Origin of the sequence: Pseudotabrizicola sp. (assembly GCF_030656345.1) — a bacterium.
In the GTDB taxonomy this organism is placed as follows: Bacteria; Pseudomonadota; Alphaproteobacteria; order Rhodobacterales; family Rhodobacteraceae; genus Pseudotabrizicola.
Window position 1 is genome coordinate 277,505 of record NZ_JAUSNR010000019.1, and the last position, 175,291, is coordinate 452,795.

Consider the following 175,291-nt stretch of genomic DNA (forward strand, 5'->3'; position numbering starts at 1 on the left):
CTGCGCAATCTTATACAAAACGCCGTAGATTTTGCGCAAACGACCGCCTGGGTTCACGGAGAATGGACCGGAACAAAGTTGACGATTCGCATTATGGATGACGGAGAGGGATTTCCTTCGCATGTTATCGGTCGGATCGGTGATCCCTTTGTCCGCAGTCGAAGATCTTCGCAAGATCTTGCGCGGCGACCAGAGTATGAAGGGATGGGACTCGGATTGTTCATTGCCAAAACTCTGTTGGAGCGGACCGGGGCGGAATTGACCTTTGCAAATGGCTCGGACCCGTTTCTGAGCCGCGAAGAACGCCCCCAGCGCAGCGGAGCGATTGTCGAGGTCAGTTGGCCCTTGGACCGTCTTGTTCAGAACGGCGATCATGGGCTGGGGCCGAACGAACCGATTGAAACGTAAAATGCACTGTGATCTGTCAGCCACAGATCGGTACCAAACCATAGATACATGGTTAACTTTTCGTTAACAAACTACCGTATAAGTTGTGAGTGGAATGCTGGTAATGGAATCTTTATGGAAACGCATTTCGTCTTAGGTGTCGGAATGGGATTGGCAGCAATTCTGTCCGCATTGGGCAGCATCCTGTTGCTGTCTGCGTTTCACGGAAACAGAACCCCGGTCCGCAGCAGTATTTTTGACGAACGTCAAAAGGGCACACTGTTTCTGTTCGACGGCGAGGCGCTGATCGATTGCACGCCGGGCGGGCGGGCCGTTATATCAGCTTCGGCAGTGCCGGGGTCGGATTGGGCCAAGCTTCTGGTGCATCTTTCCGTGCAGTTTCCAGAGATTGACCAACATCTTGCCAAACTGCCGACCGAAGGCGCGGTCAGCCTTTCTGCCGAAGATGCGTCGGGTCAGACCATCCTTTTGCTTGCTGAATATCGCGGCGGGCTGACCCATATCACCCTGATAGACCCGGAATCGCGCGGCGCGTCCTTTGGGTATGATCTGCTTGCCCAACGCTCGATGAGCGATGATCTGGCGTTTTTGCGATCGATGGTGTCGCACGCTCCGTTTCTGGCCTGGCGAGAAAAGGAAAACGGCGATGTGATCTGGGCAAACACCGCCTATCTGCTGCGTGCGGGCGATCTGCTGCCTGTGGGGCAAGATCTGACATGGCCGCTGCCAAAGCTGTTTGACCGGACCGCGATTTTGCAGGGCGTCAGCGGGCAACGCCAGAAACTGCGTTTTCCCGATGGCAGGGTGCAGTGGTTCGAGCTTGTCAGCATGCCAGACGGCGACGGGCGCAGAATTTACGCCCTGCCCGCAGATTCGGCGGTAATGGCAGAAACCACCCTGCGCGATTTCATGCAGACCCTGACAAAGACCTTTGCGCACCTGCCCATCGGACTGGCGATCTTTGACAGCAGGCGTCAGCTGCAGCTGTTCAATCCCGCACTGCTGGATCTGACCGGACTGCCGCCGGATTTCCTGTCCCTGCGGCCGTCGCTTCTGTCTGTCCTTGATGCCCTGCGCGATCGCAGCATGGTTCCCGAGCCCAAGGATTATCACGACTGGCGCAGCCAGATCACCGATATCGAACGCGCCGCAGCCTCTGGCGTGTATGAGGAAACCTGGAACTTGCCGGGCGGCCAGACCTACAAGGTCGTCGGGCGACCGCATCCGAACGGTGCGCTTGCGCTGATGATCGAAGATATCTCGACCGAAATCACCCGCACCCGCCGCTATCGTGCAGATATGGAACTGGGGCAGTCTGTCATCGACTCGATGGATGAAGCAATCGCCGTGTTTTCCGAAACCGGGCTGCTGGTGATGACCAACACCCGCTATGCGAAACTGTGGGAACATGACCCGACTGACAGTCTTGCCAGTGTCGGCATAACATCTTTGACCCGCCATTGGCGCAGCAAATCTGCCCCCAACGCGCTGTGGGCAGAGGCCGAGGAATTTGTCTGCACCGTGGGGGATCGTGAAACATGGTCTGCCGATCTGCGGATGCTGGACGGGCGGCTGATCACCTGCCGCCTGAGCCCGCTGACTGGCGGGGCGACGCTGGTCGGCTTCCGGCTTGCGTCCGGCGCGGCGGATGCCCTTGCGGATATTGCCGATGCCGAGCCGGATAATACGCCGGAAAGACGCTCTGCCTGAACAGACCGGCTTGCGGCTGCGCGGCGGAGACGTAAAACAGGGCGCATGTGCCCCGAAACCCGCCATCAGCTGTACCTGCCCTCCGAAGACGCAACCGACAGGCTTGGCGGTGTGTTGGCTGAACACCTGCGCCCGGGCGATACGATCTTGCTGACCGGACCGATCGGGGCCGGGAAATCCCATCTGTCGCGCGCCATCATCCGGGCGCGGCTGGGGCGGATGGAGGATGTGCCCTCCCCCACCTTTACGCTGGTCCAGACGTATGAAGACGCGTCCGGCGATATCTGGCACGCTGATCTTTACCGCCTGTCCCACCCGGATGAGGTGCTGGAACTTGGGCTGGAGGAGGCGATGGCAACCGCGATCTGTCTGATCGAATGGCCGGACAGGCTTGGGTCGCATCTGCCGCCAGACGCGATAGTAATTGCACTGTCACCGCAGCAAGAGGGCCGTCGCGCGCAGATCGTCTTTACCGGGCGCCCCGAACTGGCCAAGGCTTTGCATGACCCGGCGCGTTGACGCATCAAACGCCTTTCTGGCGGCAAACGGCTGGGGTCAGGCTGTGCGGCAGTTTCTGGCGGGCGATGCCTCTGACCGCAGCTATGACCGGCTGACCCGCGGGGATGAGACGGCGGTGCTGATGGATGCGCCGCCCGGGTCGGCGGACGATACAGGCGCTTTCGTTTCTGTCGCGGCGCATTTGCGCGGTATCGGCCTGTCTGCGCCCGAAGTACTGGCACAGGATCTGGCACAGGGTTTCCTGCTGATCGAAGATCTTGGCGACGCCCTGTTCGCGCGCGTTCTGGAAACGTCGGCACAGCAGGAGGCAGGCCTGTATCACGCGGCGGCAGACGTTCTTGTAAGGGTGCAGGCCCAACCCGCACCTGTGGGCCTGCCCGACCTGACCGCGGCAGACTGGGCGCAGGCGGCAGTCTTTGCGCTGGACTGGTACGTTTACGCCGCAACCGGGCATCGGCCAGACCCGGCACGTTTTGTGCAGACACTGACCGATGCTCTGACAACACATGCCGACGGGCCAAGGGTCCTGATCCTGCGCGATTATCATGCGGAAAACCTTCTGCATCTGCCCCACAGGACAGGGGTGGCGGCGGTCGGGCTGCTGGATTTCCAGCTCGCCCAGATGGGGCAGCCGGGGTATGATCTGGTGTCTTTGCTGCAGGATGCCCGGCGCGATGTGTCGCCCGAGGTGGCTGCCAGCGTGACCGCCTATTTTGCAGATGCAACCGGACGGGATCTGCCGGGTTTTGAAGCCTCTTGCGCGGTTCTTGGCGCGCAGCGGTCTTTGCGTATTCTGGGCATATTCGCCCGGCTGTGCCTTGTGGGCGGCAAGCCGGGATATCTGAAACTGATGCCAAGGGTGTGGCGGCAGTTGCAGATCAACCTGTCGCATCCCGCGCTGGCTGACCTTCGCGCCGTCTGCGATGGCCTTTTGCCCGCCCCCACCGACACCGTTTTACAAAAGATCGGGGACCAATGCGCCAGCCCTACCCCCTGATGCTGTTCGCCGCCGGCTTCGGCACCCGCATGGGCGCACTGACCGCACATCAGCCCAAACCGCTGGTCAGGGTTGCCGGCCTGCCGCTGATTGACCACGCAAGGCAGATCGCCGCGCAGGCCGGGGTGACGCATCTGGTGGCAAATCTGCACTACCTCGGCGACCAGCTCGCCGCGCATCTTATGGGCAGCAACGTGGCGCTGTCGTGGGAGCGGGATGCGATCCTTGATACCGGCGGCGGGCTGAAGGCCGCGCTGCCGCTGCTCGGCCCCGGGCCTGTGCTGACACTGAACACCGATGCGGTCTGGACCGGGGCCAACCCGCTGACCCGGCTGATGCAGGCGTGGGACGACACGAAGATGGACCAGCTGTTCCTGCTGCTGCCCGCAGCACAGGCCTGCAGCGCCACGGGCCGGTCTGATTTTGTGATGGACGATGCGGGCCGTGTCGACTGGGCCAAGGGTCGGGACGGGTATCTTTATCTGGGCGCACAGATCATCCATCCGCGCCTTCTGACCGAGACCGAAGCGTCATTTTCGCTGCATGGCCCGTGGAGCCGGTCAATGGCCGCAGGCCGCGCTTACGGTGTGTTGCACAAGGGCGACTGGTGCGATGTCGGCCATCCGGAAGGCATTGCCGCGGCCGAAGCCATGGTGTCGGCAAAGGATTGCCCCGATGTTCAGCCCTGACGAGCCCCGCCTGTTCGCCGTTCCGCCCGGCGTGGATTTCCCTGCCGCGCTGGTCGCGGGCCTGCGCGCACGGATGCAGGGCCAACCCCCCGAGTCGATGGCGCGGGTGACGCTGTACCTGAACACCACCCGGATGCGGCGCCGTGTGGTTCAGCTGTTCGGCCAGCAGGGGGCGGGGTTCCTGCCGCGCATCCGGCTGGTGACAGATCTGGAAGCGGACGCCGCCGCCCCTGCCCTGCCACCCGCCATCCCTGCCCTGCGCAGCAAGCTGCAACTGACCGTGCTGATCGGGCGGCTGCTGGACACTCTGCCCGACCTTGCGCCGCGCTCTGCCTTGGCCGATCTGGCCGACAGCCTGTCCGCCCTGATGTCGGAAATGCAGGGCGAAGGCGTGACGCCAGACCGGATTGCCGGGCTGGATGTGTCGGACCATTCTGAACACTGGGCGCGCACCCGCGAATTCCTGACCATCATCGCGCCATTCTTCGCCGATGACAGCCAGATCGATGCCGAAGGGCGTCAACGCCGGCTTGTGCAGATGCTGGCCGAGCTTTGGTCCGCCATGCCGCCGAATGATCCGGTAATCATTGCCGGATCAACAGGGTCGCGCGGAACCACGGCGCTGCTGATGCAGGCGGTGGCCCGGCTGCCGCATGGCGCGATCATCCTGCCCGGTTATGATTTCGACATGCCGGAACAGGTCTGGCAGGGGCTGGATGACGCGCTGACCAGTGAAGATCACCCGCAATACCGCTTCCACCGGCTGATGGCGCTGACAGGCTCTACGCCTGCGGACATTCGGCCTTGGCACGACACCCCGCCGCCAAGTGCGGCACGCAACAAGGTGGTGTCGCTGGCCCTGCGCCCTGCCCCGGTGACCGATCAGTGGCTGGTCGAGGGGCCGTCGTTGCCTGACCTGACCATGGCGATGGAAGGGGCGACGCTGATGGAAGCACCCTCGCCCAGACAGGAGGCCCTGTCGATCGCGCTGATCCTGCGCGACGCGGCGGAACGGCGGGTTCCGGCGGCGCTGATCTCACCCGACAGGGTGCTGACCCGTCAGGTGGCAGCGGCTTTGGACCGTTGGGGCATCCGCCCGGATGACAGCGCCGGGGTGCCGCTGAACCAGTCTGCCCCCGGACGATTTCTGCGCCATGTTGTGCGGTTGTTCGGGCAAAAGCTGACCTCTGACGCGCTGCTGACCATGCTGAAGCATCCGCTGACAGCCTCGGCGATGGACCGGGGGCAACACTTGCTGTTGTCGCGCGATCTGGAGCTGAAGCTGCGGCGGGAAGGCCCCGCCTTTCCGACCGGGCCGGATCTGATCAGCTGGGCGATGGTGCAGCGCAATGACCATGCGCTTGGCTGGGCAACCGCCTTGGCCGGGGCGCTGGACGGGCTGGCAGAGGCAGGCCCGGTGCATCTGGCAGATCACCTTGCCCGCACGCGCACGCTTGCCGAACGCCTGTCACGCGGCCCGGCCCCCGATGGCACCGGGCGGCTGTGGGAAGAAGCGGCGGGTGAGGCGGCGCAGGCGTTTCTGTGCCAGCTGGAGGCAGAGGCCGGTCACGGCGGCACCCTGACCCCCGGCGAATTCCGCGATCTGTTCGAAGGGTTGATCTCGGGCGAAGAGGTGCGCGCGCCGATGATCGCGCATCCCGGCATCATGATCTGGGGCACGCTGGAGGCGCGGGTTCAGGGGGCAGAGCTGGTCATTCTGGCCGGACTGAACGATGGCACATGGCCCGCCCTGCCCCCGCCAGACCCCTGGCTGAACCGCAAGATGCGGATGGATGCGGGGCTCTTGTTGCCCGAACGCCGGATCGGACTGTCAGCGCATGATTTTCAACAGGCGGTTGCCGCGCCGCAGGTGGTGCTGTCGCGCGCGCTGCGCAATGCCGAGGCCGAAACCGTGCCATCGCGCTGGATCAACCGCCTGACCAACCTGATGGACGGGCTGCCGGTGCGCAACGGCCCTGAGGCGCTGCGCCAGATGCGCGCGCGCGGGCAGGTGTGGCTGGACCGCGCCGCCGCGATGGACAGGCCGCTGGCAGACCCGGATGCCGGGCTGCGCCCGGCGCGGCGCCCGTCGCCCTGCCCGCCGCTGGCGGCGCGACCCGATGCCCTGTCGCTGACCCGGATCGAGGTGCTGATCCGTGATCCCTACGCCATCTATGCCGACAAGGTGCTGAACCTGCGCCCGCTGGACCCGATCCGACAGGCCCCCGATGCGCGCGACCGTGGGACGGTGGTTCACGCTGTTCTGGAATGTTTCGCGCGCGAAAGACCGCAGGATGAAGACCGCGACGCCGCCTATACGCGCCTGATGCAGATCACCGCCCGGGTGCTGGAGGCAAAGGTGCCATGGCCCGCCGCCCGCGCGCTGTGGTCCGCCCGGATGGAACGCGCGGCCAACCATTTCCTGACGGTTGATGCCGCCGACGGGGGCGAGACCATTCTGGTCGAGGGCCGGGGCGAGCTGCTGTTGCAGGATCTGACCTTCACCCTGTTCGGCACGCCCGACCGCATCGACCTGCTGCCCGGCGGCAAGCTGCACCTGATCGATTACAAGACCGGCAGCCCGCCCTCGGAAAAAGAGCAGAAATCCTTTGCCAAGCAACTGCATCTGGCCGCGCTGATTGCCGAAGACGGCGGATTCAAGGGGCTTGGGCCGCAAGAGGTGGCCAAGATCACCTATGTCGGCCTTGGCTCATCCGGCAAGGTGACGGAAGATGAGATCACCGAGGACAAACTGGCCGCAGTGCGTGATGGGCTGTACCATCTGATCGGGTCTTATGCCCGGCTGGGTCAGGGCTACACCTCGCGCCGGGCAGTGTTCACCGAACGCTTCCCCGGTGATTACGACCATCTGGCGCGCTTTGGCGAATGGGAGATGACCGACAGGCCGGACCCGCAGCCAGTGGGCGGAAAGGCCGACACATGACGCATGATGCAAGCCTTGCGCAGATGGCTGCGGCGCAACCGGCGCTGTCAACATGGCTGTCGGCGAATGCGGGGTCGGGCAAGACCCGGGTGCTGACCGACCGGGTGGCGCGGCTGCTGCTGAACAAGGTGCAGCCCCAGCACATCCTGTGCCTGACCTATACCAAAGCCGCCGCGACCGAGATGCAGAACCGCCTGTTCCGCCGTCTGGGTGAATGGGCGATGAAGCCGGATGACGCCCTGCGCGCCGATCTGACCGATCTGGGCGAAGGCGATGCGCTTGACGCGGGCCAACTGGCGCTTGCCCGCCAGCTTTTTGCCCGCGCGATCGAAACGCCGGGCGGGTTGCGCATTCAGACCATCCACAGCTTTTGCGCCACGCTGCTGCGCCGCTATCCGCTGGAGGCTGGCGTCACCCCCGGCTTCAAGGAAATGGACGACCGCACCGCCAGAACCCTGCGCGATGATATCGTGCAGGACATGGCAGACCGGCTTGCGCCCGCGCAGGTGGCGACTTTGGCGCGACACTATACGGCGGAAGATTTCGGCGCGCTGATGAATGAAATCTGCATCCGCGCCGATGATTTTGCCCGCCCGCTGTCGCGCGCGGATGCGCTTGCGCGGTTTGACCAGCCGGAAACCCTGACGCTGGACCGGCTGCTGGCATCGGTGTTTCTGGGGGATGAAGGCGATATTCTGGCCGAACTGACCGCCCGGCTGGCCGGCAGCGGCGTGAACGATCAGAAGGCCGGGAACAAGCTGGCAGCGCTGGACCCGTTTATCCCGGACCTGCGCAGCCTGCAGGTGCTGGAAGGCATCTTCCTGTTCGGATCGGGCGCGCGGGCCAATCAAGCCAAGCTGAACGACTTCCCAGCCAAAGACCTGCGCAATGCCCTTGGGCCCTTGGGCGACCGGCTGCAAAAGCTGATGGGCCGGGTCGAGGGCGCACGCGCGGCGCGGGTGGCACTTGAGGCAGCGGAAAAGACCCTCGCCCTGCATGATTTTGCACGCGTCTTTCTGGGGCTTTACACCCAGCGCAAGGCTGACCGGGGCTTTCTCGACTTCGACGACCTGATCCGCAAGGCGGGCCGTTTGCTGAACGATCCCGGCCTTGCGGCATGGGTGCTGTTCCGGCTGGATGGCGGTATCGACCACATTCTGGTGGACGAGGCGCAGGACACATCCCCCGCGCAATGGCGGGTGATCGAAAAGCTGACGGCGGAATTCACAGCCGGACGCGGGGCCAGCGACAAGACCCGCACGCTGTTTGTGGTGGGTGACAAGAAACAATCGATCTATTCCTTTCAGGGTGCCGATCTGTCAGCGTTCGAGGCCAGACGGCAGGAATTCGGTGCCAAGTTTGCCGCCATCGACCAACCGATGCAGGACCGCACGCTGGACTATTCCTTCCGCTCATCGCGGGCCGTTCTGGATGTGGTGGACGCCACCTTTGGCAATGCCTTTCCCGCCGCCATGGGCGATCCGCCCCGACATGTCGCGTTTTTCGACACGCTTCCCGGCCGGGTCGATCTGTGGCCGCTGATCCCCAAGGCTGACACCACGGCGGATGAGGATGGCTGGAACCCGGTTGACCTGATTTCCGACAGCCACCACACGGTGGAACTCGCCCGGCTGATCGCGGCGGAAATCCGCGCGATGATTGATGCGGGCGTGCATATTCCCACCGCCAAAGGCGAAAGCCGCCCGGTGCAGGCGGGCGATGTGCTGATTTTGGTGCAGACCCGCGGCACCTTGTTTTCGCAGATCATCCGCGCCTGCAAGCAGGCCGGGCTGCCGATTGCCGGGGCCGACCGGCTGAAGCTGGGCGAAGAGCTGGCGGTCAAGGATCTGGTGGCGTTGCTGTCATTTGTGGCCACGCCCGAAGACAGCCTGTCACTGGCCGCCGCCCTGCGCTCACCCCTGTTTGGCTGGTCCGAGGACCGGCTGTTCCGTCTGGCGCATGGCCGGGCGGACCGGCACCTGTGGGCCAGCTTGCGCAACACCGACGCGCCGGACACCCTGCCCATTCTGAACGATCTGCGCAGTCAGGCCGACTTTCTGCGCCCCTATGAGATGCTGGAACGCATCCTGACCCGCCACAAGGGGCGCCAGCGCCTGCTGACCCGGCTGGGGCCAGAGGCGGAGGATGGCATAGACGAGCTGCTCAATCAGGCGCTGGCCTATGAGAGCAATGATGTGCCCAGCCTGACGGGCTTTCTCACATGGCTGGAAAGCGATGTGGTCGAGGTCAAGCGCCAGCTGGACAGCGAGGGGTCAAACATCCGGGTGATGACTGTGCACGGGTCAAAGGGGCTGGAGGCACCGATTGTCATCCTGCCCGACACCGCCGACCGCAGCCCGCGCGACCATGCCGAAGTGATCCGGCTGGCAGATGGCTTGCCCGTCTGGAAAACCGCCGAAAAGGACAGCCCGCCGGATGTTGCAGCGGCGCTGGATCTGCGCAAAGCTAGGATCGCCGAGGAAAACCTGCGCCTTTTGTATGTTGCCCTCACCCGGGCGCGGTCGTGGCTGATCGTCGCCGGTGCCGGTGAGGCGAAGATCGCCAGCGGCAAAGAGGCGAAACCGCGCGAGAAATGGGCCTGGCACCGGCAGGTCGAAGCCGGGCTGAACGCGCTGGGCGCACGCGCCGATGCAACAGGCCGCCTGCGCCATCAGGTCGGGCTGTGGCCTGCGAACGGGCTGGTGCCGGTGGCAAAGCCATCGGTTGCCACCTTGCCCGGTTGGGTCGCTACCCCCGCGCCGGATGCGCCGCGTGATCTGGCCCCGCTGTCACCCTCCGACCTTGGCGGTGCCAAGGCCCTGCCAGGCGAAGGCGATCCGGTCGATGTGGCCAAGGCGCGCGGCACCGCCCTGCACCGCCTGCTGGAAACCCTGCCCGCGCTCGACCGTGCACTGTGGCCCGCCACAGCCCGCGCCCTGACGCCCGCTGCGTTCGATCCGGAGGCGTTCCTGTCCGAGGCGGCAGCGGTGCTGTCGATGCCAGAGGCCGCCGCCCTGTTCGCGCGCGAAACATTGGCCGAAGTGTCCGTCACCGCGACCCTGCACGGCCAGCAACTGGCCGGCACGATAGACCGGGTGGTGCTCACGCCGGACCACGTGCTTGTGGTCGATTTCAAGACCAACCGGGTGGTGCCTGACACCCCCGATCTGGTGCCTGAATCCATTTTGCGGCAGTTGGGGGCCTATGCCCATGCGATGCGTCAGATCTACCCGGACCGGCAGATCGAGACGGCGATTTTGTGGACGGCTGCACCGAAACTCATGTATCTTGATCCCGAAGCCGTGACTGCAGCGCTTGGCCGGGCCCCGTTGCTTGACCTTTCGACTGGCAATGCCTAGCTTTGCCTGTGAACATATTCCATTCAGGAGATACGAAATGGGCGCTGCGACCGTTGCTGTCACCGACGCCACCTTTGATGCCGAGGTCCGCCAGTCGGCCCTTCCCGTCGTGGTGGATTTCTGGGCCGAATGGTGCGGCCCCTGCCGTCAGATCGGCCCGGCTCTGGAAGAGCTGGCCACCGAATATGCCGGCAAGGTCAAGATCGTGAAGATCAACGTGGATGAAAATCCCGAAAGCCCGGCGCAACTGGGCGTGCGCGGCATTCCGGCACTGTTCCTGTTCAAGGACGGGCAGGTTGTGTCGAACAAAGTGGGTGCTGCGCCGAAAGCGGCGCTTGCAACATGGATTCAGTCGGCGATCTGATTGCTGCTGATCATCAGCAAGGGGCGGTCCTGCGGGGCCGCCCTTTTGTTTTGCGCCCCGGTCGCCATATAAGGGGGCAAGTGACGGAGGCATCATATGGCAGACGATAAATTCCCGGGCTGGCACGGCACCACCATTCTTGCAGTGCGCCGGGGGGGTGAGGTTGTGGTGGCGGGCGACGGGCAGGTCAGCCTTGGCCAGACCGTCATCAAAGGCACCGCGCGCAAGGTGCGCCGCCTGTCGCCCGGCGGGCATGATGTGGTCTGCGGCTTTGCCGGGTCCACCGCCGATGCCTTCACCCTGCTGGAACGGCTGGAGAAAAAACTGGAAGCCGCCCCCGGCCAGCTCGCCCGCGCCTGTGTCGATCTGGCGAAAGACTGGCGCATGGACAAATACCTGCGCAACCTTGAGGCCATGCTGATCGTCACCGACGGGCGCGAGCTGTATGTGATCACCGGCGCAGGCGATGTGCTGGAACCGGAGCATGATGTCGCCGCCATCGGCTCGGGCGGCAACTTCGCACTGGCCGCAGCCCGCGGGTTGATGGAATCCGATCTGACCGCCGAAGATGTGGCCCGCAAGGCAATGGCGATCGCCGCCAGCATTTGTGTTTATACGAATGGCAATCTGACGGTGGAAACCATCAAGGCCGTCTGACCTTTTGCGCCTGAACATAGGCCCGCAGGACAGCGTTCATGCGGGTCTGATAGCCTTTGCCGTTGGATTTAAAGAATTCCAGAATGTCGGCATCCAGTCGGAGCGACACCATCTGCTTGTTTGCAGGCTCGACCAGAACGGCCTTGTCCCAATCTACAGGGAACTCCTCGGGACCCTCATAATCCCCCGCGTTCCTGAGGTGATCCCAATCGGTTTCACCCTTCCTCGCCCGGAGTTCGGCGAGCGACATACGCTTCAAATTGCTCCCGCTCATATTTTCGTGCCCTTCGTGCGGTGATAATGCGAATTGAATCGCCTCGTCTGGTGTGGATCACAGCCAGAAAGACGCCATGGAACTGACCAACCGCGATCCTGCGATCCTCGATCTCGCTGCGGGCCATGAGAAGCAGATGCTCTTGCAGAAAGATCTCTGCGGCGTCGATGAAGTCTATGCTGTGCTTCTCAAGCGTAGCCAGACGTTTGGTTTCGTCCCATTCGAACATCTCAGAGGTTCCTTATGATCATTAGTAATGGTTCATAAGTTCACCTCACGATCTGGATTGATCTTCACATGAGAAGAAGCGCTCTGAACCCACTTCTTCACAAAATACGCCTTATCAATGTCATGACAAAATGTCAATACAAAATCCCACCCTTGGAACGCCTGACCAGAACGGCTATCTGTTCGGCATGAATGAACGGAAGCATCCATGATCGACCCACAAGATCTTCGCGCCGCCGTGCAGCGCGGGCTGATTACCGAGGCGCAGGCGGCGGGGCTGACGGGAATCGCCGAGGCGCGGCGGCAGGCGGTTGCGGGGGTGGCAACGGGAGAAGAGCCGTTTGTGCTGTTCAAAGGCTTTAACGAGATCTTCATCGTCATCGGGCTGACCATCCTGTTCACCGGATGGATCGGCATCTCTGCAGCACTTGGGGCCGAGGTGTTCAGCCCCGGCGGGTTTGATACCCTTCTGGTGGCGCTGGTCACGCTGGCCGGGCTGGCGGTGGTGCAGGGGTACTTTACCCTGACGCGGCGGATGATTGCGCCGTCGATTGCTTTGGCGATCATGTCGGCGCTGGCGGCCTGGGTTCTGGGCGCGGCTTTGGCGGATGTGATCGGCCTGCGCGGGCTGGCGGCATCGGCGGCAGGCTCTGCCGTGGTGGCCGGGCTGATGCTGCTGCATTACCAGCGCTTTCGGGTGCCGTTTGATGCGGCGATCATTGCAACTGCGGTGTTTTCGACCGTGTGGTCGCTGCTGGCCAGTGGTGGGGTGTTGCCAACGGATGGCATGGGCCTGCTGCATCTGTCCGGCACCGGACCCCTATCCATCCTGTCGCTGCTCTTCGGGTTGCTGACCTTTGCGCTGGCCATGCGGTTTGACATGTCTGACCCGCTGCGCGTGTCGACCCGCAGCACCACCGGGTTCTGGCTGCACGTGGTGGCGGCCCCGGCCATCGTCAACACCGTCGCGGTGTTCCTGTTGTCCGGCGGGCAGGGTGGCAAGCTGCTGCTGCTCGCCTTCCTGATGGCCATCGCGCTGGTCGCCCTCGCCATCGACCGGCGGTCTTTCCTCGTGTCAGGCGCAGGCTATGCGGTCTGGCTGATATTTGAGCTGTTCGACGGGTCGGCCATGGTGATCCTGTTCCTTGGCTTTGCGCTGGTCTTCCTTGGCGCGCAGTGGGACCGGCTGCGGTCTGCCCTGATGCGCGCCCTGCCGGCGTTTCCCGGCAAAACCAACCTTCCCCCCTATGGGAGCACATTATGACTGACCTGACCCCGCGCGAAATCGTGTCCGAGCTTGACCGCTTTATCATCGGCCAGAACGACGCCAAACGCGCCGTGGCCGTGGCCCTGCGCAACCGCTGGCGCCGCAAGCTGCTGGCCGATGACCTGCGCGATGAGGTGTATCCGAAGAACATCCTGATGATCGGGCCGACGGGCGTGGGCAAGACCGAGATTTCGCGCCGGCTGGCCAAGCTGGCGAAAGCCCCGTTCCTGAAGGTCGAGGCGACCAAGTTCACCGAAGTCGGCTATGTCGGTCGCGATGTCGACAGCATCATCCGCGATCTGGTGGATGCCGCGATGATCGACACCCGCGAGCGGATGCGCGAAGACGTGAAAGCCCGCGCGCAGGCGGCGGCAGAGGAGCGTGTGATCGAGGCATTGGCCGGGAAAGACGCCCGCGACCAGACCCGCGAAATGTTTCGCGGCAAGCTGCGCCGGGGCGAGCTGGACAAAACGGTGATCGAACTGGAGATCGCCGACACCTCCAGCCCGCTGCCGATGATGGGCGGGCCGGGGATGGAGCAGCAGATGCAGGGGTTGCAGGATCTGTTCAAAGCCTTCGGCACCCGCACCGTGCGCAAAAAGGTGTCGGTGGCGGAAAGTTATGATCTGCTGATCGGGCAAGAGGCCGACAAGCTGCTGGATGACGAGGCGGTCAAGGCCACGGCGCTGACGGCGGTGCAGGAAAACGGCATCGTGTTTCTGGATGAGATCGACAAGATCTGCGCCCGCAGCGATGCGCGCGGCGGTGATGTGTCGCGTGAAGGCGTGCAGCGCGACCTGCTGCCGCTGATCGAAGGCACGACGGTTTCGACCAAATACGGGCCGGTCAAGACCGACCATATCCTGTTCATCGCCAGCGGTGCCTTCCACATTGCCAAGCCATCCGACCTGCTGCCCGAACTGCAGGGCCGCCTGCCGATCCGCGTCGAATTGCGCCCGCTGACCGAAGCCGATTTCGTGCGTATCCTGACCGAGACCGAAAACGCGCTGACCCTGCAGTATTCGGCGCTGATGGCGACCGAAGCCGTCACCGTTACTTTCACAACCGATGGGATCGCGGCTTTGGCCCGCATTGCTGCCGATGTGAACCAATCGGTGGAAAACATCGGCGCGCGGCGGCTTTACACCATTCTGGAACGGGTGTTCGAAGAGCTGAGCTTTTCCGCGCCTGACCGATCAGGCGAAGCTGTCAGCATAGATGCCGATTTTGTCGAGGCGAATGTCGGTGCCCTGGCACGGTCTGCTGATCTGTCGCGCTACGTTCTGTAGCGGTGCGGGGCCGCTATTTCCCACGCCGCAGATAAACGTAATAGGCCCCTGAACCCCCATGCTTTGCGTGCGATTCGGCGACCTGCAGGACAACCCCCCCGATGGGGGGCAAGCGCAGCCACTGGGGCACCTGATGGCGCAAGGCACCGATGCGGGACGGGATCGGGCCGTGGTCCGGCTTTGTCTTGCCCTTGCCGGTGATGACCAGAACCAGCCGCAGGCCCTGTGCATGGGCGTTCAGGATAAAGCGGATCAGGTCCGGATGCGCCTCGGCAAGGGTCAGGCCGTGCAGGTCGATCCGCGCCTCGGGTGCCAGTTTGCCACGCGTCATGCGGCCGTAGGCTTTGGCATCCATCTGCACGGCGGTCTCTGCAGGCGGCTTGTGCAGGCTCAGGCCTGACCTGGGGGCAGGTGACCGGCTCTTTTCCCCCAGACGGAACGGGGCAAGTGGCGGGCTGGGCTTTTCCGGGGCGGTCAAGGGCTTCGGCTCGTCGGGTTTTTCGCTGCCGTGCAGAACCTCGGTCCCGTTGGAATGCATGGGCCGGGCGGTGCGGGCGACCGCATGCCACAGGTCTACTTCATCGGGCCTTAGGGTGCGACGCCGTGCCATGGATCATCTGTCAGACAAAAGCGCATAGGCGCGGTCAATCGGCAAAAGCTGGATCAGCCGACCGCCATCCTTGATCTTTCCCGCCGCTTCCCCGGCGGAAAAGCCGGTGCCGTAAAAGATGTCGGCCCGTTGAGCGCCCTTGATCGCGCCGCCGGTATCCTGCGCGATCATCAGGCGGCGCAATGGCTGACGACCCTCTTTCTCGACCCAGACCGGCGCGCCGAGCGGAACATAGGCCGGATCAATGGCGACAGAGCGCAATCCGGTGATCGACCGCCCCATCGCCCCGATCGGGCCGCTTTCCGCTGGCAGATCGTCGAGCTTGCGGAAGAACACGTAAGACGGGTTTGAATTCAGCAGATCGCGTCCGGGGCCGGGGTTTGCCCGGACCCAGGCCTTTATGTCCTGCGCCGACACATCGGCCATCGACGCGCCGCGGCGGATCAGCTCTTGCCCGATAGACCGATACGGCTGCCCGTTTTTGCCGGCATAGCCAAGCCGCAGCACCCGCCGGTCTGGCAACACGATGCGGCCAGAGCCCTGCACCTGCAGAAAATACACCTCAACCGGATCGTCGAGCCAGACCAGCTCCAGCCCGCGTCCGCGCAGGGCACCCGATTCAATCGCATCGCGCGGGTGGAAGACCTGACCTTCGGTCAGTTCCGGCGGCTTGCGGTACAATGGATAGGTAAAGCGCGGCGTGCGGGTGAGCGATCCCTGCAATTCCGGCTCGTAATACCCGGTAAACAGCGCAGGCGGGTCGCCCACGACGACCGGGCGGAACAACAGCTCAAAGAACTGGCGGGCGGCGGTGCGGCTGTCAGCCGCATCGGCGGCCAGTTTGCACACCGGCGCCCAGACCGGATCGCGCAGCGCGCCACAGGTGGTGCGGAACACCGTCAGCGCCGCCTGATGATCATCATCTGCCCAGCCGTCAAGCGTGTCAAACTCAAGAACCTGCGCGGGGGCGGGTGCTGCGGCCATCAGCGTGGCCCCGAGCAACGCGGCACGAACTGCATGTGTGATCCGCCCCACGTCCAGACCTTAGTCGCCGGTGGCGACAAGTTGCCAGTTCGGATCAGAGGCACCCATGACCCGCGCATAGGTCCAGATATCGCGCTGACGCTTGATTTCCTTGGCGCTGCCCTCAACAATTTCACCCGCCTTGTTGCGGATGACAGAGGTCAGCTCGCCGACATAGCGCACCGAAATTTCCGCCCGCTGGGTCGTGCGGTCAAAGGTGGCGTTGTGCAGCGCCAGCTCGCGCAGGCCGATGAACGTGGCCTCAACGGTCATGCCTTCGGCTTCACGCGCGTTGATCGCCTGGGCAAAGGCGGCCTCGATCTCATCATCGAGGAACGGGCGGATCGGGTCCAGCTCGCCACGCTCAAACGACATCAGGATCATCTCATAGGCACCGCGCGCACCCTGCAGGAAGGTGTTCACCGAAAAGTCCGGTTCTGCCAGTTTCATTGCGGCGAGCGCCTTGGCGGCATCCGACCCGTCGGCAACATGGTCGGTGATATCGCGGTCGGGACCGCCCTCAATCACCTCAAAGTCACGCTTGACGCGCGGCCGCACCTCTTCCAGCGGGACCGGCGGTTTTTCAAAGCCGTCGCGGGTTCCCAGAACGGAACGCAGCTTCAGGATCAGGAAAATTGCAATCCCGGCAAGCACGAGAAGCTGGATCAGGGAAGAGTTCATTCATAACCTCGATCAGACGCCGTGAAAGACCGGCTGTATTGGGGTTGGTAAACTGGGCAGTCGGCTCTTATGTAGGGCTGGTAGCGGGCGGTGTCTACGCCACCCGGCCCGCAAATACCGATGAAGGAGGCCAAGATGTGGCTTTTCGCGCTGTTCCTGCTGGTTCCGATGATCGAGATCGCTCTTTTCATCACCATAGGCGGGTGGCTGACCCTGTGGCCGACGCTTGGTCTTGTGCTGCTGACCGGCGTTATCGGCACCACTTTGATGCGCTGGCAGGGGCTGAAGGTGCTGGCCGAGCTGCGGGGCGATATGGGTCAGCTGAAGAACCCGCTGTCGCCGCTGGCACATGGCGCACTGATCGTTCTGGCGGGTCTTTTGTTGCTGACCCCGGGATTTTTCACCGATGCCATCGGGTTTTTGCTGATGGTGCCAAAGGTTCGTGAATTCGTGATCGCTTTCGTCGGCGCGCGGGTGAAGATCCAGACATTCGGTGCGCAACCGCCCCGGTCGGCCCCGACAGGCCCGACCGTCATCGACGGTGAGTTTTTCGAGATCGACGAAAACCAGCCCCCGCGCCCCCCCTCTGGCTGGACCCGGCATTGAGCCCATGCATCTGACCTGATAGGAACATATCCGAACCGTTTCTCAGGGAGAAAAGACACGATGGCCGAGGAAAATGGCGCAGCCGCGCAACCACAGGCGCAGCCACAGATCAAGATGCAGGTGCTGGCGCAGTTCATCCGCGACATGTCATTCGAAAATGCGGTCGCGCAGAAGGGCCTGAACGGCGGCGAAGTGCAGCCGGATATTCAGGTGGCTGTCAGCCTTGACGCCCGCAAGCGGCCACAGGACCACCAGTTCGAGGTGATCCAGAAGTTCAAGGTGACCTCAAAGAACCGGACCAATGGCGAGACGCTGTTCCTGCTGGAGGTTGATTACGGCGGCGTGTTCCATATCGAAGGCGTGCCGGACGAACAGATCCACCCGTTTCTGATGATCGAATGCCCGCGCCTGTTGTTCCCGTTTGTCCGCCGCATTATCAGCGATGTGACCCGTGACGGTGGCTTCCCGCCGCTGAACATCGACACGGTGGATTATCTGGCGCTGTACCGGCAAGAGCTGGCACGCCGGGCGCAGGCCACCGCAGCCGCGCCGCAGGGCCAGCCGAACTGAACCGGACGACACGATCAGGGGCCGGTCTGTGCAGACCGGCCTTTGCCGTTCAACCCCGTTTCAGCCAGACCGCAGCATCACCCAGTTTTGCGACAAACGCGGCATGGGCCGCCGCCTCTGCTTCGGTCAGCCGCGATGGAAGCGCAACCGGGCGCGGACGCGGGCGCCAGTCGGTATGTGTACCCGAAGCCCCGGACGATTTGTTCTTATCCGCTGTGGCAAGGGCAAAATCTGGCTGCCGGCCACCGACCAGTTCCAGATAAATCTCTGCCAGAATCTCGGAATCGAGCAGGGCCCCGTGCTTTTCCCGCGCCGAGTTGTCGACGCCGAAGCGGCGGCACAGGGCATCAAGCGAGGCGGGCGAGCCCGGGAATTTGCGCCGCGCAATCAACAGCGTATCGGTGGCCCGGCTGTTGGGAAGCGTTGGCAGCCCGGCGCGCTGCAACTCGAAATTCAGGAACTTCATGTCGAAGGCCGCATTGTGGATGACAAGCTGCGCATCGGCCACAAAGTCGAGGAACGCCTGCCCGATGGCCGCGAACAGCGGTTTGTCTTTCAGAAAGTCATCGCCCAGCCCGTGAACATCAAACGCCTCTTTTGGCATCAGCCGTTCGGGGTTTATGTATTGATGGTAGGTTTTGCCAGTCGGCAGATGGTTGAACAGCTCTACCGCGCCAATTTCTACGATGCGGTGGCCTTCGGTGGGTTCAAATCCTGTGGTTTCGGTGTCGAGGACGATTTCACGCATGGCTGCCTCGCAAATGGTCGATCAGCGCCAGAACATAGGCGCGGGTCTGGTCGATGGTCAGGGTTTCAACGATATGCGTGGCCCGGGCCCGTTTTTCAGCATCCGGCATCTGGCGTGCCAACAGCAAAGCGAACTGCGCATCGGTCATGCCGGGCCGGGCGAGCACGCGTTGGCGCTGCAGGATCTTTGGCGCGGTGACCAGCAGGGTCGCATCCATCTGCGCCTCGGTGCCCTTTTCAAACAACAGAGGAATGTCGAAAACCGCGATGTCAGTGTCGCATTGCGCCGCAAAACCATCGCGATCTGCAGCAACCAGCGGATGCACGACCGCCTCCAGCCGGGGCAGGGCAGAGGGATCGGATTCGATCCAGTTCCGCAAGGCCGCGCGGTCAATCTGACCGTCGCGCAGGGCGACGGGGCAAAGGTGCGCCACAGCCTCAACCGCCGCACCGCCGGTGGAATAAAGCCGGTGGACAGCGGCATCAGCGTCCCACACCGGAAGACCTTCAGCGGCAAACAGCGCAGCCGTGGTGGATTTGCCCATACCGATGGAGCCGGTCAACCCGAGCCGGAACACGCTCATGCCGACAAGACCGCCTGACGGGTGGCGTCGTCCACATCGGGGCGATGACCGAACCAGCGTTCAAAGCCGGGGGCGGCCTGGTGCAGCAACATGCCCAGACCGTCCACCACGGTGCAGCCCATGGCCTGCGCTTCGATCAGGAACTGCGTCATCAGGGGGGTGTAGACCAGATCTGTCACCACCGCATCAGACCGCAGCCCGTCGAGCGGCACCCGCAGATCGGATTTGCCCACCATGCCAAGCGAGGTGGTGTTGATCACGGTCGTCGCACCATCCAGCATGTTTGCGCCTTGCGTCCATTCGCTGACCACCAGTTTGGCCCCGAAGTCTGACCGCAACCCCTCGGCCCTCGGGCGGGTGCGGTTGGAGATGCGGATTTCCGGCACGCCCACCTCTATCAGCGCGGCGACCACCGCCCGCGCGGCACCGCCCGCCCCGAACACCACGGCGGGGCCGTCATGCGGCCGCCAGTGCGGAGCGTTTTGCCGCAGGTTGGCAATGAACCCGGACCCGTCGGTATTGTCGGCCTGAATCCGGCCGTCTTTGCGGAAAATCAAGGTGTTGGCAGCCCCGATCAGCGCCGCGCGATCGGTGATCACATCGGCAATATGAAGCACGGCTTCCTTGTGCGGAATGGTGATATTGACCCCGACAAATCCCATTTTCGGCAATGCGCGCAGCATATCCGCCAGATCGGATGTCGCGATATCCAGCGGAATGTAGTGGCCGCGAATGCCGTATCGCTTCAGCCAATAACCATGCAGCGCGGGAGAGCGGCTGTGCGCGATGGGGTGTCCGATGACGCCGGCAAGCGGGATGCGGGGATGATCTGTCATGTCGGAATAAGACCTCTGTCACCGAGGTAGCCCAGAACCGGCAAAAGGGGAAGGCCCATGACGGTAAACGAATCGCCCTCAACCGCGGAAAACAGGCGTGATCCTTCCTCCTCCAGCTTGTAGCAGCCGACGCTGTGGCGGATGCTGTGCCAGTTCCGGTCAACGTAATCGTTCAGATAGACGTCAGACAGCGGGCGCATCAAAAGCCGCGCTTCGCCCATGAAGCGCCAGACCGGCCTTGCGTTGTCATAGATAACGGCAGCGGACCACAGCTTGTGCCGCTGGCCCCTGAGCTTGCGAAGCTGGTCGCGCGCGTCATCCGGGGTTTCTGGCTTTGCAAACACCTCGCCCTGAAACTCCAGGATCTGATCACACCCCAGAACCATGCACTCGGGCCGCTTTTCGGCGATTTTCCGGGCCTTCATCTCGGCCAGGGTGTCAGCAATATCGCGCGGCCGCGCCTGTTCGGCCTGCAGGGCGCGGCGGATCGTATCTTCATCGATCTTCGCCGGCTGGACCGTAAACGGCACGCCCGCTGCGGTTAGCAGCTGCTGCCGGATCTGAGAGGTGGAGGCCAGAATAAGGGTCATTTCAGTCAGGACAGTCCTGTGGATATGCTTGCTTTGTTCACGCACCGCTTTTTGTGCGCAGGAGGCAGTTCTTGGCGAAGGGTGGCAAGTGGCACCTGTTTGTCAAGCAAGCCGGGGAAGATATCCCGCTGTGGATGGGAGAGATCTGGCGGTGTGGGAAGGCGACTAAATTGTGAAAATGTGGGAAACCCGCTGTGACACCATCAGATGTCTAAAATTTGTAAGCCGCTGTTAAATATTGGATTGTTCATTCTTATCCCCAGACACTGCTGATTTTCCACCGTCTTATCCAGAGGCCAACGGATGTGCACAAGATCGGGGAGAAAACTGTTCATTCTGTTGTCCACAGGGCCTACAACTACATTCCTTTCTTATATTTCTTTTAATAAGAAGAGGGAAAGCAGGCGGGGGCGACATGGCAGGATTTCTGGCGGACTGGTATTTCTGGACAAAGGCCCTGCACATCATTTCTGTCATCGCCTGGATGGCCGGTCTGTTCTACCTGCCGAGGCTGTACGTTTATCATGTAGAATCGGTTAAGACTGGCACAGAGACCGACAGCCTGTTTCAAACAATGGAACGCAGATTGCTGCGCGCCATCATGAACCCGGCAATGATTGCGACCTGGATTTTCGGTCTTGTGCTGGTGATGACGCCGGGCGTTGTGGACTGGTCGATGGTATGGCCTTGGGTCAAGGCAGCGTCGGTTCTTGCGATGACGTGGTTTCACATGTGGCTTGCGGGGCGGCGCAAGGATTTTGTCGGTGGGACCAATACGCTGACCGGGCGGCGCTACCGGATGATGAACGAGGTGCCGACGGTTCTGCTGGTGCTGATCGTGTTTTCGGTGGTTGTGAAGTTCTGATTTATTGACTTTTGACTGGTCTGGTCTTATCCGGAGCGGGACGTGGCCGTCCGGCCTTTGTTTTTCCCCCTTGATACTGTGGCGCTGCCTGTCGATCTGACAGGTTGCCGAAGGACCGATCCATGACCGTAGAACGTTTGAATCTCGCTGATCTGAAAGCCAAGACCCCGGCCGACCTGCTGGCGATGGCTGAAGAATGGGAGATTGAGAACGCGCCCAGCATGCGCAAGGGCGAGATGATGTTCCAGATCCTGAAGGAACATGCGGAAGAAGGGTTTGAGATCGGCGGCGATGGCGTTCTTGAGGTGCTGCAGGACGGATTCGGGTTTCTGCGCAGCCCGTCGGCGAACTATCTGTCCGGCCCGGATGATATTTATGTCAGCCCCGAGATGATCCGCCAGTTCAGCTTGCGGACAGGGGATTCGATTGAAGGGGTCATTCAGGCCCCACGGGAAAATGAGAAGTATTTCAGCCTGATAAAGGCGACCAAGATCAATTTTGATGATCCGGAGCGGGCAAAGCACAAGGTGCATTTCGATAACCTGACGCCCCTGTACCCGGATGAGCGGTTCAAGATGGAGGTTGAGGACCCTACGATCAAGGATCGTTCGGCCCGGATCATCGATCTGGTGGCACCGATCGGCAAAGGGCAGCGCGCGTTGATCGTTGCACCGCCACGAACGGGTAAGACGGTGCTGTTGCAGAACATTGCGCATTCGGTAGCGACCAACCATCCCGAATGTTATCTGATTGTGTTGCTGATTGACGAGCGGCCCGAGGAAGTGACCGACATGCAGCGGAGCGTGAAGGGGGAGGTTGTGGCCTCCACCTTTGACGAGCCGGCGACGCGGCACGTGGCCGTGGCGGAGATGGTGATCGAGAAAGCCAAGCGGCTGGTCGAACACAAGCGCGACGTGGTGATTCTGCTGGATTCGATCACCCGTCTGGGACGCGCGTTCAACACGGTTGTGCCGTCGTCGGGCAAGGTTCTGACCGGCGGTGTGGATGCCAATGCGCTGCAGCGGCCGAAGCGGTTCTTTGGTGCGGCGCGCAATATCGAAGAGGGTGGTTCGCTGACGATTATCGCGACGGCTTTGATCGACACCGGCAGCCGGATGGATGAGGTGATCTTTGAAGAGTTCAAGGGCACCGGCAACAGCGAGATTGTGCTGGACCGCAAGGTGGCCGACAAGCGGGTGTTCCCGGCGATCGATATCCTGAAATCGGGCACGCGGAAGGAAGATCTTCTGGTTGAGAAGACCGATCTGCAGAAGACCTATGTGCTGCGTCGTATCCTGAACCCGATGGGCACGACCGATGCGGTTGAGTTCCTGATCACAAAGCTGAAGCAGACCAAGTCGAATGCCGAGTTCTTCGAGTCGATGAACACCTGAGTGTCCTGAACAGAGGCCAGAGCATGACGGACACGATATTTGCGCTGGCCACGGCCCGCGGCAAGGCGGGTATTGCTGTTGTAAGGGTGTCTGGCCCGGCTGCGCTTGAGGCTGCTGCTGCGCTTGGGGTTCATGGGCTTGTGCCACGGCAGGTGGCGTTGCGGCGGTTGATGGTTGGTGAAGATCTTCTGGATGACGGGCTTGTCCTGTTCTTTGAAGAGGGAGCGAGCTTTACCGGCGAAAAAATTGTTGAATTTCAGATACATGGGAGTGAAGCCGTTGTTGCGGCGCTGTTGGCGTTTCTGGCCGGGGTGCCTGATCTGCGCTTGGCCGAACCGGGTGAATTCACCCGACGGGCGCTTGAAAATGGCAGGCTTGATCTGACGCAGGTTGAGGCGCTTGCCGATCTGATCGACGCTGAGACGGAAGCTCAGAGACGACAGGCGCAGCGGGTTTTGGCGGGGGGGCTTGGCCAGCGGGCGGCCCTCTGGCGCAAGGATCTGATCCGCGCGGGCGCGTTGATTGAAGCGACCATCGATTTTGCGGATGAAGATATTCCTGTCGATGTTATTCCCGAGGTCTGTGACATTGTGGAGCGCCTGTCGCGCGCATTTGCGGATGAAATTGACGGCAGCCGGAGTGCTGAGCGTGTCAGAGCGGGATTTGAAGTCGCGATCACCGGCGCTCCGAATGTTGGAAAGTCCAGCCTTTTGAATGCGTTGGTCGGAAGAGATGTTGCGATAACGTCTGCTGTCGCCGGGACGACGCGCGATATCATTGAGGTCAGGATGGATCTGGGCGGACTGCCTGTCACGTTGCTTGACACAGCGGGTCTGCGCGAGGCGACGGATGAAGTCGAACGGATTGGCGTGGAGCGGGCGCGGGAGAGGGCACGACTTGCCGATCTGCGCGTGCTTTTGCTTGAGCCTGGCGACACGGCACCGGATGACAGCGCCGATATCATCGTCTGGAGCAAGGCAGATATTGCACCCGGACCGCGCTCTGTCTCCGGCCACACGGGCTATGGCCTTGATGGGCTTATCGAGGATATCCGGACACGCCTTCAAGGCCGCGTCTCGGGTTCCGGGTTGCTGATCCGTGACCGGCATCGCTCGGCGCTGGCTTTGGCCAGCGAATCCATGGCGTCTGCGCGCAAAGCTTTGTATGCTGTAGATCCGTCACTCGAGTTGGTTGCTGCTGATATCCGGTCTGCGGGCCATGCGCTGGATCTGCTAGTGGGTAAAATCGGAGTCGAGACCTTGCTGGACGAGATATTCAGCAGTTTCTGCATTGGAAAGTAGGAGTGTTTCACGTGGAACATTTTGATGTCATCGTGATCGGCGGCGGACATGCCGGAACCGAGGCTGCCTCAGCCGCGGCGCGTGCCGGTGCCCGGGTCGTGCTTATCACGCAGAAACTTGCGACCATCGGCATGATGTCCTGCAATCCGGCGATCGGTGGGCTTGGAAAGGGCCATCTGGTCCGCGAAATTGATGCCCTTGACGGGATCATGGGCCGGGCGGCTGATGCGGCTGGCATCCAGTTCAGGTTGCTCAATCGCCGAAAGGGGCCGGCGGTTCAGGGCCCGCGCGCGCAGGCCGACCGGGCGCTGTACCGCGCGTTTGTGCAGGCGGACTTGTCTAAACAAGAGAATCTGTCGTTGCTTGAGGGTGAAGTCATTGACCTAGTGGTTTCTGACGCACGGGTTACCGGGGTCGTGCTGTCTGATGGTCAAACACTTAACGCGAGGTCCGTCGTTCTGACTGCGGGCACTTTCCTGAACGGCCTGATCCATATCGGCGATCAGCAGCATGCAGGCGGGCGTATGGGCGATGCCCCGTCGGCGCGTCTGGGTGACCGGCTGAATGACTTGGACCTGAAGCGCGGGAGGCTGAAAACAGGAACACCACCACGGCTTGACGGACGGACGATCAACTGGTCGGTGCTGGAGGAGCAGAAGGGTGACGATGAGCCGACGATGTTCTCGTTCTTGAACCGCCAGCCTGTCGCGCGGCAGATTTCCTGTGGCATAACGCGGACCAATGAAAAGACGCATGATGTCATCCGGGCAAACCTGTCGCGCTCGGCCATGTATGGCGGGCATATTGACGGAGTTGGCCCGAGATACTGCCCGTCAATCGAAGATAAAGTTGTCAGGTTCGCGGATAAAGACAGCCATCAGGTCTTTCTGGAGCCTGAGGGGTTAAATGATCATACTGTCTATCCAAATGGCATTTCCTCTTCCCTTCCGCTGGAAGTGCAGACTGCCTACGTCGCTTCGATCCTCGGCTTGGAGAAGGCAGTTATTTTGCAGCCGGCCTACGCCATTGAGTACGATTTTTTTGATCCGAAAGCGTTGTCGGCGGGGCTCGAAGTTCTGAACCTCGAAGGTCTGTTTTTCGCCGGACAGATCAATGGGACGACTGGGTATGAGGAGGCTGCGGCGCAAGGTCTTGCAGCAGGACTGAACGCCGCGCGCCGTGCCAAGGGGCAGGACGAAGTCCAGTTTCATCGGTCCGGAAGCTATATTGGCGTTTTGCTGGATGATCTGAGGTCGCGTGGAGTGACCGAGCCCTACAGGATGTTCACATCGCGCGCGGAGTATCGGCTGTCGCTTCGGGCAGACAATGCCGACCAGCGGCTTACCGATTATGGAATCGGTCTGGGTATCGTCTCGGAAGAGAGAGAGGCAAGCTTTGGGAAGAAGCTGTCTCGTCTGAATGATGTAAAGGCACGGCTTGAGCAACGGACCTTCACGTCCCATGATCTGCTGGACCGTGGGCTTCAGGTAAGCTCGGATGGGTCTCGCCGAACCGGATTGGAAGTGCTGGGGGCGTTTCCAATGGTGCCGGAGCTTCAGGCTACCCTCTTTCCCGAATTGGAAGCTGTAGAGCCCGAAATTCTCAGCCAAATTCTTCGGGATGCGATGTACGGCCGCTACCTTGACCGCCAACAGGTACAAATTCATCAGCTCAAGCGCGAAGAGTTGACCGAAATTCCTAAAGATTTTCCTTATGCCGAGCTGTCTGGTTTGTCAGGCGAGCTCAAGGCTAAGCTTCTTCGCCAGCGGCCAGCATCACTGGCGCGCGCTGCCGAGATGGAGGGGATGACTCCGGCGGCGTTGGCGCTGATTCTCGCGCGCATCCGCCGGTCAGCAGCGCCGAAAGAAGCCGCCGATGTCGCGTGAGCAGGATCTTTTGGCGGCTTCTGGTGTTTCACGTGAAACAATGGAGAGGTTCAAGCTGCTCGAATCCCTCATCAGAAAGTGGAATCCGGTCATCAACCTCGTTTCCAAAGGCAGCATTTCGGAAATCTATGCCCGCCACATAATGGACTCCGTTCAACTGTTTGATCTCGTGGAGCTTCGCGAGGGCGTGTGGTGTGATATGGGAAGTGGGGGCGGATTTCCTGGCCTGGTTATTGCGGCTATGGCGAAAGGTGCAGGCCGAACTTATGACTTGCAAATGATAGAATCCGACAGTCGAAAAGCCGTTTTCCTAAGAGAGGCGGCGCGCCAGCTGGACCTGCATGCAGTGGTTGTCAACGCGAGAGTTGAGGCTGTGCCGCCGTTGTCGGCCAACGTGCTTTCGGCCCGCGCCCTCGGCCCCCTTTCAAAGCTGTGTGAATTCGCGGTCCGCCATATCGGTGACGCGGGCGTCTCATTGTTTCCAAAAGGAATTAACTACGCCGATGAGATCGAAAAAGCGCGCGTTGACTGGTCTTTTGATCTAACGGTCCACCCGAGCAAGACCGAAGCCGATGCGGCGATTCTGGAGCTGAGGAATATTCAACATGTCTGAGGACGCTCAACGCCTGCCACCCCGTGTGATCGCTATCGCCAATCAGAAGGGCGGAGTAGGGAAGACCACAACAACAATCAATCTGGCTGCAGGACTTGCCGAGTTCGGCTATAAGGTGCTGGTCATTGATATGGACCCGCAGGGCAATGCATCCACCGGCCTTGGCGTCCCACCAGAAGCACGAAAGCACACGAGCTACGATCTGTTGTTGGATCAGGCTCTGCTGGCCGACCTGATTCAAGGCACGACTGTGCCGGGCATTTCCCTGTGTCCTGCAAATGCCGATCTTGCTTCAGCAGATATCGACCTCGTTTCGAGCGAAAAGCGCTCGTTCCTCCTGTCAGATGCGCTACAGGAGGCTCAATTTCTGGCAACCGGGCATGACTTTGTGCTCGTGGATTGCCCGCCATCTTTGTCTCTGCTGACTGTGAATGCGCTTGTTGCGTCTGAATCGGTGCTGATCCCTCTGCAAAGTGAGTTCTTTGCGCTTGAGGGTCTGTCCCAGCTGATGCTCACAATCAGAGAGATCCGGAAGTCCGCCAATCCAAAGCTGCGGATCGAGGGTGTGCTTGTCACAATGACGGACAGCAGAAATCGCCTGTCACAGCAGGTAGAGGCCGACGCACGCGCAACTTTAGGCGATATGGTCTTTTCAACAACCATTCCCAGAAATGTAAGGGTGTCGGAGGCACCGTCCTACGCCTTGCCGGTCCTTCAGTATGACCCGACCTCGAAAGGCGCGGATGCATATCGGCGTCTGTCGCTTGAGGTCATTTCGCGAAGATCAAATGGCCGGGCAGCCTGACGCAAAAGGAAGAGTTATGGAAAAGAAGATTGAACGTAAGGGGTTAGGGCGGGGGCTTTCTGCGCTGATGGCGGATGTGAATCTCCTGAAAGGCGATGTCGACTCATCAGAGAAAAGCAGCATCTCAGCTGATGTTGTCCTTCCCATAGAGAAGATTTTCCCAAATCCAAATCAACCGCGGCGCGATTTTGATCCGGCGCTCCTGGAAGAGCTTGCGGCATCCATACGGGCACGGGGCATTATCCAGCCTTTGGTTGTGCGCCCGATGATTGAGGGCGACGGCTATCAGATCGTTGCTGGTGAGAGGCGGTGGCGGGCTGCGCAGATGGCTCAGCTGCATCAGGTTCCTGTGGTTGTCAGGTCCTTCTCGGACGACGAAGTTCTCGAAATCGCGATCATCGAGAACATTCAGCGCGCCGATCTCAACGCGGTTGAGGAGGCGCTGGGTTTCAGGCAGTTGATGGATAACTTCGGCCACACACAGGAAAAGCTTGCCGAGGCGCTGTCAAAAAGCCGGTCGCATGTGGCCAACACGATGCGACTGCTCAGCTTGCCCGATGACGTGCTCACCATGATCCGGACCGGCAAGCTGTCGGCGGGTCATGCCCGTGCGCTGATCGGAACGCCCGATCCGCTCGCCCTTGCGGTAAAGGTGGTGGGCGCGGGTCTTTCAGTTCGGGCGACCGAAAAACTGGTGCGCACTGTGGCAACGGACAGAGCTGACCGGCCAAAACGGGCTGTCCGGGACGAAAAAGACGCTGATACCCGCGCAATCGAGCTGGATCTGAGCGCGAACCTTGGGATGGGCGTCACCATTGACCACGACCCCTCGGGCGAGGGCGGGGTTTTGCGTTTGCGCTACAGGGATCTGGATCAGCTTGATATGCTGTGTCAGGCCCTGTCGGTCTTGCCCCGCGACTTCACGCCATAACGTCAGGACAGCAAAAGCTCCTTCAGAACCCAGTTCAGAAGGAGCCTGCCCGAGGCTGTGGTGTGCAGCCTGTCATCGGTCATGGCCACAAGACCTTGCTCTTTCAGGCTCTGGATCTTTGTCGGAGACAGCGGTTTGCCCATCAGGCGCTGGTAGTCTTGCAGATCGATGCCATCATTCACCCGCATACCCATCAGCACAAACTCTGTGGCCTGCGCTTCCGCCGTCAAAAGCTCTCGCCCATCCGCCATATCCAGACCCTTCAGCGCCCCTTCCAGCCATTCCCCCGGCATAAGCTGGGCGGCGGTGGAATGTCGGTTTCCGGTCAAATCCGTAAGCCTGCCGTGCGCGCCGGGCCCTATGCCGACAAAATCACCGCAGCGCCAGTAAATCAAGTTGTGGCGCGACTCGTCTCCGGCTCGGGCGTGGTTCGAGATTTCATAGGCGGGTCGGCCGTTCTCCTTGCATAGCGCCTGCGTCAGATCATACATGTCCGCCGCGACGTCTTCTTCCGGCAGCCCTTTCAACAGCCCGCGCTCGAACCGGGCACCGAAAACCGTACCTGGCTCGATTGTCAGCTGATAAAGTGACAGATGGCCCGCCGCCAGGAGTAATGCCTCCGTCAGTTCGGCCTCCCAACTGGCGAGGCTTTGGTCTTGCCTCGCATAGATAAGATCAAAGCTCGTGCGCTCAAAAATGGTCTGAGAGATTTCAATAGCTCTGCGGGCTTCGCGCGCGTCATGCATTCTGCCCAGTCGGCGCAGATCCTGATCGTTCAGGGCCTGGACTCCGACCGACACCCGATTTATCCCTGCCGCGCGAAAATCTGTGAACCGCCCGACCTCGACAGACGTCGGATTGGCCTCCAGCGTGATTTCAATATTGTTTGCCGGTGTCCACAGTTTCACCGCCTCATCCACAAGCGCAGCAACCGTTGCAGGCTTCATCAGTGATGGTGTGCCGCCACCGAAAAAGATGCTGCTGAGGACGCGATCCGGTGTTTCTCTGGCATACCGGCGCATTTCCAGCAAATACGCCTCGGCCCAGTCGTCATGATTCACCATCTCAGATACATGGCTGTTGAAGTCACAATAGGGGCATTTGGATTGACAAAACGGCCAGTGAACGTAAAGGCCAAATCCGGCCTCTTGCCATCTCTGCATGTCGTCCTCCATCGCCTTGGCGGACTGCGCCAAGGCTGGGTGTCAAATGTGTTTCACGTGAAACAGTGGGATACGAGCTTTCGGAACGCATCCGCCCGATGGCTGATCTTTCCCTTTACCGACCTGTCCATTTCGGCAAAGGTCAGGTCGTCGCGGTCAGGCACAAACATCGGGTCATACCCATGCCCCTGCGCGCCCCGCATTGGCCAAGCCAAGCGACCAGGTGCCTGACCTTCAAAAACCAGATCGGTTCCATCGGGCCATGCCAGCACCAGCGTACAGCGAAACTGCGCCAGACGCGGATGCGGCGCAGCGACAGCCTCGCAAGCCTCCCACGTCCGCGTCATGGCCAGCGTGAAATCTCGGCCAGCTGGGGTTTCAGCCCAGTCGGCAGTATACACGCCCGGGGCCCCATCCAGCGCATCCACGCATATCCCGGAATCATCGGCCAGCGCAGGCAGCCCAGTCGCTTTCGCTGCAGCATGGGCCTTTATTCTGGCATTGCCGACAAAGCTGTTCTCGGTCTCCTCAGGCTCCGGCAGCCCGAACGAGGCTGCAGAGACCACCTCAACCCCATACGGCCGCAGAAGATCGGCTATTTCCTCCAGCTTCCCGGCATTATGTGTCGCCACCAGAAGCCTGGGCCCAAGCTCAACCGCCATCACGACACCTTCAGTGCCGCAGCCTGCGCCGCAACCAAAAGCTTCGATCCTGCCTCTGCCAGATCCAGCAACTCCAGCATCTCCGCACGCGAAAACGAAGCGCCCTCGGCCGACATCTGCACTTCAATCAACCGACCGCGCCCGGTCATCACAAAGTTGCCATCGGTCCCCGCAGCCGAATCCTCCGGGTAATCCAGGTCGAGCAGTGGCTGCCCCGCATAAATCCCGCAGGACACCGCAGCGACATGATCCATGATCGGGTCGCTGACGATGGTTCCCGCCGCCAGAAGCCGGTTCACCGCCAGCCGCAGCGCCACCCAACCGCCGGTGATTGACGCACAGCGGGTGCCGCCATCGGCCTGCAGCACATCACAATCCACCACAATCTGCCGCTCCCCCAGCGCACTCCGGTCAACCCCGGCCCGCAGTGATCGACCTATAAGCCTTTGAATTTCTTGTGTTCTTCCGCTTTGCTTGCCCACGGCAGCCTCCCGACGCATGCGGCTGTTCGTCGCCCGCGGCAGCATCCCGTATTCCGCCGTCACCCAGCCAAGGCCGGTATTCTTAAGGAACGACGGGGCCTTGTCTTCAATCGTTGCCGAACACAGAACATGCGTGTCCCCCATCTTGATCAGGCAAGATCCTTCGGCATGCCGCATCACACCAGTTTCAATCGAAATCGACCGCATTTGGTCCAGTTTCCGGCCAGAGGGGCGCATCAGTCTTCCTTTCCATGGATTTAAGTCAGATATGCGTGGCCAAGGGGGCGATGCAACCCCGATTGACCATCCTGCTGATCGGAATACTCTTGCAAAATAAAAGGAGTCGCAGATGACCGATGGCGCAAAACTGCTGACCGAGATGAATGACCGGTCCCGCGAAGTGTTCCGGCGCGTGGTCGAAGGCTATCTCACCTCGGGCGAACCCGTCGGCTCGCGCAGCCTGACGCGCAGCATGTCCGAAAAGGTTTCGGCCGCCACCATCCGCAATGTGATGCAGGATCTCGAATTTCTGGGCCTGCTGGACAGCCCGCATATCTCTGCCGGCCGCATCCCCACCCAGCGTGGGTTGCGGATGTTCGTTGACGGGCTGCTCGAAGTTGGCACCGTTGCTCAGGAAGACCGCGACAAGATCGATGCCACCTTCAGCGAGTCCGACCGCGATGTCGCCTCGCTGCTCGATCAGGTCGGCTCGGCCCTCTCCGGCATCACCCGCGGGGCCAGTCTGGTGCTGTCGCCCAAGCGCGAGGCACCGATCAAGCATATCGAATTTGTCAGCCTGGCCCCCGACCGCGCGCTGGTGGTTCTGGTCTTTGCCGATGGCCATGTCGAAAACCGGCTGTTCACTCCGCCCGCCGGGCAAACCCCGTCTTCCATGCGCGAAGCTGCCAATTTCCTGAACGCCCTTGCCGAAGGCCGCACCCTGTCTGACCTGCGGCGCACCATGACTCAGGACATCGCCCGCCACCGGCAGGAGATCGACGTTCTGGCCCGCGATCTGGTCGAAAGCGGCATCGCGATCTGGGAAAACGGTGGCGAGCAAAGCGAACGGCTGATCGTGCGGGGCCGCGCCAACCTGCTGGAAGGCGCCACCGAAGGGCAGGAGATTGACCGCATCCGCATCCTGTTCGATGATCTGGAACGCAAGCGCGATATCGCCGACTTTCTCGAACTGACCGAGGCCGGCGACGGTGTGCGCATTTTTATTGGTTCCGAGAACAAGCTTTTCTCACTTTCGGGTTCCTCTCTGGTGGTCTCTCCCTATATGAACGCTGATCGTAAGATCATCGGTGCCGTTGGCGTCATTGGTCCGACGCGGCTGAACTATGGCCGTATCGTTCCGATTGTCGATTATACGGCGCAACTTGTCGGGCGGATGGTGTCCGAACGCGGCAAGGGCTAATCGGCGGATGATCGACCAAAGGTTTGTGTAAGGAAGACGAAAAGATGGCGCAGGACAACACCAGCCCCGAGACGACAGAGATCGAAGAGATCGAGGATTTCATCGGAACAGACGAACTCGACGCATTGCGCGCCGAACGCGATGAGCTGCGGGACCGTTTCATGCGCGCCCTTGCCGATGCCGAAAACTCGCGCAAACGGGCCGATCGTGACCGGCGCGAGGCTGAACAATACGGCAGCACCCGGCTCGCCCGTGATCTGCTGCCGGTGTTCGACAACCTGAAACGGGCTCTGGATGCGACAACCGATGATACCCGCACGCAGGCCTCTGCCCTGATCGAGGGTGTCGAGCTGACGCTGCGCGAGCTGACTCAGGTCATGACCAAACATGGCATGACCCCGATTTCGCCCGCACCGGGCGATGCGTTCGATCCGCAGCTGCATCAGGCCATGTTTGAGGCTCCCGTGCCCGGCACCAAAGCCGGCCAGATCATTCAGGTGATGACCGAAGGCTTCATGCTGCACGACAGGCTTCTGCGTCCGGCGCAGGTCGGCGTGTCATCCACGCCCGCCAACTGACCAGACCTGGGGCAGGGTGGCCGGTCAGGCCACCCGCTTTCCCTGCACCCAGGTGCCACGCACCGCTGCTGCAGTCCCGACACGTGCCACACGCACCACATCGGCCCGCGCCCCCGGCACCAGCTGCCCACGATCCTGCAACCCGGTCGCCAGCGCCGGGGCCTGCGTCACACAGGCCACACCCCGCGCCACATCGCCCCACAGATCGCCCAGCAGCAATGCTGCCGACAGCAGCGACGACGGCACATAGTCGGACGAGACAATATCCAGCAGATCCGCCTCTGCCAGCACGCTTGCCGCCACATTCCCCGAATGTGACCCGCCCCGGATCAGGTTCGGCGCCCCCATCATCACCCTGATCCCGTGCTGACGACAGGCCGCCGCCGCCTCCACCGTGGTCGGAAACTCGGCAAAGGTCACCCCATGCCCGGCAGACACCCCCACCTGCGGCGCTGTGGTGTCGTCATGGCTGGCCAGAGTCGCCCCATAGCGCCGGCTTTCCGCCACCGCCGTCGCCTCGTGCAGCGCGCCCAGCCGGTCGCGCAACGCCCGCAGCCCTTCCACATGCGCCACAAAGCCTGCGTCATCCATACCATGCTTGCCGCAGACATAATCCTTCAGTTTTGACACATCGCGGAACTGCCGCTCCCCCGGTGTATGGTCCATCAGGCTGACAATGCCGATCCGGTCCTCTGGCCCGAACTTTGCCATTTCCTCCACCAGCGTTTCAGAACAGATCTCGGCCCGCAGGTGCAGAAAATGGCTGATCCGCAAGGCCCCCTGCGCCCGCAGCTCCAGAATCTCATCCGCCAGCGCGCGGGCATATTCGCCGTAATTCGCCTTGGCGTTCGAGGTCACCGATCCGACCCGCAGCGCATCGAACACCGTGGTGATCCCCACGCTGGCAAGCTCTGCATCATGCGCGATGATCGCCGCCTGATGCGGCCAGTTCACCCGGGGGCGCGGCTCGATATGCCGTTCCAGATTGTCGGTGTGCAATTCGATCAGGCCCGGCATCACCAGATCACCCCCGCAATCCACCGCGCCCGCCGCCCCAGCAGCGCCAGAGCTGATATCGGCGATCCGTCCGTCTTTCATCTGCAGGCTGCCCCGGATCACCTCATCCGGCAGCACCAGAACGGCGTTTTCAAGAATTACTTCGGTCATGTCTTCAGTCCTGTCTTGCGATCCGTGGGGCAGGGGGTGCAATGACATTTTCCCGTCACACCCATGTGACAAACCCTGCCTATGCCGCCACCATGGATCAGATGAAACGTTTCGCCGTCTATTACGCCCCGCGCCCCGGCGCTTTTGCCGATGCCACCGCAGCCCTGCTGGGGTGGGACAATGCCCGCGCCTGCCCGGTGCCGCAACCAGATCTGCCCGGTCTGCCCGCGCCCTTGACCAGCCTGACCAGCGATCCGCGCAAATACGGCTTTCACGGCACCCTGCGCGCGCCCTTCCGCCCCGCCGCTTCGCTGGGCATGGAGGATGTAGCGGATGCCGTCCGCACCCTGTCGCGCGAGCTGGCACCCGTCAGCTGTGACGGGCTGCGCGTGGAAAACCTGCACGGCTTTCTTGCCCTGACCCCTTCGGGCGATCTGTCGCCCCTCAATACCTTCGCGGCCACCATCGTGCGCGCCACCAACCCGCTGCGCGCGCCGCTGAACGCGGAGGAACGGGCAAGGCGCCGCCCCGAAACCCTGACCCCCCGCCAGCTGGCGCTGCTCGATCACTGGGGCTACCCGCATGTGCTGGAGGAATTTCACTTCCACCTGACCCTGACCAACCGCCTCACCGACGCGCAGGCCGCCCGGACAGCCCCGGTTCTGTCCGCCCATCTGGCCCCAATCCTGCCAAAGCCCTTCACAATCGAAGACCTCTGCCTGTTTGGCGAAGACGCTGCTGGCCGGTTTCATCTGCTTCACCGCTTCCCGCTCTCGGGATAAACCGCCGCCAGAAACCGCGCGATACCGTCCTCAGCACGCCCATCGTTCACCACCACACGCGGCACAACCCCCGCTGGCAGCTCAAACCCCGCCCGCTCCAGCCGCGCACGCACATCCGCCACGCTCTCACGCCCCCGTGCCGCCAGACGCGTGGCCAGCACGTCATCAGGGGCCGTGACCAGAACAACCACCAGTCCCGGTATCAGATCCAGCGCCGCCGGTAGCGCCGCGCGTGACCCGTTGAACAGCACCGGCCCGCCGCCCGTCAGCTGTGCCGCCGGAATGCCGTACCACAGCCCATGCGCCCGCCAGTCCAGCGCGAATTCCCCCGCCGCCCGCCGCGCCAGAAACGCTTCCTCCGTCACGCCCTCGAAATCCTCGCCGCCCGCGCTGCCGGGCCGGGTGATCACCCGCCGCACCAGCCGCAGCCGCGGGTCCAGAGCACAGGCCCCGGCAATCAGCGTGTCTTTCCCCGCACCCGATGGCCCGACCACCGCAAAGATCATGCCGCAAGCCCCGGCGTGAAGCCGGTCACATCCACCAGCCGGTCACACACCCGCGCCCGCGCGCCTTCATCGTGGAAAATCCCCAGAATCGCCGCCCCCCGCGCCTTTGCCTCCTCAATCAGCCCCAGCACCACCTCGCGGTTTACGGCATCAAGGCTGGCGGTCGGCTCATCCAGCAGCAACACCGGAAAGTCATGCGCAAAGCCGCGGGCAATATTCACCCGCTGCTGCTCGCCGCCGGAAAACGTGGTCGGCGACAAGCCCCACAACCGCTGCGGAATGTTCAGCCGCGACAACAGCGCTTCCGCCCGCGCCCGGGCATCTGCCACAGGCACCCCCAGCCGCAGCAGGGGTTCTGCCACCACATCCACCGTCGGCACCCGTGGCACCACCCGCAGGAACTGGCTGACATAGCCCAGTGTGTCGCGCCGCAGCGCGATGATCTGGCGCGGGCTGGCCTGCGCCACATCGACCCCCGCCACCCGCAACCGCCCCCCGGCCGTCAGGTAATTGCCGTAAACCATCCGCATCAGGGTCGATTTGCCCGACCCCGACTGCCCGGTCAGCCCCACACATTCTCCGGCCACAATCCGCAATTCCGCCCCCGCCATCACGGGAATGACCACACCGCCCTGATTGTGCAGCGTGAACGCCTTCGACAGGTTCTCAATCTCGATCATCGCCGTCATAACCAGCGTCTCCATCTGAAGAAAAGATAGGTGCCGACCGCCGAGGCCAGCATCATGCCCAGCGCCATCGGATAGCCCAGCGTCCATTGCAGTTCGGGCATCACTTCAAAGTTCATGCCATAGGCGCTTGCGATCACCGTCGGCGGCAGGAACACCACCGCCACGACGGAAACGATCTTGATGGTCTGGTTCTGGCTCAGATTGATCATGCCCATCGTCGAATCGCTGGCCAGTGCCACCCGTGCCGACAGATGGTCGGCATGAACCTCCAGCGCATGCAGATCGCGCATCAACCCCTTGACCGGGTTTTTCAGCGCGGTTCCCCGGTGCTCGGCAATCAGGCTCTGTCCGAAATAGCTTACCGCCCGTTCGATCGTCAGCAAGGACAGCCGCACCCGGGCAATCTGTTCGCCCTCACGTCCGGTGCGGCGCAGGGCGGCAAGCAACTGGTTGCTGTCGGTGCCGCCATTGTCGCCGTACACCTCACGCGCCAGCGCATCCAGCGCCTTGCCAGAGCCTTCCAGCAGGTCGGCCAGACGCCCGGTGATCTCTTCGATCAGGCTGACAAACAGCCTGGCGCTGTCGGTGCAGCCCGGACCAACCCTGTTGGCCCGCTCCGGATAGGTGGTGAACGGGCGCGGCACATGGTGGCGCACGGTGAACAAGCGCTCCGGTGTCATGATAAAGGTGACGGGCCCCGACATCGGCTCGTTGGTCTCAGACATGCCGGGCAGAACCACGGTCATGTAATCTATGCCGTCTTCCCGGTACAGGCGGTTCGAGATCTCGATTTCTTCCATTTCCGCCAGCGTCGGCACCTCGATGCCCATGGCCTGAACCGTCTGAACCTGACTGTCCAAGGGCCGGTAAAGGTCTATCCAGACTGCATCCTGCAGCGGCGCGTCCAGCGGCAGCTTTTCCAGTTTGGTATCAATCGCGCGATAGGCAAAGAGCATCGGTCACACCTGCAGGACAGAGGAGACCAGTAGCTGGGTATAGGCATCCTGCGGATCGTCCAGCACCTGATCGGTCAGGCCCTGCTCTACCACACGCCCGCCCTTCATCACCATCAGCCGGTCCGCCAGCAAGCGCACCACCGCCAGATCATGCGTCACGATGATCACCGACAGCCCCATATCCCGCACCAGCCCGCGCAAAAGGTCCAGCAGCCGCGCCTGCACGCTGACATCCAGCCCGCCTGTGGGTTCATCCATGAACACCAGTCGCGGCCCGGTCACCAGATTGCGGGCGATCTGCAACCGTTGCTGCATCCCGCCGGAAAAGGCGCTGGGGCGGTCGTCGATCCGGTCGGCGGCAATCTCGACCCGGCCCAGCCAGTCGGTCGCCGTCTCGCGGATGCTGCCATAGTGGCGCGCCCCCACCGCCATCAGCCGCTCGCCCACATTGCCGCCGGCACTGACCCCCATCCGCAACCCGTCACGTGGGTTCTGGTGCACATAGGCCCATTCCGTGCGGGAAAGCCTGCGCCGTTCGGTCTCGGCCATCACCAGCACATCGCGCCCGGCATAGCGCACCGCCCCCAGATCGGGCACCAAATGCCCCGCCAGACAGGACAACAGCGTCGATTTGCCCGATCCGCTTTCGCCGACAATCCCCATCACCTCACCGGGAAACAGGTCAAACGACACATCGGCGCAGCCGATCCGCGCGCCATAGCGCTTGGTCAGGCCGGTCACGCTCAGCAACGGCTGATCCAGTGCTGCCTGCATCTCTACCATCCCCATCACACCCCCTCCGCCGGTGACAACCGCCCGCGATGCCCTGCCGCCTGCCGCCCGGCACAGAAATCGGTGTCCGAGCATACAAACATCCGCCCGCCAGCATCGTCGATGATCACCTCGTCCAGATAGCTTTCCGATGCCCCGCACAGATCACAGTCATGCGGCGCCTTTGACGCCACAAACGGATGATCGTCAAAGTCGAGGCTGACCACCGATGTATATGGCGGCAGCGCATAGATCCGCTGCTCGCGCCCCGCGCCAAACAGCTGAATTGCCGGGCAGTCCCCTAGCTTCGGGTTGTCGAATTTCGGAATCGGCGAGGGGTCCATCACATAGCGCCCCTCCACCTTGACCGGATAGGCATAGCTGGTGGCAATCTCGCCATGCCGCGCGATGTCCTCATACAGTTTCACATGCATCAGCCCGTACTCTTCCAGCTCATGCATCTTGCGGGTTTCGGCCTCGCGCGGTTCCAGAAAGCGCAGCGGCTCCGGGATCGGCACCTGATAAACCAGAATCTGCCCCTCGCGCAGCGGTGCTTCGGGAATCCGGTGGCGGGTCTGGATCACGCTGGCCTCTGCCGTGGCCTCCGTCACCTGCACCCCCGCCGTGCGTTGAAAGAACTTGCGGATGCTGACGGCATTGGTGGTGTCATCGGCACCCTGATCGATCACCTTCAGCACATCTTCCGGCGTCAGGCAGGCCGCCGTGACCTGCACACCGCCGGTGCCCCAACCATAAGGCATCGGCATTTCCCGGCTGGCAAAGGGCACCTGATAGCCGGGCACCGCCAGCCCCTTCAGGATCGCACGGCGGATCATCCGTTTGGTCTGCTCATCCAGATAGGCGAAGTTATAGGCCTGATCACTCATTGCGCAGCCTCCTGCACAGCCATGGCTTCGGCCCGCAAACGCCGCACCAGCTCCAGTTCCGATTGGAAATCGACGTAATGCGGCAGCTTGATATGCTCCAGAAACCCGGTGGCCTGAATGTTGTCGCAATGCATCAGCACGAACTCCTCATTCTGCGCCGGTGCGCCGCTGTCGTCTTCACCCAGCTCTTTCCAGCGCAGAGCGCGATCCACGAGGCTCATCGCAATCGCCTTGCGCTCGCTCTGGCCGAAGACCAGCCCATAGCCGCGGGTAAACTGCGGCGGTTCGGTTTTTGAGCCTTTGAACTGGTTCACCGTTTCACATTCGGTCAGCTCCACCTCACCGATCTCGATGGCGAACCCCAGTTCAGGAATATCCATCTCGACCGCCACCGTGCCGATCCGCAATTCCCCCACAAACGCATGGGTGCGCCCATAGCCGCGCTGGGTGGAATAGGCCATCGACAGGATAAACCCCTCATCCCCCCGCGTGATCGCCTGCAAGCGCAGCGCGCGGTCGGCGGGCAGTTCCATCGGTTCGCGGGTCAGGTCGGGCGGGGTGGCACCAGACGGCTCCGCCACCTCGATCAGCCCGTCGCGGTTCAGGAACCTGGTCACATGCGGCACCGATCCCGTCTGCGCCGGGGCGGTTGCCGCCTCCGCCACCGCGCCTTCGGCGGCAAGTTTGAAATCCAGCAGCCGGTGGGTGTAGTCAAACGTTGGCCCCAGGATCTGCCCGCCCGGCAGGTCCTTGAATGTGGCACTTACCCGCCGGTCCACCGCCATTGCCCCGGTATCCACCGGGTTCGATGCGCCCAGACGGGGCAGGGTGGTGCGATAGGCGCGGATCAGGAACACCGCCTCGATCAGATCGCCGCGCGATTGCTTGATCGCCAAAGCCGCCAGATCAGGGTCGAAAAGTGACCCCTCCGCCATCACCCGGTTCACCGCCAGCTTCAGCTGCTCGCGGATCTGCGCAACACTCAGCTCCGCCACGCCCGGATCGCCCCGGCGCTCTTCGGCCAGCCAGGCATGGGCATTGTCGATGGCGCGCTCGCCGCCTTTGACCGCTACATACATGGTGCGCCCTCCACCTTGGTGGACCGCGGCAGGGCGGCCACGCGGTCACCGGCGGTGAAAATGAAGTCCAGCCCCAGCGGAAACTGGCCCGCATTGCGCTGAAACGCATCGATCTCGGGCAGCGACAGCTGCGCCACGGTTTTGATCCCCGGCCCGGTCAGCGTGGCGCCCGCGTTTGTCAGATCATTCATCAGCACAATCAGCGTGGCCGCGCGGTCGGGATAATCCGGGTCGCCTTGGTGAAAGCGCTCAACCGGCAGCAGATCCTGCCACCGCCCCACCGCAAACATCGCTTGCCCGGCCCCGACCAAAGGCGCGCCGATGTGAAAGGTGATCCAGTCGCGCACCGGCGGGCAATCGACCTCGCCGGCCAGATGCAGCGGCGTGGTGCCATCGGCCAGCGTCAACAACACCATTCCCGCCGCGATCGAAAGCGGCGCCGGTGGCTGCGCGCCACTGACGGACTGAAGGGTGCCGGGGCGGGAAACAGACTCCAATACAGCCCGAAACGCCCGCGCCGCCTGTTCGGGCGGGCTTGAGAACCCACCGCCAAGCGCAATAGATGTCATGCGTCTTCTCCCCGCACCATGGTAAAGAAATCAACCTTCGTGGCCGCCGCTTTTTCGGCGCGGCGCACACGCGCGGCGTCCGCCTCTGCCGTCAACGGCACCAGCACCGCCGCCCGGATCTGCGCGGCACGCTCCGTCTGCATCAGCGCATCAATGGCGGCCGCCCGCAGCGCATGGGCCTTGTCCCGCCCCTGCACATAGCCATGGCCGACCGCACCCTCCGCCAGCCGGACCGAACAGCGCGTCACCGTCATCTCGCCCAGATTGAACGGCGCACCCGTGGCACCGATCCGGCCCCGCACCATCACCGCGCCAACCTCTGCCGGGCGCAATGTCTCCAAAACCGGCAGGTCCGGCATCAGCTCTGCCAACCGCGCCGGGTCAGCCTTGGCCAACACCGACATCCAGTCACGCCGCGCCGCATGTGAAGCGTTCATTTTGCCCCCGACATCTTGCCATGTTGTCTAACTCACTATACAACTAGACAAATACTAGCCCGCAACCGAAACCCCCGCAACCCGGCAAGGCGTGAAATTTTCATGACAGACCCCACCCGCACGGCTTTGTGGACCTCCATTGCCGAAACCCTTTCGGCCGAGATTGCCAAGGGCCACTACCGGCCCGGCGACAAACTCCCGACCGAGGCGCAGCTGTCGGTGCGCTTCGGGGTGAACCGGCACACGGTGCGGCACGCGGTCCAGTCTTTGGTGCAGGCGGGCACTTTGCATTCGCGGCGGGGGTCGGGCGTTTTCGTGATGCTGCAGCCTACCGACTATCCGCTGGGCCTGCGGGTGCGGTTCCATCAGAACATCGCCGCCTCTGGCCGGACCGCCTCACGCCAGTTCAACCGGCTGGAAACGCGGGGCTGTGACGCGGGCGAGGCAGAGGCGTTGGGTCTGACAGCCGGCGCGCCGGTTCATGTGGTCGAGGGGGTCTCGATGGCGGACGGACAGCCGGTTGCCGTGTTCCGGTCGGTGTTTCCAGCGGGCCGGTTTCCTGACCTGCTGACCCATGCGGCGAAGACCCCGTCGATCACGGCGGCCTTGTCGGCCTGCGGCGTGGCGGATTATACCCGGCGGTCAACCCGGATCACGGCGCGGCTGGCCAATGCGGTACAGGCGGTCGCCCTGCGGCTGGCCGAGGGGGCGGCAATTCTGCGGTCAGAAGCGGTGAACGTCGACCCCGCGGGCCAGCCGGTCGAATACGGGCTGGCCTGGTTTGCCGGCGACCGGGTCACGCTGACCCACGCGCCGGACCAGCCTTAGCCGCTGTATTTGTCCAGAAATGCCTCAGCCTTCATACCGCGAAAATCTGGCAGCGCTGCGCGCAGCCGGTCGTGGTCCCAGTCCCACCACGCCAGCGCCAGCAGTCGCGCGGCGATCTCGGTCGGAAAGCGGGGGCGCAGCGGGGTGGCAGGCACACCGGCCACAATCGTATAGGGCGGGACATCACGGGTCACGACCGCACCCGCAGCGATGACCGCCCCAGCACCGATGGTCACATCGGGCCGGATGATCGCGCCATGCCCGATCCAGCTGTCAGGGCCGATGACCGTGCGGCGGCTTTGGCGGCGCTCAAAAAACGCGGCGTCATCTGTCGCGTCATCCCAGTAATAGCTGGACCGATAGACAAAATGGTGCAGGCTGGCATGGTCCATCGGGTGATCGGTCGGGCCGATCCGGACCATCGCCGCAATATTGGCAAATTTGCCCACGGTCGTATTGGCAATATCGGCCAGCCGGTCGCAATAGGCATAATCCTCGAAACTGGAATTGAGGATGCGGCTGTCGGCCCCAACCTCGACCCAGGCCCCCAACCGACTGTTCACAATTTGGCACCCCGGATGGATGAGCGGTTCAGTGGCAGAGAGTTTGGGCATCAGGAGCGCCTTTGTAACACAGGGGGGAGGAGACAGTGGCATGCAATATCAATGCTTTGTCTGGCAGCATCAAGATTTTCTCACCGGCTTCCGGCCCTACTCCCCCTTGATCAGCTTGCGGCGCAGCCAGCCCGACAGCGTGTCCATCGCCATCACCATCAGCACGATCAGCGTCATGTAATAGGCGACCTCTTCCCAGTCTTTCTGGGTCTGGATCGCCTGCGTCAGCAGCAAGCCGATCCCGCCACCGACAATCGCACCGATCACCGTGGCGCTGCGGGTGTTGGATTCCAGGTAGTACAGCACTTGGCTGATCAGCACCGGCGTCACCTGCGGGATCACGCCAAAGCGGGCGCGCAGCAGGCTGTTGGCCCCGGTGGACCGCACACCTTCGACCTGCTTTTCGTCAATATTCTCCAGCGCTTCGGAAAACATCTTGCCGAAAGATCCGGTGTCGGTGATCAGGATCGCCAGCGCGCCGGTCATCGGGCCGGGACCAAAGGCGCGGGACAGGATGATGGTCCAGATCAGGCCATCGACACCGCGGATAAAGTCGAACACCCGGCGGAAGGCGAAACGCAGCGGGCCCAGCGGGTTGAAGTTGCTGGCCGCCAGAAACCCCAGCGGCAGCGCGATGATCGCGGCCCCCATAGTGCCAAGGAATGCCATCAAAATCGTCTCGAACAAGGCCCAGAACACATCGGAATGCCGCCACATCTTGTTGGTCCAGAATTCACTGACCATATAGCCGAAGTTGCTGCGGGCAGGATCAACCCGGTCTGCTGACACCGCCAGCGCGGCCAGCTCCAGCGGGCCCTTGCCCGCGAACGGGCTGTCGAGGGTGAAAAAGAACAGCTCCCACCCGGCCTGATATTTGAAGGTCTCCACCTTGGACCGGGTATAATTGAACCGCCCCGCCGGGGTGGTCACCGCGACGCGGGTGTTGCTGGCGTTGATCCACTCGGGCAGGGGTTCCGGGGCAGTCAGCGCCAGACCGTTGTCCTGCGGACGAATGTCGATGGTGCCATAGCCGGGCACGACCATGCGTGCGCCATCGCCATCATAGGTGACAACATGCCCGGTGCCGAGGTCGATGGTGGTGACATCGCCATCCACCGAAACCCAGTCCGGATAGGTGCCCGGCGGATAGGCCCCCTTGGCCTCCCCCTCAACCGCGGCTGTCACCGCGCCGGTGCGGTTGTCGCGGGTGATGTGGGTTTTGTGGGTCCAGAAATCCGACAGCAGGATCGCGGCATTGTCCATCCGGGCGCGCGATGCCAGACCGGCCAGATCGAAGGCCACAGCGGTATACAGCAGATACAGCAGGATCACGCCGGGCAGGGCAAAGGCCATCAGGCGCTTGCGGGCAAAGCCTGCGGTGATCTGTGCGGTCAGATTGGTATCAACAGCGGCCATGTCAGCGCCCCTTTACCAGACGGTTGCGGAAATGGTCCGACGTGCGGTCGATCACAACGATGGCCGCGAACAGCAGCAGGAAGATCGCCACCACCTGATCGTAACGGCCCTGACCCCATTGCATCGCAAGCTTCAGATCGTAACCAATGCCGCCTTCGCCCACAAAACCAAGGATGGCCGAGGCGCGGACGTTGATTTCAAACCGCAGCAGCGCATAGGACAGCCAGTTGGGTGCGACCTGCGGAATCACCCCCAGCCACATCCGCTGGGTCCAGCTGGCCCCCACCGATTGCAGCCCCTCAACCGGCTTCAGATCGGCGTTTTCCGCCACTTCAGAGAATAATTTGCCCAAAGCGCCCCCGGTATGCAGCGCAATTGCAATCACCGCAGGCACCGGGCCGCCGCCCAGAATGTAGATCAGCACCAGCGCGATCACGATTTCCGGAATGGCGCGCAACGCGTCCATGCTGCGCCGGAACAGCGGAATCATCCGGGGCCATCGGGCCAGCCCGCGGGTGGCCAGCAAAGACAGCGCCATGGCAGCAAGCCCGCCCAGCAGCGTGGCGACGGCGGCGATGTTCAGCGTCTCGATCAGCGAGGGGATGTGCTTGACGAACAGCGCCGGGATCAGCGCGCGCTTCTCCCATGCCTCGGCCACCACTTCCGACGGGAATTCAAAGACATTGAGGATACCATTCCAGAACCCGCCCGCGTTGCGGCTGTCGGCCAGAATCCAGCCCGATGCCATGGTGGCAATGAACAGCGCCAGCAGAATGCCACCATACATGCGCTTGCGGCGCACCATCTCCAGATAGCTGTCCTGAATGCTGGCGGTGTCGGGGCGCTTTCCCCGCTCTGGCCCAAAGGCGATATCAACCATGCCGTGACCCCAAAATCTGGCCCAAAAAAAGTGCCGGGCCACCCATGGGGCGGCCCGGCAGATCGCTCTTGGAAATTACATGCCTTCTTGCAGCTTGCGGGCGGCGATGATGCCAAGGTAGGCGTCATGGGTGACGGGAACCAGATCCAGCGCATCCCCGTGCGACAGGGCATAGGCGCAGGTCGGATCATCCTGCCACATGGTGTCGGTGATCGCGATGACCTTGGCCCTTACGTCATCTGGCAGGGCCTTGCGGATCACGAACGGGCCTTCCGGGATCAGTTTCGACCGCCAGATCTCGACAATATTGTTCATGTCGACAAGCCCGGCATCAGCGGCCTTGCGGAAAGCGCCGGAGTTGTAGCCGTCTTCCCAGTCACCGAGGCCGTCAGCCCAGCTTACCGCAGCGTCAAAGTCACCATTGGCGACACCAACAATGGATTGCTCATGGCCGCCCGACATTTTGACGTCGGAGAAATAGGCGTCCAGCGGGCCGTAGGCGTCCATCAGCTCGGCACCGGGGACCAGGTAGCCCGAGGTGGAGTTCGGGTCGGCGAAGGCAAAGGATTTGCCCTTTGCGTCTTCCATCGAGGTGATGCCGCTGTCAGTGCGGGCAAACCCGATAGCGTAATATCCGGTGGACCCGTCAATATTTTGCTTGGTCAGAACCGGCTCAACAGCTTCCGGGTTGTTCAGGTAGATCTTGGCATAGGCAGAAGCCCCCAGACCGGCGAAGTCGATGGTGCCGCCCAGCATACCCTGAACCACGCCGTCATAATCCGCCGGGGTGAAGATCTTGACCGGAACGCCAAGCGCCTCTTCAATCTTGACGCGGAAGCATTCGTTGGAGGTCATCCGGTCCTGGGCGTTTTCGCCGCCAAGGATGCCGATGTTAAAGCCGGTGATGGCGTCTTGTGCCATGGCAGTGCCGGCCAGCGCGGTCGAGGCGATGAGGGAAAGGAGCAGCGGTTTCATGGAATGGCCCTTTTGGTTGAGGATCAGGAAAGCATCAGGTCCGCATAGTTGCGGTCCGCCGTGGTATCGGCCGGGATCGCGGTCGAGGTTGCGGATTCGTTGAACGAGGCATCGGCACCGTAAATGTCGCGGGCAACGCCGGTAGACAGCTGTTCCGGCGTGCCATCAAACACGATGCGGCCGTCGCGCATGCCGATCACCCGGTCGCAATAGCGCCGCGCGGTATCGAGTGTGTGCAGGTTGGCGATGACCATGCGGCCATCCTCGACATTGATGCGCTTCAGCGCGTCCATCACGATCTGCGCGTTCATCGGGTCAAGGCTGGCGATGGGTTCGTCCGCCAGAATGATCTTGGGGTCCTGCATCAGCGCCCGCGCAATGGCGACGCGCTGCTGCTGGCCACCCGAAAGCGCCTCGGCCCGTTTGGGGGCCTGTTCGGCGATGCCAAGCCGGTCGAGGATTTCAAGCGCGCGCAGAATGTCGGCGCGGGGCCACAGGTTGAACATGGTCTGCGTGGTGGACCGGCGGTTCAGGATGCCGTGCAGCACGTTTGACGCCACATCCATACGCGGCACCAGATTGAACTGCTGAAAGATCATCGCGCACTGGCTTTGCCAGGCCCGGGACTTCGCCCCGCGCAGGGCCAGAATATCGGTGCCGTCAACGATGATCTGGCCGGATGTGGCGTCGGTCAGCCGGTTCATCATCCGCAGAAAGGTGGACTTGCCCGCACCTGACCGTCCGATGATGCCGACGAAGGCCGGGCCGTTGACGGAAAAGCTGACCCGGTCAACTGCGGCTTTGGTTCCGAACATCCGGGTTACGTCTTTCACGTCCAGCATATGGCAGCCCCCAATTCACTTGGGCGCTGCATAGGGGGCCTGTGTGACGGCTGGTCTGCGCGGCGGTGAAACTTTCGTAACGAAGCGGCTACAGCAGCTGTTTCAGATCATAAACCAGCCGCAGAGCGTCAATCGGGGTCAGCTCATCCGGGCTGATGCCTTGCAGCCGCGCTTCCACCGCAGAGGTTTTGGCGGCGGGCTTCGCGGCTTGCGCAGGCGCGGCACGAAACAACGGCAGATCGTCGATCAGCGCCATCTGCTTGCCGCCGTCGCGGTCGCCCTTTTCCAGCGCTTCCAGCACCGTCTTCGCCCGGTCCACCACCGATTGCGGCAACCCGGCCAGCCGCGCGACCTGCACGCCATAACTGCGATCAGCGGCGCCTTTGCGCACCTCGTGCAGAAAGATCACGTCGCCTTCCCATTCCTTGACCGCAACGGTGGCGTTCTCCACCCCCGCCAGCTTGCCCGCCAGCGCCGTCATCTCATGGTAATGCGTGGCAAACAGCGCGCGGCAGCGGTTGGTCTCGTGCAGATGTTCCAGCGTGGCCCAGGCAATCGACAACCCGTCATAGGTCGCCGTGCCCCGCCCGATTTCATCAAGGATCACCAGCGCACGGTCGTCGGCCTGATTGAGGATGGCAGCGGTTTCCACCATCTCGACCATAAAGGTCGACCGCCCCCGCGCCAGATCATCGGCGGCACCCACCCGGCTGAACAATTGGCTGACCATCCCGATATGGGCACTGGTCGCGGGCACAAAGCTGCCCGCCTGCGCCAGCAGGGCAATCAGCGCATTCTGCCGCAGAAAAGTGGACTTACCCGCCATGTTAGGCCCGGTCAGCAGCCAGATCGCCGGGGTGCTCGCCCCGGTCAGCGCGCAGTCATTGGCCACGAACGGCCCCGCGCCCTGCCGTTTCAGCGCGCGTTCCACCACCGGATGCCGACCGCCGGTGATGGCAAAGGCGTGGCTGTCGTCGACGGTCGGTTCGGCCCAGTCTTCCGCCATCGCCAGATCAGCAAAAGCGCTGGCCAGATCAATTTCCGCCAATGCCCGCGCCGTGGCCCCAATGGGGCCGGACTGCGCCATGATCGCCTGTTTCAGGCTGTCATAGTGTCGCTTTTCAATCTCAAGCGCGTGGTTGCCTGCGTTCAGAATGCGGGTTTCAATCGCGTTCAGATCAACGGTGGTAAAGCGCACCTGCCCGGCTGTGGTCTGGCGGTGGATGAACAGCTCGGGCTTGGCGCGCATGGCGTCTTCGTGGGTGGTCGTCACCTCAATAAAGTAGCCCAGCACGTTGTTATGCTTGATCTTCAGCCCCGGCACGCCCGCAGCTTCCGCATAGTCGGCCTGCATCTTGCCGATCACAGACCGGCCTTCATCCCGCAGGGTGCGGACCTCATCCAGTTCTGTGTCGTATCCCGTGGCGATAAAGCCGCCATCGCGCGCCAGCAGCGGCGGTTCGGCCACCAGTGCGGCGTCCAGAAGGCTGACCAGATCGTCATGGCCCAGCAGCGCACCCGCCGCATCAGTCAGCAGATCGGGTGCCCCCTGCAACAGCGGGTGCAGCGCCCCGGCCTGCGCCAGCCCGGTGCGGATCGCGGCCAGATCCCGCGGACCGCCCCGGTCCAGCGCCAGCCGCGACAGCGCGCGGTCAATGTCCGGCACGCGGCGCAGATGGCCGCGCAGATCTTCCCGCAACCGACCCTGTTCCAGCAAAAACCGCACCGATGCGTGCCGGGTCCGTATCGTCGGCAGATCGCAGGACGGGGCAGACAGCCGCCGTTCCAGCAGCCGCGCCCCTGCCGGAGTGACCGTCCGGTCCACCGCCAACAAAAGCGAGCCTTCGCGCCCGCCCGACAGCGCCTGCGTCAGTTCCAGATTGCGGCGGGTGGCGAAATCGATCTGCACAGCACCCCCAGCACTTTCCCGCACCGGCGGGCGCAGCAGGGGCAGTTTGCCACGCTGGGTCAGATCGAGGTAATCGACCAGCGCCCCCATCGCCGACACCTCGGCCCGGTCAAAGCTGCCAAAGGCATCCAGCGACGATACCGCAAACAACGCACAAAGCCGCTTTTCCGCAGAAACAGAGTCGAAACTCCCGCGAGACAGCGGCGTCAGCGCCGCCCCCATATCCTGCGCAATCGCCGCAAGATCGCGCTCCTGCGCCTCGCTCACCAGAACCTCACGCGGGGCAAGCCGCGCCAGTTCCGGCGACAGCCGCGCCATCGGGCAGGGGATCACCCGCAATTCACCCGTGGAAATATCGGCCCAGGCCAGCGCCGCCTGATCCCGCACTTCCGACCAGGCGCACAGATAATTGTGCCGCCGGGCATCCAGCAGCGCATCTTCGGTCAGCGTGCCCGGCGTCACCAGCCGCACCACATCGCGTTTCACCACCGATTTTGATCCGCGCTTTTTCGCCTCGGCCGGGTCTTCCAGCTGTTCGGCGATGGCCACGCGAAAGCCTTTGCGGATCAGCGTCAGCAGATAGCCCTCGGCCGCATGAACCGGCACCCCGCACATCGGAATCGGCTCGCCCTGATGAAAACCGCGCTTGGTCAGCGCGATATCCAGCGCCTGCGCCGCCGCCAGCGCGTCGTCGAAAAACATCTCGTAGAAATCGCCCATGCGGTAAAACAGCAGGGCCCCGGGATTGGCCTGCCGGATCTCAAGATATTGCGCCATCATCGGCGTGACTGGATCGTCCTGCGGCACCTGTGGCCCCCTTGCTGCGCGCCGACCCTACAAAACCGGCGCGGTGGGGGGAAGGCCTATCCCTCTGGACCTGCGGGGGGTGCGTGGTAGGGTGCGGAAAAGTGCAGGCGGGTCGGGGGACGAAGGTGCGCAATCAGGCTGACCATGCGGCAGAGCCAGAGGCGCTGTTCCTGAACCCCGCGCGCGACCCCGGTGTCGGCTTCGTGGTGCCCCCCGCGTTCTGGTGGCACCTGCGCGACCGGGGCGTGATCGAAGGCTTTGCGGCGTCAGACGATGAGGCCATGAACACGCGGATCGAGGCGCATCTGCGGCAGGTCAAACGGCACCGCGCCTTTACCCAGGTGGCCGAGGTGAATGTGGTGCCGGTGCTGCTGGAGGATGCGGCGTTCCGCAAATCTTATGCGACGGCGGGCGGCAAGGCATTGCTGAACGGTGCGGCGGGCGCGCGATTGCTGAACCGTTTTGGCTGGGACCGGCCCGGAATGGATGCCGAAGCCGCGCTGGGCCGGTATTTCGCGGACTGTCAGGCGGTGAATGCGGGCGCAGTCCTGCCGCTGGGGGTGGTGCCTGATGGCGTTGATTTCGCCATCGATTGCCGCAACACCTTCAACTACTTCCACTTTCTGACCGAAACCCTCAGCCAGCTTTGTGTGCTGGACGGGATGGCGTTTACGGGCCGGGTGTTCATCCATTTCCCCAACCACCCCGAAAAAACCCGCACCTTTGTGCGCGGCTTCATCGACGCGCTGTTTCCCGAACTCGCCGGGCGTGTGGTGCTGGAACGCGCGCCCAAAGACTACACGCGCGTGCTGTCGGCCTTCAGCTTTCAGTGGACCTATTTCCAGATGCCGCCCTCGGTCATCGGCTCACTGGACGGGCTGGCGCAGTCGGATCTGTCCTGGCACGGGCACCGCGCCACGCGCAGCAGCCGCGCGGTTCTGGCGATGAACACGGTGGAAAGCACGCTGCTGGCTTTGCGGGCGCGGGCGCTGCGGGCGATTGCAGGGCGCGATGTCAGCCATCTGCCAAAACGCGTCTACATCACCCGCGCGTCGGGTCATGCCCGCGACCGCCAGATGCAGGGCGAAACGGCGCTGGTCGAATTGCTGGAAGCCTTCGGGTTCAAGGCACTGGCGTTTGAGGATCTGACCCCGCTGGACCAGATCGCGCTGATGGCGGGGGCCGAGGTGATGGTGTCTGCCCATGGTGCAGGCTTTGCCAACATGCTGTTCGCCAGCCCGCAGTGCACGGTGATCGAGATCGGCACCCTGCAGACCGCGCAGATCCGCTGGGGCGATTTCTGGCCGGTCGCCCATGCATCACGCTGCCGCTATGTGTCCTTCATCGCCGATCACGCCTGCGATACCCCGCTGGAGGTGCCCGATTTCACGACCGCCGGAATCGTCCCGGTACGCCTGTCGGACAAGGGCCTTGGCCGCGTGATGGGTTTCGTCGCCGCACTCTGCGGCCACATCCCGCGCTTGCACCGCGCCGCAGATGTCACCCGTCTGGCCGGGCAACTGCTGCGCGCAGGCCATCCGGACCGGGCCGAGGTGATGCTGGCCCAGCACGCCGACATGCGTTCCGGCAATCTGGATCTGTGTCTGGCGCAGGCCGATCTGCACAAGGCGCGCGGGGAATGGCATGCAGAACTGATCGCGCTGCACGCGGCCTGGGCCGCCGACCCGACGCGCTGGCAGACGCTGGCGCAGGTGTTGTGGTGCGCACGGCGGATCGGCAACACCCCGGTACAAGTCTGGGCCATCCGGCTGTTGCAGGCCGAATTCCCCGACCGTATCGCCGACCTGGCCAAAGACCGCGACTGGGTGCAGCAGTTGCTTTGAACGCCACGCGGATTGTGCGGTGCCCTTTGCCCCGCTATGACGGTTCAGACCCATCAAGGAACATATGGCCCATGTCCTCGAAAAACCGTGTGACCCCCGAAGAAGCGCTTGCCTACCACCTCGAACCCCGCCCCGGCAAATATGAGATTGTCGCCACCACCCCGATGGCAACGCAGCGCGATCTGAGCCTCGCCTACAGCCCCGGCGTTGCGGTGCCGGTGCAGGCCATCGCTGACAATCCGGCGCTGGCCTACGACTACACGGTCAAGGGCAACATGGTCGCCGTCATCTCCAACGGCACCGCCATTCTTGGCATGGGCAACCTTGGCGCGCTGGCGTCAAAGCCGGTGATGGAAGGCAAGGCGGTGCTGTTCAAGCGTTTTGCCGATGTGAACGCCATCGACATTGAACTGGATACCGAAGACCCGGAAGAGATTATCAAGGCGGTGTCCCTGATGGGCCCGACCTTCGGCGGCATCAACCTTGAGGATATCAAGGCCCCCGAATGCTTCATCATCGAACAGCGGCTCAAGGAAATCATGGACATTCCGGTGTTCCATGACGACCAGCACGGCACAGCCGTGATCTGCGCCGCCGGTCTGATCAACGCGCTGGAACTGTCGGGCAAGAAGATTGAGGACTGCCGGATCGTGCTGAACGGGGCAGGTGCTGCGGGCATCGCCTGTCTGGAACTGCTGAAATCCATGGGCGCGCGGCATGACAACTGCATCATGTGCGACACCAAGGGCGTGATTTATCAGGGCCGCACCGAAGGCATGAACCAGTGGAAATCGGCCCACGCCGCCAACACGCCCCTGCGCACGCTGGAAGAGGCGATGCAAGGGGCCGATGTGTTCCTTGGCGTCTCGGCCAAGGGTGCGGTGACGCCCGAAATGGTCTCGAACATGGCGGAAAACCCGGTCATCTTCGCCATGGCCAACCCCGACCCCGAGATCACGCCCGAAGAGGCCCATGCCGTGCGCCCCGATGCGATTGTCGCCACCGGGCGCTCTGATTACCCCAATCAGGTCAATAACGTGCTGGGCTTTCCCTACCTGTTCCGGGGTGCGCTCGACATTCACGCCCGCGCCATCAACGATGAGATGAAGATCGCCTGCGCCCGCGCCCTCGCCGCCCTCGCCCGCGAGGATGTGCCGGACGAAGTCGCCATGGCTTACGGGCGAAAACTCTCCTTCGGGCGCGATTACATCATCCCCACCCCGTTCGACCCGCGGCTGATCTACGTGATCCCGCCCGCCGTCGCCAAGGCGGGGATGGATACCGGCGTGGCGCGCCGCCCGATCATCGACCTCAAGGCCTATGAACAGGCGCTCAAATCCCGGATGGACCCGACCGCCAGCATCCTGCAGGGCATCCATGCGCGTGCCAAACAGGCGCAGGCCCGGATGATCTTTGCCGAAGGCGACGACCCCCGCGTGCTGCGCGCCGCCGTCGCCTATCAGCGTGCCGGTCTGGGCAAGGCCATCGTGGTGGGGCGCGAAGCGGATGTGCGCGAAAAGCTGGAAGCGGCGGGCCTGGGCGACGCGGTGCGCGAGCTGGAGGTGGTGAACGCCGCCAACACCCGGCATCTGGAGACCTACAAGGATTTCCTCTACAAACGCCTGCAACGCGAAGGGTTTGATGGCGAGGATATCCACCGTCTTGCCGCCCGCGACCGGCATGTGTTTTCTGCCCTGATGCTGCAGCACGGCCATGGTGACGGGCTGGTCACCGGGGTCACCCGCAAATCGGCGCATATCCTGTCGCTGATCAACCATGTGTTTGACGCCACTGCCGCCGATGGCGCCGTGGGGGTTACCGCCCTGCTGCACAAGGGCCGGATCGTGCTGATCGCTGATACGCTGGTGCAGGAATGGCCGGAACCGGAAGATCTGGCCACCATTGCCATCCGCTCGGCCGCCGTGGCGCGGTCACTGGGGCTGGAGCCTCGGGTGGCCTTCGTGTCTTTCTCCACCTTCGGCTACCCGGTCAGCGAACGCGCCACCAAGATGCACGCCGCACCCCGGGTGCTCGACCGCATGGGCGTCGATTTCGAATACGAAGGCGAAATGACCGTCGATGTCGCGATGAACATGGACCAGATGAAGCACTATCCGTTCTGCCGCCTGACCGGGCCTGCGAACATCCTTGTGGTCCCGGCCCGGCATTCGGCCAGCATCTCGGTCAAGCTGATGCAGGAAATGGCGGGGGCCACGGTGATCGGGCCGATCCTGACCGGCGTGAAAAAGCCGATCCAGATCTGTTCCACCAATTCCACGGTGAACGATATTCTGAACATGGCGGTGATGGCTGCCTGCAAGATCGGCCAGTAACGCAAAAGGCCCGCCGGATGGGCGGGCCTTTACTCACTTCACGAAAGCCGCCTGATTGCCCCATAGCTGCTTCACCCGCGCATCGCGCCCGCAAGACTGGCGATAGAAGGTATAGGCGTTCTTCTTCTGCTTCGGCCCGGCCCGGGTCAGGATGATGTCAGAGCTTTTGTAATAATCCTGATGATAGGCCTCGGCCTTCCAGAAGGTGCTGGCGGGCAGCACCGGCGTCACGATCTTTTGCCCCAACGCCTGCTGCGCCTCGGCCACTGCCGCCTGCGCGGCGGCCTGTTGGGCCGCATTAGAGACGAAAATCGCCGTCCGATACGCCGGACCCCGGTCACAGAACTGACCCCCGGCGTCTGTCACATCAACAGACCGCAGGAACATCGCGATCAGCTGGGCATAGGAAATGCGGCTGTTGTCAAAGGTGATCTCCACCGCCTCATAATGCCCTTCGTGGTTCGGATAGGTCGGGTTCTGCATCGTGCCGCCGGTATAGCCCGACACCACCGACTGCACGCCCGGCACCTTTTCAAAATCGGACTCGACGCACCAGAAGCAGCCCCCGGCGACAATCGCCTTTTCGTTGGCGGCATGGCTGCCCCCGGTGGTGGCGATCAGCACCATCAGCGCCACACCCGCCATAATCGACATCATCCGCGTCATCACACACTCCCTGAATTCTACGCCGACAGGATGACCCGAAGGCACCCCGCGTCCACTCAACCGTTTGTGATGTCACGCACAGGTGAAGCTGCCCCTTTCCCTTCGCCCGCCGCCCGCATAGCCTGACACCAAACCCGGAGGACCGCATGACCGACCACGTTTCCACCCATCAGGCTGAAGATGACGCCCGCAATGAAAGCATTCTGATCTGGGTGAACGGCGCGCTTAAGCCGCGCGATCAGGCGCTGGTCTCGGTCTACGATTCCGGCTTCATGCTGGGCGATGGCGTGTGGGAAGGGGTGCGGCTGTACAATGGGCGCTGGACCTTCCTTGACGAACACATGGACCGGCTGTTCGAGGCGGCAAAGGCGATTGATATCGACATCGGGATGACCCGTGATCAGGTGATCGCCGCGATCATGGAAACGCAAGCCGCCAACGGCATGACCACCGACGCCCACGCCCGCCTGATGGTGACGCGCGGCGTCAAGACCCGCCCGTTCCAGCACCCCAAACTGTCGCAAAGCGGGCCGACAGTGGTGATCATCATGGAACATTCGCGGCAAAAACTGCCGCGCCCGATCCGGCTGGCCACCGTGCCGCATCTGCGCGGCTTGCCGATGACGCAAGACCCCAAGCTGAACTCGCATTCCAAGCTGAACTGCATCCTCGCCTGCATCGCCGCCGAAAAGGCCGGCGCGGATGAGGCGCTGATGCTCGACGTGCATGGCTTTGTGAACACCACCAACGCCTGCAACTTCTTCACCGTCCGCAAGGGCGCCGTGTGGACCAGCACCGGCGACTATTGCATGAACGGCATCACGCGACAAAAGGTCATCGACCTGTGCCGCGAAAATGGCATCCCGGTGTATGAGCGGAACTTTTCCCTCGTCGACACCTACGGTGCGGATGAGGCGTTCCTCACCGGCACCTTCGGCGCGCAAACCCCGGTCAGTACGATTGATGGCCGCCAGATCGGCACCGGCCAGATGGGCCCGATGACCGAGCGGATTCGCGGGCTTTACAAGACCCTCGTCGGCGCATGAACGTACCGACGTAAGCCATACGCTTGCCATACATGAACCATACGGAAATCAGCCATGAAAATCGCGATGTGGTCCGGGCCACGCAACCTGTCCACCGCCATGATGTACGCCTTCGCCGCCCGGGGCGATTGCGCGGTCTGGGATGAACCGTTTTACGCGGCCTATCTGAAGGCGACCGGGTTGGACCACCCGATGCGCGACAAGATCGTCGAGGTGCACGAAGATGACGCGACCCTGATCGCCGCCGCTTGTATGGGTGAGGTTCCGCAGGAAAAAACCCTGTTCTATCAAAAGCATATGACCCTACACATGATCCCGGAATTCGACCGCCAGTTCATGCGCAGCCTGACCAACGTGTTCCTGATCCGCCACCCGGCCCGTGTGGTGGCGTCTTATGCGAAAAAGCGTGAAGGGCCGGTGCTGGCCGATATCGGCTTTGTCCAGCAGGCAGAGCTGTTTGATCAGGTGGCCGGTTGGACCGGCGAGGCCCCACTGGTGATCGACAGCGCCGACATCCGTGCCGACCCGCAGGCCGCGTTGAACCGCCTGTGCACGGCGCTGACAATTCCCTTTACAGACAACATGTTGCACTGGCCCGCCGGGCCAAAACCCTATGACGGAATCTGGGCCCCGCACTGGTACGGCGCGGTGCATAGGTCCACCGGGTTTGAGGAACCCGAGGGTCCACTGCCCGACCTGCCCGCCGGGTATCAGGCGATTGTGGATGAAGCGCTGCCGTTTTACGAGAAACTTAACGCTTATAAGATATGAAAGAGGGGCCGGAAAACCGGCCCCTTATTTGGCAGAATTAAAAATTGTTTTCAGCCCTTCGCCACCCGCGCATTGCGGTTGGCAATCAGCTTCAGGCGCAGGGCGTTCAGGCGGATGAAGCCCGCGGCGTCTTTCTGGTCATAGGCACCGGCGTCATCTTCAAAGGTCACATGCGCTTCGGAATACAGCGAATGGTCTGACCAGCGACCCACGCAGGTGGCGGAGCCTTTGTACAGCTTGATCCGCACGGTGCCGGTCACATGATCTTGCGATTTGTTGATCAGGGCCTGCAACATCTCGCGTTCTGGGCTGAACCAGAAGCCGTTGTAGATCAGTTCTGCATAGCGCGGCATGATGCTGTCTTTCAGGTGACCAGCCCCTGCATCCAGCGTGATCTGCTCGATCCCGCGATGCGCCTCCAGCAGCACGGTGCCGCCGGGGGTTTCATAGATGCCGCGCGACTTCATGCCGACAAAGCGGTTTTCGACGAAATCCAGCCGCCCAATGCCATGCGCGCCGCCCAGCTCATTCAGGCGGGTCAGGATGGTGGCGGGCGACATCGCCTCGCCGTTGATGGCAACCGCATCGCCGCGCTCAAACGAAACTTCAATGTATTCAGGGGTATCCGGGGCGTCTTCAGGCGAAACGGTGCGTTGGTACACATACTCCGGGGCCTGTTCGGCGGGGTTTTCCAGCGCCTTGCCCTCGGACGAGGTGTGCAGCAGGTTGGCGTCCACCGAGAACGGGGCCTCACCGCGTTTGTCCTTGGCAATCGGGATCTGGTTGGCTTCGGCGAATTCGATCAGCTTGGTGCGGCTGGTCAGATCCCATTCGCGCCAGGGCGCGATAACCCGGATCGACGGGTCGAGCGCATAGGCGGACAACTCAAAACGGACCTGATCATTGCCCTTGCCGGTGGCACCATGCGCCACGGCATCAGCCCCATGTTTGTGCGCAAGATCAACCAGATGCTTGGAAATCAGCGGCCGCGCGATCGAGGTGCCCAGCAGATACAGCCCTTCGTACAGCGCATTGGCGCGGAACATCGGGAACACATAATCGCGCACGAATTCTTCGCGCACGTCGACGATATGGATGTTTTCCGGCTTGATGCCCAGCAATTCCGCCTTGGCGCGGGCGGGTTCCAGCTCTTCTCCCTGACCCAGATCGGCGGTGAAGGTGATCACCTCGCAGCCGTATTCGGTCTGCAGCCATTTGAGGATGATCGAGGTATCCAGACCGCCGGAATAGGCAAGGACGACTTTTTTCGGTTTTGACATGCGCACGCTCCCTTTGGGATTTGCGCGGGTCTAAGGGGATTTGCGGTAAAGGGCAAGAAACACGGGCGTATCGGGTACAAAATCGCCACGCTTGCCAAAGCTGTGTTGCTGCGGCATGCCAAGAGTATGACCGATTTTGCACACGATGCCCGCCTTGCCACCGATGCCCTGCGTGATCTGTTTGATCCGACGCCGTTGCAGCGCAATGATTACCTGTCGCAACGCTTTGACGCCGATATCTGGCTGAAGCGCGAAGACCTGTCGCCGGTGCGGTCCTACAAGCTGCGCGGGGCCTTTACCGCGATGCGCAAGGTGCGCGAGGCGCAGCCGGGGCAGCAGCATTTCGTTTGTGCCAGTGCGGGCAACCACGCGCAGGGTGTGGCCTTTGCCTGCCGGCATTTCGGGGTGCAGGGCACGATCTTCATGCCGGTGACGACGCCGCAGCAAAAGATCGACAAAACCCGGGTATTTGGCGCGGGTCACGTGCAGATCGTGCTGACCGGCGACTATTTCGACCAGACGCTGGCGGCGGCGCAGGCGTTTTGCGCTGAAAAGGCCGCGTATTTCCTGTCGCCCTTTGACGATGATGATGTGATTCTGGGCCAGTCTTCGGTCGCGGTCGAGATGCTGGATCAGCTGGGCCGCGCGCCCGATCTGGTGATCCTGCCGGTGGGTGGGGGTGGGCTGTCATCGGGGGTGACGCGCTATCTGCGCGGCGTGGCCCCGGATGTGGCCTACCGTTTTGTGGAACCTCTGGGCGGCGCGTCACTGCTGGAGGCTTTGGCGGCGGGGCGGCCTGAGACGTTGGTCGGCGTGAACAGTTTTGTTGACGGTGCCGCCGTGGCGCGTCTGGGGGACAAGACCTTTGCCCTGCTGGATTGGGTCGATCCGGCCCATGTGCTGCTGGCCCCTGAAGACCGGATCTGCATCACCATGCTGGAGATGCTGAACGTGGAAGGCATCGTGCTGGAGCCTGCGGGGGCGCTGTCGGTGGATGTGCTGCCGGATCTGGCAGAGCTGATCCGGGGCAAGACCGTTGTCTGCGTGACATCGGGCGGGAATTTCGACTTTGAACGCCTGCCGGAAGTGAAAGAGCGGGCGCAGCGCTTTGCCGGGTTGAAGAAGTATTTCATCCTGCGGATGCCCCAGCGGCCCGGTGCCCTGCGTGAGTTTCTCGAAATGCTGGGGCCGGAGGATGATATCGCCCGGTTTGAGTATCTGAAGAAATCGGCGCGCAACTTCGGGTCGGTGTTGATTGGAATTGAGACAAAAGCGCCAGAGAATTTCACCCAACTGTTCGCGCGGCTGGATCTGGCGGCGTTTCCCTATCGTGACATCACCAATGACGGGATTTTGTCAGAATTCCTGATCTAGGGTCAGGCGACGCTGGCCTTCAGCTGGGCCACAAAGGCGGCGCGTGACTGGTAATAGATGCTGATCACCGTATCGAGCGCGACATCGGCGGGGCGGTTGTCTGCGGTCTGACACACCTCTGCCAGCCGGACAAAGCCCAGATTGAGCGCGCTGCCCTTCAGGAAATGCAGGTCATGTTCCAGTGACCCGGCAGCGGTAAGCGAGGGCAGACGCATGACCACCTGATCGGTTTCCTGCAGGAACAGGGTAACAATCTCATCAAACGAGTCGGCCCCCACCTCTGCCCGCAGGTCGTCTACACGTGCCCAGTCGATCATCACGTCCCCTGTTGTGCTTTGCCCTGCCCCCTGAGCGGTTAATCCGTTGATCATTTGCTCAGCGCGTTAAGATCGAGTTACCGCATCTGGCAATTTTGAATCGAACGGCGAAAGTTTTAGCTTTCACAGGTGCTTAAGCTGTGCGTGGCCAAGGTGGTTTGCGTGACATGGATCGTGATCTGATGACCCTGATGAATGTGAACAGCGCTGACCACCGGGCGCGCGCCGCTGCGGGGGTCGGGCCGTGGCGCGTGCTGGTCGTGGATGACAGCAAGGCCCAGCGGATGATGCTGACTGCCGCCCTGTCACGCTGGGGCTATGCGGTGGACCAGGCGGCATCGGGCGAAGAAGCGCTGCTCGCCTGTCAGATCGGGGCGTTTGACATCATCCTGTCGGACTGGGTGATGGATGGCATGTCGGGGCTTGATCTGTGCAGCGCCTTTCACGCGCTGGAGCAGGAGGGGTATACGTATTTCATCCTGCTGACCTCCAAATCCGGCAAGGCCGAAATTGCAAAGGGGCTGGAAGCGGGGGCCGATGATTTCCTGACCAAGCCGGTGTCCCCGCACGAGCTGCGCGCAAGGTTGCGCGCCGGGGAACGCATTGTCGGCATGCACAGGGAGCTGGTACAGAAAAACCGGCTGCTGGGTGCCACACTGGCCGAATTGCAGCGCGCCCAGCGGATTGTGGACCGCGACCTGATCGAAGCGCGCAAGCTGCAGCAAGCGCTGGTGCGTGACCGCTACCGCGACTGGGGGCGCGGGGCGGCGACGCTGTTTTTGCACACCTCGGGGCCGGTGGGCGGCGATCTGGCCGGGTTCTTTGAACTGGATGCCTGCCGGGTGGCGCTGTATTCGCTGGATGTGTCCGGGCATGGCGTGGCCTCTGCCATGATCACCGCGCGGCTGGCGGGTTATCTTTCCGGGGCGGACCCGGATCAGAACATCGCCTTGCAGCGCCGCCCGGATGGCGGGTTCGACGCGCTGCTCCCGGAAGAGGTGGCGGCGCGCTTCAACCGAACCTTGCTGCAGGATCTGCAGGTCGATCAATACTTTACCATGGCCTATGCACAGGTCGATCTGTGCACCGGGGCGGTGGCGCTGGTGCAGGCGGGCCACCCCTATCCGCGTATTCTGCGGGCCGATGGCCGGATTGACCGGCTGGGCACCGGCGGGCTGCCGATCGGGCTGCTGTCTGATGCGGTGCATGAACGGGTGACGGCGCAGCTCTATCCCGGCGACCGGCTGTTGTTGCTGACCGACGGGTTGACCGAATGCCCGTCGCCCGGCGGTGCCGAACTGGGCGATGACGGGCTGGATGCCTTGATCAGCACCAACAGCAGGCTGGGGTCTGCGCAGCTGCTGGATGCGCTGATCTGGGATCTGGCAACGCATCTGGGGTCTGAGGATTTTCCCGATGATGTGTCGGGGCTGGTGTTTGATTACCGGGGCTGATGCCGCAGCGCCTGAAACAAAAACGCGCGGTCGCCGGTGTTGGTGATCTGATCCAGCGCCTGCGTGACCGTCATCCAGACGGCGCTGTGCCCGGGCTCGGACGGGGGGCCTAGGCGCAGGATCGGGCGGGCCAGATAGATGGTGCAGATCTTTTCGGCCCATTTGTCGTAGTCGGGCATATAGGTGAACCGCCGATAGGCCCCCAACCGGCGGGTCACGGCGATTTTCCAGCCGGTTTCCTCAAACACCTCACGGTGCAGGGCGGGGATCGGGTGTTCGCCCGGATCAATCCCGCCGCCGGGCAGCTGAAACTCCGGTACAGGCTCTGCCTGATAGGTTGTCAGCACCTCATTGCCATCCAGCAACACGGCGTAGACACCCGGTCTGGGGCGGTATTTCTGGTCCGGTCGGACCGGATCACCGTAACGCCGCATGCTGTTGCCCCCTTGGTCGTGGTGTTGCCCTGCCTATATAGGCGCGGTATGCCAAGATTGGCTCGCTAAGGAAACCCCATGACCATTGGTTCGCAGATTGCCTGGGACGATACCGTCCTGCCCTTTCAACTTGATCAGTCCGACATCCGGGGCCGGGTGGTCCGGCTGGATGGCGTGCTGGAGCAGGTTCTGTCGCAACACAGCTATCCGCCGCTGATAGAGGCGCTGGTGGCCGAAGCCGCTTTGCTGACCGCGCTGATCGGGCAGTCGGTGAAACTGCGCTGGAAGCTGAGCCTGCAGATCCGCGGTAACGGCGCGGCGCGGCTGATTGCGACCGATTATTATGGCCCGACCGATGAGGGCGAACCGGCCCGCATCCGCGCCTATGCCAGCTATGATGCCGACCGGCTGGACCCTGACGCCGATCCGTTCAGCCAGATCGGCACCGGCTATTTCGCGGTGATGCTGGATCAGGGCGAAGGCATGGTGCCGTATCAGGGCTTTACCCCGATTGCGGGCGCGTCGCTGTCCTCCTGTGCCGAGACCTATTTTGCGCAGTCCGAACAGCTGCCGACCCGGTTTTCGCTGACCTTCGGGCAAAGCGTAGAGCCGGGGCGGCCTGCGCATTGGCGCGGCGGCGGCGTGATGTTGCAGCACATGCCCAAGGCCGGGATGAGCGTGGCAGCGGAAGCCGGTTCGGGTGAGGGCGGGTTGTTGCAGCACAGCGACATTCTGGCCGGGGAAGAGGGCGAAAGCTGGACCCGCGCCAATGTGCTGCTGGACACGGTGGAAGAGATCGAGCTGATCGGGCCGCAGGTCACACCGTCAGAGCTGCTGGTGCGCCTGTTTCATGAAGAGGGGCCGCGCGTGTTTGAGGCGCAGCCGGTGCGGTTTGGCTGTTCGTGCTCTGAGGACAAGGTGCGCAACACGATGTCGATCTATTCGCAGAAAGACATTCAGAAGATGACAACGCCCGAAGGCGTGGTCACCGCCGATTGCCAGTTCTGCGGCGCGCATTACGAAATGGACCCGGTGACCTTGGGGTTCGAGGCCAGGAATGGATGAGATTGCCCGCCTGCAAAGCGCCTTGCAGCGCCCGGCGGGCGAGTCGTCTGATTTTGACCTGAACCCCGGCATTCAGCTGCCCGCCGGTCGCACTTTGCGCCCGGCGGGGGTGCTGGTGCCGGTCTGGGCCGGGCCCGGTGGGGCGCGGGTGATTCTGACCAAACGCGCATCGCATCTGAAGCATCATCCGGGGCAGATCTCGCTGCCCGGCGGCAAGGTGGAACCGGAGGATGCCTCGGTTCAGGCGGCAGCGCTGCGCGAGGCGATGGAAGAGATCGCCTTGCCGCCCGGGTTGGTCGATGTGCTCGGCCATCTGCCGGTGCATGAAACGGTGACTGGCTTCACCATGACCCCGGTTCTGGGCGTGATCAGAGATGATTTTCGCCCCGTGGCGGAGCTGGGTGAGGTGGAAGAAGTCTTTACCGTGCCGCTGGCGCATGTGCTGGACCTGTCGCGCTATGGCGTCGAACGGCGGCTGTGGATGGGGCAGTGGCGGCGCTATTACGTGGTGCCCTACGGCCCCTATTACATCTGGGGTGCCACCGCGCGCATTCTGCGTGGCCTGGCCGAACGGGCAGCGCTGTGAAGGTTACGGGGGACTGGCTGCGCCATCCGGGCACCCAAGCGCTGTGCCGGGTGCTGGAGGGTGCCGGGCATCAGGCGCTGTTCGTCGGTGGCTGTGTGCGCAATGCCCTGATGGGGGTGCCTGTCAGTGACATTGATATCGCGACCGATGCCGGGCCGGAAAACGTGTCTGTGCTGGCGGAAAATGCTGGTTTCAAGGTGGTGCCGACCGGGATCGACCACGGTACGGTGACGGTGATTGCGGAGGGTGTGGCACATGAGGTCACCACCTTCCGCCGGGATGTGCAGACCGACGGGCGGCACGCGGTGGTCGCATTTTCACACCGGGTGGAGGAGGATGCGGCGCGGCGCGACTTCACCATGAACGCGCTCTATGCCGACCGGCATGGGGTGCTGATCGACCCGTTGGGCGGATTGCCCGACCTGCTGGCGCGGCGGGTGCGGTTTGTGGGCGCGCCGGATGCCCGCATCGCCGAAGATTATCTGCGCATCCTGCGGTTTTTCCGCTTCCATGCCCACTATGGCGATCCGGCGGGCGGAATTGACGGCGAAGGACTGGCGGCCTGTGCCGCAAATTCTGCTGGAATAGAGACACTTTCGCGCGAACGGATCGGGGCAGAGATGTGCAAGCTGCTCGCTGCTCCTGACCCGGCACCGGCGGTTGCGTCGATGGCCGCGGCGGGGGTGCTGGCGGTGGTCCTGCCGGGGGCAGATGCGCGGGCGCTGGGGCCGTTGGTGCATCTGGAAAGCGGGCTGGTGCCGCGATGGCTGCGGCGGCTGGCGGTGCTGGGCGGGCGGGATGTGGCAGATCGTTTGCGGCTGTCCCGCCGGGACAGTGCCGATTTAGGCCGTATCAGAGACGAAACTGGTGGTGTGCTGACCTCGGCGGCGCTGGGCTTTGTGCTGGGCGATGCGCTGGGGGTTGATGCCGTTCTGGCACGCGCGGCGGTGATGGAGCAGCCCTTGGCAGAGGGTTGGGCGGCAGAGGTTGCGCGCGGGGCTGCGGCAGAATTCCCGCTGCGCGCCGCCGATCTGATCGACCGGGTGCAGGGCCCGGCGCTGGGCGCGGCGCTGGAGGCGGCGCGGCAGCGCTGGCTGGCCAGCAACCTGACGCTGACCCGCGCGCAGCTTTTGGGTTAAACTGTTTTCCTCGGGCATTAATCGGAGTATAGCCCTGCGGTAACCTGCAAGAGGCTGTCCCCCGTGTTTTCGTATTTTGAACGGCTCGTGGACCCTTATGGTCCTTACGAGCAGACCGACACCCCGCCGCGCAAACTGTGGCCGTTTCTGAAGCAATACATCCACCCGTTTCGCGGGGTTTTCGCGGTGACGGCCACCTTGTCTGTCGTGTCGGCCTTCGCCGATGTGGCGATGATCTGGTATGTCGGGCGGTTGGTGGACATGCTGTCGACCACCGGGCCGCAGGCGGTCTGGGCGGACCATGGCACCGAAATTCTGACCGTGGCGGCGGCGATTCTGATCTTGCGTCCCATTTTGCTGGTCGCCAATGTGGCGCTGTTGCACAACACCATCCTGCCGAACTTTGGCACCATGATCCGCTGGCGGGCGCATTCCCATGTGATCCGCCAACCCGTGGGCTGGTTCGAGAGCGATTTTGCCGGGCGGATTGCCAACCGCATCATGCAGACCCCGCCAGCGGCGGGGGATGCGGTGTTTCAGACCTTTGACGCGGTGGCCTTTGCCAGTGTGACCGTGGTGGGCGCGGGTATCATGCTGGCTGGGGCCGATATGCGGCTGCTGGTGCCGCTGGTGATCTGGTTTGTGCTCTATGCCGCATTGGTGCGCTGGACCATCCGGCGCGCCGGGCCTGCGGCGAAGGCGAGCTCTGATGCGCGGTCTGCGGTAACCGGGCGGGTGGTGGATGCCTATACCAACATCCATTCGGTCAAGCTGTTCGCGCACCATGATATGGAGATGAACTACGCCCGCGATGCCATCGAGCATGCCCGCGCCACATTCGCCAAGGAAATGCGGATCGTCACCAAGATGGATCTGGCGCTGACCGTGCTGAATGGCGGTCTGATTGTGGGCGTGACCGGCTGGGCGCTGATCCTGTGGTATCAGGGGCAGGCGACGGTGGGCACGGTGGCGGCGGCCACCGCGTTGGTTCTGCGGCTGAACAACATGACCTATTGGATCATGTGGGCCTTCACCTCGCTGGTGCAGGCGCTTGGGATCGTGGCCGAGGGGATGGAGACCATCACCCAGCCGATCCATCTGGTCGACAAGCCGGGGGCAAAGCCGCTGGCGCTGACCGCCGGCAAGATCGAGCTGGACGGGGTGAGCCACCATTACGGGCGCGGGTCAGGCGGGTTGCAGGACCTGTCGCTGACCGTGCAGGCGGGGGAAAAGATTGGCGTTGTCGGGCGGTCGGGGGCGGGGAAATCGACCCTCGTGAAGCTGTTGTTGCGGTTTTACGATACCGAAGGTGGCGTGATCCGCATCGACGGGCAGGATATTGCGCAGGTGGGTCAGGATTCTGTCCGCCGGGTGATCGGCATGGTGCAGCAAGACAGCAGCCTGATGCACCGTTCGGTTCGCGACAACATCCTCTACGGTCGCCCCGATGCGAGTGAGGCCGAGATGATCGCCGCCGCCCGCCGCGCCGATGCGCATGAGTTCATCCTTACGCTGGAAGATCCGGAAGGCCGCAAAGGTTACGACGCGCATGTGGGTGAGCGGGGCGTGAAACTGTCGGGCGGGCAGCGCCAGCGGGTGGCACTGGCGCGGGTGATCCTGAAAGACGCGCCGATCCTGATTCTGGATGAGGCGACGAGTGCGCTGGATTCCGAGGCCGAGGCAACGATTCAGGAGGCGCTGTTTGGCGTCATGCAGGGCAAGACCGTGATCGCGATTGCGCACCGGCTGTCGACCATCGCCGCGATGGACCGGATTGTCGTGCTGGAGGACGGACATATCGCCGAGCAGGGAACACACGCCGAGCTTTTGGTGTTGGACGGGCTATATGCCCGGTTCTGGGCCCGCCAGTCGGGTGGGTTCATCGGGCTTGAGGAGTCGGCATGAGCGTTCTGAAACGGCTGGGCGGGTGGATCGACGCGTTCCGCCCGGCGACTGGGGAACCTCCGCAACAGCTGTGGCCGTTCATGCGCTGGTGCCTGAAAGGCTCGTGGCCGATGCTGGGGCTGGCCGGGGTGTTTTCCTCGGTTGCGGGGGCGACGGAAGTGGTGTCGGCGGTCATTCTGGGCTGGGTGATCGATGCGGCGTTGAGTGCTGGGCCGGAGCGGTTTTTCGGCGATCACGCGGTGCTGATCGGCATGTTCGTGCTGTTCTATCTGGTGCTGCGGCCGATCGCCTTTGGCTTTGCTGCTGCGTCGAACAGCATTGTGGTGGGGCCGAATGTGATGCCGCTGGTGCTGTCGCGGCTGCACCGCTGGACGCTGGGGCAGGCGGTGACGTTTTTCGACAATGACTTCGCCGGGCGGATCGCGCAAAAGCAGATGCAGGCCGCGCGGGCGGTGACGGATGTGGCGACCGAGGTGATCAACACGGTGTGCTTTGCACTGGCATCGGTGATCGGGTCGGTGGTGTTTCTGGTGGTGATCGACGCGCGGATTGCGTTGGCACTGGCGGTATGGCTGGTGGTTTACGTGCTGCTGATCCGGTTCTTCATGCCGCGGGTTCGGGTGAATTCGGCTGCGCGCGCCTCGGCGCGGGCGATGGTGTCCGGGCAGGTGGTGGATACGATCACCAATATCAAGACGGTGAAGCTGTTCGCCCATGCCGCTTTTGAAGACCGGGTCGCACTGAAGGCGATGGAGGTGTTCCGCGAGCGCAGTCTTGAATTCGGCGTGATCTCGACCTGGTTCCGGCTGTCGCTGATGACGGTGGCGGGCGTGTTGCCGGTGCTGCTGATCGGCGGCACGGTGGTGCTGTGGCAGCAGGGGCAGGCGACGGCGGGCGCGATTGCGGCGGCGGGTGCGATTTCGATGCGGATTGCGCAGATGTCGGGCTGGGTCAGCTTTACGCTGATGTCGATCTATACCTCGGTGGGCGAGGTGGAGGACGGGATGAAAACCCTGTCAGCCCCGCACCAACTGGCCGATGCGCCGGATTCGGTGGATCTGGACAAGGTGCGCGGAGAGATCACCTTTGCCGGGGCCAGCTTTGCCTATGGGCGGCGGCGGGGCGGGGTGGAAGACCTGAACCTGACCATTCGCGCCGGGGAAAAGCTGGGGATTGTCGGGGCCAGCGGTGCCGGGAAATCGACCTTGGTTGCCATGCTGCTACGGCTCTATGACTGCGAAAAAGGGGCTGTTCTGGTCGACGGGCAGGATGTGCGCCATGTGACGCAAGAGAGTTTGCGACGCCAGATCGGGATGGTCACGCAGGAAACTGCGATGTTCAACCGAAGCGCGCGCGACAACATCGCCTATGGCCGCCCCGATGCGACCGAAACCGAAATCATCGCAGCGGCCAGTGCCGCCGAGGCGGATGGTTTCATCAGCCAGATGATCGACCACACCGGGCGCAAAGGCTATGCCGCGTTTCTGGGGGAACGCGGGGTCAAGCTGTCGGGCGGGCAGCGGCAGCGGATTGCCCTGGCGCGGGCGTTCGTGAAAGACGCGCCTATTCTGGTGCTGGACGAGGCGACTTCGGCACTGGATTCCGAGGTTGAGGCCAATATCCAGTCGGCACTCGACCGGGTGATGCAGGGCAAGACCGTGCTGGCGATTGCGCACCGCCTGTCGACCATCGCGGCGATGGACCGGATTGTGGTGCTTGACGACGGGCGGATTGTCGAAGAAGGCACGCATGACGCGCTGTTGGCGCAAAATGGCCTGTACGCCCGCTACTGGAATCGCCAGTCGGGCGGGTTCATCGGGTCAGATGAAAAGGAAGCTGCAGAGTGAAACTTACAATAGACCGGCTGGGACACCTTGGCGACGGGATCGCCCAAGGCGAGAACGGCCCGGTCTTTGTGGCCGGGATGCTGCCGGGTGAGGTGGTCGAGGGCGATCTGGAGGGCGACCGGCTGGTCAATGCCAAGATCGTGACGCCGAGCGCCGCGCGCATCAAGCCGCCCTGTTCGCACGCGCGGGCCTGTGGCGGGTGCCTGATGCAACACGCGTCAGATGCGATGGTGGCCGACTGGAAGACGGCGCATGTCGAAGGCGCTTTGGCTGGCCAGGGGCTGCATGCCCCGTTCCGGCCCGTTCTGACATCGCCCCCCCGGTCGCGGCGGCGGGCGACCTTTGCCGCGCGGCGGACCAAGGGCGGGTCGATGATCGGCTTTCATGCGCGCGGGTCGGATGCCTTGGTGCAGATCCCGAATTGTCAGCTGGTGCATCCCGATCTGATGGCCGCGATGCCGGGGCTGGAAGAGCTGGTGCGTCTGGGCGGGTCACGTTCGCAGGAAGTGGCGCTGATGGTCACACGTGCGATTGGCGGGCCGGATGTGGTGGTCACCGGCGGCAAGCCGCTGGATGGCGCGCTGCGGCTGGAACTGGCGCGGGTGGTCGAGGCGCATGCGATGGCACGGCTGACCTGGGACGGCGAGACGGTGGCGCTGCGGGCGACACCAATCCAGACCATCGGCAAGGCACGCGTGGCCCCGCCTGCGGGTGCGTTCCTGCAAGCGACGGAACATGGCGAACACGCCTTGTTAGAGACGGTCCATGAGGCGTTGGGCCCGCAGAAAAAGATCGTCGATCTGTTTGCCGGGATCGGAACCTTTGCCCTGCCGCTGGCCGAGATGGCCGAAGTGCATGCGGTGGAGGGTGACCCCGCGATGGTGGCAGCACTCGATAGGGCCGCCCGCAACACCGAAGGGCTGAAGCCGATAAAGGCCGAAGCACGCGACCTGTTCCGCCGCCCGCTGGAGCCCGATGAGTTCAAGTATGTGACCGGCGTGGTCATCGACCCGCCGCGCGCGGGGGCGGAAGCGCAGATGCGCTGTCTGGCGGAAACCAAGGTGCCGGTGATTGCGATGGTATCGTGCAACCCGGTGACCTTTGCGCGGGATGCCAAGATCCTTGTGCAGGCCGGGTACCGGCTGGAATGGATACAAGTTGTCGATCAATTCCGCTGGTCGGCGCATGTGGAACTTGTGGGCCGCTTCGTTCGGTAGCATATCCCGAAACATAATCCGGACCGGGAGAAGATGATGACGCGCGCAGCAGTGGGTGAGTGGCTGGACAGACCGGTGGTCAGGAATGCCATCATCGGCGTCATCCTGTTCAACGCGGTGATTCTGGGGTTAGAGACCTCGTCGACGGTTATGGTGCGGGCGGGTGCCTTGATTTTGGCTCTGGACACGATCTGTCTTGCGATCTTTGTCGCCGAGATTGCGGCCAAGATCTATGCGCACGGGCCAAGGTTCTTTCGCAGCGGCTGGAATCTGTTCGATTTCGTGATTGTCGGCGTGGCGCTGGTGCCTGCGGCGCAGGGCCTGTCGGTGCTGCGCGCGCTGCGCATTCTGCGGGTGCTGCGGGTGATCTCTGTGGCCCCGCGTCTGCGCCGGGTGGTCGAAGGGTTCATCACCGCACTTCCCGGCATGGGGTCAGTGTTTCTGCTGATGGCGATCATCTTCTATATCGGCGCGGTGATGGCGACCAAGCTGTTCGGCGGGGCCTTCCCGGACTGGTTCGGCGATCTGGGCAATTCGGCCTATACGCTGTTCCAGATCATGACGCTGGAAAGCTGGTCGATGGGAATCGTCCGCCCGGTGATGGAGGCGTTTCCCTATGCCTGGCTGTTCTTTGTGCCCTTCATCATGGTCACCACATTCGCCGTGGTGAACCTGCTGGTCGGTCTGATCGTGAACTCGATGCAGGATGCCCATTCCGCCGAGGACAATCTGAAAACCGATGCCTACCGTGATGAGGTGCTGGCAAGGCTGACCGCGATCGAGGCGCGGTTGAGTAAGGAAGATGACACATCCGTGAGACGCTGAGGCCCGATCCCCGCTAGGCAGGCTGCACGAATTTGAGTATGCCGGTTGAAAAAATGCGGGGCAGTTGTCGATGTGGCTTTATCGGATTGTGGCAGTTCTGGTGCTGGCGTTTGGGCTGACGGCCTGTGGCAACAGCAAGTTCAAAACCTATAACGGCCCGGCGGTCACGTCTGTGCAAGTGCACAAGGCGGAGCGGAAGATGTATCTGCTGCACCATGAGCGCGTGCTGAAATCCTACGATATCGCGCTGGGGTTTGCGCCCGAGGGACACAAGCAGTTTGAAGGCGATGGCCGGACGCCGGAAGGCACCTACATCATTGACCGGCGCAATCCGAATTCGGAGTTCCATCTGTCGATCGGGATTTCCTATCCCAATCAGGCCGACCGCGAATATGCGAAAGCCTTTGGCAACAAGCCGGGCGGTGACATCTTTATCCACGGCGGGCCAAAGCGAAAGGTGTCGCGCCGCGACTGGACGGCGGGCTGCATCGCGGTGACCGACAAAGAGATGGAGCGGATCTATGCGATGGTCAAAAACGGCACGCCGATCCTGATTCTGCCCTGACCTGTTGGCCCGGGGGTCAGCCCCCGGTGACCAGACACCACCAGATCTTGCCGCTTGGTTCCTGATACCAGGCAAAGCCGATCTCGCGCGCCGAGGCGTCAAGAATGACGGCGCGGGTTTCGGGCTCCCGCATCCAGGCGGCCAGTGTGACCAGTTCCGTCTCGAACGTTTCCGAAATCAGCTCGCCTTTCAGTGCCCCGGTATAGCCAACGCGCTGCACCCGGGTCAGCGGCGATGACCCGTCCGATCCGAAATGCCATGGCCGGTTCTGCACCGACATGTCACGCGCATGGGTGGCAGCAGCGGCGTTCAGCGCGGCGTTGAAGGCCAGCGGCCCCGCATTCTGGGCGCGGCGCAGCGAGTTGACGGAATCGAGCAGGCGGAACGAGACTTCGTTCTCGGTGCCGGGGGCAATCTTGTAGACCTGCGGCAGCGGCTGCCCGCTGGCATCAAGCTGTACCGCAGCCGTTTGCTGAACACATGCCGAAAGCAGCCCGACTGCACCAAGGGTCAGCACCATGCGTCTGTTCATCTGAAGTTCCGATCGTTGCGGCCCGCAGGCACATTGCGTCAGCGCTCTTTACCGAATGCGGCCCCGCATTTCAAACCCAACTCTGCGTGACCCCGCCGGTTAACGGCGGTTTGATTTGCGGGTTTTGGCCGATGGGAGTATGAAACCGGCAAAACGTCAATGGCAGGAGACCTCTGATGAGCGTCGAAGATCAGACCAAACTGAACCGCCGGGTTTTCCTGGGAACGGCAGCCGCCGGTCTGGGTGCCGGGCTGGCCCCGGCATTTGCGATGGACGGCTCTACCGAGATGGTCGCCCCGGTGACAAGCGGTTCCGTGCGCAACAACGTGTCCAGCTTCCGGATGCTGCGGTGGCAGGACTATTTCGACAACACCCGCGGCGGGGCGATTCTGGTCGATCTGACATCGCGGGCGCTGCACTACTGGTCGGAAGATCAGGCCACCTACAGGCTGTACCCGACGTCAGTGCCGCTGTCCGAAGATCTGACCCGCCGCGGCCGGACCGAGGTGGTGCAAAAGGTGGTCGCCCCCAGCTGGCGACCGACCCCGTCGATGAAACAGCGCAACCCGGAATGGCCGGATGTGGTCGAAGGCGGCGCACCGGATAACCCTCTGGGATCGCACGCGCTTTACCTGTCGTGGACCTATTATCGCATCCACGGCACCCATGACACGCGCAAAATCGGCCGCCGGTCGTCGAACGGATGTGTCGGACTTTATAATGAGCATATCTCGGAACTATTTTCGATGAGCAAAGTTGGGACTCAGGTGTTGCTAATTTGACGACAAGCCGGTGAGACACGCGATGCTTCAACAAGCCAGATTGCAAATCTTGTGCCAAGCTGGTTATGAAGTCGATACGAGGTACAGTCTTGGGTGCATGCCGTCGCCTCTGCAACATTCGGCGGTATGCTATATCTGGAGGTTATTATGAAGAAACTTGCACTTGCTGCCGCACTTACGGTCGCTGCATCCACCGCTCACGCTGGCGGCATGATGGAACCCGTTATGGAGCCAACCGTTGTCGCTGCTCAGACGTCTTCGTCGGCTGGCGGTATCGTTGTTCCGTTGCTGCTCCTGCTCATCATTGCAGCAGCAGTCTCGAACTGATCTAACGATCACGTTCTAAGGAAAAAGGCGGTGAGAGTTCTCACCGCCTTTTTTCTGTTTTCTGCAAAGGTTTCGCGGGCATGTCCCGCCGCTGGCCGCGTTACCGCAGCCAGCCCGCCAGGTTCTCGGAAATGACGGCCAGAAGCGCTGTGATATGCGCGTCATCGTCGTTCAGGCAGGGAATATAGGTAAAGGTCTCGCCGCCCGCATGCTCGAACGCTTCGCGGATCTCGCCGTTGATCTCTTCCAGCGTTTCGATGCAATCGGCGGAAAAGGCCGGGGCCATCACGGCGATGTTCTTTTTGCCCTGTTTGGCCAGTTCGGCCACATGTTCCACGGTATAGGGCTTCAGCCATTCCTCGGGGCCAAAGACCGACTGGAAAGTGGTGTCGATGCTGCCCTTGTCCCAGCCCAGCCGTTCGCGCAACAGGCGTGAGGTTTTGGCGCATTGGCAATGGTAGGGATCGCCCTCCATCAGATAGCGCTTGGGCATGCCGTGATAGCTGGCGACCAGAACATCAGGCTTGGCTGGCAGGGTCGCATAGACCCGCTCGACCGATTGGGCGAGGGCGTCAATGTATTGCGGATGGTCGAAATACTCCGGCACGGTGCGGACCGACGGCTGACGCTTTTCCTTCATCAGGGCGCGGAAGAATTCGTCATTGGCGGTGGCCGATGTGGCCCCGGCGTAATGCGGATACAGCGGGAAAAACAGGATTTTCTCACACCCGGCCTCCACCATCGCGCGCACCTTTGAGGCCGTCGACGGGTTGCCGTAGCGCATGCAGAAATCGACCATGACACCATCGCCATACTGCGCGGCGATGCCTTGCGCGATCTTGGCGGTCTGATCCTTGGTGATGGTCAGCAGCGGGCTTTCGTTCCGGTCGTGGTTCCAGATCAGCTTGTAATTGGCACCCGAGCTGAACGGCCGTTTGGTCAGGATCACCAGTTGCAGCAGCGGCTGCCAGAGCCAGCTGGAATAATCGACCACACGTTTGTCGGACAGGAATTCATTCAGATAGCGGCGCATCGACCAGTAGTCGTAATTGTCGGGTGTGCCGAGGTTGGCGACGAGCACGCCGATCTTTGCCTGCCGCACCGGCGGGTGATCAGCGGGGGCATGGGCAAGGCGGCCCTGACCGGGCGCGATGACAGACCCCTGCGGGGCATGGTGCACTCCGTGCTTGGCATCGAGCATTATGGTCGTCCTTGGCTGATCAGAGGTTACGCGGGACATATAGGCTTATGCGCCGGGGTCAACCTTTGGCCGGGCCGCGTGGCAGCGGCATTTCCGCCGCATTCAGCACATCGGCCAATCTTTGGGCAGCAGAGCCGGGTTTCAGCGGTTTTGGCTGGCTGTCTGCGGGGGCCCAGCCGGTGAGGCAGATGATCTCGAACGTGGCGGGGATGCGGCCTTCGTTATCGGCATATTGCGCCTGATAGATCTCGGCCGCGCGCAGCAGCACCGCGCGGCGCGTCGGGCGGCGCAGGCGGGCGGAAAGCGCGTTGCCTTCGCCCATCAGGCGCAGGTCGCGCATCAGGTGCAGGGCATCACGGTAGCGCACGGTTTTGGTAAAGCTGTCCGCGACCGGCAGGGCGAAGCCCGCGCGTTGCAGCAGGCCGCCCAGATCGCGGATTTCGCCCATCGGCAGGACGCGAGGGGACAGACCGCCCGATACCTCTGCCTCGGCCTCGGCCAGACAGGCGCGCAGCTCAAACAGGGTCTGGCCGCCGAACATCAGGGCCAGAAACAGCCCGTCGGTGCGCAGGGCGTGGCGGCATTGCACCAGCTGGCCCACCGGGTCATTCGCCCAGTGCAGGCACAGGGCATGGATCACCAGATCATGCGCGCCGGGGGGCAGCGACAGCAGGTCATCATCGGGGAAAGGCGTGCCGATACCGGACCAGAGCTTCGGAAAGCCGGTCACAACAGCGGGCGACGTAAACGTCCTGTTAACCTCGATCAGTCTTTCCTGAACTTCGGCAAACGCCTCATCGTGCAAAAAGAACTCGGTGGCCCGGTCGCGGTTGCGCAACAGGGCGGGGCGGTCTGTCAGGATGGGTGGCGTCTGCATGGCGCGGAAGATGGGGGGAGGCGCATGGGATTGCAAGCAGCGCTGCTGCACATGGTCTATCCGCCGCAATGCGTGGCCTGCGACGCGATGGTGTCGACCGACTTTGGCCTGTGTGGCCGGTGCTGGCGGGAAACACCCTTTATCGCCGGGCTGGTCTGTGACCAGTGCGGCACGCCCCTGCCGGGGGAAGACCCCGGCCATCCGGTGCACTGCGACGATTGCCTGACGATCGCACGGCCCTGGTCCCGCGGGCGGGCGGCACTGCTGTACCGCGACCGCGCACGCGGCATGGTGCTGCAGCTGAAACATGCCGACCGGCAGGAACTGGCCCGGCCTGCGGGCGGCTGGCTGATGCGGGCGGCGCAGCCGATTCTGCAGCCGGATATGCTGATCGCCCCGGTGCCGCTGCACTGGCTGCGGCTGCTCCGGCGGCGCTACAACCAGTCGGCGCTGCTGTCGACCCAGCTGGCGCGGCTGTCGGCGCTGGACCACTGCCCCGATCTGCTGCAACGCCAACGCAACACCCAGAGCCAGGAGGGCAGGGGCCGTGACGGGCGCTTTGCCAATCTGGCCGACAGTATCCGGGTACACCCCCGCCGCCGCGCGCGGGTTGAGGGGCGGCAGGTGCTGCTGGTCGATGATGTGATGACATCGGGTGCCACCCTGGCGGCGGCGGCAGAGGCTTGCCTTGCGGTGGGGGCCGCCGGGATCTGCGTTCTGGTGCTGTGTCGCGTTGCGAAAGAGGGGTAAATCCGTATAGTCCGGCGCAACGCCTTTGTTTGCAGGACCCGAGATGAAAACCGTTGAAATCTATACCACACCCAGTTGCCCCTATTGCATCGCGGCCAAGCGGCTGCTGGACAAAAAGGGCGTCGCCTATTCTGAAACCGATGTCAGCCGCGACCCTGCCTTGCGTCAGGCGATGACCGCGCGGGCTGGTGGGTCGCGCACTGTGCCGCAGATTTTCATTGGCGGGCAGCATGTGGGCGGGTCGGATGACCTGCACGCGCTGGACCATCGCGGCGGGCTTGACCCGATGCTGGCCGACTGATGCGCGTCGGGCTGGTGCAACTGACGGTCAGCGATGACCCGGCGGCAAACCTGGCCGAGACCCTGACGTTGCTGCGTCAGGCGGCGGCGGGCGGAGCCGGGTTTGTGCTGACACCGGAATGCACCAATGCGCTGTCCTCCAGCCGCGATCATCAGCAAGCGGTGTTCCACCATGAAGGCGATGACCCGACGCTTGCCGCCCTGCGGGCTGAGGCGAAGGTACTGGGGATCTGGCTGCTGATCGGGTCGCTGGGGCTGAAGACCCATGATCCGGATGGCCGCTTTGCCAACCGCTCGTTCCTGATCGGGCCGGATGGCGCAGTGATGGCGCGGTATGACAAGATCCACATGTTTGATGTGACCGTGTCGGAGACCGAGTCTTATCGCGAATCGGCAGGCTACCGGCCCGGAGACCGCGCCGTGCTTGCCGACATGCCCTTTGGCCGGGTCGGCATGACCGTGTGCTATGACGTGCGCTTTCCCTATCTGTACCGGGCGCTTGCACAGGCCGGGGCGCAGATCATCACCGTGCCCGCCGCGTTCAACCACATCACCGGGGCCGCGCATTGGGAGGTGCTGCTGCGGGCCCGCGCGATTGAAACCGGGTGCTTCGTGCTGGCCCCGGCGCAGACCGGGTTTCACCCGGAACGCGCGGGCAAGGGGCGTCGGACGCACGGGCATTCGCTGGTGATCGCGCCCTGGGGCGAGGTACTGGCCGATGGTGGTGACGCGCCGGGCGTGGTGTTTGCCGATCTTGATCTGGCGCAGGTAGTGGCCGCCCGTGGCCGGGTGCCGTCGCTGACCCATGACCGTGGGTTTGCCGGGCCATGAGCCAGAATGAGCGCGTTGAAGAAATTGCCGTCGCCCTGTTCGGAGAGCTGTTCATGGCCGACCAGCTGGCGCGCAACCGCATTTCCAAGGTGCTGCCAAAGGGGATGGAGCTGTCGCATTTCGGGGTGCTGAACCATTTGTCCCGGCTGAACGAAGAACGCACCCCGGCCCAGCTGGCCCGTTCGTTTCATGTGACGCGCGGCGCGATGACCAATACGCTGGCAAAGCTGGAATGGGCGGGCCATGTGCATATCCGCCCCGACTGGGATGACGCGCGGCGCAAGTTCGTGGCGATCAGCCCCTCGGGCCGGGCGGCGCGCGATGCCGCAGTGCAATCGGTGGCCCCGCTGATCGCCGAGGTGGTGCAGCAGCTTGGGGCAGAACGGGTGCGCGCGCTGCTGCCGGTGCTGCGTGAAATGCGGACCCGGCTGGAGGATGAGGGCTGAGGTGTCGCGGCTGAACGAAAAGGGCGGTGCATGACGCCGGGAAAGCGGCTGTTCGATATCGTTGCGGCGCTGTTTTTGGGCGCGCTGCTGATTGTGCCGTTTGGCATCCTGCTGATCTTTTTGCTGCTGCGCGAAGGGCGGCCGGTGTTTTACGTCTCGGAACGGATGCGCGCGCCGGGGCGGCCGTTTCAGCTGTGGAAGCTGCGCACGATGTGCGCGGTGGCGGCAGATGCCGGCGTGTCGGGCGGCGACAAGGCCGCGCGCGTGACCCCGATGGGCAGATGGTTGCGCAGGCACCGCGCCGATGAGATTCCCCAGCTGTGGAACGTGCTGAAAGGCGACATGAGCTTTGTCGGCCCAAGGCCGCCGCTGCGCAGCTATGTCGAACGCTATCCGCAGATTTATGCCCGCGTTCTGCAGTCGCGCCCCGGCATCACCGGGCTTGCCACGCTGACCTTTCACAAACACGAAGAGCGGATTCTAAGCGCCTGTCAGACGGCGGAGCAGACTGATGCGGCCTATGTCCGCCGGTGCATTCCGCGCAAGGCGCATCTGGACGAGATCTACAGCAAACGCCGGACCCTTTGCATGGATCTTGTGCTGATGGTGCGGACCGTGCGGCGCAGGCCGCGCCGTGCCGCAAAAAGTGTAAAGGTTGGTCCAAGCCTCTTAACCCGCCGTTAACCATCGACTCCCTATAGCTGACTCCATGCCGCTTGTTGCGACACTTAGTTGGTTCCGGGGTAAGTACATTTGAGCACTGCGGCATCTGGGTTTTTCCTGTGGTTCGTCGGACGCCTGACCAGGCTTCAGAAGCAAACCATCTTGTTTTCAATTGATGTTCTGCTGGCCCCGCTGTCGCTTCTGGCAAGCTATTGGTTTCTGCATCCGGCAACGGCCCCTGTCAGTATGGTGGCTGAGGGGTGGCCCGGCCTTGTGGCGGTGACCGCCTTTGCCGCAGTGGGCTCGCCGCTGCTGGGCATTCCGCGGATCAAGCTCAAGGCGTATGAGGCTGCGGGTGCCATCAGGACGGGCCTGCTGGCCCTGTGTGCCGGGGCCGGGCTGTGGCTGGCCGAAAGCATCGCAGGATTTGACCTGCCTGTTGCGGTTATACCACTGTTTTTGTTAATTTTTACACTGGCGATGGTGGTCACGCGCTTTGCGCTGCTCAGCCTGTTCCTGTCGGTGCTGCGGCAGGGGCAGGTCCGGCGCAACGTGGTGATCTATGGCGCGGGCAGCACGGGCACGATGCTGGCCTCGGCGCTGCGGTCGCATGAAAACATTCATGTGGTGGCCTTTGTCGATGACAGCAAACAGGTGCAGGGCATGACCCTGCTGGGCATCAAGGTTCATCCCGCCACCCAGCTGGAGCGGCTCGTCGCCCGCTATGATGTGGAACGCGTGCTGCTGGCGATGCCTTCGGTGGCGATGGCGCGGCAGGTGGCCATTGTGCGCGATCTGGTGTCACGGGGGCTGGATGTGCACGCTTTGCCATCCTTTGCCCAGCTGGTGGGCACCGAGGTTATTCTGGATGCGCTCGCCCCGGTCTCACCGGGGGTGTTTCTGGGCCGCGATCCGGTGAATGACCTGCGACCAGAGGCGAATGATGCCTATGGCGGCAAGACCATTCTGGTGACGGGTGCCGGGGGCTCGGTCGGGTCTGAACTGTGCCGCCAGCTGATCCGCTATCGCCCGGCGCGGATCGTGCTGTTCGATGTCAGTGAAATCGCGCTGTACCAGATAGAGCGGGAGCTGGCCGAAGTTGCGGGTGCCGCCGGGATCATCTGTGTGCCGGTGCTGGGCACCGTGACCGAGTGGCGTCAGGTCCGCGCTGTGCTGGCCGATCACAAAGTGGATGTGATCCTGCATGCGGCGGCCTACAAGCATGTGCCGCTGGTCGAATCCAACCCGATTGCCGGCATCGTCAACAACGTGCTGGGCACCCGCACCCTGGCAGAGGCGGCACTGGAAGGGGGGGTGAAGCGCTTCATCCTGATCTCGACGGACAAGGCGGTGCGCCCGACCAATGTCATGGGTGCTTCCAAGCGCATGGCCGAATTCGTGGTGCAGGATATGGCGCGGCGGTCGACCAGCACCGATTTTTCCATCGTGCGCTTCGGCAATGTTCTGGGCAGCTCGGGTTCGGTGGTGCCGCTGTTCCGCGACCAGATCCGCAAGGGTGGGCCGGTGACCCTGACCCATGAAGATGTGACCCGCTACTTCATGACCATCTGCGAAGCCGCCAGCCTTGTGCTGATTGCGGGCGGGCTGTCGGCGTCGCGCGGGATGCACGAGGGCGACCTTTTCGTGCTCGACATGGGCCAGCCGATCCGCATCCGGGATCTGGCCGAGCGGATGATCAGGGCGGCAGGCTATACAGTCAGATCCCCGGAAAACCCGAGCGGCGATATCGAGGTGCGGATCATCGGCTTGCGCCCGGGGGAAAAGCTGCATGAAGAGCTGTTGATCCAGCCCGGAATGCTGACCACGCCGCATGAAAAGATCCTGCGGGTGCAGGAACGCGGGCTGACCGGCATGGAAATGGCCACCGCCCTGCGCGATCTGCGCGGTGCGGTGGCACTTGGCAGCGCCACCTCTGCCCGCAGAGTGATGGAAAGCTATGTCGAAGGCTTCGGCCGCTTTGATGCCACGGTCATCCGCCAAAAGCCGGTTCCTCCGGCGCCGGGCCGGTTTGTGGCGCGACCAAAGCGCAGCAAGGTCGGGTTGTCATGATGCAAAGCGGGCGGCTCCATCTGCGGGGGGCAGGGGCGAAAGCTCTGGCAGTCATGGCCGGTGTTGTGATGGCCCTGCTCTGGCTGGTGCCAGCGCAGGCAGAGACCAGGCCGAGCCTGAACCTGTACGGCGCGACCGGGCTGATCGACATGCCGTCGGCTGCAGTGCAACCCGATGGCACCCTGTCGGCTTCCACAGCGCATTTCGGCCCGGTCAGCCGCACCACCCTCAGCTTTCAGATCACGCCGCGCCTGTCGGGAAGCTTCCGCTTTCTGGGAATCCGCGACTGGAACAAGGTGCTGTGCTGTGCAGGGGTCAATCAGTTTGAGACCTATTACGACCGCTCTTTCGACCTGCGCTACCAGATTGTCGACGAAGGTCGCTACAGGCCCGCCCTTGCGATAGGTCTGCAGGATTTTGTCGGTACAGGTGTAATAGCCGGGGAATATCTGGTGGCGACCAAGCATGTCACGCCAAAGGTGGCGGTGTCGGCCGGACTGGGCTGGGGGCGTCTGGGCAGCTATCACTCCATCGGCAGCCCGTTTGGCGACCGTCCCCCGCTTGAGGTGGGAAAGGGCGGCAATTTCAATTTCGGCCAATGGTTCCGTGGCCCTGCCGCCCCGTTTGCCGGGTTGCAATGGCAGATCACCGATCAATGGACGGCAAAGGCCGAATACTCATCGGATGTCTACCACGAAGAGGCGGCGCGGCGCGGCACGTTTGACCGCAGCAGCCCGTTCAACTTCGGGATTGAGTATCAGCGCAATGGCTCTGTGCGGCTGGGGGCCTATGTCATGCATGGCAGCGAAATCGGTCTTGCCGCGCATTTCAGCCTGAACCCGAAGCAGCGGCCCGGCGGCGGAATTGCCAACTCGGCACCTGACGCTGTACAGCCGCGCCCGTCGCGACAGGCAGACCCGGAGGCGTGGTCGACCGCTTGGCTTGACCAGCCGGGCACGCTGGACGCGCTGCGCGCGCGTCTGGCGCGGCGGCTTGCCAAAGATGGCGTTCAGGTCGAATCGGTCCGGTTCGACGGGTCGACGGCGCATGTGAGCATCCGCAATATCAGCGTGGATGCAGAGGCACAGGCGGTGGGGCGCACGGCGCGGGCGCTGACAAAGGTGGCCCCGGCGTCGGTAGACACTTTCGTGATTGTCCCGAGGGTCGATGGCATGCCGGTGTCGCAGGTGGTTCTGCGCCGTGCGGATATCGAAGCGCTGGAGTTCGATGTCGAGGCCGGTGCCAAAATCCTTGCGCGCGCGCAGATACTGCCCGCCCCGGCGGTGCTGCCCGGCGGATACCGTGACCCGGCCGCCTATCCGAAACTGTCATGGTCTCTGGGCCCGACGTCGCGGACGCGGGTGTTTGATCAGACAGCGCCGTTCAAGATCGGCGTGGGGCTGGAACTGGCCGGACGGTATGAACTTGCGCCGGGGCTGGTGCTGAATGGGGCGGTGTCGAAATACCTGCTCAGCACTCTGGATGACCGCCCGCCGCTGCCCACGCGGGGGCGGCTGCACCCGGTGCGGTCGGCAAATTACTTTTACGACCGCGATGGCGATCCGGCGCTGACATCCCTGGCGCTGACCGCGTATCGCAAACTGTCGCCGGAACTTTATGGCCGGGTTTCGTTTGGCTATCTGGAACAGATGTTTGGCGGTGTCTCGACCGAGCTGTTGTGGTTGCCGACAAACCGTCGCTGGGCCATCGGGGCAGAGGTCAATTATGTGGCCCAACGGTCGCCGGACCAGCGCTTCGGCTTTTCCCTTCCTGCAGCGATGTATGAAACCGATGGTTGCGCGCCGGATCTGACCACGGGGGCCTGTGGTGCGCGCGGCAGCTATCGCATTCTTACCGGGCACCTGTCAGGCTATTACAAATTCGACAGTGATTTCCATGTTCAGGTCGATGTGGGCCGGTATCTGGCAGGGGATCTGGGGGCCACGCTGGCGCTCCGGCGCGAGTTCGCCAATGGCTGGAAGGTCGGGGCCTTTGTGACCAAGACGAACGTTTCTGCCGAAGACTTCGGCAGCGGGTCGTTTGACAAGGGCATCACGGTTGAGGTGCCGATGGCGGCTCTGCTGGGCACGCCCACTCCCAAGAAACGGACCGTCATCCTGCGGCCCTTTGGGCGCGACGGCGGCCGGCGGCTGGAGGTGGAGGGACGGCTTTACGACTCGGTGCGGGGCTATCGCGCCGACGGGCTGACCGAACAATGGGGGCGGTTCTGGAAATGAAACGTGCCGTGCGTCCTTGCCTTTTGGCGGTACTGATCACCGCGTCCTGCGGATCGGACCCGTCGCCCACTGTCGGAATGGCCCGCACGGCTCTGGGGTCGGTTCTTGGCACTGCAAAGGCCCCGGCACCGCCCCGGATCACGCAGGCGCTGCTGGCGCAGGTGGTGACCCCGGTGATGCTGGTCACCATCGACAACCGCAAGCAACAGGCGCTGATTGCTGAGATTCAGACCAATCGCGACGTGGCGACATGGTCTTCGGTGGATGATATCACCCTGTCGTTCCGCAACGGGGTGATTGTGGCCACGCGCGGCTTTGGCGCGGATCTAATGGCGGCAGATGTGCCGGAGGTTTCCCCCCGCAGCGGCGGGGAAGCCCACAGCAGGGTTCATACCCTGCTGAACGGCGAGGATCAGGCGGTGCAGACCCGTTATGCCTGCAGTTTCCGCAACGTTGGCATGGAAGTCATTGAAATTGTGAAAATATCTTATGAGGCCACGCATATCGTCGAATCCTGCGCGGGGGGCGGGATGCGTTTTGTGAATGATTTCTGGTTCTCCGGCGATCAGACATTGCGCAAATCAAGACAATGGATCAGCCCCGATGTCGGCTACCTGACCATTGAAGACGTTCGCTGGTGATTTTAACGATAAATGTCTTCTGACATGCACCGGCCTGTAATATGCTACGTTCAAGATCAATCAAAGTGGAGAGTAACGATGTCGCGTTTTATCGCATTCACAGCCGCTCTGGCTATCGCCGCCTCGGCCACCCTCGCTTCGGCGGCGGATATGGCCAGTGACGGGGATGCAATCATCAAGGTTCGGACCAACACCCTGCATCTGTCGACTCAGGCCGCGGGCGCTGGTGCCGGTGCGGGTGGTAGCGGGGCCGGTGCGGCTGGCGCAGGTGCTGCCGGTGCCGGTGCCGCCGGTGCCGGTGCCGCTGCTGCCGGCGTGGGTGCCGGCGCCGCGGCGGCTGTTGGTGGCCTTGCCGCCGCTGCCGCTGCTGCGGCGGCAGTCGCTGTAGGAATTGCTGTGTCAGCCACAACAAACACATCTTCGGGCAGCCACTGATTTCCGGCTCAATGATATTCCGGCCTGACGGATCAGGGCCCGCTTCGGCGGGCCTTGGTTCATACCGATCAAACCCGGACAGGCGACCGGCGCTTTCCCGGCTTTGGCCCTTGCAAGACCGGGGATTCGGGTTTACGTAGATCTCAACAGCGGTTTTGGGGTCCACACCCGAAGCTACCGGATAAAGTTCGCGGGCCGCTTGGCCCGTTTTTTGTTTTTGGAACCCATAGCTCACCGTCATGTCAGACCTTATCGCCAAAACCGCCATCGACCGCCGCCTTGCCGGTATCATCACCCCCGTGATTGAGGGGTTGGGGTTTGAGCTGGTGCGCGTGCGCCTGATGGGTGGCAAGACGCGCATTCTGCAGATCATGGCGGACCGGCCGGATGGCGGCATCATCGTCGAGGATTGCGCCACGATCTCGACCGCTGTGTCGGCGGTTCTGGATGTCGAAGATCCGGTTGAAGAAAATTACGTGCTTGAAGTCTCGTCGCCCGGGATCGACCGCCCGCTGACGCGGCTGAAGGATTTCGAGATGTGGAAGGGCTGGGAAGCCCGGATCGAGACGACCGAACTGATCGACGGCCGCCGCCGGTTCAAGGGCGCGCTGGCCGGGGTCGAGGATGAAGAAATCCTGATCCAGATTGAGGAGAACGGCGAAGAGGTCACCATCGGGCTGCGGTTCGACTGGTTGTCCGATGCCAAGCTGATCCTGACCGATGACCTGATCGCCGAGATGCTGCGCCAGAAAAAGGCCAGCGGCACGTTCGACGAAGCAGACTTCGACGAGATTGACCAATCCGAAGGCGAGGAAGAAGACCCCGCCGAAGAAACAAAACACTAAGACCGGGAGTTGACCGATGGCGATTACCTCTGCCAACCAGCTTGAACTTCTTCAGACCGCCGAAGCGGTCGCGCGTGAGAAGATGATCGACCCGGATCTGGTGATCCAGGCGATGGAAGAAACGCTCGCCCGGGCCGCCAAGTCGCGCTACGGGTCCGAGCTTGATATCCGCGTCAACATCGACCGCAAGACCGGCCGCGCCACCTTTGCCCGCGTGCGGACAGTGATGGAAGATGATCTGATCGAGAATCATCACGCCCAGCTGACCGTGAAGCAGGCCAAGAACTACCTGGCCGACCCGCAGATCGGCGACGAGGTGATCGACGAAGTTCCCCCGGTTGATCTGGGCCGGATCGCCGCGCAATCGGGCAAGCAGGTGCTGTTGCAGCGCGTGCGTGAAGCCGAGCGTGACCGTCAGTACGAAGAATTCCGCGACCGCAAGGGCACCATCATCAACGGTGTGGTCAAGCGCGAGGAGTATGGCAACGTTATCGTCGACGTGGGCCGCGGCGAAGGCATTCTGCGCCGCAACGAGAAAATCGGCCGCGAAGCCTATCGCATCGGCGACCGTATCCGCTGCTTTATCAAGGATGTGCGCCGCGAACCGCGTGGCCCGCAGATCTTCCTGTCGCGCACCGATCCGCAGTTCATGGCCGAGCTGTTCAAGATGGAAGTGCCGGAAATCTACGATGGCATCATCGAGATCAAGGCTGTGGCCCGTGACCCGGGCTCGCGCGCCAAGATCGCCGTGATTTCCTATGACAACTCGATTGATCCGGTCGGTGCCTGCGTCGGTATGCGCGGCAGCCGGGTTCAGGCTGTGGTCAACGAGCTGCAGGGCGAGAAGATCGACATCATTCCATGGAATCAGGATCAGGCGACCTTCCTTGTGAACGCGCTGCAACCTGCCGAAGTGTCGAAAGTTGTGATCGACGAAGAGATCGGCAAGATCGAAGTTGTGGTGCCGGATGAGCAGCTGTCGCTGGCCATCGGTCGCCGCGGCCAGAACGTGCGTCTGGCCAGCCAGCTGACGGGTCTGGACATCGACATCATGACCGAAGCTGAAGAATCGGCCCGCCGTCAGGCTGAATTCGCGGAACGCACCAAGCTGTTCATGGACGCGCTGGATGTGGACGAGATGATGGCGCAGCTGCTGGTTGCCGAAGGCTTCACCAATCTGGAAGAAGTGGCTTACGTCGAAGTGGACGAGCTGCTGTCGATCGACGGGTTTGACGAAGGCACGGCGGCAGAGTTGCAGGCGCGCGCCCGCGACAACCTGGAAGAACAGGCCCGCAAGGCGCTTGAAACCGCCCGCAGCATGGGCATGGAAGAAAGCCTGATCAACTTTGAAGGTCTGACCCCGCAGATGCTGGAGGCGCTCGCCAAAGACGGCATCAAGACGCTGGAAGATTTTGCAACCTGCGCCGACTGGGAACTGGCCGGCGGCTGGACCACCGAAAACGGACAGCGCAAGAAAGACGATGGCATACTGGAGACATTTGACGTGAGCCTGGAAGAAGCCCAGACCCTGGTGATGACGGCACGCGTCATGCTGGGTTGGGTGGACCCGACCGAAATGGAACCGGCGACAGAAGAAGATGCCGAAGCCACGGAGGCCGGGGCCTGACCTCAGGCCTCGGAGCAACGCGCATGACGCGTGGCGGCCAAAAGACAACGCCTGACGATCCGGAACGCAAGTGCATCGTTTCCGGGGAAAGCCAGCCAAAAGCGGGGTTGATCCGCTTTGTGCTGGGGCCAGAGGATATGATCGTGCCAGATATTCTGGCGCGGCTGCCCGGGCGTGGCATCTATGTTGCGGCGGACCGCGAGGCTTTGGCCAAGGCGGTAAAGAAGAACCTGTTCTCGCGCGCGGCGCGGCAGCCGGTGAAAGTCGCGGCAGATCTTCCCGAACTGGTGGAACGGCTCTTGGTGCAACGGGTCATCGACCTTATATCCCTTGGGCGCAAAGCCGGCGACGCGGTCTGCGGCTACGAAAAGGTTAAAGACTGGCTGATCAAGGGTCAGGCAAGAACGCTGATTCAGGCCAGTGACGGTTCTGAACGCGGCAAAGAAAAGCTTCGCCCGCCAAATGGGCCAGATTCCCTGATTTCCTGCCTGACAGCAGGGGAAATGGGTTTGGCATTCAGTCGCGAACGTGCGATACACGCCGCGCTTGCGGCTGGTGGACTCAACAACCGTGTTGTAGAGGAAGCGGCAAGGCTTGTCGGATTGCGTAGGGCAGACGGCAAGCAGGTCGGCGACGAGATCGCCGGGAAGGATACGAAGGACGCATGAGCGATACAGACGGCAAAAAACCTCTGGGTTTGGGTGGCGCACCTCGTTCCGGTCAGGTGAAGCAAAGCTTCAGCCACGGCCGGACGAAAAGCGTTGTGGTTGAAACGAAGCGCAAGCGCGTGGTCGTTCCCACAAAGCCGGGCGCAGCCGGAGCGACTGGCACGGGCACAGGGTCGCCCAATCTGGGGGACCCGGCCAAGCGGCCTGCGGGCATTTCCGACGCCGAGATGGAGCGTCGTCTGACCGCTTTGCGCGCCGCCAAGGCACGCGAGACGGCAGATAACGAACGTCGCGCCGAAGAAGAGCGTCAGCGCGAGGAAGATCGCCAGCGTCGCCGCGAAGAGATTGAAACGAAAGAGCGCGAAGAGCGTGAACGGCTTGAGGCGTTGCGCCAGAAGGCCGAAGAGGAAGAGCGCGCGGCGCGTGCCGAGTCGGAGGCCCGAGTCTCGGCCGCCGCACAGCGCAAGGCCGATGTTCTGGGAACGCGGTCACGCTCGACCGACAAGCCTGCAGAAGTGAGTCCGGGCCCGGCCACGCCGGCACCCGCCGATGCGCCGACCAACCGCAATCAGGATGCCACCGGGCCGCGCGGCGTTGCCGCCAAGGCCCCGCTTGCGCCTGCTCCACAGCGCAAGACCGACCGGGAGCGTGAAGAGCGCGAACGCAGCAAGGCCAAGGGTGAAGACGCCCGTCGCGGCGGCAAGCTGACCCTGTCGGCGGCGCTGAACGGCGAAGGCGGCCGCACCCGCAGCCTTGCTGCGATGAAGCGCAAGCAGGAAAAGGCCCGTCAGAAGGCGATGGGCTTTGGCACCAAGCCCGAAAAGCAGGTGCGCGACGTGCAGCTGCCGGAAACGATTGTTATTTCGGAACTGGCCAACCGTATGGCCGAACGCGCGGCAGATGTGGTGAAATCGCTCATGAAAATGGGTATGATGGTCACCATGAACCAGGCGATCGACGCTGATACGGCGGAACTGGTGATCGAGGAATTCGGCCACAAAGCGGTGCGCGTGTCTGATTCCGACGTGGAACAGGTGATCGACTCGGTCAAGGATCGTGACGAAGACCTGCAATCGCGCCCACCGATCGTGACGATCATGGGTCACGTTGACCACGGCAAAACCTCGCTTCTGGATGCGATCCGCAAGGCGAATGTGGTGTCGGGCGAAGCCGGTGGCATCACCCAGCACATCGGGGCCTATCAGGTCAAAACGCCAAGCGGCGCGCTGGTGTCATTCCTTGACACCCCCGGCCACGCTGCCTTTACCAGCATGCGTGCCCGTGGCGCGAGTGTGACCGATATCGTCATTCTGGTGGTTGCGGCTGATGATGCCGTGATGCCGCAGACGATTGAGGCGATCCACCACGCCAAGGCTGCCAAAGTGCCGCTGATTGTGGCCATCAACAAGATGGACAAGCACGGCGCGGATGCGACCAAGGTGCGGACCGATCTTCTGCAGCACGAAATCGTCGTCGAGGCGATGTCGGGTGATGTGCAGGATGTCGAGCTGTCTGCCAAGACCGGCATGGGCATCGACACTCTGCTGGAAGCCATTGCGCTGCAGGCCGAAATCCTTGAGCTGAAGGCGAACCCAAAGCGGGCAGCCTCTGGCGCGGTGATCGAAGCCAAGCTGGATGTGGGCCGCGGCCCGGTCGCGACGGTTCTGGTGCAGAACGGCACCCTGCGCAAAGGCGATATCTTTGTCGTCGGTGAACAGTGGGGCAAGGTACGCGCGCTGATCAACGATCAGGGCGAAACCGTGCTGGAAGCCGGTCCTTCGGTTCCGGTCGAAGTGCTGGGCCTGTCTGGCACGCCATCAGCTGGCGACACGCTGAACGTGGTGGAAACCGAAGCGCAGGCGCGTGAAATCGCGGATTACCGCGAGAAAGCCGCCAAAGACAAACGCGCAGCAGCCGGTGCCGCAACCACGCTGGAGCAGCTGATGGCGAAGGCCAAGGCCGACCAGTCGGTCGCCGAACTGCCGGTGCTGGTGAAGGCCGATGTGCAAGGCTCTGCCGAAGCCATCGTGCAGGCGCTGGAAAAGATCGGCAACGACGAAGTGCGCGTGCGTATCCTGCATTACGGCGTCGGTGCGATCACCGATACCGATGTGGGTCTGGCCGAAGCCTCTGGCGCGCCGATCATCGGGTTCAACGTGCGGGCCAATGCCTCGGCCCGACAGTCGGCGAACCAGAAGGGCGTCGAGATTCGGTATTACTCGATCATCTATGATCTGGTTGACGACATCAAAGCCGCCGCCTCTGGCCTGCTGAAGGCCGAAGTGCGCGAAACCTTTATCGGTTATGCGCAGATCAAAGAGGTGTTCAAGGTTACGGGCATTGGCCAGGTGGCTGGCTGTCTGGTGACCGAAGGTGTGGCGCGCCGTTCGGCAGGCGTTCGCCTGCTGCGCGACTCTGTTGTGATCCACGAGGGCACGCTGAAGACACTGAAGCGCTTCAAGGACGAAGTGAAGGAAGTGATCTCGGGTCAGGAATGTGGCATGGCGTTCGAACGTTACGAAGATATCCGCCCCGGCGATGTCATCGAGATTTTCGAGCGCGAAGAGGTGCAGCGCTCGCTGGCATAAGCCAGCGGCCTGCGTTTCATCGGACAAACAAAAAAAAGCCGGGGGAAACCCCGGCTTTTTCGCGTTCGACGTATTGTTCAGGCCGCGCGTGATGCTGCTACAGGAGCGCCCACAAAGAGCTTTTCGTCGACTTTGATCACCAGTTTTCCGTCAGACAGGGTTCTGACAAGCAGTCCCTGGATAGAAACACAACTTCCGATAGCTATTGTCCTCAGCATGCACCAATCCCCCATTAGCGTCGCACGCCTCAAATTAACTAAATAAATTCAGAAAACCATTAAGAAAGTGTCGTGATGCGGGAAAATTCCACAATTTAAGAACGATTGTGTCTAAATCCACTCCCTTAGGATAGGAATCAGCGGGATATCGGCGGGGGGCATTGGATAATCGCGCAAATTTTCAGCTTTTACCCAGGCCAAACGCTGCCCTTCTAAACCCTGAACGATGCCTTCCCACCGCCGGCAGGCGAATAACGGCATCAGCAGGTGAAAAGAGTCATAGCTATGGCTGGCGAATGTCAGCGGGGCCAGACAGCTTTGCCAGGTATTGATCCCCAGCTCTTCCTTCAGCTCGCGAATCAGTGCTGCTTCGGGTGATTCGTCTGGCTCGACCTTGCCGCCTGGAAACTCCCACAACCCGGCAAGCGATTTGCCCTCTGGCCGCTGTGCCAGAAGCACGCGGCCGTCGGGGTCGATCAGGGCGACAGCCGAAACGAGGACGATTTTCAAGAGCGGTAGTCCGCGTTGATCTCGATATAGCAGCTGGTCAGATCACAGGTCCAGACCGTGCGGGCCGCCTTGCCCAGACCCAGATCGACGCGGATCAGGATCTCATCCTGTTTGAACTGCGCCGCGCCGTCTTCTTCCTGATAGTCCGGGTTGCGCCAGCCGTTTTTGGCCACCACCACATCGCCGAAGCGGATGGCCAGGCGATCACGCTCCGCTTCGGCCCCGGATTTGCCGACGGCGGCAACGATGCGGCCCCAGTTCGGGTCTTCACCGGCCAGCGCGGTCTTGACCAGCGGTGAGTTGGCGATGGAGAACGCGACCTTGGCGGCATCTGCATCATCGACCGCCCCGGTCACCCGGATTTCGACCAGCTTCGTGGCACCCTCACCGTCCCGAATGACCTGCAGCGCCAGATCCTGCATCACGCTCTGCAGTGCCGCCTCGAACGCCTTGGCGACCGCACCCTTGACCGGACCGGCATCGCTTTGGCCGGTTGCGGCCAGCAGCAGCGTGTCAGAGGTTGAAGTGTCACTGTCGACCGTGATCGAATTGAACGTCGCATCGACATTGCGCGACAGCATCCGCTGCAGAATCGTGGGAGAGATCTTTGCATCGGTGAAGATGTAGACCAGCATCGTCGCCATATCCGGCGCGATCATGCCCGAACCTTTGGCGATGCCCGCAATATGGATGGTGCCGCCATCGCCCTGAACGGTCGCGGCGGCACCCTTGGGGAAAGTATCGGTGGTCATCATGGCCTGTGCGGCCATCTCGATGCCGTCTTCGCGCAGACCGGCGATCAGATCGGGCAGAACGGCGGTGATCTTGTCATACGGCAGCGGCTCGCCAATCACCCCGGTCGAGGAGGAAAACACGCGTGCAGCCGGAAGGTTCAGCGCGGAGGCAACGCCGCCGGTCACTGCGGCAACCGCCTTGTCCCCGACCTTGCCGGTAAAGGCGTTGGAGTTGCCGGAGTTGACGATGATCGCAGCCCCGTCGCCCGCAGCCTTGATCGCCAGCTTGTCCTGACAATCGCGCACACAGGCCGAGCGGGTGGAAGACCGGGTGAACACCCCGGCCATCGCGGTGCCGGGCGCAAGGCGGATCAGCATCACATCCTTGCGGTTGGCATATTTGATCCCGGCCTCAACGGCGGCGAATTCAACGCCCTTGATGACGGGAAGTGTGGGGAAGCCATCCTTCGGCGCCAGTGGTGACACGGGTTTGGCCGATTTCAGTTTTGCGCCGATCTTGCCGGCGACCTCTGCCACCTCGTGCCTCACATCGCCTGCGACGTCCGAAACGGTTCCGGTCACCGCAGATTTCAGCTTGCGCAGGCGCTTTTTCAGCGTCTTTGCTTCGGCCTTCCAATCGGTCTTCGCCATGGCTTCCCCCTGGGATCAGTTGTCCAGCAGGGTTGCATCACGCAGCAGGGTCGGGTCAAGCCCTTCTCCGGGGCGGGTAATCTCCGCCGCGTCGGTCAGGGCCTGGATATGGGCCTCGACTGTGGTGCGCTCGATCTCAGCGGCCAGTTCGTCGCGGGTTTCATCCAGCGTCGGCGCGGCAGCGACCCGGGTTTCCTTGACCAGAATCAGGTGATAGCCGAAATCCGATTGCACGGGTGCGGTGACCTTGCCGATTTCGGCGGCGACCACGGCATCCTCAAACGGTTTGACCATCATGCCGGTGCCGAACCAGCCCAGATCACCACCATTGGCCCCAGAGCCGACATCGCTGGAATTGGCCCGTGCCAGCTCTGCAAAATCGGCCCCGCCGTCGAGCTGAGATTTCAGCTCAGCCGCCTTTTCCTCGTTGTCGACAAGGATATGGGCGGCGTTGTATTCGGTGGCTGGTTCCGCATTGGCATATTTCGCATCATAGGCGGCCTGCAGTGTCGCGTCGGTGATGGCACCTGCCACCACCTCTTGCAGCGCCACGCCCGAGATATAGCCCCGGCGGTCATTTTCCAGCGCCAGACGGTCGCGCTTGGTGATGTTTGTCACCGATTGCTCCAGCGCGGTCTGCTGGATCAGCTGATCCAGAATGCCGGTATAGAGCACATCATCAGGCAGCGCCTGATACTGCTGCGGCAGGCCTTCGCGCAGGGCGATCATGTGGCCAAGGGTGATGTTGGTGCCATTTACCGTGGCCACAATCGTATCGGCCGTGGTGTCTTGTGCCAGTGCTGGCCCCGACAACGCGCCCAATACGGCACAACTGGCCAGAAACCCGGTCCATTTCGTCATTTTCACACCCTCCTGATCGGGCACAAAGCCCGCCAAACATTGACTATGGCGGGCCCGTCCCTTACATCGCGGGGGTCGTGTGCGACGGGGCCGGCCGGCCTTCTTGGGCTTTCTAAGGAAGGCATTGGGGTCGGGCAAGGCCCTTGGTTCACACGATGCTGTCAGGAATACCCACGGAGAACATATGCTGGGTCTGGGTTCGCTTACGCGCAAGGTCTTTGGGACACCAAATGATCGCAAGGTAAAATCGGTTCGTCCGCTGGTCGCACAGATCAACGCGCTGGAGCCGGAGTTCGCCGCGCTCAGCGACGAAGGACTGAAGGAAAAGACGCAGGCCTTGGCCCAGCGTGCGCAATCGGGCGAAAGCCTTGACGCGCTGCTGCCCGAAGCCTTTGCCAACTGCCGCGAAGGGGCAAAGCGGGCCCTTGGCCTGCGCGCCTTTGATGTGCAGCTGAAGGGTGGGATCTTCCTGCACCAAGGCAACATCGCCGAGATGAAGACGGGCGAGGGCAAGACCCTGATGGCCACCTTCCCCGCCTATCTGAACGCGCTGGCGGGCAAAGGCGTGCATATCGTGACGGTCAACGACTATCTGGCCAAGCGCGATGCCGAATGGATGAGCAAGGTCTACGGTGCCTTGGGGATGACCACGGGCGTGGTCTATCCCTATCAGGCCGACGCCGAAAAGCGGGCGGCCTATCGCTGCGACATCACCTATGCGACCAATAACGAGCTGGGCTTTGACTATCTGCGCGACAATATGAAGGGCAGCATCGAAGACATGTCCCAGCGTGGCCATTTCTTTGCCATCGTGGATGAGGTCGACTCGATCCTGGTGGATGAGGCGCGCACACCGCTGATCATCTCCGGCCCGTCGCAGGACCGGTCGGAACTGTATGTAAAGGTTGATGACCTGATCCCGCAGCTGACCGATGCGCATTTCAAGCTGGATGAGAAAACCCGCAACGTGACCTACACGGATGAGGGCAATGAGTTTATCGAAGGTCTGGTGCGCGCGGCGGGTATCCTGCCTGATGGCCAGAACCTCTATGACCCAGAAAGCACCACCATCGTTCACCACGTGACGCAGGCGCTGCGGGCCCACAAGCTGTTCACCAAAGACCAGCAGTATATCGTCCGCGACGGCGAAGTGATGCTGATCGACGAATTCACCGGGCGCATGATGCGCGGCCGCCGCTTGTCGGACGGTCTGCATCAGGCGATTGAGGCGAAAGAGGGCGTGCAGATACAGCCGGAAAACGTCACGCTGGCAAGCGTGACCTTCCAGAACTACTTCCGCCTGTACGCAAAGCTCGCCGGGATGACCGGCACGGCGGCGACCGAGGCCGAGGAATTCATGGAAATCTACCGTTTGGGCGTGGTCGAGGTGCCGACCAACCGTCCGATTGCCCGGCAAGATGATCATGATCAGGTCTACCGCACCGCCCGCGAAAAATACGAAGGCGTGGTGAAGTCGATTCATGAGGCGCATGAAAAGGGTCAGCCGATCCTTGTCGGCACCACCAGCATCGAAAAGTCTGAATTCCTGTCGGGCCTGCTGAAAGCTGCCGGTGTGCCGCACAATGTGCTCAACGCCCGCCAGCACGAACAGGAAGCGCAGATTGTGGCCGATGCCGGTCGCTTTGGCGCGGTGACGATTGCCACCAACATGGCCGGTCGCGGCACCGATATTCAGCTGGGCGGCAACATTGAAATGCAGGTCATGGCCGCCATCGCCGCCGACCCGCATCTGAACCCCGATGAAGTGCGCAGCAAGATCGAGGCGGAACACGCCGAGGAAAAGGCCAAGGTTCTGGCCGCTGGTGGCCTGTTCGTGCTTGGCACCGAACGCCACGAATCGCGCCGCATCGACAACCAGCTGCGCGGCCGGTCGGGCCGTCAGGGGGATCCGGGACGTTCGTCGTTCTTTCTGTCGTTGGAAGACGATCTGATGCGGATCTTCGGCTCTGAAAAGCTGGATGCCGTGTTGTCCAAGCTGGGGATGAAAGAGGGCGAGGCCATCGTTCACCCTTGGGTCAACAAATCGCTCGAACGGGCGCAGGCCAAGGTCGAAGGCCGCAACTTTGACATCCGCAAGCAATTGCTGAAGTTCGACGACGTGATGAATGACCAGCGCAAGGCGATCTTTGGCCAGCGGCTGGAGATCATGGAGGCCGAAGATGTGGCGGAAATCACCGAAGACATGCGCAATCAGGTGATTGATGACATGGTCGATCTGCACATGCCGCCCAAAAGCTATCCTGATGCCTGGGACGTTGACGCGCTGACGCTGGCCGTGCGCGAAAAGCTGAACATGGATCTGCCAATGGCCGATTGGGCCGCCGAAGAAGGCGTGGATCAGGACGTGATCAAGGAACGTCTGGTCGAGGCGAGCGCCAAGGCGATGGCCGACAAGACCGTGGCGTTCGGGGCCGAAACCATGCGCTCGATCGAAAAGCAGGTGCTGCTGCAGACCATCGACGGCAAATGGCGCGAACATCTGCTGACGCTGGAACACCTGCGCTCGGTTGTCGGGTTCCGGGGCTATGCGCAGCGTGACCCGCTGAACGAATACAAAACCGAAAGCTTTGCGCTGTTTGAATCGCTGCTGAACTCGCTCCGGCAGGAAGTGACGCAAAAGCTGGCGGCGATCCGCCCGCTGACGCAGGCCGAACAAGAGGCGATGATGGCGCAGGTGCTGGCCCAGCAACGCGCCGCCGCCGCCCCTGCCGAGGCAGAACCGGCGCTCGTCGACGCCGGGGCCGATGCCACACCGTCAACCAGACTTGCCGGCTTTGACGAGGCTGACCCGGCCACTTGGGGCAACCCCAGCCGGAATGACCTTTGCCCCTGCGGATCGGGCGAAAAGTTCAAGCATTGCCACGGGCGGCTGGTCTGATCAGTCGTCACGGTGACCAAATGGGGCAGCATTTGCTGCCCCAGATTTGCCACCAAATGTGTTAACATTTCCTTAAATTGCCACTGATTGGCCCCCTTTGCGTTGCAGGTTAACAGCTGACGGATTGGCTGGAGACCACGATGAACCTGCTGCGCAAACTGACACTGATCGCCGGAACGGGGGCTGTTGCCCTTGGCGCAGGGCATTTCGTACAGCAAAAAGCGGCGAACCGCACGACGGCAGAACTGCCGGGTGTGGTGGTTTCCGACATCAGCCCGGTCGCGGCGGGGCGGGGTGATCTGGCCCCGATCCTTATCGACCCACCGGCCCTGCCGCCTGCCGCTGCCCCGGTCACCACCCCCGCTTTGCCAACGCCGGATCTGGCACCCGATGTGCCGCAGCCCGATGTTCTGGCGGCGGCGGACCCTGATCTGTTCACCACCCCTGACGCGCCCGTCATGACCGCGCCTGCCATCGTTTCGGCCCCGGACTGCGCCGTCAGCTTCGATCTGCTGGCGCAACCGGGGGCGATGATCGGCGTTTCGATGCTCGCCCCCTGTCACCCCGATCAGCGTGTGGTTCTGCGCCATGCCGGCCTGACCGTCACCGGCAGCACCTCGGCCAGCGGCGCGCTGGCCACCAGCCTGCCGGCACTTACGGCGGTGGCTCAGGTCGAGGTGATCTTTGCCGATGGTGAACGGGTGCGTGGCACGGTGCCGCTGGCGGATTTTGCCGGGGTGAAACGCTTTGCGGTGCAATGGCAGGCGGAAGATGCGTTTCAGCTGCATGCCTATGAAAACGGGGCCAGATATGGGCACCCGGGGCATATTTCATCTGCATTTTCAGGTACATCCGGGGAAACCGGATTTGTGACCATGTTGGGCGACGCGAGAGTCGATCTGCCCCTGCAGGCAGAGGTTTATACCTTCGGCCCCGCCGCCAAGACCGAAATCGTGCTGGAAGCCGCGATCACGCCAACCACCTGCGGGCGCGAGATTCTGGGGGAGGCCATTCTCGCGGTCAACGGTCAGGTCGAGGTCAGCGATCTGACGCTGGCGATGCCGGGCTGTGATGCTGTCGGCGATATTCTGGTATTGAAAAACCTGCTTGAGGACATGACACTGGCCACTGCAAATTAGCGGGGCGCACAGGGGTTATGGGGGCAGGTTTCTGGCGTGCCGCAGGTTTTGCGGCACTTTTTGCGCCCGCATTGGCCGGGGCGCAGGACATTACGCTGTCTGCCCGTGAAGGCGGGCTGGAGATTTCCGGCACGCTGCAAGGCTATGACGGTGAATTCTACCGCATCGACAGCGTCTATGGCCTGCTGACGGTGGATGCGGCGGGGGTGATCTGCGACGGCCCCGGCTGCCCTGACCTGACCGCGCCGAAAGCCCGCGTGCGGATTGTCGGGCTGGCGGGTGTGGGCGATGTGCTTTTGCCCCCCCTGATGAAGGCCTTTGCCGAGGCGCGGGGGCTGACCTATGCCGAGTCGGGGCAGGGTGGCTACAGTGCGGTTGTCACCGACCCGCAAAGCGGCAAGCCATTGGCGGATATCAGCTTTGTCGCCGCCTTGCCGGGTGTTGCCCGGGCCGAGGTCGTGGCGGGCCGGGCCGAAATGATCCTTGCCGCCGCGACAGAGCGCGACATGGGCGCACGGGTGCTGGCGCTGGATGCGATGGTGCCGATTGTGCCGCCGGACAACCCGCTGCCGCAGATCAGCACCGGCGATCTGGCGCGGGTGCTGAGCGGCGAGGTGGCGAACTGGGCCGAGATCGGTGGGCCGGACATGCCGCTGGTGCTGCACGGTCTGGCGGCCGATGCGGCTTTGCAACGGGCCTTGGCGGCGCGGTTGGGGCGCGAGGTGGCGGCCTCTGTGCTGCATGACGACATCTCGGCGCTGGGGGTGGCGGTGCAGCGTGACCCTTGGGCTGTGGCCATGACGGTGCGGGCCGGGGTGGCGGGCGCGCGGGTGTTGCCGCTGACCGACAGTTGCGGCTTTCCGCTGCTGCCGTCGGCTCTGGCGGTGAAGGCCGAGGATTATCCGCTGGCGCTGCCAATCTATCTGCTGACCCCGCAGCGCCGTATGCCGTTGTTTGTGCGCGAGTTTCTGACCTTTCTGGACACGCCGCAGGCGCAGGCCGTGGTGGCGGCCGCTGGCTGGGTCGACCGCCAGCCGGAGCGGCAACCGCTGACCGGCGACGGGCTGAGGCTGATCAACGCGATCAAGGGCGCGGGGGAAGAGACCACGCTGGCGGATCTGAAGCGGCTGGCCGATGCGATGGAGGGGGCGGACCGGCTGTCGCTGACCTTCCGGTTTCAGGACGGGTCCAGCCAGCTCGACGCGCATTCGCAGAGCAATCTGGAAGATCTGGCGCGGCTGATCGAGGTGGGGGTGTTCCGCGATCAGGCTGTTGTTCTGGCTGGGTTTTCTGACGGGTCGGGTGCAGCTGCGGCCAACCTTGCGCTGAGCCAGTCGCGGGCCGAAGGGGTGCTGGCGGGCCTTGCACGGGCCGGAGTGGCCAAAGCCGATCTGCCAGAGGTTATTGCCTTTGGCGAATCGATGCCGATGGCCTGCGATGAGACGCAGGCCGGGCGGCGCCTGAACCGGCGGGTGGAGGTCTGGATGAAGCCGGTGTTCACAGGTACCCCCCCGAACGGAAACTGAGCTCGCGGCTTTTGCCGATGATCAGATGGTCATGCAGGGTGATGCCAAGCACTTGACAAGCCTCAAGAATCTGGTGCGTCATCGTGATGTCGGCCTGGCTGGGCGTGGGGTCGCCCGAGGGGTGGTTGTGCACCAGGATCAGCGCCGAGGCGTTCAGTTCCAGCGCGCGTTTGACCACTTCGCGCGGGTAGACCGGGACGTGATCGACGGTGCCTTTCGCCTGTTCCTCATCGGCGATCAGGGTGTTCTTGCGATCGAGAAACAGGATGCGGAATTGTTCGGTTTCGCGGTGCGCCATGGTGGTGTGGCAATAGTCCAGAAGCGCCTCCCATGAGGTGAGGACGGGTTTGTGCATGACGCGCGCCCGCATCATGCGCTGTGACACGGCCTCAAAGATTTTCAGTTCACAAACAACGGCTTCGCCTACGCCTTTGATGGATTGCAGACGGGAAATCGGGGCGGATATCACCCGGTTCAGGTCGCCGAACGTGTCGATCAGCTCCCTTGCGAGGGGTTTGACATCCTGCCGCGGAATGGCGCGGAACAGCAGGAGTTCCAGCAGTTCATAATCGGGCATCGAGGCCCCGCCGCCGGCCATGAACCGTTCGCGCAGGCGTTTGCGGTGGTCGGCGATGTAGGAGGGCAGCTTTGGCGGCAGGGGGGATGATGTGGCTTCATCCTCATCCCCCATCGGGGGGAAGAGGGGGAGGGTGCCGTCCTGAAAGCCATGCCGTGCCATGGGGGGAGGGTGGCAGGGCTTGGTGAATCAAGCGTTAATGAAAAGGGGACGGGGCCGGGCTGGGCGCCGAATCTGGGGTATGATCTGCGTCTGATTTAGGTATGGCCGACGTATGGTTTACGTCATGACGTGTGTGCGCAGGCTTTGGCGGGCGGGCAAAGGAAAACCCCGCCGGTTTCCCGGCGGGGTTTTGATGGTTTTGCGGGTCAGGACTCCGCATTCGCAGAGTTTAGATCAGCTTTTCATGCCGTCCCAGAATCCCTTGACTTTGGAAAAGAACGATGACCCTTCGGGGTTGTTTTCCTCGGACAGTTTTTCGAACTCGCGCAGCAGCTCTTTTTGCCGCGTCGTCAGGTTCACCGGCGTTTCGACGGCCAGCTCGATCAGCATGTCGCCGATGCCGCCGCCGCGCAGGGCGGGCATGCCCTTGGACCGCAGGCGCAGCTGTTTGCCGGATTGGGCACCGGCGGGGACTTTGACCCGGCTGCGGCCGCCGTCGATTGTCGGCACCTCGACCTCGCCGCCGATGGCGGCTGTGGTCATGCTGACGGGCACGCGGCAGAACAGATGTGCGCCGTCGCGCTGGAACAGGGCGTGTTCGCGGACCTCGATGAAGATGTAAAGATCCCCCGATGGCCCGCCGCGCAGGCCCGCCTCGCCCTCGCCCGCCAGACGGATGCGGGTGCCGGTTTCCACGCCGGCCGGGATGTTCACGGACAGCGCACGCTCTTTTTCCACCCGGCCCTGACCGCCACAGGCGCGGCACGGGTTCTTGATGATCTGGCCCATGCCGTTGCAGGTGGGGCAGGTGCGTTCAACGGTGAAGAAGCCCTGCTGCGCGCGGACCTTGCCCATGCCGGAGCAGGTGGGGCAGGTGGTGGGTTCGGCCCCGCCTTCGGCCCCGGTGCCGCGACAGACCTCGCAGGCGGTGGAGGTGGGCACGTTGATGGTTTTCTGGATGCCCTTGAACGCCTCTTCCAGCGAAATGCGCAGGTTGTAGCGCAGGTCGGACCCGCGTTGCGCGCGCGACCGGCCCCCGCCGCCACCGCGCCCGCCCATGAAGTCGCCGAACAGGTCTTCGAACACGTCTGAAAAGGCCGAGCCGAAGTCGCCGTGGCCACCGGCACCGGGATGCCCGCCACGCCCGCCGCCGCCCATGCCGCCTTCAAACGCGGCGTGGCCATAGCGGTCGTAGGCTGCTTTCTTGTCGGCGTCTTTGAGCACCTCATACGCCTCGTTCACCTCTTTGAACTGGGCTTCGGCGTTGGGGTTGTCTGAATTGCGATCCGGGTGCAGCTCTTTGGCCTTTGAGCGGTAGGCCTTTTTCAGGTCTTCCGCCGTAGAGCCTTTGGGCACGCCAAGAACGTCGTAGAAATCGCGTTTTGCCATGGGTTGGAACCCCTTTCCGAACCGGAGAGGGGCGGTCCGTTGCCAGACCGCCCCTTATCCCGTGTCCTGCGGTCTTATTTCCGCTTGTTTTCGCCCAGATCCTCGAAGTCGGCATCGACGATATCTTCGTCAACATCGCGCGGACGGTCCGGGTCTGCGCCTTCACCCTCGGACTGGCTGGCCTTGTAGATCGCCTCGCCCAGTTTCATCGCGGATTCGGTGAGGTTCTGGATGCCAGAGCGGATCTTGCCGGCGTCATTGCCCTTCAGCGCCTCTTCAAGCGGCTGCATGGCAAGTTCGATGGCTTCGACCGTGGTGGGGTCAACCTTGTCTGCATGCTCTTTGAGCGACTTCTGGGTCGAGTGCAGCAGGCTTTCGCCCTGATTGCGGGTTTCCACCAGTTCGCGGCGTTCCTTGTCGGCCTCGGCATTGGCTTCGGCGTCGCGGACCATCTTTTCGATGTCCTCATCCGACAGGCCGCCCGAGGCCTGAATGGTGATCGCCTGTTCCTTGTTGGTGCCTTTGTCCTTGGCTTTCACCGACACGATGCCGTTGGCGTCGATGTCGAATGTCACCTCGATCTGCGGCAGACCGCGCGGGGCGGGCGGGATGTTTTCAAGGTTGAACTGGCCCAGCATCTTGTTGTCGGCGGCCATTTCGCGTTCGCCCTGGAACACCCGGATCGTCACGGCGTTCTGGTTGTCTTCGGCGGTCGAGAAGATCTGCGACTTTTTGGTCGGGATCGTGGTGTTGCGGTCGATCAGACGGGTGAACACACCGCCAAGGGTTTCGATGCCCAGGGACAGCGGGGTCACGTCCAAGAGGACCACGTCCTTGACGTCGCCTTGCAGAACGCCGGCCTGAATGGCGGCACCGGCGGCGACGACTTCATCCGGGTTGACGCCCTTGTTCGGCTCTTTGCCAAAGAATTTGGTCACTTCTTCGATCACGCGGGGCATACGGGTCATGCCGCCGACCAGAACCACTTCGTCAATGTCGCCGACCGAGAGGCCCGCGTCTTTGAGCGCGTCCTTGCACGGTTTCATCGAGCGTTTGACCAGATCATCGACGAGGCTTTCCAGCTTGGCGCGGGTCAGCTTGACCACAAGGTGCAGCGGCTGGCCGGTGTTCTTGTCCATCGAGATGAACGGCTGGTTGATTTCGGTCTGCGACGACGAGGACAGCTCGATCTTGGCCTTTTCAGCGGCCTCTTTCAGGCGCTGCAGGGCCATCTTGTCGAGCGTCAGGTCGACGCCGTGTTCCTTTTTGAACTCGTCAGCCAGATAGGACACGATGCGCATGTCGAAATCTTCACCGCCGAGGAAGGTGTCGCCGTTGGTGGATTTCACTTCGAACAGACCGTCGTCAATCTCCAGAATGGTGATGTCGAAGGTGCCGCCGCCAAGGTCGTAAACCGCGATGGTCTTGGTTTCCTTGCGGTCCAGGCCGTAAGCCAGTGCGGCTGCGGTCGGTTCGTTGATGATGCGCAGCACTTCCAGACCGGCAATCTTGCCCGCGTCTTTGGTGGCCTGACGCTGGGCATCGTTGAAATAGGCGGGCACGGTGATGACGGCTTGCGTCACGGTTTCGCCGAGATAGCTTTCGGCGGTTTCCTTCATCTTTTGCAGGATGATGGCGGAAACCTGGCTGGGCGAATACTTCTCGCCGCGCACTTCGACCCATGCGTCGCCATTGCCGCCGTTGACGACCTTATAGGGCATGTTCTTCTGGTCTTTGAGGATCGCCGGATCATCAAAGCGGCGGCCAATCAGGCGTTTGACCGCAAAAATGGTATTGCTGGCGTTGGTGACGGCCTGCCGTTTGGCGGCTTGCCCTACAAGGCGTTCCGTTTCCGTGAAGGCGACGATTGACGGCGTGGTGCGCGCGCCTTCGGAGTTTTCAATGACGCGAGGTTGCGACCCATCCATGATGGCGACGCAGGAGTTGGTTGTTCCAAGGTCGATACCGATGACTTTGGCCATGTTGTAATCCCTTTCTACAGGCGATGGTCTTGGCGCGGGCCCGATGCGGCACCCTTGCCCATGGAGCGTGCGGTGAACCGGGCGTCTTGAAGTGGCGGACCGGGCTACCGTTGCGTGCTGTATATAGGTGGCGGTCATTTTGCCTGCAACGGGGTCATCGCGAACTGTGTTGCTAATTTTTCACATGCGTTGCCTTTGGGGCCGTGCCATCCTGCACCAAAATGGGGAACCAGCGGCGCAGTTGTGCGTTGGCCTACGATATTTTCAAAGAAAAAGGACGTGCTGATGCTTTATGTGGACATTCCGACCAAGGCGCAAATCGACAGGTTGATTGCGGCGAGGGGGGATGCGTTGGTGTCTTTCTTCATTCAGACCACACCGGAAACGCAACACATCGGGCAAGCGCGCACCACATTGGGCAAGCTGCTGAAGGACGCAGAAGCGCAGCTGGAAGCTGCGGGCACGGCCAAGCGGACGATCTGGCCGATTTCGGAACAGATCAACGACCTGCTGGATGATGATGATTTCTGGAACAAGCAGGCCAACAGTCTGGCGGTGTTTGTCAGTCCCGACCGGCTGCGCACCTTCCGGCTGCCGAACCACCTGACCGAGATGGTGCAGGTGGGCGACCGCTATTTCATCAAGCCGCTTTTGCGCTCGGTCTCCGGGCAGAACCACGCCTTTGTGCTGGCCTTGGCCGAAAATGAGGTGCGGCTGATCGAAGTGTTCGCCGATCTGCCCGCGCAAGAGGTGCGGGTGCCGGATCTGCCGAAAGATGCGGCCTCGGCCAGCGGGACGTCAAACGTCAATTCGCGCAGCTATTCCGGGCGGATCGGCGGCGGCGAGGGGCAGAATGTGCTGCTGCGCGCCTATTGCCGCAAGATCGATGATGCGCTGCGCCCGGTGCTGGCTGGTCGGGATGAGCCGCTGATCGTGGCGGCGACCGACCCGCTGCTGTCGATGTTCCGGTCTGTCACCACGCATGAGACCATCGCGGATGAGGCGATCAAGACCAGCCCGGTGCGGATGACCCCCGCCGAACTGGCGACCGAAGCCCGCCCGGTGCTGGATGCGATTCAGGCGCAGGTGATCGCGAACCTGCACGAACGCTTCGGGGCGTTGGCAGGCGAAGGCCGGGCGCTGACCGATGTGTCGGATGTCGCAAAGGCCGCGACCTTTGGCGCGGTGGAAACGCTGCTGGTGGACATCGACACGGTGCTGCCCGGTTCGGTCGATGAGACCACGGGGGCGGTGCAGTTTGACAAGGAGTCGACGGCGGCGAACCTTGGCATCGTGGATGAAATCGCCGGGCGTGTGATCGCGTCGGGCGGTACGGTGGTTGCTGTGCGCCAAGACGAGATTCCCGGCAAGGGATCACTTGCCGCGATTTTGCGCTACGCGATGTAATTTGCGACGGGGGCCGGCTTTGCCGGCCCCTTTGCTTGTCAGCGGTGGTCCAGCGTGCAGCAGCCGGGCAGTGCCGAATTGCCATCGGGCGCTTCGGTGAACATCAGCGTTGAAAAGCCGAATGCGCGGTCTGACATGCCATCGGAACAGGCGGCGCGACGGATGATCAGGGTGCGGTTCAGGCTGGGCCCCTCTTCCAGCTGGATCAGGAAGCCTTCGGCCGCCACGCCTTCATGGGTGACGCCCATCGGCACGGCGCCGGTGTCGGGCGAATTGTATTCAGCCCCGCGCGGATACAGGCTGACCGACCAGAACGGTTCGGTCCCAAAGCAGGACAGCGGGCGCTGCACCGTGTGGGGGTCTTCGGGTTCGGTCAGGTCCAGATAGGCCATCGACACCCAGCCATTGCCCTCGCGCGCGCCGACCTTGCCCCATTTGCCATCGGGCGACAGGCCAAGCACCTCGACATTCATGTCATAGGGGCCAATTTCGCCCATGATCTCGGCCTGCGCTGACGGATCGGACCGGATGTTCAGCACATCCTTGGCCCCGACGCCGGACACGGCGTAGCTGGCGGGAAAGGTCTGCGCCATGGCCAGCGCGGGCATCAGGCACAGAACCCCAATCAGAAACCTGCGGGTCATCGTTTGGCCCCCCAACTGCTGGATGCATGTTTGCGGGTGTAGAATTCACCCATCAGCCCGATCACGATGCAGATGATCATGATGGTGACGGCATAGCGGATCGAGCTGTAATGCGGGTTGTAATTCAGGAAGACAAAGCCACGGGCCTGATCAATGATGTGAAACAGCGGGTTCCAGGTGAAATAGGCCAGAATGTAGGTGGGCGTTGCGTTGGCCACAAACATCTTGCCCGAGGCGATCATGTTGGCGCGTTGATACACCGTTGAAAAAATGCCGACAAATTCGGGTTGCCAGGGCATTGCCGCCTTGAACACCATGCCGATGGCCACCCCCGTGCCCCAGGCCAGCAGCAGCATGGAAAACGCGCCGAGCGGATCGTGGATGGTGATGGGGGTAAAGGCCGCGTGATAGATGAACAGCACCACACCGGCCGACAGGATCTGGGTGTAAAGCGAGCCGAGGGCGGCGGCGGCGATGGCGATGATCGGGTTCATCGGGGAATGCTTCATCATCGGCGAGGTCGGGCCATCAGACCCGACAACCGCGCTGGTGGCCTTGGTATGGGTCATGAACATGAAAATGCCGGACATGACATACAGCAGGAAATCACCGCGAATGGCGTTGCCACGCAGGCCCAGCAGGTCAAACATCACGTAGAACACCACCACAAGGATGACGGTCTGCAGGATGTTGAGCAAAAGTCCGATGACCGCATTGCCATGGGTCCGCCGGACAGACCGGACGGTTGCGTGAAAAATCAGCTGCAGCATCGCCAGAGCGCTGCGCGCCGATGACTTTCTGGCCGCGGGTCGGAACATCACTGCCCAGTCCTGTTTGGGGTTTCAGCGGGAACCCCTTGCCATACCATAGGAAATCTTGAAGTTTCCTTGCCTGCGATGATAAGCCCGGCTTAGTCTTTAAGCAACAGTTGCGCCACGTGTCGCGCAAAATGGAGGCGGATGTGGACTTTGACCATCTGACACAGGTGATGCGGCGGCTGGCGCTGGAGGCGGGCGACCGGATCATGGCGGTTTATGAGGGCCCGGATTTCGAGGTGAAGTCGAAAAGCGACGCCAGCCCGGTGACGATTGCCGATGAGGCGGCGGATGCGATCATCAGCGCGGGCCTGCGCGCGGCGTTTCCGGATGTGGTGCTGATCACCGAAGAACAGGCCGACAGCCATGCGCTGACCGCCAGCACCTTTCTGATCGTCGATCCGCTGGACGGCACCAAGGAATTCGTGCAGCGCCGGGGCGATTTCACGGTCAACATCGCCTATGTCGAGCAGGGCGTGCCGCTGCGGGGCGTGGTCTATGCGCCAGCCAAGGGGCGGCTGTTCTACACGCAGGCCGATGGCCGTGCGGTGGAGGAGACCGGCACCTTTGACAAGGACAGCACCGGGCCGGTGACGCCTTTGTCCGTCGCCACGCCTGACAACAATGCGCTGATGGTGGTGGCGTCGAAATCGCACCGCGATGCGGCGACCGATGCCTATATCGCGGCCTACCATGTGAAAGACATGACCAGCGCCGGCAGCAGCCTGAAGTTCTGCCTTGTCGCGACCGGCGAGGCGGATCTGTACCCGCGTCTGGGCCGCACGATGGAATGGGACACCGCCGCCGGAGACGCGGTTCTGCGCGGCGCGGGTGGCCATGTTGTGCGCTTTGACGATCATGCGGTGCTGACCTACGGCAAGCCCGGCTGGGACAACCCGTTTTTCATCGCCCACGCCCCCGGAGTTGTGCTGCACAAACAAGGGGCATCAAACTGATGTTACGATGCAGGCATAGGCGTCCGGTTGCCGGTCGGCCCGGCAGACCATAGTTTTGCCATTCTTTGGCCCTGTGTTTGATGTATATGGGTAGAAAGTGATCCGCCATGATGTGGTGGGCAATAAACGAAGAGCGAGTGTTATGAAGCATAAAAAGGTTACCAAAGCGGTGTTTCCGGTCGCCGGCCTTGGAACGCGTTTTCTACCGGCCACCAAATCAATTCCAAAAGAAATCATGACCCTGGTCGATCGCCCCCTGATCCAGTACGCGATTGACGAAGCGCGGGCCGCCGGGATCAAGGAATTTATCTTTGTGACCAGCCGCGGCAAGTCGGCGCTGGAAGACTATTTTGACGTCGCGCCAGAGCTGGAATCAGCCCTGCGCAAGTCTGGCAAGGACCATTTGCTGGAGATTCTCAAAGACACCAATATGGACAGCGGTGCCATCGCCTATATCCGCCAGAACCGCCCGCAGGGCTTGGGACATGCGGTGTGGTGCGCGCGGCGGCTGATCGGGGATGAACCCTTTGCGGTGCTGCTGCCCGATGACGTGATCGCGGCGGAAAAATCCTGCCTGCAGCAGATGATCGAGGCCTATGCCGAAACCGGCGGCAACATGGTTGCCGCGATGGAGGTGGCACCGGAAAAGGCGTCGTCCTACGGCGTGCTGGATATCGCCAATGACATGGGGACAATCGTCGAGGCCAAGGGCATGGTTGAAAAGCCACCGCTGGGCACGGCGCCGTCAAACCTTGCAGTGATCGGGCGCTATATCCTGTCGCCGCAGGTGATGATCAACCTGAACAAGATCAAGCAGGGCGTCGGCGGGGAAATCCAGCTGACAGATGCGATTGCCGAAGAGATCGGCAAGGGCAAGGTCTATGGCTATCGCTTCCGGGGTCAGCGCTATGATTGCGGGTCGAAAGCGGGCTTTTTGCAGGCGACCGTCGCCTTTGGTCTGGCCCGGCCCGACCTGCGCGAAGAGTTCGGGGCCTATCTGAACGACATGGTCGCGCTTCAGAAAGCCGCACAATAAGGCACGCTGTATGGCCGGGCCTGTCCAGTCCCTGTTGGCTTTGATGTCATCAGCTGGGCGGGCCTATGGTCTGCGGATGCGGCGGCGGCGCAACCTGTGGCGCGCCTTTCGTAGCCGCCATGCGTTGCGCGCGGTCAGGGACCGCAGCGGCGCGATCAGGGCCGGTGATATTCTGTGCTTCATGACGGTGCGGAATGAAACGCTGCGCCTGCCGCATTTTCTGGACCATCACCGCAGGCTGGGGGTCAGTCATTTTCTGATCGTGGACAATGACAGCACCGATGGCACCCGCGACTATCTGGCGGCGCAGGCGGATGTATCGCTGTGGACCACCACGGCCAGCTACCGCCAGTCGCGGTTCGGGCTGGATTGGGTGACGTGGTTGCAGATGCGCCATGGTCATGGCCGTTGGTGCCTGACGCTGGATGCGGATGAACTGCTGATCTATCCCTATTGGCAGACGCGCACCCTGCCCGCGCTGACCGGATGGCTGGCCGATCAGGGGTTGACGGCGATGGCGGCGATGATGCTGGACCTGTATCCCAAGGGCCCGCTGTCGCAGGCGCAGGTGGCCGCCGGGCAAGATCCGCTGACCGTGCTGCGCTGGTTCGATGCGGGCAATTACGGGTTGCGGGTGCAAGAGAACACGGGAAACCTGACCATCAAGGGTGGCCCGCGGGCGCGGATGTTCTTTGCAGATGACCCGCGCCGCGCGCCGACGATGAACAAGATCCCGCTGGTGTTCTGGAACCGGCGCTATACTTACGTGAACTCCACCCATGACATGCTGCCGCCCCGGATGAACGCGGTGTTTGAGCAGGAGGGGGGGGAGCGGATATCGGGCCTGTTGTTGCACACAAAATTCCTGTCCGAGATCATTCCCAAATCGGCCGAGGAAAAGGACCGGCAGCAGCACTTTTCCAACTCTGCGCTGTATGATCGCTATTATGAGGCGGTGATCGACGATCCGGTCCTGTATTCGCCGGGGTCAGAGCAGCTGACCAGCTGGCGGCGGCTGGAGGCATTGGGCCTGATGTCGCGCGGGGGGTGGGTGTGAGGGACTTGTTGCTGCGGTAATCCGGTCAACCGGGCGAAATTGTTAACCGTTTGGCATCAATTTAACTGGCGTGACGCATATAATCGCGCCAAATGAGGGGCGAGGGTTCAGGGGAGCGGGTTTCAGTCTTGGGTTTGCTGTCTTCCTACCGGCTACGTTGGCATCGCAGGCGCCTGCTTTTCCGGGCATGGGCAAGCCGGCGTGATCTGACGCTGGTGGCCGACCGCTCTGCCGGGCAGGCCGACAATGCGATTTTTGCTTTCACAACGCTGCGCAACGAAAAGGTGCGGCTGCCGTTTTTCCTGCGCTATTACCGTGATCTGGGGGTCAGCCATTTCTTTGTGGTCGACAACGGATCGACCGACGGGTCGCTGGAGTATCTGCGCGACCAGCCGGATGTGTCGCTGTGGCGCACGGATGCCGGGTACAAAAAAAGCCGGTTCGGGATGGACTGGATCAGCCATCTGCTGCGCCGCTATGGCCATGGCCATTGGTGCCTGACCGTTGATCCGGATGAGTTCTTTGTCTATCCGTTCTGCGAAACCAGACCCATCCGCGCGCTGACCGACTGGCTGGACACCACGCAGATCCGCACCTTTTCGGCGCTGCTGCTGGACATGTATCCCAAAGGGCCGATCACCGAGCAAGCCTACCGCGAAGGGCAGGACCCGTTTGAGATTGCGCAATGGTTTGATAGCGGCAATTACCAGATCAGCCGCAACCCGGCCTATGGCAACCTGTGGATTCAGGGCGGGCCGCGCAGCCGGATTTTCTTTGACGACGCCCCGAAGAAGGCCCCGGCGCTGAACAAGATACCGCTGGTGAAGTGGCACAGGTCTTATGCCTATATCAGTTCGACCCATATGATGCTACCGCGCGGGCTGAACCTTGCCTTTGATGAATGGGGCGGCGAAAAAGCCTCAGGCGTGTTGCTGCACGCCAAGTTTCTGGACACATTCGCCGCCAAAGCCGAGGAAGAGCTGGTGCGGGGCCAGCATTACGCCGCCAGTGCGGAATACAAGGCGTATCAGCAGGGCCTGTCCAACCACCCCGAGATGTGGTGCAAGTGGAGTGAGAAATACATCAACTGGCGTCAGCTGGAGATTCTGGGTCTGATGTCCAAGGGGAACTGGGCATGACGGTCGGCTTTGTGATGCTGTGCCATACGGCGCTGGACCGTGCCGCGCAGGTTGCGCGGCATTGGGCCGAACGCGATTGCCCGGTTGTCATCCATGTCGACCGGCGGGTGGCGGCCAAACCTTATGGCCAGCTGGTCGCCGATCTGGCCGATCTGCCCAATGTGCGGTTTTCCGGACGCCATGCCTGCGAATGGGGCACATGGGGCATCGTGGCGGCCAGCCAGGAAGCGGCCACGGTGATGCTGCGCGAGTTTGCGCAGGTGCGCCATGTCTACCTTGCCTCCGGTTCCTGCCTGCCGTTGCGCCCGGTGGAAGAGCTGCGCGCCTATCTGGCGGAGCGGCCCAAGACCGATTTCATCGAAAGCGTCACCACCGAAGATGTGGGCTGGACCATCGGGGGGCTTGATTTCGAACGCTTTACCCTGCGGTTTCCGTTCAGCTGGCGCAAACAGAAGTGGTGGTTTGACACTTACGTCAAACTGCAGCGCAAGGTGGGTTTTCGCCGCAAGATACCGGCGGAACTGGTGCCGCATCTGGGCAGCCAGTGGTGGTGCCTTACCCGGCAGACCCTGTCGGCCATTCTGGAACACCCCGAGCGGGCGGCGATTGACCGCTATTTCCAAAAGGTCTGGATTCCCGATGAAAGCTATTTCCAGACGCTGGTGCGGCAGGTTTCCAGCACGGTGGAAAGCCGGTCGCTGACCCTGTCGAAGTTCGATTTTCAGGGCAAGCCGCATATCTTTTACGACGATCATCTGCAGCTTCTGCGCCGGTCAGATTGCTTTGTCGCCCGCAAGATCTGGCCGGATGCGGTGAAGCTGTACGGCACCTTTCTGTCGGATGACCGCTCTGGTCAGGCGGCCGCCGAACCCAACCCCGGCAAGATTGACCGGCTGTTCGCGAAAGCGGTGGAGCGGCGGGTGAAGGGGCGACCCGGCCTGTATATGCAAAGCCGGTTTCCGAATGAGAATTATGAAAACGGCCGCACGGCGGGGCCGTATTCGGTGTTTTGCGGTTTTGCCGAGGTGTTTGAAAACTTCGAAATATGGTTGTCAAAGGCGAGCGGCACCCGGGTTCACGGCCACCTGTTCGCGCCCGACCGTGTGCATTTCGCCGGGGGCGAGACGGTTTATAACGGGGCCCTGTGTGACAGCGCCAAGGTGCGCGACTACAACCCCAAAAGCTTTCTGACCAGCCTGATCTGGAACACGCGCGGCGAACGGCAGTGCTTTCAGTTCGGGCCTGCCGACACGCAGGATCTGAACTGGTTCGTGGCGCTGGATGGCAATGCGCAGATCTCGGTCATCTCGGGCGCGTGGGCGGTGCCGCTGTTCCATTCCAACCAGAATTTCGGCGATATCAGGCGCGAGGCGGCGCGGCTGCAGAAGGTGGAGCAGGAGTTTCTGAACATCCTGCGCGGACCCTATACCAAGGCGCGGGTGCGGGTGTGGTCGCTGGCCGATTTCGTTGAGAACCCGATGGAGCCGTTGCAGACCATCATTGACGAGATTGGCCCAAGGCAGGGGCGGCGGCTGACCGAGGCCCCGCGCATGGCCGATCTGACCGGCTTTGGCCAGTTCCTGCAAAACCTGCGCAATCAGGGGATGCAGCCGGTGCTGATGGGCGATTTTCCAGTGGGCGATGACCCTGCAAGCAAATCCACGCGCCGCGGGCGCCCCTATCTGGTGAAGTGAATGGGCAGGCGGTTTGACAGCTTTGTCATGTTCGCGGAAATGCGGACCGGGTCGAATTTCCTTGAGGCCAATCTGAACGCGATGCCCGGCGTTGCCTGCCATGGCGAGGTGTTCAACCCGTCTTTCATCGGCAAGCTCAATCAGACCAGCCTGTTCGGAGTCTCCATCGCTGACCGTGAGGCCGACCCGATGGCGCTGATCCGCACCCTGCGGGCGCAGACCGACGGGCTGGCCGGGTTCCGGTACTTTCACGACCATGACCCGCGCGTGTTGCAGCCGGTGCTGGACGATCCGCTGTGCGCCAAGATCATCCTGACCCGCAACCCGGTTGAAAGCTATGTCAGCTGGAAGATCGCGCAGGCGACCGGGCAGTGGAAGCTGACCGGCGCGCGCCCGCCGAAAACCGCGCAAGTGCGGTTTGATGCGGCGGAGTTTGAGGCGCATGTGAGCGCCTTGCAGGCGTTTCAGGTGCAGCTGATGCACGCGTTGCAGATCAGCGGGCAAACGGCATTCTACATTGATTACGACGACATCAATGATCTGGATGTGCTGAACGGGCTGGCCAGCTTTCTGGGGGTGGCGGGGCTGGAAAGCCTTGATGCCAGCCTGAAAAAGCAGAACCCCGAGGAGATTGCGCAGAAGGTTGTGAACCCGGAGGAGATGGAGCGGGCCCTGGCGCGGATGGACAGGTTCAATCTGTCGCGGACGCCCAATTTTGAACCCCGTCGCGCGCCGATGGTGCCGCAGTTCATCGCGGCCCGCCGTGCCGGGCTGCTGTTCATGCCGGTGCCGGGCGGGCCGGTGGCGCAGGTCAGCGCGTGGATGCAGGGTTTTGGCGGGGTTGAGGGCGGGTTCACGCAAAAGACCCTGCGACAGTGGAAACGGTCCCGTGCCGGGCATCGGTCCTTCACCGTGCTGCGCCATCCGGTCGCGCGCGCGCATGAGGCGTTTTGCGCGCAGATCCTGTCGGGCAGTTTTGCCCAGATCCGCGAGCAGATGGCCAAGATCCACAAACTGGACCTGCCCGCGCCGGGGCAGGATTATGCAGCTGCGGCGGCGCATCGGGCCGGGTTCATCGGATTTCTGCACTGGCTGCGGCTGAACCTGTCCGGCCAGACCTCTGCCCGGGTGGATGTGCATTGGGCCAGTCAGTCGGCGATATTGCAGGGCTTTGCGGGGTTTCAGGGGCCTGATCTTGTGCTTCGTGAAGACGGGCTGGATGCGGGACTGGCGTTTCTGGCTGCACAGATGGGGCAGGCGGCACCGGCATTGCCGCCCGCGCCCGCGCATGGCTTCATGCCGTTGCGCGACATCTACAGCGCCGAAGTAGAGGCCGCCACGCGCGAGGCTTACGCGCGTGACTATCTGGCGTTTGGCTTTGCCGATTGGGATCAGCCGCCCAGATAGCGCTGCAGGGTTTTTGCGGTGCCATCCGCCCAAAGCGCATTCAGCGCCGCCGCAAAGGCGGCGGCAAAGCGCGGGTTTTGCCCGGTTTCGCCATAGATCGCCTTTTGCGAGATCCAGACCGAAGGGTCTGATTTGGCGGCCAGCGACAGCGGCTGCAAACTGGCCCAGTCCGGGTCATTCGGCGCAATGACCGCGCCGCTGTCGGTGACCCCGGCGCAGTAGCGGCACCACAGCGCCGACACCAGCGCCAGACCGTGGATCTTGCCGCCAGCCTCCAGCGCGTCGCGCAGCGAGGGGATGATGAACTTCGGCTGCCGGTTCGACCCGTCAAAGCACAGGCGGCGTTCGGTATCGGCAATCTGAGGGTTGCTGAAGCGGTCGCGGATCAGATCGTAATAGGCGTTCAGATCGGTATCGGGCACGGGGGCGACGTATGGAATGATCTCCTCACGTTCCACCTTGTCGAGCAGGCCGCTGATCAGCGGGTTGGCCATGGCTTCGTGCACATAGTCCACATCCAGCAGCCCGCCGGGATAGGCGATGGTGGCGTGGCCGCCGTTCAGGATGCGGATTTTCATCGCCTCATAGGCGTGCACATCAGCGGTGAAGGTCACGCCGACCTTTTCCAGCGGCGGGCGGCCCAACGGGAAGTGGTCTTCAAGCACCCATTGGCGAAAGGGCTCGCAGGTGACCGGGACTGGATCATCCGCCAGACCGAATTCGGCCGCCATCGCCCGTTCGCGCGGGCCGGTGGCAGGGGTGATGCGGTCGACCATGCCATTTGGGAAGGCGACATTGGCCTGTACCCAGTCGGCAAAGCCTGCGTCTGACAGGCGGGCGAGTCCCACAATGGCCGATTGCGTGACATGGCCGTTGCCGGGCAGGTTGTCGCAACTGAGTACTGTGAAGGGCGGGGTGCCTGAGGATTTGCGGGCGCGGAGCGCGGCGAGGATGGCGCCGAAGGCGGTTTTCGGGGCGGAGGGATGGGTGGCATCATGCCGGATATCCGCCGCTTCGGGGTCGAATTGCCCGGTGGCGGCATTGATGAAATAGCCGCCTTCGGTCACCGTCAGGCTGACGATGCGGATGGCGGGGTCGGCCATGGCTTTGATCAGCGCTGCATTGTCAGGCTGTACCTCGATGAATCCTGTCATCGCGCCCACGCGGCGGGCGGTGCGGCCTTTGGGGTCCAGCTCGATGATGGTGGACAGGCAGTCCTGTGCGATCAGGGCATCGCGCATCTGCGCGTCGGGGGCACGCACACCGGCGCCCAGAATGGCCCAATCCTGCGCCAGACCCATGGACATCAAATCATCAAGGTAGACCGCCATATGCGCGCGATGAAAATTGCCCAGACCAATGTGGACGATGCCGGGGGTGAGGCTGGCGCGGTCATAGCCGGGCAAAGTGACGGGGAGTGCAGATTTCATGTCAGGCCATCCAGTTTCCGCCATCGACGCCAAAGCATTGGGCAACGATGTATTTCGCCTCATCCGTGGCAAGAAAGATCGCCATACCGGTCAGATCAGCCGCCGTTCCCATGCGGCCAAAGGGCACCGCTGCGCCCACTTCGCGCTTTTTCTGGCCCGGTGCCTTGCCTTCGTATTCCGCAAAGAACGCATCCACCCCGTCCCAATGGTCACCATCCACCACCCCGGGGGCGATGGCGTTAACGTTGATGCCGTGGGAAATCAGGTTTTGCCCGGCGCTTTGGGTCAGCGAGATAACGGCGGCTTTGGTCGCGCAGTAGACCGCCACCAGCGATTCCCCGCGCCGCCCGGCCTGTGACGCCATGTTGATGATTTTGCCACCGTCGCCACGGGCAATCATGTGGCGCGCGGCGGCCTGCATGCAGAACAGGGTACCCGAGACGTTGACAGAGAACAGTCGTTCATAATCGGCGCGGGCGATCTCTGCAATTGGGGCGGCGCTGAACAGGGCGGCGTTGTTGATCAGGATATCCAGCTTGCCCATCTGCGCAATCGCCGCTGAAAAGCCCGCATCAATACTGGCCTGCTGCGTCACATCCATCTGTACCGCCATCGCCTGTGGCCCAAGACTTGTCGCCGCCTCTGCCACCGCATCGGTGTTAATGTCGGCCAAGGCCACCCTTGCCCCTTCGGCAATATAGGCCCGGGCGAATTCCAGCCCGATGCCCCGCGCCGCCCCGGTGATCAGGGCGGTTTTTCCTTGCAGCCTCATGCCAGTGCCTTTCCGTCTGCGCCAAAGCGCAGGATCTTGCCGGGTTGCGGGGTCATGCGGATGCTGTCGCCGTGATGCATCATCACCTCGCCGCTGGCGCGGACGGTCAGGGTGCCGAGTGAACCCGCGTTCACTTTCAGAAACGTATCGGAGCCGAGGTGTTCCGACAGGCCGACCACGCCTTCCCACGGGCCATCGCCGCAGATGGTGATGTGTTCGGGCCGGATGCCGATGGTGGTCGCACTATGCTTTGCCGCCTCGGCCCCGTCGATCAGGTTCATCTTCGGGCTGCCGATGAAACCCGCAACGAACAGGTTGGCGGGGCTGCGGTACAGCTCCATCGGGCTGCCGACCTGTTCGATGCGGCCTGCGTTCAGCACCACGATTTTGTCGGCCATGGTCATCGCTTCGACCTGATCATGGGTGACGTAGATCATCGTAGTTTTCAGGGTCTGGTGCAGCTCGCTGATTTCCTGCCGCATCGACACGCGCAGGGCGGCGTCGAGGTTGGACAGCGGTTCGTCAAACAGGAACGCCGCCGGTTCGCGCACGATGGCGCGGCCGATGGCGACGCGCTGCCGCTGACCGCCCGACAGCTGGCCGGGGCGGCGGTCGAGATAGGCCCCGAGGTTCAGGATTTTCGCGGCGTGGTTCACCCGCTTTTCCTGCTCAGCCGCGTCCATCCCGGCCATTTTCAACGGAAAGGTAATGTTTTTGCGCACCGACATATGCGGGTACAAAGCATAGGACTGGAACACCATGGCCAGCCGCCGCTTGGCGGGGGGCAGGTCGGTGGCGTCCATGCCGTCAATCTCGATGATCCCGCCCGAGGTGTCTTCCAGCCCCGCGATCAGCCGCAGCAGGGTCGATTTTCCGCAACCCGAGGGGCCGACAAAGACCACGAATTCACCCTCATTCACGGTCAGGTCGATGCCGGGAATGACATCCACCTCGCCAAAGGATTTGCGCACTTGATTGAGTGTTATCTTGCCCATGTTTTTCTCACTTCACCGCGCCAAAGGTCAGGCCGCGCACGAGTTGCTTTTGACTGAACCAGCCAAGGATCAGGATCGGAGCGATGGCCATGGTGCTGGCCGCCGAGAGTTTTGCGTAGAACAGTCCTTCGGGGGATGAATAGCTGGCGATGAACTGGGTCAGCGGGGCCGCCTGTGAGGTGGTGAGCTGCAGGGTCCAGAACGCCTCGTTCCAGGCAAGGATGATGTTCAGCAGCATGGTGGAGGCGATGCCGGGAACGGCCATCGGCGTCAGGACGTAGAGGATTTCCGACCGCATCCCGGCCCCGTCCATCCGCGCAGCCTCAAGGATCTCACCGGGGATTTCCTTGAAGTAGGTGTACAGCATCCAGACCACGATCGGCAGGTTGATCAGGGTCAGCACACCCACCAGCCCGATCCGGCTGTCCAGCAGGCCGAAATCGCGGAACAAGAGGTACATCGGCACCAGAACGCCGACGGCGGGCATCATCTTGGTGGACAGCATCCACATCAGCAGATCCTTGGTGCGCCGACCGGGCACAAAGGTCATCGACCACGCCGCCGGAATGGCGATGGCCAGTGCGATGACGGTCGATCCGACCGAGAGGATGACCGAGTTCCAGAAATGCCGGGCGTAGTTCGAGCGCGCCTGCACGTCATGGTAGCTTTGCAGCGTCCAGTCGCTGAACAGCACCTGAAACGGGGTTTTGATGGCGTCGGCTTCGGATTTGAAGCTCAGGATGATGATCCACAGGATCGGGAAGAAGATCACGAAGCCCACGGCCCATGCGGCGACGGTGACAACGGCCTTGCGGGTGTTTGAGGGGGTGCGGGCCATTCTACGCCTCCAGATTCTTGCCGATCATCCGCATCAGGAAGATCGCAACGATATTGGCCAGAATGACCGCGATGATGCCGCCCGCCGACCCGCCGCCGACATCGTAATTCAGCAGCGACTGCGCATAGACAAGGTAGGTCAGGTTGGTCGACGCCGTGCCGGGCCCCCCGTTGGTGGTGACCAGAATTTCGGCAAAGACCGACAAAAGGAAGATGGTCTGGATCAGGATCACCACGGTGATCGACCGGGTCAGGTGTGGCACGGTCAGGTTGAAAAACCGTTGCAACCAGCCCGCGCCATCCATTTCAGCCGCCTCTTGCTGTTCGCGGTCAAGGCTTTGCAGCGCGGTCAGCAGGATCAGCGTGGCAAAGGGCAGCCATTGCCAGGCGACGATCAGGATGATCGAGGCCAGCGGCGCATGTGACAGAAAATCAAAAGGTTGCAGGCCAAGCGATTTGGCGATGTGGGCGAACATGCCGTTGACCGGGTTCATGAACATGTTCTTCCAGACCAGCGCCGACACGGTGGGCATCACAAAGAACGGGGCGATCACCAGCACCCGCACAATGCCCTGACCCCAGACGGGCTGATCCAGCAGCAGGGCCAGCAAAACGCCGCCGATAACGGTGATGCACAGCACCCCCAGCACAAGGATCAGCGTGTTCGACAGAGCCGACCAGAAGGCGGGTTGGTTGATGAAGTAGTAGTAATTGTCGAATCCGACGAATGTCTCCATCCCCGGCATCAGCAGATTGTAGCGCAGGAAACTGAAATACAGCGTCATGCCGAGCGGCACGATCATCCACAGCAAAAGCAGGATGACGGCGGGCGACAGCATCAGGCGCGCAGCAGTCCGGGAATGGGCGGTTGCCATCGGCTTGGTCCTTAGAAGGGGTTGGGGTGGTGCCGGGCGCATGATCCCGGCACCACAAGACGCAGATCTGCGATGCCGGGCGGAGGCACCCGGCATCACGGGGAGGACCGGTTACTTGATGTAGCCAGACCGCGTCATTTCCGTTGTCACCAGCGTCTGCGCAGCGGCCAGAGCTGCCTCTGCCGTCATCGTGCCGGCCAATGCGGCGCTGAACTGCTGGCCCACAGCGGTGCCCAGCCCCTGAAACTCAGGGATGGCGACGAACTGCACGCCGACATAGGGCACCGGATCAACCGTCGGGCTGTTCGGATCGGCCGAGTTGATGCTGTCGAGCGTCATCTGCGCGAACGGCACCTGCTGGTATTCGGGATTGGCGTAGAGCGAGGCGCGGGTTCCCGGGGGCACGTTGGCCCAGCCTTCCTTGGCCGCGACAACCTCCAGATACTCTTTCGACGTGGCCCAGGCGACAAAGGCTTTGGCCGCGTCAACCTTCTGGGTGCCCGCCGGAATGCCCAGCGACCATGCCCAGAGCCAGTTGCCGCGCTTGCCGAGGCCGGTATCGGGGGCCAGTGCAAATCCGACCTGATCGGCCACGGTGGAATCGGTCGGGTTGGTCACAAAGGAGGCGGCGACGGTGGCATCGATCCACATGCCGCATTTGCCTTGCTGGAACAGCGACAGGTTTTCGTTGAAGCCGTTGTTGGCTGCACCGGGCGGGCCGTAATCGTTCAGCAGCGCCAGATAATCGGTCAGCGTGGCTTTCCACGCGTCGCTGTCAAACTGGGGCTGCCAGTTTTCATCGAACCAACGCGCGCCGTAGCTGTTCGACATGGCGGTCAGGAAGGCCATGTTCTCGCCCCAGCCGGCCTTGCCACGCAGGCAGATGCCGTATTGCTCGGCCGATTTGTCGGTCATCGCGGCGGCGGCGGTCTTGATGTCATCCCAGGTCGGCGCATCCGGCATGGTCAGACCAGCGGCTTCCATCAGGTCGCGGCGGTACATGACCATCGAGGATTCGCCGTAGAACGGGGCAGCGAACAGCTCGCCGTCCACGGTCAGACCGCCGCGGATGGCGGGCAGCAGATCGTCGACGTCATACTCGGCGGGCAGATCGTTCAGGCCGACCAGCCAGCCCTGCTTGCCCCAGATCGGCACTTCGTAGGTGCCGATGGTCAGCACGTCAAACTGGCCACCCCTGGTGGCGATGTCGGTGGTCACACGCTGGCGCAGGACGTTTTCTTCCAGCGTCACCCACTCGACCTTGATGTCGGGGTGTTTGGCGTAGAAGTCGTCCATCAGGCCTTGCATACGGATCATGTCGCCGTTGTTCACGGTGGCGACGGTGATGGTGGTCTCGGCCATGGCGGCACCCGCCAGGGTCAGCGAAACCGTCGCGCCCAAAAGGGCTCGAAAGGTCAGTGTCATGGTATCCTCCCTATCAGCGAATGAGCAAATCATCGCTTGATGGGCAATTACTCATAACTTGCCCCGTTGCGTCAAGCCCCCACATCCGCCGCACCTGCACAGGCGTCAGGGGGCCAGAATGGCGCGGGCTGTGACCTCGTCGGTGATCAGCCCGTTGATAATCCTCGATTTCAAAGCGCCACGGATCGCCGGAACCTTTGATGCGCCCGCAGCAATGCCGATGGATGGCCTGTCAAGATGAGGCTCGACCCGCACGCCGCCGGTGCGGGTGTTGGTGCCGACATCCAGATACTGGCCCTGCGAATCAAACACCCAGCCCGCGACTTCGCCTGCGGCCCCGGCGGCCCGCATCTGGTCCAGCTCTCCGCGCGTGACAAAACCATCGGCCAGCAGCGGCGCATCATCTGACATCTGGCCGACGCCGACAAAGACCACATCGGCGCTGCGGGCCAGATCGGCCACCCGCTTGACCGGGCCAAGCGCGCGGAACGCGTCACGCTCGGCGCTGGTGGGCGAAATCACCGGCACCAGCATCGGGTAATGCGGGGCGCGGACCTTGTCGGACACCCGCATGATCACGTCGAAAAAACTGGCGGACCCGTCCGGCGCGATATTGCCGATCAGCGATACCAGCCGGTGATGCGCCGCCTCCAGCGGGGCTACGGCATCGACCATGCCGCGCAAGGCCCGCCCGGTGCCCAGTGCGATGGTCAGCGGATCGGGCAGGCGCAACACGCGTTCCAGTTCGGCAGCGGCAGCAGGGGCAATCGACAGCACCGGGTCCGCTCCGCCCAAGGATGGCGACACCCGGCAGCGGCCAAGGCCGAAACGGTCGCGCAGCGCCGATTCCAGATCAAGGCAGGTGCCGATCCGGTGATTCAGCCGCACATGGATCAGCCCGTCGGCCATAGCCTTTGCGACCAGACGCTGCGCCCGCTGGCGGCTGATGCCAAGCTCAGCGGCGATCTGGTCCTGGGTCATGCCGCCCACGTAATACAGCCACCCGGCCCGGGCGGCATCATCCTGCGGGGTTGGGTCGCTGTGCTCGATCCGGCTCATGCCTGCCTCTTTAGGTCGGGGGCAATGTGGAAGAATTCCGCGAAAGAGGCAAAGCGCAAATCGGCGCGGGCGGTTTCGGGCTCTTGCAGATCAAGCCCGGTCATGTGGCTGCCGCCGGTGAACTGCCAGACCTCCATCCCGGCTGCGCGGGCGGCGGCGACGCCGGTCAGGCTGTCTTCGATCACCAGACAGTCTGCCGGGGCAAAGCCCATCCGGGCGGCGGCGAACAGGAACAGGTCGGGCGCGGGTTTTCCCATGGCAACCTGACTGGCAGTGAAGATCCGGCCGTCCAGGTGGTCCCACAACCCGACCAGCCGCAATGACATCTCGGCCCGGCGGGGGCTGGAGGAGGTGGCGACGCAGAACGGCATGGCCAGCGCGCCGATCACCTCTGCCACATCGGGCATGATCTTCAGCCCGGCGCGAAAGCCTTCCAGCAGGCGGTCGCGGTATTCGTCTTCAAAGCTGGGGGGCAGGTCGAGGCCGAATTCGTCCCGGATCTGTGCCATCACCACCGGATAGCTGCGGCCAAGGAAATGGCGGGCGACATAGGGCAGGTCTATGATGACCCCGCGTGTCGCCAGCGCCTCTATCAACATGCGGGCGCTGATGATCTCGGAATCGATCAGCACGCCGTCGCAGTCAAAGATGACACAGGCGCGGCCCATGGCCGCCTTACGCCGCTTGCGTAGAGCGGGCTTCGGTCAGGATGGCGTGCAGCTTGGCCGGGTCGGTGTTGGCGCGCAGTTTGGTGACAACGCTTTGGTCCCGCATGGTGCGGCTGACCAATGCCAGCGCCTTGAGGTGATCGACCCCGGAATCCTTGGGCGCGAACAGCCCGAAGATCAGGTCGACCGGCTGGCGGTCGACAGAATCGTAATCCAGCGGCTTTTCCAGCCGGATGAACACGCCGACGATCCGGTCAAGATCCTGCAGCCGCGCATGAGGCAGGGCGATGCCATGGCCCACACCTGTGGGGCCAAGGCTTTCGCGTTCCTGCAATCCGTCCACCGCAATGCCCGCCGTCAGCCCGTAGCTGGCGGCGACCATCTCTCCCAATTCCTGAAAGAGACGCTTTTTGCTGGTGATCTGCCCGACGACGCGAACGGCGCCGGGCGTGAGTAGCTTTGCTAGATCCATGGACGGTCGTGTTCCCGAACAGCCGTAGCGCTGCCCTTACTTGCTGTTACGCGGGTCGATCCAGCCTATATTGCCGTCATCCCGGCGATAGACCACATTCACCCCGCCGTGCCCTTCGTTGCGGAAAACCACCATATGTTGCCCGCCAAGCTCCAGCTGCATCACGGCTTCGCCGACGGTGACCGAAGGAATCTTCGTCTCCATCTCGGCGATCACGATGGGCTGAAGGCTGTCCGGCTCCACATCCTCGGCGTCTTCGGTTGCGGCGAGGATATACGAGGATGCCCCGCCGAATTCAACAGGTGACGTTCGGGCAGAATGGTGGTTGCGAATCCGGCGTTTGTAGCGGCGCAGCTGCTTGTCCATCTTTTCCCGGCAGGACTCGAAAGCGGCATAGATTTCAGTGGCATGGCCCTTGGCCTGCGCGGTCAGCCCGGTGGAAAGATGGATCACGGTTTCGCACACATATTCATGCGCCACGCGGGAAAAGACGATGACAGCCTCGGTAGGCCGCTGGGCGTATTTCTCGACCACCTCGCCGAGTTCGGATTTCACATGGGTTTGCAGGGCCTCTCCGACGTCGATCTGTTTTCCACTGATCTGATAGCGCATGATATATCCTCCGCGGGGCTTCTTGCTCTGGCAGCGGGCAGGGTGCCCGATCCCAAAGGTCTTCTCTCTTTGACATGGGGACGTGCGACGCATCTGCAAGGTGGCGGAGCCGGAAGGCGGCCGCAGGGCAGGTCTGGCACAGGGCGGGTTTTCGCACGCATCACGTGTATTTGGCGACAGGCATGGCGGCCTTGTCAACCGAATCGTCACATGGTTGTCATCTGATCAGATCAGGAAATGCGGAAATTCTGTCCCAGATAGACCCGGCGCACGGTTTCATCGCGCACAACTTCGTCGGTGGTGCCGCTCATCAGCACATGGCCGTCGTGCAGGATATAGGCGCGGTCGACAATTTCCAGCGTTTCCCGGACGTTATGGTCGGTGATCAGCACGCCGATACCGCGCGATTTAAGATCATGCACCAGATTGCGGATCTCGCCCACGGCGATCGGGTCCACCCCGGCAAAGGGTTCGTCCAGCAGCAGGTATTTCGGGTTGGCGGCCAGACAGCGCGCGATTTCCACCCGCCGCCGTTCGCCGCCCGACAGGGCCAGCGCAGGCGCGCGGCGCAGGTGGGTGATGGAAAATTCCGACAGCAGTTCTTCCAGCCGTTCGCGTTGCTTGTGGCGGTCCAGATCGGTGATTTCCAGCACGGCGAGGATGTTGTCCTCAACGGACAGGCCCCGGAAAATGCTGACCTCTTGCGGCAGATAGCCGATGCCAAGCCGGGCGCGGCGATACATCGGCAGCGCGGTCACATCCTTGCCATCGATGATCACCTGCCCGCCTTCGGGTGTGACAAGACCGGCAATGGCATAGAAACAGGTGGTCTTGCCCGAGCCGTTCGGACCGAGCAGCGCCACGACCTCGCCCCGGTTCAGATGCATCGACACATCCCGGATCACCGGCCGCTTCTTGTAGCTTTTGCGCAGCGACCGGATCACCAGACCGGCGCTGCCGGTGGTTACCGAAAGGGCGGGGCTGGCGGTCAAGGCGCGCCACCCGGGGTGAAAATCGTTCTGACCCGGCCTGTCATGGTGCCGGTGCCATCGGTCAGGTTGACGGTCAGCATCTCGCCGGAAATCGCCGCGCGTCCCTGGGTCAGCAAAACATCGCCGGTCATCACCACGTTGCCGGTTGCGATGGTATAGACCGCCTCTGCCGCTTCGGCCGCATCTGTGGGGCTGACCAGCGTGACCCCGCCACTGGCGATCAGCTTGTCGATGCCCTGGCTGCCCTCGGCGTACTCCACCCGGATCGTTCCGGCGGTCAGGCGCATGTCACCCTGCTGGGCCGTCACATTGCCGGTGAACAACGCCGCCCCACTGGCCTGATCGACCGACAGCGAGTCCGACGTCACCTCGACCGGCAAGGTGGTGTCCTGCTGCAGCCCGCCAAAGCGGATATCGGCCTGTTGCGCCATGGCCGGGCCGGAAAGGGCGGCCACAAAACAAAGGGCGCGCAAGAAATGGGACATATGTTGCCTGCAATAATGGATCATCTGGTCAATTTACCGGCTGGTATATCAGCTTTACCGTCCCGTTGAAAACCAGAAGATAGGCACCGTCGCGGCCTGCGTCCTGGGTCAGGCGCATGGTGTCGGCGGTGACCACCCCCGCCGGGCCGGTGGCGGTGACCGGGTCGGGCAGCAATATATCTGTGGCATCCATATCGGCGGTCAGGCGATCACCGACAATTGTCCAGCCGGTCGAGGATGTCACCGTCACCCCGTCCGACAGCAGGATCTGCCGCGCCGCCGGGTCCATCCGGCCTGTGCCGGCCTGCAGCTGGGTGGTGCCGCCATCGGGGGTTTCCAGCAGCCCGTTCAGGGCGCTTGCACTGGCCCCGGCACCATCGGCCACCGCTGGCCGGGCCTCATCCGCGCTGATGGTCAGGGCGGCACCGTCGCTGGTCAGTCCGGCGTAGGTGGGCGCGGTCATCCTTGGTTCGCGCAGGCGCTCTTCCACATCGACATCGGCATAGGGCAGGGCATCATCCGGGTTGATGGTTCTGGCGACCAGAAACAGGGTGGACAGGATCACAAGCGCCAGCAGCGGCAGGATCACCTTTAGCCAGCCGATCAACCGGGTGTGAAAGTCTGCATCCATCATCGGGCGCTGCTCTTTTTTGCCGAAGGGTAAAGGCGGTGAAGGATTCGACCAACCTGCGCGGCAATGCCCTCGGCGGGTCGCCGCCTAGTGGTGAAAGATATCATTGGGCTCGTCCCAGCCCATCAGATCCAGCTCGGCCCGGGTTGGCAGAAAGGCAAACAGCCGGTTGGCCAGATCGGTGCGGCCTTCGCGCGCCAGCCGCTTTTCAAGCTCGGCCTTCAGGGTGTGCAGGTACAGCACATCTGACGCTGCGTATTCCTTTTGCGCGTCGGTCAAATTTGCGGCACCCCAGTCGCTGGTCTGCTGTTGTTTTGACACGTCCACACCGGCCAGTTCCAGCAGCAGATATTTCAGCCCGTGCCGGTCGGTAAAAGTGCGGATCAGCCGTGAGGCGATCTTGGTGCACCACACCGGCTGGGTGGTCACGCCAAAGGCTTTCTTCAGCGCGGCAATGTCGAATCGGCCGAAATGGAACAGTTTCAGGGTGGCGGGGTCGGTCAGCAAACGTTCCAGATTGGGGGCGCTGGTCTGGCCAAGGGCGATCTGCACCAGATGGGCATCGCCGTTGCCGTCAGACAGTTGCACCACGCACAAACGGTCGCGTCTTGGGTCCAAGCCCATGGTTTCCGTATCAATTGCCACCACAGGGCCAAGGGAAAGCCCATCCGGCAGGTCATTCTGGTGCAGGTGAATTGTCACGCGGGCGGCCCTTTTCAAAACATGCGGTGCTGTCGCCCGAAGCTCTAGCAGCAGGCGGCACAAATGAAAACGGCCGTCCCGGGGGACGGCCGTTTTGAATTTGGTGCCCAGAAGAGGACTCGAACCTCCACGCCTTGCAGCGCTGGTACCTGAAACCAGTGCGTCTACCAATTCCGCCATCTGGGCGATGGTGTAGGCGGCTTCTATGCGGGCAAAGCGGGGGTGTCAACGGGGCGGATGCAAGGATTTTCAAAATTCGCAGAATGGGTGTGACGGCCTTTCATCTTGCCCGCAGGGGGCGTGAAAGCTATGGAAGTTTCAGGTTTCGTCTGGCCGAAAGGGGTCCTGCGCATGGGCAAGCTTGTCACCATCTACGGCGGTTCGGGTTTTGTGGGCCGCTATATTGCAAGGCGAATGGCCAAAGACGGCTGGCGCGTCCGGGTCGCGGTGCGCCGTCCCAACGATGCGCTGTTCGTGCGGCCCTACGGCGTGCCGGGGCAGGTGGAACCTGTGCTGTGCAACATCCGGGATGATGCCAGTGTGCGCGCGGTGATGACCGGCGCCGATGCGGTGATCAACTGCGTCGGCATTCTGAACCGGTCTGGCAAGAACACCTTCGACTCGGTGCAGGCGCAGGGGGCCGCGCGTGTGGCGCGGATTGCCACCGAGCTGGGCGTGCCGCATCTGGTGCAACTGTCGGCCATCGGGGCCGATGCCGCCAGCGACAGCGCCTATGCCCGCAGCAAGGCCGAGGGTGAGGCGGGCGTTCTGGCCGCTTATCCCACGGCGGTTATCCTGCGCCCGTCGGTGATTTTCGGGAATGAGGATCAGTTCTTCAACCGCTTTGCCGGCATGTCGACCCTGACGCCGGTACTGCCGGTTGTGGGGGCGGAGACGCGGTTTCAGCCGGTCTATGTCGACGATGTGGCGCAGGCTGCGGTGCTGGCTGCGCAGGGTCTGGCCGCGCCGGGCGTGTATGAATTGGGCGGGCCGGATGTGGCGACGTTCCGCGAACTGATGGGCAGGATGCTGGCCGTGGTTCAGCGCCGCCGCCTGATCGTGAATGTGCCTTTCTTTGTCGCGCGTTTGATGGGCGGCGCGTTTGATATGCTGCAAACCCTGACGGCGGGGCTGTTTGAAAACAAGACCTTGACCCGTGATCAGGTCAGGAACCTTGCGCGTGACAATGTGGTGGCTGAGGGTGCTATGGGCTTTGCCCAGCTCGGGCTTGCCCCCACCTCGATTGACTCGGTTCTGCCGGAGTATCTGTGGCCCTACCGCCCTTCTGGCCAATATGCCGCGATCAAGAAATCGGCAAAGAACCTGAAAAAGGCCTGAGTTTTTGGACAATATCTTTCTTGCAGCGCTGCTGGGCCTTCTTGAAGGGCTGACCGAATTCATCCCGGTATCATCGACCGGGCATCTGTTGCTGGCGGGGCATTTTCTGGGCTTCGACAGCCCCGGCAACACCTTTGAAGTGGTGATTCAGCTGGGGGCCGTTCTGGCGCTGATCTCGCTTTATGCGGTGAAGCTGACCGGGCTGGCGCTGCGGGCGCGGACCGATCCGGCGGCGCTGCGGGCGCTGATGTCGTTGCTGATCGCGTTTCTGCCTGCGGTGTTCATCGGCCTCTTGGCGCATGATTTCATCAAGACAGTGCTGTTCCAGACCCCGGTTCTGATCGCCATCATGCTGATTGTGGGTGGCGTCATTCTGCTGGTGGTTGACCGGATCGCCCCGGCGCCGGTGCATTTCGATGCCACCGAACTGCCGCTGCGCAAAGCGCTGGTGATCGGGTTTTGCCAGTGCCTTGCCATGGTGCCCGGCGTGTCGCGGTCGGGCGCGACGATTGTGGGTGCCTTGATGCTGGGTGTGGAAAAGCGGGCGGCGGCAGAGTTTTCGTTCCTGCTCAGCCTGCCGACGATGGGGGCTGCGGTTGCCTATGACCTGTTCAAATCGCGGGACCTGCTGGATTTTTCAGCAGTGGCCGATATCGCCGTCGGTTTTGCGGTGGCTTTCGTCACCGCGATTATTGTCGTGCGGGGGGTGCTGGGGTTTGTTGGGCGGCATGGCTATGCGGTGTTCGGCTGGTGGCGAATCATCGTCGGAACCGCTGCTTTGGTCGCGCTTTGGGCCGGTGCCTAGGAAGATAGGTATCGCGTGCTGACCTAATTCCGAGAAAAAATGTCAACACGGCTGACCAAAGCCGCAAAAAACTGTAAATAAGGTCAGCACTGCTGACTTTTATTCCTGGCGGCGGTTGGCTATGAAAGCGAACCCGATATCCGCATGGGAGACGCAGCCTTGGCCACGCAGAAAATGCTCAAATTCGTGACCGTCGCCAAAGAGACGCCCGAAAAGCGCCCGCCTACTTTGCGCAATCAGGATTTCCATGAGATTTACCGCGAGTTCGCGACCGAGAAGGCAGCCGAGCAGGCCGGGCGGTGCAGCCAGTGTGGCGTGCCCTATTGCCAGTCGCATTGCCCCTTGCACAACAACATTCCCGACTGGCTGCGGCTGACCGCCGAGGGCCGGTTGCAGGAAGCCTATGAGCTGAGCCAGGCCACCAACACCTTTCCCGAGATCTGCGGCCGCATCTGCCCGCAGGACCGGCTGTGCGAAGGCAATTGCGTGATCGAGCAATCGGGCCATGGCACTGTGACCATCGGTTCGGTCGAGAAATACATCACCGATACGGCCTGGGAAAATGGCTGGGTCAAGCCGATAAAACCGGCGGTCGAACGGGCGGAAAGTGTGGCCATCATCGGGGCAGGGCCGGGGGGTCTTGCCGCCGCCGATGTGCTGCGCCGCCGCGGCTATCAGGTCACGGTGTATGACCGCTATGACCGCGCAGGCGGATTGATGACCTATGGCATCCCCGGCTTTAAACTCGAAAAACCCGTTGTGATGCAACGGATTGAGCAGCTGGAGCTGGGCGGTGTGCAATTTGTGCTGAACTGCACGGTGGGCGTCGATATCAGCTTTGATGCGATCCGGGGCCAGCATGATGCGGTGCTGATCGCCACCGGCGTCTACAAATCGCGCGATATCGAGGCCCCCGGCGTGGGTGCCAAAGGCGTGGTGCGGGCGCTGGATTACCTGACCGCCAGCAACCGCAAAAGCTTTGGCGATGACGTGCCGGAATTCGACTCGGGCGAGCTGAACGCGATGGGCAAGCGCGTGGTGGTGATCGGCGGCGGTGACACGGCGATGGACTGTGTGCGCACGGCCATTCGGCAGGGGGCGACCTCGGTCAAATGCCTGTATCGCCGTGACCGGGCCAATATGCCGGGCAGCCAGCGCGAAGTGCAGAACGCCGAAGAAGAAGGCGTTGAATTTGTTTGGCTTTCCGCACCGAAAGGCTTCACTGCCGGAGATGCGGTCGATGGCGTGATGGTGCAGAAGATGCGCCTTGGTCAGCCGGATTCGACGGGGCGCCAGTCGCCGGAACTGATCGAGGGGGCCGATTATGTCGAACCCGCCGATCTGGTGGTGCAGGCGCTGGGCTTTGAGCCGGAAGAGATCCCGACGCTGTGGGGCGTGCCTGATCTGGCGGTCACCCGCTGGGGCACCATCAAAGCCGATTTCCGCACCCATGCGACCAGCCTGCCCGGCGTTTATGCGGCAGGTGACATCGTGCGCGGTGCGAGCCTTGTCGTCTGGGCCATCCGCGACGGGCGCGAGGCGGCGGATGCGATCATGGGATATCTGGCGCAAAACGGCGTGGTGGCTGCGGAATAATGGGTATGGCGGGCGTATGATCTGCGTATGGCAGACGTATGGTTTACGTATGGCACCCAGTGCAGACGAGAATTTTGGTGCAGGTCAGCAAGGCTGACCTGATCGGAGGGCGGGTTCGATGATGAAACAGCTTTTGATCCTGGCAGCCCTGTTGCCCGCCCCGGCCTTTGCCGGGGCCTTCACCCCACCCGAGGGCTGCACCACCTACCTGACCGTGCAGGCGCGGCAGTGCCGGGTGTCGAACCATTACACCTGCAGCGCCGATCCCGAGGGCGACAAGTGGCGCGCCGATTTTGACCAGCAGGGCCCGTTCTTTCTGAGCCGGATCAACCATGAGGCCGAATGGATCGAAAGCTATGATCTGGGCCAGACCATCATTCGCCAGACGCTGGACCCCAACCCGTCTGACCCGGCGTCATTTTCCGAGCTGCTGGCCAGCGGCACCGATACCTTTGCCTTCAACCTGAGCCGCGACAATGGTGAGCAGACCCGGGTGAACGGTTTTGACACCCTGACCGGGCGCAGCTTTACCATTGATGGCGTGACGCTGCAGGAAACCGAATTCGAGTTCACCGAAACCGATCTGACCGGGGTGATCCTGCGCCGGTCGCGGGGGCGTGAATACATTCACCCCGAGATGCGCATCTTCTTTTCCGGCCCGTCGGAATGGATGGGCCCGGACGGTGAGTTTCTGCCCATGGACGGCAGCCCGGTCGAGTTCATGTTTCCGGGCGAACCCGGATTCGAGGCCACCGAGCCGCTGTTCGACTGTGACCCGCTGATGACGCAAGCCCCGCGCGAGGCGACGCCGGTTCCGGCGGTGTTCTGGTCGGGCAAGATGCCAGAGTTTAGCCGTACCGGACTGCCTGCGCTGTCCGGCGACAATGCCAGCCCAGAGGAGTGAGCCATGACGATCTATGATGATGCCTGGGTAAAAGCCGAAGAGACCAAGCGCGCCTTTATGGACGCCAACAGCCTGTACAAATCCGATGACGAGCATTCGTCCTGCGGTGTGGGTCTTGTGGTGGCGATCAGCGGCAAGCCGAGCCGCAAGGTTGTGCAATCGGGGATCGACGCGCTGAAGGCGATCTGGCACCGGGGCGCGGTGGATGCCGACGGGAAAACCGGCGACGGCGCCGGTATTCACGTGCAGATTCCGGTCAAGTTCTTTTATGACGTGATCCGCCGCACCGGGCACGAGCCGGACATTCACAAGCTGGTGGCCGTCGGGCAGGTGTTTCTGCCGCGCACCGATTTTGGCGCGCAGGAGCGGTGCCGCACGATTGTTGAGGCCGAAGTGCTGCGCATGGGGCACTATATCTATGGCTGGCGGCATGTGCCGGTGGATACCACCGTGCTTGGGGAGAAGGCCAATGCCACCCGGCCCGAGATCGAGCAGATTCTGATCCGCTGTGAAAAGGACATCGATCAGGAACAGTTCGAGCGTGAGCTGTACATCATCCGCCGCCGGATCGAAAAAGCGGCCATCGCTGCGCAGATTCAGGGTGTGTATCTGTGCAGCCTGTCGTGCCGGTCCATCATCTACAAAGGCATGATGCTGGCCGAACAGGTGGCCACCTTCTACCCCGACCTGATGGACGAACGGTTCGAGTCCGCCTTTGCGATCTATCACCAGCGCTACAGCACCAACACTTTCCCGCAGTGGTGGCTGGCGCAGCCGTTCCGCATGCTGGCCCATAACGGCGAGATCAACACGCTGAAGGGCAACGTCAACTGGATGAAAAGCCACGAGATCCGGATGGCGTCGAACAATTTTGGCGATGCGGCTGAGGATATCAAGCCGATCATCCCGTCGGGCACGTCCGATTCCGGCGCGCTGGATGCGGTGTTTGAGGTGATGGTACGCTCGGGCCGGTCGGCCCCGATGGCGAAAACCATGCTGGTGCCGGAAGCGTGGTCGAAGACCACCACCGACATGCCGAAAGCCTGGGCCGATATGTACGCCTATTGCAACGCGGTGATGGAGCCTTGGGACGGGCCTGCCGCGCTGGCGATGACCGATGGCCGCTGGGTCTGCGGCGGGCTTGACCGCAACGGGTTGCGGCCGATGCGCTATGTGGTGACCGGGGATGGCCTGCTGATCGCCGGGTCCGAGGCGGGCATGGTGCCGGTGGATGAAACCACCATCCGCGAAAAGGGCGCACTTGGGCCGGGGCAGATGATTGCCGTCGATATGAAGGCGGGCAAGCTGTACCACGACGCGGCGATGAAGGATAAGCTGGCCGCGTCGAACCCTTATGGCGAGTGGATCGAAAAGGTCATCGACCTGAACAGCCTGCTGCACGATGTGCCGGAACGGGCGCAGTTCGACGGGGCTGATCTGCGCCGCCGCCAGATTGCCGCCGGGTTCACGGTGGAAGAGCTTGAGCAGGTTCTGGCGCCGATGGCTGAAGACGGCAAGGAAATGATTGCCAGCATGGGCGATGATACGCCGGCGGCGGTGTTGTCCAGCATCTACCGCCCGCTGTCGCATTTCTTCCGGCAGAACTTCAGCCAGGTGACGAACCCGCCGATTGACAGCCTGCGCGAAAGCCGGGTGATGAGCCTGAAGACGCGGTTCGGCAACCTCAAGAACGTGTTGGACGAAAACTCCAGCCAGACCGAGATTCTGGTGCTGGAAAGCCCGTTTGTGGCGAATTCCGAATTTGACGTGATGTGCAAACATTTCGGCGAGCAGGTGGCCTATATCGACTGCAGCTTCCCGGTGACGGCGGGGCTGGACGATCTGCGGCAGGGGCTGGAGCGGATAAGGGCCGAGGCGGAGGATGCCGTGCGCTCGGGTGCCAGCCATCTGGTGCTGACCGACGAACATCAGGGGCCTGACAAGGTGCCGATGCCGATGATCCTGGCCACCAGTGCCGTGCACAGCTGGCTGACGCGCAAGGGGCTGCGGACGTTTTGTTCGGTCAACGTGCGGTCTGCCGAATGTATCGACCCGCATTACTTTGCGGTGCTGATCGGCTGTGGCGCGACCACGGTGAACGCCTATCTGGCGCAGGACAGCATTGCCGACCGGATTGCCCGTGGCTTGCTGGATGGCAGCCTGACCGATGCGATGCGTCGGTATCGTGATGCGATCAACGGCGGGTTGCTGAAGATCATGTCGAAGATGGGGATCTCTGTGATCTCCAGCTATCGCGGGGGCCTCAACTTTGAGGCGGTGGGGTTGAGCCGCGCCATGGTGGCGGAGTATTTCCCCGGCATGCACAGCCGGATTTCGGGCATCGGCCTGACCGGGATTGAGCAGAAGCTGGAAGAGGTTCACGCCAAGGGCTGGCTGGGCGGCGCGGATGTGCTGCCGATCGGCGGGTTCTACAAGGCGCGGCGGTCGGGTGAGAAGCACGCCTGGGAAGCGCAGACCATGCACATGCTGCAGGCGGCCTGTGACCGGGCCAGCTTTGACATCTGGAAGCAGTATACGGCGGCGATGCGGGCCAATCCGCCGATCCACATCCGCGATCTGCTCGACATCAAGCCCTTGGGCAAGCCGGTGCCGATTGAGGAGGTGGAGAGCATCACCTCTATCCGCAAGCGGTTTGTCACGCCGGGCATGAGCCTCGGGGCCCTCGGGCCAGAGGCGCACAAAACCCTGAACGTCGCGATGAACCGCATCGGTGCCAAATCCGACAGCGGCGAAGGCGGCGAAGATCCGGCGCATTTCCTGCCCGAAGCCAATGGCGACAACCCATCGGCCAAGATCAAACAGGTGGCTTCCGGGCGCTTTGGCGTCACCGCGGAATATCTGAACGCCTGTGAAGAGCTGGAAATCAAGGTTGCCCAAGGGGCGAAACCGGGTGAGGGCGGGCAGCTGCCGGGGATGAAAGTCACCGAGCTGATCGCGCGGTTGCGGCATTCGACCAAGGGGGTGACGCTGATCTCGCCGCCGCCGCACCATGATATCTATTCCATCGAAGACCTTGCGCAGCTGATCTATGACCTCAAGCAGATCAACCCGCGCGCCAAGGTGACGGTGAAGCTGGTGTCGTCGTCGGGCGTGGGCACGATTGCGGCGGGGGTGGCCAAGGCCAAGGCCGATATCATCCTGATTTCCGGCCACAATGGCGGCACCGGGGCATCGCCCGGCACATCGATCAAATATGCCGGCCTGCCGTGGGAGATGGGCCTGACCGAGGCGCATCAGGTGCTGAGCATGAACAACCTGCGCGACCGGGTGACCTTGCGCACCGACGGCGGGTTGCGCACGGGCCGCGATGTGGTGATGGCGGCGATGATGGGGGCCGAGGAATACGGCATCGGCACCGCCGCGCTGATCGCGATGGGCTGCATCATGGTGCGGCAGTGCCAGTCCAACACCTGCCCGGTGGGGGTCTGCACGCAAAGCGAAGAGCTGCGCAAGAAGTTCACCGGCACGGCGGACAAGGTGGTGAACCTGATCACCTTTTACGCGCAGGAAGTGCGCGAGCTGCTGGCCGGAATCGGCGCGCGGTCCCTGGATGAGATCATCGGGCGGGCCGATCTGCTGACTCAGGTCAGTCGTGGTGCGGCGCATCTGGATGATCTGGACCTCAACCCGCTTTTGATCACCGTCGATGGCGCGAACCGGATCACCTATGATCGTACGCGCCCGCGCAATGCGGTGCCTGATACGCTGGATGCCGAGATCATCCGTGATGGTGCCCGCTTCTTTGAAGAGGGCGAGAAGATGCAGCTGTCCTATGCGGTGCGCAACACCCATCGGACCATCGGCACGCGCGCATCGAGCCATATCGTGCGCAAGTTCGGGATGCGCAACAGCTTGCAGCCCGACCATCTGACGGTGAAGCTGACCGGCAATGCCGGGCAGTCGCTGGGGGCGTTTGCGGCGCGCGGGCTGAAGCTGGAGGTGATGGGCGACGCCAATGACTATGTGGGCAAGGGCTTGTCGGGGGGCACCATTGTGGTGCGGCCGATGATGTCGTCGCCGCTGGACGCGTCGGAAAACACCATCATCGGCAATACCGTGCTGTACGGGGCGACCGATGGCTATCTTTACGCGTCAGGCCGCGCCGGAGAGCGGTTTGCCGTGCGCAACTCGGGTGCTAAGGTGGTGGTTGAAGGCTGCGGGTCGAACGGGTGTGAATACATGACCGGCGGTGTGGCGGTGATTCTGGGCCGGATCGGCGCGAATTTTGGGGCCGGGATGACCGGGGGCATGGCCTATCTGTACGACCCGGATGGCGTGGCCGAAGATTTCATCAACCTGGAATCGCTGGTCACCTGTGCTGTCAGCCACCCGCATTGGGATGCGCAGCTGCGCAGCCTGATCGAGGCCCATGCGCATGAGACCGGCAGCCGCAAGGCGCGCACGATCCTGTCGAACTGGGAGGCAGAGCGCGCCAACTTCCTGCAGGTCTGCCCGACCGAAATGCTGGTGCATCTGCCGCACCCGCTGAGCGATGAGCCGGTGAAGGTTCCGGCGGAGTAAAGACATCAAAGGGCCCCCTGCGGGGCCCTTTGCTTTGTGGTCTGTCTTGACCCCGTCTCCGGCTTGGGGCCTAACAGGGTATGGCCAGCTCACCCCGAAAATCCCGCAAGGGCACTGATACCGTTCCGCTGCTGGCCCCCGCCCGCGCGCTGCGGCGGCGCGTGCTGCGCTGGGCGGTGAGGGGGGTTCTGGGCGTGGCGGGGGTCTTTGCGCTGCTGGTGGTGCTTTTTTCCTTCCTCAACCCGCCGGTCAATATCTACCAGCTGCAGGAATCGGCCCGGCTTGGTGGCGTGCAGCGCGAATGGGTGGCGTTTGACGATATCGCGCCGGTGATGGGCCGGTCGGCGGTGGCGGCAGAAGATGCGAATTTCTGCCTGCACTGGGGGTTCGACATGAACGCCATCCGCGCGGCGGTGGCGCAGGGGGGCAACCGGGGGGCATCGACGATCAGTCAGCAGGTGGTGAAGAATGTGTTCCTGTGGCACGGCCGGTCCTGGCTGCGCAAGGCGATGGAGGGCGTGCTGACCCCGGCGGTGGAGCTGGTCTGGTCAAAGCAGCGGATTCTGGAAGTCTATCTGAACATTGCCGAATTTGATGAGGGCGTGTTCGGCGTGCAGGCGGCGGCGCAGCATTATTTCGGCACCGATGCCCGCGCCCTGACCGCTTTGCAGGCGGCGCGGCTGGCGGCGATTCTGCCCGATCCGAAAGCGCGATCGGCGTCGAACCCGTCAAACTTTGTGCGCAACCGGACGCGGTCGATCATCTCGGGGGCCGAGACCATTGCGGCTGACGGGCGCGATGGCTGCTTCAGGTAAGACGTTGGTCTGACGCCGGGGGTTTTATGGCCCATTGACGAAGGCAGCCGTTCCACGGTTGAAGGGGCCGCAGAGGGTCCGGTCGGGCCAGGGTGCCAAAGGGGAAAATCGCATGACATTTGACCGCAACATCAAGATCGCGCCGTCGATTCTGGCCGCCGATTTCGCGAATTTCGGCGCGGAGTGTGAGGCGATTGAGGCGCAGGGCTGCGACTGGGTGCATGTGGATGTGATGGACGGGCATTTCGTGCCCAACATCACCTTCGGGCCTGCCACCTGTGCGGCCATCCGCCCGCATATCAAGGGGGTGATGGATGTTCACCTGATGATCGCGCCGGTCGATTCGTATATTGACGCCTTTGCGCAGGCCGGGGCCGATGTGATTACGGCGCATCTGGAGGCCGGGCCGCATATTCACCGCACGCTTCAGGCCATTCGCGGGGCGGGGGCCAAGGCGGGGCTGGCGATCAACCCGGGGACGGGGGTGGAAGATGTGGCGTATCTGCTGGATATGGTCGATCTGATCTGTGTGATGACGGTGAACCCCGGTTTTGGCGGGCAGAAGTTCATTCACAGCCAGATTGAAAAGGTGCGGGCGCTGCGGGCCATGATCGGCGACCGGCCGGTGCATATCGAGATTGACGGCGGGGTGACGGTGGAAACTGCGCCCTTGGTGGCGGCGGCGGGGGCCGATGTGCTGGTGGCGGGGTCGGCGGTGTTCAAGGGCGGGTCGGTCGGCAATCCGGGGCCCTATGGCGACAACATCCGCGCCATCCGCGCGGCGGCAGAGGCGGCACGATGAGCGTCGCGCATCTGGTGTTTGATCTGGACGGCACGCTGGTAGATTCCGCGCCCGACATCCACGCCGCTGTGGCGCGGATGCTGGCGGGGGAGGGGCGGGAGGCGCTGGATCTGGCGGTGGTAACCTCCTTTATCGGGCTTGGCCTGCCCAATCTGGTGCAGCGGGTGATCGGGCACTGTGGGATGGACCCAAGCGACCATGCGCGTCTGGTTGGTGTCACACTGGGCCATTACAATGCGGGCACCAATGCTTTGACCCGGGTGTATCCGGGGGTGATCGAGGCGCTGACCCGGTTGCAGCAGGCGGGCCATGCGATGGCGGTGTGCACCAACAAGCCCGAGGCCCCGGCGCGGGCCGTGCTGCGCGATCTGGGGTTGGAGGGGTTTTTCGGCGTGGTGATCGGTGGCGACTCTCTGGCGGTGACCAAGCCCGACCCGGCCCCGCTGCACGCCTGCATCGCGGCGCTTGGGGGTGGGCCTGCGATCTATGTCGGTGACAGTGAGGTGGATGCGGCGACGGCTGTGGCGGCAGGGGTGCCGTTTGCGCTGTTCACCGAAGGGTATCGCAAGACGCCGGTGCCCGGGCTGCCGCACCGGGCGGCGTTTTCCGATTTTTCCCGCCTGTCCGATGTTCTGGCCGGGATGCAGGCCGGAACCTCTGAACCGGCATAGACTGACCGGCCTGCGCGGCAGGGGGCGGTTGCGCATTGAACCCCGGCAGGTTGGCCTGTATCAGTTGCACAAAATTTACACGGGTGCTGCATGATCCGCCTTTACCATTTTCCGCTCTCTCCCTTTTGCCGCAAAGTGCGTCTGACGCTGGCGGAAAAGAAGCTGGAGGTGGAGCTGGTGGAAGAGCGGTATTGGGAACCCAGCCCCGATTTTCTGCGCCGCAACCCGGCGGGCAAAGTGCCGATCCTGAAGATGGAGCAGAAGACGCTGAGCGAGAGCCAGGCGATCTGCGAATATCTGGATGAGACCTTTCCGACACCCGCGCTGATGCCGCGCGACCCGGAAGTGCGCTATGAGGTGCGGCGGATCTGTGCGTGGTTTGACGACAAGTTCCATGCCGAGGTGACATCCAAACTGCTGTACGAGCGGGTGAACAAGAAGGTGATGAAGCTGGGCTATCCGGATTCGAAGAATGTGAAATTCGGGGCCGGGCGGATCAAGTTTCATCTGGATTATATGGCGTGGATTCTGGACCAGCGCCGCTGGCTGGCGGGCGATATCATGACGCTGGCCGATTTCACCGCCGCCGCGCATCTGTCCTGCCTCGACTACATCAGCGATGTGGACTGGAACCGGTCGGCCACGGTGAAGGACTGGTATGCCAAGATCAAATCGCGGCCCAGTTTCCGCACTTTGCTCGCCGATCAGGTGCCGGGATTCCCGCCGCCGGCGCATTACGCCGATCTGGATTTCTGAGGGCACGATATTTCTGCGAAAGATCAACGGATGGATCTGACGCCGCAGCTTGTGCGGTGCCGGAGTCAGATGAGTATTTGAGAAAGGTGCAGATCAGGCGCGTTTTGCCAGGGATGCAATGTTGAGGGTTTGCAGCACCTTGGCCTCGATCTGTGCCGCATCCATCCCGGCGGTGCGGTACATCGCCTCGGGTGAGGCGTGGTCGATGAAGGTGTCGGGCAGGACCATGGAGCGGTATTTCAGGCCGGTGTCGAAGATGGCTTCTTCGGCCAGCAACTGCGCGACATGGCTGCCGAAGCCGCCGATGGCACCTTCTTCGATGGTGATCAGCGCCTCGTGGTTGCGGGCGAGATTGAGGATCATGTCGCGGTCGAGCGGTTTGGCAAAGCGGGCATCGACGACGGTGGGGGTGAGACCCTTTTGCGCGAGGCTCTCGGCGGCTTTCAGGGTTTCCTGTAGCCGGGTGCCGAAAGAGAGGAGGGCAACGCGGTTGCCCGAGGTGATCAGCCTTGCTTTGCCGATCTCTAAAGGCATGCCACGGGTGGGGAGGTCCACGCCGACGCCATCGCCGCGCGGGAAGCGGAAGGCGATGGGTCCGTCGTTGTGCGCCACGGCGGTGGCGACCATATGGGTCAGTTCCGCCTCGTCGGCTGCTGCCATCACCACCATGCCGGGCAGGTTGGCGAGGAAGGCCACGTCGAAACTGCCTGCGTGGGTGGCGCCGTCGGCCCCGACCAGACCGGCACGGTCGATGGCGAAGCGGACGGGCAGGCGCTGGATGGCCACGTCATGCACCACCTGATCATAGCCGCGTTGCAGGAAGGTGGAGTAGATCGCGCAGAACGGCTTCATTCCGCCTGCGGCGAGGCCCGCGCTGAAGGTGACGGCGTGTTGTTCGGCGATGCCGACATCAAAGCAGCGGCGCGGGAAGCGGTCAGCGAACAGGTTGAGGCCGGTGCCGTCGGGCATCGCGGCGGTGACGGCGACGATTTTCTCGTCACGCTCGGCTTCGGCAATCAGGGATTGGGCGAAGACCTTGGTATAGCTGGGCGCGTTGGAGGCGGCCTTGGCCTGCACGCCGGTCAGCACATCGAATTTGCCGGTGGCGTGGCCCCGGTCGCGCGCGGCCTCTGCCGGAGCGTAGCCTTTGCCCTTTTTGGTCAGCACATGCAGCAGGATCGGGCCGGTGGCACGGGCCTTTGCGGTGCGCAGGATCGGCAGCAGCTGGTCGAGGTCATGCCCGTCAATCGGGCCGATGTAGGAGAACCCCAGTTCTTCGAACAGGGTGCCGCCCATCGCCATGCCCTTGAGCATTTCCTTGGCCCGGCGCGCGCCTTCCTGAAACGGCGGCGGCAGCAGGCCCAGGGCCCCCTTAGCGGCGGCCTTGAGGTCCTGCAGCGGGGCTTCGGCATAGAGGCGGCTGAGGTAGCTGGACAGCGCACCGACCGGGGGGGCGATCGACATTTCATTGTCGTTCAGCACCACGAACAGCCGCTTTTTCAGGTGGCCCGCGTTGTTCATCGCCTCAAACGCCATGCCCGCACTCATGGAGCCATCGCCGATCACCGCCACCGCATCGCCCGGATCACCGCCCAGATCGGCGGCCATGGCAAAGCCGAGGGCGGCGGAGATCGAGGTGCTGGAATGGGCGGCACCGAACGGGTCATAGGGGGACTCTGAGCGTCTGGTGTAGCCTGACAGCCCGCCTTCGGCCCGCAGGGTGCGGATGCGGTCGCGCCGCCCGGTCAGGATCTTGTGCGGATAGCACTGGTGGCCGACATCCCAGATGATCTTGTCGCGCGGGGTGTCGAACACGGCGTGCAACGCCACGGTCAGTTCAACCACGCCCAAGCCAGCGCCCAGATGGCCGCCGGTCACCGAGACCGCCGAAATGGTCTCGGCGCGCAGCTCATCGGCCAGTTGCCGCAGCTCACGGTCCGTCAGCGCCTTCATGTCTGAGGGCAGGGTCACACGGTCAAGCAGCGGGGTTTTGGGTCGGTCGGTCATCTTTGGCTTTCAGCTGTCGCGCGCGATCACGAAACGCGCGGCGTCTATCAGGGTTCCGGCGCTGTCACCATAGGGGGCAAGGTGGGCCGTCGCCTCTGCGACCAGATCACGCGCCCTTGCGCGCGCGCCGTCCAGCCCCAGAAGCGAGACGAAGGTGGCTTTGCCGGCGGTTGCATCCTTGTGCAGGCGTTTGCCGGTCTGCGCCTCATCCCCCGTTTCATCGAGGATGTCGTCGGCGATCTGGAAGGCGAGGCCGAGGGCGGTGGCATAGGCGCGCAGCGGCGTAGGGTCGGCCCCGGCGATCACGGCCCCCGCTTCGGCGGACCAGCGGATCAGCGCGCCGGTTTTGCCCGCCTGCAGCCGGGTGATCTGCGGCAGGGTCAGTGGGGCGGGGCTGGTTTCGGCGGCGATGTCCAGCGCCTGACCCAGCACCATGCCTTCGGCCCCCGAGGCCACTGCCAGACCCTGCACCAGCGCGATGCGGGTGTCGCCATTGCCCAGCGCCGGGTCGCACAGCAGCTCAAACGCCAGCGTTTGCAGGGCGTCACCGGCCAGCACCGCCGTAGCGTCGTCCCATTTCACATGCACGGTGGGCTGGCCGCGGCGCAGGTCGTCATTGTCCATGCACGGCAGGTCGTCATGCACGAGGCTATAGGCGTGCAGGCATTCCACAGCCGCCGCCGCGCTGATGGCACGCTCGGGCGGCAGGCCGAACAGGGCGGCGGTTTCCAGCACCAGAAAGCCGCGCAGGCGTTTGCCGCCGCTGACCGCATAGCGCATCGCGTGGATCACGGGTTCATCGGCCTTGTCGCTCAGGGCGTGGTCCAGCCGGGACTGGATCAGCCCACCGGCGCGGGCGAGTGCTGCGGGAAAGCTCACATCCCCTCCACCGGGGTGGTGCCGATGGCGCGGCCTTCGGCGGCGCGGATCAGTTCCACCTTTTCCTCGGCGTCTTTCAGCCGGGCCTCGCAATGCGCCTTCAATGCCGCGCCGCGTTCGTAAAGCGCGATAGAGGCATCGAGTGCCACATCGCCGCGTTCGAGCTGGCCCACGACCTGTTCCAATGCGGCCATCGCCTCTTCAAAGCTCATGCCCGATACGGGCTTTTCGGCGGGTTTGTCGGTCATGCGGCTTGCCTTCCCAGTTCTGTCACATGCGCGGCCACGCTGTCGGCCAATGCGTCCAGATCATAACCGCCCTCCAGCGCCGATACCACCCGGCCCGCGCAGCAGTCTTCCGCCAGATCGCAGATGGCGCGGGTCAGGCGGGCGAAATCCTGCGTGGTCCAGTTCAGGCCCGCCAACGGGTCATCGCGATGGGCGTCGAACCCGGCGCTGATCAGGATCAGTTCGGGTTTCCAGTCGCGCAGGGCATCGAGGACCGGCTGCCACGCGGCCCACATCTGCGCGCCGCCTGAGCCTGCGGCCAGAGGCAGGTTGGTGATCTGGCCATGCGCGCCGCGTTCATCGGGGTGGCCTGTGCCGGGATACAGCGGCATCTGATGGGAGGAGACAAAGCGCACCCGCGCCTCATCCCACAGCAGATCCTGCGTGCCGTTGCCATGGTGGACGTCGAAGTCGAGCACGGCCACGCGGGACAGGCCATGGTGGTCGAGCGCGCGCATGGCCCCGATGGCCACGGTGCCGAACAGGCAAAAGCCCATGGCGGTTTCGCGTTCCGCATGGTGGCCCGGCGGGCGGGTGGCGACAAAGGCGCGGCGGCCTGTGGTCAGCACATGGTCGACTGCGTGACAGATCGCGCCGACGCCGCGCATTGCGGCGGTGTAAGAGCCGGGCGAGAGGATCGTATCGCCATCCAGCGGTGCCCAGCCGGTTGAAGGCACCGCCCTGCGGATACGGTCGATGTGGCGCTGCGGATGGCAGCGCAGCACGTCCTCTACGTCGCCCATCGGGGCTGCCTGCCGGTCTATGGTCAGGCCATGCAACCCCCGCTCCACTGCCGCCAGCCGCGCCACCTGTTCCGGGTGGCCGGGCGGGGTCACATGCGACAGGCAATCGTCATGCGTCAGAACCAGAACCGGCTCAGTCATTGATATCGCGGTCCCACAGCCGGACCTGCCCCTTGCGCACCCCCAGCACCCGGCGCAGCACCAGCCAGGCCACCAGCGAGGCGACGGCAAACACCAGCAGCAACACCGCCAGACTGCCGCCCAGCAGGCCAAGGCCCAACCCGGCCCCCACCACAACCGCCCCTATGGCAAAGCCCACGAAGATATAGCCCGGTGCCAGCACCTCCAGCACGCCAAGCGCAAAGCCTGCCACGATCCAGACCCACCAGACAGCCCACATCAGACGCGCCCTTTCAGCATCTTGAACGCGTCGGCAAAGGCATCCAGCGCCTGTGCGGGTATCAGAATGGTCTGCTTGCCCGGGCCTTGCGCCACCTTGGCCAGTGCATCCACCTGCGCCAGTGCCAGCTGGTACTGCGCCGCCTCCAGCCCCGATTCGCGGATCGCCACGGCGATGGCCGATGTGGCATAGGCCTCGGCATCCGCCGTCACCCGCTTGGCTTTGGCCTGCTGTTCGGCGGCGTACAGGTCGGCATCGGCGGCGAGTTCAACCGAGCGTTTGCGGCCCTCGGCCTCCATCACATGTGCGCGGCGGGCGCGTTCGGCGTTCAGCTGTTGCAGCATGGCGGCGCGGGTCGCCTCATCCAGATTGACGTCGAGAATCTCGGCCCGCGTCACCTCGACCCCCCAGTCATCGACCATGGCCGTCACCTGTTCGCGCACGCGTTCAATCAGCTGGGCGCGGTTCGATTGCACCTGATCCAGCTCGATCTTGCCGATTTCAGAGCGCACGATCCCGGCCACCGTGGTGGCAATCGCACCATCGATATCGCGGATGCGGTAGACGGTCTTTTCCGGTTCGGTGATGCGGTAAAAGACCGACGTTTCCACCTTTACCAGCACGTTGTCGGCGGTGATGGCATCCTGACTGGCGGTCGGCAACTGGCGTTCCAGGATAGAGATTCTATGCGCCACCCGGTCCAGAAACGGCACCACGAAGTTGATCCCCGGTCCCAGCACCGACCGCAGACGCCCAAAACGTTCGACCACATGCTTTTCCGACTGCGGCACGATCCGCACGCCCAGAAAGATGCACAGGATGATGAAGACGGCGATGGCCAGAAACACCGCATTGCCGCCCAGAAACTGGTTGAAATCCATTACAGAACGCCTTGTACAATTCATTTTCGCCACAAGGATGGCGGGTTCAAAGGCCAGAGGCAAGTGCAGGGATAATCTTGCGCCGCTACCCAAGATGACCGTTCATTCTTCGCACAATTAATGATCAGGCGGGGAATTATCCTGTCTTTTGCCTGCTACGACGGCATTTCTTCGAAAAATTCTGAAATCCGTAGCCAAGTTTGCCAGAAAATCCCCCGGCCGCGGGTGCATGATCAGTCTATCATTTCCATCGCGAAAGGTCGCCCCATGAAAATCGTCATCCTCGGCTCTGGCGTCATCGGCGTGACCTCGGCCTGGTATCTGGCACAGGCCGGGCATGAGGTGACGGTGATCGACCGTCAGCCCGCCGCCGCACTTGAAACCAGCTTTGCCAATGCGGGCGAGATCAGCCCCGGCTATTCCGCGCCATGGGCGGCACCCGGCGTGCCTGTGAAGGCGCTGAAATGGCTGTTCATGGAACACGCGCCGCTGATCGTGAACCCAAAGCCCGACATGGCGAAAATTCGCTGGATGCTGCAGATGCTGGGCAATTGCACCAGTGCGGCCTATGCGGTGAACAAGGGGCGCATGGTGCGGCTGGCCGAATATTCGCGCGATTGCCTGACCGACCTGCGCGCCACGACCGGCATTGCCTTTGATGAACGCCAGCAAGGCACGCTGCAACTGTTCCGCACGCAAAAGCAGGTCGATGCGGCCGGCAAGGATATTGACGTGCTGCGTCAGGGCGGCGTGCCGTTCGAGGTGCTGGATGTGGCCGGTTGCCTTGCGGTGGAACCGGGTCTGGCGGATGCGGCGGGCAAGATCATGGGCGGGCTGCGCCTGCCCAATGACGAAACCGGCGATTGCTTCAAATTCACGCAAGGGCTGGCGGCGCAGGCGGCGGCGGCGGGCGTTACCTTCCGCCACGGCGTCAGCATCATCGGACTGAACCGGACAGGCGACAAGATCACCAGTGTCACCACGTCGGAAGGTGAGGTCACTGCCGATGCCTTCGTGCTGGCGCTTGGGTCGTATTCGCCCAAGCTGGCGGCAGATCTGGGCATCAGCCTGCCGGTCTACCCGGTGAAGGGCTATTCGATCACCGTTCCGGTCACCGATGCCAGCCGCGCCCCGGTGTCGACCGTGATGGACGAAACCCACAAGATCGCCATCACCCGGCTGGGCGACCGGATTCGCGTCGGCGGTATGGCCGAGATTGCGGGTTACGATCTGTCGCTGTCCGACAGGCGCAAGCGCACCCTGCAACACTCGGTCGAAGACCTGTTCGGCGGCGCGGGGGATCAGAGCCGTGCCACGTTCTGGGCCGGCCTGCGCCCGATGACACCGGATGGCACCCCGATCATCGGGCGCTCGCCGCTGGCCAACCTGTTCCTCAACACCGGGCACGGCACGCTGGGCTGGACCATGGCCGCCGGATCTGGCCGGTTGCTGGCCGATATCGTGTCAGACCGCGCGACAGAGATCGAAAGCCGCGACCTTGGGCTTGACCGCTACCGCAAGCCCGCCAAAGCCGCACAGCCCGCCCTGCAGCCCGCCCCCGTACGCTGACCCTTCGCCATTCATCTTGACAAAAATACTCCCGCCGGAGGCGTCTTCCGATGCCCCCGGCGTTCCCGCTTTGCCCCTGTGCGCGGCGGCCACAACCGGCTATGATCGCGCATCATGCCCGCCCTGTGCCGCGATTGCCTGACCACATTTGACACGGCCCCGCCCCGGGGCCGCTGTCCGGCCTGTCGCAGCCCGCGCCTGCTGGCGCATCCTGATCTGTTCAGCCTCTCGATCGCGCATATGGATTGCGATGCCTTCTACGCCTCGGTCGAAAAGCGCGATGATCCCTCGCTTGCCGACAAGCCGCTGATCGTCGGCGGCGGCACCCGCGGCGTGGTGTCCACCTGCTGCTATATCGCGCGCATCCATGGCGTGCGCTCGGCGATGCCGATGTTTCAGGCGCTCAAGCTGTGCCCCGAAGCGGTGGTCGTCAAACCGCGTATCGCGCGCTATGTCGAGGTCAGTCGCCAGATCCGCGCCATGATGGAGGATCTGACCCCCGCCATCGAACCCCTGTCACTGGACGAGGCGTTTCTGGACCTGACCGGCACCGCCCGCCTGCATGGCGCGCCGCCTGCGGTGCTGCTGGCGCGGTTGACCCGGCGGATGGAGGCAGAGCTGGGCATCACCGGATCTGTCGGCCTTGCCCACAACAAGTTTCTGGCCAAAATCGCGTCTGATCTCGACAAACCGCGCGGCTTTTCCATCATCGGCCCGTCAGAGACGGAGAGCTTTCTGCGCCCGAAACCCGTGCGCATCATCTGGGGGGTGGGCACCGCGATGCAGGCGTCGCTGGAACAGGCGGGCATCCGCACCATTGCCGATCTGCTGCGCTGGGACCGCGCCGATCTGACTGCGCGTTTCGGCCAGATGGGCGACCGGCTGTGGCATCTGGCGCGCGGGCAGGACAGCCGCCGCGTGACCCGGGATGAAAAGCTGAAGTCGATTTCCAAGGAAACCACGTTCTTTGAGGATACGTCTGACCCCGATCTGCTGGACGGTCATCTGTGGCGGCTGTCGGAACAGGTGTCAGACCGGGCAAAGGCCAAAGGGCTTGCCGGGCGCACGGTGACGCTGAAGCTGAAAACCGGGGCGTTCCGGTTGATCACCCGTCGTCATGCCCTGACAGACCCGACCCAGATCGCCGACCGCATTTACCGCACAGCGCGGGGCCTGTTCGATCATGCGGGCAATGCCGGGCCGTTCCGCCTGATCGGGGTGGGGATTTCCGATCTGGCACCTGAGGATCAGGCCGACCGCTCCGCCGATCTGCTGGACCCGGATGCGGGCAAGCGCGCCATGGCCGAACGGGCCGCAGATGCGATTCGCGCCCGGTTTGGCAAAGAGGCGATCATGAAGGGGCGCGCGCTGCGCTAAGGCGGTCGCAGCGAGTTGATGTCGCGGGATCAAATGGTTCATTGACCTTCGATGCCCAATCCCTCAGCGAGGGCGGATGAACTGGTTCCGATCCCTCGCACTCCTTTTGCTCGTTCTGGCGGTCATGCCATGGGGTGCCTATTCCGGAGCGACAACATTGCAGTCCGGGGTCCAGCAGGACGCCGGATTTGTCGGTGCGGGGCCAGATTCAGCTGTATCCAGCGGTGAGTTCCGCAATGGAATAGCTTTCGCGCCAAAGCCGAAGCGGTGTCGGACAGCCATTCTGCTTGGAGCGCCCTGCGGGCCGGATCTTGCGCTGCCCGGTTCTGTGCTTTCCCCGGATCTGACGGATGTCGATGATGCTGTGCTTCTGGCGGGTGAAACCCAGCTTGCCGGAGTGAAGCTGGCAGGGTCACTGGACCCGCCCCGGTACCGCTGAGTGTCGCGACCGCGCAAAACAGGCGGTCACCAACGATCACCAGCACATATGGATCAGACACATGATGACCCGTCGTCTCTTCGTTACCGGGGGCTCCTCCACGTTGCTTTCGGCCTGCGTCATGCAGCCTACGCCCTCGCTCCAGCCACTGGTTGCCCCAGAAGCCGAAGCCTTCCCGCCGCTTCCCGCGCATTATGGCGCGATTACCAACGAACCCTATCCCATTCCCGCGGTACCTGAAGGCGTCGTGCCGCCCGAGCTGTGGCGGCAGGAGGTTGACAATCCGTTTCCGCTGGAAGCGCCCGGGACCATCGTTGTCGATCCTACCGCCGGTTTTCTGCATCTGGTGGGCGTTGAGGGACGTGCCATGAGATACGGCGCGGGCACGGGGGCTGCGGCGTTCGCCTGGCAAGGGGACGCCAGGCTGCAGTTCTGCCGAAGCTGGCCCCGCTGGAGGGTGCCGGACAGCATGATCGCGCGCCAGCCTGATCTGGAGCCGTATTCCGTAGCGAATGGCGGTATGGACCCGGGCCCGGGAAATCCGCTTGGCGCGCGCGCCCTGTACCTGTTCCAGAATGGCGTGGACACGCTTTACCGGATTCACGGAGCATGCGAGCCAGAGTATCTTGGCAAACGCGTATCAGCTGGCTGCATTCGGCTGTTGGACCATGACGTGATCGATCTTCGTCAACGCGTACGTCATGGGGTGACCGTACGTGTGCTGCCAACGCAGCACACGCCCGAAGCTGCCGCAGTGTATTGAGGTCACTTTTCCGAAGGCGGGGTAACCACCCCGCCTTTCGCTGCGCAGTGTGCCGAACGCTGCGCCTATTCCGCCGCCAGCGGCACCTGCAGCCGCCCAATGCCTGCAATCTCGGCGACCACCCCGGCAATCAGGGTGCGGAAGGCTTCGAAATCGGCCCGGGGCTCGACCCGCGCCTCGTCCATGTAAAGCGCCCGGTCAATCTCGACCTGCACCACATGAAAGCCGCGCGACGGGCGGCCGTAGGTCTGGGCGATATAGGCCCCGGCAAAGGGTGCGTTGCGTGATACCCGCAAGCCGGCGCGGCGGAAGGCGGCTTCGACCTGATCCATCACATCACGCGCGGCGGCAGCCCCGAACCTGTCGCCAAGCACCACCTCGGGATGGGGAAAGCCGGGGCGGGAATGCGCCTCGATCGCCTCATGCGGCATCGAATGGCAATCAATCAGCACCGACTGGCCGAATTGTGCGTGGCTGTCTTCGGTCAGGCTGCGCAAGGCGGCATGGTAGGGGTGCCAATGGTCGCGGATCCGCGCCTCGGCCTCGGCCAGTGCCATCTTGCCGCGATAAATCGCCCGCCCGCCCGACACCACGCGGGGAATCACCCCAAGGCCAGAAGCCACGCGCGGATTGTGCGGGCTGCGCGCCACACCTTCGATGACGGCGGCGTCCAGCTCATCCGCCGCGCGGTTCAGGTCGATAAAGGCACGCGGGGCATTGGCCGCGATCAGCGGCGCGCCATATTCGGTGGCTGACCGGAACAGATCATCGACAAAGGCATCCTCGGACGACCGGATGATTTGGGCATCCAGCACCGATCCGTCCAGAAATGCAGGCGGATAGACCCGGCCACTGTGGGGGGACGAGAAAACCACCGGCGTCTCGCGACGGGCGGGATGGTAAAGGGTAAAGGCTTCGCTGTGCACTGCTGTCTCCCGGTCATACCTGTTATAGCGGGCTTTGCCGAAATGCCAAAAGCCAAGATTGCGTGGGGTGTGCGCGCGGAAAGGCTCTTGCGGCCATGGGCGGAACTGGCTATAGACCCCCGCACACCGACGCGGTTCCTCCCGCGTCCTTTTCTTTGGGGCTTTGGGGGAAATGCGGCTGTAGCGTGGGCGGTTAGCTCAGCGGTAGAGCACTACGTTGACATCGTAGTGGCCACTGGTTCGATCCCAGTACCGCCCACCATTCACCGCCCCCATTCCTGGGGGTCACTGTTTTCAACTGGCGCGTGATGCGCCGCGACCAAGGAAAGAGACGACCATGAAAGTCGCCAACTCGCTCCGTTCGCTGAAGACGCGTCACCGTGATTGCCAGGTCGTGCGCCGCAAAGGCCGCGTCTATGTGATCAACAAGACGCAAAAGCGCTACAAGGCCCGTCAGGGCTGATATCGCTTGCAGCGACATGCAAAAAAAAGGCCGCCACGGGCAACCGGGCGGCCTTTTTCTTTTGCTTGCAACCCGCAGCCCGGCGGCTAAGTGTTCGCCCATGTTCGAGATGTCCCGTCCACGGCTGATTGCCACGCTGATCGCTGCTGCCACTCTGGGGCTGGCGATGGTGCTGGCCAATGGCATCCCGCCGGAACCCCGCGCCCTTATCCGCACAGTGGTGCCGATGATTCTGGGCGCGGGGCTGGCGCAATGGCTGCTGTTTCCGCTGTTCACCCGCCGCGAGGGCGCGGTGGGGCTGGCGCTGGATGTCGCCCTCTGGCTGGGGCACATCGCGCTTGCCGGGCTGTTTGCCGGTACGCTGGTGATGCCGGGGGCGGGCACGATTCTGGGGCCGATGGTCACGCTGTCGCTGCCGCTGCAGTCGCCGGTGGCCGCGCTGGTCTATGCGCTGGGCGCCGCACTCGGGCTGCGCGTGATCCGCCGTGCCAGATTCGCCGCACTGGCGACACCGCCCGCATAACCCGGCTCTGGCCTGCAGCTAGCGGTGGACAGCGCCCCATCGCCCCCCTAGGATTCGCCCGAACCGACCGGAGGTCATGATGCCGCTGCCCCTTGCCCCGCTGCTGCCCTTTGCGCTCCGACTGGGGGCGGTTGCGGCGCTTGGCTATGTTGCCCAGCGCCTGATCCGGCGGCATGGTCACGTGGGCCGCACCGATCAGCGGGCCGAAGAGGCGCTGGATGATCTGGACGAAGGCCTGGCCTCGCACCGCCTGCGCGATGCGGCGGGCCAGCGCAACACCACCTTCCGCCTTCGCCGCACCTTCCGGCTGGGCGGCAAGACCTATGAAATTGACGCGGGGGCCATCGCCCGACTGCGCCGGCGGGAAATTGAATGAAGCTCTATCACTCCCCCACCTCGCCTTACGTCCGCAAGATCATGGTGCTGATCGCCGAGACCGGGCTGACCGGCATTGATCTGGTTGCCGCCTCGGGCACGCCCATCGCCCCTGATGCCGGGGTGGTCGGGCAGAACCCGCTGGGCAAGATCCCCGCGCTGGAACGGCACGATGGCCCCACGCTCTATGACAGCCGGGTGATCTGCCAGTATCTGAACGCCGAAGCCGGGGCGGGGCTATACCCTGCGGCCCCGTTGTTGTGGGACACGCTGACCGTGGAGGCCACCGCCGACGGCATGCTGGATGCCGCGCTGCTGATGGTTTACGAACAGCGCATCCGGCCTGAAGACAAGCGCTTTGACCCTTGGGTCGAAGGGCAGTGGACCAAGATCGCCCGCGCGCTGGATGTGCTGGAAACCCGCTGGATGGATCATCTGAACGGCCCGCTGGAGATGGGGCAGATCGCCACCGCCTGCGCGCTGGGCTATGTCGATTTCCGCCTTGGCGACCGCACCTGGCGCATGGGCCGCCCGCTGCTGGCCGCCTGGGAAGCCGGCTTCGCCGCCCGCCCGTCGATGCAGGCCACGCTGCCGCCGGGCTGACCCGGTTTGCGCCGCGCCGGGGGCCGCCTCGGGGGGCATCGAGCCCCCGCCCGGCGGCGCTGCCACGGAAGGGCTGTGCTGGCGGCGGCAGGGCTGATGCGGCGCGCGGCGGTGCGGGTCTGAGTGAGTATTTGGATCAAGATGAAGGCACAGGCGATGCGCTTTGGCATTTCACCTTGATGAAAATACTCATTCGACGGCGGCCCTTTCGCGCTACGTCTTGTCGCAGGGGGTTGAATCCTGTCCGCCACGCGGCATCCTTGGGGAATGACAGCCGCGCCTTATCAGCCACAGGCATAGAAATAACGGTGCAAACCGAGTCACATGCGCGCTATTGTCCGCTGGACGCGGGGGCGAGCCTTGGCTAATAAACCGCTTGGCAGGGTCGTGGGCAACCACAGCCCCGAAATCTTTATGGGCCACAGCCCCTGTGGCCTTGAAAGGGAGAATATCTCGTGTCCCACGCAGAAGACCACGCAGGCACCCGCAGGGATTTCCTGTATTACGCAACCGCCGGGGCCGGGGCTGTTGCCACCGGTGCCGCCGTCTGGCCGCTTGTGAACCAGATGAACCCTTCGGCCGACGTTCAGGCCCTGTCCTCGATCTTTGTCGATATCTCGGGGATCAGTCCCGGCACCCAGCTGACCGTCAAATTTCTTGGCAAGCCGGTGTTCATCCGTCGCCGCACCGAAGCCGAGATCGAAGCTGGCCGCGCCACTGCGCTGACCGCACTGCCGGATCAGGCCTCGGGCAACCCGAACAAGGCCGGAACCGATGCGTCGGATGCGAATCGCACGCTCGACGATGCCGGCGAATGGCTGGTGATGATCGGTGTCTGCACCCACCTGGGCTGCGTGCCGATCGGTGATGGTGCCGGTGAATTCGGTGGCTGGTTCTGCCCCTGCCACGGCTCGCATTACGACGAGGCGGGCCGGATCCGCAAAGGCCCCGCGCCGCGTAACCTCGACATTCCGTTGGCGTCCTTCGTCGACGATGCCACGATCAAGCTGGGATAAGGACAACACCCATGGCCGGAATTCCGCACGACCATTACGAGCCCAAGACAGGTGGAGAGAAGTGGCTGCACAAGCGCCTTCCCATCGTCGGGCTGCTATATGACACGCTGATGCTGCCCACGCCCAAGAACCTGAACTGGATGTGGATCTGGGGCATCGTTCTGACCTTCTGCCTTGCCATGCAGATCGTGACCGGCATTGTGCTGGTGATGCATTACACGCCGCATGTCGACATGGCCTTTGCCTCCGTTGAACATATCATGCGCAACGTGAATGGCGGGCATATGCTGCGCTATCTGCACCAGAACGGCGCATCGCTGTTCTTCATTGCCGTCTACCTGCACATCTTCCGCGGGTTGTACTACGGGTCTTACAAAGCCCCGCGTGAGGTGACGTGGATCATCGGTATGCTGATCTATCTGGCGATGATGGCCACCGCCTTCATGGGCTATGTTCTGCCATGGGGTCAGATGTCGTTCTGGGGGGCCACCGTGATCACCGGCCTGTTCGGTGCGATCCCCGGTATTGGCGAACCGATCCAGACCTGGCTGCTGGGCGGCCCGGCAGTGGACAATGCCACGCTGAACCGCTTCTTCTCGCTGCACTATCTGCTGCCCTTCGTGATTGCAGCGCTGGTTGCCGTGCACATCTGGGCCTTCCACACCACCGGCAACAACAACCCGACCGGGGTTGAGGTGCGCCGCGGGTCGAAGGAAGAGGCCGAGCGCGATACCGTGCCGTTCTGGCCGTATTTCGTGATGAAGGATCTCTTCGCGCTTGCCGTCATCCTTGCGGTGTTCTTCGCGATTGTCGGCTTCATGCCGAACTATCTGGGCCACCCCGACAACTATCTGGAAGCGAACCCGCTTGCGACGCCTGCGCATATCGTGCCGGAATGGTACTTCCTGCCGTTCTACGCCATCCTGCGCGCCTTTACCGCCGATGTCTGGGTGGTGATCGCCGCCGAATGGATCACCTTCGGCATCGTCGACGCCAAGTTCTTTGGCGTGCTGGCGATGTTCGGGGCCATCGCGGTGATGGCCCTGGCCCCCTGGCTGGACACGTCTTCGGTGCGCTCGGGCCGGTATCGCCCGATGTTCAAATGGTGGTTTGCGCTGCTCTGCGTCGACTTCATGGTGCTGATGTGGGTCGGTGCCATGCCGGCGGAAGAGCCCTATGCCTCGATCTCGCTGATCGCTTCGGCCTATTGGTTCGCCTATTTCCTGATCATCCTGCCGTTGCTGGGTGTGATCGAAAAGCCGATGCCGCAGCCTGCGACCATCGAAGAAGACTTCAACGCCCATTACTCCCCGACGACCGGCGGCACCAAAACCGTCGCGGCAGAGTGAGAAAGGAACTGACTGACATGATCAGGAACATCGCACTCACCGCAACCGCAGCCCTTGCCCTTTCGGCAGGGGTCGCGATGGCCGCCGGTGGTCATTCGGAAATCACCGATTACGCCTTCGCCCATGAAGGCCCTTTCGGCAAGTTCGACCAGAACCAGCTGCAACGCGGCCTTCAGGTCTATACCGAGGTTTGCGCCGCCTGCCACGGCCTGCGCTACGTGCCGATCCGCAGCCTGTCGGATGCGGGCGGGCCGGAAATGCCGGAAGACCAGATCCGCGCCTATGCCACCCAGTTTTCGGTGACCGACGCGGAAACCGGCGAAAGCCGTGATGGCGTGCCGACCGACCATTTCCCGATGTCGGGAATGGAAGGCGCGCCGGATCTGTCGTTGATGACCAAGGCCCGCGCCGGGTTTCACGGGCCTTATGGCACCGGCATCAGCCAGTTCTTCAAGGGCATCGGCGGGGCGGAATACACCTATTCGATCCTGACCCATTATGAGGAAGAACCGGCCTGCGCCCCCGATGGCGTGGACGGGTTCTACTACAACTCGGCCTTCCCCAATGGCGGCGTGCCTGACAGTTGCAAGGATGCGCATGGCACCCCAACCATTCCTGGCAGCTGGATCGCCATGCCCAACCCGCTGGGCGATGACATGGTGACCTATGCCGATGGGACACCGGCCACCGTGTCGAACATGGCGGCAGATGTGACCTCGTTTCTGGTCTGGGCGGCAGAGCCGAAGATGATGGCCCGCAAGGAAGCCGGTTTCAAAGCCGTGATCTTTCTGATCGTGCTGTCGACCCTGCTTTACCTGACCAACAAGAAGATCTGGGCCAATGTCAAAGGCAAGAAGATCGCCTGACCCGGACTTTTGACCACCCTTAAAACCCCGCTTCGGCGGGGTTTTTTCATGGGATCAGCCCAGATAGGCGCGCAAGCTTTCTGGCGGGTCGGCAAGCAGCGCCGCTGTATCGCGCGGGGCCTGTGCCACCCCGTCGGCCACCAGAACCGTCAGCCCGGCAAAGGCCAGCGCATCCTTGGGCTCATGCGTGACCATCATCACCAGCGCGCCCGTTTCGTCCGCCACCTCTGCCACCAGCGCCAGCATTTCCGCCTTCAGCGCCGGGCCAAGCGCGGCAAAGGGCTCGTCCAGCAGCAGCACCGGCCGCGCCCGCAACAGCGCCCGCGCCAAAGACGCCCGCCCGATCTGCCCGCCCGACAGCTGCGCCGGTTTGCGCGCGCCCATCCCCGCCAGCCCGACCCGGTCCAGCACCGCCGCCACCTGCGCCGATTGCGCCGCGCTCAGCCGAAGGTCGGGGCGCAGGCCGAGGCCGAGGTTCTGCGCCAGCGTCAGATGCGGAAACAGGTTCTGGTCCTGAAACAGAATCGTCACCGGCCGCGTGGCCGGGTCCATCGGCCCCAGATCCGTGCCTTGCCACAGGACCCGGCCACTGGCGGGGGCCAGAAACCCCGCCACCGCAGACAGCAGCGTCGATTTCCCCGCGCCTGACGGCCCGATCACTGCCACTCGCGCACCTGCAGGCACGGTCCAGTCCGCCGCCAGCCGGAACCCGTCAACCGCCAGCACCACCCCGTCAAACCGCAGCATAGCGTCGCCCCCATGCATCAAACGCCCAGAACAGGCCAAAGCTCAGCCCCACCAGAATAAGCGCCGCCGCCGCCGCGCTTTCCATCCGGTAGGCCGCCATCAAGCGTTGCACCACCAGCGGCAAGGTCGCGCTCTGGTCTGAGGCGAACAGGGCGATCACCCCCAGATCACCCATCGACAAGGCCGCCGACAGTCCCGCGCCAAAGCCCAGCGGCCGCGCCAGCCGGGGCACCCCGACCAGCCGCAGCCACGCGACGCCGCGCAGCCCCAATGACGCCGACAACCGCCCGTAATCGGCGCGCAAGATCCGCGCCTCGGGCAGCAGCAGCCGGTAGACAAAGGGCAAGGACAGCGCGACATTCACTGCAACCGTCACCTGCAACGCCAATGCGGATGGCACTGCAAAGGGCTGCACCAGCAGGAACAGCCCGGTGCCCAGCACCAGCCCCGAACTCGCCAGCGGCAGCAACGCCACGCCGTCCATCACCCCCGCGCCGCGCTCGCCATTCGCCACCCGCAGCGCCAGAATCAGCGCCGCCGGAACCGTCACCACGGTCGATGCCAGTGCCACCGACACCGAGCGCATAGCCCCCTGCCAGACCGCATCCGGCAGATCGAACAGCCCCGGCACCCCGCGCAGACCAATTGCCACCAGCGGCAGCAGCAAAAACAGCGCCGCCCCGCCAATCGCCAACCCATCTGCCAGCAAGGGCCAGCCCCCGCGTACCCGCAACACCGGCGCGCGGCCCAGACCGGCCCCAAAGGCGGCCGGAGTCACCACGCGCCAGACCAGCACCGCCACCAGCGCGCACAGCGCAAATTGAACAGTTGCCAACATTGCCGCGCGGCCCAGATCAAAATCGAATCGCACCGCCTGATAGATCGCAAGCTCGACCGTCGTGGCCTTTGGCCCGCCGCCCAGTGTCAGCGCCACGGCAAAACTGGTCAGGCAGATCACGAAGATCACCGCAAATGCCCCCGGCACAACGGCGCGCAGCATCGGCCATTCCAGATGCCGCGCCACTTGTGCCGGGGCAAAGCCCAGTGACTGCGCCAGCCGGAACCGCTCGGCCGGAATCGCTTGCCAGCCTTGCAGAATCATCCGCACCGCCAGCGGCAGGTTCAGGAACACATGGGCCAGAATCACCCCCTGCGCGCCGTAGACCGACAGCGGCGACAGGCCCAGCATCCCCAAGCCTTGATTGAACAGCCCCGACCGCCCGAACACAGCGATCAGCCCCATCACGGCGACAATCGTCGGCAACAGAAACGGCGCGCCCATCAGGGTGATCAGCGCCGCGCGGCCCCAGAACCGCCGTCGCGCCAGCGCCCGCGCCACCGGCACCGCCAGCAGGCACGACGCCACCGCCGACAGAAGCGCCTGCCACAGCGTGAACCACAGCGCCTGCGCGTCGCCCGGGGCCAGCGCCGGCCACGCCCCGGCGCGCAGCATCACGGCGGCCAGCGGCAGCAGCACCAGCGCCGCGACAGATGCCGCGACGGCGGTGCCGGCTATTGCGACAGCGCGGCGCGCCATTCCTCAACCGCCTCCACCCGCAGGGCTTCGGCTTCGGTCTCCGACAGGAACAGCACCTTGTCGGGCAGCGGCAGGTTCGACCAGCCCGCTGGCCAGTCGGCCTGCGGCAATGCGGCGGGCAGGGACCAGTTGGCCGCCGGAATCACGCTTTGAAACTCAGGCGTCAGCACCCAGGCCATGAACATATCTGCCAGCTCGGGCTGATCGGTCCCGGCGATTTTGCCTACGGTTTCGGCCATGAAGTAATGCCCTTCGGGAAAAATCGCGGCCTTCTTGGTCAGGTCATCCTCGGCCACGATGTGATAGGCGGGCGATGTGGTGTAGCTCAGCACCATATCGGCCTCACCGCTGGTGAACAGGCCATAGCTTTCCGACCAGTCCTTGGTGACAGTCAGGATATGCGGGGCCAGATCGGCCCAGAATGCCCCGGCCTGATCTCCGTAAACCGCCTTGACCCACAGCACCATCGCCAGCCCCGAGATAGAGGTGCGGGGGTCTTGCAGCACCACCGTCACCCCATCCGGCAGGCTGCGCATGGCATCCAGCGTGGCGGGCGGCGTGGCCATCCGCGTGGTGTCGTAGATGAACGCAGTATGCCCCCAGTTGAACGGCAGGAACGTGTCATCCGGCCAGTCCACAGGCACAGTCAGCGCCGACAGATCCTGCCCGTGCGGTGCGAACAGCCCGGCCCCACGCGCCCGCGCCAGCACATCCGTGCTCAGCCCGATCACCACATCGGCCTGCGTGCGTGCGCCTTCCAGCATCAGCCGGGGCAGCAGGTCGCCGGTCGAAAACTGCAGATCACACTCGCAAAATGCCTCAAACCCAGATTCGATGGCCGGTCCCGGCCCCCATTCCGAGGTGAAATAATCGCCCGCATAGACAGTCAGGACAGGCGTTTGCGCCATCGCCGTAAAGGCAATGCAGGAAAAGCCAGTCGCAAGGATCGAAGTCTTCATGTCTTCCTCCAGTTGCGACGGAACAGGTCGGGCTTGGAGGAGATCCATCGCACCTTCCCTCCGCCGGTATGATCCGGTTCAGGTTCAACGGGTCCGCTTGCGCATCTCAGCCCGGCGGAAAACCCGCCCGGCACCCCGAGGTATGCTGAAAGATAGGGAACGCCCCGGCAGGTGCAAGTGGAATCGCACCGGCGCTGGTGCCCGGCGTGTCACCTGTCCTGAATGGGCGGGTTCATGAGTATTTTTATCAAGATGAAGGGGCAGGCGCAGCACTTTGCCATTCATCTTGATAAAAATACTCAAAACCTGCTGCCAGCCAGGTTGACCCTCAGTCGGAAGGCAACAGCGCCGCCAGCCCCTCGCGATAGGTCGGGTAGAGCAGGCGCACGCCAAGGTCATCCTTGATGCGATCATTTCGCACCCGTTTCGACTCGCCGTAAAAGCTGCGCGCCATTGGGGTCATTTCGGCCTGATCGAAGGGCATGGCGGGCGGTTCGGGCAGGCCAAGCAGGGCTGCGGCATGCGACAGCACGTCTTCGGGCGGAGCGGGTTCATCGTCGCAGACGTTATAGGCGGCCCCCGGGTTCGGCTGCGCGATCGAGGCCGCCAGCACTTGCGCGATATCGTCCACATGGGTGCGGCTGAAGAACTGCCCCGGCTTGATGATCCGCCGGGCGGTCCCGTCGCGCACCTTTTCAAACGGGCCACGACCGGGGCCGTAGATGCCCGCCAGCCGGAAGATATGCACAGGCAGGCCAGTCGCCTGCCATTGCGATTCCGCCAGCACCCGCTGCGCGCCGCGCGGGCTGTTCGGGGTCAGCGGTGTGGTTTCATCCACCCAGGCCCCCTGATGGTCGCCGTACACCCCGGTGGTGGACAGATAGCCGAGCCAGTCCGGCGTTGCGTCAGCAATACCGGGCCAGGATTGCAGGAACGGATCGCCTGTCGCATCCGGGGCCGCCGATACCAGAATATGCGTGGCCAGCGCCAATGCCGGGGCAAGATCCCCCGGCCACAGCAGCGGGCGGATGCCCGCCGCCTGCATCCGTGCGGCCTTGTCGCCGTTGCGGGTGGTGCCGATGACGGTCCAGCCCTGCGGGATCAGCAACCGGGCCAGCGCGTCGGCGCTGTAGCCATGTCCAAGGGAAAGCAGCGTTTTCATAACCGCACTATGCCGCGCCACGCAGCGGCTGCAACCCACTTGATTGCAGGCGCTGCACCCGGCATGCTGTGATGATGACCGATCTGAACGCCGCTTTCGCCCTGTCCTCCCCCGAAGACTGTGCCCGGCTCTATGCCGACTGGGCCGCCAGCTATGACACCGGCTTTGCCGCCGGACTGGATTACCGGCTGCCCGCCCATGTGGCCGCCGCTTTCCTTGCCCATGGCGGCACTGGTCCGGTGCTGGATGTCGGCGCGGGTACCGGCCTGCTGGCCGGGCATCTGCGCGACATGGGCTTCGCGGGGGAGGTGGACGCCGCCGATCTGTCGCCCGAGATGTTGCAGGCCGCCCGGGCCAAGGGGCTGTACCGCAGCCTGTTTCAGGCCGATATCACCCGCCCTTTGTCACTGGGCGGGCCCTATCACGGCATCGTCTCTTCCGGCACCTTCACGCATGGCCATGTCGGCCCCGCTGCGATTTCGCAGCTGGAAACCCAGGCCGCGCCCGGTGCCCTGTTCGCGCTGTCGATCAATGAAGGCGTCTACCGCGCGATGGGGTTCGACGCAGCACTGGCACAGCGCCCCGGCGTTACCCTGCTGGAGGTGCAGATCTACGGTCCGGCTGCGGCAGAGAAAGACCCTGACCACGCCATGCAACGCGGGCTGATCGCTCTGTGGCGGCACGCGGCGTAAGCCGCGCACCGGCGCAATATCAGCCCTGCGCTTCCTGACAGGCAATCGCCTCTTCCAGCGCGCGCAGACTGTCGGTCAGGTCAATCGACATGATTTCGCCAGCGTCGGTAGACAGCGTCAGCGTCTGTTTTGTCGCCACATCCATCAGGAAATCGGCGCTGTCGAATTCGATATCCACGCCGGGCAGCCCATCAATGTGAATGCCCTTGCCTTCGCCTTCATACACCGCGCCGTCGACATCCATCGACACCGGATACATCACATCGTCTTCAACGCCTTCCCAGCCGTCATTCAGCGCCAGAAGATAGCCAAAGCCGGTATCGGGCGCGAAGCCGATGCGCACGTCCGACCCATCCTCGAACGTGGCGTTGATCAGACAGCCATTGCCAATGGTCGGGTCGATCAGGATGTCCCAGACGCCGACCGTTTCATAGGTCACCAGGTCCTGAGCCAGCGCCACATGGGAAGAAGCCATCAAAGCGACCGTCGTCGCCAAAGTCATGCAAGCAGTTTTCAACCTGAACCCCATAGGATGCCACGGGCCGCATCATGCGCCTGTCGGACACGTACGCAGTAACAGACCCGCAAAACCTTTCAATCCGGTTGCAGCATATACCCCTCGCCGCGCACGGTTTGCAGATAGCGCGGCTGTTTCGGGTCATCCTCGATCTTGCGGCGCAGGCGGGTGATCTGCACATCGACCGCGCGTTCCTGTGCGGCATCGTCGCGGCCCAGATCGGCGACCAGCTTTTCCCGGCTGATCGCATGGCCGGGGTGGGCCGAGAACAGCCGCATCAGCGCGGCTTCGGTCGCGGTCAGCCGCACCGGATCGGGGCCGCGCCACAGTTCTCCCCGGTCCATGTCATAGCGGACCGGGCCAAGATGCAGCACCTTGGGTGCCGCATCGGCCCGCACCACCGGCACCCGGCGCAGAATGGCGTTGATGCGTAGCAACAGCTCTTTCGGCTCGAAGGGTTTGCCAAGGTAGTCGTCGGCCCCGGCCTCAAACCCCTCAATCCGGCTGGCGGTTTCGCCCTTGGCGGTCAGCAGCAGGATCGGCGTCTGCATCTTCTGCCGCAACTCGCGGGTCAGGCTGATGCCATCAATCCCCGGCATCATCACATCCAGCACGATCATGTCGAATTCCAGCCCCGACAGCAGCCGCCGCGCCTGCGCGCCATCGCGCGCGACGGACACCAGAAAGCCGTTGCGGATCAGGAACTTCTGCAACAGCCCCCGGATACGTTCATCATCATCGACAACCAGCAGATGCGCGTCACCTTGGGTCATGCCCCGCTCTCCTTCAATCCTTGGTATTGCCGGCGCAATTCCGGGTCCATCATCGCCTCCAGCACCTGACGGAACCCGGCCACCGCCTGCGGCCCCGCCGCCCGGTACGCCGCCCGCATCCGCGCGCGCTGCGCGTCTGACAGTTCGCGTTCCAGCTCCTGCCCCTTGGCGGTCAGGTGCAGGTGGCGTTCGCGCTTGTCACGCCGGCCCACCCGCGCCTCGACCAGACCTTCTTCGATCAGGGCGCGCAACACCCGGTTCAGCGATTGCTTGGTCACGCCCAGAATGGTCAGCAGGTTGGAAACCGTGGTGCCCGGGCTGCGGTGAATGAAGTGAATCGCCCGGTGATGCGCGCGGCCATAATCCATGCCTTCCAGAATACGGTCGGGGTCGGAGGTAAAGCCGCGATAGGCAAAGAACATCGCCTCTATGCCCTTGCGCAACTGCTCGTCGGTCAGAAACAGCAGGTTTTCGCCGCTGGGGGTCTGCTCTGCCATGGGTCGCCTCCCTGTTCTGACGGTTAAGGTCTGTCAGTAACCTGACGGTGAAGTTATGTCAGCCTTGTTGACTTTCCAACCCCTGACTGCTAGCCCGCCTACGGCTTTGCGCAAGATTGTGTCCGAAACGGACCAGTTTCGTGTAACATTGTGAAGAAAGAGGGCATCATGGCGGGCTATGACGATCGTGACGGATTCATCTGGATGGATGGCAAACTGGTGGACTGGCGCGACGCCAATGTCCATATCCTGACCCATGCCATGCACTACGCCAGCGCGGTGTTTGAGGGTGAGCGGTGCTATAATGGCAAGATCTTCAAGTCGCGCGAACATTCCGAACGCCTGCGCACATCGGGCGAATTGCTGGACATGGATCTGCCATGGTCAGTCGATGAGATCGAGGCCGCGAAAGACGCCGTGCTCAAAGCCAACAACCTGACCGACGCCTATGTGCGGGCGCTTGCCTGGCGTGGCGCGGGCGAAGACATGGGCGTGGCCGCCAAGCGCAACCCGATCCGCATGGCGATCGCGGTCTGGTCCTGGGGCAATTACTACGGCGACGCCAAGTTCAAGGGCGCGAAACTCGACATTGCCAAGTGGAAACGCCCGTCGCCCGACACCATTCCGCACGCGGCCAAGGCGGCGGGCCTGTACATGATCTGTACCATGTCGAAACACGCGGCCGAGGCCAAAGGCTGTTCCGACGCGATGATGTTCGATTACCGTGGTTATGTGGCCGAGGCGACCGGGGCCAATATCTTCTTCGTCAAGGATGGCGAGGTGCACACGCCTATCCCCGACGCGATCCTGAACGGCATCACCCGCCAGACCGTGATCGGCATGCTGAAAGACATGGGCATCCCGGTGGTGGAGCGCCGGATCGAGGCGTCAGAGCTTGAGTCGTTCCAGCAATGCTTCCTGACCGGCACCGCAGCCGAGGTGACCCCGGTGGGGCAGATCGGCGACTACAATTTCGAGGTTGGCGCGCTGTGCAAACAGGTGTCGACGGATTACGAAAAACTGGTGCGGGTCTGATGTGAAAACGGGCACCTTGCGGTGCCCGTCTGCCTTAGGCCGTCCGGCCCCGCGCGATGCGCAGGAACTGCGCCAGGCGTGATGCGCCTGCAGGGGTGCGGCTGGTGTGGAACGCTTCCCGCTTGCCACGGGCAATGCGCAGGAACTGCGCGGTCTTGCTGCCGGTGCTGGGCGTGCGGGTGTCGGCCTGATGGCGGCCATTGGGGTCACGGTGCATGGTGTCCTCCATTGATTACGGGCAGCCATCCTAGCGCAGAATCACCAGAACACCAAACGCCCGCGCAGCTGCGCGGGCGTGGGGCAGGCGCAAACCGGCTTATGCCAGTTCGGTTTCCACCTCGATATTGCCCTTGGTCGCGTTGGAATAAGGGCAGATGAAATGCCCGCGTTCGACCATTTTCTCGGCCACCGATTTCTCGACCCCCGGCAGTTTCACCACCAGCTTCACCTTCAGCCCAAAACCGCCATCACTGCGCGGGCCGATGCCGACGTGGGCATTCACGGTCGCATCCTCCGGCACCGTTCCCAGCTTTTCAGAGCTGGCCGCAAAGCGCATCGCGCCGAGGTAGCAGGCGGCATAGCCGATGGCGAACAGCTCTTCCGGGTTGTGCCCGGCGCCGTTGCCACCCAACTCCTTCGGGCTGGTCATCGTGACCGTCAGCTTGCCATCTGTCAGCTTGGCCAGACCATTGCGACCGCCGCCTGTGGCCTGAGCTTCGGTCCAGTACTTCGGATCTACAGACATCTGATTTCCCTTCGTTTGCGATTTAATCGTATGCGATGGATATACCCGAGTCGGCAGCCCCCGTCAACCCGCTTGCGATTTAATCGCACGCGACTATATTGCCCGCATGACCCTCGCCCTGCCTGACATGATCTGCTTTGCGCTGTATTCAGCCACCCATGCGATGCAGCATGTCTATAAACCGCTGCTCGATGATCTGGGCCTGACCTATCCGCAATATCTGGTCCTCACCGCGCTGTGGCAGCAGGACGATGAGGGGCGGAAAAACGGGCAAACGGTCGGTGCGCTTGGCCGTCAGGTGCAGCTGGAATCAAACACCCTTACCCCACTGCTGAAACGGCTGGAGGAACGTGGCCTTGTCACCCGTACCCGAAGCGAGACCGATGAGCGTCAGGTCAACATCACCCTGACCGACCCCGGCCGCGCGCTGCAAACCCGCGCGGCACATATCCCCGCCTGTGTGCTGGAAAAATCCGGCCTGTCGTTCGATGATCTGACCCGTCTGCGCGACCAGATCACCACACTGCGCGATCATTTGCGCGCGGGTTAAAGCCGCGCCACAGCCCAGCGCGCCGCATCGGCGACCACCGGGTCTTCGTCGCCGCACAGCCCCTGCGCCACGCCGCGCAGCGCCGCATCGCCGGAATTGCCGATGGCATACAGCACATTGCGCACGAACCGCCCGCGCCCGATCCGCTTGACCGGGCTGCCGGCAAACCGCGCCCGGAACGCCACATCGTCCAGCCCCGCCAGTTCTGCCAAGGGCGGGGCACCGTGACGGGGGGCATAGCCGATATCGCGCGCGGCCTTGGCAAACTTGTTCCACGGGCAGATCGCGAGGCAATCATCGCAGCCATAAATCCGGTTGCCCATCAGGGGGCGCAAGTCTTCCTCCACCGGGCCGGAATGCTCGATGGTCAGGTAAGAAATGCAGCGCCGCGCATCCAGCTGATAGGGGGCCGGAAACGCCCCCGTCGGGCAAATCGTGAGGCAAGCGGTGCAGGACCCGCAATGGCTGACCTCTGGCGCATCCGGCTCCAGCTCCAGCGTGGTGAAAATCGCGCCCAGAAAGAACCAGTTGCCCAGATCCCGGCTGAGCACATTGGTATGCTTGCCCTGCCAACCCAGACCCGCCGCCTGCGCCAGCGGCTTTTCCATCACCGGGGCGGTGTCGACGAACACCTTGATCTCACACTTTGCCTGATCAACCAGCCAGCGCCCCAGCCGCTTCAGCCGCCGCTTGACCAGATCGTGGTAATCCTTGCCCTGCGCGTAGACCGAGATCACCCCCCGGTCGCGCAGCTCCAGCAGCGGCAGCGGGTTCTCTTCCGGTGCATAGCTTTCGGCCAGCATGATGACCGACCGCGCTTCGGGCCACAGCGCGGTGGGGTCGCCGCGCCAGCCCATCCGCTCGGCCATCCAGCCCATCTGTCCATGACGCCCCTGCGCCACAAACTCGGCCAGCCGCTCTGCCGCCAGCGGAATCGCATCCGGCGTGGTGATGCGCATGGCCGAAAACCCCTCCTCAAGGGCGCGGGCGTGCAGGCGTGATTTCAGATCATCGGTCATGGCCGCCAGCATAGCGCCGCGCGGGGCCAAGGGCCACGCCCCCCGGCCCTGAACGTCGCCAACGCCTTGAACTTCCCGCCCCGCCCTGAAACACTGACCGACCAAAACGCCGGAGCCTGCGCCTTGCGAACCCGTCCTCTTTTCCTTGCCGCCGCTGCGCTGGTTGTTCTTGCTGTCGGGGTGTTTGGCTATACCAAGACCATGGCCCGCATCGGCTCTGGCACGCCGCCCGCCTATGCCGCCGCCGATCAGCAGGCTGACAGCATCGCCGTTTCCAAATCCGACCGCAAACTCTACCTTTTGCGGGGCGATACCGTTCTGAAAGCCTACGATATTTCCATGGGGAGCGCCTGGGATCAGGGCCACAAACAGCGCGAAGGCGATATGCGCACGCCCGAGGGCCACTATGTGATCGACTGGCGCAATGCCAGTTCCATTGCCCACCTAAGCCTGCATATCTCATACCCCGATGCGGGTGACAGCGCCGCCGCCGCACAGGCGGGGTACAGCCCCGGCGGCAATATCATGATCCACGGTCTGCCAAACGGCTGGGGCCTGCTCGGGCCGGTTCACACGCTGCTGAACTGGACAGATGGCTGCATCGCCGTCACCAATGCCGAGATGCGGGACATCTGGTCCCTGACCCCGACCGGCACCCCGATCACCATTCATGCGTCGTGGACTCCGAAGGGCTGAGTGGCCTTTGGAAAGGGGCGCAGATCCGGTGAGGCACCAAGTGCTTGATTTTTGGAAATAACCCAACCTGAAGCACAGGGGGAACCCACCCCCTTCATTCCCGCCCCGTTTTCCCCTAAACCAGCAGCATAAGGGGAGATTGTCATGAGCCTGAACACCTTCGGCCACCTGTTCCGCGTGACCACCTGGGGCGAAAGCCATGGGCCGGCCATCGGCTGCACCGTTGACGGCTGCCCGCCGGGGGTGCCCCTGACCGAGGCCGATATTCAGCCTTGGCTGGACAAGCGCAAGCCGGGGCAGAACAAGTTCACCACCCAGCGCAAAGAGCCGGATGAGGTCCGCATCCTGTCGGGCGTGTTTGAGGGCCGGACGACGGGCACCGCGATCCAGCTGATGATCGAGAACACCGACCAGCGGTCGAAGGATTACGGCGACATCGCGCAGGCCTTCCGTCCCGGCCATGCCGACATCACCTATCATCAGAAATACGGCCACCGCGACTATCGCGGCGGCGGGCGGTCATCGGCCCGCGAAACCGCTGCCCGTGTGGCGGCGGGCGGGGTCGCCCGCGCCGCGCTTGCGGCGCTGATGCCGGGACTGCAGATCACCGGCTATATGGTCCAGATGGGCCCCCGCGCCATCGACCGCAGCCGCGTGGATCTGGCCACGGTTGAGGGCAACCCGTTCTGGTGCCCCGACCCCGTGGCGGCAGCGGATTGGGCGGTCTATCTGGACGAACTGCGCCTGTCGCACAATTCGGTCGGTGCCGTGATCGAGGTGATCGCCCAAGGCGTGCCCCCGGGCCTTGGCGCGCCGCTGTATGGCAAGCTGGACAGCGATCTGGCGGCCGCGATGATGAGCATCAATGCGGTGAAGGCGGTGGAAATCGGCGACGGCATGGCCGCCGCGACCCTGACCGGCGTGGACAACGCGGATGAAATCCGCATGGGTGCAAACGGGCCGGAGTTCCTGTCAAACCACGCGGGCGGCATCCTTGGCGGCATTTCCACCGGCCAGACCGTGATCTGCCGCTTTGCGGTCAAGCCGACCTCCAGCATCCTGACCCCGCGCCAGACCATCAATCAGCGCGGGCAGGAGATTGACCTGATCACCAAGGGCCGCCACGACCCCTGCGTCGGCATCCGCGCCGTGCCGGTGGGTGAGGCGATGATGGCCTGCGTGCTGCTGGACCATCTGCTGCTGGACCGTGGCCAGACCGGCGGCGTGCGCGGCGTGGTGGGCTGACTCAGGACGTCAGCCCGGCAGCGGGTGGCCGCACCGGCGCGGGCAGGGTGACCTTGGCGACCAGACGTTTCAGATCAGACAGGCGCATTGCCATTCTCCCTCATCAGATGAGCGGCATCATGCGTGGTCCGCGGGGCACGCGCCAACCAAGGCTGCGTGAAGATTGTTTCAGCCCAGAAAAAAGGGCGCCCGATGGGCGCCCTTGCAAAGCCTTGGCAGCCTTGAATGATCAGGCGTTGACGCTGTCTTTCAGGGCCTTGGCGATGGCGAATTTCACTTGCTTGTCAGCTGGCTTGGTCATGGTTTCGCCGGTGGCCGGGTTGCGGACCTGACGTTCAGGGCGGGCCTTGCAGGCGACTTTGCCCAGACCGGGCAGCGTGACCGCGCCACCGGCGGCCACTTCACGGGTTACCACATCAATGATGGCATCCAGCGCCGAACCAGCGGTTTTCTTGTCAGCGCCCATCGTCTCGGCGATAGCGGCAACGAGCTGGGTTTTGGTCATTGGTTTCGTCGTCATGTTCTTCTTCCTTATTGCAGGCCGTCGCCATCGGACGGGCCGGAGATGTGGTTGGCCGTTGCCGGCGACGGGTTCCGCTACACCGCGTTTTGAGCCGCAAATCAAGCCCAAACCGTGCAGCGGGTCTCAAAATGAGCGGTTATAGGAAGGCGGTCTCTTCAAAGCTGCGCAACTTCCGGCTGTGGATGCGTTCGATGGGCATCAGGCGAAGCCGTTCCATCGCGCGGATGCCGATCTGCAGGTGACGGCTGACCTGCGTCTTGTAAAAGTCGCTGGCCATGCCGGGCAGCTTCAGTTCGCCGTGCAGGGGCTTGTCCGACACGCAAAGGAGGGTGCCGTAGGGCACGCGGAAGCGGAAGCCGTTGGCGGCAATCGTCGCGCTTTCCATATCCAGCGCAATCGCGCGCGATTGCGACAGGCGCTTGACCGGGCCGGACTGATCGCGCAGTTCCCAGTTGCGGTTGTCGATGGTGGCCACGGTGCCAGTGCGCATAATGCGTTTCAATTCATAGCCTTCCAGCTGTGTCACCTCGGCCACCGCTTCCTGCAGCGCGATCTGGATCTCGGCCAGCGCCGGAATCGGCACCCAGACCGGCAGATCGTCGTCCAGCACATGGTCTTCGCGCAGGTAGGCATGGGCCAGCACGAAATCGCCCAAGGACTGGCTGTTGCGCAGCCCGGCGCAGTGGCCGACCATCAGCCAGGCATGCGGGCGCAGCACGGCGATATGGTCGGTGGCGGTCTTGGCATTGGACGGGCCGACGCCGATGTTGACCAGCGTGATGCCCTGCCCGTCGGCCCGCTTCAGGTGATAGGTCGGCATCTGCGGCAGCTTGGTCACCGTCTGCAATTCACCATCTGCCGTGGTGATGATCTGGTTGCCGGTGGCGACAAAGGCGGTGTAGCCCTGTGACGGATCGGCCAGCATCTTGCGGGCGTGGCTTTCGAATTCATCCACATAAAACTGATAGTTAGTGAACAGCACATGGTTCTGGAAATGCTGCGGATCGGTCGCGGTGTAATGCGCCAGACGCGCCAGCGAGTAATCCACCCGCTGCGCCGTAAAGGGGGCCAGCGGCATTGAGCCATCGGGGTTCACGCTGCGCGTGCCGTTGACGATGTCATCATTCGTGGTGGCCAGATCCGGCACGTCGAACACATCGCGCAGGCTGAAGTCCAGCACGCCCTCTTGCGGGACGGATACGGCGGGGTTGCCGGCGACCGCGAAATGCACGGGGATCGGGGTTTCCGACGGGCCGATCTGCACGGCGATGCCGTGGTTTTCCATCAGCAGACTTAGCTGCTGAATCAGGTAGTTGCGGAACAGGTCGGGGCGGGTGACCGTGGTGGCATAGGTGCCGGGGCTGGCGACATGGCCGAAGGCCAGGCGCGAGTCGGCCTTGGTATGGCTGGTCACGGTCAGGCGGATTTCGGGGTAGAAGGCGCGGATGCGGGTCTGGGGTTTGCCCCTTGTGACCGTCGCGCTGAAGTGTTCAGCCAGATAGGCGGTCGCTTTGGTGTAAAGTTCCTCCAGCCGGTCAACGGCGGCGGCGGGGTCGGTGAAGTCCTGCGCGGCGGGCAGGTCTGGCGTCTGGGGGGCGGAACCGTCTTGCATTACATCTCTCGTCAAATGATCCGGCATATAAGCCGAAAGACGGGGGGTCGTGCAAGTGAAGGCTTGATGAAGGCCCGCAAACCGGGGGAACCGCGTGTTTTGGGGGTATGGCGGGCGTCTGGTCTGTGTATGGGAAACGTATGGCTAACGTCATGACGTTTGTGCGGGCCTTGCAGCGGCGGGTTTTTGCCCGCGCCTGTCAGCGCAGCGGCAGTTCGGCCACGACAAGGCGGGCCGCTTCGGCCGGGTCTGCGGCCTGCCAGACCGGGCGGCCGACGACAATGTGGTCGGCCCCGTCGGCAATGGCCTGTGCCGGGGTGGCGATGCGCTTCTGGTCGCCGCTGGCGCTGCCCGTGGGCCGGATGCCGGGGGTGACGATCAGCTTGCCCGCCGCCTCGGGCAAGGCGCGGATCGCGGCGGCCTCTTGCGGGCTGGCGATGACGCCATCGGCCCCGGCGGCCAGCGCGCGGGCGGCGCGTTCCAGCGTGAGGGCGTGGATGTCGCCCGGCTTGATGCAATTGTCGTCCAGATCATTCCGGTCGAGCGAGGTGAGGATGGTGACGGCGAGGATCTTCAACCCACTGCCGCCCTTGCCTTCCTGTGCCGCGCGCACCACCTGCGGGTCGCCGTGTACGGTCAGGAAATCGAGGTCGTATTGCGCGATGCCGCGCACCGCCGCTTCGACCGTGGCCCCGATGTCGAACAGCTTCATGTCGAGAAAGATGCGCTTGCCGTGTTCCTGCTTCAGCTCATTGGCCAGCGCAAAGCCGCCCCCCGTCAGCATGCCAAGGCCGATCTTGTAAAAGCTGGCGGCGTTGCCGATGCGGGCGGCCAGTGCCAGACCCTGCACAACATTGGGCACATCAAGTGCCACGATCAGGCGATCATCGGACATGGGGAGGCTCCTGTGTGAGATGCAACGCGTCTTGCGGTGATGGGCAACTGCTGTCAAGCCATAGCCGGGCAGAACGGGGGGCGCGATGATCCTGTGCTTTGACATCGGCGGGTCGCGGATCAGGGCGGCTGTGGCAACGCGTGACGGCCTGACGCCTTTGGGCGATTGCCCGACCCCGGTGGCGGATTTCGATGCGTTTCTTGCGGCGCTGTCCGGATTCGCCAAGGGCCTTGCCCTGCGCGGGGTGGCAATTTCCATCGCCGGGGTGGTGGCACCCGAAACCGGGCGGATCAAGGTGGCGAACATACCTTGCGCCGATGGGCGGGTGCTGGCCGATGAGATTGCGGCGGCGCTGCGCCTGCCGGTGCTGGTGCTGAACGACGCCGATTGCTTTGCGCTGGCCGAGGCGCGGCAGGGCGCGGGCCGGGGGCATCGCACCGTGTTTGGCGTGATTCTGGGCACGGGTGTGGGCGGCGGTCTGGTGATCGACGGGCGGCTGGTGCAGGGCGCGGGCGGCTATGCCGGGGAATGGGGGCATGGGCCGGTGGTTGCCGCCCCGTGGGATCTGCCCTGCGGCTGTGGTCTGCGCGGCTGTGTCGATGCGGTCTGCGGCGCGCGGGGGCTGGAAAAGCTGCACGCGGGGTTGCACGGTACGGTGCTGCCATCGACCGCCATCCTGTCGGACTGGCAACTTGGGCAGGCGCAGGCCGGGCAGACGATTGGCCTGTGGCTGGACCTGATTGCGCCGCCGCTGGCGCTGGTGGTCAATGTGGTGGGGGCGTCGGTGGTGCCGGTGGGCGGCGGTTTGTCGAATGTGCCGGAACTGCTGGTCGCGCTGGACCGGCGGGTGCGGGCTGCAATTCTGCGCCAGAGTGATATACCGCTGATTGTGCCCGCCCTATGCCGCCCCGAACCGGGGCTGATCGGGGCAGCCGAAGCGGGGTTGGAGGCCTTTGTGTGATGAGTGTTCTGGTGGAAGTCTGTGTCGACACCACGGAAGGGCTGGCGGAAGCGGTGCGCGGCGGGGCCGGGCGGATAGAGCTGTGTTCGGCGCTGGATCTGGGCGGGCTGACGCCATCGGTCGGGATGATGCAGCGGGCGGCGGGGGCCGGGGTGCCGATCTATGCGATGATCCGGCCCCGCACCGGCGATTTCGTCTGGTCGCCGGATGAGATTGCCGTGATGGAGACCGACATTGAGGCCGCCTGCCGCGCGGGGTTGCAGGGTGTGGTGCTGGGGGCCAGCCGGCCCGATGGGCGGCTGGATACCGATGTGCTGGGGCTGCTGATTGCGCGCGCGTCCAGGATGGGGCTGACGCTGAACCGTTGCTTTGATCTGGTGCCGGATTTTTCCGATGCGTTGGAGCAGGCGGTTGAACTGGGCTTTCAACGGGTGCTGACCAGTGGCGGCGAGAAACGTGCCGCCGAAGGCACCGACCGTCTGGCCAGCCTGATGGCGCAGGCGGCGGGCCGGATCACCATCATGCCGGGCGGCGGGTTGTCTGCTGATACGCTGGCCCCGTTCAAGGGCCTGCCGCTGCGCGAGGTGCATGCATCCTGCTCGGCACCGGTGCTGGCCTCGGGGCCGGTGGTGGATTTCGGGTTTGCGGCGCGCATCGGCCGGCGGACCGATGGCACCCGGTTGCGCGATCTGTGTGCGGCGCTTGAGGGTCCGGCGTTGCGGTAGCGCACGGCTTGACGCGAAAGGCCGAAACGCAGAGCCTTGGGCGCGGGTTACGAAGGACGCGGGTTACGAAGGATTGGGCATGGACGTTACGATCACTTTCGACCGGCCGGACGAGGGGCCGAAAGCGGGCCCGCTGACCGTGGGCTGGTTTCTGACATCGGACAAGGGCGCGGTGATGTATGATGCGCCCGAACGCATCCTGTTCCGCCAGACCAACAAGGCCCATGCCAAAAGTGCCAGCCGCTGCCCGGCGGTGATACAGATGGAAAGCCGGTATTTCATGGTGAAATGCCCGTTTGATCTGCATCTGGGCTTCAAGCGCGATGACAAGGGCAAGGCGGTGCTGGTCAACCGGCTTGGTACTGCCAGCCCGGTGCGGGGCAGCAAGCTGGCCGACCTGCTGACGCTGGTGAATGAGGCGGAATGGCGCTACCCCGACCGGCCCACGGTGCAGCTGATGCTGCCCTATTGCTTCATCGCGGATGAGATGTGCTATGTCACCCAGCTTGGCCCGTTTGCGCATTACCGCAAGGACCCGCTGCCCGGCACGATCTTTGGCGGGCGCTTTGCGCTGAACGTCTGGCCGCGCCCGCTGATGTGGGCGTTTGAATGGCACGAGCCGGAGAAGGACATTGTGTTGAAGCGGGGCGAGCCGCTGTTTTACTGCCAGTTTGAAGGGGAAGACCCCAGCCGCGCCGTGCAGATGGTCGAGGCAGAGCGGACGCCTGAGCTGGCGGCCTATATGGAGAAAATCGGCGGGGTGGTGAATTACGTCAACCAGACCTTCGGCTTGCTCAAGGCGGCTGAGGCGATGCGCCCGGCAAGGTTGCTGAAACCCAAGGGCCGGGAATGAGATCATCGCTGGAGGTCTGGGATATGGCGCGGGGGGAGGCTCGGGTCGTGTTGCAGACCGAGCGTCATATCGAGGCGCCGAACTGGTCGCCCTGTGGCCGCTATCTGCTGGTGAACGGGGAGGGCGGGCTGTTCCGGGTGCCGCTGGATGCGCCTGCCTTGCAGGGGATCGATCTGGATGGTGTGGGGCGGCTGAACAACGATCACGGGATTTCGCCCGATGGGAAAACATGGGTGTTTTCCAGCCACCATCGCGGCATCGGGTCTGAGATGTATCTGGTGCCCGCCGGTGGCGGCGTGCCGCGCCGGGTGTCGCCCGGCGCGCCCAGCTGGTGGCACGGCTGGTCGCCGGATGGCAAAACGCTGGCCTATGTGGCGGCGCGGGGGGGCAGCCGGGTGATCGACGTTTACACCCTGCGCGTGGATGGCGGCGATGAGGTGCGGCTGACGCAAGGGGAGGGGCATTGTGACGGGCCGGATTACAGCCCGGATGGTGCCTCGATCTACTACAACTGCGACCGCGACGGCCACGCGCAGATTTGGGTCATGGCGGCGGACGGGTCTGGCCAGCGCAAGCTGTTTGCCGATGCGTTCGTGAACTGGTTCCCGCACCCGTCGCCCTGCGGGGGCCATGTGATTTATCTGGCCTATCCGCCCGGCACCACGGGCCATCCCGCCGATCTGCCGGTGGCGATCTGCCGGATGGACCCGGATGGCGGCAACCGGCAGCGGTTGGTTGAGATCAACGGCGGGCAGGGCACGATGAACGTGCCGAACTGGGCGCCGGATGGCAGCGCATTTGCCTATGTGCGCTATGCCCTGCCGGGTTAAGAGGGCTGATCGGGTTCGGTGGGCACGTTTTCGGACTTCAGCGGCTTTGGCGTCGACACCGTGCCGTCATTTGCCCAGACCGCGATGTGGCGCGGGTCGCCCCAGACCGAGACGTGAACCTCTGGCCCGAAGCCGGGCGAGGTCAGATGTTCGGGCGTCAGGCCCACGATGCGCACCCTCAGCAACTCGCCGCGCTCTACCGCCGGGGCGATCAGGGCACTGGCCTGCGGGCCGAGCACCCCCAGCAGCACCGTCACCTTGCGCGGGATGACCCCCAGAAACTTCCGGTCCAGACGGGCAAAGACCCCGATTCGCCCGTCGGGCAGGGGGTGCAGTTCGGCCTCGCTGCCGATCGACAGGCCGGTGCGGGCGACATGGACCGCGATGTCGCGGACGGCGGCCTTGTGGATCAACGGTTGCAACAGATCATTCATGGCGGGCCTTTCACGGCAGGGGCGGTGCGGCTGCTCTCGCCCGCCTGTTCTTTTGCCCCGTTGTCGGCAGCGTGGGTCTGCACTGCAACCCGTTGCGGCAAGGGCAGGCCATCTGCGCCCGCTTCCCGCCGATTGAGCCCATTTGTGTCGGCGGAATTGCTCTGCCGGGCGGGTCCGGGGCCGGGACCCCCATTGACGAGCGTGGCAGCCGGGCGATTCGACACGGGCCGCTGGTGAAAGTGTCGCGCCCCCTTGTGGCAATCTTGCATCAAGCGCTGTTACATCCCATGTCTTGACTGAGGCCGGAGTTCCGCGTGCCACTGTTGGGCGCGGGCGAGCGGTGCCAACATAGGAGAATGACCGATGAACCTCGAAAAGTTCACGGAACGGTCGCGCGGGTTCCTTCAGGCCGCGCAAACGATTGCGATGCGCGAAAGCCATCAGCGCCTGACGGCGGAACACCTGCTGAAAGCCATCATGGATGACGATCAGGGCATGGCCGCCAACCTGATCCGCCGTGCGGGTGGGGAACCGGCGCGGGTGATGGATGCGGTGGATGCCGCGCTGAAAAAGCTGCCGCAGGTATCGGGCGATGCGCAGCCCTTTACCGATGCGTCTTTGGTCAAGGTGCTGGATGAGGCGGAGAAGCTGGCCAAAAAGGCCGGCGACAGTTTCGTGCCGGTCGAACGCATCCTGATGGCCTTTGCCATGGTGCCGGGTGCGGCCAAGACCTGCCTCGATGCCGGGGCGGTGACGCCGCAAAAGCTGAACGCCGCGATCAATGACATCCGCAAGGGCCGCACCGCCGATACGGCGAGTGCCGAGCAGGGCTATGACGCGCTGAAGAAATACGCGCGCGATCTGACCGAGGCAGCGGCAGAGGGCAAGATCGACCCGATCATCGGGCGGGATGAGGAAATCCGCCGCACCATGCAGGTTCTGTCGCGGCGCACCAAGAACAACCCGGTGCTGATCGGCGAACCTGGAGTCGGGAAAACGGCGATTGCCGAGGGGCTGGCGCTGCGCATCATCGACGGTGATGTGCCCGAATCCCTGCGCAACAAGAAGCTGATGGCGCTGGACATGGGCGCGCTGATTGCGGGTGCCAAATATCGCGGTGAGTTTGAGGAACGTCTGAAAGCCGTGCTGAACGAGGTGACGGCGGCGGAAGGTGAGATCATCCTGTTCATCGACGAGATGCACACGCTGGTGGGTGCGGGCAAATCCGATGGCGCGATGGATGCGGCCAACCTGATCAAACCTGCCCTCGCGCGGGGCGAGTTGCATTGCGTCGGCGCGACCACGCTGGATGAATACCGCAAATATGTGGAGAAAGACGCGGCGCTTGCCCGCCGGTTCCAGCCTGTGATGGTGAACGAACCCACGGTTGAGGATACGATTTCCATCCTGCGCGGGATCAAGGAGAAGTACGAACTTCACCACGGCGTGCGGATTTCCGACAGCGCTTTGGTGGCGGCGGCTACGCTGTCGCACCGCTATATCACCGACCGTTTCCTGCCCGACAAGGCGATCGACCTGATGGACGAAGCCGCCAGCCGGTTGCGGATGGAGGTGGACAGCAAGCCCGAGGAACTGGACCAGCTGGACCGGCAGATCCTGCAGTTGCAGATCGAATCCGAGGCGCTGAAGAAGGAAGACGATGCCGCCAGCCGGGACCGTCTGGAGAAGCTGGAAAAGGAACTGGCGGATCTGAAAGAGCAATCCGACTCGATGACCGCCAAATGGCAGTCCGAGCGGGATTCGCTGGAGGCGGCGCGGGATCTGAAAGAGCATCTGGACCGCGCCCGCGCCGAGCTGGAGCAGGCCAAGCGTGAGGGTGACTTTGCACGCGCTGGCGAGTTGCAATACGCCACCATTCCGGGGCTGGAGAAATCGCTGGCCGAGGCAGAGGCGCGCGAAGGCGATGCGCTGGTGTCGGAAGCCGTGCGGCCCGAGCAGATTGCCGAGGTGGTGGAGCGCTGGACCGGCATTCCGACGACCAAGATGCTGGAAGGTGAGCGTGAAAAGCTGCTGCGGATGGAGGAAGAGCTGGGCAAACGGGTGATCGGCCAGCAGACCGCGCTGACCGCCGTGGCCAATGCCGTGCGCCGTGCGCGGGCGGGGCTGAACGATGAGAACCGGCCACTGGGGTCTTTCCTGTTCCTCGGGCCCACCGGCGTGGGCAAAACCGAGCTGACCAAGGCCGTGGCGGAGTATCTGTTTGACGATGACAGCGCCATGGTCCGCATTGATATGTCGGAGTTCATGGAGAAACACGCGGTCAGCCGATTGATCGGCGCGCCGCCCGGCTATGTCGGCTATGACGAGGGCGGCGTGCTGACCGAAGCGGTGCGCCGCCGCCCCTACCAGGTGGTGCTGTTTGATGAGGTGGAAAAGGCGCATCCGGATGTGTTCAACGTGCTGCTGCAGGTGCTGGATGACGGGGTGCTGACCGACGGGCAGGGCCGGACGGTGGATTTCAAGCAGACGCTGATCATCCTGACCAGCAACCTTGGCGCGCGGGCCCTGTCGGAACTGCCGGACGGGGCGGATCAGGGGCCGGCCCGGGCCGAGGTGATGGAGGCGGTGCGCCAGCACTTCCGGCCGGAGTTCCTGAACCGGCTGGATGAGCAGGTGATCTTTGACCGGCTGAACCGCGCCGATATGGCCGGGATCGTGCTGATCCAGATGAAGCGGCTGGAGAAACGGCTGGCGGGGCGCAAGATCACGCTGGAGCTGGACGATGCTGCCCGGGCCTGGCTGGCCGAGGAAGGCTATGACCCGGTGTTCGGGGCGCGGCCCCTGAAGCGGGTGATCCAGCGGCACCTGCAGGACCCGCTGGCCGAGATGATCCTGTCGGGCGACGTGCTGGATGGGTCCACCGTGGTGGTCGGGGCCGGGCCGGAAGGGCTGATCATCGGCGACCGGGTAAGCGCCAGCCGCCGGGCGCGTCCGGTGGAGGCTGTGGTGCACTAATCGGTTGGAGGGATGGCGGGGTTAACCCCGCCCTACCGCATCGGAAAGGTCTGTTGAAGGGTTCGGGGGGCGCGCCGCATGCACGCCCCCCAAGGCCGATTACATCGGTGGCATCAGGACGGTGTCGATCACGTGGATCACGCCGTTGGACGCTGCGATGTCGGCGGTGGTGATGGTGGCGCCGTTGACCTTGGCGCCGCCGTCGAGCGTGATGGTGACATCGGCGCCGTTGACGGTGGCGGCGGTCATGCCTTCGGTCAGGTCGGTCGACATGACGGCACCCGGAACCACGTGGTAGGTCAGGATCGCGGTTAGCTGTTCCAGATTTTCCGGCAGCAGCAGCGAGTCGACGGTGCCTGCGGGCAGGGCGGCAAACGCCTCATCCGTTGGGGCGAAAACGGTGAACGGGCCTTCGCCTTTCAGCGTATCGACCAGACCGGCGGCGGTCACCGCGGCCACGAGGGTGGTAAAGGTGCCGGCACCGACTGCGGTGTCGACGATATCCATGTCCTGCGCGAAGGCAGGGGCGGAAAAGGCCAGAGCGGTTGTCATAGCAAGAAAGGTTCTGCGGATCATAAGGTCACTCCCGGTTGATCATCGCCTTGATTGGCCTGCCGTATATGGCCCGCAAAGGCCATCGGATCAGGGCGACATTCCGGTGAGCGGGGCTTGCCCGGGGCAAATGCAGCACTAAGCCCCGGGCGGCTGTGGTTTCCAATCAATAACCTGTGACGGTTGTTGATCGGGCGTGACCCTATTCGGCGGCTGTCGCCTCTTTGACGATGCCGGACAGCAGGTCGTTCACCGGGGCCATGCTGCCGCTATAGGCGCGGTGACCGATGGTGATGGTGCCGGGCGCATCCGGGGTTTCGTAGACGAAGATGCCATAGGGACAGTGCTGCACGTTGGTGATGTCAGCCTCCATCACCTCACGGCTGACGGTGGCGGAGCAGAAGGTGTAGATCTCGGCCCCGGTGAAGAGCGAGACATCAGAGCCGACATCGGCGCGCGTCCTCTCCAGCATGGTGCCGACGTGGCTGACGTGATCGATCACCAGCCCCGCGCCGACGATGGCCGATTCCAGCGCGAAGGTGACGTTTTCGAACGAGTCCTCGACCGTATAGGTGACGGGGGCCGTGTCGGCCGCAACCGGCAGGGCAAGAATGGACATGAGTGTGGCGATACGCAGCATGATGAAATCCTCCTGACCGTCAGCTTGGGCCATAAACATCAGAATGTGAATATATCTTTCCCGCCTGCGCGGCCGGAAGCGGTTTGTTGCAGAGCGTTCCCGCTGATGTGAGCAGCTTTGCTTTGATTTTTACGCGCGCCCGGTCATCTTAGCGGGAAGACTGTCGGTCAGGGGAGGTTGGGATGACGCTTGGGTTGAAATGGTCGGACGTGACGCCAAAGCCGCTGTGGATGAACCGCCGGCAGCTGATGGCGGGGGCGGGGGCCATTCTGGCGGCGCCTGCGGTGGCGCAGACCGGGCTGGCGAAGAGCGCGTTTTCCACCGATGCCGCCCCCAACACGCTGTCCGAGATCACCACCTATAACAACTTCTATGAGTTCGGATGGGACAAGGGCGACCCCGCCCGCAACGCCCGCTTGCTGACGACCGACCCCTGGGCGGTCGAGATCGGCGGCATGGTGGACCGGCCCGGCAGCTATGATCTGGCCGATATTCTGCAAGGAGCCCCGCTGGAGGAGCGGATCTATCGCTTCCGCTGTGTCGAGGCGTGGTCGATGGTGATTCCATGGGTCGGCTTCGAGCTGGCGCATCTGCTGAACAAGGCGGGCGTGCAACCCGGCGCGCAATATGTGGCGTTCGAGACGCTGGTGCGCCCGGAAGAGATGCCGGGGCAGAAGACCCGCAGCCTTGACTGGCCCTACCGGGAAGGCTTGCGGCTGGATGAGGCGATGCATCCGTTGACGATTCTGGCGACCGGGCTGTATGGCGAGCCGATGCCGAACCAGAACGGCGCGCCGATCCGTCTGGTGGTGCCGTGGAAATATGGCTTCAAGTCGATCAAGTCGATTGTCAGCATCCGCCTGACCGACACCCGGCCCGAAACCACCTGGAACATGCAGAACGCCCGCGAGTACGGCTTCTATAGCAACGTGAACCCGGAGGTCAGCCATCCACGCTGGTCACAGGCCAGCGAACGGCGGGTCGGCGCGGGCATCTTTGCCGGGCGTGAGGATACGCTGATGTTCAACGGCTATGGCGAACAGGTGGCGAGCCTGTATGCGGGCATGGACCTGAGCAAAGAGTTCTGACCCCACGATGATGGACCGCATCAACAGCCTTGCCCGGCGTCTGCCCACCGGGGTGGTCTGGGTTGCGGCCTTCGTTCCCTTTGTCTGGCTGGTCTGGGCGGCGGCCACCAACCGGCTGGGGGCCGATCCGGTGAAAACGATAGAGCTGCAGCTGGGCCTGTGGGGGCTGCAGTTCCTGATCGCATCGCTATGCATCACGCCGCTGCGCAAGACCGGGCTGAACCTGTTGCGATTCCGGCGGGCGCTGGGGGTGATGGCCTTCTTCTATATAGCGATGCATTTTCTGGCCTGGGTGGTGCTGGATATGGGGCTGCGCTGGGATGAGATCCTGCGCGACCTCTACAAGCGGCCCTACATCATCCTGGGGATGGTGGGGTTGCTGGCGATGATTCCCCTCGCGGTGACCTCGACCAATGCCGCGATCCGCCGACTCGGACCGGCCCGTTGGCGGCGTCTGCACAGGCTGGCCTATGTGGCAGCGGTGGCCGGGACTTCGCATTTCGTGATTCTTGTGAAGGGCTGGCCGCTGGAACCGCTGCTTTATGCGGGTGCCGTGGGGGCAGTTTTGCTGCTGCGCCTGCGTCTGCCCCGCACAGCCCGCGCCTGAGTCTGTGGATAACCCCGGCAGGGGCAAAATGTTCCCGTCACAGGCGCAAGAAAGTTGCCGCAGCGCGGCGTGTCTTGTGGCGAAAATTTCGCCAACCCCCAGATTTTGTGCGATTTTCGGGTTTTGTGAAAAAAATGCGACTGTCTGCATTTTTTCCTCTTGCAGCTTTTGGACGCTGGGCCTAAACACCGCCTTACCGAAGCGGAAGACAAGCGGAAACGCGGAAATGAAGCGACGGAGCGGCGATGGAAGTTCGGCGCAGACATCTGAAGGTACGGTTGCAGGAAGCACCAATTCGTTGGTGGTCCTGAAAT

The 175,291-nt window shown here is 63.1% G+C and carries 172 protein-coding genes, 2 tRNA genes, 2 pseudogenes and 1 riboswitch (1 of these 177 only partly in view); of the genes and pseudogenes, 96 read left to right on the top strand and 80 right to left on the bottom strand.

Features of this window, described 5'->3' with window-relative positions:
- The 9 genes from regB to hslV all read left to right on the top strand — a co-directional run.
- Positions 1-408 carry the 3' end of a sensor histidine kinase RegB gene (gene regB / locus Q7J44_RS11665; RefSeq protein ID WP_304880032.1) on the top strand. 981 nt of this gene lie to the left of the window's left edge, so only the last 408 of its 1,389 coding nucleotides appear in the window; its start codon lies beyond the left edge, outside the window; it ends in the stop codon at positions 406-408.
- Between the two features lie 144 nt (positions 409-552).
- Positions 553-2,118 (top strand): PAS-domain containing protein, encoded by a 1,566-nt coding sequence (locus tag Q7J44_RS11670; RefSeq protein WP_304880034.1) that lies wholly within the window; start codon positions 553-555, stop codon positions 2,116-2,118.
- 45 nt (positions 2,119-2,163) lie between these two features.
- Entirely contained in the window at positions 2,164-2,637 is a 474-nt protein-coding gene (gene tsaE / locus Q7J44_RS11675; protein ID WP_304880036.1) for a tRNA (adenosine(37)-N6)-threonylcarbamoyltransferase complex ATPase subunit type 1 TsaE, read from the top strand.
- Positions 2,621-3,634: an aminoglycoside phosphotransferase family protein gene (locus Q7J44_RS11680; protein WP_304880038.1), complete on the top strand. Its 1,014-nt coding sequence runs from the start codon at positions 2,621-2,623 to the stop codon at positions 3,632-3,634. Before tsaE ends, Q7J44_RS11680 begins: the two co-directional genes overlap by 17 nt.
- Positions 3,613-4,323, top strand: a complete 711-nt coding sequence (locus Q7J44_RS11685; protein ID WP_304880040.1) for a nucleotidyltransferase family protein — start codon at positions 3,613-3,615, stop codon at positions 4,321-4,323. The genes Q7J44_RS11680 and Q7J44_RS11685 overlap by 22 nt, the downstream gene beginning before the upstream one ends.
- Positions 4,310-7,267 carry a double-strand break repair protein AddB gene (gene addB / locus Q7J44_RS11690; protein WP_304880042.1) on the top strand — a complete coding sequence of 986 codons (2,958 nt, stop codon included), beginning with the start codon at positions 4,310-4,312 and terminating at the stop codon, positions 7,265-7,267. The genes Q7J44_RS11685 and addB overlap by 14 nt, the downstream gene beginning before the upstream one ends.
- A complete protein-coding gene (addA, locus tag Q7J44_RS11695) occupies positions 7,264-10,626 on the top strand; it encodes a double-strand break repair helicase AddA (RefSeq protein ID WP_304880044.1) in 3,363 nt (1,120 codons plus the stop codon). Before addB ends, addA begins: the two co-directional genes overlap by 4 nt.
- A 37-nt stretch (positions 10,627-10,663) precedes the next feature.
- Positions 10,664-10,990 (top strand): thioredoxin, encoded by a 327-nt coding sequence (trxA, locus tag Q7J44_RS11700; protein ID WP_103334991.1) that lies wholly within the window; start codon positions 10,664-10,666, stop codon positions 10,988-10,990.
- A gap of 96 nt (positions 10,991-11,086) precedes the next feature.
- Positions 11,087-11,647: an ATP-dependent protease subunit HslV gene (gene hslV, locus Q7J44_RS11705; RefSeq protein ID WP_304880047.1), complete on the top strand. Its 561-nt coding sequence runs from the start codon at positions 11,087-11,089 to the stop codon at positions 11,645-11,647.
- Here hslV and Q7J44_RS11710 read toward each other — a convergent pair.
- Together Q7J44_RS11710 and Q7J44_RS11715 are read right to left on the bottom strand one after the other, a co-directional pair.
- Positions 11,634-11,897 carry a BrnA antitoxin family protein gene (locus Q7J44_RS11710; RefSeq protein ID WP_304880049.1) on the bottom strand — a complete coding sequence of 88 codons (264 nt, stop codon included), beginning with the start codon at positions 11,895-11,897 and terminating at the stop codon, positions 11,634-11,636. The two genes, hslV and Q7J44_RS11710, sit on opposite strands and share 14 nt — an antisense overlap.
- On the bottom strand, positions 11,863-12,150 hold the full coding sequence (locus tag Q7J44_RS11715) for a BrnT family toxin (RefSeq protein WP_304880051.1): 288 nt from the start codon (positions 12,148-12,150) through the stop codon (positions 11,863-11,865). Before Q7J44_RS11715 ends, Q7J44_RS11710 begins: the two co-directional genes overlap by 35 nt.
- 207 nt (positions 12,151-12,357) lie before the next feature.
- Here Q7J44_RS11715 and Q7J44_RS11720 point away from each other — a divergent pair, with 207 nt between their 5' ends.
- Positions 12,358-13,413 carry a hypothetical protein gene (locus Q7J44_RS11720; RefSeq protein ID WP_304880053.1) on the top strand — a complete coding sequence of 352 codons (1,056 nt, stop codon included), beginning with the start codon at positions 12,358-12,360 and terminating at the stop codon, positions 13,411-13,413.
- A complete protein-coding gene (gene hslU, locus Q7J44_RS11725; protein ID WP_304880055.1) occupies positions 13,410-14,705 on the top strand; it encodes an ATP-dependent protease ATPase subunit HslU in 1,296 nt (431 codons plus the stop codon). Before Q7J44_RS11720 ends, hslU begins: the two co-directional genes overlap by 4 nt.
- 13 nt (positions 14,706-14,718) lie before the next feature.
- On the opposite strand, the gene Q7J44_RS11730 is transcribed toward hslU, so the two are convergent.
- From Q7J44_RS11730 to Q7J44_RS11740, 3 genes are read right to left on the bottom strand one after another with little or no spacing between them, the layout of a single operon-like run.
- Positions 14,719-15,315: a Smr/MutS family protein gene (locus Q7J44_RS11730; protein ID WP_304880057.1), complete on the bottom strand. Its 597-nt coding sequence runs from the start codon at positions 15,313-15,315 to the stop codon at positions 14,719-14,721.
- Between the two features lie 3 nt (positions 15,316-15,318).
- Complete coding sequence (locus tag Q7J44_RS11735) at positions 15,319-16,341, bottom strand: murein transglycosylase A (RefSeq protein WP_370693007.1); 1,023 nt, start codon at positions 16,339-16,341, stop codon at positions 15,319-15,321.
- A gap of 18 nt (positions 16,342-16,359) precedes the next feature.
- Positions 16,360-17,019 carry a Tim44/TimA family putative adaptor protein gene (locus tag Q7J44_RS11740; RefSeq protein ID WP_304880062.1) on the bottom strand — a complete coding sequence of 220 codons (660 nt, stop codon included), beginning with the start codon at positions 17,017-17,019 and terminating at the stop codon, positions 16,360-16,362.
- Between the two features lie 135 nt (positions 17,020-17,154).
- On the opposite strand from Q7J44_RS11740, the gene Q7J44_RS11745 reads away from it, so the two are divergent.
- Positions 17,155-17,625: an FxsA family protein gene (locus tag Q7J44_RS11745; protein ID WP_304880065.1), complete on the top strand. Its 471-nt coding sequence runs from the start codon at positions 17,155-17,157 to the stop codon at positions 17,623-17,625.
- A gap of 60 nt (positions 17,626-17,685) precedes the next feature.
- Positions 17,686-18,195 carry a protein-export chaperone SecB gene (gene secB, locus Q7J44_RS11750; protein WP_304880067.1) on the top strand — a complete coding sequence of 170 codons (510 nt, stop codon included), beginning with the start codon at positions 17,686-17,688 and terminating at the stop codon, positions 18,193-18,195.
- 49 nt (positions 18,196-18,244) lie between these two features.
- Here the strand turns inward: secB and dnaQ are convergent, their stop codons facing one another.
- From dnaQ to Q7J44_RS11770, 4 genes are read right to left on the bottom strand one after another with little or no spacing between them, the layout of a single operon-like run.
- Positions 18,245-18,943 (bottom strand): DNA polymerase III subunit epsilon, encoded by a 699-nt coding sequence (dnaQ, locus tag Q7J44_RS11755; protein ID WP_304880069.1) that lies wholly within the window; start codon positions 18,941-18,943, stop codon positions 18,245-18,247.
- A complete protein-coding gene (gene coaE / locus Q7J44_RS11760) occupies positions 18,936-19,526 on the bottom strand; it encodes a dephospho-CoA kinase (protein ID WP_304880071.1) in 591 nt (196 codons plus the stop codon). Before coaE ends, dnaQ begins: the two co-directional genes overlap by 8 nt.
- A complete protein-coding gene (locus tag Q7J44_RS11765) occupies positions 19,523-20,362 on the bottom strand; it encodes a shikimate dehydrogenase (RefSeq protein WP_304880073.1) in 840 nt (279 codons plus the stop codon). The genes coaE and Q7J44_RS11765 overlap by 4 nt, the downstream gene beginning before the upstream one ends.
- The gene (locus Q7J44_RS11770; RefSeq protein WP_304880075.1) at positions 20,359-20,952 is read right to left on the bottom strand and encodes a nucleoside triphosphate pyrophosphatase; all 594 of its coding nucleotides are present in this window, start codon (positions 20,950-20,952) and stop codon (positions 20,359-20,361) included. Before Q7J44_RS11770 ends, Q7J44_RS11765 begins: the two co-directional genes overlap by 4 nt.
- Positions 20,953-21,367: 415 nt before the next feature.
- On the opposite strand from Q7J44_RS11770, the gene hemJ reads away from it, so the two are divergent.
- The 7 genes from hemJ to Q7J44_RS11805 all read left to right on the top strand — a co-directional run bounded on the left by hemJ (position 21,368) and on the right by Q7J44_RS11805 (position 28,747).
- Positions 21,368-21,817: a protoporphyrinogen oxidase HemJ gene (gene hemJ, locus Q7J44_RS11775; protein ID WP_304880076.1), complete on the top strand. Its 450-nt coding sequence runs from the start codon at positions 21,368-21,370 to the stop codon at positions 21,815-21,817.
- 122 nt (positions 21,818-21,939) lie between these two features.
- Positions 21,940-23,211, top strand: coding sequence for a transcription termination factor Rho (gene rho, locus Q7J44_RS11780; protein ID WP_304880077.1), 1,272 nt, complete (start codon positions 21,940-21,942; stop codon positions 23,209-23,211).
- 23 nt (positions 23,212-23,234) lie between these two features.
- Positions 23,235-24,512, top strand: a complete 1,278-nt coding sequence (gene mnmE / locus Q7J44_RS11785; protein WP_304880079.1) for a tRNA uridine-5-carboxymethylaminomethyl(34) synthesis GTPase MnmE — start codon at positions 23,235-23,237, stop codon at positions 24,510-24,512.
- Positions 24,513-24,523: 11 nt separating this feature from the next.
- Positions 24,524-26,398 (top strand): tRNA uridine-5-carboxymethylaminomethyl(34) synthesis enzyme MnmG, encoded by a 1,875-nt coding sequence (gene mnmG, locus Q7J44_RS11790; protein WP_304880081.1) that lies wholly within the window; start codon positions 24,524-24,526, stop codon positions 26,396-26,398.
- A complete protein-coding gene (rsmG, locus tag Q7J44_RS11795; RefSeq protein ID WP_304880083.1) occupies positions 26,388-27,011 on the top strand; it encodes a 16S rRNA (guanine(527)-N(7))-methyltransferase RsmG in 624 nt (207 codons plus the stop codon). Before mnmG ends, rsmG begins: the two co-directional genes overlap by 11 nt.
- Positions 27,004-27,816, top strand: coding sequence for a ParA family protein (locus tag Q7J44_RS11800; protein WP_304880086.1), 813 nt, complete (start codon positions 27,004-27,006; stop codon positions 27,814-27,816). Before rsmG ends, Q7J44_RS11800 begins: the two co-directional genes overlap by 8 nt.
- 16 nt (positions 27,817-27,832) lie before the next feature.
- A complete protein-coding gene (locus Q7J44_RS11805; RefSeq protein WP_304880088.1) occupies positions 27,833-28,747 on the top strand; it encodes a ParB/RepB/Spo0J family partition protein in 915 nt (304 codons plus the stop codon).
- Positions 28,748-28,749: 2 nt separating this feature from the next.
- Here the strand turns inward: Q7J44_RS11805 and hemW are convergent, their stop codons facing one another.
- The 3 genes from hemW to rph are packed head-to-tail and all read right to left on the bottom strand — an operon-like array spanning position 28,750 to position 31,291.
- Complete coding sequence (gene hemW, locus Q7J44_RS11810) at positions 28,750-29,910, bottom strand: radical SAM family heme chaperone HemW (RefSeq protein ID WP_304880369.1); 1,161 nt, start codon at positions 29,908-29,910, stop codon at positions 28,750-28,752.
- Positions 29,911-29,963: 53 nt separating this feature from the next.
- Complete coding sequence (rdgB, locus tag Q7J44_RS11815) at positions 29,964-30,572, bottom strand: RdgB/HAM1 family non-canonical purine NTP pyrophosphatase (RefSeq protein WP_304880091.1); 609 nt, start codon at positions 30,570-30,572, stop codon at positions 29,964-29,966.
- Positions 30,572-31,291, bottom strand: coding sequence for a ribonuclease PH (gene rph, locus Q7J44_RS11820; RefSeq protein ID WP_304880093.1), 720 nt, complete (start codon positions 31,289-31,291; stop codon positions 30,572-30,574). The genes rdgB and rph overlap by 1 nt, the downstream gene beginning before the upstream one ends.
- Positions 31,292-31,403: 112 nt before the next feature.
- Here rph and hrcA point away from each other — a divergent pair, with 112 nt between their 5' ends.
- On the top strand, positions 31,404-32,474 hold the full coding sequence (hrcA, locus tag Q7J44_RS11825) for a heat-inducible transcriptional repressor HrcA (RefSeq protein WP_304880095.1): 1,071 nt from the start codon (positions 31,404-31,406) through the stop codon (positions 32,472-32,474).
- A gap of 44 nt (positions 32,475-32,518) precedes the next feature.
- A complete protein-coding gene (locus Q7J44_RS11830; protein ID WP_304880097.1) occupies positions 32,519-33,052 on the top strand; it encodes a nucleotide exchange factor GrpE in 534 nt (177 codons plus the stop codon).
- 24 nt (positions 33,053-33,076) lie between these two features.
- On the opposite strand, the gene Q7J44_RS11835 is transcribed toward Q7J44_RS11830, so the two are convergent.
- Positions 33,077-34,219 (bottom strand): alpha-D-ribose 1-methylphosphonate 5-triphosphate diphosphatase, encoded by a 1,143-nt coding sequence (locus tag Q7J44_RS11835; RefSeq protein ID WP_304880098.1) that lies wholly within the window; start codon positions 34,217-34,219, stop codon positions 33,077-33,079.
- 41 nt (positions 34,220-34,260) lie between these two features.
- Here Q7J44_RS11835 and Q7J44_RS11840 point away from each other — a divergent pair, with 41 nt between their 5' ends.
- On the top strand, positions 34,261-35,001 hold the full coding sequence (locus Q7J44_RS11840) for a DUF1045 domain-containing protein (protein WP_304880099.1): 741 nt from the start codon (positions 34,261-34,263) through the stop codon (positions 34,999-35,001).
- On the opposite strand, the gene phnN is transcribed toward Q7J44_RS11840, so the two are convergent.
- From phnN to phnG, 8 genes are read right to left on the bottom strand one after another with little or no spacing between them, the layout of a single operon-like run.
- The gene (gene phnN / locus Q7J44_RS11845; RefSeq protein WP_304880101.1) at positions 34,977-35,507 is read right to left on the bottom strand and encodes a phosphonate metabolism protein/1,5-bisphosphokinase (PRPP-forming) PhnN; all 531 of its coding nucleotides are present in this window, start codon (positions 35,505-35,507) and stop codon (positions 34,977-34,979) included. The genes Q7J44_RS11840 and phnN overlap by 25 nt on opposite strands.
- Positions 35,504-36,187: a phosphonate C-P lyase system protein PhnL gene (phnL, locus tag Q7J44_RS11850; protein ID WP_304880371.1), complete on the bottom strand. Its 684-nt coding sequence runs from the start codon at positions 36,185-36,187 to the stop codon at positions 35,504-35,506. The genes phnN and phnL overlap by 4 nt, the downstream gene beginning before the upstream one ends.
- A 5-nt stretch (positions 36,188-36,192) precedes the next feature.
- On the bottom strand, positions 36,193-37,152 hold the full coding sequence (locus Q7J44_RS11855; protein ID WP_304880103.1) for a magnesium transporter CorA family protein: 960 nt from the start codon (positions 37,150-37,152) through the stop codon (positions 36,193-36,195).
- Positions 37,153-37,155: 3 nt separating this feature from the next.
- A complete protein-coding gene (gene phnK, locus Q7J44_RS11860) occupies positions 37,156-37,935 on the bottom strand; it encodes a phosphonate C-P lyase system protein PhnK (RefSeq protein ID WP_304880372.1) in 780 nt (259 codons plus the stop codon).
- Between the two features lie 5 nt (positions 37,936-37,940).
- The gene (locus Q7J44_RS11865) at positions 37,941-38,810 is read right to left on the bottom strand and encodes an alpha-D-ribose 1-methylphosphonate 5-phosphate C-P-lyase PhnJ (protein ID WP_304880106.1); all 870 of its coding nucleotides are present in this window, start codon (positions 38,808-38,810) and stop codon (positions 37,941-37,943) included.
- On the bottom strand, positions 38,807-39,889 hold the full coding sequence (locus Q7J44_RS11870) for a carbon-phosphorus lyase complex subunit PhnI (protein ID WP_304880108.1): 1,083 nt from the start codon (positions 39,887-39,889) through the stop codon (positions 38,807-38,809). Before Q7J44_RS11870 ends, Q7J44_RS11865 begins: the two co-directional genes overlap by 4 nt.
- On the bottom strand, positions 39,880-40,458 hold the full coding sequence (phnH, locus tag Q7J44_RS11875) for a phosphonate C-P lyase system protein PhnH (RefSeq protein WP_304880111.1): 579 nt from the start codon (positions 40,456-40,458) through the stop codon (positions 39,880-39,882). The genes Q7J44_RS11870 and phnH overlap by 10 nt, the downstream gene beginning before the upstream one ends.
- The gene (gene phnG, locus Q7J44_RS11880; RefSeq protein WP_304880114.1) at positions 40,455-40,895 is read right to left on the bottom strand and encodes a phosphonate C-P lyase system protein PhnG; all 441 of its coding nucleotides are present in this window, start codon (positions 40,893-40,895) and stop codon (positions 40,455-40,457) included. The genes phnH and phnG overlap by 4 nt, the downstream gene beginning before the upstream one ends.
- Before the next feature lie 102 nt (positions 40,896-40,997).
- Between phnG and phnF the strand changes: the two genes are divergently transcribed.
- Positions 40,998-41,723, top strand: coding sequence for a phosphonate metabolism transcriptional regulator PhnF (gene phnF / locus Q7J44_RS11885; RefSeq protein ID WP_304880117.1), 726 nt, complete (start codon positions 40,998-41,000; stop codon positions 41,721-41,723).
- On the opposite strand, the gene Q7J44_RS11890 is transcribed toward phnF, so the two are convergent.
- The 6 genes from Q7J44_RS11890 to mutS form a co-directional block, all read right to left on the bottom strand.
- Positions 41,720-42,337 carry a chloramphenicol acetyltransferase gene (locus tag Q7J44_RS11890; protein WP_304880120.1) on the bottom strand — a complete coding sequence of 206 codons (618 nt, stop codon included), beginning with the start codon at positions 42,335-42,337 and terminating at the stop codon, positions 41,720-41,722. The genes phnF and Q7J44_RS11890 overlap by 4 nt on opposite strands.
- A 96-nt stretch (positions 42,338-42,433) precedes the next feature.
- Positions 42,434-43,753 carry a phosphonate ABC transporter, permease protein PhnE gene (gene phnE / locus Q7J44_RS11895; RefSeq protein WP_304880122.1) on the bottom strand — a complete coding sequence of 440 codons (1,320 nt, stop codon included), beginning with the start codon at positions 43,751-43,753 and terminating at the stop codon, positions 42,434-42,436.
- Position 43,754: 1 nt separating this feature from the next.
- Positions 43,755-44,633 carry a phosphonate ABC transporter, permease protein PhnE gene (gene phnE, locus Q7J44_RS11900; RefSeq protein WP_304880125.1) on the bottom strand — a complete coding sequence of 293 codons (879 nt, stop codon included), beginning with the start codon at positions 44,631-44,633 and terminating at the stop codon, positions 43,755-43,757.
- A 75-nt stretch (positions 44,634-44,708) separates the two neighbouring features.
- Positions 44,709-45,608: a phosphonate ABC transporter substrate-binding protein gene (phnD, locus tag Q7J44_RS11905; RefSeq protein WP_304880127.1), complete on the bottom strand. Its 900-nt coding sequence runs from the start codon at positions 45,606-45,608 to the stop codon at positions 44,709-44,711.
- Between the two features lie 23 nt (positions 45,609-45,631).
- Positions 45,632-46,450 (bottom strand): phosphonate ABC transporter ATP-binding protein, encoded by an 819-nt coding sequence (phnC, locus tag Q7J44_RS11910; RefSeq protein ID WP_304880130.1) that lies wholly within the window; start codon positions 46,448-46,450, stop codon positions 45,632-45,634.
- Between the two features lie 88 nt (positions 46,451-46,538).
- Positions 46,539-49,139 (bottom strand): DNA mismatch repair protein MutS, encoded by a 2,601-nt coding sequence (mutS, locus tag Q7J44_RS11915; protein ID WP_304880374.1) that lies wholly within the window; start codon positions 49,137-49,139, stop codon positions 46,539-46,541.
- 152 nt (positions 49,140-49,291) lie between these two features.
- On the opposite strand from mutS, the gene Q7J44_RS11920 reads away from it, so the two are divergent.
- Together Q7J44_RS11920 and Q7J44_RS11925 are read left to right on the top strand one after the other, a co-directional pair.
- A complete protein-coding gene (locus Q7J44_RS11920) occupies positions 49,292-51,010 on the top strand; it encodes a glycosyltransferase family 61 protein (RefSeq protein WP_304880132.1) in 1,719 nt (572 codons plus the stop codon).
- Between the two features lie 71 nt (positions 51,011-51,081).
- On the top strand, positions 51,082-53,343 hold the full coding sequence (locus tag Q7J44_RS11925; protein WP_304880134.1) for an NADP-dependent malic enzyme: 2,262 nt from the start codon (positions 51,082-51,084) through the stop codon (positions 53,341-53,343).
- Positions 53,344-53,376: 33 nt separating this feature from the next.
- On the opposite strand, the gene msrA is transcribed toward Q7J44_RS11925, so the two are convergent.
- Positions 53,377-54,009, bottom strand: a complete 633-nt coding sequence (msrA, locus tag Q7J44_RS11930) for a peptide-methionine (S)-S-oxide reductase MsrA (protein ID WP_370693002.1) — start codon at positions 54,007-54,009, stop codon at positions 53,377-53,379.
- Positions 54,010-54,155: 146 nt separating this feature from the next.
- Here msrA and Q7J44_RS11935 point away from each other — a divergent pair, with 146 nt between their 5' ends.
- Entirely contained in the window at positions 54,156-55,055 is a 900-nt protein-coding gene (locus Q7J44_RS11935; protein ID WP_304880137.1) for a D-amino acid aminotransferase, read from the top strand.
- Positions 55,056-55,109: 54 nt separating this feature from the next.
- The gene (locus Q7J44_RS11940) at positions 55,110-55,826 is read left to right on the top strand and encodes an HAD family hydrolase (protein WP_304880139.1); all 717 of its coding nucleotides are present in this window, start codon (positions 55,110-55,112) and stop codon (positions 55,824-55,826) included.
- A 50-nt stretch (positions 55,827-55,876) separates the two neighbouring features.
- On the opposite strand, the gene Q7J44_RS11945 is transcribed toward Q7J44_RS11940, so the two are convergent.
- The gene (locus Q7J44_RS11945) at positions 55,877-57,106 is read right to left on the bottom strand and encodes an argininosuccinate synthase (RefSeq protein WP_304880141.1); all 1,230 of its coding nucleotides are present in this window, start codon (positions 57,104-57,106) and stop codon (positions 55,877-55,879) included.
- Positions 57,107-57,232: 126 nt separating this feature from the next.
- Between Q7J44_RS11945 and ilvA the strand changes: the two genes are divergently transcribed.
- Positions 57,233-58,480, top strand: coding sequence for a threonine ammonia-lyase IlvA (gene ilvA, locus Q7J44_RS11950; protein ID WP_304880143.1), 1,248 nt, complete (start codon positions 57,233-57,235; stop codon positions 58,478-58,480).
- 2 nt (positions 58,481-58,482) lie between these two features.
- Here the strand turns inward: ilvA and Q7J44_RS11955 are convergent, their stop codons facing one another.
- Complete coding sequence (locus Q7J44_RS11955; RefSeq protein ID WP_304880145.1) at positions 58,483-58,797, bottom strand: Hpt domain-containing protein; 315 nt, start codon at positions 58,795-58,797, stop codon at positions 58,483-58,485.
- A 191-nt stretch (positions 58,798-58,988) separates the two neighbouring features.
- On the opposite strand from Q7J44_RS11955, the gene Q7J44_RS11960 reads away from it, so the two are divergent.
- Positions 58,989-60,251, top strand: coding sequence for a PP2C family protein-serine/threonine phosphatase (locus tag Q7J44_RS11960; RefSeq protein ID WP_304880378.1), 1,263 nt, complete (start codon positions 58,989-58,991; stop codon positions 60,249-60,251).
- Here the strand turns inward: Q7J44_RS11960 and Q7J44_RS11965 are convergent.
- The gene (locus Q7J44_RS11965; protein ID WP_304880148.1) at positions 60,239-60,685 is read right to left on the bottom strand and encodes an NUDIX hydrolase; all 447 of its coding nucleotides are present in this window, start codon (positions 60,683-60,685) and stop codon (positions 60,239-60,241) included. The genes Q7J44_RS11960 and Q7J44_RS11965 overlap by 13 nt on opposite strands.
- A gap of 78 nt (positions 60,686-60,763) precedes the next feature.
- Here Q7J44_RS11965 and Q7J44_RS11970 point away from each other — a divergent pair, with 78 nt between their 5' ends.
- The 8 genes from Q7J44_RS11970 (at position 60,764) to Q7J44_RS12005 (ending at position 69,834) form a co-directional block, all read left to right on the top strand.
- Positions 60,764-61,750, top strand: a complete 987-nt coding sequence (locus Q7J44_RS11970) for an Hsp33 family molecular chaperone HslO (RefSeq protein WP_304880150.1) — start codon at positions 60,764-60,766, stop codon at positions 61,748-61,750.
- Entirely contained in the window at positions 61,743-62,336 is a 594-nt protein-coding gene (locus Q7J44_RS11975; RefSeq protein ID WP_304880152.1) for a CoA pyrophosphatase, read from the top strand. Before Q7J44_RS11970 ends, Q7J44_RS11975 begins: the two co-directional genes overlap by 8 nt.
- The gene (locus Q7J44_RS11980; RefSeq protein WP_304880154.1) at positions 62,333-63,475 is read left to right on the top strand and encodes a CCA tRNA nucleotidyltransferase; all 1,143 of its coding nucleotides are present in this window, start codon (positions 62,333-62,335) and stop codon (positions 63,473-63,475) included. Before Q7J44_RS11975 ends, Q7J44_RS11980 begins: the two co-directional genes overlap by 4 nt.
- A gap of 63 nt (positions 63,476-63,538) precedes the next feature.
- Positions 63,539-65,380: an ABC transporter ATP-binding protein gene (locus tag Q7J44_RS11985; RefSeq protein ID WP_304880156.1), complete on the top strand. Its 1,842-nt coding sequence runs from the start codon at positions 63,539-63,541 to the stop codon at positions 65,378-65,380.
- Positions 65,377-67,227: an ABC transporter ATP-binding protein gene (locus Q7J44_RS11990; RefSeq protein ID WP_304880158.1), complete on the top strand. Its 1,851-nt coding sequence runs from the start codon at positions 65,377-65,379 to the stop codon at positions 67,225-67,227. The genes Q7J44_RS11985 and Q7J44_RS11990 overlap by 4 nt, the downstream gene beginning before the upstream one ends.
- The gene (locus tag Q7J44_RS11995) at positions 67,224-68,444 is read left to right on the top strand and encodes a class I SAM-dependent RNA methyltransferase (RefSeq protein ID WP_304880160.1); all 1,221 of its coding nucleotides are present in this window, start codon (positions 67,224-67,226) and stop codon (positions 68,442-68,444) included. Before Q7J44_RS11990 ends, Q7J44_RS11995 begins: the two co-directional genes overlap by 4 nt.
- Before the next feature lie 33 nt (positions 68,445-68,477).
- Positions 68,478-69,269 carry an ion transporter gene (locus Q7J44_RS12000; protein WP_304880162.1) on the top strand — a complete coding sequence of 264 codons (792 nt, stop codon included), beginning with the start codon at positions 68,478-68,480 and terminating at the stop codon, positions 69,267-69,269.
- 70 nt (positions 69,270-69,339) lie between these two features.
- Positions 69,340-69,834, top strand: coding sequence for a murein L,D-transpeptidase family protein (locus Q7J44_RS12005; protein ID WP_304880380.1), 495 nt, complete (start codon positions 69,340-69,342; stop codon positions 69,832-69,834).
- Between the two features lie 16 nt (positions 69,835-69,850).
- Here Q7J44_RS12005 and Q7J44_RS12010 read toward each other — a convergent pair whose 3' ends face one another.
- Positions 69,851-70,366 (bottom strand): CAP domain-containing protein, encoded by a 516-nt coding sequence (locus Q7J44_RS12010; protein WP_304880164.1) that lies wholly within the window; start codon positions 70,364-70,366, stop codon positions 69,851-69,853.
- Positions 70,367-70,542: 176 nt separating this feature from the next.
- Between Q7J44_RS12010 and Q7J44_RS12015 the strand changes: the two genes are divergently transcribed.
- A complete protein-coding gene (locus Q7J44_RS12015; protein ID WP_304880166.1) occupies positions 70,543-71,148 on the top strand; it encodes a L,D-transpeptidase in 606 nt (201 codons plus the stop codon).
- A gap of 147 nt (positions 71,149-71,295) precedes the next feature.
- Positions 71,296-71,475: a hypothetical protein gene (locus Q7J44_RS12020; protein WP_304880167.1), complete on the top strand. Its 180-nt coding sequence runs from the start codon at positions 71,296-71,298 to the stop codon at positions 71,473-71,475.
- A gap of 100 nt (positions 71,476-71,575) precedes the next feature.
- Here Q7J44_RS12020 and hemH read toward each other — a convergent pair whose 3' ends face one another.
- Together hemH and Q7J44_RS12030 are read right to left on the bottom strand one after the other, a co-directional pair.
- Complete coding sequence (hemH, locus tag Q7J44_RS12025; RefSeq protein WP_304880169.1) at positions 71,576-72,676, bottom strand: ferrochelatase; 1,101 nt, start codon at positions 72,674-72,676, stop codon at positions 71,576-71,578.
- 58 nt (positions 72,677-72,734) lie between these two features.
- The gene (locus tag Q7J44_RS12030; RefSeq protein ID WP_304880171.1) at positions 72,735-73,553 is read right to left on the bottom strand and encodes an SAM-dependent methyltransferase; all 819 of its coding nucleotides are present in this window, start codon (positions 73,551-73,553) and stop codon (positions 72,735-72,737) included.
- A gap of 24 nt (positions 73,554-73,577) precedes the next feature.
- Between Q7J44_RS12030 and Q7J44_RS12035 the strand changes: the two genes are divergently transcribed.
- The 14 genes and pseudogenes from Q7J44_RS12035 to infB form a co-directional block, all read left to right on the top strand.
- The gene (locus Q7J44_RS12035; protein WP_304880173.1) at positions 73,578-74,303 is read left to right on the top strand and encodes a double zinc ribbon domain-containing protein; all 726 of its coding nucleotides are present in this window, start codon (positions 73,578-73,580) and stop codon (positions 74,301-74,303) included.
- A 43-nt stretch (positions 74,304-74,346) separates the two neighbouring features.
- Positions 74,347-74,604, top strand: coding sequence for a glutaredoxin 3 (gene grxC / locus Q7J44_RS12040; protein WP_304880174.1), 258 nt, complete (start codon positions 74,347-74,349; stop codon positions 74,602-74,604).
- A complete protein-coding gene (locus Q7J44_RS12045; RefSeq protein WP_304880176.1) occupies positions 74,604-75,434 on the top strand; it encodes a carbon-nitrogen hydrolase family protein in 831 nt (276 codons plus the stop codon). The genes grxC and Q7J44_RS12045 overlap by 1 nt, the downstream gene beginning before the upstream one ends.
- Positions 75,431-75,880, top strand: a complete 450-nt coding sequence (locus Q7J44_RS12050) for a MarR family winged helix-turn-helix transcriptional regulator (protein WP_304880177.1) — start codon at positions 75,431-75,433, stop codon at positions 75,878-75,880. Before Q7J44_RS12045 ends, Q7J44_RS12050 begins: the two co-directional genes overlap by 4 nt.
- A gap of 30 nt (positions 75,881-75,910) precedes the next feature.
- Positions 75,911-76,564 carry a sugar transferase gene (locus Q7J44_RS12055; RefSeq protein WP_304880179.1) on the top strand — a complete coding sequence of 218 codons (654 nt, stop codon included), beginning with the start codon at positions 75,911-75,913 and terminating at the stop codon, positions 76,562-76,564.
- 141 nt (positions 76,565-76,705) lie between these two features.
- Complete coding sequence (locus Q7J44_RS12060; RefSeq protein ID WP_304880181.1) at positions 76,706-78,613, top strand: nucleoside-diphosphate sugar epimerase/dehydratase; 1,908 nt, start codon at positions 76,706-76,708, stop codon at positions 78,611-78,613.
- A 53-nt stretch (positions 78,614-78,666) separates the two neighbouring features.
- The gene (locus Q7J44_RS12065; RefSeq protein WP_304880183.1) at positions 78,667-80,850 is read left to right on the top strand and encodes a YjbH domain-containing protein; all 2,184 of its coding nucleotides are present in this window, start codon (positions 78,667-78,669) and stop codon (positions 80,848-80,850) included.
- Positions 80,847-81,491 (top strand): YjbF family lipoprotein, encoded by a 645-nt coding sequence (locus Q7J44_RS12070; RefSeq protein WP_304880185.1) that lies wholly within the window; start codon positions 80,847-80,849, stop codon positions 81,489-81,491. Before Q7J44_RS12065 ends, Q7J44_RS12070 begins: the two co-directional genes overlap by 4 nt.
- Before the next feature lie 78 nt (positions 81,492-81,569).
- Positions 81,570-81,926 (top strand): hypothetical protein, encoded by a 357-nt coding sequence (locus tag Q7J44_RS12075; protein ID WP_304880187.1) that lies wholly within the window; start codon positions 81,570-81,572, stop codon positions 81,924-81,926.
- 239 nt (positions 81,927-82,165) lie between these two features.
- Positions 82,166-82,771: a ribosome maturation factor RimP gene (gene rimP / locus Q7J44_RS12080; protein ID WP_304880189.1), complete on the top strand. Its 606-nt coding sequence runs from the start codon at positions 82,166-82,168 to the stop codon at positions 82,769-82,771.
- Between the two features lie 16 nt (positions 82,772-82,787).
- Complete coding sequence (gene nusA / locus Q7J44_RS12085) at positions 82,788-84,398, top strand: transcription termination factor NusA (RefSeq protein WP_304880191.1); 1,611 nt, start codon at positions 82,788-82,790, stop codon at positions 84,396-84,398.
- A 23-nt stretch (positions 84,399-84,421) separates the two neighbouring features.
- Positions 84,422-85,066, top strand: coding sequence for an RNA-binding protein (locus Q7J44_RS12090; protein ID WP_304880193.1), 645 nt, complete (start codon positions 84,422-84,424; stop codon positions 85,064-85,066).
- Positions 85,063-85,621: pseudogene (locus tag Q7J44_RS23315) on the top strand (translation initiation factor IF-2 associated domain-containing protein); the annotation flags it as partial. The gene Q7J44_RS12090 and the pseudogene Q7J44_RS23315, both read left to right, overlap by 4 nt.
- Before the next feature lie 125 nt (positions 85,622-85,746).
- Positions 85,747-87,654 (top strand): annotated as a pseudogene (gene infB, locus Q7J44_RS12095) (translation initiation factor IF-2); the annotation flags it as partial.
- Between the two features lie 329 nt (positions 87,655-87,983).
- Here the strand turns inward: infB and Q7J44_RS12100 are convergent.
- Genes Q7J44_RS12100 through Q7J44_RS12110 form a run of 3 tightly spaced genes read right to left on the bottom strand, consistent with a single transcriptional unit; the run spans position 87,984 to position 90,628 of the window.
- Entirely contained in the window at positions 87,984-88,382 is a 399-nt protein-coding gene (locus Q7J44_RS12100; protein ID WP_304880197.1) for a (deoxy)nucleoside triphosphate pyrophosphohydrolase, read from the bottom strand.
- Positions 88,379-89,767 (bottom strand): bifunctional glutamate N-acetyltransferase/amino-acid acetyltransferase ArgJ, encoded by a 1,389-nt coding sequence (gene argJ / locus Q7J44_RS12105; RefSeq protein WP_304880199.1) that lies wholly within the window; start codon positions 89,765-89,767, stop codon positions 88,379-88,381. The genes Q7J44_RS12100 and argJ overlap by 4 nt, the downstream gene beginning before the upstream one ends.
- 15 nt (positions 89,768-89,782) lie before the next feature.
- The gene (locus tag Q7J44_RS12110) at positions 89,783-90,628 is read right to left on the bottom strand and encodes a peptidylprolyl isomerase (RefSeq protein ID WP_304880201.1); all 846 of its coding nucleotides are present in this window, start codon (positions 90,626-90,628) and stop codon (positions 89,783-89,785) included.
- A 184-nt stretch (positions 90,629-90,812) separates the two neighbouring features.
- Between Q7J44_RS12110 and secA the strand changes: the two genes are divergently transcribed.
- The 3 genes from secA (at position 90,813) to Q7J44_RS12125 (ending at position 96,192) form a co-directional block, all read left to right on the top strand.
- Positions 90,813-93,527 carry a preprotein translocase subunit SecA gene (gene secA / locus Q7J44_RS12115; protein WP_304880202.1) on the top strand — a complete coding sequence of 905 codons (2,715 nt, stop codon included), beginning with the start codon at positions 90,813-90,815 and terminating at the stop codon, positions 93,525-93,527.
- A gap of 140 nt (positions 93,528-93,667) precedes the next feature.
- Positions 93,668-94,666: a hypothetical protein gene (locus tag Q7J44_RS12120; RefSeq protein ID WP_304880204.1), complete on the top strand. Its 999-nt coding sequence runs from the start codon at positions 93,668-93,670 to the stop codon at positions 94,664-94,666.
- A gap of 17 nt (positions 94,667-94,683) precedes the next feature.
- Entirely contained in the window at positions 94,684-96,192 is a 1,509-nt protein-coding gene (locus Q7J44_RS12125) for a phosphate ABC transporter substrate-binding/OmpA family protein (protein ID WP_304880206.1), read from the top strand.
- Here Q7J44_RS12125 and radC read toward each other — a convergent pair.
- From radC to dnaK, 3 genes are all read right to left on the bottom strand, one after another.
- On the bottom strand, positions 96,164-96,931 hold the full coding sequence (radC, locus tag Q7J44_RS12130) for a DNA repair protein RadC (protein WP_304880208.1): 768 nt from the start codon (positions 96,929-96,931) through the stop codon (positions 96,164-96,166). The two genes, Q7J44_RS12125 and radC, sit on opposite strands and share 29 nt — an antisense overlap.
- Positions 96,932-97,165: 234 nt before the next feature.
- Positions 97,166-98,320: a molecular chaperone DnaJ gene (gene dnaJ, locus Q7J44_RS12135; RefSeq protein WP_304880209.1), complete on the bottom strand. Its 1,155-nt coding sequence runs from the start codon at positions 98,318-98,320 to the stop codon at positions 97,166-97,168.
- Positions 98,321-98,394: 74 nt separating this feature from the next.
- Complete coding sequence (dnaK, locus tag Q7J44_RS12140; protein WP_304880211.1) at positions 98,395-100,302, bottom strand: molecular chaperone DnaK; 1,908 nt, start codon at positions 100,300-100,302, stop codon at positions 98,395-98,397.
- 285 nt (positions 100,303-100,587) lie between these two features.
- Between dnaK and Q7J44_RS12145 the strand changes: the two genes are divergently transcribed.
- Entirely contained in the window at positions 100,588-101,709 is a 1,122-nt protein-coding gene (locus Q7J44_RS12145; RefSeq protein WP_304880213.1) for a hypothetical protein, read from the top strand.
- A 38-nt stretch (positions 101,710-101,747) separates the two neighbouring features.
- Here the strand turns inward: Q7J44_RS12145 and Q7J44_RS12150 are convergent, their stop codons facing one another.
- Positions 101,748-102,353, bottom strand: coding sequence for a COG3650 family protein (locus Q7J44_RS12150; protein WP_304880215.1), 606 nt, complete (start codon positions 102,351-102,353; stop codon positions 101,748-101,750).
- Complete coding sequence (locus Q7J44_RS12155) at positions 102,350-103,171, bottom strand: ABC transporter permease (protein ID WP_304880217.1); 822 nt, start codon at positions 103,169-103,171, stop codon at positions 102,350-102,352. The genes Q7J44_RS12150 and Q7J44_RS12155 overlap by 4 nt, the downstream gene beginning before the upstream one ends.
- A gap of 143 nt (positions 103,172-103,314) precedes the next feature.
- Here Q7J44_RS12155 and cysQ point away from each other — a divergent pair, with 143 nt between their 5' ends.
- The 6 genes from cysQ (at position 103,315) to Q7J44_RS12185 (ending at position 110,457) form a co-directional block, all read left to right on the top strand.
- A complete protein-coding gene (cysQ, locus tag Q7J44_RS12160) occupies positions 103,315-104,124 on the top strand; it encodes a 3'(2'),5'-bisphosphate nucleotidase CysQ (RefSeq protein WP_304880219.1) in 810 nt (269 codons plus the stop codon).
- A gap of 142 nt (positions 104,125-104,266) precedes the next feature.
- Positions 104,267-105,160 carry a UTP--glucose-1-phosphate uridylyltransferase GalU gene (gene galU, locus Q7J44_RS12165; protein WP_304880221.1) on the top strand — a complete coding sequence of 298 codons (894 nt, stop codon included), beginning with the start codon at positions 104,267-104,269 and terminating at the stop codon, positions 105,158-105,160.
- A gap of 10 nt (positions 105,161-105,170) precedes the next feature.
- Positions 105,171-106,217, top strand: coding sequence for a glycosyltransferase family 2 protein (locus Q7J44_RS12170; RefSeq protein ID WP_304880222.1), 1,047 nt, complete (start codon positions 105,171-105,173; stop codon positions 106,215-106,217).
- 128 nt (positions 106,218-106,345) lie between these two features.
- Positions 106,346-107,356: a glycosyltransferase family 2 protein gene (locus tag Q7J44_RS12175; protein ID WP_304880223.1), complete on the top strand. Its 1,011-nt coding sequence runs from the start codon at positions 106,346-106,348 to the stop codon at positions 107,354-107,356.
- Positions 107,353-109,050, top strand: a complete 1,698-nt coding sequence (locus Q7J44_RS12180) for a beta-1,6-N-acetylglucosaminyltransferase (protein ID WP_304880224.1) — start codon at positions 107,353-107,355, stop codon at positions 109,048-109,050. Before Q7J44_RS12175 ends, Q7J44_RS12180 begins: the two co-directional genes overlap by 4 nt.
- Entirely contained in the window at positions 109,051-110,457 is a 1,407-nt protein-coding gene (locus tag Q7J44_RS12185; protein WP_304880226.1) for a nodulation protein NodH, read from the top strand. It begins immediately after the preceding gene.
- Here the strand turns inward: Q7J44_RS12185 and Q7J44_RS12190 are convergent.
- The 15 genes from Q7J44_RS12190 to Q7J44_RS12260 form a co-directional block, all read right to left on the bottom strand.
- Positions 110,442-111,887: a mannitol dehydrogenase family protein gene (locus Q7J44_RS12190; protein WP_304880228.1), complete on the bottom strand. Its 1,446-nt coding sequence runs from the start codon at positions 111,885-111,887 to the stop codon at positions 110,442-110,444. The genes Q7J44_RS12185 and Q7J44_RS12190 overlap by 16 nt on opposite strands.
- Before the next feature lies 1 nt (position 111,888).
- Positions 111,889-112,659 carry an L-iditol 2-dehydrogenase gene (locus Q7J44_RS12195; protein WP_304880230.1) on the bottom strand — a complete coding sequence of 257 codons (771 nt, stop codon included), beginning with the start codon at positions 112,657-112,659 and terminating at the stop codon, positions 111,889-111,891.
- Entirely contained in the window at positions 112,656-113,654 is a 999-nt protein-coding gene (locus Q7J44_RS12200; RefSeq protein ID WP_304880232.1) for an ABC transporter ATP-binding protein, read from the bottom strand. Before Q7J44_RS12200 ends, Q7J44_RS12195 begins: the two co-directional genes overlap by 4 nt.
- Before the next feature lie 7 nt (positions 113,655-113,661).
- Positions 113,662-114,492 carry a carbohydrate ABC transporter permease gene (locus tag Q7J44_RS12205; protein ID WP_304880234.1) on the bottom strand — a complete coding sequence of 277 codons (831 nt, stop codon included), beginning with the start codon at positions 114,490-114,492 and terminating at the stop codon, positions 113,662-113,664.
- Between the two features lies 1 nt (position 114,493).
- On the bottom strand, positions 114,494-115,366 hold the full coding sequence (locus tag Q7J44_RS12210; RefSeq protein WP_304880235.1) for a carbohydrate ABC transporter permease: 873 nt from the start codon (positions 115,364-115,366) through the stop codon (positions 114,494-114,496).
- 111 nt (positions 115,367-115,477) lie between these two features.
- Positions 115,478-116,791 carry a sugar ABC transporter substrate-binding protein gene (locus Q7J44_RS12215; protein WP_304880237.1) on the bottom strand — a complete coding sequence of 438 codons (1,314 nt, stop codon included), beginning with the start codon at positions 116,789-116,791 and terminating at the stop codon, positions 115,478-115,480.
- Between the two features lie 105 nt (positions 116,792-116,896).
- Positions 116,897-117,850, bottom strand: a complete 954-nt coding sequence (locus Q7J44_RS12220; RefSeq protein WP_304880238.1) for a sugar-binding transcriptional regulator — start codon at positions 117,848-117,850, stop codon at positions 116,897-116,899.
- The gene (locus tag Q7J44_RS12225; RefSeq protein WP_304880239.1) at positions 117,847-118,518 is read right to left on the bottom strand and encodes an HAD family phosphatase; all 672 of its coding nucleotides are present in this window, start codon (positions 118,516-118,518) and stop codon (positions 117,847-117,849) included. The genes Q7J44_RS12220 and Q7J44_RS12225 overlap by 4 nt, the downstream gene beginning before the upstream one ends.
- Before the next feature lie 7 nt (positions 118,519-118,525).
- Positions 118,526-118,990 (bottom strand): PTS sugar transporter subunit IIA, encoded by a 465-nt coding sequence (locus Q7J44_RS12230; RefSeq protein ID WP_304880241.1) that lies wholly within the window; start codon positions 118,988-118,990, stop codon positions 118,526-118,528.
- Positions 118,991-119,026: 36 nt separating this feature from the next.
- Positions 119,027-119,602, bottom strand: coding sequence for a ribosome hibernation-promoting factor, HPF/YfiA family (gene hpf, locus Q7J44_RS12235; RefSeq protein ID WP_304880242.1), 576 nt, complete (start codon positions 119,600-119,602; stop codon positions 119,027-119,029).
- Between the two features lie 230 nt (positions 119,603-119,832).
- On the bottom strand, positions 119,833-120,594 hold the full coding sequence (gene lptB, locus Q7J44_RS12240) for an LPS export ABC transporter ATP-binding protein (protein WP_304880243.1): 762 nt from the start codon (positions 120,592-120,594) through the stop codon (positions 119,833-119,835).
- A complete protein-coding gene (gene lptA / locus Q7J44_RS12245; RefSeq protein ID WP_304880245.1) occupies positions 120,591-121,079 on the bottom strand; it encodes a lipopolysaccharide transport periplasmic protein LptA in 489 nt (162 codons plus the stop codon). Before lptA ends, lptB begins: the two co-directional genes overlap by 4 nt.
- 28 nt (positions 121,080-121,107) lie before the next feature.
- The gene (gene lptC / locus Q7J44_RS12250; protein WP_304880247.1) at positions 121,108-121,713 is read right to left on the bottom strand and encodes an LPS export ABC transporter periplasmic protein LptC; all 606 of its coding nucleotides are present in this window, start codon (positions 121,711-121,713) and stop codon (positions 121,108-121,110) included.
- A gap of 84 nt (positions 121,714-121,797) precedes the next feature.
- Complete coding sequence (locus Q7J44_RS12255) at positions 121,798-122,412, bottom strand: ribonuclease D (protein WP_304880250.1); 615 nt, start codon at positions 122,410-122,412, stop codon at positions 121,798-121,800.
- Between the two features lie 101 nt (positions 122,413-122,513).
- Positions 122,514-122,598 (bottom strand) — tRNA-Leu (locus Q7J44_RS12260).
- A 165-nt stretch (positions 122,599-122,763) separates the two neighbouring features.
- On the opposite strand from Q7J44_RS12260, the gene Q7J44_RS12265 reads away from it, so the two are divergent.
- The 9 genes from Q7J44_RS12265 (at position 122,764) to Q7J44_RS12305 (ending at position 134,641) form a co-directional block, all read left to right on the top strand.
- A complete protein-coding gene (locus Q7J44_RS12265; protein ID WP_304880252.1) occupies positions 122,764-123,750 on the top strand; it encodes a complex I NDUFA9 subunit family protein in 987 nt (328 codons plus the stop codon).
- Positions 123,751-123,754: 4 nt separating this feature from the next.
- Positions 123,755-124,555, top strand: coding sequence for an undecaprenyl-diphosphate phosphatase (locus Q7J44_RS12270; protein WP_304880254.1), 801 nt, complete (start codon positions 123,755-123,757; stop codon positions 124,553-124,555).
- Between the two features lie 159 nt (positions 124,556-124,714).
- Entirely contained in the window at positions 124,715-126,151 is a 1,437-nt protein-coding gene (locus Q7J44_RS12275; protein ID WP_304880256.1) for an NAD(P)-dependent oxidoreductase, read from the top strand.
- Positions 126,152-126,272: 121 nt separating this feature from the next.
- A complete protein-coding gene (locus Q7J44_RS12280; RefSeq protein ID WP_304880258.1) occupies positions 126,273-127,055 on the top strand; it encodes a hypothetical protein in 783 nt (260 codons plus the stop codon).
- A gap of 3 nt (positions 127,056-127,058) precedes the next feature.
- Positions 127,059-131,597 carry a glutamate synthase large subunit gene (gene gltB, locus Q7J44_RS12285; protein ID WP_304880260.1) on the top strand — a complete coding sequence of 1,513 codons (4,539 nt, stop codon included), beginning with the start codon at positions 127,059-127,061 and terminating at the stop codon, positions 131,595-131,597.
- Between the two features lie 80 nt (positions 131,598-131,677).
- The gene (gene mtgA, locus Q7J44_RS12290; protein WP_304880262.1) at positions 131,678-132,412 is read left to right on the top strand and encodes a monofunctional biosynthetic peptidoglycan transglycosylase; all 735 of its coding nucleotides are present in this window, start codon (positions 131,678-131,680) and stop codon (positions 132,410-132,412) included.
- Positions 132,413-132,524: 112 nt separating this feature from the next.
- Positions 132,525-133,214: a ribulose-phosphate 3-epimerase gene (rpe, locus tag Q7J44_RS12295; protein WP_304880264.1), complete on the top strand. Its 690-nt coding sequence runs from the start codon at positions 132,525-132,527 to the stop codon at positions 133,212-133,214.
- Positions 133,211-133,885 (top strand): phosphoglycolate phosphatase, encoded by a 675-nt coding sequence (gene gph, locus Q7J44_RS12300; RefSeq protein ID WP_304880266.1) that lies wholly within the window; start codon positions 133,211-133,213, stop codon positions 133,883-133,885. Before rpe ends, gph begins: the two co-directional genes overlap by 4 nt.
- 90 nt (positions 133,886-133,975) lie before the next feature.
- On the top strand, positions 133,976-134,641 hold the full coding sequence (locus Q7J44_RS12305) for a glutathione S-transferase family protein (RefSeq protein ID WP_103335242.1): 666 nt from the start codon (positions 133,976-133,978) through the stop codon (positions 134,639-134,641).
- A 93-nt stretch (positions 134,642-134,734) separates the two neighbouring features.
- Here Q7J44_RS12305 and dxs read toward each other — a convergent pair whose 3' ends face one another.
- Genes dxs through Q7J44_RS12335 form a run of 6 tightly spaced genes read right to left on the bottom strand, consistent with a single transcriptional unit; the run spans position 134,735 to position 139,838 of the window.
- Positions 134,735-136,648 (bottom strand): 1-deoxy-D-xylulose-5-phosphate synthase, encoded by a 1,914-nt coding sequence (dxs, locus tag Q7J44_RS12310; protein ID WP_304880269.1) that lies wholly within the window; start codon positions 136,646-136,648, stop codon positions 134,735-134,737.
- A gap of 9 nt (positions 136,649-136,657) precedes the next feature.
- Positions 136,658-137,527 carry a polyprenyl synthetase family protein gene (locus Q7J44_RS12315; protein WP_370693003.1) on the bottom strand — a complete coding sequence of 290 codons (870 nt, stop codon included), beginning with the start codon at positions 137,525-137,527 and terminating at the stop codon, positions 136,658-136,660.
- Entirely contained in the window at positions 137,524-137,775 is a 252-nt protein-coding gene (locus tag Q7J44_RS12320; protein ID WP_304880271.1) for an exodeoxyribonuclease VII small subunit, read from the bottom strand. Before Q7J44_RS12320 ends, Q7J44_RS12315 begins: the two co-directional genes overlap by 4 nt.
- Positions 137,772-138,698, bottom strand: a complete 927-nt coding sequence (locus tag Q7J44_RS12325) for a histone deacetylase family protein (protein WP_304880273.1) — start codon at positions 138,696-138,698, stop codon at positions 137,772-137,774. The genes Q7J44_RS12320 and Q7J44_RS12325 overlap by 4 nt, the downstream gene beginning before the upstream one ends.
- Positions 138,691-138,960, bottom strand: a complete 270-nt coding sequence (locus tag Q7J44_RS12330) for an NfeD family protein (RefSeq protein WP_304880384.1) — start codon at positions 138,958-138,960, stop codon at positions 138,691-138,693. The genes Q7J44_RS12325 and Q7J44_RS12330 overlap by 8 nt, the downstream gene beginning before the upstream one ends.
- Positions 138,957-139,838: an SPFH domain-containing protein gene (locus Q7J44_RS12335; protein WP_304880275.1), complete on the bottom strand. Its 882-nt coding sequence runs from the start codon at positions 139,836-139,838 to the stop codon at positions 138,957-138,959. The genes Q7J44_RS12330 and Q7J44_RS12335 overlap by 4 nt, the downstream gene beginning before the upstream one ends.
- Positions 139,839-139,958: 120 nt before the next feature.
- On the opposite strand from Q7J44_RS12335, the gene Q7J44_RS12340 reads away from it, so the two are divergent.
- The 3 genes from Q7J44_RS12340 (at position 139,959) to Q7J44_RS12350 (ending at position 143,986) form a co-directional block, all read left to right on the top strand.
- A complete protein-coding gene (locus Q7J44_RS12340; RefSeq protein WP_370693004.1) occupies positions 139,959-141,407 on the top strand; it encodes a D-amino acid dehydrogenase in 1,449 nt (482 codons plus the stop codon).
- Between the two features lie 114 nt (positions 141,408-141,521).
- The gene (locus tag Q7J44_RS12345; RefSeq protein ID WP_304880278.1) at positions 141,522-142,784 is read left to right on the top strand and encodes a DNA polymerase IV; all 1,263 of its coding nucleotides are present in this window, start codon (positions 141,522-141,524) and stop codon (positions 142,782-142,784) included.
- 500 nt (positions 142,785-143,284) lie between these two features.
- A complete protein-coding gene (locus tag Q7J44_RS12350; RefSeq protein ID WP_304880279.1) occupies positions 143,285-143,986 on the top strand; it encodes a L,D-transpeptidase in 702 nt (233 codons plus the stop codon).
- 65 nt (positions 143,987-144,051) lie between these two features.
- Here Q7J44_RS12350 and Q7J44_RS12355 read toward each other — a convergent pair whose 3' ends face one another.
- Positions 144,052-144,912, bottom strand: a complete 861-nt coding sequence (locus Q7J44_RS12355) for an N-formylglutamate amidohydrolase (RefSeq protein ID WP_304880280.1) — start codon at positions 144,910-144,912, stop codon at positions 144,052-144,054.
- A gap of 187 nt (positions 144,913-145,099) precedes the next feature.
- Between Q7J44_RS12355 and Q7J44_RS12360 the strand changes: the two genes are divergently transcribed.
- From Q7J44_RS12360 to Q7J44_RS12395, 8 genes are all read left to right on the top strand, one after another.
- Positions 145,100-145,174 (top strand) — tRNA-Val (locus Q7J44_RS12360).
- Positions 145,175-145,249: 75 nt separating this feature from the next.
- Positions 145,250-145,375, top strand: a complete 126-nt coding sequence (ykgO, locus tag Q7J44_RS12365) for a type B 50S ribosomal protein L36 (protein WP_023666132.1) — start codon at positions 145,250-145,252, stop codon at positions 145,373-145,375.
- A 100-nt stretch (positions 145,376-145,475) separates the two neighbouring features.
- Positions 145,476-145,898, top strand: coding sequence for a hypothetical protein (locus Q7J44_RS12370; RefSeq protein WP_304880282.1), 423 nt, complete (start codon positions 145,476-145,478; stop codon positions 145,896-145,898).
- 79 nt (positions 145,899-145,977) lie between these two features.
- On the top strand, positions 145,978-146,274 hold the full coding sequence (locus Q7J44_RS12375) for a hypothetical protein (protein WP_304880284.1): 297 nt from the start codon (positions 145,978-145,980) through the stop codon (positions 146,272-146,274).
- The gene (locus Q7J44_RS12380) at positions 146,271-146,876 is read left to right on the top strand and encodes a glutathione S-transferase (protein ID WP_304880286.1); all 606 of its coding nucleotides are present in this window, start codon (positions 146,271-146,273) and stop codon (positions 146,874-146,876) included. The genes Q7J44_RS12375 and Q7J44_RS12380 overlap by 4 nt, the downstream gene beginning before the upstream one ends.
- 455 nt (positions 146,877-147,331) lie before the next feature.
- Positions 147,332-147,892, top strand: a complete 561-nt coding sequence (gene petA, locus Q7J44_RS12385; protein ID WP_304880288.1) for a ubiquinol-cytochrome c reductase iron-sulfur subunit — start codon at positions 147,332-147,334, stop codon at positions 147,890-147,892.
- 11 nt (positions 147,893-147,903) lie between these two features.
- Positions 147,904-149,241 (top strand): cytochrome b, encoded by a 1,338-nt coding sequence (gene petB / locus Q7J44_RS12390; RefSeq protein WP_304880290.1) that lies wholly within the window; start codon positions 147,904-147,906, stop codon positions 149,239-149,241.
- A gap of 17 nt (positions 149,242-149,258) precedes the next feature.
- On the top strand, positions 149,259-150,107 hold the full coding sequence (locus Q7J44_RS12395) for a cytochrome c1 (protein ID WP_304880292.1): 849 nt from the start codon (positions 149,259-149,261) through the stop codon (positions 150,105-150,107).
- A 54-nt stretch (positions 150,108-150,161) separates the two neighbouring features.
- Here Q7J44_RS12395 and Q7J44_RS12400 read toward each other — a convergent pair whose 3' ends face one another.
- The 4 genes from Q7J44_RS12400 to Q7J44_RS12415 all read right to left on the bottom strand — a co-directional run bounded on the left by Q7J44_RS12400 (position 150,162) and on the right by Q7J44_RS12415 (position 154,512).
- A complete protein-coding gene (locus tag Q7J44_RS12400) occupies positions 150,162-150,854 on the bottom strand; it encodes an ATP-binding cassette domain-containing protein (RefSeq protein ID WP_304880294.1) in 693 nt (230 codons plus the stop codon).
- Complete coding sequence (locus Q7J44_RS12405) at positions 150,841-152,391, bottom strand: thiamine/thiamine pyrophosphate ABC transporter permease ThiP (protein WP_304880296.1); 1,551 nt, start codon at positions 152,389-152,391, stop codon at positions 150,841-150,843. Before Q7J44_RS12405 ends, Q7J44_RS12400 begins: the two co-directional genes overlap by 14 nt.
- The gene (locus Q7J44_RS12410) at positions 152,367-153,350 is read right to left on the bottom strand and encodes a thiamine ABC transporter substrate binding subunit (protein ID WP_304880298.1); all 984 of its coding nucleotides are present in this window, start codon (positions 153,348-153,350) and stop codon (positions 152,367-152,369) included. The genes Q7J44_RS12405 and Q7J44_RS12410 overlap by 25 nt, the downstream gene beginning before the upstream one ends.
- Before the next feature lie 38 nt (positions 153,351-153,388).
- A riboswitch (TPP riboswitch) is annotated at positions 153,389-153,498 on the bottom strand.
- A 180-nt stretch (positions 153,499-153,678) separates the two neighbouring features.
- The gene (locus Q7J44_RS12415) at positions 153,679-154,512 is read right to left on the bottom strand and encodes an SDR family oxidoreductase (protein ID WP_304880300.1); all 834 of its coding nucleotides are present in this window, start codon (positions 154,510-154,512) and stop codon (positions 153,679-153,681) included.
- 74 nt (positions 154,513-154,586) lie between these two features.
- Between Q7J44_RS12415 and Q7J44_RS12420 the strand changes: the two genes are divergently transcribed.
- Complete coding sequence (locus tag Q7J44_RS12420) at positions 154,587-155,204, top strand: class I SAM-dependent methyltransferase (RefSeq protein ID WP_304880304.1); 618 nt, start codon at positions 154,587-154,589, stop codon at positions 155,202-155,204.
- A 19-nt stretch (positions 155,205-155,223) separates the two neighbouring features.
- On the opposite strand, the gene Q7J44_RS12425 is transcribed toward Q7J44_RS12420, so the two are convergent.
- From Q7J44_RS12425 to Q7J44_RS12435, 3 genes are all read right to left on the bottom strand, one after another.
- Positions 155,224-155,679: a hypothetical protein gene (locus Q7J44_RS12425; RefSeq protein WP_304880306.1), complete on the bottom strand. Its 456-nt coding sequence runs from the start codon at positions 155,677-155,679 to the stop codon at positions 155,224-155,226.
- Positions 155,680-155,798: 119 nt separating this feature from the next.
- Positions 155,799-156,494, bottom strand: a complete 696-nt coding sequence (locus Q7J44_RS12430) for a response regulator (RefSeq protein WP_304880308.1) — start codon at positions 156,492-156,494, stop codon at positions 155,799-155,801.
- Complete coding sequence (locus Q7J44_RS12435) at positions 156,491-156,991, bottom strand: MarR family winged helix-turn-helix transcriptional regulator (RefSeq protein WP_304880309.1); 501 nt, start codon at positions 156,989-156,991, stop codon at positions 156,491-156,493. The genes Q7J44_RS12430 and Q7J44_RS12435 overlap by 4 nt, the downstream gene beginning before the upstream one ends.
- A gap of 168 nt (positions 156,992-157,159) precedes the next feature.
- Between Q7J44_RS12435 and Q7J44_RS12440 the strand changes: the two genes are divergently transcribed.
- Positions 157,160-158,026: a branched-chain amino acid aminotransferase gene (locus Q7J44_RS12440; protein WP_304880311.1), complete on the top strand. Its 867-nt coding sequence runs from the start codon at positions 157,160-157,162 to the stop codon at positions 158,024-158,026.
- Positions 158,027-158,060: 34 nt separating this feature from the next.
- Here Q7J44_RS12440 and Q7J44_RS12445 read toward each other — a convergent pair whose 3' ends face one another.
- On the bottom strand, positions 158,061-158,243 hold the full coding sequence (locus Q7J44_RS12445; RefSeq protein WP_304880313.1) for a hypothetical protein: 183 nt from the start codon (positions 158,241-158,243) through the stop codon (positions 158,061-158,063).
- Positions 158,244-158,342: 99 nt separating this feature from the next.
- A complete protein-coding gene (locus Q7J44_RS12450; RefSeq protein ID WP_304880315.1) occupies positions 158,343-158,771 on the bottom strand; it encodes an organic hydroperoxide resistance protein in 429 nt (142 codons plus the stop codon).
- 106 nt (positions 158,772-158,877) lie between these two features.
- Here Q7J44_RS12450 and Q7J44_RS12455 point away from each other — a divergent pair, with 106 nt between their 5' ends.
- Positions 158,878-159,321 carry a MarR family winged helix-turn-helix transcriptional regulator gene (locus Q7J44_RS12455; RefSeq protein WP_304880317.1) on the top strand — a complete coding sequence of 148 codons (444 nt, stop codon included), beginning with the start codon at positions 158,878-158,880 and terminating at the stop codon, positions 159,319-159,321.
- Here Q7J44_RS12455 and queG read toward each other — a convergent pair.
- Entirely contained in the window at positions 159,318-160,340 is a 1,023-nt protein-coding gene (gene queG, locus Q7J44_RS12460; RefSeq protein ID WP_304880319.1) for a tRNA epoxyqueuosine(34) reductase QueG, read from the bottom strand. The genes Q7J44_RS12455 and queG overlap by 4 nt on opposite strands.
- 123 nt (positions 160,341-160,463) lie before the next feature.
- Here queG and Q7J44_RS12465 point away from each other — a divergent pair, with 123 nt between their 5' ends.
- The gene (locus Q7J44_RS12465) at positions 160,464-161,036 is read left to right on the top strand and encodes a murein L,D-transpeptidase family protein (protein ID WP_304880321.1); all 573 of its coding nucleotides are present in this window, start codon (positions 160,464-160,466) and stop codon (positions 161,034-161,036) included.
- 144 nt (positions 161,037-161,180) lie between these two features.
- On the top strand, positions 161,181-162,281 hold the full coding sequence (aroC, locus tag Q7J44_RS12470) for a chorismate synthase (RefSeq protein WP_304880323.1): 1,101 nt from the start codon (positions 161,181-161,183) through the stop codon (positions 162,279-162,281).
- A 229-nt stretch (positions 162,282-162,510) separates the two neighbouring features.
- Here aroC and Q7J44_RS12475 read toward each other — a convergent pair whose 3' ends face one another.
- The 3 genes from Q7J44_RS12475 to pyrF form a co-directional block, all read right to left on the bottom strand.
- The gene (locus Q7J44_RS12475) at positions 162,511-162,801 is read right to left on the bottom strand and encodes an HU family DNA-binding protein (protein WP_304880324.1); all 291 of its coding nucleotides are present in this window, start codon (positions 162,799-162,801) and stop codon (positions 162,511-162,513) included.
- 139 nt (positions 162,802-162,940) lie between these two features.
- The gene (locus Q7J44_RS12480; protein WP_304880326.1) at positions 162,941-164,416 is read right to left on the bottom strand and encodes an AMP nucleosidase; all 1,476 of its coding nucleotides are present in this window, start codon (positions 164,414-164,416) and stop codon (positions 162,941-162,943) included.
- Between the two features lie 199 nt (positions 164,417-164,615).
- A complete protein-coding gene (gene pyrF / locus Q7J44_RS12485) occupies positions 164,616-165,311 on the bottom strand; it encodes an orotidine-5'-phosphate decarboxylase (RefSeq protein ID WP_304880328.1) in 696 nt (231 codons plus the stop codon).
- 85 nt (positions 165,312-165,396) lie between these two features.
- Here pyrF and Q7J44_RS12490 point away from each other — a divergent pair, with 85 nt between their 5' ends.
- The 4 genes from Q7J44_RS12490 to Q7J44_RS12505 all read left to right on the top strand — a co-directional run bounded on the left by Q7J44_RS12490 (position 165,397) and on the right by Q7J44_RS12505 (position 168,680).
- Positions 165,397-166,272 (top strand): ROK family protein, encoded by an 876-nt coding sequence (locus tag Q7J44_RS12490; RefSeq protein ID WP_304880330.1) that lies wholly within the window; start codon positions 165,397-165,399, stop codon positions 166,270-166,272.
- Entirely contained in the window at positions 166,272-166,997 is a 726-nt protein-coding gene (locus Q7J44_RS12495) for a copper homeostasis protein CutC (protein ID WP_304880332.1), read from the top strand. Before Q7J44_RS12490 ends, Q7J44_RS12495 begins: the two co-directional genes overlap by 1 nt.
- Positions 166,998-167,076: 79 nt before the next feature.
- The gene (locus Q7J44_RS12500; RefSeq protein WP_304880334.1) at positions 167,077-167,850 is read left to right on the top strand and encodes a hypothetical protein; all 774 of its coding nucleotides are present in this window, start codon (positions 167,077-167,079) and stop codon (positions 167,848-167,850) included.
- Positions 167,847-168,680, top strand: a complete 834-nt coding sequence (locus Q7J44_RS12505) for a hypothetical protein (RefSeq protein ID WP_304880336.1) — start codon at positions 167,847-167,849, stop codon at positions 168,678-168,680. The genes Q7J44_RS12500 and Q7J44_RS12505 overlap by 4 nt, the downstream gene beginning before the upstream one ends.
- Here Q7J44_RS12505 and Q7J44_RS12510 read toward each other — a convergent pair.
- Entirely contained in the window at positions 168,677-169,114 is a 438-nt protein-coding gene (locus Q7J44_RS12510) for a hypothetical protein (RefSeq protein WP_304880338.1), read from the bottom strand. The genes Q7J44_RS12505 and Q7J44_RS12510 overlap by 4 nt on opposite strands.
- 363 nt (positions 169,115-169,477) lie before the next feature.
- Here Q7J44_RS12510 and clpB point away from each other — a divergent pair, with 363 nt between their 5' ends.
- Positions 169,478-172,090 carry an ATP-dependent chaperone ClpB gene (gene clpB, locus Q7J44_RS12515; RefSeq protein ID WP_304880340.1) on the top strand — a complete coding sequence of 871 codons (2,613 nt, stop codon included), beginning with the start codon at positions 169,478-169,480 and terminating at the stop codon, positions 172,088-172,090.
- Between the two features lie 99 nt (positions 172,091-172,189).
- Here the strand turns inward: clpB and Q7J44_RS12520 are convergent, their stop codons facing one another.
- Both Q7J44_RS12520 and Q7J44_RS12525 read right to left on the bottom strand, forming a co-directional pair.
- A complete protein-coding gene (locus Q7J44_RS12520) occupies positions 172,190-172,666 on the bottom strand; it encodes a fasciclin domain-containing protein (RefSeq protein WP_304880342.1) in 477 nt (158 codons plus the stop codon).
- 178 nt (positions 172,667-172,844) lie between these two features.
- The gene (locus Q7J44_RS12525; protein ID WP_304880343.1) at positions 172,845-173,282 is read right to left on the bottom strand and encodes a DUF302 domain-containing protein; all 438 of its coding nucleotides are present in this window, start codon (positions 173,280-173,282) and stop codon (positions 172,845-172,847) included.
- Positions 173,283-173,464: 182 nt separating this feature from the next.
- Here Q7J44_RS12525 and msrP point away from each other — a divergent pair, with 182 nt between their 5' ends.
- The gene (gene msrP, locus Q7J44_RS12530) at positions 173,465-174,370 is read left to right on the top strand and encodes a protein-methionine-sulfoxide reductase catalytic subunit MsrP (protein WP_304880345.1); all 906 of its coding nucleotides are present in this window, start codon (positions 173,465-173,467) and stop codon (positions 174,368-174,370) included.
- Positions 174,371-174,377: 7 nt separating this feature from the next.
- Entirely contained in the window at positions 174,378-174,977 is a 600-nt protein-coding gene (gene msrQ / locus Q7J44_RS12535) for a protein-methionine-sulfoxide reductase heme-binding subunit MsrQ (protein WP_304880346.1), read from the top strand.
- Positions 174,978-175,291 lie beyond the last annotated feature (314 nt).

What these genes read in the sequence shown, in the direction of transcription:
- Q7J44_RS11715 (WP_304880051.1), bottom strand. Translation starts at nt 12,150, where the DNA reads ATGTTCGAATGGGACGAAACCAAACGTCTGGCTACGCTTGAGAAGCAC.
- Q7J44_RS12495 (WP_304880332.1), top strand. Translation starts at nt 166,272, where the DNA reads ATGAGTGTTCTGGTGGAAGTCTGTGTCGACACCACGGAAGGGCTGGCG.
- radC (WP_304880208.1), bottom strand. Translation starts at nt 96,931, where the DNA reads ATGGCACGGCATGGCTTTCAGGACGGCACCCTCCCCCTCTTCCCCCCG.
- Q7J44_RS12500 (WP_304880334.1), top strand. Translation starts at nt 167,077, where the DNA reads ATGGACGTTACGATCACTTTCGACCGGCCGGACGAGGGGCCGAAAGCG.
- Q7J44_RS12395 (WP_304880292.1), top strand. Translation starts at nt 149,259, where the DNA reads ATGATCAGGAACATCGCACTCACCGCAACCGCAGCCCTTGCCCTTTCG.
- Q7J44_RS12505 (WP_304880336.1), top strand. Translation starts at nt 167,847, where the DNA reads ATGAGATCATCGCTGGAGGTCTGGGATATGGCGCGGGGGGAGGCTCGG.
- Q7J44_RS12280 (WP_304880258.1), top strand. Translation starts at nt 126,273, where the DNA reads ATGAAACAGCTTTTGATCCTGGCAGCCCTGTTGCCCGCCCCGGCCTTT.
- hslU (WP_304880055.1), top strand. Translation starts at nt 13,410, where the DNA reads ATGACTGACCTGACCCCGCGCGAAATCGTGTCCGAGCTTGACCGCTTT.
- Q7J44_RS12345 (WP_304880278.1), top strand. Translation starts at nt 141,522, where the DNA reads ATGCCCGCCCTGTGCCGCGATTGCCTGACCACATTTGACACGGCCCCG.
- Q7J44_RS11975 (WP_304880152.1), top strand. Translation starts at nt 61,743, where the DNA reads ATGGATGAGATTGCCCGCCTGCAAAGCGCCTTGCAGCGCCCGGCGGGC.
- mnmE (WP_304880079.1), top strand. Translation starts at nt 23,235, where the DNA reads ATGACGGACACGATATTTGCGCTGGCCACGGCCCGCGGCAAGGCGGGT.
- Q7J44_RS12520 (WP_304880342.1), bottom strand. Translation starts at nt 172,666, where the DNA reads ATGATCCGCAGAACCTTTCTTGCTATGACAACCGCTCTGGCCTTTTCC.
- Q7J44_RS12440 (WP_304880311.1), top strand. Translation starts at nt 157,160, where the DNA reads ATGGCGGGCTATGACGATCGTGACGGATTCATCTGGATGGATGGCAAA.
- hslV (WP_304880047.1), top strand. Translation starts at nt 11,087, where the DNA reads ATGGCAGACGATAAATTCCCGGGCTGGCACGGCACCACCATTCTTGCA.
- Q7J44_RS12200 (WP_304880232.1), bottom strand. Translation starts at nt 113,654, where the DNA reads ATGGGCAAGATAACACTCAATCAAGTGCGCAAATCCTTTGGCGAGGTG.
- phnD (WP_304880127.1), bottom strand. Translation starts at nt 45,608, where the DNA reads ATGAAACCGCTGCTCCTTTCCCTCATCGCCTCGACCGCGCTGGCCGGC.
- Q7J44_RS12225 (WP_304880239.1), bottom strand. Translation starts at nt 118,518, where the DNA reads ATGGGCCGCGCCTGTGTCATCTTTGACTGCGACGGCGTGCTGATCGAT.
- Q7J44_RS11770 (WP_304880075.1), bottom strand. Translation starts at nt 20,952, where the DNA reads ATGACCCTTATTCTGGCCTCCACCTCTCAGATCCGGCAGCAGCTGCTA.
- Q7J44_RS11940 (WP_304880139.1), top strand. Translation starts at nt 55,110, where the DNA reads ATGAAAATCGCGATGTGGTCCGGGCCACGCAACCTGTCCACCGCCATG.
- Q7J44_RS11670 (WP_304880034.1), top strand. Translation starts at nt 553, where the DNA reads ATGGGATTGGCAGCAATTCTGTCCGCATTGGGCAGCATCCTGTTGCTG.
- Q7J44_RS12000 (WP_304880162.1), top strand. Translation starts at nt 68,478, where the DNA reads ATGATGACGCGCGCAGCAGTGGGTGAGTGGCTGGACAGACCGGTGGTC.
- Q7J44_RS11935 (WP_304880137.1), top strand. Translation starts at nt 54,156, where the DNA reads ATGACCGACCACGTTTCCACCCATCAGGCTGAAGATGACGCCCGCAAT.
- mtgA (WP_304880262.1), top strand. Translation starts at nt 131,678, where the DNA reads ATGGCCAGCTCACCCCGAAAATCCCGCAAGGGCACTGATACCGTTCCG.
- rph (WP_304880093.1), bottom strand. Translation starts at nt 31,291, where the DNA reads ATGCGCCCCTCTGGCCGGAAACTGGACCAAATGCGGTCGATTTCGATT.
- Q7J44_RS12050 (WP_304880177.1), top strand. Translation starts at nt 75,431, where the DNA reads ATGAGCCAGAATGAGCGCGTTGAAGAAATTGCCGTCGCCCTGTTCGGA.
- Q7J44_RS11730 (WP_304880057.1), bottom strand. Translation starts at nt 15,315, where the DNA reads ATGGCACGGCGTCGCACCCTAAGGCCCGATGAAGTAGACCTGTGGCAT.
- Q7J44_RS12425 (WP_304880306.1), bottom strand. Translation starts at nt 155,679, where the DNA reads ATGGCTTCTTCCCATGTGGCGCTGGCTCAGGACCTGGTGACCTATGAA.
- rdgB (WP_304880091.1), bottom strand. Translation starts at nt 30,572, where the DNA reads ATGGCGGTTGAGCTTGGGCCCAGGCTTCTGGTGGCGACACATAATGCC.
- Q7J44_RS12445 (WP_304880313.1), bottom strand. Translation starts at nt 158,243, where the DNA reads ATGCACCGTGACCCCAATGGCCGCCATCAGGCCGACACCCGCACGCCC.
- Q7J44_RS11720 (WP_304880053.1), top strand. Translation starts at nt 12,358, where the DNA reads ATGATCGACCCACAAGATCTTCGCGCCGCCGTGCAGCGCGGGCTGATT.
- trxA (WP_103334991.1), top strand. Translation starts at nt 10,664, where the DNA reads ATGGGCGCTGCGACCGTTGCTGTCACCGACGCCACCTTTGATGCCGAG.
- msrA (WP_370693002.1), bottom strand. Translation starts at nt 54,009, where the DNA reads ATGACGCGGATGATGTCGATTATGGCGGGTGTGGCGCTGATGGTGCTG.
- rho (WP_304880077.1), top strand. Translation starts at nt 21,940, where the DNA reads ATGACCGTAGAACGTTTGAATCTCGCTGATCTGAAAGCCAAGACCCCG.
- hemW (WP_304880369.1), bottom strand. Translation starts at nt 29,910, where the DNA reads ATGCAGAGATGGCAAGAGGCCGGATTTGGCCTTTACGTTCACTGGCCG.
- phnK (WP_304880372.1), bottom strand. Translation starts at nt 37,935, where the DNA reads ATGGTAGAGATGCAGGCAGCACTGGATCAGCCGTTGCTGAGCGTGACC.
- Q7J44_RS12055 (WP_304880179.1), top strand. Translation starts at nt 75,911, where the DNA reads ATGACGCCGGGAAAGCGGCTGTTCGATATCGTTGCGGCGCTGTTTTTG.
- petB (WP_304880290.1), top strand. Translation starts at nt 147,904, where the DNA reads ATGGCCGGAATTCCGCACGACCATTACGAGCCCAAGACAGGTGGAGAG.
- Q7J44_RS12350 (WP_304880279.1), top strand. Translation starts at nt 143,285, where the DNA reads ATGATGACCCGTCGTCTCTTCGTTACCGGGGGCTCCTCCACGTTGCTT.
- Q7J44_RS12020 (WP_304880167.1), top strand. Translation starts at nt 71,296, where the DNA reads ATGAAGAAACTTGCACTTGCTGCCGCACTTACGGTCGCTGCATCCACC.
- Q7J44_RS11765 (WP_304880073.1), bottom strand. Translation starts at nt 20,362, where the DNA reads ATGACAGATCATCCCCGCATCCCGCTTGCCGGCGTCATCGGACACCCC.
- phnF (WP_304880117.1), top strand. Translation starts at nt 40,998, where the DNA reads ATGACAGACCCCACCCGCACGGCTTTGTGGACCTCCATTGCCGAAACC.
- Q7J44_RS12205 (WP_304880234.1), bottom strand. Translation starts at nt 114,492, where the DNA reads ATGGCCCGCACCCCCTCAAACACCCGCAAGGCCGTTGTCACCGTCGCC.
- Q7J44_RS12480 (WP_304880326.1), bottom strand. Translation starts at nt 164,416, where the DNA reads ATGCAAGACGGTTCCGCCCCCCAGACGCCAGACCTGCCCGCCGCGCAG.
- Q7J44_RS11945 (WP_304880141.1), bottom strand. Translation starts at nt 57,106, where the DNA reads ATGTCAAAACCGAAAAAAGTCGTCCTTGCCTATTCCGGCGGTCTGGAT.
- Q7J44_RS11710 (WP_304880049.1), bottom strand. Translation starts at nt 11,897, where the DNA reads ATGTCGCTCGCCGAACTCCGGGCGAGGAAGGGTGAAACCGATTGGGAT.
- ykgO (WP_023666132.1), top strand. Translation starts at nt 145,250, where the DNA reads ATGAAAGTCGCCAACTCGCTCCGTTCGCTGAAGACGCGTCACCGTGAT.
- msrQ (WP_304880346.1), top strand. Translation starts at nt 174,378, where the DNA reads ATGATGGACCGCATCAACAGCCTTGCCCGGCGTCTGCCCACCGGGGTG.
- phnE (WP_304880125.1), bottom strand. Translation starts at nt 44,633, where the DNA reads ATGGTTGATATCGCCTTTGGGCCAGAGCGGGGAAAGCGCCCCGACACC.
- Q7J44_RS12325 (WP_304880273.1), bottom strand. Translation starts at nt 138,698, where the DNA reads ATGACTGAGCCGGTTCTGGTTCTGACGCATGACGATTGCCTGTCGCAT.
- secB (WP_304880067.1), top strand. Translation starts at nt 17,686, where the DNA reads ATGGCCGAGGAAAATGGCGCAGCCGCGCAACCACAGGCGCAGCCACAG.
- Q7J44_RS12065 (WP_304880183.1), top strand. Translation starts at nt 78,667, where the DNA reads ATGGCCGGTGTTGTGATGGCCCTGCTCTGGCTGGTGCCAGCGCAGGCA.
- Q7J44_RS11960 (WP_304880378.1), top strand. Translation starts at nt 58,989, where the DNA reads ATGAATGTGAACAGCGCTGACCACCGGGCGCGCGCCGCTGCGGGGGTC.
- Q7J44_RS12145 (WP_304880213.1), top strand. Translation starts at nt 100,588, where the DNA reads ATGCTTTATGTGGACATTCCGACCAAGGCGCAAATCGACAGGTTGATT.
- Q7J44_RS11890 (WP_304880120.1), bottom strand. Translation starts at nt 42,337, where the DNA reads ATGCCCAAACTCTCTGCCACTGAACCGCTCATCCATCCGGGGTGCCAA.
- Q7J44_RS12525 (WP_304880343.1), bottom strand. Translation starts at nt 173,282, where the DNA reads ATGCTGCGTATCGCCACACTCATGTCCATTCTTGCCCTGCCGGTTGCG.
- secA (WP_304880202.1), top strand. Translation starts at nt 90,813, where the DNA reads ATGCTGGGTCTGGGTTCGCTTACGCGCAAGGTCTTTGGGACACCAAAT.
- Q7J44_RS12190 (WP_304880228.1), bottom strand. Translation starts at nt 111,887, where the DNA reads ATGAAATCTGCACTCCCCGTCACTTTGCCCGGCTATGACCGCGCCAGC.
- Q7J44_RS12195 (WP_304880230.1), bottom strand. Translation starts at nt 112,659, where the DNA reads ATGAGGCTGCAAGGAAAAACCGCCCTGATCACCGGGGCGGCGCGGGGC.
- coaE (WP_304880071.1), bottom strand. Translation starts at nt 19,526, where the DNA reads ATGAGCGTGTTCCGGCTCGGGTTGACCGGCTCCATCGGTATGGGCAAA.
- Q7J44_RS12265 (WP_304880252.1), top strand. Translation starts at nt 122,764, where the DNA reads ATGGGCAAGCTTGTCACCATCTACGGCGGTTCGGGTTTTGTGGGCCGC.
- argJ (WP_304880199.1), bottom strand. Translation starts at nt 89,767, where the DNA reads ATGGCGAAGACCGATTGGAAGGCCGAAGCAAAGACGCTGAAAAAGCGC.
- Q7J44_RS11800 (WP_304880086.1), top strand. Translation starts at nt 27,004, where the DNA reads ATGTCTGAGGACGCTCAACGCCTGCCACCCCGTGTGATCGCTATCGCC.
- rimP (WP_304880189.1), top strand. Translation starts at nt 82,166, where the DNA reads ATGTCAGACCTTATCGCCAAAACCGCCATCGACCGCCGCCTTGCCGGT.
- grxC (WP_304880174.1), top strand. Translation starts at nt 74,347, where the DNA reads ATGAAAACCGTTGAAATCTATACCACACCCAGTTGCCCCTATTGCATC.
- Q7J44_RS12070 (WP_304880185.1), top strand. Translation starts at nt 80,847, where the DNA reads ATGAAACGTGCCGTGCGTCCTTGCCTTTTGGCGGTACTGATCACCGCG.
- galU (WP_304880221.1), top strand. Translation starts at nt 104,267, where the DNA reads ATGAAGCATAAAAAGGTTACCAAAGCGGTGTTTCCGGTCGCCGGCCTT.
- phnL (WP_304880371.1), bottom strand. Translation starts at nt 36,187, where the DNA reads ATGATCGAGATTGAGAACCTGTCGAAGGCGTTCACGCTGCACAATCAG.
- lptA (WP_304880245.1), bottom strand. Translation starts at nt 121,079, where the DNA reads ATGTCCCATTTCTTGCGCGCCCTTTGTTTTGTGGCCGCCCTTTCCGGC.
- nusA (WP_304880191.1), top strand. Translation starts at nt 82,788, where the DNA reads ATGGCGATTACCTCTGCCAACCAGCTTGAACTTCTTCAGACCGCCGAA.
- dnaK (WP_304880211.1), bottom strand. Translation starts at nt 100,302, where the DNA reads ATGGCCAAAGTCATCGGTATCGACCTTGGAACAACCAACTCCTGCGTC.
- gph (WP_304880266.1), top strand. Translation starts at nt 133,211, where the DNA reads ATGAGCGTCGCGCATCTGGTGTTTGATCTGGACGGCACGCTGGTAGAT.
- Q7J44_RS11835 (WP_304880098.1), bottom strand. Translation starts at nt 34,219, where the DNA reads ATGACCGAAGTAATTCTTGAAAACGCCGTTCTGGTGCTGCCGGATGAG.
- Q7J44_RS11970 (WP_304880150.1), top strand. Translation starts at nt 60,764, where the DNA reads ATGACCATTGGTTCGCAGATTGCCTGGGACGATACCGTCCTGCCCTTT.
- pyrF (WP_304880328.1), bottom strand. Translation starts at nt 165,311, where the DNA reads ATGTCCGATGATCGCCTGATCGTGGCACTTGATGTGCCCAATGTTGTG.
- Q7J44_RS12035 (WP_304880173.1), top strand. Translation starts at nt 73,578, where the DNA reads ATGGGATTGCAAGCAGCGCTGCTGCACATGGTCTATCCGCCGCAATGC.
- dxs (WP_304880269.1), bottom strand. Translation starts at nt 136,648, where the DNA reads ATGACCGACCGACCCAAAACCCCGCTGCTTGACCGTGTGACCCTGCCC.
- Q7J44_RS11745 (WP_304880065.1), top strand. Translation starts at nt 17,155, where the DNA reads ATGTGGCTTTTCGCGCTGTTCCTGCTGGTTCCGATGATCGAGATCGCT.
- Q7J44_RS11855 (WP_304880103.1), bottom strand. Translation starts at nt 37,152, where the DNA reads ATGCTCTTTGCCTATCGCGCGATTGATACCAAACTGGAAAAGCTGCCG.
- hemJ (WP_304880076.1), top strand. Translation starts at nt 21,368, where the DNA reads ATGGCAGGATTTCTGGCGGACTGGTATTTCTGGACAAAGGCCCTGCAC.
- Q7J44_RS11840 (WP_304880099.1), top strand. Translation starts at nt 34,261, where the DNA reads ATGACATTTTCCCGTCACACCCATGTGACAAACCCTGCCTATGCCGCC.
- Q7J44_RS11830 (WP_304880097.1), top strand. Translation starts at nt 32,519, where the DNA reads ATGGCGCAGGACAACACCAGCCCCGAGACGACAGAGATCGAAGAGATC.
- Q7J44_RS12370 (WP_304880282.1), top strand. Translation starts at nt 145,476, where the DNA reads ATGTTCGAGATGTCCCGTCCACGGCTGATTGCCACGCTGATCGCTGCT.
- lptC (WP_304880247.1), bottom strand. Translation starts at nt 121,713, where the DNA reads ATGATGGATGCAGACTTTCACACCCGGTTGATCGGCTGGCTAAAGGTG.
- Q7J44_RS12375 (WP_304880284.1), top strand. Translation starts at nt 145,978, where the DNA reads ATGCCGCTGCCCCTTGCCCCGCTGCTGCCCTTTGCGCTCCGACTGGGG.
- Q7J44_RS12400 (WP_304880294.1), bottom strand. Translation starts at nt 150,854, where the DNA reads ATGCTGCGGTTTGACGGGGTGGTGCTGGCGGTTGACGGGTTCCGGCTG.
- Q7J44_RS11870 (WP_304880108.1), bottom strand. Translation starts at nt 39,889, where the DNA reads ATGTATGTAGCGGTCAAAGGCGGCGAGCGCGCCATCGACAATGCCCAT.
- phnN (WP_304880101.1), bottom strand. Translation starts at nt 35,507, where the DNA reads ATGATCTTTGCGGTGGTCGGGCCATCGGGTGCGGGGAAAGACACGCTG.
- Q7J44_RS12075 (WP_304880187.1), top strand. Translation starts at nt 81,570, where the DNA reads ATGTCGCGTTTTATCGCATTCACAGCCGCTCTGGCTATCGCCGCCTCG.
- msrP (WP_304880345.1), top strand. Translation starts at nt 173,465, where the DNA reads ATGACGCTTGGGTTGAAATGGTCGGACGTGACGCCAAAGCCGCTGTGG.
- hemH (WP_304880169.1), bottom strand. Translation starts at nt 72,676, where the DNA reads ATGCTCGATGCCAAGCACGGAGTGCACCATGCCCCGCAGGGGTCTGTC.
- Q7J44_RS11955 (WP_304880145.1), bottom strand. Translation starts at nt 58,797, where the DNA reads ATGATCGACTGGGCACGTGTAGACGACCTGCGGGCAGAGGTGGGGGCC.
- hrcA (WP_304880095.1), top strand. Translation starts at nt 31,404, where the DNA reads ATGACCGATGGCGCAAAACTGCTGACCGAGATGAATGACCGGTCCCGC.
- Q7J44_RS12185 (WP_304880226.1), top strand. Translation starts at nt 109,051, where the DNA reads ATGGGCAGGCGGTTTGACAGCTTTGTCATGTTCGCGGAAATGCGGACC.
- Q7J44_RS12005 (WP_304880380.1), top strand. Translation starts at nt 69,340, where the DNA reads ATGTGGCTTTATCGGATTGTGGCAGTTCTGGTGCTGGCGTTTGGGCTG.
- Q7J44_RS12320 (WP_304880271.1), bottom strand. Translation starts at nt 137,775, where the DNA reads ATGACCGACAAACCCGCCGAAAAGCCCGTATCGGGCATGAGCTTTGAA.
- phnC (WP_304880130.1), bottom strand. Translation starts at nt 46,450, where the DNA reads ATGCTGGACGTGAAAGACGTAACCCGGATGTTCGGAACCAAAGCCGCA.
- Q7J44_RS11685 (WP_304880040.1), top strand. Translation starts at nt 3,613, where the DNA reads ATGCGCCAGCCCTACCCCCTGATGCTGTTCGCCGCCGGCTTCGGCACC.
- Q7J44_RS12110 (WP_304880201.1), bottom strand. Translation starts at nt 90,628, where the DNA reads ATGACGAAATGGACCGGGTTTCTGGCCAGTTGTGCCGTATTGGGCGCG.
- phnG (WP_304880114.1), bottom strand. Translation starts at nt 40,895, where the DNA reads ATGAACGCTTCACATGCGGCGCGGCGTGACTGGATGTCGGTGTTGGCC.
- Q7J44_RS12305 (WP_103335242.1), top strand. Translation starts at nt 133,976, where the DNA reads ATGATCCGCCTTTACCATTTTCCGCTCTCTCCCTTTTGCCGCAAAGTG.
- Q7J44_RS12435 (WP_304880309.1), bottom strand. Translation starts at nt 156,991, where the DNA reads ATGGCAGAGCAGACCCCCAGCGGCGAAAACCTGCTGTTTCTGACCGAC.
- Q7J44_RS12340 (WP_370693004.1), top strand. Translation starts at nt 139,959, where the DNA reads ATGATCAGGCGGGGAATTATCCTGTCTTTTGCCTGCTACGACGGCATT.
- rpe (WP_304880264.1), top strand. Translation starts at nt 132,525, where the DNA reads ATGACATTTGACCGCAACATCAAGATCGCGCCGTCGATTCTGGCCGCC.
- Q7J44_RS12015 (WP_304880166.1), top strand. Translation starts at nt 70,543, where the DNA reads ATGAGCGTCGAAGATCAGACCAAACTGAACCGCCGGGTTTTCCTGGGA.
- Q7J44_RS11965 (WP_304880148.1), bottom strand. Translation starts at nt 60,685, where the DNA reads ATGCGGCGTTACGGTGATCCGGTCCGACCGGACCAGAAATACCGCCCC.
- phnE (WP_304880122.1), bottom strand. Translation starts at nt 43,753, where the DNA reads ATGGCCGCTGTTGATACCAATCTGACCGCACAGATCACCGCAGGCTTT.
- aroC (WP_304880323.1), top strand. Translation starts at nt 161,181, where the DNA reads ATGAGCCTGAACACCTTCGGCCACCTGTTCCGCGTGACCACCTGGGGC.
- Q7J44_RS11925 (WP_304880134.1), top strand. Translation starts at nt 51,082, where the DNA reads ATGTCCTCGAAAAACCGTGTGACCCCCGAAGAAGCGCTTGCCTACCAC.
- Q7J44_RS12430 (WP_304880308.1), bottom strand. Translation starts at nt 156,494, where the DNA reads ATGACCCAAGGTGACGCGCATCTGCTGGTTGTCGATGATGATGAACGT.
- Q7J44_RS12490 (WP_304880330.1), top strand. Translation starts at nt 165,397, where the DNA reads ATGATCCTGTGCTTTGACATCGGCGGGTCGCGGATCAGGGCGGCTGTG.
- Q7J44_RS12090 (WP_304880193.1), top strand. Translation starts at nt 84,422, where the DNA reads ATGACGCGTGGCGGCCAAAAGACAACGCCTGACGATCCGGAACGCAAG.
- Q7J44_RS11680 (WP_304880038.1), top strand. Translation starts at nt 2,621, where the DNA reads ATGACCCGGCGCGTTGACGCATCAAACGCCTTTCTGGCGGCAAACGGC.
- phnH (WP_304880111.1), bottom strand. Translation starts at nt 40,458, where the DNA reads ATGACATCTATTGCGCTTGGCGGTGGGTTCTCAAGCCCGCCCGAACAG.
- Q7J44_RS12155 (WP_304880217.1), bottom strand. Translation starts at nt 103,171, where the DNA reads ATGTTCCGACCCGCGGCCAGAAAGTCATCGGCGCGCAGCGCTCTGGCG.
- Q7J44_RS12045 (WP_304880176.1), top strand. Translation starts at nt 74,604, where the DNA reads ATGCGCGTCGGGCTGGTGCAACTGACGGTCAGCGATGACCCGGCGGCA.
- Q7J44_RS12415 (WP_304880300.1), bottom strand. Translation starts at nt 154,512, where the DNA reads ATGAAAACGCTGCTTTCCCTTGGACATGGCTACAGCGCCGACGCGCTG.
- dnaJ (WP_304880209.1), bottom strand. Translation starts at nt 98,320, where the DNA reads ATGGCAAAACGCGATTTCTACGACGTTCTTGGCGTGCCCAAAGGCTCT.
- Q7J44_RS12030 (WP_304880171.1), bottom strand. Translation starts at nt 73,553, where the DNA reads ATGCAGACGCCACCCATCCTGACAGACCGCCCCGCCCTGTTGCGCAAC.
- Q7J44_RS12220 (WP_304880238.1), bottom strand. Translation starts at nt 117,850, where the DNA reads ATGAGCCGGATCGAGCACAGCGACCCAACCCCGCAGGATGATGCCGCC.
- ilvA (WP_304880143.1), top strand. Translation starts at nt 57,233, where the DNA reads ATGACCGATTTTGCACACGATGCCCGCCTTGCCACCGATGCCCTGCGT.
- Q7J44_RS12420 (WP_304880304.1), top strand. Translation starts at nt 154,587, where the DNA reads ATGACCGATCTGAACGCCGCTTTCGCCCTGTCCTCCCCCGAAGACTGT.
- Q7J44_RS12510 (WP_304880338.1), bottom strand. Translation starts at nt 169,114, where the DNA reads ATGAATGATCTGTTGCAACCGTTGATCCACAAGGCCGCCGTCCGCGAC.
- Q7J44_RS12405 (WP_304880296.1), bottom strand. Translation starts at nt 152,391, where the DNA reads ATGGCGCGCCGCGCTGTCGCAATAGCCGGCACCGCCGTCGCGGCATCT.
- Q7J44_RS12475 (WP_304880324.1), bottom strand. Translation starts at nt 162,801, where the DNA reads ATGACGACGAAACCAATGACCAAAACCCAGCTCGTTGCCGCTATCGCC.
- Q7J44_RS12215 (WP_304880237.1), bottom strand. Translation starts at nt 116,791, where the DNA reads ATGACACTGACCTTTCGAGCCCTTTTGGGCGCGACGGTTTCGCTGACC.
- clpB (WP_304880340.1), top strand. Translation starts at nt 169,478, where the DNA reads ATGAACCTCGAAAAGTTCACGGAACGGTCGCGCGGGTTCCTTCAGGCC.
- addB (WP_304880042.1), top strand. Translation starts at nt 4,310, where the DNA reads ATGTTCAGCCCTGACGAGCCCCGCCTGTTCGCCGTTCCGCCCGGCGTG.
- Q7J44_RS11740 (WP_304880062.1), bottom strand. Translation starts at nt 17,019, where the DNA reads ATGAACTCTTCCCTGATCCAGCTTCTCGTGCTTGCCGGGATTGCAATT.
- Q7J44_RS11865 (WP_304880106.1), bottom strand. Translation starts at nt 38,810, where the DNA reads ATGAGTGATCAGGCCTATAACTTCGCCTATCTGGATGAGCAGACCAAA.
- Q7J44_RS12450 (WP_304880315.1), bottom strand. Translation starts at nt 158,771, where the DNA reads ATGTCTGTAGATCCGAAGTACTGGACCGAAGCTCAGGCCACAGGCGGC.
- Q7J44_RS12180 (WP_304880224.1), top strand. Translation starts at nt 107,353, where the DNA reads ATGACGGTCGGCTTTGTGATGCTGTGCCATACGGCGCTGGACCGTGCC.
- Q7J44_RS12170 (WP_304880222.1), top strand. Translation starts at nt 105,171, where the DNA reads ATGGCCGGGCCTGTCCAGTCCCTGTTGGCTTTGATGTCATCAGCTGGG.
- addA (WP_304880044.1), top strand. Translation starts at nt 7,264, where the DNA reads ATGACGCATGATGCAAGCCTTGCGCAGATGGCTGCGGCGCAACCGGCG.
- Q7J44_RS12010 (WP_304880164.1), bottom strand. Translation starts at nt 70,366, where the DNA reads ATGAACAGACGCATGGTGCTGACCCTTGGTGCAGTCGGGCTGCTTTCG.
- Q7J44_RS12150 (WP_304880215.1), bottom strand. Translation starts at nt 102,353, where the DNA reads ATGACCCGCAGGTTTCTGATTGGGGTTCTGTGCCTGATGCCCGCGCTG.
- mutS (WP_304880374.1), bottom strand. Translation starts at nt 49,139, where the DNA reads ATGATGGCGCAATATCTTGAGATCCGGCAGGCCAATCCCGGGGCCCTG.
- Q7J44_RS12210 (WP_304880235.1), bottom strand. Translation starts at nt 115,366, where the DNA reads ATGGCAACCGCCCATTCCCGGACTGCTGCGCGCCTGATGCTGTCGCCC.
- dnaQ (WP_304880069.1), bottom strand. Translation starts at nt 18,943, where the DNA reads ATGCGTGAAATCGTCCTCGACACCGAAACCACAGGATTTGAACCCACC.
- queG (WP_304880319.1), bottom strand. Translation starts at nt 160,340, where the DNA reads ATGACCGATGATCTGAAATCACGCCTGCACGCCCGCGCCCTTGAGGAG.
- gltB (WP_304880260.1), top strand. Translation starts at nt 127,059, where the DNA reads ATGACGATCTATGATGATGCCTGGGTAAAAGCCGAAGAGACCAAGCGC.
- rsmG (WP_304880083.1), top strand. Translation starts at nt 26,388, where the DNA reads ATGTCGCGTGAGCAGGATCTTTTGGCGGCTTCTGGTGTTTCACGTGAA.
- Q7J44_RS12230 (WP_304880241.1), bottom strand. Translation starts at nt 118,990, where the DNA reads ATGGATCTAGCAAAGCTACTCACGCCCGGCGCCGTTCGCGTCGTCGGG.
- Q7J44_RS12380 (WP_304880286.1), top strand. Translation starts at nt 146,271, where the DNA reads ATGAAGCTCTATCACTCCCCCACCTCGCCTTACGTCCGCAAGATCATG.
- Q7J44_RS11805 (WP_304880088.1), top strand. Translation starts at nt 27,833, where the DNA reads ATGGAAAAGAAGATTGAACGTAAGGGGTTAGGGCGGGGGCTTTCTGCG.
- Q7J44_RS12335 (WP_304880275.1), bottom strand. Translation starts at nt 139,838, where the DNA reads ATGGATTTCAACCAGTTTCTGGGCGGCAATGCGGTGTTTCTGGCCATC.
- Q7J44_RS11990 (WP_304880158.1), top strand. Translation starts at nt 65,377, where the DNA reads ATGAGCGTTCTGAAACGGCTGGGCGGGTGGATCGACGCGTTCCGCCCG.
- hpf (WP_304880242.1), bottom strand. Translation starts at nt 119,602, where the DNA reads ATGCGCTATCAGATCAGTGGAAAACAGATCGACGTCGGAGAGGCCCTG.
- Q7J44_RS12410 (WP_304880298.1), bottom strand. Translation starts at nt 153,350, where the DNA reads ATGAAGACTTCGATCCTTGCGACTGGCTTTTCCTGCATTGCCTTTACG.
- tsaE (WP_304880036.1), top strand. Translation starts at nt 2,164, where the DNA reads ATGTGCCCCGAAACCCGCCATCAGCTGTACCTGCCCTCCGAAGACGCA.
- Q7J44_RS12455 (WP_304880317.1), top strand. Translation starts at nt 158,878, where the DNA reads ATGACCCTCGCCCTGCCTGACATGATCTGCTTTGCGCTGTATTCAGCC.
- Q7J44_RS12120 (WP_304880204.1), top strand. Translation starts at nt 93,668, where the DNA reads ATGAACCTGCTGCGCAAACTGACACTGATCGCCGGAACGGGGGCTGTT.
- Q7J44_RS12125 (WP_304880206.1), top strand. Translation starts at nt 94,684, where the DNA reads ATGGGGGCAGGTTTCTGGCGTGCCGCAGGTTTTGCGGCACTTTTTGCG.